Here is a 230686-nt window from a genome sequence, read left to right on the forward strand (position 1 = left end):
GCCGGCGAGGCGGACGGCGCGGCGGGCGTCGCTGTCGTCGAGCGAGCCGGGGAAGGTGACGACGCCGACCCGGGTGGTCACGCCGTCTCCCGGATGTCGGCCACGGCGCCGCCGGGGGCGTCGGACGCCTGGTCGGCGGTCTGGTCGACGGCGACGACGCGGAAGTCCTCGATCACGGTGTTGGCCAGAAAGGTGCTGGCCATCTCGTGGATGCGGGCCAGGGCGGCGTCGTCGACCGGACCGTCGAGGTCGATCTCGAAGCGCTTGCCCTGGCGGACGTCCCTCACGCCCTCGAAACCGAGCCGGGGAAGGGCTCGATGTACCGCCTGACCTTGGGGGTCGAGGATCTCCGGCTTGAGCATGACCTCGACGACGACGCGAGCCACTGGTACTCCCGCTGGTGCGTTACACGGGTGGACGTTGCAGGCACAGCGTACCGGGCCACGAAATCTACTCGCGTAGATCACCCGTGTGCTCGGTCACGTTCCGATCTCGTGGCGAAAAACCCTTCCAAGAATCACGACCGGAAACGTAAAGTCGCGCGTAGGGCTTCTCCAAGCGGGGGTAAAACTGCTTTAGAGAGCCATCGGCAGTACAAATAAGGGAACGAACCTCCCCTTCCCCGGGAGCTTCGGCATCGCCGCACGTCAGCGCGGTGCTCGCGGCGCCGCCCACGTGCTGCGATCCTCTTGAAAGGACCGATATCCGTGGCACAACGCGTAGTGGTCACACTCTCCGATGACATCGATGGTGGAGAAGCGTCAGAAACGATCGCCTTCGGACTCGATGGCAAGAGCTACGAGATCGATCTCAGCTCGGACAACGCGGAGAAGCTCCGGACAGCACTCGCGCCCTTCGTGCAAGCAGGACGTAAGCGGGCGAAGTCCGGCAAGACGTTCCACCACACCGAGATCGCGCCCGACCCCCGCGCGGTCCGCGCGTGGGCGGAGTCGAACGGGCTCGGCGTCCCGGCCCGCGGCCGCATTCCGAAGAAGGTCTACGACGCGTTCAACGAGGCCCACCCCACCGCTCGTTGAGTCGCGCCTCGCCGACGACCGCACCGACTTGCCAGTTGCCCCTGGAGATCGGATAGAGTCTGGAGCGCGCCGCGGGTACCGACTTCGGAGCCCGGACGTCACGCGGGTGTAGTTCAGTAGCAGAACACCCTCTTTCCAAGAGGGAGGCGCAGTGTGCGATTCCTGTCACCCGCTCCAGGCACTGTCCATCACGTCCTGAGGTACAGTGTCCGTCGTGCGGACGTGGCTCAGTTGGTAGAGCATCACCTTGCCAAGGTGAGGGTCGCGAGTTCGAATCTCGTCGTCCGCTCGCTGTGAAGGACCCGGTCCCTGGGCCGGGTCCTTCGTCGTGTTCCGGTGTCGTGTTCCGGCGCGTTCCCTCCTCGTGTTCCGACCGCGTGTTCCGGCCACGTCCTCCTCGTGTTCCGGCTCCGCGCGTGACGCGTTCTCGCGCGCCGATGAGTTCTCGTCGCCTCGGGGGTCTGCCCTCTCGGTGGGCCCGGTGAGGGCCGTTCGTCGAGGAGGACGCATGAGGATCTCGCAGAAGATCACACCCTGTCTCTGGTTCGAGAACCAGGCCGAGGAGGCCGTCGCGCTGTACACCTCGCTCTTCGAGGACGCGCGGGTGCTGGAGACCCAGCACTACGGGGAGGCCGGTCCCGGCGAGCCCGGGTCGGTGATGCTCGTCGCCTTCCAGCTGGCGGGGCAGCGCTTCACGGCGCTCAACGGCGGCCCGCACGACCCCTTCAACGACGCGGTCTCCTTCGAGGTGCGCTGTGAGACGCAGGAGGAGGTCGACCGGCTGTGGGAGCGGCTGACGGCCGACGGCGGCCGGGCGGTCCAGTGCGGCTGGCTGAAGGACCGGTACGGGGTGTCCTGGCAGATCGTGCCGACGCGGCTGGAGGAGCTGCTCAGCGGCGCCGACGCGGCGACGACGGAGCGCGTGACGCGGGCCCTGTACGGGATGGTGAAGATCGACGTACGGGGGCTGGAGGAGGCGGCGAGGGGCGCGTGAGGCGGCCCGGCCGCGGCGGGGGCGGCGCGCCACGGACGGGGGGCGTGGCGCGCCGGCCGTTGTCCCGGCCGTGGGGGCGCTCAGACGCGCGAGGCGTAATCCCAGGGCATGCCGGTCAGCATGCGGTAGACCTCGGCGTAGCGGTCGCGGGTGGCGGCCACGATCTCCTCGGGCAGCGGCGGGGGCGGGGTGTCGCCCGTGCGGTCCCAGCCGGAGGCGGGGGAGGCGAGCCAGTCTCGGATCAGCTGCTTGTCGTAGGGGTTCTGCCGTCGGCCCGGCTGCCACTCGTCCCTGCGCCAGAAGCGGGAGGAGTCGGGGGTCAGCACCTCGTCGGCCAGGATCAGCGGCTGCTCGGGGCCGCCGTCGCCGACGCGGCCGAACTCGAACTTGGTGTCGGCGAGGATGATGCCGCGGTCGCGGGCGACGTCGCGGGCGCGGGAGTAGGTGGCGAGGGTGACCTGTCGCAGCTGGGCGGCGGTCTCGGCGCCGACCTTGCGGGCGACCTCCTCGTAGGAGACGTTCTCGTCGTGCTCGCCGACGGCCGCCTTCGTCGCGGGTGTGAAGATGGCGGCGGGCAGCTCGGAGCCGTCGACGAGCCCGGGAGGGAGGGCGAGTCCGCACACGGTGCGGTGCTGCTCGTACTCCTCCAGGCCCGAGCCGGTGAGGTACCCGCGGGCGACGGCCTCGACGGGGATCATGGTGAGGGCGCGCACCACCGTGGTGCGGCCCGCCCAGTCGGCGGGGGCGCCGGGCGGGAGCTCGGTGGAGACGACGTGGTTGTCGACGAGGTCGGCGAGTTGGTCGAACCACCAGAGGGAGAGCCTCGTCAGGATCCGGCCCTTGTCGGGGATCTGGGTGGACAGCACCCAGTCGTAGGCGGAGACGCGGTCGCTGGCGACCAGCACGAGGTCTCCCGTCCCCGTGCGGTAGATGTCGCGGACCTTTCCGGTGTGCAGGTGCACAAGTCCCGGCACCTGAACCGGCTCGGGCGTCTCGACGAATCCTGGCACCGTGCCTCCTGACGACGCGTGGGCTGATGAGGTGGTGAAGCGGGTGAATCGTGGCGGCGCACTCCATTGTCCCGCAGCGGAAGCGGGCGGAAGCGGGCGGGTCGGACACGGCGGGTGCCGTGTGGGGGCGGCCCGGAGGGCCGGAGTGCGCGCCGTCTCCTCAGTCGTGTTTGCAGATGCGGTCGAGCAGGTTCGCGGTGGCACGTTGGATCCTGGGGTCGGTGTGGCCGGGTCGGGAGAGCGCGGGTGACCAGGCGAAGGTGCCGGAGGCGAAGACCCAGGCGCCGCTCTCGGCCTGGTAGAGCGAGGTCTCCTGGTGGCGGCGGACTCCGGTGGGGTCGCGGTAGGGGGAGTGCGAGAGGAGGATGCGGCTGGCGTAGGGCGGCAGCGGCGCGCGCGGGAAGTACCGGTCGGCCTCGCCGGCGACGAGGCCGGGAAGCTCGTCGCCCTCCCGGGCGCCGGTGGCCAGCCACAGCCAGTGGTCGGCGTTGCGCACCACGAGCGGCTCGGGCTCGGCCACGCGGCCGGCGTACTGGACGCCGAGGAGGAGCTGCTCCGGCTCGCCCTGCTCGCGCCAGAGCAGGGGGCGTCCCGGTCCCTGGCTCTTGCGGCAGCACAGCAGCCGGTCGGGGTCGCCCGAGGGCAGCGGGGCGAGGCTGACCTGCCAGTACATGGTGTTGGCGGAGAGGAAGACCAGGGAGGTGCCGGCGTCGCGGGCGGCCTCGACCGCCCGGCGCATCGGCACCGACCAGTACTCGTCGTGGCCGGGGAAGACCAGGCCGCGGTAACGGGAGGGGGTCACGCGGCCGGCGTGGAGGTCGCGGCCGGTGGCGTACGCCAGGTCGTAGCCGTAGCGCTCGGCCCAGCGGATGAAGTCGTAGGCGTGGCCGGCGTACAGCGGGAGGCCGGCGCCGGCGTACGGCCGGTCGAAGCTGAGGGTCCGGGCGGCCTCGGGCTCGTGGAGCAGGCGGCCGTGCTCGTCCCAGGCGTGGTAGAGGCTGGCGCCGGAGCGGCCGTCCTCGGGGAAGAGGTTGTACGCCTGCCAGGTGACGTCGGGCAGCAGCAGGAGCAGGTCGGCGGGGCGGTCGTCGCGGACGGTGAACGGCACGTGGGAGCGGAAGCGGCCGTCCGCGGTGGTCAGGACCGCGACGTGGGCGCCCGGACGCCAGTCGTCCGGTATCTGGAGGCGCCAGGAGAGCCACCAGTGGTGGCAGGAGACGGTGCGGTCGGCGACCAGGGGCGCGGGCTGGCTCAGTCCCATCAGGCGGGGGCTGCGGAGCAGGTGCCGGGCGCCGTCGCCCGCGAAGTGGCCGATGCGGTAGACGTCGATGGTGAACTCCTGCGGCGGCGTCACGGTGACGCGGAAGTCGAGGGGTTCGCCGGGGGCGACGGAGCTCTGGGGGGTGAAGCCCTTGATCTGGCAGGCCACGTCGTCGGCCATGCGGGGCCCGGGAGAGTGGCGCGGCCGGGTGCCGCGGTCGGTCCGGGACGAGGACGCGCGCGGGGGTGCGGACGGTGGCCGCCAGGGGCCGAGTTGGCCGTCGTGGCAGAAGTAGTGCTCGCTGCCGCGCAGCCAGGGCAGGGGGCCCTGTCCTCGGGGGTCGAGGGCCGCGTCGGTCACGGGGCCCGCCTCCCAGCGTCGGGCGCGCGGCGGCTGGGACGAGGGGCCGGTCCGCTCGGTGCTCACCGGTACAGGACATCACATCTCGCACGCGTCCGGTCACCGTTCGTCGTTGATTGGCCGGAGCTTGTTGGTGTGCGCTCGCGGCGTGTGACGCGACGGTTCCGTCCCGGGCGGGAGGACCGGGGGTCAGAGGAGGCGGATCGGCTTGTCCGGGCGGATGCCCGCGGCGGTGAACCAGGCGCGCAGCGGCCCCGGGTCCCCGTCGTCCACAAGGCTGTGGACGGGGGCGCGCAGGTCGTGGCGGGTGCGGCCGTCGGCCACCAGCACGGGCCCGTCGAGCCAGTCGAGACCGGGCGCCGCGGCCGTGGTGTCCGTGGCGGCGCAGCAGATCGCCGCGGCGAGATGCTCGGCGAGCAGCTCCTGTTCCGAGCGGGGCGGCTGGAGCGGGAACAGCGGAGGGCCACCCGGTGGGGACGCGCCGTGCGCGGCGCCTCCCGGTGGCGCGGCGACGGCCTGCTGGACGCCGAGGCGGGCCGCGAGCGCCGCGCGCGCCGCGTCCCCCGGCGCCTGGGCCAGCCGGTCCACGGCGCACGCGAGGGTGGGCGTCTCGGCCACGTCCAACGCGGCGAAGAGCCGCGCGGCGCGGTCCCGCCACAGGCGTTCGACGACCTCGTCCGGATACGCCTGCCAGTCCACCGGCTCCCACTCCCCCGCCTCCCCCTCCGGTATGCCGTGGAAGAGACGGGCGGCGAGCAGGGAGATCTCCTCGTCGACCAGGACGGGATCGCGCAGCAGCTCGGAGGCGGGCCGCTCGGCGAGCCGGACGGCGAAGCCCTCGGCGAGCCGGTCCCGGCGCGAGAGCTCGGTCAGGGCGGCGACGACCCCGGCGTCGAGGTGCCGCGGCCAGCGGCCGGTCCGCCAGGCGGGCAGCGCCACCCGGGTCAGCAGGCGGTCCCAGCCCGCGTACGCCAGGCCGACCTGCTCCTGGGCGACGATCCGCAGGCCGTAGTCCACGGTCTGGGCGCGGGCGGAGGCGGCGCCCGCCACGGCGCGCTCCATCTCGCCCGCGCTGCTCCCGGCGGCGCGCAGCAACCGGCGCGCGACGAGGGCGGCGAGGCGGCGCGCCGGATGGCGGGCGGCGGACGCGCCCGCCGCGAGCGTGATCGTGGCGTCCCAGGCGCGGACCAGGCGGCGGGCGGCGGCGATGTCGGGGTGGGCCGATGGCCCGGTGCCGGCGACGACGGGCGCCAGCAGGGCGCGCAGCTCGCCGACGCGCATCCACCACAGGAACGGCGAGCCTATGACGAGCGTCGGCCCCGGCTCCCCGCCGCCCTGCCGACCGGCCCCCGGGGCGGGCTCCTCCAGCCACATGTCGCAGTCGGGGGTGAGGGCGACGGCCCCCGGGGGCGGCACGTCGAGCCGCTCGGCGAGCTCCCGCACCAGCTCGTGCAACGCGGGGGCGGCGCGCTCGCTGAGCCGCACCGTGGGGGTGACGGCCGGGCGCGAGGAGGCGGTGACGGCGGCGACGGCGACCGCCAGGGCGAGGACGAGCGCCGCGAGCGCCGCCACGGACCAGCGCGCGACGGGCGGGGCACCGCCCACCGCGAGCACCACCGCCACGGCGGCGGGGAGCAGGGCGAGCGCGAGCGCCCCGTCGCGCACGCGGAGGACGGCGAGCGCGTGAAACCGCGCGGGGTGGATGCCATCGCGCCGCACCATGCCGCTGCCCTCCGCCCTCCACGCCGACTCGCTCGTCGAGCTTCCGAACCACTGCTCACCACTGTGGCACCCGCCACTGACAGCGCAACGCGCGCTGAGCCGACCGCACCAGAGCGGCGCCGGCGGCGGCCGCGGCGACGTGGACGCGGCTTGCGCCGCACCCTAGTTGGGGCGCGCGGGGGCCGTCAGCAGCTCGGGCCATCGATCACCCGATGGAGGGGCCTTGGGCAGAGCTTGTCGCGCGACGCGGCAAAAGACGCTAGCGCCCCTCGCCGGTCCGCGACCGGTCCGTAATCGGTCCACGATCGGTCCGCGGTCGGTCCGGTCGCGTCGCGACCGATACGCGAGCGGTTCGGGGCGCGAGCAGTTCGAACGTCGAACGGTTCGAGCGTCGAACAGTCAGGCCGTCTCGACGGTGTCGGCCGCGGCGGACTGGGCCTCGGCCGCCGTGGCGGCGATGTCCGTGCGGTGGTGCGAGCCGTCGAGCCGGACGCGCCCCACCGCGCGGTAGGCCCGTTCCCGCGCCGCCGCGAGCGTTGGCCCCGTGGCCGTCACCGACAGCACCCGCCCGCCGGCGCTCACGACCCGTCCGTCCGCCTCCCGGCGCGTCCCCGCGTGGAGCACGTACGCGTCCGGCGCGTCCGTCGCCGCGACGTCCGCGAGCCCCTCGATCACGTCCCCGGTGCGCGGCCGTTCCGGATACCCCTGGGCGGCCACGACGACCGTGACCGCGGCGTCCTCGCTCCACCGCAGCGGCGGGGCGTCGGCGAGGGCGCCGACGGCGGCGGCGTGCAGCAGCCCCGCCAGCGGGGTGCGGAGCCGGGCCAGCACGGCCTGGGTCTCCGGGTCGCCGAAGCGGGCGTTGAACTCCACCACCCGCATGCCCCGCGAGGTGAGGGCGAGGCCGGCGTAGAGCAGGCCGGCGAACGGCGTGCCCTGGCGGCGCAGCTCGTCGATGGTGGGCTGCACGACCGTCGCCACCACCTCGTCGGTGAGCTTCGGGTCGGCCCAGGGCAGCGGGGAGTAGGCGCCCATGCCGCCGGTGTTGGGGCCGAGGTCGCCGTCGTGCGCGCGCTTGAAGTCCTGTGCCGGCTGGAGCGGGACGACGGTCTCGCCGTCGGTGACGGCGAAGAGCGAGACCTCGGGCCCGTCGAGGTACTCCTCGATGACCACGCGCTCGCACGCCGCCGCGTGCTCGCGGGCGTGCGCCAGGTCCTCGGTGACGACGACGCCCTTGCCGGCCGCCAGCCCGTCGTCCTTCACCACGTACGGCGGCCCGAAGGCGTCCAGCGCCTCGGCGGCCTCCTCCGGCGTGGTGCAGACGTACGCGCGGGCCGTGGGGACGCCGGCGGCCGCCATGACCTCCTTGGCGAACGCCTTGCTGCCCTCCAGGCGGGCGGCGTCGGCCGAGGGGCCGAAGCACGGGATGCCCGCCGCGCGCACCGCGTCCGCGACCCCGGCCACGAGGGGCGCCTCGGGGCCGACCACGACGAGGCCGGCGTCCAGCCGCCGCGCGAGCGCGGCCACGGCCTCGCCGTCGACGGCGTCGACCTCGTGCGTCTCGGCGAGCTCGGCGATGCCGGCGTTGCCGGGGGCGCAGTGCAGGGCGGTGACCTGGGGGTCACGGGAGAGGGCGTGGCACAGGGCGTGTTCGCGGGCGCCGCCGCCGATGACAAGGACTCGCACACCGGCAGCTTAGGCCCTCACCCGTCCGCCCCGGCCTGGTCCCGTGGGCGGCCGTGCCGACGCCCGTCGTCGCGCGCCCGTCGTCGCGCGTCAGTCGTCGCGCGTCAGTCGTTCTCGATCTCGTAGGGCTCCTCGTCGGGCTCGTCGGTCCAGACCAGACGCAGGACGCCGCCGTCGTCCACCCACAGCCAGGCGGTGTTGTCGGCCGGCGAGCAGTCGCTGTCGCTGTCCTCGGGCAGCAGGATGTCGGGCGAGAGGAGGATCCGGTCGCCGTCCACGGCCGCCAGCTGGTTCTCGGCGACGCAGTGGAGGTCGCCGCGGGTCCACGCCCACCGCATCACCGTGTCGCCGATCCCGCCCTGCTCGATGGTGACGTCGTCGACGTTGTTCCGTTCCTCGTCGGTCTCGAACTCGTCGTGCCAGGAACCCACCAGGGACGCGGGGACGAGGCTGGCGGTGTCGACCTCGACGGGCTGAAGGCTGGCCTGCTGGTCGGCGTTGCCCCAGGCCAGCGCGCCGTCGTTCTGGAGCTCCAGGGTCTTGACGGTGCCGTCGGCGCGGCAGTTCTCCCGGACGGCGGCCTCCGGCACGCTGTGGCCGAGGTGCTCGGTGTACCGGAGGCGGTCGTCGGAGGCGGACTCCAGGCGCACGTCGTAGACGCAGGTCTCGTCGGTGTAGGTGACCGTCGCGACGCCGATCGTCTCGCCGACGACGCCCTGGTGGATCTCCAGCCAGAGGTTCTTCCATCCCATGCGGCCCGGGGTGCCCCACTGGCCCTGCCAGGTGCCGAGGAACGCGTCGGCGACCGGGGCGGGATCGGCCTCGGTGTCGGCGTCGGTATCGGTATCGGCTGCGTGGTCGTCGTCAGCCGAGCCGTTCCCCTGGCCCTGGCCCTGGCCGGAGGGGGTGCCCTCGTCGTCGCCGCTGAGTGCCACGACGGCGACGACGCCCAGCACCGCGAGGCCGACGACGGCCGCGAGCGCGGCCAGCAGGCCGCGGCGGCGGCCACGGCCGGGGCGCGGCATGGGGGCGGTGGGGTCGTACGGCGAGGCGGCGAAGCCCGAGGCGCTCGGCGGGCCGAATCCGCCGGGGAGCGGCGAGCGGGGGCCGCTGCCCGGCCCGCCGGCGCTCGCGGCGCCCGGCGACGCCACCGCCGCCCCGGCGACCGGGGCGGGGGCGTACGGGGACGGCGGCGGGGAGGCGGGCTCCGGCGGGGTGCCGGGGGCGTCGGGCCGGGCGGGCTGGTGGGCCGCGCTCGGTGTCCCGGCCTGTGCCGAGCCACCCGCCGACCGGTTCGGCGACCGGTCCGCCGATCCACCCGCCTGGCCCGACGGGCCCGCCGCGTCGGGCCGCGCCTTCTCCGGCAGGCGCGGCACGGCGCGGGTCCTCGGCGTCTCGGACTCCAGCAGCAGCACCGCGTCCCGTCCCACCCGGTCCACGACCTCCGCCGGCAGCCACGGGCCCGGGTCCTCCCCGCCGCCGGGCGCCGGATGGGCGAGGAGTTCGGACAGCGGGGTGCGCTGCTCCGGCTGCCGGGTCAGGCACCCGTTCAGCAGCGGGTGCAGCCCCTCCGGCACGAGCGCGAGGTCGGGCCGGTCCTCCACCGTCCGGTACATCAGAATGTGCTGGTCGGTGTCGAGCGCGCCGAACGGCGTGCGCCCCGAGGCGGCGAAGACGAGGAGCGCGCCGAGACCGAACACGTCGCTGGCGGGCGACAGCCGTTGGCCGCGCACCTGCTCGGGCGACATGAAGCCGGGCGATCCCACGACCGAGCCCGTCCGCGTGATGGTCTCCCCCGGCGCCCGCTCCAGGGCGCGGGCGATGCCGAAGTCGATGACGCGCGGTCCGTCGAGGGTCAGCAGGACGTTCGACGGCTTGAGGTCGCGGTGGACCAGCCCCACGCCGTGGATGGCCTCCAACGCCCGCGCCATGCCGCCGGCCAGCAGCCGGACGGTGCGCTCGGGCAGCGGACCGTGGTCGCTGACCACCTGGTAGAGGGAGGGGCCGGCGATGAAGCCGGTGGCCACCCACGGCGTCTCCGCGTCGATGTCGGCGTCCAGCACGGGCGCGGTCCACTGGCCGCCGACGCGTCGGGCGGCGGTGATCTCCTGGGCGAACCGCCGTCGGAAGTCCGGCTCCTGGGCCAGCTCGGACCTGATCGTCTTCACGGCGACCATGCGGCCCCGGTCGGAGCGGGCGACGTAGACCATGCCCATGCCGCCCCCGCCGAGCCTGCCCACCAGGCGGTAGCGGCCTATCCGCTGCGGGTCGTGGGGCGTCAGCGATTCCATGGCGGCACGGTCCTCCCAGACGGTTTCTTCCGAACCCGACGACGGGCCCGGAGACGGCGGGTGCGCCCGTGAGGACGTCCACGGGGGCGCGGCCAGTTTCGCGGCACGCCGGCGGGAGGGGTCCCCGCGCGCCCGCGCGCCCGCGTTCCTCGGCGCCTCCGCGCTAGCTGAAGACGATCATCGCGCCCTGCGCGAGGCTGCGCGTGGCCGCGGCGTGGAGGCCGAGCCAGACGTGGCGTTCGCGGGCGAACGGTCCCGCGTCGGGGGACGGCGCGGGCACGGCGGGCTCCTCCAGACGCGTGGGACGTTCCGGCGGCGCGGGCGCGGGCGGTGGGTTGTTCGGGTCGATGCCGATGACGGGGGCCACCGTGTGGAGTTCGCGCAGCAGGCCGTGGCTGGAGCCCAGCGGGCCGCCGCTGGCCAGCAGCACGTCGTTGACCAGCGGATACGCGAAGTCCAGCGGCACGTAGCAGCCGGCGTGGTCGAAGTGCCAGACGAGGTGGGCCTGTTGGGCGGCGGTCTCGAACATCTCCAGCAGCTGCTGGTAGTCGCCGTCGAGTTCGTCGGCCGGGGTGACGGGCAGTCCGCTGAGATGGAGCAGGTACGCGCGGCGCAACAGGTGCAGGGCCGCGTAGTCGAAGCCGGCGACGGGGGCGACGGAGCCGGAGACGCCGGGGACGTAGGCGTGGATGGGCACGGGGGGCAGCCCGGCGTCCGCGAGCGCGCGGTCGTAGAGGGCGATCTCCTCGGCGAACGGGTTCTCCGGGCTGTGGCACAGCACGTCGACGAGCGGGACGAGCCACAGGTCACAGGCCAACGAAAGGCTCACTCTCGACTCGGGAGGCGGCGGGTCGCGTCGGACACGGCGCGAAGCACGGCTCGGGGACGACGGCTCGGTGGGGGCTCGGGGCCACGCGTGGGAGTCAGGGTAATGCCTGTGGCGCGCGCCGTGTCGGGGCGGACGGGCCGAGCCCGCCGCGCGGCCGCCCGGGAGCGACGTGACCGGTGGCGTGGCCGCCCGTCAGGAGTCGGTGAGCTCGGCGGCCAGCGCGAGGGAGTGGGCCCGGTGTTCACGCAACAGCCGTTCCGTCGCCTCGAAGTCGCGCCGCTCCACGACGTCGGCCAGCTCGGGATGGTCCGCCCACAGCCGCCCCGCCAGCCCGCCCCCGTACCGGCTCGATCCGGGCACGACGCCGCGCAGCAGCGGTACGGCGAAGGCCCAGCAGCGGACCCGGAGCCGGTCGAGGAACTCGCTGACGTGCGGGTTGCCGAGGAGGGCGGCGAGCTCCCGCCAGAAGCGCAGGTCGTAGGCGATGAGGACGTCCAGGTCGCCCGCGAGCGCCGCCTCCCGCGCGGCGTGGGCACGGCGGCGTATCGAGGTGAACGCCTCGGGCACCGCACCCGGCAGGGTGAGGGCGGGCTGGTGGTGGAGTATCCCCTTGGTGACGAGGGTCTGGGCGTCGACCATGTGCCGGAAGTCCGCGAGCGTGTACTGCCGTATCCGGAAGCCGCGGTGCTGCTCGACCTCCAGCAGCCCCTGGGCGGAGAGGTCGACCAGGGCCTCGCGGACGGGAGTCGCCGAGACGCCGTACTGCTCGGCGATCTCCCGGACGGTGAACTCGCCGCCGGGCGCGAGGCGTCCGGCCAGGATCTCCTCCCGCAGCGCCTCGGCGAGCTGTTCCCGCAGCGTGCTCCGTTGAATCACGTCAGTCAGCGTACAGACCCCCGCCACACTTGACAGCAGGCTGTCGTTTTGACAGCATGCTGCCATGACACACAACGCAGCCACCGACGTCCCGACCGCCTCCTCCCGCACCGTCCACCTGGCCGTCTACGACACGATGGCCGACTGGGAGACGGGCCACGCCACCACCGCGCTGCGCGGCCAGGGCTACCGCGTGGTCACCGTCGGCCCCCGCCGCGAGCCCGTGACCACGATGGGCGGGCTCCGCGTGCTGCCCGACCGCGCCCTCTACGAGCTCGGTCCGGCCGGCAGCGCGCTGCTGATCCTGCCGGGCGCCGAGCTGTGGGAGACGGGGGAGACGCTGGCGCCGTTCGCCCAGGTGGCCCGCGCCTTCCTGGCGGGCGGGGTGCCCGTCGCCGCGATCTGCGGCGCCGTCGGCGGGCTGGCGCGGGAGGGTCTGCTCGACGACCGCGCCCACACAGCCGGGGCGCCCGAGGCGCTGGCCGCGACGGGCTACGCGGGGGCCGCCCACTACCGCGAGGCGGACGCCGTCACGGACGGGGACCTGATCACGGCGGGGCCCACCGAGCCCGAGGCGTTCGCCCGCGAGATCCTCGACCGGCTCGACGTCTTCGAGCCGAAGGTCCTCGACGCCTGGTTCCGTCTCTTCGCGCACTCCGACGCCTCGGCGTACGCGGTCCTCGCCGCGCACGAGCAGGCGGCGGGCGAGCAGGCGCGGGGCGAGCGGCACGAGGGCGAACGGGGCGCGGCGTGAGCCGAGCGGAGCGCACGGGGACGGACGGCGCGCGGGACGTCCCGCGGGACACGGCGGCCGGGCGACGCGAGGCGGGCGACCGCGAGCAGGAGCTGCTGTCCGGCACCGCCCTGACCACCTTCGGGCTCAACGGGAAGTTCCTGGCCGTGGCCGAGCGGCTGGCCGCGCCCGCCGGGCTGACGGCCGCCTGGTGGCAGGTGCTGGGCGCGGTCCTCCGCGAGCCGCTGCCCGTCGCCGGGATAGCGCGGGTCATGGGCATCACCCGGCAGAGCGTGCAGCGCGTCGCCGACCTGCTCGTCGAACGCGGCCTCGCCACGTACCAGCCCAACCCCGCCCACCGCCGCGCCAAGCTGCTGGCGCCCACGGCCGCCGGGCGGGAGGCGGTGACCCGGATCGACCCGGGTCACCGGGAGCTCGCCGCCCGCCTGAGCCGGGCCCTCGGGGGCGAGGCGGAGTTCGCCGCCGTCCTCGACGCCCTCACCCGCCTGAGCCGCGCCCTCGACGAGCTGTCCGTGACCGAACCGCCTGCCGATCTGTGACAGTCTTACAACGTGAAGGCCACTCACGGTCTGGACACACGGCCTCTATCCTGCCTGCGAGGTACGACCTCCCCGGGGGAACGCGGGACGGGGGTGCGGCGCTCCCACGAGGGGGACACCCACCACGGACAGCACACGATCCGGAGGCGCGTGCTCCGCCGGAGGAACCGCACCCTATTCTCGTGACGTCTGGAAGAGACGCACTCTGTTCGAAACGGGGGGGAGTCCGCCCAAATGGAACCGCTGACGCCGCAGGACCCACACCGGATAGGCCCGTACCGCCTGCTGGCCCGGCTCGGCGAGGGCGGCATGGGCACGGTCTACCTCGCCCGTTCCGACCGCGGCAGGACGGTGGCGGTCAAGACCATCATCGGCCAGCTGGCGCAGGAGCCCGACTTCCGGCAGCGCTTCGCCCAGGAGATCACCGCCGCCCAGCGCGTCGGCGGCCAGTGGACCGCGCCCGTGCTGGACGCCGACACGCAGGCCGCCACGCCCTGGGTCGCCACGGGCTACATCGCCGGCCCCTCCCTCCACCAGGTCGTCGCCCGCGACCACGGACCGCTGCCCGAGCGGACCGTGACGCTGCTGGCGGGCGGTCTCGCGCAGGCGTTGAAGGCCATCCACGGCGCCGGGCTGCTCCACCGCGACCTGAAGCCGTCGAACGTGCTTGTCACCATCGACGGCCCCCGCGTCATCGACTTCGGCATCGCCCGCGCGCTGGAGACCGCGCCGGGTGAGGGCCTGACCCGCACCGGCGCCACCGTCGGCTCCCCCGGCTTCATGTCCCCCGAGCAGGTGCGTGGCCAGCGGCTCTCCCCCGCCAGCGACGTCTTCTGTCTGGGCACGATGCTGGCCTTCGCGACGACCGGCCGCACCCCCTTCGGCAACCTGGACTCCGGGCAGCACGTCCTGCTCTTCCGCATCGCCGAGGAGGAGCCGGACCTGACGGACGTCCCGGAGCGCCTCCGCCATCTCATATCCGCCTGCCTGGCCAAGGACCCGGCACAGCGGCCGACCGTGGACGACCTGCTCGGGTACCCGGCGCCGGGCGCGGGCGGCGTCGCGGCGGCCGACGGCGAGCCGTGGCTGCCGGGGTCGCTCGTCGCCCAGCTCGGGCGTGAGGCGGTCTCGCTGCTGGACTCGGAGAGCCCCGAGACCCAGAACATCCCCCGCGTCGACCTGCCGACCTCCCCGCCGCCGCCCTCGCAGCCCTCCCCGTCGACGCAGCCCTACGAGCCGACGCAGCTGGCGCAGCCCCTCCAGCCACAGCAGCCCCAACAGCCGCAGGCGCCGCAGCAGCCCACGCCCCACGCCCAGCAGGGTCCGGGCACCGGCGCCATGGCCTCGCCCTACGGCCCCGCCACGCCGTATCCCCCGTCCCAGCCCCAGCCCCAGTCCCCGTCCGCGTCCCCGCCCTCCGGCGGCTACGGATACCCGCAGCAGGCCTCCCCGTACGGGCCCTCGCCCTACGGCACGCCGCCCCCGTCCGGCCAGCAGCGCCAGCGGCGCACCCTGTTCATCGCCCTGGCCGCCGTCGCCGCGGTCGCGCTCGTCGCGGTGGTCGGGGCCGTCGCCCTCTCCGGCGGCGACGAGAACGAACGGCCCGGCGCGAACGGCGGCAGCAGCGAAGGCGGAGACAACGGCGGCGGGGACAACGGCGGCAGCGGCGGGAACACCACGCCCCCGGAGACCCCCATCGCCGACGGTTACCTCGGCGCCTGGTACGGCGAGTACGGCTCGCAGGGCGAGGACGGCTGGAAGGCCCTGTTCTTCGACATCCAGCAGGGCGCGACGGGCGAGGCCATCGGCACCTCGACCGTCACGTACTTCGACACGACGTGCTTCTACGAGATGCGCCTGGAGTCCTTCGAGGACAACCTCCTCAGCTACACCGAGGTCGCCACCAGCAGCGTGCCGGAGTCCGAGGCGCAGGCCACCTGCCGCGACAACCCCAACGTCCAGACGCTGGAGCTCAGCAGCGGCGGCGAGATGCTGTGGAGCGGCGGCGGCGAGCAGGAGGCCACGCTCGGCTCCTCGGGCCAGGGCGGGGACCAGCTCGTCCCGTCGTCCCTCGTCGGCTCCTGGTACGACGCGTACACGACCGACGAGGTCGAGAACGGCCTCGACGAGGTCACCCTCCAGCAGGGCGCGGTCGGCGACACCGTCATGTGGTGGTCGTTCACCCGGGACGAGACCACCTGCGTCACCGAGAACCGGATCGCCGGCGTGGACGGCGAGCGGGTCCTGCTCTCCCCCGAGATCCTGATCGAGGACCAGAGCAGCGAGGAGTGCAGCCCGGCCGCCAGCTCCTGGGCCTGGGTCGAGTCCGACGGCACCCTCCAGATCCTGTGGACCACCGGTCCCCACGAGCAGCCGTACCCGGTCTACAACGACTGAGCCACGGCTCGGCCACGCCCGGCTCCCGCCGGGAACCGATCACGGTTCGGCCTCTGTCCTCCCAGGTGCGCGGGGTCGCCCCTATCCTCATGAGGCTTAGCAGAGCGAAGGAGAGCAGGACATGAAACCGCTCGGGCCTACGGACCCTCAACGCGTGGGCCAGTACAGGCTGTTGGCGAAGCTTGGCGCGGGCGGCATGGGCAGCGTGTACCTCGCTCGCTCCGACCGGGGCCGCACCGTCGCGGTGAAGCTGGTGCAGCCGGAGCTCGCCCGGCAGCCGGAGTTCCGGCAGCGGTTCAAGCAGGAGGTCGAGGCGGCCCGCCGCGTCGGCGGCGAGTTCACCGCCCCGGTGCTCGGCGGCGACACGGAGGCCGAGACGCCGTGGGTGGCCACGGGCTACGTCGCGGGCCCCTCCCTCCACGAGGTGGTCACCAGCGCCTACGGCAACCTGCCCGAGCGGACCCTGCGCATCCTCGCGGGCGGCCTGGTCCGGGCGTTGAAGGCGATTCACGGCGCCGGCCTGGTCCACCGCGACCTGAAGCCGTCGAACGTGCTGGTCACCATCGACGGCCCCCGCGTCATCGACTTCGGCATCGCCCGCGCGCTGGAGGCCAGCGGCGAGGGGCTGACCCGCACCGGCGCCGCCGTGGGTTCCCCCGGCTTCATGTCCCCCGAGCAGTGCCGCGGCGAGACGGTGACCCCCGCCAGCGACATCTTCTGCCTCGGCTCGGTGCTGACCTTCGCCGCCACGGGACGCACCCCGTTCGGGGACGCCAACAGCGCCATGACGGCGCTGATGCTGCGCATCGTGCAGGACGAGAAGGACCTCGACGGCGTGCCGGAGGGCATACGCCGGCTGGTCGAGGCCTGCCTGGCGCCCGAGCCCACCCAGCGCCCCAGCCTCGACCAGCTCCAGGAGTGGACCGAGGCGCCCGGCGCGGAGGGCGAGGACGGCGAGGCGGACGACCGGGAGCCGTGGCTGCCCGGCGCCCTGGTGGCGACGCTGGGCCGGCACGCCATGGAGCTGCTGGACTCGGAGGACCCGCTGACGGCCCCGCCGTTCCCGGTCACGGCGCCGCCGCCGGCCATGCCGACCGTGCCACCGCCCCCGACGATGAGCCCGCCGCCCGCCGCGCCGCCGACCACGCCCCCGCCGTCCGTGGCCCCGCCGACGACGCCGCCGCCGAGCGCGCCGCCCTCCCCCGTTCCCTCACCGCCGCCTCCCGCGGCCCAGCCGTCACCGCCGCCGTCGCCCCAACCGTCACCCCAGCCGTCGCCGCCGCCCACCCCGGTCAGCCCGCCCTACGGGCAGACCCAGACCTCCGCGCCCGCGGTCGGCGCGCAGGGCGGCTACGGCTACCCGGCGGCCGGGTACGGCTACCCGCAGCAGACCTCCCCCACCCCGGGCTACGGCGCCACGCCGCCGGGGGGCGCCTCCTCCCCCTACCACCCGAGCGTGGCACCGCAGGGACCCCGGGGGCCGCAGGGCGGGGACAGGAACCGCACGATGTGGATCGTGGTGGCCGCCGCGGTGGCCGCGATCGCCCTGATCGTCGGCGTCACGATCGTCGCCCTGTCCGCGGGCGGCGACGAGCAGGCCGGTGGCGGGGGCGGGGACCCGACCCCCACGGCCACCCAGGACCCGACGGACGAGCCGACCGACGACCCCACCACCGAGGAGCCGACGGACGACCCGACCACCCAGGAGCCGACCGACACCGTGCCCGAGGACCTCGTCGGCGCCTGGGAGGGACAGATCACCGACGCGAGCGGCGAGGAGGTCGGCACCTTCCGCCGCATGGAGATCGCGACCGGGGCCGCGGGCCAGACCGTCGCCACCACGTGGAACCTCCACGCCGAGCTGCTGTGCCTGGGCACCGGCGAGCTGGTGTCCATCGACGGCGAGACCATCACCGTCACGAGCGAGATCACCGGCGCCGTCCCCTCGACCGCCGAGTGCGGCGCCTACGGCGAGCAGACGCTGGAGCTCCAGAGCGACGACAGCGTCCTGTGGACCAACCCCGAGGAGGGCCTCACGGCGGTGATGGAGCGGGCGACCGACGCGGAGGAGGACGCCATGCCCAGCAGCCACATGGGCCAGTTCACCGCCGAGAGCCCCTACGGCAACCTCGACATCTCCATCGAGACGATCGCCGCCGTCGGCGACCTGGCCGCCACCTACACCAACGAGGAGTGTGAGTGGGAGGCGCAGATCGTCTCGGGCACGACCGGCGGCGAGGTCGCGCTCTTCGGCCCCGGTGAGGTCACCGACGGCTCCTGCGAGCCGCTGCCCGCCTACGAGGTCACGTCCCGCTTCATCACCGCCGAGTTCTCCTACGAGCTGAGGTTCCAGCGGCTGGACGCGACCGACGAGGAGTTCACCGCCGACTGGGAGGCGTACTTCTGACCGCGGCGTCGACGGAGGTGTGAGCGGACCGCGGTGTTGCCAGGGTCATCGGTGTTACCGGAGTCGTCGGTGTCACCGGAGCCGTCGGTGTCACCGGAGTCGTCGGTGTCACCGCAGTGGTCAGAGGAACGACCGGATCTCGATCGTCTCGTCCCGACCGGGACCGACCCCGATCGCCGAGACCGGCGCGCCGGACATCTCCTCCACGGCCCGGACGTACTCCCGTGCCGCGGGCGGCAGCTCGCCGAGGGACCGGGCCTTGGAGATGTCCTCGCTCCACCCCGGCAGGTACTCGTAGACCGGCTGGGCGTGGTGGAAGTCGCTCTGGCTGTACGGCAGCTCGGTGACGCGCCGGCCGTCGATCTCGTACGCCACGCAGACCGGGATGCGCTCGAAGCCGGTGAGGACGTCGAGCTTGGTGAGGAAGAAGTCCGTCAGCCCGTTGATCCGCGTCGCGTAGCGGGCGATCACGGCGTCGAACCAACCGCAGCGGCGGGTGCGCCCCGTGGTGACGCCGAACTCGCCGCCGACGGTGCGCAGCCGCTCGCCGTCCGCGTCGTGCAGCTCGGTGGGGAACGGGCCGGCGCCCACGCGCGTGGTGTACGCCTTCAGGATGCCGATGACCCGGCCGATGCGGGTGGGGCCCACGCCGGAGCCGGTGCAGGCGCCGCCGGCCGTCGGGTTGGAGGACGTCACGAACGGATAGGTGCCGTGGTCGACGTCGAGCAGCGTGCCCTGGCCGCCCTCGAAGACGACGACCTTGCCGGCGTCGATCGCCCGGTTGAGCACGAGGGCGGTGTCGGTGACGTACGGGGCGAGGCGTTCGGCGTGGCCGAGCAGCTCCTCGACGACCGCCTCGGGGCCGATCGCCCTGCGGTTGTACAGCTTGGCGAGGACCTGGTTCTTGTAGTCGAGGGCGGCCTCGACCTTCTGCCGCAGGATCGACTCGTCGAACAGGTCCTGCACGCGGATGCCCACCCGGTTGACCTTGTCGGCGTAGGCCGGGCCGATGCCGCGTCCGGTGGTGCCGATCCTGCGCTTGCCGAGGAAGCGCTCGGTCACCTTGTCGAGGGTCTGGTGGAACGACGTGATGAGGTGGGCGTTGCCGCTGATCAGCAGGCGGGAGGTGTCGATGCCGCGCGCGGTGAGGCCGTCGAGCTCGGCGAAGAGGATCTTCAGGTCCACCACGACGCCGTTGCCGATCACCGGGGTGCAGGTGGGGGAGAGGATGCCCGAGGGCAGGAGGTGCAGCGCGTACTTCTCGGTGCCCACGACCACGGTGTGGCCGGCGTTGTTGCCCCCCTGGTACCGGACCACGTAGTCCACGGAACCGCCGAGCAGGTCGGTGGCCTTGCCTTTGCCCTCGTCACCCCACTGAGCACCGAGCAGCACAAGTGCGGGCACAGGCGTACACCCCTTTCGAGCGGGGAAGCTACGAGAGTGCTGCCCCGGACCGACGAAACCCCTGGCGCAATCGCGACAGGGGCTCTTGCACAGCGAGCTTACGGGACAGACTGCCGGGAGGCGAACAGGTGCTCATCGTGATCGATCCGATGGCCCGGCGCGCCGACGGCGAGTCGGTGCGGATCGCCAGGGACGTGCTGTGCGCGGGCGCGGCCGACGCCACGGTGTGCGTGCTGGACCGGCCGCAGTCGATCGCGCGGGCGCTGGCCCGACGGCTCGGGCGCGACGGCCAGCGGGTGGTGATCGTCGGGGACGACCGGGCGCTGCTGAACGCGGTGCGCGTGCTGCACCTCCACGGTCAACTCGGCAGCAGCCCGCTGGCGGTGGTGCCGGTCGGCGCCGCGCCCTCGGTCGCGGTGGCGCGCGCGCTGGGCGTGCCCACGGACGCGGTGACCGCCTCCCGGACCGCGCTCAGCGGCACCGACCGCCGGTTCGACCTGCTGACGGACGACACCGGCGGGGTGGTGTTGGGCGCCCTCGGCATCCCCGCGCCCGGCGGGGTGCTGCCGGCGCTGCCGTTCATGCGGCGGCACGCGCAGCGGCGCCGGCTGCGGGTGGAGGCGGACGGGCGGGTGCTGGCGGACCTCGACCGCCCGGTGGCGGGGGTGTCGGTGCGGGCGTCGGGCGGCCTCGCGGAGGTGGTGGTGCGGCAGTGCCCGGCCAGCGACGACGTCACGGCCCGCGCCACCTCGGTCACCGTCTCGGGGCCCGCGTTCAGCTACCGCGCCAACGCAGTCACCCAGGGGCCGACGCGCACCCGCACGTGGACCGTCTGTCCCGACGCGCTGCGCCTCACGATGCCGGCGCCCCTGAGCGACCCGCCGACGACGGCGCCGGCCGGTCCGGTGCCGGGTCCACGGCCTCGCCAGCCCTCCCCCTGACCTCGCCGGCCTCCCGCGCCTCGCCGCCCGCCGTCGCCTCGCCGTCACGGACGCCGTCGCCGAGGCCGCCGTCGTCGTCGCCGAGGACGCGGCCGGACTCGCCCGACGCACCGGCCGCCGCCCCGCCGAACGGGCGGGGCTGCCGCTGGCGCCAGCGCTCCAGCATCGCGGCGAGCTCCTCGTCGAGGAAGCTCATGAACTCCGCCATCTCCGAGAGCCGCTCCCGCGCCGCCGACTCGGTGGAGACCACCCCGAGGCCGGCGCGCAGCGTCTCCTGCCAGCGCTTGATCGTCACGTCCCGCCCGGTCATGGCCTCGTACCAGATGTGGGCGTTGAGGCGGTACCGCTCGCGCCGGGAGCCCGGCTGCCGCTCCCTGCCGAGCAGGTGCATCTGCGAGAGGTAGCGCACCGCGCCGGAGATCGCGGCCGGCGAGACGTGCAGCCGGCTCGCGAGGTCCGCCGAGGTCAGCGCGGGCTCGTCGGCCACCATCAGGCAGGCGAAGACCCGGGAGGCCATGCGCTGCATCCCGGCCTCCACGAGATCGGAGGCGAGCCGCTCCACGAACGCGGCGGCGGCGGGGGAGAGCTCGCCCGACGGCTCCTCGGCGGGCTCGGGCGGCCCGACAGGCCCGGCTGGCCCGGGTGGCTGGGGGGCGGAACGTCGATCAGTCACGCCACCATCCTCTCAACGCCGTTCGAACGCAATATCTTAACGGGTTCGTAACTTCAGAAATTCCTGAAAATACAGTAGCTTCCTCTTCATGATCCAGGCTACACATGACGCTGCCGACGCGGCCATCGCCGTGTCCGGGCTGGTCAAGACCTTCGGTTCCACACGTGCCCTCGACGGGCTCGACCTCGAGGTGGCCACCGGGGAGGTCCACGGCTTCCTGGGGCCGAACGGCGCCGGGAAGTCGACGACGATCCGCGTCCTCCTCGGCCTGCTGCGCGCCGACTCCGGCACCGTCCGCATGCTCGGCGGTGACCCCTGGAGCGACGCGGTGGCGCTGCACCGGCGCATCGCCTACGTGCCGGGCGACGTCGAGCTGTGGCCGAACCTCACCGGCGGCGAGGCCATCGACCTGCTCGCCCGGCTCCGCGGCGGTCTGGACACCGCCCGCCGCGCGGAGCTCGTCGAGCGCTTCGACCTCGACCCGAGCAAGAAGGGCCGCACCTACTCCAAGGGGAACCGCCAGAAGGTCGCGATCGTCGCCGCCCTCGCCTCCCACGCCGACCTGCTACTCCTCGACGAACCCACCGCGGGACTGGACCCGCTGATGGAGGTGGTCTTCCAGGACGTCATCAAACAGGCCACCCAGGAGGGCAGGACCGTGCTGCTCTCCAGCCACATCCTCGCCCAGGTGGAGAAGCTGTGCGACCGCATCAGCATCATCCGCCTCGGCCGCATCGTGCAGTCCGGCACCCTCCAGGACATGCGCCACCTCACCCGCACCACCATGGAGGTGGAGACCGCCAAGCCGGCGACGGGGCTCGCGGAGCTGCCCGGCGTCCACGACGTGCGCACCGAGCACGGCAGGACCCACCTCAGCGTGGACGGCACCCACCTGGAGGCCGTCGTCAGCCACCTCAGCGGCTTCGGCGTCCGCTCCCTCGTCAGCCACCCGCCGACGCTGGAGGAGCTCATGCTGCGCCACTACGGCGACGAGCTCGCCGCCAACGGGCACGCCAACGGGCAGCCCGCCGCGGCCGACGACGCGTCCGGGGCCGCGCGATGACCGCCACCGCCGTCGGGAAGGCGCCCACCGCCAGCCCGACCCCGCCCTCCGCCCGCGACACCGCCCTCGCGGGCACGTGGACGCTGCTGCGGTTCGCGCTGCGCCGCGACCGCGTCCGGCTGCCGGTCTGGGTCCTCGCGCTGTGGCTGACCGTCGTCTCCTCGCTGTCGAGCTTCGAGACGAGCTACGGCGAGCCCAGCGACCAGGCGGAGCTCGCCCAGACCGTCAACACCCCGGCCATGCTGGCCATGACGGGCCCCGAGCACTACCTCACCGACTACAACCTCGGCGCCATCACCGCGCACCAGCTGCTGGCCTACACGGCCATCGCCGTCGGCATGATGAGCGTGTTCACCGTCGTCCGGCACACCCGCACCGAGGAGGAGACCGGCCGGGCCGAGCTGCTGCGCTCCAACGTGGTGGGCCGTCACGCCCAGCTGACGGCCGCGGTGACACTGGCCACCCTCGCCAACCTCGTGCTCGCGCTGGTCCTCGTCGCCACCATGGCCACCAGCGGCCTGGACGGCATGACCACCGGCGGGGCCTGGCTCTTCGGCGCCATCCACCTGGCCGCCGGCGTGCTGTTCGCGGCCGTCGCCGCCGTCGCCGCGCAGATCACCCCGTTCTCCCGCGGCTCCACCGGCATGGCGCTGGCCTTCGTCGGCCTCGCCTTCGTGCTGCGCGCCGCCGGTGACACCGGCGCCGACGCGCTGTCCTGGCTCTCCCCCATCGGCTGGGTGCAGCGCACCTACGTCTACGTGGACGACCGCTGGTGGCCGCTGCTGATCGTCCTCGCCTTCTCCGCCGTCGCGCTCGCCACGGCGTACCGGCTCAGCGCCCGACGCGACGTCGGCGGCGGGCTGCGCCCGCCGCGGCCCGGCCGCCCGACCGCCTCGCCGCGCCTGGCGACCCCCGTCGGCCTCGCACTCCGCCTCCAGGCCGGGGTGCTGATCGGCTTCGCCGTCGGCATGCTGCTCTTCGGCATGATGTACGGCTCCATCCTCGGCGAGGCCGAGGAGATGCTGGAGGACATCGACCAGCTCCAGGAGTCCGTGGCCGAGCTCGGCGGCGACCTGACCGAGGGCTTCGCCTCCGTGATCATGAGCTTCCTGGCCATCATCACCGCCGCGTTCTCGGTGATGACGGTGGGCCGGGCCCGGTCGGAGGAGACCGGCGGCCGGGCCGAGCCCGTGCTGGCCACCGCCCTCTCGCGCGACCGCTGGGTCGGCGGCCACGTCGCGGTGTCGCTGGCCGGCGGCACGCTGGTGCTGGTGCTCGGCGGACTCGGCTTCGGGCTCGCGGGCGCCGCCTCGGTCGGTGACGGCGAGCTGCTGTGGAAGCTGACGGGCTCCGCGCTGGCGTACGCGCCCGCCCTGTGGGTCACCACCGGGATCTCGCTGGTGCTCTTCGGCTGGCTGCCGCGCCTGAGCGCCCTGGCCTGGGCGGTGCCGATCTACTCCTTCCTGGTCGTCTACCTGGGTGAACTGATCGACATGCCCGACGGGCTGACGAACTTCTCGCCCGTGGGGCACGTGCCGCAGGTCCCGGCCGCCTCGTTGGAGTGGACGCCGCTGCTGGTCATGACCGTGCTCGCCGGGGTCCTGGTCTGGCTGGGGCTGCTCGGCTTCCGCCGCCGTGACCTGGAGTCGAAGTAGGCCCGCGTGGGCCTCGTGGGCCTCGTGGGCCCGCGTAGCTCCGCGGGGCCCGCGTAGCCCAGGGGCCCGCCGTGGCGCGGGCCCCCGCAGAACCGAGACCGGTCGCCGCCGTTTCCCCCGGGCGGCGGCCGGTCTCACCCGTGGGGACCCACTCCGGGTGCGCGCTCGGACACGGGCTGTTGGCATGGGTGACAGCCCGTCACGCGCCCGCGCGTGAGCGCATCGACCCGGAAGGTCAACGAACCCCATGACCCGCACCACGCAGCACTCCACGCGTCCGCACCACACCTCCCGCCGTCTCCCCCGCACCGCCGGCCGTGGCCTGGCCCTCGTCGGCGCGACCCTCCTCGGGCTCGCGCTGACGGGACCGGCCGCCGCCACCGCCCACGGCGACGCCGACCGTGAGGTCGCCGTCAGCGCGGGCAACGTCGAGAGCGACCGCGACCGCGTGGCCCAGGACGGCACGTCGTCCCTCCTGTCCATCAGCCCGTCCTCGGGCGGCGCCGGCTCCACCGTCACCATCACCGCCGCCTGCCAGCCCAGCAGCCCGGCCCGTTCCGACGCCCTCCAGGAGAGCGTCTCGCTGCGGGAGTCCAACGGCGTCTGGACCGGCACCGGCACCATCAGGACCAGCGGCCTCGCCGTCGGCAGCACCTACCAGTTCACGGTGGTCTGCGCCGACGGGAGCACGATCTCCGCGCCCTTCACCTTCACCGCCGCCACGCCCACCGGCGGTGCCTCGGCCGGCTTCGGCGGGCAGAGCACGGGCGCGGCGGGCACCAGCGGCTCCACCCAGGCCACGGCGCTGGCCGTCGGCGGCGGCGTGGCGGCCGTGGGCGCGGCCGCGTACGTGTTCCTCTCCCGTCGCCGTCGCTCCGGCAACCACTCCTACTGAAGGCCCCGGCGTGACCAGAACCCCACGACGCGTCGCGGCCCGCCTCGCCCGTCTGGCCAGGCTGCTCGGCAGCCTTCCCGGCCGGGCGTGCCGGGCCGTGTGGGCTGGGCTGGTCCGCCTGGTCCTCGCCCCGGTGCGGGGGGCCAGGCGGCTGGCCGCCTGGTTCGTCGCCGGCCTGGCCGCGGTGGTGCGCCCGGTCCGTGCCCTGGCCCTCGCCCTGGCCGGCGCCTCGGCCAGGACCGGCCGGGCCACGGGCCGGGCCACCGGCCGGGGCGCCGCCCGCTGCCGCCGGGGCGCGGGCCGCTGCTGGCGGTTCGCCGCCCGCTGCGGCCGGACCGTCGCCGCCCCGCTGCGCCTGCTGAGCACGCGCGGCGCGCGCAACCGCCACCAGCGGCTCGCCGTCCGCAGCCGTCGTCTGGAGGTGGCGGCCGTCGTCGTCACCGCCACCGTCGGGGTGCTCGCCGGAATCCACGGGCCCGTCGGCGGCGGAGGCGTCCGCGAGGCACGGGCCTCCAGCATGATCGCCGACGGGGTGTCGCGGCCCGGTGCCGTGGACGCCCCGGGGGCGCCGCCGAACGTCGGCTCCACCGCGAACCTCGACCCGTTGCTCGCCGGACAGCCGGCGACGCTCGTGGCCGCGCCGCTGGAGCGCTCCGTGCCGGTGCGCGTCCGCATCCCGCAACTCAACACCGACGTCGAGGTGATCGCCGCCGACCTCTCGCCCGACGGCGGCCCTCCCACGCCCTCGGAGGAGGACGCGATGCGGGCCGCGTGGTACGCCGGGGGCGTCTCGCCCGGCGAGCGGGGCGCCGCCATCATCGTCGGACACCTCGACACCTTCGACGGCCCGGCCGCGTTCGCCGGCCTCGGCCAGCTGCGGCCGGGCGAGACCATCGAGATCGTGCGGGCCGACGGGGAGACCGCCGTCTTCGCCGTCGACTCCGTCGAGCAGTACCCGAAGACCGCGTTCCCCGACGAGCGGGTCTACGGCTCGGTCAACTCCGCGCAGCTGCGGCTGATCACCTGCGGCGGGCGGTGGACCTCCGACGGGGGCTACGACTCCAACATCGTCGCCTACGCCCACCTCACGCCACGGAGCGCGACCCCCGTCACCACACCCTGACCGACGGTGCCGCGCCGGCCGGTGGAAGGGGCCGGCCGGCGAGGCGGGTCGGTCGGGGAGGCGGCTGGCTCGGTCGGCGAGGCGAGCCGGCCGGCGCAGGGAAGCCGCCTGTGAAGGGGAGCTAGCCGGCGAGCGTCTCCGCCGCCGTCGGCGAGCTGTCGCGCAGGAAGGTCGAGCAGCGCTCGGCCTCCTCCCGCTCCCCGATGGCCTCGGCCGCGCGCGCCAGCGCGTGCAGCGCGCGCAGGAAGCCGCGGTTCGGCTCGTGCTCCCACGGGACCGGGCCGTGGCCACGCCAGCCGTTGCGCCGCAGCGCGTCGAGGCCGCGGTGGTACCCGGTGCGGGCGTACGCGTAGGACTCGACGCCGCGGCCCCCGGCGAACGCCTCGTCCGCCAGCTGCGCCCAGGCCAGCGACGAGGCCGGGTGCCGCGCCGCCACCTCGCTGGCCGGCGTGCCCGCCGCCAGCAGCTCGCGCGGCGCGGGGTCGTCGGGCAGGCGCGTGGGGGGCGGGCCCTCCAGCAGGTTCTCTCCGGTCACCATCGCGGTCACTCCCTCCGCCTCAACGCAGCCGGTTGCCGGTGGAGCGCAGGTCGGCGCATGCCTCGGCGACGCGGGCCGCCATGCCCGCCTCGGCCAGCTTGCCCCAGCTGCGGGGGTCGTAGGTCTTCTTGTCCCCGACCTCGCCGTCGACCTTCAGCACGCCGTCGTAGTTGCGGAACATGTGGTCCGCGACCGGGCGGGTGAAGGCGTACTGGGTGTCGGTGTCGAGGTTCATCTTCACCACGCCGTTGGCGAGGGCGGTGGCGATCTCCTCCTTCGTGGAGCCCGAGCCGCCGTGGAAGACGAAGTCGAACGGGTCCTGCTTGCCGAACTTCTCCGCCACGCCGTCCTGGAGCTCCCGCAGCAGCTCGGGGCGGAGCACGACGTTGCCCGGCTTGTACACGCCGTGGACGTTGCCGAAGGAGGCGGCCAGCAGGTACCGGCCGCGCTCGCCCAGGCCCAGGGCCTCGGCGGTGCGCAGCGCGTCGTCGACGGTGGTGTACAGCTCGTCGTTGATCTCGTGGCTGACGCCGTCCTCCTCGCCGCCGGTCGGCGTGATCTCGACCTCCAGGATGATCCGGGCGGCCGCCGCCTTCGCCAGCAGCTCCTCGGCGATCGAGAGGTTGTCCTTCAGCGTCTCGGCCGAGCCGTCCCACATGTGGGACTGGAAGAGCGGGTTCTCGCCCCGGGCGACCCGGTTCGCGGAGATCTCCAGCAGCGGGCGGACGTACCCGTCGAGCTTGCCCTTGGGGCAGTGGTCGGTGTGGAGCGCGATGTTCACCGGGTACTTCGCGGCCACGACGTGCGCGAACTCCGCCAGCGCGACCGCGCCGGTGACCATGTCCTTGCTGTACTGACCGCCCAGGAACTCCGCGCCGCCCGTGGAGATCTGGACGATGCCGTCGCTCTCCGCCTCGGCGAAGCCGCGGAGCGCGGCGTGCAGGGTCTGCGTCGAGGTGACGTTGATGGCGGGATAGGCGAACTGTCCCGCCTTGGCCCGGTCGAGCATCTCGTTGTAGACCTCTGGGGTCGCGATGGGCATCTGTCCACTCCTTCAGACTCGAAGCGCCTCGCGCCCATCCTCCCAGACCCCGGCCAGCGGCCCCTCGCGCGTCCAGCCACCGGGCGGCCCACGCGGACGCCCGGCGACGAACGGCCCCGGGCGGGCCACCGGACGGGCCCTGCCGGCTGTCCCGCCATCACCGTCGGGCTCGCGCCCTCCCGCGGCTCCCCTCCCTCAAGGCCCCGCCGGGGTCCGGACGGTGCGCCAGAGGCTTCGGGCGCCGGGCGGCGCGGGCCGTGACGGTTCGGTCGCAAGGCCCCACGGCCCGTCCGGTGGATCCTCGTGGCCCAGCCCGCGGCGTCGGACGCGGCCCGTCGCCAGGCGGAGGACGTCCCCGGACCCGCTGAGCGGTGAGGGCGCCTCCCGCACCGCGCGGCGGGGCGTGGGGAAGTCCCTGGGCGGCGGCCCGGCGACGCGGTCGGCCGGGAAACCGGCCAGCGCGGGCCGCGGCGGCCCCGGACGACGGGCCCCAGGCCGTGTCGTTCGGATCTTGGTGGATCAGGCCGACACGGCCTAGCCGAGGCCGAGGTCGGCGGCGTCGAAGGCGTGGAGGTAGGGCAGGCCGGCGCGCTCGACGGCGGGCGCGGCGCCGCGCTCCACGATCACGGCGACGCCCGCCACCACGGCCCCGGCCTCGCGCACGGCCTCGACGGCCGTCAGCGCCGAGGACCCCGTCGTCGAGGTGTCCTCCACCACCAGCACGCGCCTGCCGGCGACGTCCGTCCCCTCGATCCGCCGCTGGAGGCCGTGGGTCTTCTGCTCCTTGCGCACCACGAACGCGTCGAGCCGCCGGCCCCGGGCCGCCGCCGCGTGGAGCATGGCGGCGGCCACCGGGTCGGCGCCCAGCGTCAGGCCGCCGACCGCGTCGAAGTCCCACTCCTCGGTGAGGTCGAGCATGACCTGACCCACCAGCGGCGCGGCCTGGCCGTCGAGGGTGACGCGGCGCACGTCCACGTAGTAGTCGGACTCCTGGCCGGAGGAGAGGACCACCCGGCCGTGGACGACGGCCTTCTCCCGCAGCTGCGCCCGCAGCCGCTCCCTCAGCCGCTCGCGCGGCTCCTCGCGTCCACTCACGTTCATGGCATCCGACATGGCATCCGACCCTACGCGAGCCCCACGGTCCTCACGCCGGCGACCGCCACGACCAGGTGGTGGCGATCTCCAGCGGCTCGATCGGGGTGACGAGCCGGGGGTGGGTGTTGAGGCCGTTGGGCGGCCCGGACTGCGGCTCGACGCAGACCGCCTCGGGCAGCTCGTCGTAGACGACGACCCACTCGTCGCGGCTGGCGACGGTCAGCTCCAGCTGGCCCGGCCAGGTGAGCCGGACCGAGACGCCGTCGGGCATGCCGAAGCAGTCGTCCCACGGGCCGGGTCCGGGCTCGACGCGGCGCCCGGTCGGCAGGTGGTCCTCGCCGCGCTCCTCCTGCCAGGCGGCGTCGAAGTCGATCTCGACCTCCGGTCCGCCCGGGGTCAGCGACCGCAGGAACCAGGGGTGCCAACCCGCCTGGGCGGGGAAGGAGTCGCCGGCCGTCTCCACGCCCAGCGTGAGCGTGACGCCGCCGCCGTCCTCGGCGAGCTCCACGGTCTGCGTCACCCGCCCCCGGTAGGGCCACGGCTCGTCGAGCTCGCAGTCGAGCCGGGCGGAGGTGGCGTCGGCGTGCAGGGTGCGCCACGGGAGGTGGCGGACGGTGCCGTGGATGGCGTGGGGGGCCGCGTTGATCGGCAGCTGGTGGCGGCGGGCTCCGTTGAGGAAGACGCCCTCCCGGGTCCGTCCGCACCAGGGCACCATCAGGAAGCTGCCGAACCGCTCACCCTGCCGCAGCAGCTCGACGCCGCCGACCGTGAGCGAGGCGATCCGCCCGCCCTGGTCGGGCCGCAGCAGCAGCTCGGTGTCTCCGGCCCTGAGGCGCACGCCGAGATCGGTGGAGGGTTCGGAAGATGATGTGGTCACCATATGACGATAACGATCCGGTGTCGGCGACGCGAAGGGCGCCCCCGGGCGCGTCGTCGGCCGCCACGGGAGAACACCAGGCGGGGCCGGGCTGCCACCGGGCCGGGCGGGGACGCCGCGAGCCGTGCTCCGGCGACACGCGAGTCAGGCGCGAGTCATGCGAGTCATACGCCAGCCGCGCGCGAGGCGGCCCGGGGATCAGCGCCCGCGCTGCCGCAGCAGGCGGCGACCGATGACCACGGCCGTGGTGATCGCGACCGCCGCCACGGGCGCGGCCCAGCGCAGCGTCGCCGCCGCCGAGGAGCCGTGGCCGGGCGTCGGCGCGGGGGCGTACCGGCCGCGGGGCGGGGCGTGGTCGACCTCCTCGGCGCTGCGGCCGATCATGGTGCGGCGGGCAACGTCGGCCTCCGGCTCGGGCGGGACGTCCGCGCGGGCGAGGTCGTCGCTCAGGTCCTCGTCGAACGTCTGGGGCAGCGCGTCGCCGTCCTCGACCTCGCTCGGCTCCCCGAGCTCCCCCGCCTCCTCCAGCTCGTCCAGCTCGCCGAGCTCCCCCAGCTCGCCGAAGTCCGCGAGCTCGCTGAGCTCCACCGCCTCGACCTCCTCGGGTGCCGTGTCGGGCGCGGTGTCGGGGGCCGTGTCGGGCGCCGGGATGGCGGGGATGGCCGGCTCGTTGTCCTCGGGGCCGCCGATCCCGCCGACGGCCGGCTCGACGGGCGGCGCCGCGGGAGGCGTCGCGGGAGGCGCGGCCGGGGGCACGAGGCCGCTCAGCTCCTCGGCGAACGCCTCGGCGAAACGGTCCAGCAGGCGGCGGCCGACGGCCTCCCGCTGCTCGGGCGTGGCGCCCGTGATCCGACCCGTGCCCGCTACCTCGCCGTCGAACGCGAGGGTGCTGCCGGTGCCGTCCGCCACGGGCCGGGCGGTCACGGTCAGGGAGAGGCGGACCGTGCCACCGCCCCGGGCCTCCGCGCCCGTGCCCTCGACGACGAGGCGCTCGCCGTCGGCCGCGAGGGCGAGGTCGCCTCGGTAGGTGATGGTGGAGCCCGCGATCCGCACCCGCAGGCGGGCGTCCTTCAGCGGCTCCTCGGGGCCGGGCTGGAAACCCGGCAGGCAGCGGGCGACGCGGGCCGGCTCGGCGAGGGCGCTCCGCACCACGGACGCGGAAAACGGGACATAGACCTCGTGCACCATGCGGCGGAGCCTACCCAGCCCCCGCGACGGGATCACTCATCTCCTCACCGTCTCCTCACCACGGGCCCTCCGTCACCGGTCTCCCACCCGCTCCTCCTCCCCCGCTCCCGCCCGGCCGCCCGCCCCGTCCGTCACCGGCCCGCCCACCCGGCTGTCCGCTCACCGGCCACCCACGTGTCCGCCCGCCCCGCCGCCGGTCTCGCCCTCCGGCTCCTCGTGGCCGGCCGCCGCGCACGTGTCGCCGCCCCGGCCCTGCCCTTCCCGGCACTCCTCCAGCGCCCGCCCCGCCGCCCGCTCCACGGACCCCACGAAGGCGACGCAGACGAGCAGCGCCGCCAGCACCACGGCGTTGACCGCGTAGAGCCGGCGGCGGGCGCGGCGGCTGAGGTCGCGGCGGAAGAGCCACAGCACCACCGCGCCGCCGGCCAGCACGTTGACCGCGCCGGTGACGATGGGGGCGGTGAGCTGGCCCAGCCACGGCAGCAGCAGGAAGGGGAAGGCGAGCCCGCCGAGCAGCGCCCCCACGTAGTCGGCGGCGGTGAGGTCGGCCAGGGCGCGGCCCGGGTCCTGCCGGCGGATGCGCTGGATGAGGGTCATCAGCAGGGGCATCTCGGCGCCGATGAGCACGCCGATCACGAGGGAGAGGCCCACCAGCAGCGGCCTGGACTCGCCGAAGGCGACGAAGCACAGGTGGAGGGTGATCGCCGAACTGCCGCCGACGAGCGCCAGCAGCGCCTCGATCAGCCCGAAGTTGAACGAGGCCCGCCGGCGCAGCCGTTTGGCGCCGAGCGACCCGATGCCCATCGCGAAGACCATCAGGGAGAGCACCACGGAGGTGTGCGTGACGGTGTCGCCGACGAGGTGGTCGGCGAGGGCGATCAGCTCCAGCTCGTACACCAGTCCGCAGGCGGCGCAGACGAAGACGGCGAGGAGGACCAGGAGCCGTCCGGTGCCCGGCGGAACGGGCAACTCGGCGTCCGCGCCCCTGTCCTCCGCCGCGGCGCCGCTCGCGGACATGGGCTCTGACGTCTCGATCATGAACCGACGTTACGTCACACTTCAGAGTTAATTTGTCACCCACAGGGGTGGATTACTGGTTATCTCTCGCTATGGGAGCGTCGATCGGTGCACGGTCATCGACGCGTGTGTCTGCGGTGCCCTGAGGGCCTCGTGCGGCGTCCACGCGGAGGCCGTCGCGGCACTGCCGGCGGCCGAGGCCGGCGTCACCGCGGCGCGACGCTCGTCGCGCCGTTGACACAGCCGGGTCCTCGTCGCGACGAGCCGACGCTCCTGGGGGTAGGTGTGCCAGGTACGCCAGTGCACCTGGGGACCCTGGCGCTGGGCGAGCAGGGCGGTGAAGGCGTTCGGGTCGCCGGGGAAGACGCCGGCGAGGCCCTGGGGGTGGTCGGCGACGAGCGCGAGCAGCTCCTGGGCCCGGCCCATGAAGGAGCCGGCGCCGAGGGTCTCCACCCGCGCCGCGAACTCGTAGTCGAAGTTCCCGAGCCGCTTGGAGACGCCGAGGGGGAGCGGGGTGGTGCTGCCGGGTATGCAGGCGACCGTCTCGGAGCAGTCCCCGGCGGGGGACTCCAGCAGGACCTGGTGGGAGGCGCCGAGCACCCGCAGCTGGACGCGGGCCTGGACCAGGTCGAGGTCGAGTGTGGCGAGGGAGGGGAGGGGGCCGCGGCCGAGGGCCCAGGCGAGGTCACTGGCCCTGGTGTCGGTGAAGGAGGTGTGGATGGTGGTGAGCATGGGTCGGCTCCCGCGCGCAAGCGGTTGAGTGGGTCCGGACCGACATCACCGAATCACGGAACTCCAGGCCACCACAGCGTTTTTACCCAACTTCGCCGTGTTTCCATCCGCCCGGGGTCACGGGGGCTCAGGTGTTCCCCGACCTCACGGTCGTATAACGAACACACGTGCCAGGTCTACGCGCGTCCCGAGCAATGAAAGGTCCCTTTTGAGAGGAAATGACACGACAAGATGGTAACGGCTCAGCCTGTTTCACATCTCGGCTGCACAACGGTCACCGAGGTGCACTTGTTCACGCTCGATTCTGTGAGGAAGCTCTCCGCAACTTCACACCCGAAGTCACACACCGCGGAAGGCCCGAGATGACCCGATTCGGCACAACGTCGAAAGTCATGGCGGCCATGCTCGGAGGGGCGTTGGTCCTCTCTGCGTGTGGCGGTTCAGACGATGATGAGGAAGGGGGGAACGACACGACCAACGCGAGCGACACCATAACGCTCGCCGAGGCCCAGCCGTTCCAGAGCTACAACAACACCACCGCGGCCGCCAACTCGTCCATGAACAGCACGGTCATGAACTGGGTGCACAGCGGCTTCTGGAACTTCGGCAACGGGGACGGCTCGATCGTTCCGAACGAGGAGTTCGGCACCTACGAGAAGACCTCCGACGACCCGCTGACCGTCGAGTACACCCTGCACGCGGACGCCGCGTGGTCCGACGGCGAGGCCATCGACTGCGACGACATCCTGCTGTGGTGGACCCAGCAGTCCGGCGCCATGGAGGGCCTGTTCTCCGCCGTCGGCACCCAGGGCGTCGAGGACACCGCGATGCCCGAGTGCGAGGCCGGTGGCAAGGAGTTCAGCCTCGTCTACGACCAGCCGTTCGCCGACTGGGAGAGCACGAGCCCCGGTCACGGCAACACCGCGATCATGCCGGCGCACGTCGTCGCCGAGCAGGGCGGCCTCACCCCCGAGGAGTTCCTGACCGCGCTCCAGGAGCAGGACGCCGACGCGCTGGCCGACGCCGCCGCCTTCTTCAACGAGGGCTGGGTCATCACCGGCCAGCTGCCCGACCCGGCGCTGATCCCGTCCTCCGGCCCGTACATGCTGACGGACTTCCGTGAGGGCGAGTCGGTCACGCTGACCCGCAACGAGAACTACTGGGGCACGCCGGCCGCCACCGAGACCATCGTCATCCGGACGATCCCGGAGGAGGAGCAGGTCCAGGCCCTCCAGAACGGCGAGGTCGACGTCATCCACCCGCAGCCCACGGTGGACATGGCCCAGCAGATCGAGCAGGCCACCGGCGCGACGATCTCCTCCGAGGTCGGCAACCAGTACACCTACGAGCACCTCGACTTCAACTTCAACGACGGCCCGTTCGCGGACAACCCGCGCCTGCGTGAGGCGTTCGCCCTCTGCGTGCCGCGTCAGCAGATCGTGGACAACCTGATCAAGCCGGTCGTCCCCGACGCCGAGGTCAAGAACATCCGCAACGTGGCCCCGTGGGACGCGGGCTACGAGGACGTGAACGCCGCCGTCGCCGACGTGGTCGCCGAGTACGGCACGCAGGACCTGGAGCGCTCGCGCCAGATCCTGGAGGAGGAGGACGCGGTCGGCACCACGATCCGCCTGGAGACCCTGAACCTCCAGCGCCGCGTCGACACCGGCAACCTGATCAAGGCCGCGTGTGACGAGGCCGGCTTCAACGTCGAGTTCGAGGCCGCCGACGACTTCTTCGACACCGAGGGTGGCCTGGCGCAGAACACCTTCGACGTCGCGATGTTCGCCTGGATCGGCTCCTCGCAGGTCTCCGGCTGGAACTCCACCTACCGCTCGGTCGAGGAGTGCTCCGCCGAGGGCAAGGGCAACAACAACGGCTGCTACAACAACCCGGAGATGGACGAGCTGCTCGACCAGGTCGTGCGGACCTCCGACCCGGCCGAGGTGAACGACCTCATCGGCCAGATCGAGCTGCTGGCCTGGGAGGACCTGGTCACCATCCCGCTGTTCCAGCACCCGGGCATCACCGCCTGGAACTCGGCGGTGCAGAACGTCGTCCCCGACCCGTCCCAGACCGGCGTGGTGTGGAACATGCCGGAGTGGAGCAAGGGGTAAGCGAGAACCCGGGCGCCCCAGGCTCACCACCACCCCGGTGAGCCGGGCACCCGGCCCGTGCTGACAATGGAGCGACACGCGCGGGGCCGGGGGGCACCTCCCCCGGCCCCGCGTCCGCCCGTACCGCTCAACCCGCGTAATCCCCGCGCGGAACATCAAAAACGGCATACCCCGCCAAACACGCCAACCCCGGCCACCCACCCGTCCCGCACCCCCGCCGGCTCACCGCCCCCGATCTCCTCAGGAGTCAGCCCATGCTCGTCTTCATCGCGCGGCGGCTCTTCGTCTCTGTCTGGGTCTTCCTGGCCTCCACGGTCGTCATCTTCTTCCTCGCCACCAACATCAGGGACCCGCTGGCCGCGGCACGCCAGCTCCCGGACAACGCCCGCGAGTCGGCGATAGCCGAGATCACCGAGCGCCTCCACCTGGAGGACCCGCTGATCATCCGCTACTTCCGCTGGCTCGGTGACGTGGTCCTGCGGGGAGACCTCGGCGAGAACCTCCGGGGGCAGGACGTCAACACGTTGCTGGAGGAGTCGCTCACCGCGACGCTCCAACTGGTGGTCGGCGCCACGGTGCTGGCCATCGTCGTCGGCGTCACCATCGGCGTCATCTCCGCGCTGCGCCAGTACAGCGCGCTCGACCAGACGGTCACGTTCCTCGCGTTCATCTGCTTCTCGCTGCCGTTGTTCTGGACCGCCACGCTCCTCAAGGACTTCATGGCGATCGACTTCAACGACTGGCTGGTCGAGCCCGAGATCTCGTGGACGTTCACGATCGTCCTCTCCGTCATAGCCGGCCTGTTCGGCGGCTCGCTCGTCGTCGGCGACCGACGCACCCGCCTGACCGTCTTCGCCGGCACCGCGGTCCTCACCGGGGCGCTGCTGCGGTACCTCTCGGCCACCGAGTGGTTCGCCGACCCCGGCCTCGGCCCCGCCATCGTGGCCCTCACCGCGATAGCCGGCGCGGCGGCCTTCACCGCCCTCGTCAGCGGGCTGGAGTGGAAGCCGCCGCTCCAGGCGGCCCTGATCGCCGCCGGCCTCGGCATCGTCGCCTACTTCGCCCTCGAAGAGGTGCTCGACGACCCGACGCTCGCCACCATCGGACTGCTCGCGCTGTTGACCGTCGGCATCTGCTTCGGCGTCGGCTGGCTGCTGGGCGGCGAGCTGTACCGGCGCAACGCGATCCCCGCCGCGATCTTCACCGGCCTGTTCACCGGCGCGGTGATCTTCACCGACCAGATGCTCACGAGCTTCGAGAGCTACAGCGAGTCGGTCGCCGGCCGCCCGATCTCCACCATCGGCGCCGAGACCCCCAACTACTCCGGCACGTTCTGGCAGAGCGGCCTCGACTCCTTCGGCCACCTGGCGCTGCCGACCCTGGCCCTGGTGCTGCTCTCGCTCGCCCAGTACACGCGCTACACGCGGGCCAGCATGCTGGAGGTCATGAACCAGGACTACGTGCGCACCGCCCGCGCCAAGGGCCTGGGCGAGCGCGCCGTCGTCACGCGCCACGTGCTGCGCAACGGCCTGATCCCCATCACCACCCTCGGCGCCTACGACATCGGCACCATCCTCGGCGGCGCGGTGGTCACCGAGACGGCCTTCGGCTGGCGCGCCATGGGCACCCTGCTGCTGACCGGCATCCAGGAGGGCGACCCCATGCCGATCATGGCGTTCTTCCTGGTGAGCGGCGGCGCCATCGTGATCTTCAACATGATCGCCGACATCGTCTACGCCTTCCTCGACCCCCGCATCCGGCTGTCTTAGGAGGAGCCCACCATGAGTGAAACCAAGACGGCCACCACACCCGCCCCGGACAACGCCGCGGCGGCCGAGGGGCTGAACGTCGTCGCCCGCACGCAGCGGCAGCTCGTGCTCCGCCGCTTCCTCCGTCACCGTGGCGCGATCTTCGGGATGGTCCTGTTCGGCCTGGTGGTGCTGCTCGCCGTCACCTCCATCGGCGCCGGGCCCATACCCGGCTGGTGGGACAAGTCGCCCACCGAGACCGGCACGGTCGACGGGATGGGCAAGCCCACCCTCTCCGTGGTCCCCGGGTTCCTCGGCGGCGGCGGCTTCCACCTCGGCGAGCACCCCTTCGGCCAGGACAACACCGGCCGCGACTACTTCGCGCTCACCATGCGCGGCGCCCAGGTCTCGCTGACCATCGCCGTGATCGTCGGTCTCGTCGCCACCATGGTCGGCACCGTCATCGGCGCCACCGCCGGGTACTTCCGTGGCTGGACCGAGTCGGTGCTGATGCGGATCACCGACGTCGTCATCGCCATCCCGACGCTGCTGCTCGCCGGCCTGATCGGCGTCATCGTCGCCGACAAGGGCGTGGTGCTCTTCGCCCTCTTCCTGGGGCTCGGGCTGTGGACCTCCACGGCCCGGCTGGTGCGCGGCCAGGTGCTCTCGCTGCGCGAGAAGGAGTTCGTCGAGGCGGCCCGGTCCGTGGGCACCCCGGCCCACCGGATCATCTTCAAGCACATCCTGCCGAACACCGTCGGCATCATCATCGTCGCGGCGACGCTGGCCATCGCCGCCGCGGTGCTGACGGAGAGCGCGCTGTCCTTCGTCGGCCTCGGCGTCCAGCCGCCCGACACCTCCCTCGGCCGGCTCATCACGGACTACCGCACCGCCCTCTCCGTGCGTCCCTGGCTGTTCTACTGGCCCGGCGCGTTCATCATCGCCATCGCCCTGTCGGTGAACTTCATCGGCGACGGCCTGCGCGACGCCTTCGATCCCCGACAGACCCGGGTGCGTGACTGATGTCGATCACTCCTGACCTCATGAAGGACCCCGAGGGCGCCGGCGGCGCCTCCGACGGGCCAGGCGCCAGCGTCACCGAGGGCGCCGAGGAGGTGCACGCCGCCAGGACGTTGGCGGACTCCCGGCCACCCGCCGACGAGGAGATCCTGAGCGTCACCGACCTGAAGGTCTCCTTCCCGACCGACGACGGCCTCGTCAAGGCGGTGCGCGGCGTGGACTACACCCTCCACGCCCGCGAGGTGCTCGGCATCGTCGGCGAGTCCGGCTCCGGCAAGTCGGTCTCCTCCATGGCCCTCATGGGCCTGCTGCCGAAGAACGCCCGCATCACCGGCAGCATCCGCTACCGCGGCCGTGAGCTGCTGACGATGCGGCCCAGGGAGCAGCGGGACCTGCGGGGGCGGAAGATCGCGATGATCTTCCAGGACCCGATGACCTCGCTCAACCCGGTCCGCTCCATCGGCGACCAACTCGCCGAGGCGGTCCTCGCCCACCACCTGGTGCCGCGCCGACAGGCCATGGCGCGGGCGCGGGAGATGCTCGACCTTGTCGGCATCCCGCAGGCGGAGAAGCGGCTGCGGGCCTACCCGCACGAGTTCTCCGGCGGCATGCGCCAGCGCGTGATGATCGCGATGGCCATCATCAACGACCCGGACGTGATCATCGCCGACGAGCCGACCACGGCCCTCGACGTCACCGTCCAGGCGCAGATCCTGGAGAAGCTGCTGGAGGTCAAGGACGCGGTCAACGCCGCGATCCTGATGATCACCCACGACCTCGGCGTGATCGCCGGCATGGCCCACCGCACGCTCGTGATGTACGCGGGCAAGCCGGTGGAGGTCGCCGACACCGACCGGGTCTTCTACCAGCCGCGGATGCCGTACACGGCGGGGCTGCTCGGCTCGATCCCCTCGCTGGAGGGCGAGCGGGACGAGCGGCTGCGCCCGATCTTCGGCACGCCGCCCTCGCTGATCCAGCTCCCGCCCGGCTGCCCGTTCTCCCCGCGCTGCCCACTGGCCACCTCGGTGTGCCGCGAGACGGAGCCCGAGCTGACGGAGGCCGAGGACGGCCACCAGGCGGCCTGCCACCACAGCGACCGGCTGGCCGGGGTCGAGGACCCCACGATCTTCTTCCGCCAGACGGTGGGCGAGGCCACGGGCACCGGCACCGACGCAGCCACCGAGGAGGGGCGATGACGGCCGACGTGAAGGACGCGAACGTGGAGGGGGCGGCGCAGGACGCCCCCGGCCAGCCCGGCGAGCGGCTGCTGGAGGTCACCGACCTGGTGGTGAACTTCCCCGTCCGCGGCGGCGGCCTCATCCGCCGCGTCGTCGGGCAGGTGCAGGCCGTCAGCGGCGTGTCGTTCTCCGTCAGCGCCGGGGAGACCCTCGGCGTCGTCGGCGAGTCCGGCTGCGGCAAGTCCACGACGGGGCGGGCCGTGCTCCAGCTGATCCCGCCCACGGCGGGGTCCGTGCGCTTCGACGGGCAGGAGATCACGGGCCTGAAGTCCTCCCGGCTGCGCGCCGTGCAGCGCAAGGCGGGCATGGTCTTCCAGGACCCCTACGCCTCCCTCAACCCGCGGCTGCCGGTCAACGACATCATCGCCGAGCCGCTGAAGGTGCACGGCCGGTGGCGCGACGGCGGCAAGGCGCGGGTGGCGGAGCTGCTGGAGCTGGTGGGCCTGAGCCCCGAGCACGGCAACCGCTATCCGCACGAGTTCTCCGGCGGTCAGCGCCAGCGCGTCGGCATCGCGCGCGCGTTGGCGCTGGAGCCCAAGCTGCTCGTGCTCGACGAGCCGGTGTCCGCGCTCGACGTCTCGGTGCAGGCGGGCGTCATCAACCTGCTGGAGGACCTGCGGGACCAGCTCGGCGTGGCGTACGTCTTCATCGCCCACGACCTGTCGGTGGTGCGCCACATCTCCGACCGGATCGCCGTGATGTACCTCGGCAAGGTGGTGGAGACCGGCACCCGGCAGGACGTGTACGAGCACCCGGCGCACCCGTACACGCAGGCGCTGCTGTCCGCGGCCCCCGTGGCGGACCCGCGGCGGGAGCGGGAGCGGCGGCGCACGGTCCTCACCGGGGACGTGCCGAGCCCGCTGGACCCGCCGAGCGGCTGCCGTTTCAGGACCCGCTGCTGGAAGGCGCAGGAGATCTGTGCCACCGAGGAGCCCGCGCTGGTGGACCGGGGTTCGGGTCATCCGGTCGCCTGCCACTTCGCTGAAGAGGGCGCCACGGTGGACTGACTGGGTGTGATGCTCCGGCCCAAGGCAGCGCAGGCCGCCGCCCCGGGTCCCGCCAGTTCGGCGGGCTCGGGGCGGCGGCCTGTTGTGGGTGGGGTGACCGGGCGACGGCCGGCGGGCGGCCGGCGGCTGGCGGCTGACGGCTGGCGGCCTCAGGCCGCGAACTCGGCGACGGCGTCGGCTGCGAGGCGGCGCAGGCCCCGCTCGGTGTCCGGCTCCACGCCGAGGCGGTTGCAGGCCATGCGGGCGCAGCCGTCGAGGGTCGCCGCGACCTCGTGGGAGGGCAGGCCGGTGGCCCTGAGCGCCTCGTCGAGCTCCGCCAGCGAGGCGCTCCAGCGCACCACGGCCTCGTCCATCGTGGAGTCCCCGGCCGGCTCGTTCGCCAGCGGCCCGCCCGGCCGGGCCTCGCGCGCCACCGGAGCCGGCCGCGCGGCGGCGCGGACGAAGGGCTGCTCGGCCAGGCGCTCCGGGTCCGCCTCGGCCGTGAACCAGGACGCCAGGATCAGGGAGAGCGCGGCGTCCTCCCGCCGCCCCGGCGGCAGTCCCGCCGAGACCAGGCGCAGGGCCATCCGGCTACAGAACGCGACGTGCTCGTCGACGGCGGCGGGCTGGTGGCCGTCACGCCAGGCCGTGAAGGTGACGGCCTGACGCGGGGCGCCGCCGTGGCGGGCCGTGGCGTAGGGCGCGCGGTGCCGGCCGGGGCGCGGGGCGGCGGCGAAGCGGTGGGCGCGGTGGCGGACCACGCGGCGGATCTCCTCGACCACCGGCGCGGCGGGGCCGGCCTCGGCCCCGGTGCCGGCCCCGGCGTCATCCCCGAGCTCGGCCCCGGCCCCGGCGTCGGGCCCTGGTTCGCGCGCGGTGTCGCGCGCCGCGTCCCGCGTGGGCTCCGGCGAGGCGTCGTGCGCCGCGTCCGCGGCGGCGTCCCCGGTCTCCTGGGCTCGCGAGACGCTGGTGGGCAGTAAGACGAGCCGCAGGTGCGGGCCGCCGACCCAGCCGCGTTGGAAGAACCACCGCCGCACCAGCCCGCCCGCCGCCAGCTCGCCCGTCAGCGGCCTGACGAGACCCGTCAGCAGCTCGTCCAGCGAGCCTCCCGCTCTCGCCGCGCCCCCGAACGCTCCCGCACCCGCCGTGTCGAACAGGTGGACGCCGATCCACCCACGTTGCCGCTGCCGCATCGTGCCATCCCTCGTCGGTCCTGTGACCCCGTGTCAGGAAGCATGCGATCCCGACCTGGATCACAACCTTGACGAGATCTGACGTCCCGCCGTGACATCGGGCGGACACGACGGACGAAACGGGCACGAGGGCGGTGCGGGCGGCGGGCGGCGTGCGGCCGGGCCGGAGGCTACTCCTCGGTCTCGGCCTCGGTCTCCGCCTCCTTGGCGAGCCCGAGCTGCTCCACGTGCCACTTCTCGAACTCGACCGCCGAGCGCACCCAGCTGACCAGGCTGGAGACGAAGTGGTCGACGGCCACCCCCTGGCCGATCAGCATCTGCACCTCACCGATGAGGCGCACCACGCCCTCGTCGTTGGTGTGGGTGTAGACCTTGGGCCACAGGGTGCGGCGGTTCCACTCGTCGATGGCCTCCAGCAGGCGCGGCTTGTCGTCGAGGGTGTGCGGACGGTCGTAGAAGGTCCGCACCGACATGACCCGCTGCTGCTTCTCGCCGCGGAACATGACGTACGTGCGGAACTCCTTCCACGGGACGACGACGTCGCCCTGCTTGTCCTCGGTGTGCTTCAGCTTCATCCGGTCCAGCAGCTGCTTGACCAGGTCCTTGTCCGGCGTGACCGGGGCGGCCGGCGGTCTGGCCTGCCCCTGCTGAGCCGGCTGGCCCCTGCCCTGGCCCTGGGCCTGGCCCTGGCCGGACGCGGCCTGCTGCTCGGCCGGCTGCTCCGGGGACTCGGGCTTCTTCGGCACGCCGAAGTTCGGAATCGCGGACGGATCCATGGACACGACGCTTCGTCCCTTCGTACAGGTGCACGGGCGGCTCAGGAGCCCCATCCTCTCCCATCACCGCCCCCGTCTGGCAACCATGCCTCGCGGCTCAGCGCACCGGCTCGATCGTCAGACCGCCGTCGAGGGAGGCGTCGATCCTGACCGTGTCGCCGTCGCGCACCTCGCCCGCGAGGATCCTGCGGGCCAGCGGATCGCCCAGCTGGGTCTGCACCAGCCGCCGCAGCGGGCGGGCGCCGTAGGCCGGGTCGTTCCCCTCGTCGGCGAGCCAGTCGATCGCCAGCTCACTGACCTCCAGGGTGAGCCGCCGGTCCGCCAGCCGCCGCTGGAGCGCGTCCACCTGGAGCCGCGCGATCCTGCCGAGCTCCGCCGAGCTGAGCGCCTCGAAGATCACCACGTCGTCCAGGCGGTTCAGGAACTCGGGGCGGAACGCGGCGCGCACCGCCGCCATCACCTCCTCGCGCCGCTCGCCCGGCTTGGCCAGCGGGTCGATCAGGTGCTGGCTGCCGAGGTTGGAGGTGAGGATGAGGATGGTGTTGCGGAAGTCGACGGTGCGGCCCTGCCCGTCGGTCAGCCGGCCGTCGTCCAGCACCTGGAGCAGGATGTCGAAGACCTCGTGGTGCGCCTTCTCCACCTCGTCCAGCAGCACCACGGTGTACGGGCGGCGGCGGACGGCCTCGGTGAGCTGACCGCCCTCCTCGTACCCCACGTACCCGGGGGGCGCGCCCACGAGGCGGGCCACCGAGTGCTTCTCGGCGTACTCGCTCATGTCGATGCGGACCATCGCCCGCTCGTCGTCGAAGAGGAAGTCGGCCAGGGCCTTGGCCAGCTCCGTCTTGCCGACGCCCGTCGGGCCGAGGAAGAGGAACGAGCCGGTGGGGCGGTCGGGGTCGGCGACCCCGGCGCGGGCCCGGCGCACGGCGTCGGCCACCGCCCGCACGGCCTCCGTCTGCCCGATGAGCCGCTGGCCGATCGCCTCCTCCATGCGCAGCAGCTTCTCCGTCTCCCCCTCCAGCAGCCGGCCGGCGGGGATGCCCGTCCAGGCGGAGACGACGTCGGCGATGTCGTCGGGGCCGACCTCCTCCTTGACCATGGAGGCGGTCTGGACCGCGGCCTCCTCCTCGGCGGCGGAGGCGTCGGCCAGCTCCCGCTCCAGCGCCGGGATCTCGCCGTAGAGCAGCTTGGAGGCGGTCTCGAAGTCCCCGTCGCGCTGGGCGCGCTCGGCCAGGCCGCGGGTCTCGTCGAGCCGCTCCTTCAGCTCGCCGACGCGGTTGAGGCCCTGCTTCTCCTTCTCCCAGCGGGCGGTGAGGCCCCGCAGCTCCTCCTCACGGTCCGCCAGCTCGCGGCGGAGGCGGGCGAGCCGCTCCTGGGAGCCGGGGTCCTCCTCGCCCGCCAGCGCCAGCTCCTCCATCCGCAGCCGGTCCACGGCGCGCTGGAGCTCGTCGATCTCCACGGGCGAGGAGTCGATCTCCATGCGGAGGCGGGAGGCGGCCTCGTCCACGAGGTCGATGGCCTTGTCCGGCAGGAAGCGGGAGGTGATGTACCGGTCGGAGAGGGCGGCGGCGGCCACCAGCGCGCCGTCGGCGATCTGGACCTTGTGGTGGGCCTCGTACCGGCCCTTGAGGCCACGGAGGATCGCGATGGTGTCCTCGACGCTGGGCTCGGCCACCAGCACCTGCTGGAAGCGCCGCTCCAGCGCGGCGTCCTTCTCGATCCGCTCGCGGTACTCGTCGAGGGTGGTGGCGCCGACCATACGCAGCTCGCCACGGGCCAGCATGGGCTTGAGCATGTTCCCCGCGTCCATCGAGGAGTCGCTGCCGGCGCCGGCCCCGACGACGGTGTGCAGCTCGTCGATGAAGGTGATGATCTGGCCGTCGCTCGCCTTGATCTCGCCGAGCACGGCCTTCAGCCGCTCCTCGAACTCCCCCCGGTACTTCGCGCCGGCGACCATGGCGCCGAGGTCGAGGGCGACCAGGCGCTTGTTCCGCAGCGACTCGGGCACGTCGCCCTTGACGATGCGCTGCGCCAGGCCCTCGACGACGGCCGTCTTGCCGACGCCGGGCTCGCCGATGAGCACCGGGTTGTTCTTCGTGCGACGGGAGAGGACCTGGACGACGCGGCGGATCTCGTGGTCCCGGCCGATGACCGGGTCGAGCCGGCCCTCGCGGGCGGCGGCGGTGAAGTCCGTGCCGAACTTCTCCAGCGCCTTGTACGTGCCCTCCGGGTCGGGGGAGGTCACGCGCTGTCCGCCCCTGCTGGTCTGGAAGGCGGCCAGCAGCTTCGCGTCCGTGGCGCCGTGCTCGGTCAGCAGCCGGCCGGCCTCGCCGCCCTTGGCGGCCAGGCCGATCACCAGGTGCTCCGTCGAGACGAAGGCGTCGCCGAGCTCGCGGGCGCGCTGAGAGGCGTCGGCGAGGACGGCCAGCAGCTCGCGGTTGGGCTGCGGCCTGGCGACGGAGGCGCCCTGCACGCTGGGCAGCGAGCCGAGCAGCCGCTCGGCTCCGGCGCGCACGGCGGCCTGGTCGGCCTCGACGGCGGCGAGGAGGTCCTGGATGTTCTCGTTCTCCCGCCCCTCCAGCAGGGCGAGCAGCAGGTGCGCCGGGGTGATGTCCGGGTGGCCGTCGCGCAGTGCGCGGTCGTTGGCCGCACCGATCGCCTCACGGCTCCTGTTCGTCAGCTCGGCGTTCACGTCGCGGTACTCCTCCGTGTCCGTAGGTCGCGAGTCGTCACGATCGTCGCGAGTAAAGTCTGCCACAATCGCCGTGCGATAAGTTGAGTCTAATCAACTCAAGGGGTATCTCGGGCGGCCCCGCTCGGCCAGCGACCCGGCCCGCGTGCGGGTGCACCCGCGATCCGGTCGCGGCCGCCGTCGGGACGGGCGCGCGACCTCTCGCCCGACCGGCGGTGATCGTGGCCCTTTCCAGGACCACCCCCGGCCGGAGGCGCAGGACGGATCTCCGGCCGGGCGCGGGCCCTGTCCGGGATCACCCGAGCTTCTCCTCCGTCACCGCGGCGGGCAGGGAGATCCGCCAGGCGACGCACCCGGCCGCGGCGAGCCCGGCGACGGCCAGGAAGCTGCTGGCGAGGAACGGGTCCGTGCCGTCCAGGGCGGGGGCGAACCCGACGCCGACGTAGAGCGCGACGCCGGTGGAACCACCCAGTTGGTCGGCGGCTCGCTGGACGCCGGAGGCGATGCCGGCGTCGTCGTCGGTCACCCCGGTCACCGCGACGTACTGCAGCCCGACGATCCCGAAGCCCATCCCGGCCGCGACGAGCGTCATGGCCGGAACCATCGCCAGACCGGTGGCCCCGAGGTGGGAGACCAGAGCGATGGCGGCCATCGCCAGCGCGGTGAAGCCGACTCCGGCCAGGACACAGGCACGGGCCCCCCACCGTCCGAGCAGCCGGGGCACCAGCACCGAGGCCGCGATCAGGGACACCGCCAGGGGCAGCATCGTCAGACCGGCCTGGAGCGGGCCGGCGCCCAGTCGGTCCTGTAGGTAGTAGGTGAACAGCAGGAACGAGGTGGACAGTGCCGCGCTCAGCAGGGCGGTGGCGAGGTTGGCCAGGACGCGCGGCCGGTTCCTGAGGAACCGCGGCGGCACGAGCGGGTTGCGTGAACGGCGCTCGACCCTGACAAACAGGACTCCGGCCGCCACCGCGCCGACCAGCGCCGCCGCCGGCGGCCAGGGCGGCGTGCCGTCCGCCTCTCCCGCCTCGACGACGCCGAGGGTGAACAGCAGCGGAGCCGCGACCAGCAGGAGCGAACCGGGAAGGTCGAGTGGTGTCGGCTCGGCGGGCCGTTCGCTCGGCACGAGGAGGACCACCGCGGCCAGCACGAGCAGGATGAACGGCACGGACACCAGGAAGATCCACCGCCAGCCGAGCAGTTCGGTGATGATCCCGGAGACCACGAACCCGAGGACGAGGCCACAGCTCGCGACGGCCGCCCACACGCCCAGCGCCCGCGACCTGCGTGGCCCCTCGGGGAACGTGAGCACGACCACCGCCATCGCCGCCGGGAGCGCGATCGCCTCCCCGGCCCCCTGGAGCAGCCGGGCCGTCACCAGCACGGCGAAGGACGGCGCGAGCCCGGCCAGCAGGGACGCGGCGCCGAAGAGGGCCGTGCCGAGCAGGAGGATGCGGCGCCTGCCCAGCACGTCGCCCAGCCGGCCGCCGAACATCAGCAGCCCGCCGCCGGTGATCGTGTACCCGACCACGACCCAGGTCAGGGTGTGACCGTCGACGCCGAAGTCGTCGCCGATCGCGGGAAGCGCGACGTTGACCACGGTCACGTCGACGGCGACGAGGAACTGCAGCATGGCCATGCAGCACAGCACCAGCCACGCGCGCGCCGGAGACGATCCGTCCCGACGCGAGGAGAGAATGCCTGAGAACACCGAGTGCTCCGTTGCCCGGAAGAGGTTCCGAGCGGCACGGACGTGCCGCTCCGGTCATCACGGAGCGACGGAACGTTCAACCTTCAACGTTCAACAGAAGTGAGACGAACGCCCCGCCGCTAGCGGAGCGTCCTCGTCACCGCGGCACACGCCGCGCACGAAGCGCCAGACATGTCGCCGATGCTAAAGGCTGTCCCGCCCGGCCGGGCCAGCGGGGGCGTCCCCGTTCGACCTCCCGCCGGGGCCCTCAGCCGCCGCCGGCCGTCGCCAGGAGGTCCCGGGCCGCCTCGGGGAAGGGGCGGCCGATGATGTGGCCCTCGCCGCTGCCGACCGAGGTCACCGCGAGCAGCGTGCCGGACCCGCGCGCCTCGTCGAAGTCCGCGAGCCACGGGCCGCCGCTGGAGCCGGCCGTCATGTCGCAGTCCTCCAGCAGCAGGCCCCCGACGTTCGGCTCCTGCGCCTCCTCCTCGTCCAGCACCCGCGTCTGACCCGCGCAGGAGTGCAGCGACTCGCCGTCGAACGGGTCGGCCGCCGGGTATCCGAGGGCCGTCACGTCCTCGCCCTCCGGCACGGGCTCGAAGGCGGGGCGGTTCGCGCCGTGCTCCTGCTCCAGGGTGCGGCCGTCCTTCGTCTCCACCGTGAGGAAGGCGTAGTCGTGCGGCAGGATCTCCGTCGTCCCGCGCGTCACGTCCCACGCGCGCGGCGTGTGGTGGCCGGTGACCAGCCAGCCGTCGCGCTGGTACGTCCGCGCGTCGTGGTCGTAGGCCGGCACGAACCACGCCTCGGCCGGCGGCTCCGGCTCCTCGGGGGAGCGCACGCAGTGCGCCGCCGTCGCGACGACGCTGCCGTTGGGCGCGTCCACGACGGCGGCCGAGCACATGCCGAGCCGGCCGTCGCCCTCCTCCCACAGGATCCGCCCCACGGTCGCGACGGCGCCGCCCCACTCCCGCACCTCCGCGGCGGCCGGCGGAGCGGTGCCCGCGGCCACCACCAGGGCCGTCACCGCGATCGGCACCACCACGCGCGGACGCACACCCGGAAGCCTCATGGACCAACGGTCGGCGCGCGGCGACGCGGCTGTCCAGCCGCCTCACCCGTTCGGGTGGACGGCGGAGGGACGTAACGATCAGGCAAATCTCGCGCGACGGCACCTGGTTCGCGCCGACGAGGGGGTCAACGATGGGGCACCGCGTCGACTCCGGGAGGCCCGTTGCGATCCACGTCCACCCCCGCCACGCCCGCCGCCACCGCGTCCCCCACGCCCCCGTCCCCGCCCCACTCCCGCAGGACCGTCCTGCGCGCCGCGACGGCCGGCGCCGCCGCCACCGCCGCCGCGCCGTTCCTGCTGACGGACGGCCAGGCCGCCGCCGCCGAGGGCGCCGCCGTCCGGGGCGCCGAGGGGTCCGAACGGTCCGCGTCGGGCCTCCAGGCCGCGTTCGCCGAGGCCGCGGCGCGCTACGGCGTGCCCGTGGGCGTCCTGCTCGGCGTCTCCTACCTCGTCTCCCGCTGGGACGGCCACCGCGGCGCCCCCAGCGTCTCCGGCGGCTACGGCCCCATGCACCTGACGGACCTGCACACGGCCCTCACCCGGTCCGTGGCCCACCACGCCCACGCGGAGCCGGGCGACGAGGACCCGCGCGGCGACACCGCCCGTCCCCTCCCCCGCCGCCGCCACCCGGTGCCCGAGCCCTCGGCCCTCCCCCCGGCGCTGCGCACCCTCGACCGGGCCGCCGAGCTGACCGGGCTCACCCCGGAGGCGCTGCGAACCGACGCCGGCGCCAACGTCCTGGGCGGCGCCGCCCTGCTGGCCGCCGCCCAGCGGCAGCTCGGCCAGCCGCCCAGCGAGGACCCGGCCGACTGGTACGGCGCGGTCGCCGCGTATCCCGGCGCCTCCACCCGCGCCGCCGCCGAGGCGTTCGCCGACGACGTCTACGCCGTGATCAACGCCGGCGAGGCCCGCACCACCGACAGCGGCGAGCGGGTCGAGCTGCGGCCGGCCGCCGCCCCCGTCGCCCCCCGCACCGCCGCCGCCGACGCGCTCGGCCTGCCCCGCGCCGACCGCGACCCCCGGGTCGAGGCGCCCCCGTCGGTCTCCTGCGAGTGGCTGCCCGCGCCGTACGAGGACCTCGGCGAGGGCGACTACGGCAACCACGACAAGGCCAACCGGCCGCAGGCGCCGTCCATCGACTACATCGTCGTCCACGACACCGAGGCCACCTGGGAGACCACCCTCGACCTCGTCCGGGACCCCACCTACGTGTCCTGGCACTACAGCCTGCGCTCCTCCGACGGCCACATCGCCCAGCACCTGTCGACGAAGGACGTCGGCTGGCACGCCGGCAACTGGTACGTCAACGCCACCTCCGTCGGCCTCGAACACGAGGGCTTCCTCGTCGAGCCCGACGCCTGGTACACGGAGGCGATGTACCGCACCTCGGCCCGGCTGGTGCGCTACCTCGCCCGCCGCTTCGACATCCCCCTCGACCGGCACCACATCCTCGGCCACGACCAGGTCCAGGGCCCCGTCAACTCCAACATCCCGGGCATGCACACCGACCCGGGCCCGTTCTGGGACTGGGCCCACTACTTCGAGCTGCTGGGCGCCCCCGTCCGGCGGGAGGGCGGCGCGGCGGCCCCGCGACGCGGCGGCATCGTCACGATCGCCCCCGACTACGCCACCCACACGCCCGTCTTCACCGACTGCGTCACGCCGGGCGACACCTGCGCCCCGCACGGCTCCTCCGCCGTCCGCCTCCACACCGCGCCCGCCCACGACGCCCCGCTGGTGCGGGACGTCGGCACCCACCCCGACCGGGACGGCGAGTCCACCACCGGCGTGAACGACGTCGGCGCCCGCGCCACCACCGGCACGCAGTTCGCCGTGGCGGACCGCGCGGGGGACTGGACGGCGATCTGGTACCTGGGCCAGAAGGCGTGGTTCCACAACCCGCGCAGCGCGCCGACCGCCGTGCCCGCGCGCGGCCACGTCGTCACCGGCCTGCCGGGCGCCGCCACCATCCCGGTCTACGGCCGCGCCTACCCCGAGGCCGCCGCCTACCCGGCCGACATCCCGGCGCAGGCCGTGACGCCGCTGGTCTACGAGATCCCCGCCGACCAGGAGTACGTGGTGGGCCTGCGCACGGCGAGCTCGTACCTGCGGGCCGTCACGTTCGACCCGGAGGGGGCGCTCAGCCGCGTCGTGCGGGGCGAGGAGTACCTCCAGATCCAGCTCGGCCACCGCATCGGCTTCGTGCGGGCCGCCGACGTCCGGGTGCGTCGCGTCGCCTGAGGCGCCGCCGGGCCCCGTGTCGGGCCGGCGCGCCAGGCCCTAGGGTGGGGCGGGATGTTGATTCCTCGTCACCTGCTGTTCGTCTCGGGCGCCGCGGCCACGCTCCTCGCGGCGCTCGTGACCTGGGTCCTCGCCGGCGGCGGCGAACCGCTCGGCGTGGACACCGCGCTGCACGACTGGGCGGTGGAGCGGCGCACCCCCACGCTCGACGACGTCGTCACGTTCGTCACCGACACCGGGGACGACGTCCCGCCCGCGGTGCTCGCCGGGCTCGCGGGCGTGCTCGTCGTGCGCGGCGGCGGCAGGCGCTGGTGGATGGCGTTCGTCATCGGCGCCCTGGCGCTGACCGCGGGGCAGCTGGTCCGGTACGGGCTGGTGACGGCCGTGGGCCGCGCCAGGCCGCCGGAGCACGAGATGGTGTCGCTCTCGCACGGCCCCGGCATGCCGTCGGGCCACACCAGCACCTCGGCGATGGTCGCGATCGGCCTGGCCGCCGCGCTGCTGCCGTACTGCCACCGGGCCGCGACGCGCGCGCTGGCGGTGGCGCTGCCGGCGGCGTGGGCGGTCGCGGTGGGCGCCAGCCGCGTCTACCTGGGGGTGCACTGGCCCACCGACGTGCTGGGCGGCTGGCTCTTCGCCACGGCGATCACGGCCGTGGGGCTGCCGCTGGTGGCGCCGCTGCTGCGGCAGTTCGCGCCGCCGCCGCCACCGCGCGTGGGCACGCCCGAGCCGTCGCCGGCCGCCGCCGCGTCGCCCCCGCCCCGCCCGGACGGCGGGGCGGGCGGCTGACGCGGAGGCGGCGCGCGCCCGGCGGGCTCAGCCCGTTCGACCGGCTCGGCCGGCTCAGCCCGTTCGACCGGCTCGGCCGGTTCAGCGGAGCTTGGGCAGCTCCACGGCCAGGTCGTCGAGCCCGAGCGAGCCGAGCGAGAGCGCCGCCATGTGCCAGGACTTCAGGTCGAACGTCTCGCCACGCGACAGCGCCGCGGCCCGCGCGGTCTCGCGGCCCGCGAGCCAGGCGCGTTCTCCCAGCTTGTAGCTGATGGCCTGGCCCGGCATGCTCAGGTAGCGCGTCAGCTCCGACGTCGAGTACGCCTCGTCGTGGCCCGTGTGGGTCATGAAGAACTCCAGCGCGAGCTCCGGCGTCCACACCTCCCCCGGGTGGAAGCTCTCCCCCTCGGGGATGCGCAGCCCCACGTGCATGCCGATGTCGATGATGACCCGCACCGCCCGCAGCATCTGCGCCGAGAGGCAGCCCATGCGCCGCGCCGGGTCGGTGAGGTATCCGAGCTCGTCCATGAGCCGCTCGGCGTACAGCGCCCAGCCCTCGGAGGAGGCGGAGACGCCGCCGACGCTGACCTGGTACTGCGAGAGCTGGTCCTGGACGTGCACCCAGTGCGCGAGCTGGAGGTGGTGGCCCGGCGCGCCCTCGTGGTACCAGGTCGAGACGAGGTGCCAGACGGGGAAGCGCGTCATGCCCATCGTCGGCAGCCAGGTGCGGCCGGGGCGCGAGAAGTCGAGCGACGGCCGGGTGTAGTACGGCGCGGCGGCGCTGCCGGGCGGCGCGATCCTCGTCTCGACGCGGCGCACCTCGGGCGCGATGTCGAAGTGCCGTCCCGCGAGGCTGTCGATCGCCTCGTCCGTCAGGTCCTGCAACCAGCCGCGGATCGCGTCCTCGCCCTCGACGGCCTCGCCGTGCTCCTCCAGGTGGTGGAGGGTGGCCAGCACGCTCTCGCCCGGCAGGATCTCCGCCGCGACCGCGCGCATCTCGGCCTCCAGCCGGTGGTACTCGTCCCAGCCGAAGGCGTACGCGTCGGCGAGGTCGAGGTCGGAGCCGGTCCACCGCCGGGCGCCGATCAGGTACCGCTCGCGGCCCGAGCCGTCGGGGGCGCCCGTGACCAGGGGCGAGGCGAGGTAGGTGTCCTGGAAGTACGAGCGCAGCCGCGCCATGGCGTCGGTGGCCACGCCCGCGGCGGCCGTCAGCTCGGCGCTCTGCGACGCGGGGCCCGCGGTGACGAAGTCGCGGTACCAGTCGGCGGCGAGCCAGGCGTCGATCTGTCCGACGACGGTCCGCGCCTGACGGGCGGCGGCGGGCAGTCCACGGTCAAGGCCCTCCGAGAGGGAGGCGATGTACCCCTCGACGGAGCCGGGCACGTTCCGCATCCTGCGGCCGATGACGGCCCAGTCCTCGGGGGTGGCGGTGGGCAGCAGCTGGAAGGTCGAGATCAGCTGCGTCACGGGGGAGAAGATGTTGCTGACCTCGCGGAGGTGCTCGCCGGCGTCGAACAGCGCGAGATCGGCGTCGAGTCGCTCGCGCAGCAGGCGCGCCGCGCGGCGCTCGGTGTCGGGCAGCGCGTCGAGGCCGCCGGCCGCCGCCTCGGCGGCGTCGAGTTCGACGAGGGTGGCCCGCTGCGCCTCGGCGACGGCGGCGTGTCCGTCGGGCGACATGTCGGGGAGGGCGTCCTGGCCGGGCCGGTTGCCCAGGTAGGTGGCCATGATGGGATCGAGGTCGGAGAGTGTCTCGACGTAGGCGTCGGCGATCTGCCGTGGGGTCGCGGCGGCACTCCCGTTCGCAGTGTGTTGCATCGTGACATCCTCATACGAACAACGGATCGAAGGAAGCCCGCGAAGTCCCTGAAGGAGTAAGGAAGCCAGACTTGTCCGCGTTTGACGAGCTCATCGGGCGGGATCACGCCGCGGGCGTGTTGCGCGCCCAGATCGACCGCGCCGTGGCCAGCCACGGCGGCCTCGTGCTCGTCACCGGCGAGGCCGGCATCGGCAAGACCACGCTGGTCACCAGCGCGGCGCGGGAGGCCAGGAGGCGCGGCGCCTGGGTGTTCGGCGGCGCCTGCTGGGAGTCGGGCAGCGCCCCCGGGTACTGGCCGTGGGTGCAGGTGGTGCGGGCGCTGCGGCGCGCGGCGAGCCCCGGGGAGTGGGCGGCGGCCCGCGAGGCGGCGGGCGGCGGGACCGGGAGGGCGCTGTCGGTCCTGCTCGGCGAGCCCGCGGGCGGAGGGCCCACGGGCGGCGGGCCCGGAGCGCCCGGCGGGGACGCCGGGAAGGGCGCGACCGCCGAGGACGCCGGGCACGGCCCCGCCGCCGACGACAGCTTCCAGGTCTACGACGCCGTCACGACGCTGCTGGTCTCCGCCTCCCACCACCGGCCGGTCGTCGTGGTCCTGGAGGACCTGCACTGGGCCGACGCCGACTCCCTCCACCTGCTGCGGTTCGCCGCCCAGCACGCCTGGTTCGAGCGGCTGCTGCTGGTGGGCACCTACCGGGAGGCGGAGGGCGCGGAGTCCGACGTGGAGGCGCGGCTGGCGGCCAAGGCCACCACCGTGAGCCTGACCGGCCTCGACGTGGCCGGCGTCGCCGCGCTGATGGCCCGCGCGGGCGGCAGGGACCCGGGCCCCGAACTGGCGGCGGAGGTGCACCGGCGCAGCGGCGGGAACCCGTTCTTCGTCGAGCAGACGGCCCGCCTGTGGCACAGCCGCGGCCACCGCCCCGAGGCGCTGGCCGCGATCCCGCCCGGCGTCAGGGACACGGTGCGCCGCCGCCTGTCGCTGCTGCCACGGCCGGTGGCGACGCTGCTGACCGGGGCGGCGGTCCTCGGCCGCGAGTTCCACCGCCGGCTGCTGGCGGCCACCGAGGGCGTCCCGTCGGCGGAGGCCGACAGGACGCTGGACCAGGCGGTGGCGGCGCGCCTGGTGACGCCGCTCGGCGCGGGACGGTTCGCGTTCGCACACGACCTGGTGCGGGAGACGCTCTACGAGGACCACCGCGAGCGCGACCCGGCCGGCGCGCGGCGCCGGCACGCCGCCGTGGTGCGGGCGCTGGACGGCCAGCCCGGCCTCGCGGACCGGGTGGACGCGCTGCCGGCGGAGCTCGCCCGGCACGGCCTGCTCGCGGGCGACGCGCTGCCGCCCGAGCGCGTGCTGGCGCTGCTGCGGGACGCCGCCGCCGACGCGCTGGGGCGGATGGCGTTCGCCGAGTCGGTGGGCCACCTGCGCCGGGCCTACGAGGTGGCGGGGGCCGTCAGCCCTCGTGAGCGCGTCAGGGCCGGGCTGCTGCTCGTGCAGGAGCTGCACCACGCGGGCGCGGACGAGGCGGTGCGGGCCGAGGCGTTGCCGCTCTTCCGCGAGGTGGCGGACGAGGCGCGGCGGCTGGAGGACCCCGAACTGCTGGCGCGCGTCGCGCTCTCGCTCTTCCGGACCACGTTCTGGGTCGGGACGGAGGCGGCCGACCGGGAGCTGACCGCGCGGCTGCTGCGCGAGGCGGGTGCCGCGCTCGGCGAGGAGCCGACGCCGGCCGCCCCGTCGGACGGCACCCCGTCGGACGGCGCCCCGTCGGACGGTGCCACCGAGGACGACGCGCTCAACGAGCTGGCGCACCGGCTGACGATCCGCAGCGCCGTGCTGGCCCGCCGCGGCGCCGACGACGAGGCGCTCGCGTTCAGCCTGGCGGCCCGTCACGACGCGGTGTGGGGCACGGGCACGGCGGCGGAGCGGGAGGCGCTGACCGCCGAGATGATCGCGGTGGCGCGGCGCACCGACAACCGCGAGCTGGAGCACTTCGCGATGTCCCTGCGGTGGGTGGCGCTGCTGGAGCTCGGCGACGCCCGGTACCTGGAGCAGTTCCGCGAGTTCGTGACCGTCGTCGAGCTGCTGGGCGTGCCGCGCTTCCAGTTCTCGGCCGCGGTGGACCAGTGCATCATCGCCACCCTCCAGGGCCGCTTCGAGGAGGCGGAGCTCCACCAGCGGCGGGTGGAGGGGCTGGCGGGGCGGGAGGAGGGCCGGCGCGGGCACCACGCCCAGGAGGAGCAGTACGCGTACTTCGGCATCCACCTGCGGTGGGCGATGCTGCTGCTCCAGGGCAGGTTCGGGGAGCTGGACGAGCTGCTCGCCGACCCGGCGACGACGCGGCGGTACCACCGGGCGGAGCTGATCGCCGGCATCACCGCCGCCTGCCGTGGCGACACGGCGACGGTGCTGCGGCTCCACGAGCAGATCCGGGCCCGGGGCGGCGCGCGGGACGATCCGTTCCCCCGGAGCATGCGCCCGCTGTGGCTGCGCTTCCAGGCGCTGGCTGCGGCGGCCTCGCGCGACCCGGCGCTGTGCGAGCGGGCGCGGTCCGCGCTCGCGCCGTACGCCGCCGAGGGGCTGTGGGCGGTGTCGATGTGGGGCTTCGACGTCAGCGGGCCGATGGTGCTGTGGGTGGCGGTGGTCGACGCCGCGCAGGAGCGGTGGGACGCGGCGGTCGAGGGCTTCACCGCCGCCGCGCGGACCGCCGAGGCGCTGGGCGCCAGACCCTGGTCCGTCGAGGCGCGTGCCCGCCTGGCGCGGGCGCTGCTCGCCCGGGACGGTCCGGGGGACGCCGACGCGGCGGCGTCGCTCCGGGGTGAGGTGGCGCGCGAGGCCGCCGCACTCGGCATGCGCCACCTCGTGGCCGGGGCGGGGGCGCGGGCGGTCGCGGCCACGGTGCCCGCCGAAGGGACCGTGGGACGGCCGGGACCGCTGCCAGGCCCGGAGGGTGGCCCGGTTCAGGGGCGTGACCGGGACCCGCGGCCTGACCGGGAGCGGCAGGCCGAACCCCGGCCCGCCGCGAACGAGTTCCGCTTCGACGGCGCGGTCTGGACGTTGCGCTACGCGGGCCGCACCGTCCACGTGCCCGACGCCAAGGGCCTGCGCGACCTCCACCAGCTGCTCGGCGCCCCCGGCGCCGACATCGCCGCCGCCGACCTCGCCGCGGTCGACGGGACATCCCGGCGCATGGGCGGCGACCCCGTGCTCGACGAGGAGGCCAAGGCCCGCTACCGCCGTCACCTCGCCCGGCTCGACGAGGAGATCGACCAGGCCACGGGCGTGGGCGAGGACGAGCGCGCGGCCCGCCTCGACACCGAACGGGCCGCCCTCCTGGCCGAGCTGCGGGCGGCGGCCGGCCTGGCCGGCAGGACCCGGCGGCTGGGCGACGAGGCGGAGCGGGCGCGGAAGACCGTGACGGCCCGCATCCGCGACACCCTCCGCCGCCTCGACGACCGCCACCCCGAGCTCGCCGCCCACCTGAGGGCCACCGTCACCACCGGCACCCACTGCGCGTACCGGCCCACCCCGCAGGAGCCGCCGCGCTGGCGCCTGTGACGCCGCGCGACGGCCCCGCGGTGCGGGCCGGTTGGGACACCGGCGGGTGCCGGGGTGCCCGGGGGTGCTGGGGGCCCGGGGGGCGTCACTTGCGGTTGTACAGCCGCATCGTCAGCGTCCCGAAGACCGCGATCAGCAGCGCGCCGGCCACCGCGACCCACGCGACCTCGTCCATCGCGACGTCCCCGTCCATCAGGCTGCGCACGGCCGCCACCAGGTGGGTCACCGGGTTCACCTCGACGAAGCCCTGCACCCAGCCCGGCGTGGTCTCCGGATCGACCAGGATGTTGCTGAGGAAACTCAGCGGGAAGATCACCATCATGCTGATGCTCATCACGGCCCGCTCCGTGCGCACCAGCATCCCGACCAGGGTCCACATCCACGAGAAGGCGAACGAGAACGCCACCAGCAGCCCGATGCCGCCGAGCACGCCGAGGACCCCACCGTCGGGCCGGTAGCCCAGCACCATGCCCACGACGAGGATCACCGCGGAGGCGATGGCGTAACGGAACGCGTCGCCCAGCAGATACCCGACCATCGGGGCGGGCCGCCACACCGGCAGGGTGCGGAAGCGGTCGAAGATGCCCTTCTGGATGTCGGCGTTGATCGCCAGGCCGGTGTACACCGTCGTCATGATCACGCTCATCACCATGATCCCCGGCAGCAGGTACTGGAGGTACTCGCTCGGCGAGCCCGCCAACGCCCCACCGAAGAGGTAGGTGAACATCAGCGTCATCAGGATCGGGAAGGCCGAGATGTCGAAGAGCTGCTCGGGCACGTGCTTGATCTTCAGCATCGCCCGCCACCCGAACGTCAGCGAGGCGGACCACGCGCTGGGGCGCTGCGGCCGTTCGTCCGAGGTCAGGACCGCCTGGATCGCGGCGGCGGTGGGCACGAACGCCTCCTCCGCCGCCTTCTCGGCTCCGCTCGGCCCGCCGTTGTCCCGGGGTTCCTCCTCGGTGGCCTTCGCCGTGGTCTCGGTGCCGGCACTCATGCCACAACCTCCCTCTTCTTCGCGTCGTTGCTGGTGGAGTCGCCGCTCGACGCGCTCGTCGAGCCGTCGCTCGCGGTCCTGTCCGTCAGCGCCAGGAAGACCTCGTCGAGGCTGGGCTGACCCAGGGAGAAGTCGTCGACGATGATTCCGTGCCGCGCGAGCTCGCCGAGCGCCCGCGCGGCCTGCTCCGCGGCGCCCGTGTCGCCGCCGTCACCGGTGACGCCGTTCCCGCCCGCGTTCCCGCCCGCGGTCCCGGCCACGGCCCCGCCGCCGTTCCCGCCGCCGGCGGCCATGAGGCGGGCCGTGAGGGCGACGGGGTCGGAGTCGAGCACCACCTCGGCGTCGAGCTCCTGGGCGATCAGGCGCTGCGCCTCCGCCCGCTGCTCCGGGTCGCGCAGCCGCACGTGGACGGAGCCCGCCCCGATCGACGACTTCAGCTGTCCCGGGGTGCCCTCGGCGATGACCCTGCCGGAGTCGATGACGGCGATGCGGCCGGCCAGCCGGTCGGCCTCGTCGAGGTACTGCGTGGTGAGCAGCACGGTCGTGCCGCGGCCCACCACCGCGCGGACGATGTCCCACACCTGGTTGCGGGCACGGGGGTCGAGCCCGGTGGTCGGCTCGTCGAGGAAGAGGAGATCGGGCGTGTTGATGATGCTGGCGGCGATGTCGAGCCGACGGCGCATGCCACCCGAGTAGTGCTTCGCCTGGCGGCCGGCGGCCGCGGTCAGCCCGAACGCCTCCAACAGCTCCTCGGCGCGGCGGCGGGCGGTCGGCTTGCCGTAGCCGCAGAGACGGCCGAGCAGCACGAGGTTCTCCGTGCCGGTGAGGTCCTCGTCCACCGAGGCGTACTGCCCCGTCAGGCTGACCCTGCCGCGCACGGCGGGCGCGTCGCGCACGACGTCGAGCCCGAAGACGCGCGCCTGGCCGCCGTCGGGGCGCAGCAGGGTGGCGAGCATCTTGACCGTGGTGGTCTTGCCCGCGCCGTTGGGCCCGAGCACGCCGTACACCGTGCCGGCGGGCACGGCGAGGTCGACGCCGTCGACCGCCCGGTTCTCGCCGAAGATCTTGACGAGTCCTGACGTTTCGATCGCCAGCCCGCCGTTGTTCCCGCTCATCTCCTTACCTCTCTCCTCGATCTCGCTGGTGTGCCGTTCGTGTCGTGGTGCCGTTGTGCCTTTGTGTCGTTGTCCCGTTGTGCCGTCCGCTTCGTTCGCGTGCGTCCCTGTCCGCATCGGATCCTGCTAGAGCCTTACTCGAACTCCCGTCCCCCAGTGGGGAACCGGACTCCGGGAGGACTCGTCGCTCGCGGCTAGACGACGTAGGGTCGTCGCTCCCGCGCCTCCCGCAGCGCCAGCCCCCACCACGCCAGTTCACCGAGCAGCGCGTCCGCGTCCCGTTCCATCTCCTCCGTGCCGACCTCCTCGCCCGCGAGCAGGTCGAGGCTCACCCCGTCCCGTAACGTCACGACGTGGAGCTCGGCGAAGACGCACCGCAGACCCTCGACCGCGTACAGGCCGTTGGACCGGCTGCCGTAGGAGACGAATCCCACGGGCTTGGCGTGCCACTCCTCGTAGGCGTAGTCGATGGCCTGTTTGAGGGAGGCCGGGAAACTACGGTTGTACTCCGGGGTGACGACGACGAACGCCTCCGCGTGGGCGACGGCCTCGGTGAACCGCACCATCGCGGGCGTCGGGTGCGAGGGCAGCCGGCCGGGGAAGTCGTAGTCGGCGAGGTCCACGACCTCCACCTCGACCTCGCGCCGCCGCCGCGCACGCGCGACGAACCACTCCGCGATGCGCTCACCCGCCCGCCCCTCGCGCGTGCTCCCGATGATCACGGCGATGCGCAGGGCCTCGGCGTCGGCCAACGCCGCACCTCCTCTCGCACCTCTCACCCTTCAGGCGCGAGAACGGCGCGGGCCCCCGCTAGATCGGATCTAGCGGGGGCCCGGGTGGCGTCGGGGCCACGGCGTCACAGCACGTCGGCGAGCTCGGCGAGCAGCCGGTTCCGCGAGTGCGCGCCCACGACCGTCCGCAGCGGCTCGCCCTCGCGGAAGACCACCATCGTCGGCGTGCCGAGCACCCCGTAGGCGGCCGTCGTCCGCGGGTTGTGGTCGACGTCGACGCTCACGATCCGCAGGCTGCCCGCCCGTTCCGCCGCGATCGCGGCGAGGACCGGGGCCACCATCCGGCACGGCGGGCACCAGGTGGCGGTGAACGTCACCAGCACCGGCAGCGGCGAGGCCAGCACCTCCCCGGCGAACGTCTCGTCGGTCACCTCGGCGACGACGCCCGTCGTCGCCCCGTCCACGCCGCTGGTCCCACGGGTCACCGCTGCCCCCGCCTGTGCCCTTGCCTCGCTCTCGGCCCCGCTATCGGTCCCGCTATCCGTCTCGGTCCCGGTCCAGCCCTCCGTCACCGTCCCTCACTCCTTCCTCGTCCGGCGCCCTCGACGCCCGCCGTCCCGCCGGCCGCCCCGCCCGCCGCGGCGGACTCGGCACGGGCCAGGCGCTCCCGGATGCTCTCCCTGACCTCCCACAGCTGCTCGATGCAGGCGTCCAGCTCGGCGAGCTTGCTGCGGTACGCCTCGATCGACGCCGGACAGCAGTCGCCCGTCGGATTCCCGGCGCGCAGGCACTCGACGAACGGACGGGTCTCCTCCAGCTCGAAGCCGAAGTCCTTCAGGAGGCGGATCTGCCGCAGCAGCCGCAGGTCGTCCTCGCCGTACGTCCGATGGCCGCTGCCGTCACGCCGTGCGGTGATCAGCCCTCGGGCCTCGTAGTAGCGCAGCGCCCGCGCCGTCGTCCCGGCCCGCGCCGCCAGTTCTCCGATCCGCATGAGCCGACGCTACGCGTTGACGCCCACGTCAGGGCCAGAGGTTAGAGTCGTCGACGTGGAGGGACGGGAGGCCGGGCAGGTCACACACGCGGTGAAGAGCGCCTTCAAGGCCGTGTACGCCAGCACGAGCCGGATGCTGGAAGAGCACGGCCTCCACTTCGGCCAGCACTACCTGCTGCTGGAGCTCTGGCGGGAGGACGGGCAGACCGTCGGCGGGCTCACGGAGCGGCTGGGCGTCGAGGGACCGACGGTGGTCCGCACCGTGCGGCGCATGCAGAGCGCCGGCTTCGTGCGCCGCGAGCCCGACCCGGCGGACCGGCGTCGCGTCCTCGTCTTCCTCACGGAGCGGGGCAGGGAGCTGGAGGCGGTCGTCCCGGCGGGGCTGGAGTCCGTCGCGCGCCAGGCCGTCGCCGGCCTGACCACGGCCGAGGTCGACGCGCTCCTGCACACCCTGACACGCGTCAGCTCCAACCTCACCTCCCCTCCGAACTGCTCGGCCGCCCCACGCGACTAGCGCGCCGCCTCCCCCACGCCTCCTCCGCCCGTTCACGGCGTTTCTTTAGCCGGCTATGTAATATTAGCTAGCCGGCTAGGCAAGTCCTGGAGGGCTTCCCCTGCCGCGCCCACGCGCCGGGCCACGCCACGGCTCGGCGGCGTTCCGACATCCCCGACGGAGGATCACCCATGGACCTGGGACTTCACGGCCGCACCGCGCTCGTCACGGGCGCCTCCAGCGGCATCGGCGAGGCCATCGCCGTCGCCCTCGGCGCCGAGGGCGCCCGCGTCGCGCTGACGTACCGATCCGGCGCCGACCGTGCCGACGCCGTCGCGCGACGGGTGAGGGAGGCGGGCGGCGAGGCGCTGCCGTTGCCGCTCGACCTCACCGACCACGCCACGATCGACGCCGCCGTCGCCGCGGTACGCGACCGGTGGGGTGGCATCGACACGCTCGTCGCCAACGCCGTCGAGTGGCCGCGAAGCGGCCCTCCGCGGCGCGGCCTGCGGTTCGAGGACGCGGACCCCGCCGACTGGCAGTCCGAGCTGCGCGCCAACCTCGACGGCACGATGGCCACCGTGCGCGCCGCCCTCCCCGCGATGCGCGGGCGTGCCGACGGCCGCGTCGTCCTCCTCTCCTCCGGCATCGCCGAGGAGGGCGTCCCGGGGGCGTGGTCCTACGGCGCGGCCAAGGCCGGCCTGCACGGCTTCGCCCGCTGCCTGGCCTGGGACCTGGGGCAGGAGGGCATCCTGGTCAACACCGTCGCCGTCGGCTTCACGCTCACCCGGGCCAACCGCGACCGCATGCCCGCCGACGTCCTCGCCCGCACCGCCGCCTCCACCCTCACCCACCGCCTCTCGGATCCCGAGGACGTCGCGGCCCTCGTCACCTTCCTCGGCTCGCCCGCCAACCGTTCCGTCACCGGAGAGGCCATCCGCGAGGGCTCCTCCACCACCCGCTCAGCCCACGGCGTCCTGCTCTGACACCCGGGCGGGCGCGGGGCTGACCGTCGCGCCGCGCCGCCCCCCGCGTTCCGCGCGCCGCCGCTCAGGGCGCTCCCACCAGCGCCGTCAGGCGGGCGCACCGCCGGCAGGCACGCGCCGAGGAGGCGACCAGGGCGTGGGCCGCGGCGCTCAGCGCGAGAGCGAGGGCGAGCAGCGGCCAGGTGGCCGCCAGCGGGGACAGCAGCGCCAGGGCGAGTGTGGCGACGACCATGGCGACGCTCGCGACCGTCCCGAACCAGGCCACCGCCCACGACAGCCGCCGCGGCGGCCTGCGCAGCCGCCGGCCGAGGGCACCCGTGGTCGCCAGGGCCACGACGCCGAGCAACGCGGCGGTGGCGGCGACACCGGCCAGGTTGAGCGCGAGCAGCTGGACGGCGCGCGGCAGCGGCCCCTCCGCGACGCGCGCCGCCCCAGCGGCCCAGATCAGGTACCAGCAGGCGAACAGGAACGGCGTGGTGAGGGCGAGGGTCCACGCCGTGTGGCGGGTCTGGGCGACGGTCAGCTCGCGTTGGCAGCTCGGCGCGAGCTCGTCGGGAGTGCCGAACTCCTCGACGGCCTGCTCGGCGGCGCGGTCGTAGGGCCATCCGTCGCGGGTGTAGGCGGCGACCGTGTCGGCGAGCCCGTCGCGTATCTCCTCGACCATCCGGGCCTTGGCGCGGGCCGGACCGTGCAGCGCGGCGGCCAGCGCCGCCGCGTGCGCCGCGACGGCGTCGTCCCGCCCTGCGTCGTCCCGCCCTGCGTCGTCCCGCCCTGCGTCCGCCTGCCCTGCGTTCGCCCGCCCTGCGTTCGCGCGTCCGGCGTGCGCGCGCCCGGCGTCCGCCCGCCCCGTGGCCGTCACGCCGTCACCGGCCCGGCCGTCGGCCCGTTCCCCGGCCGCGACGCCGGCCCGGCCAGAGGGCCGGCCATCGGGCCCGTCACCGGGTTCAGCACCGAGCCGATCGCGGCGGTGAACTCCCGCCACGCCGCCCGCTCGCTCGCCAGGCCGCCACGCCCCGCCTCGGTGAGCTCGTAGCACCGCCGTCTGCGCTCGCCGACCGACTGCCAGCTGCTGCGCAGCAGGCCGAGCCGCTCCAGCCGGTTGAGCGCCGGATAGATCGTGCCCGTGCGCAGCTCCAACGCGCCCCCGCTGCGCTGCTGCACCGCGGCGATGATCGCGTACCCGTGCAACGGGCCCGACTCCAGCACCGCCAGCAGCAGGGCGTCGAGATGTCCCCGTACCGCGTCCGCCTTCATAGGTTGACAGCCTACTCACTCGATGCGTAGACGTGCTATGTATTGGCAGCCAACATATCCACAGACATGGGAGCCCTCCATGACCAAGCTGCTGCTGTCCCTGCACGTCCTCGCGGCGATTCTCACGGTCGGCCCCATCGCCGTGGCCGCCTCGCTCTTCCCCCGCCACGCGCGCACGGACGCCCCGAGCACGCCCCTGCTGCACCGGATATGCCGCGGCTACGCGGTCGTCGGCATCGCCGTTCCGGTCTTCGGCATCGCGACCGGCGCCCAACTCGGCGTCCTCACCGACGCCTGGCTCGTCGCCTCACTGGTCCTGACGGCGATCGCGGCGGCCCTGCTGACGCTCGCGATCCTCCCCGCACAGCAGCGCCTCCTCGCGCTCGCCCCGGCCGCTGACGGCGACGGCGTGGCCGACGGCGCCACCGCCACACCCGCCGAGGCCGACGCCGACGCCGACACGCGCCGGGACGACCGCACGGCCGTCCGCCTGACCGCCCTGACCGGCGTCTTCAACCTCCTGTGGGCGGTCGTCGTCGTCCTGATGATCGTCCGCCCGGGATCGACGACGGGAGCGTGACCACCATGCGCGCGCTCCGCGCCGCCGCGGCGGCCGAGGCCGCCTCCCTCGTGGTCCTGCTGGCCAACCTCCTCAGCGTCCACGCGGAGCCGGTCGCCTCCCTCGTCGGCCCCCTCCACGGCACGGCGTACCTCGCCGCCATCGCCCTGACCCTCATGACCCCGACGGCCTCCCGCGCCGCCCGCTGGCTGTCCGTGATCCCGGGCGTCGGCGGCCTGCTGGCGCTGCGACGACTCCGCGCGGACGGCACGGACGGAACGGAGGGTACGGACGACACGGGAGCGGCCAACGGCGGGCCGCCGGGAGCGCGGTGACGCGTTCAGCTCGGGGATCGTTCGCGATCGTTCGCGATCGCCCAGGATCGTCCGTGAACCAGCATCCTCGCGCGGACTTCCTCGCCCGCCGGCCGCGTCCCCGCCGCCGGGGCGGGGCTACTGCGTGCGGTAGCGGTGGCGGATCGTGGCCTTCTGGGTCTTGCCGTGGGTCTTGGCCATGGTCACGCGCCTCTCGCGCAGCTCCTGGCGGGCGCGCTTCTGGGTCTCGGAGTTCCTGCTGGACTCCTGCTCGCTGAAGGAACCGGAGCGGGGATGGTGGTGCTTGGACATGCGACCTGTCTCCTCTGTCTCCTCTGCCTGCCTGTCTCTGCCTGCTTGTCTGCCCGTCTGTCGGGGCTCCGTCTCGCGTCTGCCCGTGCGGCGGGCAGACGAATCTTGACGTTCCACTTTAGGACGAATTACTCTGAAATGGCCTGCGGGGCGAGCGAGGGAGCTCGACCGGCGAACGAGATCGAGGGAACTGATCGAGGCAACGAGATCGAGTGATCGAGCTCGTGGGCCGGGCTGAGAGGCCGGAAGGCCACAGGGTCGGACGGCGACCCCCAGCACCTGGCCGGGTAATCACCGGCACAGGGAGCCCACCTCGCAGGTCGCGGCTGTCCTGACGCTGTCAGGACAGCCGAAGGGCGCCCGCCCGATCTTGTCGTGTGCGGTTCAGCCGAACGCCCGGCGGCGGCGTAGCATCGCCGCATGAGCGAGGCAGCGAGCCTTCCCGGGCGGCCCAGGATCGGATCGTTGGACGGCCGGGCCACACCGCGCGCCGAGTGCGTTCTCGCGCCGAACCCCTCCCCCATGACGCTCGACGGCACGAACACGTGGATCCTCGCCGAGCCGGACTCCGAGCTGGCCGTGGTCGTGGACCCGGGGCCCGAGGACGAGGAGCACCTGCGGCGCGTCGTCCGGACCGTGGAACAGGCGGGACGCCGCGTCGCGCTGACGCTCCTCACCCACCACCACCCCGACCACTCCGGTGGCGCGGCGCGCTTCGCCGAGCTGACCGACACGCCCGTGCGGGCGCTCGACGCCCGGGAACGCCTCGGCGAGGAGGGCCTCGGCGCAGGTCAGGCGATCGTCGTCGGCGGCCTGGAGCTGCGGGCGGTGCCGACGCCGGGGCACACCGAGGACTCCCTGTCGTTCCTGCTGCCGGCCGACGGCGCCGTCCTCACGGGCGACACGGTGCTGGGGCGGGGCACCACGATGGTGGCCCACCCCGACGGCCGGCTCGGCGACTACCTCGACTCCCTGCGCCGACTGCGCTCCCTGACCGTGGACGACGGCGTGCGCACGGTGCTGCCGGGGCACGGCCCCGTGCTGGCCGACGCGCAGGGCGCCATCGACTACTACCTGGTCCACCGCGCCAAGCGCCTCGCCGAGGTGGAGACCGCCGTGGAGGCCGGCCACCTCACGCCGGCCGAGATCGTCGCGCACGTCTACGCGGACGTGGACCGCTCGCTGTGGCCGGCGGCCGAGCTGTCGGTCCGCGCACAGCTGGAGTACCTGCGGGAGCACGGCCTAGCCTGAGCCATGCGAACACGGCCACGGGTAAGGCCCGTACGACGCGCCACGGCCCGACGGACCACGCGGCTCGCGGCGTTACTGACCACCGCGACGGCCACAGCGGTGGCCCTCGCGTCGCTCACGGCCTGCGGCGCCGACGAGGAGCCCCGGTCCGGCCAACGGAACACGCCGGACGGCGAACAGGCGTCGGCCTCGGCGTGCCGCGCGGAGGGGCAGGCCGGGGAACAGGCCGAGGACCGGGCCGGTGAGTGGGCCGCCCCGCCCGCTCCCGACTTCAACGGCGACGGCCTGGCCGACCTCGCCATCCCCGCCCACCTCAGCACCGTCGACGACACCCCACTCGCCGGCGCCATCTCCGTCGTCCACGGCTCGGAGTCCGGACCCGACACCGCCAACGCCCAGGTCATCAGCCGCGCCAGCGAGGGCGAACTCGGCGAACTGCTGCGCCAGGGCACCCGTCTCGGGGAGGACACCCTGGCCCGCGACCTCGACGGCGACGGCTTCACCGACCTGCTGGCCAGCATGGAGAACCCCTCCGAGGACTGGGAGGCACCGCCCCTGCTGGCCCTGATGTGGGGCTCGGAGGAGGGCCTGTCGAGCGGCACGCTGCTGGAGGGCTACGAGGCGAGCGGCGGCGACCTCGACGGCGACGGCCACACCGACCTGGTGCTGAGCGCCCGCGAGGGGCTGCACGTCTGGTACGGGCCGATCAGCCGGGACGGCCAGCCGCGTCGCACGGACGACCTCGGCGGCCACTTCGGCGACGGCGGCCCCCCGGACGAGTCGATCGTGGGCGACCTGACCGGCGACGGCCGGGACGACCTCGTCACGAGCGACGCGTACGAGGACCTCCAGGAGCAGGCCCGTCTCTACCTCGGCGGCGAGGAGGGCGTGGCGTCGGACCACACCCTGCTGGAGCTGTACAGCGACAACGGGCTCGTCGCCGACTTCGACGGGGACGGCGACGGCGACCTCGCCGTCCGCGACGTCACCGACGTGTCGGAGGACAAGGTCTTCAAGGCCGGCGAGGTGGAGGTGCCGTGCGGCTCGCCCTCGGGACCGGTCGTCCCGGGCACCGCCCTGACGCCGGAGACGGTGGGCCTGACCGGGGATGACGGGGTGTGGGACGACGCGGACGGCGTCGACGAGGACCAGGGCGACCAGTTCGGCTCCGCTCTCGCGGCCGGCGACGTCAACGGCGACGGCCTCGCCGACCTCGCCGTCGGCATCCCCGGCACCAACGCCAACGCGGACACCACCGACACCGGCGCCGTCGCCCTCATCCTCGGCAGCCACGACGGACCCACCGGCGACAACGCACTCCTCCTCGACCAGGACACCGAAGGCGTCCCCGACGACGGCGAACTCACCGACCGCTTCGGCTCCGCCGTCTGGCTCGGCGACATGAACGGCGACGGCCACCCCGAACTCGCCGTCGGCGCCTACGGAGAGACCGGCAACGGCACTCCCGACAACCCCTCCGGCCGCGTCTGGATCCTCCACGGAACGCCCACCGGACCATCCACGGACACCGTGACCACCTTCGGGCCCGCCGACCTCGGAGCACCCGAACACGGCTCGGACGGCAACCAGGCCACCCGGTACGGAACACACTTCGGCCACAGCTTCGCCCAACCCTGAGCCAGCCCGCGCGCCGAACCGCCGCGCCCGCCTAACCTGAGCCAATTCGAACAACGCACGGGGAGGGTCCATGCGACGACGCACCAGGACGTCACCGACCGGACGGTTCACGGTCTTACTGACCACTGCGACGGCGCTGGCGGCGTCGGCGGCGCTCACGGCCTGCGGCACCGAGGAGGAGCCCCGGTCCGGCCAACGGAACACGCCGGACGGCGAACAGGCGTCGGCCTCGGCGTGCCGCGCGGAGGGGCAGGGCGGGCAACAGGCCGAGGACCGGGCCGGTGAGTGGGCCGCCCCGCCCGCTCCCGACTTCAACGGCGACGGCCTGGCCGACCTCGCCATCCCCGCCCACCTCAGCACCGTCGACGACACCCCACTCGCCGGCGCCATCTCCGTCGTCCACGGCTCGGAGTCCGGACCCGACACCGCCAACGCCCAGGTCATCAGCCGCGCCAGCGAGGGCGAACTCGGCGAACTGCTGCGCCAGACAGGCTTCCTGGGTCGGCAAACCCTCGCCCGCGACCTCGACGGCGACGGCTTCACCGACCTGTTGGCGACCGTGTCGATCACGTCGGACGAGTCGGACGAGTCGGACGAGACATGGGTCCCGCCCCACGTGGCGGTGCTGTGGGGGTCGCCCGACGGCCTGTCCAGCGGCGTCCTGGTGGAGGGCGGCCAGGTGTGGGGCGGCGACGTCGACGGAGACGGCCACACCGACCTGCTGGTGAGCACCCAGGACGGACTCGCCGTGCGGTACGGACCGTTCACCCGGGACGGGGAGCCGAGCCGTGAGGACAGCCTCGGCGACAGCTTCGGCGACAGCAACGTTCCGGGCGAGGTGATGGTCGGCGACCTGACGGGCGACGGGCGGGACGACGTCGTCACCAGCCAGGGGTTCGAGGAGATGCAGTACAAGGCCCAGTTCTACGCCGGCGGCGAGGACGGCGTGGCGCTCGAACCCACCACGGTCGAGGTCTTCAGCGACAACGGGATCGTCGCCGACCTCGACGGGGACGGCGACGGCGACCTCGCCGTCCGCGACGTCGGCGAGGTCTCCGAGGACCAGCCGTTCAAGGCGGGCGAGGTCGAGGTGCTCTGCGGCTCGCCCACCGGGCCGATCGGCCCCGGCACCGCCCTGACCTCGGAGACGGTGGGCCTGCCCGGCGACGGCGGGGAGTGGCCCGAGGAGGACCTGAACGGTGACGGTCGGTTCGACGACTTGGACGAGCTGAACCAGGGCGACCAGTTCGGCTCCGCTCTCGCGGCCGGCGACGTCAACGGCGACGGCCTCGCCGACCTCGCCGTCGGCATCCCCGGCACCAACGCCAACGCGGACACCACCGACACCGGCGCCGTCGCCCTCATCCTCGGCGGCGAGGACGGGCCAAGCGGCGACGGCGCGCGCGTCGTCGACCAGGACACCGAAGGCGTCCCCGACGACGGCGAACTCACCGACCGCTTCGGCTCCGCCGTCTGGCTCGGCGACATGAACGGCGACGGCCACCCCGAACTCGCCGTCGGCGCCTACGGAGAGACCGGCAACGGCACTCCCGACAACCCCTCCGGCCGCGTCTGGATCCTCCACGGAACGCCCGACGGTCCGTCCACCGAGACGATCACCTCGTTCGGGCCCGCCGACCTCGGGGCGCCCGACCACGGCTCGGACGGCAACCAGACCAGCCAGTACGGGACCCACTTCGGCCGCAGCTTCGCCCAACCCTGAGCCCAGCCCTGGACGGGCCTCCCCGGGGAGGGAGCGGAGCAGGAGCAGCGGGAGAAGAAGCCGGGGAAGGGCCGGCCGGAGACCGGAGAAGGGCCAGGAGTCCCAGCGTCCTAGCGGGAGCGGCGGGCGAGGCGCTCGATGTCGAGGAGGATGACGGCGCGCGCCTCCAGCCGCAGCCAGCCGCGGGCGGCGAAGTCGGCGAGGGCCTTGTTGACCGTCTCGCGGGAGGCGCCGACCAGCTGGGCCAGCTCCTCCTGCGTGAGGTCGTGGACCACGTGGATGCCCTCGTCCGACTGGACGCCGAAGCGGCGCGAGAGGTCGAGCAACGCCTTGGCGACGCGGCCGGGGACGTCGGAGAAGACGAGCTCGGACATGCGGTCGTTCGTGGTGCGCAGGCGGCGCGCGACGGCGCGCAGGAGCGCGGCGGCGACCTCGGGCCGCGCCTTGAGCCACGGCTGGAGGTCGGGATGGCCGAGGCCGAGCAGCCGGACCTCGGTCACGGCGATGGCCGTGGCGGTCCGCGGTCCGGGGTCGAACAGCGACAGCTCGCCGATCAGCTCGCCGGCGCCGAGGACGGCCAGCATGTTCTCCCGGCCGTCGGGCGAGGTGCGCTGGAGCTTGACCTTGCCCTCCGTGACGACGTAGAGCCGGTCGCCCGGCTCGCCCTCGTGGAACAGCGTGTCGCCGCGGGCCAGCGTCACCTCGGACATGGAAGCGCGCAGCTCGGCGGCCTGCTCGTCGTCCAGGGCCGCGAACAGCGGGGCCCGCCGCAGTACGTCGTCCACCAGTTCTCTCTCCCTCGTCGACCGGTGTGCGTCCGGTACGTCACCACCCACGCGCTCCATGATGCCGGACAGGACGGCAACCGGTTCAGGCAGTGCTATCAGTCACAAGTTTGGCGTACCAGGACAGCGGGATTCGCGATAGGGGCCGGACCAGGCGTGTTCCGCGCCGACCGCCGCCCGGCGTCAGTCCTTGCGTTTAGGCTGGCCGGGTGGCCCAGGGACCCGATGGGGCGCTTGGGATCGAGCGTAGGTGTGTGAGGAAGGAGGGGCCGGGCGGGTGAACGCAGAACAGCATTCCGCTGAGAGCGAACAGCGGCGGGGGAGGGCGCCGCGGAAGCCCGAGACGGCGGGGACGAGGAAGGCGGCGGAGCCGAGGAAGACCCCCCGCACCCCGCGGCCGGCCCGCACACCGCGGACCGAGAGCCGGCTGGCGACGGTGCGCCGGGCCCGGAAGATCGACCGCGTCCTGGGCGAGGTGTACTACTACGCGCACCCGGAGCTGGACTTCGAGTCCCCGTTCCAGCTCCTGGTGGCCACCGTGCTCTCCGCCCAGACCACCGACCTGCGGGTCAACCAGACCACCCCGAGGCTCTTCGCCGCGTATCCCACGCCCCGCGAGATGGCGCTGGCCGACCCCACGGAGCTGGAGGAGCTGATCCGCCCCACCGGCTTCTTCCGGAACAAGACGAAGTCCCTCATCGGCCTGTCCGCCGCCCTCTGCGAGCGGTACGGCGGCGAGGTCCCCGGCCGTCTGGAGGACCTCGTCACGCTGCCGGGCGTGGGCCGCAAGACGGCGCACGTCGTGCTCGGGAACGCGTTCGGCCGGCCGGGGATCACCGTGGACACGCACTTCCAGCGCCTCGCGCGGCGCTGGAAGTGGACGGAGGCGACGGATCCGGACCGGATCGAGGCGGAGGTCGGCGAGATCTTCCCCCGGAAGGACTGGACGATGCTCTCGCACCACGTCATCTTCCACGGGCGACGCGTCTGCCACGCCCGTCGGCCGGCGTGTGGCGCGTGCCCCGTGGCCGCGCTCTGTCCCGCGTACGGTGAGGGCGAGACGGACCCGGAGAAGGCGAAGAAGCTCCTGAAGTACGAGCTGGCGGGCCAGCCGGGACAGCGGCTGAAGCCACCGCCGGACTTCCCCGGCCGCCCGGCCGCCCCGCTCCTCCCCGGCCCCGACCAGCCGCCCGCCGACCAGCCGCCGGCCGAGCGGCCTGACTAGCGCGGACGCGGCACGGACGGCACGGACGGCACGGACGGCAGACACGGCACGGACGGCAGACACGGTACGGACGGCACAACGGCGGACACGGCACGAACGGCACAGGCACGCGGACGGGCCGGAGGCCGCGGGGGACACGGCAGACGAGGCGCGCGGGACGAGGCGGAGGGCAGATGACGTCGGCTCCAGAGATCACCTCCGAGGGGCTACCGGACTGGCTGATGCCCGTCGCCCAGGTGGCGCGCACGGTCCGGCCGCGGCAGCTCAGCAGCTTCCTGCCGCCTCCCGACGGGGGGCGCCCCTCGGCCGTGCTCGTGCTGTTCGGCGAGGGCGTGGACGGCCCGGAGGTGCTGCTGCTCCAGCGGGCGAGCTCGCTGCGGGCGCACGCCGGGCAGTGTTCGTTCCCCGGCGGCGCCATCGACCCCGAGGACGGCGACCCGCTGGGCGAGGGCGCGCTGCGCGCCGCGCTGCGCGAGGCCAGGGAGGAGACCGGGCTCGACCCGTCCGGCGTCAGGATCTTCGCCACCCTGCCCCGGCTGTACATCCCGGTCAGCGGCTTCTCGGTGACGCCGGTGCTGGCCTGGTGGCGTGAGCCGACGCCGGTCGGGCCCGTCGACCCGCGCGAGACGGCGCGGGTCTTCACCGTGTCCGTCGCCGAGCTGGCGGACCCGCGCCACCGGGGCACGGCCGTGCACCCGAGCCGGTACCGCGGGCCGTGTTTCCTGGTCGCGGGAACCCTGGTGTGGGGCTTCACCGCCGGCGTGATCGACAGGATCCTGCACTACGCCGGCTGGGAGCAGCCGTGGAACGCCGACCGGGAGATCCCTCTCGACCACCACGCGTGACCCGGGCGCCCCCGCTCCGCGCACGCCCACGCCCGCCCCTTCCCACGGCCGGGGCCACCGCTGGCGAACACGGAGAGAAACCGTGAGACTCTGGTCGAGTGACGGGCATCGCTGCGGGGATCACGGCGGGCATCGCCAGCATGAACGCGCTCGACGCGCTGCTGCTGTGCGCGGCGGTCTGCTTCGCGGTCGTGGGGTACCGGCAGGGCTTCGTCGTCGGCGCGCTCTCCGTCAGCGGCTTCGTCGGTGGCGGCCTGCTCGCGCTCTCCGCCCTCCCCGTCCTGTGGCGGGAGGTGGCGGGCGCCGCCGGGCCGGGCACCGTCGGGACGGTCGTGGCCGTCCTCGTCGTCGTGGTGTGCGCCTCCGCCGGGCAGGCCCTCACGACGCACCTGGGCCACCGGCTGCGCGAGCGGATCACGTGGACCCCGGCGCGCGCGGTGGACGCCACGGGCGGCGCGCTGGTCAACGTGCTGGCGATGCTGCTGGTGGCCTGGCTGCTCGGATCGGCGCTGGCCACGACCACCCTGCCGCGGATCGGCCGCGAGGTGCGCGGCTCCCAGGTGCTGCTCGGGGTCTCCGAGGTGGTGCCCGAGGAGGCGAACGCCTGGGTCGACGACTTCGGCTCGATCATGACGCGGCACGGCTTCCCCCAGGTGTTCTCGCCGTTCGGCGAGGAGCCGATCCGGAAGGTGCCGCCGCCCGACCCGGCGCTGGTCGCGGCCGGCAGCGCGGCCGTGGCCGCCGCGCGGGAGTCCGTCGTCCACGTCTCGGGCACCGCCCCGGACTGCGGGAAGGTGCTGGAGGGCTCGGGCTTCGTCATCGCCGCCGAACGGGTGATGACCAACGCGCACGTGGTCGGGGGCGTCGACGAGCCCACGGTGCGGCTGGGCGGCACGCGGCGGGCCCTGCCGGCCCGCGTGGTGCTCTACGACGCCCGGCGCGACGTCGCCGTGCTCGACGTGCCGGGCCTCACGGCTCCCGCGCTGCGGTTCAGCGAGGGCGACGCGGGCACGGGGGACGACGCCGTGGTGGCCGGCTTCCCCGCCAGCGGCCCGTTCGACGTCCGGCCGGCGCGGGTGCGCGACCGCTTCGAGGCCGACGGCCCGGACATCTACCGCAGGGACACCGTCAGCCGCGACGTGTACTCCCTGCGTGCGGCCATCCGGCCGGGTAACTCCGGCGGACCGCTGCTGACGCCGGACGGCGAGGTGTACGGGGTGGTCTTCGCGAAGTCGCTCGACGACGACGCCACGGGGTACGCGTTGACGGCCGACGAGGTGCGGGACGTGGCCGCGCGGGGGCGCGCGGCCGAACGGCCGGTGGACAGCCTGCGGTGCGCGATGTGAGAAGCGGCGCGCGACGGTGTGCGCCACGGCCGCCGCGCGGCCCTCCCGCGACGTCGTGCCGCCGCGTTGTGCCGCCGCGTCCGCCGCGCGGTCCGGCGCCGGGCCCCTCCCGGCCCCTCTCCGTCGTGTGTCGCGGGTCAGCCGCGTGGGTGCCTGAGGCGGACGCCCACCCACCGCGCTCTGCGCCTGAGGATGTGCGGGAAACCGATGTGAGGATCGGGCACGGTGCCCTGGCCTGCGAAGACGCGCCGCACGGCGCGCTCCGTCCGGGGGGCGGCTCCGTTGCCGCCGGGGTCACGTGCCACGTCACGGTAGTCGTGCGTCCAGCCCATACCCTCGTCCCTGCCCGGCCTCCAAGGTCAGTAACCACCCGTTGGTGAACTCGCTGGGCTCATGCTCTTGACATATGCCTGACAGCTGTCGTCCTCGCGTGCCCGGCTCGCCCGTCCGGCTCCCGGGGGTCCGGCTGAGCGGTCGGCCTCAGCGGTCCGGCTCCGGGTCGCGCAGCCACTCGACGAGCTCGCCGCTGAAGGCGATCGGGTCCTCCTCGTGCGGGAAGTGCCCCAGGCCGTCGAAGAGACGCCAGCGGTAGGGCGCCTCCACGTACTCGCCGGAGCCGGCCGCGCTGCGGGTGCGTATGACGGGGTCGAGCGAGCCGTGCAGGTGCAGCGTGGGCACCAGCACCGGGCGCTTCATCCGCCGGTAGAACTGTAGGCCGTCCGGGCGTGCGATGGACCGGACCAGCCAGCGGTAGGGCTCGATCGAGCAGTGCGCGGTCGAGGGGATGGTCATCGCCCTGCGGTAGGTCTCCACGTCCGCCGGATCCGGCTGGCGCGGCCCCGACCACTCCCGCATCAGCCGTCCCACCTCCGCCGCGTCGTCGGCGACGAGCTGCCGCTCCGGCAGCCAGGGCCGTTGGAAGCCCCAGACGTAGGAGCTGGCGGCGGTCTGGCGCGGGTGGCGCAACAGGGAGGAGCGCCAGTTGCGGGGGTGGGGCATCGAGGCCACGGCCAGGCGGCGGACCAGCTTGGGCCGCATGACGGCGGCGGTCCAGGCCAGGTAGCCGCCGAGGTCGTGGCCGACGAGGGCGGCGTCGGGCTCGCCGAGGGAACGGATCACGCCCGTGACGTCGAGGGCGAGGTTGGCCGGGTCGTAGCCGCGCGGCGTGCGGTCGGAGCCGCCGACGCCGCGCAGGTCCATGGCGACGGCGCGGTACCCCGCGTCGGCCAGGGCGGTCAGCTGGTGCCGCCACGCCCACCAGAACTGCGGGAAACCGTGGAGCAGCAGCACCAGCGGGCCCTCGCCGACCTCGGCGATGTGGAAACGGGCGCCGTTGGCGGCCACGTCGCGGTGGGTCCAGGGGCCCGGACGCAGCACGACCTCGGAGCGGGTGCCCGCGTTCTCGGCGCTCCGGCCGCCCGGGCCGCCGGCGCGGCGCGGACCGCCGCCGCCGTTTCCACCACGCCCACGCGCGGCGCCCCCGCCGCTGGCGCCCCCGCCGTCCCTGGCACCGTTGGCACCCCGGACGTCGCTGCCGTCCCTGTCGTCCCTGTCGTCCCCGGCGTCGCCGCCGCCCCTGGCGTCGGTCACGTCACACCGAGCCGGCCGGGACGCGGGGATGGGGCCGGACATGGGAGATCACGGCGGCTGACTCCTTCGCGGACTGCATACTGCGCGTGGGTGGACTGATGCGAGTGAACCAGACCTTCGCGGCCAGCAGCAGCACGACCGCCAGCAGCACGAACAGTCCACCGACGATGACGCAGGCGACGGCCATCGGGATGCCCCACCAGTTCCGCAGCCAGAACGCCAGCGCGAAGCTGAACAACGGCACGGCGAACAGGCCGAGCACGGCCGCGATGACGCCGGCGGCGCTACCGAAGGCCGCCCGCTTCACGTCCTGCCGGATCTCCGCCTTGGCCAGCGCGATCTCGTCGTGCACCAGGCCGGACAGGTCGGCGGTTGCGGCGGCGACCAGCTCCCCCAGGCTGCGACCCTCGTCAGCTGCGCTCATCGCGTTTCTCCCTCTTCCCTCTCCCGTTACGGCAGTCCCTTGGGCACGTGACAGTAGTGGCGGTCTGGCGGCGCGTCAGTACTCGACACCGCGCCGTCGCCCTGGGGAGTGACGAGGCAGATGCTATAGGGGCGTCCGGTGCACCCACCGAACGCCCCTGAGGCGGCTTTTGGGACTACTCCTCCGTTCGCCCCGCTCAGTCCTCGCTGGCGGCGGTCGGGAGCTTCGCCTGGATGAGGTCCATCACCGAGGAGTCGGTGAGCGTGGTGACGTCACCCAGCTCGCGGTTCTCCGCCACGTCGCGCAGCAGGCGGCGCATGATCTTGCCGGAGCGGGTCTTCGGGAGCTCCTCGACGGCGAGGATGCGCTTGGGCTTGGCGATCGGCCCGAGCTCCTTCGCGACGTGCGCGCGCAGCTCCTCGACCAGGCCCTCGTCCTCCTGTGAGCCACCGCGCAGGATCACGAAGGCGCAGATGGCCTGCGTGGTCTGCGGGTCGGTCGCGCCGACGACGGCGGCCTCGGCGATCTTGGGGTGGGAGACGAGGGCGGACTCGACCTCGGTGGTCGAGATGTTGTGCCCGGAGACGAGCATGACGTCGTCCACCCGGCCCAGCAGCCAGATGTCGCCGTCGGCGTCCTTCTTCGCGCCGTCGCCCGCGAAGTACCGGCCGGGGAAACGGGACCAGTACGTGTCGAGGTACCGGTCGTCGTCGCCCCAGATGGTGCGGAGCATCGACGGCCAGGGCTCGGTGAGGGTGAGGTACCCGCCGGAGCCGTCGGGCACCTCGTTGCCGTCGTCGTCGACGACGGTGGCGGCGATGCCGGGCAGCGGCACCTGTGCGGAGCCGGGCTTGGCGTCGGTGACGCCCGGCAGCGGGCTGATCATCATGGCGCCGGTCTCGGTCTGCCACCAGGTGTCGACGACCGGGGTGCGGTCGCCGCCGATGTGCCTGCGGTACCAGATCCACGCCTCGGGGTTGATCGGCTCGCCCACCGAGCCGAGGATCCGCAGGCTGGAGAGGTCGAACTTGGCGGGGATGTCGTCGCCCCACTTCATGCAGGTGCGGATCGCGGTGGGGGCGGTGTAGAGGATCGTGACCCCGTACTTCTGGACGACCTCCCACCAGCGCCCGTTGTGCGGGGTGTTCGGCGTGCCCTCGTAGAGCACCTGGGTGGCGCCGTTGGAGAGGGGCCCGTAGACGATGTACGAGTGGCCGGTGACCCAGCCGACGTCGGCCGTGCACCAGTAGACGTCGGTCTCGGGCTTGAGGTCGAACACGGCGTGGTGGGTGAAGGACACCTGCGTGAGGTAGCCGCCGGAGGTGTGGAGGATCCCCTTGGGCTTCCCCGTGGTGCCCGAGGTGTAGAGGATGAAGAGCGGGTGCTCGGCCTCGAACGCCTCGGGGGCGTGCGTCTCGGGCTGACGCTCCATCAGCTCGTGCCACCACACGTCGCGCTCCTCCGTCCAGGGGATCTCCTGGCCGGTCCGGCGCACCACCAGCACCGTGCGCACGTTCGCCGTGCCGGGACGGGTGAGCGCCTCGTCCACGGCCGGCTTGAGGGCGGAGGGGGCGCCGCGACGGTACCCGCCGTCGGCGGTGATGACGACGCGGGCGTCGGCGTCCTCGATGCGGGTGGCGAGGGCGTCGGCGGAGAAGGCGCCGAAGACCACGGAGTGCGGGGCGCCGACGCGGGCGCACGCCAGCATGGCCACGACGGTCTCGGGGATCATCGGCATGTAGATCGCGACGCGGTCACCGGCTTGGACGCCGAGCTCGGTCAGGGCGTTCGCCGCCTGGGACACCTCCCGCTGGAGCTCGGCGTAGGTGATGGCGCGGGAGTCGCCCGGCTCGCCCTCGAAGTGGATCGCGACCCGGTCGCCGCGGCCCTCCTCGACGTGCCGGTCCACGCAGTTGTACGCGACGTTGAGCCGGCCGTCGGCGAACCACCTCGCGAAGGGCGGGTTCGACCAGTCGAGTGTTTCCGTGGGCTCGGTCTCCCACGTCAGCCGTCGTGCCTGCTCGGCCCAGAAGCCCAGCCGGTCCGCCGCGGCGGCCTCGTACGCCGCGGCCGTGACGTTGGCGGAGGCGGCGATATCGGCGGGGGGAGCGAACCTCCGCTCCTCCGTCATGAGGTTGGCAAGGCTTTCGTTGCTCACGACATCTCCCCTGCGGTGCGGTGCTGTCTGATGTGTCCCCTGCACAGCCCATCAGCCGGGCAGTCCTTTGACAAGGGAAAGCGCCTCCATGGTCGCGTGCGCGGAGAGGTCTTGCGCCGAACGGCGCCGCCGCCGCGCCGGACGGCTGGTCACCGCGCCGAACGGCCGGTGTCCGGGGCTTCGCCACGGAGAACGGGCCCGAGCCCCGGGCCTCCGGGCCGTCTGGCGCCCACGCCCTCGACGGGGAACCGCGGGCCCCGGACGGCCCGGCTCGCGACGGGTGCCGGCTCCCCAGCCGACGCCGGATCCCGGACGGACGGCACGCCTCCGAGCCGGTGCCCCGACCCGAGAGGCGGGCCGGGGCACGGCTCGTGGCGGTCACCGGCGGTCACCCCGGAGGGGAGCCGGCGAGCATGCCCGAGGAGGAGACGGGCATCTCCTCGGGCCGGACGGCCCTGAACTCCGGGACCTCCGCCGTCCCCTCCGACGCGGCCCCGCCGGGCGTGGGGCCACGCCCCAGCAGGTACGCCTGGACCTCGCCGACGTGGAAGTACATGCCGCGCAGCTCCAGGCTGCCCGCCGCCAGGCGCTGGGCCACGCAGGCGTGCCGGGCGAGGTGGTCCAGCTGCTGGACCACGTTGACCAGGCTGAGGGCCTCCAGGGGATCGGTCACGGGACGGCCGTCGAGCAGGGGCGCCTGGCCCCGCAGCTCGGCGAGCCGGTCCAGGCTGGGCCGCGCGTGCCGCAGCCACCGCTCCAGCGGGCCGCGCGGACCGCCGCCCGTCCGGGCCTCGTGCAGCGCCTCCATCCCGCCGCAGCCGGAGTGTCCGCAGACGGTGATGGCGTGGACCCCGAGCACGGTCACCGCGTACTCGATGGCCGCGGCGACGGAGCCGTCGGACGGCTCGTCGAGCGGCACGAGGTTCCCCGTGTTGCGGACGGTGTAGAGGTCGCCGGGGCCGCTGGAGGTGATCATGCTCGGGATCAGGCGGGAGTCCGAGCAGGTCAGGAAGAGGTGGCTGGGCCGCTGGCCCTCCCGTGCCAGCCGGACGAGCTCGCGGCGGACCAGGGGCGCGGTGGTGCGCTGGAAGTTCCGCACGCCGCCGAGGAGCTGGTCGCGGCCTCCCGCGTCGCCGCCTGCCGCCTCGCCGCCGCCCGCCGGGGCGGCGCCCCGCCCGGCCTCGCCGCCCGCGTCACGCGGCCGGTGGCCGCTGCCTCCCGCCGCCTGCTCGCCGCAGCCGGAGCCCTCGGCGGTGCACTGGTGGTTCCGCCAGGGCTGCCACGGCCGGCAGCGGTGGGTGCCCCGCGCCGGGTCGGTGAGCTGGTCGACCAGCTCACCGGCACGCCCGGCGATCTCCACCCGGCCGCCGTGGGCGAGGTGCGCGGCGCGCCAGTCGTGCAGCGTCTCGTAGGCGGCGTGGTCCATGAAGGTGCCCGCCAGCTCGACGACGGCCGTCTCCCCCACGGGCACCTCGGCGAGCGCCCGGCTGAGCCGCGGCACGGCGAGGAAGGTGAGCTCGCCGTGGACGCGCAGCTGGTGGGTGCCGTCCGCCAGCCGCTCGTGGTCGACGCGGGTGTGGCTCAGGTGGTGGAGCGAGACCGCCACCGCCGTGGCGATGCCGATGCCGACGCCCTCCAGCACGCCGAGCAGCGCCGTGCCCAGGCCCGTGGCCACGTAGACCAGGATCTCGCGGTGACGGGTGACGGTGCGGATGTGCGTGATGCTCACCATCTGCACGCCGACCACCATCACGAGCGCCGCGAGGGCGGCCAGCGGGATCAGTTCGAGCAGGCCGACGAGCAGGCCCGTGGCCAGCAGGACCCAGCAGCCGTGAAGGGTGGCCGACCAGCGGCTGACGGCCCCGGCCGCGACGTTGGCCGAGCTGCGGACCGCGACGCCCGTGACGGGCAGGCCGCCGAGCAGACCGGAGACGACGTTGGCCGCGCCCTGGCCGCGCAGCTCACGGTCGAGGTCGGCCCTGGGCAGGGGCGGCCCGGCGCCGCGCCGCTGCCGGGCGGCGGCCAGCTTGTCCACGGCCACGGCGGAGAGCAGGGACTCGACGCTGGCGACGAGGGTGACGGTGAGGACCGCCGCGAGCACCCCGAGGGTGGGCCCTTCGGGCAGGGTGGCCAGGGCGTGGCTGCTCCACGACGGCAGGTCGACGCGGGGCTGGCTCTGACCGGCGAGCGTGTCCAGCGCGGCGGCGAGGAGCGTGGCCAGGACCACGGCGGCGAGCGCGGCGGGCGCGACCCGCCGCACGAGCGTCCCTCCGGGCCCGGGAAGCCTCGGCCACAGCAGCAGGACGCCGATGGTGAGCCCGGCGACGGCGAGGGCCGCCGGATGCGGGTCGGCGAGCTGGCCTGGCAGCTGCGCGAGGTTGTCGAGGGGGGAGCTCTCCGGGCTGCCGCCGAGGACGGTGTGGAGCTGGGCGAGGGCGATCGTCGCCCCGATGCCGGCGAGCATGCCGTGGACGATGGCGGGGCTCACGACCAGCGCGAAGCGGGCCACCCGCAGAGCGGACAGCCCGAGCTGGGTCAGCCCCGCCAGCGCCGTGATGGCGCAGGTGGCCCGCCAGCCGTACTGCTGGATGATCTCCGCGGTGATCACCGTGAGGCCGGCCGCGGGACCGCTGACCTGGAGCGGGGAACCGCCCAGCGAGCCCGCCACCAGCCCCCCGACGGCGGCGGCGACGAGGCCGGCCTGGAGGGGGGCGCCGGTGGCGAGGGCGATGCCGAGGGAGAGCGGCAGAGCGATGAGGAAGACCGAGATGGAGGCTGACAGGTCGGCACGGGGCGGCGGCTGGGGCGGCATCTGGTGGCTCCGTCCTGGACGAGGCGGGGACGACCGGCGATCACCGATTGTGTTGGTATTGCTACTTCCAAGCACTGGTAAACGAAGAGTAATGGCACGTAAAGCCCGTCTCTACCCCAGAGTCGCCTTAACGGCCCGAAGACCCCCGATGGAGTGAATAAGTAATCTAAAACGCTTGTCTTCCTTTCATTTCATATGTCTCACCGCGAGGGTGAGGCACATGATCAGGAAGACGAGGAGAACCAGGGAAGCGAGGCGATGGGCAGCACTCACCGTGCTGTTCCTGCTGGTGTCGGGCGTCTGCACCTCCTGCGCGGACGAACCACGGAAGGCGCGCGAACCCGCCGACGGACAGGCAGCGGTCGGCGGCGCCGCGCAGGGCAGGGTGCCGGCGGGGAAGAAGGAGAACCTGCCGCGCCTCATCGGCGACGGCTCCACCGCGTACACGGGAGCGCAGCCGGGCCAGCCCGCCGAGCCCGGCGCCGAGCCCCTGGCGCCGGGCGAGAAGCCGCCACAGTTCGTGGTCTTCTCCTGGGACGGAGCCGGCGAGGACGACCTCGGCCTGTTCTCCCACTTCCGCGAGGTCGCCCGCGAACACGACGCCGACATGACGTACTTCCTGTCCGGCCTCTACCTCCTCCCCGAGGACGAGCGCGAGCGCTACGAGCCCCCGGGCCACGCCCCCGGCGCCTCCGACATCGGCTACCTCAGCGACGAGCACATCGTCGACACCCTGGAGCAGCTGCGCCTGGCCTGGCTGGACGGCAGCGAGATCGCCACCCACTTCAACGGCCACTTCTGCGGTTCCGACGGCGTGGCGTCCTGGTCAACCGAGGACTGGCTCTCCGAGATCGAGCAGGCCAGGTGGATGGTGGAGCACTGGCGGACCACCACGGGCCGCACCGACCTGGAGCCGCTGCCGTTCGACTACGGCGAGGAGCTCATCGGCGGACGGGCGCCCTGCCTGGAGGGCCAGGACAACCTCCTGCGCGCCGCCGAGGAGCTCGGCTTCCGCTACGACTCCAGCGGCAACGGTCAGCAGGTCTGGCCCGGCAAGCGCCACGGCGTCTGGGACATCCCGCTCCAGGCCGTCCCCATGCCGGGCACCTCGTTCGAGACGCTCGCCATGGACTACAACTTCATGGTCAACCAGTCCGGCACCTCCGACGGCGACCCCGAGAAGTACTCCGCCTGGGAGAAGCAGATGCGCGACGGCCTGCTGGCCGCGTTCGACCGGGCCTACGAGGGCAACCGCGCGCCCCTCATCATCGGCAACCACTTCAACGACTGGAACGGCGGCATCTACATGGACGCCGTCGAGGACGTCATCAAGGAGCTGTGCCCACGGGACGACGTGCACTGCGTCTCGTTCCGGCAGCTCGTGGACTGGCTGGACGCCCAGGACCCGCAGGTGCTGGAGCGGCTGCGGACCCTGGACGTGGGGGAGCGGCCACGCGAGGGCTGGAAGGCGTTCCTCGCCGGGGCCGCCTGACGCGCGCGTCGAGCAGCCCGTCGCCCGGCCCGGCCCGGACCGGACTGGGACTTGGCCCCGACCCGCCCGGGTTGGACCGGGCCGGGCCGGCCGGGTCGAGCCGGCCGGGTCGGCCGCAGGAAACGGCCGGTGCCGGTCAACGGCCGGCACCGGCCCGCCTACGCGGTGGTCTCGAACCGCCGCTCACCCAGCTGGAATCCCGGGTCCACCTGCGCCGCCAGGTCGGCGCCGGTCCGATCGTTGCCCCAACTGGCGGCGTTCTTGAGGTGGAAGTGGACCATCTGCTGCGTGTAACGCCGCCAGTCGCGGCGCTCGTACGCCCCGTCGGCCGCCTCGTGGAGCGTGCGCAACGCCCGCCGCCCGTCCTCCTCCAGCGCCGCGAACGGCCGCGGCGCGCCGCGCTCCAGCGCCCGCACCCAGTCGGAGTGGCCGAACGTCACGAGCAGGTCCTCGCCCACCTGGTCGCGGAGGAACGCCTCGTCCTCCGGCCCCTGCACCTTGTTGCCCACCACGCGGAGCGCGACGCCGAAGTCCCGCGCGTACTCCCGGTACTGGCGGTAGACCGAGACACCCTTGCGCGTCGGCTCCGCGACCAGGAACGTCATGTCGAAGCGGGTGAACATCCCCGAGGCGAACGAGTCGCTGCCGGCCGTCATGTCGACGACCAGGAACTCCCCGCGTCCGTCCACGAGATGGTTCAGGCACAGCTCCACGGCGCCGGTCTTGGAGTGGTAGCACGCCACGCCGAGGTCGTCTTGCGTGAACGGTCCCGTCACGAGCAGCCGCAGCTCGCCCTCGTCGTCACCGCCCTCGCCCCCGGCCACGCCCGGGCCTCCCGCACCGCCGTCGGCGCCCCTCCCCAGGCGTACGACCCTGGCGCAGGCGTCGAAGACCGGGTTGTCCTCGGTCAGGCGCAGCAACCGGGATCCGGTGCCCGGCGGCGTCGTCTTGATCATGGTCTCGGAGGAGAGGATGCGGGGGTTGTCGCCCCGGAGGTAGTCCTTGATGAGCGGCAGCCGGGATCCCATCGCCGGCAGCGCCGCGGCCTCGTCCTCGCTCAGTCCCAGCGCCACTCCCAGGTGCTGGTTGATGTCCGCGTCCACGGCGGTGACGGGCACGCGCTGGGCGGCCAGGTGGCGGACGAAGAGCGAGGACAGCGTGGTCTTGCCACTGCCCCCCTTGCCTACGAAAGCGATTTTCATGTTCCGAAGCGTAGTGGGCCGCGTGGCCCGGGAGTTCACCGCGACGCGCGGAACCACCCGAAGGTGGGGCCACGGCCCGGCGGGAACGGTGACGACGTGGGCAGAACCGCCGCCGGAGCCGGGCGACGGGCGCGGCCCCGAGCCGACATAGGCTGCCTCGCATGAACGCCCCAGCCGACGCCTCCGAGTCCGCCGACGCGTCCGCCGACGCGTCGTCCCGCGCCGCCGGCTCCGCCCCGCCCGACCCGTTGGAGCGCCTGGCCGGGCTGCCCGGCGTGGCGGAGGCGGTGGACGCGGCGCGCGCGGCCGTCGACCGCCTCTACCGCCACCGGATGATGCGTCGCCGCTCCCCCGAGATCGCGGCCGAGGCCGCGCTGCGCGGCGCCCGCGCCTCGGCGGCGCTGGCCGGCGCCGACTGGCCCTTGGAGGAGGTGCGGCGCCGTAGCGACTTCGGGGCCGACGACGAGGCCCGCACGGTCGGCGCGGCGCTGCGTGTGACGGGCGAGGCGGGCCGGCTGTCCGGCGTGTGGCGCGGATCGCCGCTGCGGGTGCTGGCGCGGCTGCATCTGCTCGCCGCGGGCGGCGAGGGGGTGCCGGCGGAGACGGTGGGCCGGCCGCGGCAGACCGGCGAGACCCCACGGGAGGAGGGCCCGGGAGGCGGAACGTCCGGGGCGCGGGCGGCGTCGAGCGCGCTGGGGGCGCCTCCGGAAGCGCCCGAGGTGACGGCGCGGCTCGACGCCCTGGCCGCGCTCGTGGTCGGCGACACGCGCGCCCCCGCTCTGGTCACCGCCGCCGTCGTTCACGGCGAACTCCTGACGCTGCGGCCGTTCGTGTCACACAACGCGCTGGTGGCGCGGGCGGCGGCGCGCATCGCGCTGGTCGCCGGAGGGCTCGACCCCAAGTCCGTGGCACCCCCCGAGGTCGGGCACGCGGAGTCGGGGCCCGAGGCGTACGGCGCGGCGCTCGGCGGCTACGCCTCGGGCACCGCGGCGGGCGTCGCGGAGTGGATCGTGCACTGCGCGCAGGCCGTGACGTTGGGCGTGCGGGAGTCGACGGCGGTCTGCGAGGCGATGCAACGGGGCGCGTAGCGCGCCGCGGGTCCCAGGCGGCGCGCCCGCGCGCCCGCCCGCACGCCCACAGCCGGAGGATGGGGGGCGCGGGACGTCAACGGACCGAAGGTCACGCGAACTCACGTCGCCTCACACGACCCTGGCCCGCCCGTACCCACGAAAGGGGCGGCGCCGCAGGAGCGCGACGCCGCCGCCATGCGCGTCCACCGGGTGATCATGCGTGCACGAACGTTGCCGATCAGGCGGGGACTTCTGCCCATCTCCCTGGTGCGGCTGGCCCGGTTGGCGGGTCGGCTACGCGTGGGTGCCCGGTATTCACACATCCGGTCCGTGGGGCCTTCCAGAGTCGGGATCCTCGATCCCGTAGGTCTCGCGGGCCGTTGAGTCCTTTCTACTCCGAACGGCGGAGGACGCAAAGTGCAGGAGCCCTCAGACCGGGAAATTTTACTTTTGCGGTCAAACCGCCAGCTTCTCCGTGGGCACCCGCGCGGGCCCCACGGAAGCGGCGGCGATCGGCGTGACCAGGGGCGCTGAGGCGATCGCCGAGGCGGAGACGGAGCCGCCCGCGCGGGCGCGTCGCGGGCGCGCGACCGAGCGGCGCCGGCGGGCGGCGAGCCAGACCAACCCGGCCGCGCAGGCCGCGGCGGCGACCGCCACGCCGGCCGCCAGCGCGGGGCGAGGCGGCAGCGTGGGCACCCGCTGTCGCAGCCGCACCGGACGTTCGAACGTCAGCACCGGCCACCCGCGGGCGGCGGCCTCACGGCGCAGCGCGCGGTCCGGGTTGACGACGTGGGGGTGACCGACGGCCTCCAGCATCGGGAGGTCGGTGACGGAGTCGCTGTAGGCGTAGCAGCGGGCGAGGTCGTACCCCTCGGAGGCGGCGAGCCCCGCGATGGCCTCCGCCTTGGTGGGCCCGTAGGCGTAGTACGCGACCTCGCCGGTGTACCGGCCGTCCTCCACCACCATCCGCGTGGCGACCACGCGGTCGGCGCCCAGCAGTTCCCCGATGGGCTCGACGACCTCGAAGCCGGAGGAGCTGACGATCACGACGTCACTGCCGGCGGCGTGGTGTCCCTCGATGAGCGAGGCGGCCTCGTCGTAGATGATCGGGTCGATCACCTCGTGCAGCGTCTCGGCGACGATCTCCCTGACCTGGTCGACGTTCCAGCCCTTGCAGAGCGCCGACAGGTACGCGCGCATCCGTTCCATCTGGGCGTGGTCGACGCCGCCCACCATGAAGGCGAACTGGGCGTAGGCGCTGCGCAGCACCGCCCGGCGGTTGATCAGGCCGCCCTGGTAGAAGGAGCGGCTGAACGTGAGGGTGCTCGACTTCGCGATCACCGTCTTGTCGAGGTCGAAGAACGCGGCCGTGCGCGGTCCCGACGGAGACGGCGGTGTCGGCGGCGTCGGTGTCGGTGGCATCGGCGGGATTTTCACAAGCCGAGCATACGGGCCGCCCATTCGGCGTACCCTGGGGCGCGTGGGTTTGCCTGAGAGGCCTCTCGGGTACACCATGGAAGTCACGGATCGTTCGCGACCGTGCTAACCCGGTCCGACTCCTCCCCCCCGAGTCGTGGCCGTGGAAGACGACCCCCGCTCTCCCCCCCGGCGGGGGTCGTCGCATGTCCGGGGGTGGTTCGCCGGGGATTGTCCGGGCCGCTGGCCTCAGGAGTTCGTCCTCCGCGGCCGGGGCGTCGCTCGTCCCGCCACACGCGGCGCCGCGGACCTCTCGCCTCACGTCTCTCGCCTCTCGTTCCGCCTTTTCTCCCGTTCTGCTCCCGAGCCCCGTTTTCGGCTCTTTAACCTGGCTCGCCGGCGCGCCGGCTCGCCGACTCGCTATTTTCCGACCTGCGCTGTCGCGGCGTTCCACGGCCGTCGCTCACCCACCCGGGTGAGGAGCTTTTCCACAGGTCGCGCCTCCTCCACAGTTTTCCGCCGAGCGCCCCACGGGCCGTTCCCGGCGGGCAGCGTGGACCCGTCACTCCGATGCGCTCGGTAACCGTCCGAACGCGTCGGGATATCCGTGCGACGCGAAGGGGACACGCCATGACCATGATCCGATCCAGCCGGGCCGCGACCGCCACACCGCTGGGGTTGCCGTCGGGCGCACCGCCCGAGCCGGGGAGCCGGGCGCACTCGATCCTCGTCCTCACCGAGGACCAGGACCTCCTCGACGACCTGCTGCGGCTGTGTGCGGCGGCCGGGACGACGGCGGAGGTCGCGCACGGCGTGCCCACGGCGGCGCAGTGGGAGCGCGCCCCGCTCGTCCTCGTCGGCGACGACCGGGCCGTGGCCCGTCCCGGCGCGGACCAGTGGCCCGGCAGGCGGCCGGCCGTGCTGCTGGTCGGACGGGACCTGGACGACCACACGATCTGGGAGCGCGGTGTCGCCCTCGGGGCCGAGCAGGTCGTTCACCTGCCCGGCGACGAGCCGTGGCTGGCGGACCGCATCGGTGACGCGGTGGAGGGGAGCGAGCCGCCGGCGTTGACCGTGGGCGTGCTCGGCGGCCGGGGCGGGGCCGGGGCCTCCTCCCTCGCCTGCGCGTTGGCGGTGACGGCGGCGCGGCAGGGCCACCGGGCCATGCTCGTCGACGGCGACCCGCTCGGCGGTGGCCTCGACGTGCTGCTCGGTGGCGAGGCGGTGTCCGGGCCTCGCTGGCCGGAGCTGGCCTGCTCGCGGGGACGGCTGTCCGGGGTCGCGCTGGCGGAGTCCCTCCCCAGGCTGCACGGGGTGAGCCTGCTCAGCTGGGACCGGTCGGGGATGGTGCGGCTGCCGGGCGAGGCGATGCGGTCGGTGGTGACGGCCGCGCAACGCGGCGGCGGCCTGGTCGTCGTGGACCTGCCGCGCGTCGCCGACGAGGCCGCGGCCGAGGCGTTGACCCGGCTGGACCTCGGGCTGCTCGTGGTCCCCGGCGAGCTGCGGGCGCTGGCCGCCGCACGCCAGGTCGTCAGCACGACGGGGGCGCTGGTCGGGGATCTGCGGGTGGTGACGCGGGCGGCCGAGGGCGCCGGGGCGGCCGCCGTCGCCCCGGCCGAGGTGGCCAGGCTGCTGGGCCTGCCGCTGGCGGGTGAGCTGCCCACGGAGCCGGGGCTGTCGGCGGCCGTGGACTGCGGCGATCCGCCGGGCGTCGACGCGCGGGGCGAGCTCGGCCGGTTCTGCGCGGCGTTGCTGGAGCGGGTGCGGTCCGCCGAGGGAGCCGCGGCGTGAGCCGCGCGATTCCGGGGGTTCCGGGGGTTCCGGGAGCCCCGGTGCATGGTGTCCCGCGACCGCCCGCACCGCTGGGCCGGCCCGTCCCGCCCGGCCAGCCCGACGTCCACGACATGCCCGAGGTCCACGGCATGCTCGACGCGGTCAGGACCTGGCTCGCCGAGCGGGACGCCGAGCCCACGCCGGGCCGGGTCGCCGAGGCGCTGCGCGCCCAGGGAAGGCCGCTCGGGGACGACACCACGCGGCAGGTGGCGGACGCCCTGCGCTGGGAGCTGTCCGGCGCGGGACCGTTGCAGCCGCTGCTCGCCGAGCCGGAGGTCACCGACGTGCTGGTGAACCGGCCTGACGAGGTGTGGGTGGACCGTGGCCGCGGCATGGAGCGGGCCGGTGTCCGTTTCCCCGACGCGGCGGCGGTTCGCCGCCTCGCGCAGCGGCTGGCGGCGGCCGCGGGCCGGCGTCTGGACGACGCCAGACCCTGGGTCGACGCGCGGCTGCCCGACGGCACCCGGCTGCACGCGGTGCTGCCACCGGTCGCGGTCGGATCGCCGTGCCTGTCGCTGCGGGTGGTGCGGCCCCGGGCGTTCACGCTGTCCGAGCTGGCGGCGGTGGGCACGGTGCCGCCCGGCGGCGAGGAGCTGCTGCGGTCGGTGGTCACCTCCCGGCTGTCGTTCCTCGTCACCGGCGGCACCGGCTCGGGCAAGAGCACCCTGCTCGCCTCGCTCCTCGGCCTGGTGCCGCCCGAGCAGCGGATCGTGCTCGTCGAGGAGTCCGCGGAGCTGCGGCCCGACCATCCGCACGTGGTGCGGCTGGAGACGAGGCCCGCCAACCAGGAGGGCGCCGGTCGGGTCGAGCTGCGCGAGCTGGTGCGCCAGGCGCTGCGGATGCGGCCGGACCGGCTCGTCGTCGGCGAGGTCAGAGGCGCTGAGGTGACGGACCTCCTGGCCGCCCTGAACACGGGCCACGACGGCGGCGCGTGCACGCTCCACGCCAACGCCGCGGCCGACGTGCCGGCGCGGCTGGAGGCCCTCGGCTGTGCGGCGGGCCTGCCGCGTCCGGCCGTCCACAGCCAGCTGGCCGCGGCGCTCTCGCTGGTGCTGCACCTCGTGCGGGACCGGGAGGCGGGACGGCGGCGCGTCGCCGAGGTCCACGTGCTGGAGCGGGACGCGACGGGCCTGGTCCGTCCGGTGCCGGCCGCCCGCTGGTCGTCCCGCGGGTTCACGCGGGAGCCGGGCTGGCCGCTGCTGGCGCGGCTGTGCGCACGGGGAGGTGCGCGGCTGTGAGTGGCGCGGTGAGCGGAGCGGTGAGCGGGCATCTGCTGCCGGCGGCGCAGCTCGCGGCGGCGCTGTGCGTGGGCGCCGGGGCGTGGCTGCTGATCGACGGCGGTGACGGGCGCCGGCGGGCACGGCTGTTGTCGGCCGCGGGAGGCGCGGCGGTCCCGGCCGGGACGCGGTGGCCACGCCTGGCACGGCGGTGGCGGCCACGGCGCGACGTGCGACGGTGGCGGTGGCCGGACGCGCTGACGGTCAGGGTCTGGGTGTGCTGCCTGGCGGGAGGCGCGGTGGTCGCGTGGTGGGGCGGTTCGCCGCTGCCGCTGCTGGCTGCCGTCGCGCTGGCGCCGCTCGCGCTGCGCCGATGGCGGAGCCGGGCGGAGCGCCTGGCCGCCGACCGCCGGCGGGAGGCCGTCATCGAGCTGTGCGGGACGCTGGCCGTGGAGGTCCGGGCCGGCCGCACCCCGGGCGACGCCCTCGCGGACGCCTGCCAGGAAGGGCTCGGCGAGCAGGGCACCGGCGTGCGGGCCGCCGCACGGTACGGGGGTGACGTCGCCGACGCGTTACGCCGGGCCTCCGCCCAGCCCGGTGCGGAGGGTCTGCGGGGCGTGGCGGCGTGCTGGCGGGTCGCGGTCGACGGCGGGGCCTCGTTCGCGGCGGGCCTGGAGCGGGTGGCGCGGGCGTTGCGCTCGGAGCAGGACCAGCGGGAGGAGCTGCGCGCTCAGCTCGCCGGCCCCCGCGCGACGGTCCTGGTGCTGGCGGTGCTGCCCGTGTTCGGGCTGCTCCTCGGCTCGGCCATGGGCGTCAGACCCCTGTGGGAGCTGCTGCACAGCCCCGTCGGGCTCGCGTGCCTGGTCGCGGGCGCGGGGCTTGAGTGGGCGGGCGTCGCGTGGGCGGCGGCGATCGCCCGGGCCGCCGAGCGGGGCACGCCGTGACGGGCGGCGCCGGGGCGGCGGCCGCGGTGCTTCCCCCGCTGGTGGCGCTCTGCCTGACGGCCGGAATCGGTCGGCCGCGCGGCTCTCGGGCGGCCCGGTCGAGGGCGGCGGGCCTCTGTGGGGCGCCACGGCCGGCGGGCCGCCGGTTCGCGCCGACGTTCCCACAGCCCGGTCGGTGGTTCGGTGGGTGGCCCGGTCGGCGGCCTCCCGAGGCGGACGGCCGGCTGCCGCTGGCGACGGAGCTGCTCGCCGCATGCCTCGCGGCGGGCGCCGCGCCGCGCGAGGCGGCGGACGCCGTGGGGTCCGCGCTCGGCGGGCCTGTCGGCGACGGGCTGCGGCGGGCCGCGGCCGAGCTGCGGCTGGGAGGCGATCCGGCCACGGTGTGGCAGGGATTCGGCCAGCTTCCCGGCGCCGCGGCGCTGGCACGTCGCCTGGAGCTGGCCCACACGGGCGGCGCGCCCGTGGCGGAGCTGGTCGCGGCGGAGGCCGTCGCGGTCCGGGCCAGGAGGCTGCGCTCCGCCCAGGCGCGCGCCCGCAGGGCGGCGGTGTACGTCACGGGGCCGCTCGGCCTGTGCTTCCTGCCCTCGTTCCTGCTGCTCGGAGTCGCGCCCGTGGTGCTCGGGCTCGCCAGGGAGCTGCTCTGACGACACGAGAGGCGGGGCGCGCGGGCACCCCACACGACCCGGATGACCAGACGACAACCCGAACGGAGGGAGCGAACCAGGGCCACGAACAGCCGGGTGTGAGCACGCGGACACGAACGGACGGACACGACGAGACGGGCCCGCGCGACCGGATGGGCGCGGGTGGATGCGAGCGACGGAGGAGAACGATGACGTGGATCGGACCAACACGACTGGCCCGGCCGGGGCTGCCGGGGTGGCCGGGGTGGCCGGGGTGGCTGACGCGCCGGGCGCCGTGGGCGCGGCGCGGGGGCGTGTCGGGCCCCGGCGCCCCGCCGGGACGGTGGGACGCGGGGATGAGCACCGCCGAGTACGCGATCGGCACGCTCGCCGCCGCCGGTCTGGCGGGGGTGCTGTACGGGATCGTCACCTCGGGTGCGGTCGGCGACGCCCTGAGGAACCTGGTGGAGCGGGCCCTCGATGCGCCGGGGTAGAGGCCGCCGCGCACGCGGCCCGCAGGCCGGGTACGTGACGGCGGAGACGGCGGTGGTCGTTCCCTCGCTGGTGCTGCTGCTGGGGATGCTGCTGTGGGCCCTCGGCGCCGTCGCGGTCGACCTGCGGTGCGGGGACGCCGCCCGTGCCGGGGCGCGGGCGGCGGCACGGGGCGAGGCGGCGTCGGTCGCGGCGGACGTGGCCCGTGCGGCGGGCCCGGCGGGAGCGCGGGTGGCGATCGAGCGGGACGGGTCGCTGGTCCGCGTCCGGGTCGAGGCCCGCACGCTGGGCCCGGGACCGCTGGCGATGCGTGTCACGCGGGAGGCGGTCGCCCGTGCCGAGGACGCGTGAGGCGGGGCACGGCCTGGCCCCTGCCCGGTGGGTCTTCACGGGCCCGCGACGCGGGCTACGACCGTTCGCCACGTTGTCGGGACCGCCCACGTACTCCCCCGCGGTGCCGCGCCGAGCGGGAGGTGCCCCCACCGCCTCGCGGTACGAGGACGACCCTCCGCCGTGCGACGGGCCGCGTCTGTCGCCCCGGCCCGACCCACGTAGAGCCACCGGACAGGGCCTGGCGGACCGCGGCTCGGCCACGGTCTGGGCGGTGAGCTGCGCGACGCTGCTGTGCCTCGCCTTCGCCGGCGTGATGGCCTTGGGAGAGGCGGCCGAGGTCAGGCAGCGCGCGGCCCGGGCGGCGGACCTCGCGGCGCTGGCCGCCGCCGACGAGGCGCTGTCCGGCGAGCGCCCGGCGTGCGCGGCGGCGAGGCGGGTGGCCTCGGCGCAGGGGGCACGGCTCGTCCGCTGCCGGCTCACGGGCGAGGTCGCCGACCTGACCGTCGAGGCGCGCACGGGCCCCTACGCGGTGCGGACACGGGCCCGCGCGGGGCCCGCGTCCGCGGTGCCCGGCCCGGCGGGCGCGGCGCACGCCCCGGGCGTGCCGGCCTCAGCCGTCGAGCAGCCGCGCCAGGAGGCGGATGGCGCCGGCCTTGTCCAGGGGGTCGTTGCCGTTTCCACACTTGGGGGACTGGATGCAGGAGGGGCAGCCGGCCTCGCACTCGCAGGCCGCGATGGCGTCGCGGGTGGCCGCCAGCCACGGCCGGGCGGTGTGGAAGGCCCGCTCGGCGAAGCCGGCACCGCCGGGGTGGCCGTCGTGGACGAAGACGGTGGGCAGCAGCGTGTCGGGGTGCAGGGCGGTGGAGACGCCGCCGATGTCCCAGCGGTCGCACGTGGCGAAGAGGGGCAGCATCCCGATGGCGGCGTGCTCGGCCGCGTGGAGGGCGCCGGCCAGGATCTTCTCGTCGACCTCCGCGTCCGCCACCTGGTCCTCGGTCATCGTCCACCACACGGCACGGGTGCGCAGGGTCCGCGGCGGCAGGTCGAGCCGGGTCTCGCCCAGCACCTCGCCGGTGATGAGCCGGCGCCGCAGATAGGACACCACCTGGTGGGTGACCTCCACGGAGCCGAAGCACAGCCGGGCCTCCCCCCAGGGGACGGTCACGTCGGTCTCCAGCACCGACAGCTCGGTGACGTCGCGGGCGGAGGTGCTCCACGGCGGGCTGGACGCCTCCACCAGGGCCACCGAGGCCTCCAGGTCCAGCTCCCTGACCACGTAGGTGCGGCCCTGGTGGAGGTGGACCGCGCCCTCGTGGACGGTGGCGTGGGCCGCGGCGGCGTCCACGGTGCCCAGCAGCCGCCCGGTGTCCGCCTCCACCACCCGCACGGGCTCGCCGCCCTGCCCGCGGATGTCGACGAGGTCGGCGGGCCGCTCCCGGCGCGTCCAGTACCAGGAGGCGCCCCGCCGCCGCAGCAGCCCGCGGTCGGCGAGCTTGGGCAGCAGCTCGGCCGCCGTGGCGTCGAACATGCCCGGCCCGGCGTCGGCCTCGGTCAGCGGAAGCTCGGCGGCGGCGGCGCACAGGTGGGGGGCGAGGACGTAGGGGTTGGCGGGGTCGAGGACGGTGGACTCCACGGGCCGCTGGAAGAGCGCCTCGGGGTGGTGCACGAGATAGGTGTCCAGCGGGTCGTCGCGGGCCACGAGCACGGCGAGCGCGCCCTGCCGCTGCCGGCCGGCGCGGCCCGCCTGCTGCCACAGCGAGGCCCTGGTCCCGGGATAGCCGGCCAGCAGCACGGCGTCGAGGCCGGCTATGTCGACGCCGAGTTCCAGCGCGGTGGTGGCGGCCAGGCCCAGCAGCTCGCCGGAGTGCAGGGCGCGCTCCAGGGCGCGGCGCTCCTCCGGCAGGTATCCGCCCCGGTAGGCGGCGACCCGGCCGGCCAGGGCCCGGTCGGTGCCGGTCAGGCGCTCCTGGGCGATGAGCGCGACCAGCTCGGCGGCGGCCCGGGACCGCACGAACGCGACCGTGCGGACCCGGTCGGCGGCCAGGTCCGTGAGCAGCTCGGCCGTCTCGGCGGTCGCGGTGCGGCGCACCGGGGCGCCACGCTCGCCGCGCTCCTCGGTGAGCGGCGGCTCCCACAGGGCGAAGACGAGCTCGCCCCGCGGCGAGGCGTCCTCCGTGACCTCGGCGACCGTCAGTCCGGTCAGCCGCGCCGCCGCCACGCCCGGCTCGGCCGTGGTGGCGGAGGCGAGCAGGAACGTCGGCTCCGCCCCGTAGTGGGCGGCGACACGCCGCAGGCGGCGCAGCACCTGGGAGACGTGGGATCCGAAGACGCCGCGGTAGACGTGGCACTCGTCGATCACGACGTACCGCAGTGCCCGCAGGAACGGCGACCACCGGCGGTGGGCCGGCAGCAGCCCGCGGTGGAGCATGTCGGGATTGGTGAGCAGCAGGTTGGCGTGCTGCCGCGCCCAGGCACGCTCCTCCGGGCCCGTGTCGCCGTCGTAGCTCGCGGGGCGGACCGCCGTGCCGAGCTGGGCGGCGAGCCGGCGCAGGGTGCGCAGCTGGTCGGCTGCCAGGGCCTTGGTCGGCGCGAGGTAGAGGGCGGTCGCGCCCCGCCGGCCGGGTGCCTCCTGCCCGTCGAGCAGCGCGCTGATGACGGGCGCCTGGTAGGCCAGGGACTTTCCCGAGGCGGTGCCGGTGGCGAGGACGACGGACTCGCCGCGCAGCGCGAGCTCCACGGCCCTGGCCTGGTGGGCCCAGGGGCGTTCGATGCCGGCGGCGGCGACGGCCTCGACGACCTCGCCACGCAGCGCCTCGGGCCAGGGCGCGTGCCGGCCGGCTCGCGCGGGCAGCAGCTCGGTGTGGGTGAGACGGGAGGCGCGCTCCGCCCTGCCGCTCAGGCGTGCCAGGGCAGCCCTGGGTGACGGGAGGCGGCCGTCTGGGTGCTCGGACATCACCACGAGTCTGACACTCCCGGCGTTCGCCGCCGTCAGCCTGCCGTCTGTCACCGGTCCGACGGACAATGGCTGTAAGACGTCGTCCTGGGCAGGCGGTAAGTGGTTGAATGCCTTGGCGGTTGCCGATCCGTCTCCTGCCATCGCGGGGATACCCAGGGGGCGACCGCCCGTTAGCAAGGTGTGGAGGATCCGTGGACCTGTCCCTGTCTACCCGGACCGTAGGTGACCGCACGGTCGTCGAGGTGGGTGGCGAGATTGACGTATACACCGCGCCCAAGCTGCGCGAACAGCTCGTCGAGCTGGTCAACGACGGCAACCACCACCTGGTGGTGGACATGGAGCGCGTGGACTTCCTGGACTCGACGGGGCTCGGCGTGCTGGTCGGGGGCCTCAAGCGGGTGCGGGCCCAGGAGGGCTCGCTCCGCCTGGTCTGCAACCAGGAGCGCATCCTGAAGATCTTCCGGATCACGGGTCTGACGAAGGTCTTCCCCATCCACGAGTCCGTGGACGACGCCGTCTCGGCGACCGACTGAGTCCCGCCCGCGCCGGCGGGGGCCGGGGCGGGAGGCGCGGCGTGCCCACACGGCCGCCACGTCCCACAACGTCATCGATCACGAACGCGGCCCGCCTCGGAGAGCCGGGGCGGGGCCGCGGCACGACCAAGCACCATCGAGGGGTAGGGAATGGCCACCGTCGAACTGCGCTTCAGCGCGTCTCCCGAGCATGTGCGCACCGCCCGGCTGGTGGCCGCCGCGGTGGCGCGGCGCGCCGGAGTCGGGGAGTCGGTGCTCGACGAGCTGCGGCTCGCGGTGGGCGAGGCGTGCAGCCGTGCCGTGGGGCTGCACGCGGCCCACGGCCTGTCCACGCCGGTGCGTGTCATGCTCACGGAGGGTGAGAAGTCGTTCTCGATCGAGGTGGGCGACGACGCGCCGAGTGCGGTGCCCGCGCCCCGGGGAGCGGCGGACTCCGAGTCCTCCGAGGAGACCGACCAGCTCGGCCTGGCCGTGATCAGCGGTCTCGTCGACGATGTCGAGGTCATTTCCGACGCACACGGTGGGAAGATCCGAATGAGCTGGCCCACCGCCACGTCGCCCCTCGGCTGAACAGGTGATTTCCTTTTATTGATCTTCCGCCGCAATGATCGTCGGAGAGATCGTTTATCGGCCGACTGCCGTAATTTCACGTCCGGCCCTCTGTTTTGATCCACGTCACCTCTCTACACTCCGGGCACGCCTGTTCAGTGCCCGAGCGTCGAGGAGGACGAATGGCGGGCCAACTTTACGATCATCCGTATTTTGTGAAGGCTACCCAGGTGGCGGCGTCCACCGAGGACGTGGAACTCACCGGCGGTAATCGTGGGCTGATCCTGGTCATCGCGCTGGTCGCCGCCGGGGCCCTGGCGCTCGCCGTGGTGCTGGTCAGACAGGTTCTCGCGGCCGGCGAGGGCACCGAGAACATGAAGCGGATCGCCGCCGCCGTGCAGGAGGGCGCGAATGCCTATCTGGCCCGGCAGCTGCGCACACTCGCGATCTTCGCGGTCATCGTGGTGTTCCTGTTGTTGCTGTTGCCGGCGGACGACTGGAATGAGCGCCTCGGCCGATCACTGTTCTTCCTGGTGGGCGCCGCTTTCTCGGCGGCCACCGGTTACCTCGGCATGTGGCTGGCGGTACGCAGTAACGTCCGCGTGGCCGCGGCGGCGAGGCAGGCGAACGACTCCGAGGGCACCGACCAGATCATTCCGGTGCGGCACCAGGCGATGCGGCTGGCGTTTCGGACCGGCGGTGTCGTCGGCATGTGCACCGTCGGGCTCGGCCTCCTCGGCGCGTCCTGCGTGGTGATGGTCTACGCGGCCGACGCGCCGCGCGTGCTGGAGGGCTTCGGCCTCGGCGCCGCCCTGATCGCGATGTTCATGCGTGTCGGCGGCGGCATCTTCACGAAGGCGGCCGACGTCGGCGCCGACCTGGTCGGGAAGGTCGAGCAGGGCATCCCCGAGGACGACCCGCGCAACGCCGCGACCATCGCGGACAACGTGGGCGACAACGTCGGAGACTGCGCCGGGATGGCGGCCGACCTCTTCGAGTCCTACGCGGTCACCCTCGTGGCCGGTCTCATCCTCGGCAGCGTCGCGTTCGGCGACGCGGGCCTGGCCTTCCCGCTGCTGGTGCCCGCGATCGGCGTGCTGACGGCGATGGCGGGCATCTTCCTCGTCTCCCCCCGCCGCACCGACCGCACCAGCATGACCGCGATCAACCGCGGCTTCTTCATCTCCGCGGGCATCTCCCTCGTGCTCGTGGCGGTGGCCTGCTACGCGTACCTCCCCGGCAGCTTCTCCGAGCTGGAGGGCGTCACCGACGCGGACATCGCCACCCACGACGCCGACCCGCGGCTGTTCGCGCTGGCCGCCGTCGCCATCGGCATCGTCCTGGCCGCGGTGATCCAGCAGCTCACGGGCTACTTCACCGAGACCACCCGCCGCCCCGTGCGGGACATCGGCAAGAGCTCCAGGACCGGCCCGGCCACCGTCGTCCTCTCCGGCTTCTCCGTGGGTCTGGAGTCGGCGGTCTACACGGCGCTGCTGGTGGGCCTGTCCGTCTACGCCGCCTACATGCTGGCCGGCGGAACGATCATGCTGGCGCTCTTCGCCGTGGCCCTGGCCGGCACCGGCCTGCTGACCACCGTCGGCGTCATCGTCGCCATGGACACCTTCGGGCCCGTGGCCGACAACGCGCAGGGCATCGCCGAGATGTCCGGCGACGTCGAGGGCGACGGCGCCCAGGTCCTCACCGACCTCGACGCGGTCGGCAACACCACGAAGGCCGTCACCAAGGGCATCGCGATCGCGACGGCCGTGCTGGCCGCCGCGGCGCTCTTCGGCTCCTACCAGGACGCCATCGCCGACGCCGTCGCGGACGTCGGAACCCAGCTGTCGGCGCACGCGAGCCTCAGCCTGGACATCTCCCAGCCGAACAACCTCGTCGGCCTCATCGCCGGCGCGAGCGTCGTCTTCCTCTTCTCCGGCCTCGCGATCAACGCGGTCTCCCGCTCGGCCGGCGCCGTGGTCTACGAGGTGCGGCGGCAGTTCCGCGAGCACCCCGGGATCATGGACTACTCGGAGAAGCCCGAGTACGGCCGCGTCGTGGACATCTGCACCCGCGACGCGCAGCGCGAGCTCGCGACGCCGGGACTGCTCGCCGTGATGGCGCCGATCGTGGTCGGCTTCAGCCTCGGCATAGGAGCACTCGGCTCGTTCCTGGCGGGCGCGATCGGCGCGGGCGTGCTGATGGCGGTCTTCCTCGCCAACTCGGGCGGCGCCTGGGACAACGCGAAGAAGCTCGTCGAGGACGGCCACCACGGCGGCAAGGGCAGCGAGGCCCACGCCGCCACGGTCATCGGCGACACGGTGGGCGACCCGTTCAAGGACACGGCGGGCCCGGCCATCAACCCGCTGCTGAAGGTCATGAACCTGGTGGCGCTCCTGATCGCCCCCGCCGTGATCACGCTGACGTACGGCGAGGACGCCAGCGCGCCGCTGCGGGCGCTGATCTCGGTCGTCGCCCTCCTGGTCATCGTCGGCGCCGTCTACGCCTCCAAGCGCCGCGGCATCACGATGGAGGACGCCGGGGCCACCCCGACGAGCGAGGAGACCGACGAGGTGGTCGCGCCGTAGCGGCCCGTAGCGGTATCCGTAGCGGCTCATGGCGGTCCTGCCGGTCAGAAGCGGCCCGTGGCGGCCAGGGCCACCCGCCGCCCCCGGAGGCGGGTGGCCCTGGCCGCCGGGCGGGCCGGGGACACGCCCCGACGGCGGTCCTCGCCCCGCCCGCCGTTCCCAGCGTTCACGCCCGCACGAACGGCGGGCGTGAACGAACTCTTTGGCCACTAATCCACACCTTCGTGTTCATTAGCGGCCAAAGGCGCGAGGTGGAGCAACATCCCCGATACGGTCTGCGGGGCAGGTCAGCACCAGTACCGTTGGAGAGCCCATGAGCCCCGCGACCGAGACCACCGCGCCCTCACCGCCGCTCCGCGACAGCACCGAGATCCAGGGCGACATCCTGGCGGGCTTCAGGAAGGACCACGTCCGTCTGCTGTTCCTCCGCTTCGATGACAGCTGGCACGCCCGCCTGTGGCTGGGGGAGCTGCGGAAGCGGATCGCCACCACCCGCGACGTCTCCACGTTCAACCTCCGCTTCCGTCACGCTCGCCTGGTCCGCGGCGGCCAGGACCCCGAGGATCTCCGCGCCGCCTGGCGCGCCGTCAGCTTCACCCACGCCGGCCTCGTGCGGCTCGTCGGCGGCAGCCCGCTCAACGACGTCCCCCGGGGCAGCACCCAGGAGGCGTTCGTCCAGGGCAGCGCGGCCCGCGCCCACCTGGTGGGCGACACCGGCACGAGCGCTCCCGAGCGGTGGCTCTTCGGCGCCCAGCAGCACGATCCGGTCCACGCCGTCCTCACCCTCGCCGCCGACGACGAGGCCGACCTGACCAGGGACGTGGAGCAGGAGCGGCAGGAGGCCGCGTGCCACGGCCTGACCGTGGTCTTCGAGCAGGAGGGCGCCACCCTGCCCGACGATCACGTCGGCCACGAGCACTTCGGCTTCAAGGACGCCATCAGCCAGCCCGGCGTCGTCGACTTCGACCTTCCCGACCCCGACAACCCCGAGATGGTGCTCGGCAAGCCGGGCACGCGGCTGATCCCGTCCGGCGAGTTCGTCGTGGGACGGGATGTGGACCACCGGCTCCCCTCGTGGCTGCCGCAGTGGATGAACGACGGCTCCTTCCACGTGGTCCGCCGCCTCGCCCAGGACGTCCCCGGCTGGTGGCAGCAGGTCGCCGACCGGCTCGCGGAGCTGAAGCGCGAGGGGGCGGTGCCCGAGGAGGTCACCGACGACTGGCTGGCCGCCCGCCTCGTGGGCCGATGGCGGTCCGGCGCGCCCGTCCCGACGTTCCCCGACGCCGACCCGGGCCCGCTCGGCCCCGACAAGGTGAACGACTTCGGCTTCGGCGACGACGTGGCCGGCCGCCTCACGCCACTCTGCTCCCACCTGCGGAAGACCAACCCCCGCGACGGCCTCCAGGTCGAACCGAGCGACGACGCCACCGTCCCGGAGCAGGGCGGGCTCGACGGCCGCCGCCTGATGCGCCGCGGCGTCCCGTTCGGCCCTCTCCACGACGCGACCACCCAGGACGAGCCGCGCGGCCTGGTCTTCGTGAGCTACCAGTCGGACCTGGTGGCGCAGTTCGAGTTCGTCCAGCAGGCCTGGGTGAACGACGAGAACCTCCCCGAGCGCGAGCCGCCGGTCGGCCGGGACGCCGTCATCGGCCAGGACACCGTCGTCGCCTACCCGGCCGATCCGCTGGGCCCGACGGCCTGCGTGGCGCTGGAGATGAAGCAGTACGTCCACACCCAGGGCGCGGTGTACGCCTTCGCCCCCTCGATGTCGGCGTTGCGCCAGTTGGCGGAGGGGACGGTTCCCGTCGGCGGCGAGCCGTTGGCGGACCGGGTGATGCCCGCGCCGACGATCATCCGGCGCGGTGAGGTGATCAGCGCGGGACGGGCGAGGCTGCGCTTCGAGGCCGACAACGACCTCGTGGTGCGGGACGAGAACGAGCGGGAACGCTGGCGCGCGGGCGTGAACCGCCGGGGCGCGATCCGGGCCGAGCTGCGCGAGGACGGGAACCTGGTGATGCCCACCATGGCGGGCGAGATCATCTGGTCCAGCGGGACCGCCGGCCACCCCGGCGCCACGCTCGTCGTGGGCGTGGACGGCGACGTCTCGATCAGGGCCGCCGACGGCAGCGTGCTCTGGCACACGGACACCGCGCGCTGACGGCGGTCACGCGACGGCCCGCCCGGGCGAGGACCGTCGGTCGGTCGTCACCCGGGCGGGCCGCGGAAGCGCCGCGTGGACGTGGGGCGGCCCGCGGGCCGGCCCCGTCAGCCCCGCCGGTCGGGCCGCCAGACGACGATGGCGGAGGAGGCGCGCACGTCCTGGTACGGCACGAGGTCGCGCCGGTAGGAGGCGTGCACCTGCGCCTCGCGCTGCCGCATCGCCACGGCCGCGCCCTCCAGCGCCTGCTGCAACTCCACGACCTTGGCCTGGAGCGCCGCCACCTGCGTCTGGAGCTCAATGATCCGCTTGATGCCCGCGAGGTTGATCCCGTCGTCCTGGGAGAGCCGCTGCACCTCCCGCAGCAGCTGGATGTCGCGGGCGGAGTACCGCCGGCCGCGCCCCGCGGTCCGGTCCGGACAGACCAGCCCCAGCCGGTCGTACTGGCGCAACGTCTGCGGGTGCAGCCCGGAGAGCTGTGCCGCCACCGAGATGACGTACACCGGTGTCTCGTCGGTCAGTTCGTAGGGGTTACTCGGTCCGTTCCGGCCGTCCATCTGACTACTCTCCCTTCGCGGCCTCGAACAGCGCCGTCCGAGGGTCCTCGTCTCCCGCGGCGGCGCGATACGACTCCAGGGCGGCCCGCGCGGCGTCGTCCAGCTCGCGCGGCACGGCGACCTCGATGGTGACCAGCAGGTCGCCGCGGGTGCCGTCCTTGCGCACCGCGCCCTTGCCCCGGGCACGCATGGTGCGCCCGCTCGGGGTCCCCGGCGGCAGCTTCAGCGTGACCGGGGTCCCGCCGAGGGTCGGCACCTTGATCTCACCACCGAGCGCCGCCTCGGGGAAGGTGACCGGCACCGTGATGGTGAGATTGTCGCCCCGCCGGCCGAAGACCGGATGGGTGTCGACGTGCACCACCACGTACAGGTCACCGTTGGGTCCGCCGCGCTCGCCGGGGGCGCCCTTGCCGCGCAGCCTGATCCGCTGCCCGTCGGCGACACCCGCCGGGATGCGGACCTGCATGGTGCGCTGCGAGGTGGCTCGCCCGCTGCCGCGGCAGACCTGGCAGGGGTCCTGGGCGATCAGCCCGCGCCCCTTGCAGTCCATGCACGGGTCGGTGAGTGAGAAGCCGCCCCCGCCGCCCCGGCTGACCTGTCCGGTGCCGACGCAGGTGGGGCAGACCCGGGGGGTGCCGTTCTTGTCGCCGGTGCCCGAGCACGCCTTGCACGCGGCGGACGAGGACATCCGCAGCGGCACCGTGGCCCCGGAGACCGCCTCGGTGAAGCTGAGCGTCACCTCGGAGTCGATGTCCTGGCCACGGCGCGGCGCCGTCCGGGTGGTGGCGCCGCCGCGGTTGAACAGGCCGCCGAAGACGTCCCCGAGCCCGCCGCCGAAGCCGCCGGCGCCGCCCTGGGGACCGCCGCCCTGGGGACCGCCGAAGAGGTCCCCGAGGTCGAAGTTGAACTGGCCGCCGCCGCCCGGACCCGGGCGGAAGCCGCCGCTGCCGAAGAGCGCCCGCGCCTCGTCGTACTCCTTGCGGCGCTTGGCGTCACCAAGGACGTCGTACGCCTCGGAGACATCCTTGAAACGCTCCTCGGCGCGCGTGTCGCCCTTGTTGGCGTCCGGGTGGAACTCGCGGGCGAGCTTCCGGTACGCCTTCTTGATCTCCGCCTCGGTGGCGTCCTTGGGGACGCCGAGGACCTTGTAGTAGTCCTTCTCGATGAAGTCCTTCGTACTCATCCGCGGCGCCCCTCCTCTCTGACACTCACGGACCCGACACCCGCGGACCCGACACCCGCGGAGCCGACACCCACGGAGCCGACACCCACGGAGGCCACGGCGACGGCCACGACCTCAGCCCTCGTCCGGGCCGCTGCCACCGTTCTCCTTCGGCTCACTCTCGCCCTCGGCCGTCCTCGCCTCCCGCGCGTGCTGCTCCTCACCGGGCTCCTTCTCACCCTCGGCGGCCTCGGAACCCTCGGCCTCCTCGGCGCGCTGGGCGCCCGGCTGCGGCTCGGCGACCCCGACCCGGGCCGGACGGATCGTCCGGTCCCCGATTCGGTACCCGGGCTGGAGGATCTGCACGCACGTCGTCTCGGTGACATCCGGCGAGTAGCTGTGCATCAGGGCCTCGTGGATCGTCGGGTCGAAGGGCTCGCCCTCCTTGCCGAACTGCATCAGGCCCATCTTCGCCGCCACCGTCTCCAGCGACTCGGCGACCTGCTTGAAGCCACCGACGAGCTCCCCGTGGTCCCGGGCGCGGCCGATGTCGTCGAGCACCGGCAGCAGCTCGGTCAGGAGGTTGGCCACGGCCACCTCCCGCACGGCGACCCGGTCCCGCTCGACCCGGCGGCGGTAGTTCTGGAACTCCGCCTGGAGGCGTTGCAGGTCCTGGGTGCGCTCGTTCAGCGCGGTGCGGGTCTGGTCCAGCTGGGCGGTGAGGGCCACCTGCTGGACGTCGCCGGAGGCGCCGGACGGGCCGTTCTCGCCCGCCCCGGCACCACCACCGCCACCGCTCCCGGAGCCGGCGCCCGAGGTGCCACCCCCGGCCGCCGCGCCGTCGGCCGCCGGGGTCTCCCCGGCGGTCTCGGCCGGCGCGTCGGGGCTGGCGGCCTCGGCGTCGGGGCCCTCGGGCTTCTTGTCAAAGCCCTGCGGGTCCTGGGTCACGCGGCACCACCCTTCGGCTTCTCCTCGTCCACGATCTCGGCGTCCACGACGTCCTCGTCAGCCGACGAGGAGCCCGCGCCGCCCGGGGCACCGCCCTGGCCGCCGGCCGCCTGCGCGCCCTGGGCGTCGGCGTACATGGCCTGCCCGAGCTTCTGGCTGGTGGCGGCGACCTTCTCCGACGCCTCGCGGATGGCGGCGGTGTCCTCGCCCTTCAGCGTCTCCTTCAGCTCGGCCACGGCGGCCTCGACCTCGGTCTTCACCTCGCCGGGGACCTTCTCGGAGTTCTCCTTGAGGAAGTTCTCCGTGGTGTAGACGAGCTGCTCCGCCTGGTTGCGCGTCTCGGCGGCCTCGCGACGCCGACGGTCGTCCTCGGCGTACTGCTCGGCGTCCCGCATCATCCGCTCGATGTCGTCCTTCGGCAGGGCGGAGCCGCCGGTCACGGTCATCCGCTGCTCCTTGCCCGTGCCCAGGTCCTTGGCGGAGACGTGCATGATGCCGTTGGCGTCGATGTCGAAGGTGACCTCGATCTGCGGCACGCCGCGCGGGGCGGGGGGCAGACCGGTCAGCTCGAACATGCCGAGCTTCTTGTTGTACGCCGCGATCTCGCGCTCGCCCTGGTAGACCTGGATCTGCACCGACGGCTGGTTGTCCTCGGCCGTGGTGAAGATCTCGGAGCGCTTGGTCGGGATCGTGGTGTTCCGCTCGATGAGCTTGGTCATGATGCCGCCCTTGGTCTCGATACCGAGGGACAGCGGGGTGACGTCCAGCAGCAGGACGTCCTTGACCTCACCCTTCAGCACGCCGGCCTGGAGGCTGGCGCCGATGGCGACGACCTCGTCCGGGTTGACGCCCTTGTTGGCCTCCTTGCCGCCGGTGAGGCTCTTCACCAGGTCGGCGACGGCGGGCATGCGGGTGGAGCCACCGACGAGCACCACGTGGTCGATCTCGGACAGCTGGATGCCGGCGTCCTTGATCACGTTGTGGAACGGGGTCTTGCAGCGCTCCAGCAGGTCGGACGTGAGCTGCTGGAACTGCGCCCGGGTCAGCTTCTCGTCCATGTGGAGCGGGCCCTCGGCCGAGGCCGTGATGTAGGGCAGGTTGATCGTGGTCTCCGTGGAGGAGGACAGCTCGATCTTCGCCTTCTCGGCGGACTCGCGCAGGCGCTGGAGCGCCATCTTGTCCTTGGACAGGTCCACGCCGTGGGCGTTGTGGAACTGCTTGACCAGGTGGTCGACGATGCGCTGGTCCCAGTCGTCGCCGCCGAGGTGGTTGTCACCGTTGGTCGCCTTGACCTCGACCACGCCGTCGCCGATCTCCAGCAGCGAGACGTCGAAGGTGCCACCGCCGAGGTCGAAGACCAGGATCGTCTGGTCCTCCTTCTCCAGCCCGTACGCCAGGGCGGCGGCGGTCGGCTCGTTGACGATGCGCAGGACGTTCAGGCCCGCGATCTCGCCGGCCTCCTTGGTGGCCTGGCGCTCGTGGTCGTTGAAGTACGCCGGAACGGTGATCACCGCGTCGGTGACCTTCTCACCCAGGTACGACTCGGCGTCCCGCTTCAGCTTCTGCAGGATGAACGCGCTGATCTGCTGGGGGTTGAAGTCCTTGTCGTCGATCTTGATCTTCCAGTCGGTGCCCATGTGGCGCTTGACCGACCGGATGGTCCGCTCGACGTTGGTGACGGCCTGGCGCTTGGCGACCTCGCCGACCAGCACCTCGCCGTTCTTCGCGAAGGCCACAACGGACGGCGTGGTCCTGGCGCCCTCGGCGTTGGTGATGACGGTGGGCTCACCGCCTTCGAGAACACTGACGACGGAGTTCGTCGTGCCCAGGTCGATGCCGACCGCACGTGCCATGTCGATTTCCTCCTTGCCCGGGGCGAACCCGTGCCTGCTTGAGTGAGACAGGCTCAAGAGTGCATGAGCAAGGATGCTGAGTCAAATGACCTGAGCCGAGGGGACTCAACACTTGTCCGCCTCCACCGCTCAGCCCGCTCCAACGGCCAGCTCACGGCCGGCGCGCCGCCAGCGCGCCCCCCGGTCCCGGCCCGGCCCCGGCCGTTCGCCGGCGCCCTCGACGCCGGCCGCGGCCGCCACGGCGCACGACCCGGCACACCCCGCAGCCACGGCCCGCTCAGGCGCCCGGCGCGGCCTCGGGGAGGATCGCGAGGAGCGTCACGTCGTCGGCGAGCTTCGGAGCGAAGGCCGACAGCTCCCGCCCCACGGACGCCACCAGCGCCGCCGGCTCGGGCGGCCGCGGCGGCCCCGACCACGCGGCGGCCGGCGCGCCGGCGGCGGAGCCGGAGCCGGAGCGCGGACCCGCCCGCCGGCCCGGCCACCGGTCGGACGGCCACCGTCCGTACCCGGCGCCGGGGCGCGAGGCGGCCGTCGCCTCGCCCTCCCACGGTCGGGCGGCCAGCCGCTCCAGAAGCGGGAAGAACGCGCCGTTGCTGTCGCGCGCCTCGGTCACGCCGTCGGTGTACGCCAACAGAACGTCGCCCGGACGCAACGGCGCCGCCATCGCCGATAGTGCCACGCCGGGCGACACCACTCCGAGCGGCGGCGCGGGCGGCGGCGCGAGCTCCCGCGTCCGCCCGTCGCTGAGCAGCAGCGGCGGCGGGTGCCCCAGGCTCGCCACCCGCACCGCGCGGCCGTCCCGCGCGACCTCCAGCAGCACCGCCGTGGCGAACAACTCCGTGTCGACCTCCTCACCCCGCGAGCGATTCCGTCGCGCGTCCACCGCCAGCCGCCGCATCAGCCGCCCCGCCACGCCGCCGAGGTCGGGCTCGTCGAGCACCGCCTCCCGGAACGCGCCGAGCAGCGAGGCCACCGTCCCCACCGCCTCGACCCCGTGCCCGCGGACGTCGCCGACGAGCACCCGCACCCCGTGCGGCCCGTCCCGCACGTCGTACAGGTCGCCGCCGACCAGCGCCGGCCGCAACGCCGGCCGGTACAGCGCGGCGCAGCGCACCGCCCCCGGCCCCGAGCCGACGCGGGGCGGCAGCGGCGGCAGCACGGCCCGCTGCGCGGCCTCGGCGACGCTGCGGAAGACCACCAGGTTCCGCGTGTACCGCGACCGGAACCACGCCACCACCACGCCGAACGACGACATCACCGCCACCGCCGCCAGGTCCCCGCCGCTGACGTGGGGCTCCGTGGTCGGCTGCGAGAGCGCCACCAGCACGGCGGCACCGAACAGCGCCGTCACGAGCGGGCCGTAGAGGAGCCCCGCCATCGGCGGCAGGGCGGCGAGCAGGGTGGCCACCTGGAGCCACCGTGGGGCCACCGGCGTCAGCGCGCCGACGACGACGAAGAGGGCCACGGGCACGACCCGCAGCCAGCGCGGCAGCAGGGGTCCACCCACCGCGCCGATCCAGGCAGCCCTGGCCGCTCTGGTCGCCTCGTCCACCCCGGACGCGTCGTCCCCGGTCACATCGCTCCCGGTCGCGTCGCCGCCTGCCCCGGTGCCGCCGGCCGCGTCACCGCTGGCCGGGTCGCCGCCGGCCGCGTCGCCGCCGGCCGCGTCGTCTCGTCGGCCGCGCGAGCGCGGGACACGCGAGCGCCGGCCGCCCGAGCGCCGGCCCTGCGGTCACCAGCCATGCGGTCACCGGCCTCGTCGGCGCCCCTGTCGACGCCCCTGTCGGCGCCCGCCGCGCCGATCACGGGGCGGCGCGGGCGCGCAGCCGGGCCGTCAGCGACCGGATCTCCGGCAACGCCGAGGTCAGCCCCTCCCCGGGACAGTGGGTGTAGTAGATGTCGCGGTGGCCGGTGATGACGTCGATCTCGGTCTGGGAGCCCTCGGGAACGCGGCTGGCGTCGTTGGTGGAGACCAGCCGCACGCTCTCGCGCGGGTCGGTGCCCGGCCGCAGCTTCCACGCCGCGATCTTCGCGATGGCCTCCAGCACGGGCCCCGGCACGGTGCCGGCGTACGGGAAGTCGCCGAGCGCCGCGATGCCGACGCTGTCGTGGTTGAAGCCGGTGGTGTGGGCTCCCAGCACGAAGCGGTCGATGCCGCCCGCGCGCCCCTCGTAGATGGTGCCGCACTTGTCGACCACGAAGTTGTACCCGAGGTCGTCCCAGCCCAGGCGCAGCACGTGGTCGGCCTGCATCGCCCGCAGCATGGAGGGGACCTCGGCGCAGTCGTAGTCGTCGGGGTGGCCGGTGTGGTGGACGAAGACCGCCCTGGCCGCCCCCGTGTACGTCACCGGCTCGCCGAGCAACGCGTCGTCCGCCCCCCACTCCACGCGGCTGACGACCGTCGGGCGCGCCGCGGCGGCCCGCGCGCCGGCCGCCTGCTCGCCGGCCCGTCCGCCGGCGGCTCCGACGTCGCCGGAGCCCGCCCCGGGGGTGGGCGCGTCGCGGCCGAGACCCGACAGTCCCCCCTCCCAGGTCACCAACAGCGCCAACGGCAGCACCGCCGCCACCACCCCCCACACGAACCACCTGCGTAGACCGGACACGGCGCTCCCGTCAGGAGATGATCTTGATCGCGCTCGACCAGTTGAGGCCCAGCGGCTCCTGGATGGTGATGTTCAGCAGCCCGAGCCCCTCCAGCTCGCGCGCCCGCCGCAGCGGCCCGACGTCCAACGGCCGCAGGTCGCCCGAGGAGGCGAGCTCGGCGACGGTCAGCTTCGCCTCGGCGTCGTCCCCCGCGATCAGCACGTCCAGCGGCTGGCCGGCGACCCGGCCGGTCAGCAGGGTGCCCGCGAGGGTCGTGTTGAACGCCTTCACCACGGGCGCGCCCGGGGCCGCCTCGGCGGCGATCAGCTCGGCGGCCGAGGTGCCCGGGGGCACGGTGAGGGAGTCGAGGGTGGAGAAGTCGACGGGGTTGGAGATGTCGACCAGGACGGACCCGGTCAGCGCGGTGCCGTAGTCGGCGACGACCTCCACCCCGGCGGGGTGGGGCAGCGCCAGCACGACCACGTCGGCGTCCTCGACGCCGATCGCGTCGGACGCCTCCACCTCTCCCGGCTCGCCGGGGGAGGCGCGCCGCAGTTCGTCGGCGAGGTCGACGGCCTTCTTGTGGCTCCGGTCGATCAGCCGGACGGTGTGCCCGCCCGCCAGGGAACGGGTCGCGATGCCGCGGGCCATCCTGCCCGCGCCGATGATGGAGACCAGCATGTCTCCATGCGAGCACGCCCCTGACCAGGGCGCATCTCAACGGCGACCGGGCGGTGGGCGGCCGGGTGACGGCCGGTTGGGCACCGGCCGTCGCGCGCTCAGCCGCGGAGCAGCTCGACGAGGACCGCGACGTGGCTGTGCTCGGGCTCGCGGGCGGCGGTGAGCAGGGTCAACGCCCCGGCGCGGGCCCGTTCGCGCAGCTCGTCGAGGGCCCGCGCCCCCGGCCCGTCCCGCGCCGCCAGCTCCGCCTCGTACCGGCCGCGGAACTCCTCCCAGACCCGCCGTTCCCCCGCCTCCGAGCCCTCGTGGCCCGTCCCGACGCGAGCCTCGTCACGCGCCTCGTGGAACCAGCGGCGCAGCTCGGTCGAGGGCGCCACCTCCTTGGGCCAGTCGTCGACCCGGGCCTCCTCGCGCCGCAGCCCGCGCGGCCAGAGCCGGTCGACGAGCACCCGCGCGCCGTCGTCGGGCGACGGCTCCTCGTACACCCGCCGGACGCGGACCTCACCGGACCGCCGCGAGCCGCCGCGCCCGCCGCCGGACCGCCCACCGCCGGACCGTCCACCGCCGGACCGCCCACCGCCGGACCGCCCGGCCGTCACGTGGCGCTCCCGGCGGGCAGCCGGCGGTCCTCGCGGAGCGCGGCGAAGAGTCTGTCGGCGGCCGGCTGGTCGAACGCCAGCCGGTCGGGCAGCTCGGGGTGGGGCCGCGTCGGCACCGTGTGGAAGCTGAGGCCGTCCCTGGGCACCGCGCGGATGTCCCTGACCAGCTGGTAGAGGCTGCCGAGCGAGTCCAGCCCGGGGTCGGCGGTGATGGCGGAGGTCAGCGCGTCGAGCACCGGGTAGAGCCGGGTGGGGCTGGTGGCGAGGTCCTGCTCGCGCGCCGTCTCGTAGAGCAGCCGCAGGAAGTCCTGCTGCCGCGCCATCCGGTTGAGGTCGCTGCCGTCCCCGACGTACACGCGGGCCCGCACGTACGCCAGGGCCTCCTCGCCGTCCAGCAGGTGGCGGCCGGCCGACAGCTCGTGGCCGACGTTCGGGTCGTACTCGTCCTCCTCCAGGACGACCTCGACGCCGCCGAGGGCGTCGACCGCGCGGGCGAAGTCCTCGAAGCCGACGACGAGGTGGTGGTCGACGCGGACGCCGGAGAAGTTCTCGAACGCCCGGATCGTGCAGGCCGCGCCGCCGTACTGGTACGCCCAGTTGAACTGCGCGCGGGTCGGCGTCGCCTCGCTCGGCTCGCCGTCCCAGCCCTCACAGGCCGGGATGTCGACGATCAGGTCACGCGGCACGCCCACCACCTCCGCGCGCCTGCCGTCGGCGGAGAGGTGGAGCAGCAGCACCGTGTCGGAACGGGCGCTGTCGGGGGTGGAGCCCCGGTCGGAGCCGATGACCATGATGGTTCTGCCACCGGCGCCGCCCGTCACGGGCCGCGCGCCGGCGTGCCGTTCGAGTGACTCGGCGGTGGCGTGGTCGGTGCGGATGTTGTTGTCGAGCTTCTGGTACACGAGGAGCGCGACGCCCGCGACGACCGCGAGCAGCACGCCGAAGGCCAGCAGCGTCCACCACAGCACCCGCTGCCCGCGCGTCATCCCGCGCATGCCGCCTACCCCTTCCGCCGTCGTTCCCGCCGTCCGTCGCGCCGCGTCGGCCCGCTCACGCAGCGTAGGACATCAGATACGCATTCCGGATGATTGCCGCACTCTCCCGCCAGGCGGCCCACTGATCGGAGGAGGTCGGCGAGACTGGACCCAAGAAGTTACTAGCAAGTACGATCAGTCTCCGGACCACCCCGCTGGGCTATCGTGCTCATCGCCGTACCGGAGGTTCAGGGAGCAACCATGCAACTCGTCGCGATCGTCGTCTCGCTCGTCCTGACCGTGGTCGCCGTCGCGCTCTTCGGCCGGGCCGTGGCCGAGATCTTCCGCCGCCTGCGCCTGGGCCAGCCCGTTCCCTCCGGCACCCGCACCGACTCCCCCGCCCAGCGCACCCGCACCCTCGCCCGCGAGTTCCTCGGCCACACCCGCATGAACCGCTGGCCGCTGGTGGGAGTCGCGCACTGGTTCGTCGCCATCGGCTTCCTGACCCTCGGCCTCACCATCGTCCAGGCCTTCGGCCAGCTCTTCGCCGCCGACTGGACCCTCCCCCTGCTCGGCGGCTTCGTCCCCTACGAGCTCTTCGTCGAGCTGATCGCCGCCCTGACCACCCTCGGCATCCTCACCCTCATCGGGATCCGGCTGGCCAGCCTCCCCTCCCGCGCCGGCCGCAAGTCCCGTTTCGCCGGCTCCACCGCCTGGCAGGCGTACTTCGTCGAGTACGTCATCCTCGTCATCGGCGTCTGCATCCTCGTGCTGCGCGGTCTGGAGGGCGCCCTCCACCACGTCGACGACTACGGCCTCGGCCACCTCGTGACGTACCCGCTCGTCGCCGCGTTCGACGGCCTGTCCACCGACACCCTCCAGAACCTGGTCTACCTCGTCGCCCTCATCAAGCTCGGCACGACGATGACCTGGGCCATCACCGTCGCCCTCAACGTCGACATGGGCGTCGCCTGGCACCGCTTCCTCGCCTTCCCCAACATCTGGTTCAAGCGCAACGCCGACGGCGCCCCGGCCCTCGGCGCGCTCCAGCCGATGACCTCGGGCGGCAAGCCGATCGACTTCGAGGACCCGGACGAGGACGACCAGTTCGGCGTCTCCCGGATCGAGCACTTCTCGTGGAAGGGCCTGCTGGACTTCTCCACCTGCACCGAGTGCGGGCGCTGCCAGTCGCAGTGCCCGGCCTGGAACACGGGCAAGCCGCTCTCCCCCAAGCTCCTCATCACCTCGCTGCGCGACCACGCCCACGCCACCGCCCCCTACCTCCTGGCGGCGGCGGGCGCGGACGGCGCCGCGGCCGGGTCGGCCGCCACCGCCGTCACCGAGCGCCCCCTCGTCGGCACCGCCGAGGAGAACGGCGTCATCGACCCCGACGTGCTCTGGTCCTGCACCACCTGCGGCGCCTGCGTCGAGCAGTGCCCCGTCGACATCGAGCACGTCGACCACATCGTCGACATGCGCCGTTACCAGGTGATGATCGAGTCGTCCTTCCCCAGCGAGGCCGGCACGATGCTGAAGAACCTCGAACGCAAGGGCAACCCCTGGGGCCTGGCCAAGAAGAAGCGGCTGGAGTGGACCAAGGAGGTCGACTTCGAGGTGCCCGTCGTCGGCCAGGACGTCGAGAACCTCTCCGAGGTCGAGTACCTCTACTGGGTGGGCTGCGCCGGCGCCCTGGAGGACCGTGCCCGCAAGACCACCCTCGCCTTCGCCGAACTGCTGCACACGGCGGGCGTCCGCTTCGCGATCCTCGGCGGCGACGAGACCTGCACGGGCGACTCCGCCCGGCGCCTGGGCAACGAGTTCCTCTTCCAGCAGCTCGGCGAGGAGAACGTCGCCACCCTCAACGAGGCCGGCGCCACCCGCATCGTGGCCACCTGCCCCCACTGCTTCAACACCCTCGCCAACGAGTACCCGCAGCTCGGCGGCAGGTACGAGGTGGTCCACCACACCCAGCTGCTCCAGCAGCTCGTCGACGACGGCAAGCTCGTCCCCGTCACCCCCGTCGAGGGCCTCATCACCTACCACGACCCGTGCTACCTCGGCCGCCACAACCGCGTCTACACCCCGCCGCGCGAGATCATCGCCCGCGTCCCCGGGCTGCGCAACGAGGAGATGCACCGCCACAAGGAGCGCGGCTTCTGCTGCGGCGCCGGCGGCGCCCGCATGTGGATGGAGGAGCGCATCGGCAAGCGCGTCAACGACGAGCGCGTCGACGAGGCCCTCTCCCTCAACCCCGACATCCTCTCCACCGCCTGCCCCTTCTGCCAGATCATGCTCAGTGACTCCGTCAACGCGAAGGCAGCGGCGGGCGGCGGCGAGGCCGGCGGCGGCGAGGGGACGCGTCAGGTCCGTGTCGTGGATGTGGCCCAACTCCTTCTCGACTCGGTCAGGACGAAGGACGAGCCGGAGCAGGAGACGGTACGTTCGTAGGCGTGGCCGGTTACAGAAACGAAGATCCGTACGCACAGCAGCCGTACGGTCCGCACCAGGGACAGCACCCGCAGCAGCCGTACCCGCAGCCGCAGCCGCACCCCGGAGGGCCGCACGGCGGTCAGCCGTACGGCACGTACGGCCCGCACGGCGACGACCCGTACGGCGCGGACCCGTACGGGGACGGCGACGCCGGCCAGCCGTCGCCCCCGCCGCCGCCCCGGCTGACCTGGCGCGAGCTGCTCACCGGCATCGTCATGCGGCCGAGCACCACGTTCTGGCAGATGCGCGACTACAGCATGTGGGGCCCCGCGCTCGTCGTCACCTTCCTCTACGGCCTCGTCGCCGTCTTCGGCCTCGACAGCGCCCGCGAGTCCGTCCTGGACACCACCACCTCCGCCCTCGTGCCCGCCCTGCTGGTCACGGGCGTGGCGATGGTGCTCGGCGCGCTCCTCCTCGGCACCGTCACGCACAACCTCGCCCGCCAGTTCGGCGGCAACGGCCTGTGGGCCCCCACCACCGGCCTCGCCATGCTGATCATGACCCTGACGGACGTGCCGCGCCTGGCCGTGGCGCTCTTCCTCGGCGGAGCCGACCCCGTCGTGCAGGTGCTGGGCTGGGCCACCTGGCTCTTCGCCGGCCTGCTGCTCACGATGATGGTCAGCCGCTCCCACGAGATCGCCTGGCCACGGGCCCTGGCCGCCTCCAGCCTCCAGCTGCTGGCCATCCTCGCCCTGGTCAAGCTCGGCACCCTCTGAGCCCCGCTGCGGGCCAGGGCCCTGACCCGCAGCCCTGGGAAGTCGACGCCCACCACGTCGTCCACCCGCCCCACCGCCTCCTGCCGAAGCGCGTCACGTGCTCCCCCCTGATCCGACGAGGCGCCTCGGGGATCCGTCGCGGGCCGGGAGAGCCGGGGAGGGTAGCCTCGGCGGCGTGCTTCTCTCAGACAAGGACATCCGGACAGAGATCGACGCCGGACGCGTGCGGATCGACCCGTTCGACCCGTCGATGGTGCAGCCCTCCAGCATCGACGTCCGCCTCGACCGCTACTTCCGGGTGTTCGAGAACCACCGCTACCCGCACATCGACCCCTCCGTCGAGCAGCCCGACCTGACCCGCATGATCGAACCGCCGGGCGACGAGCCGTTCATCCTCCACCCGGGCGAGTTCGTGCTGGCCTCCAGCTACGAGGTGGTCACCCTCCCCGAGGACATCGCCTCCCGCCTGGAGGGCAAGAGCTCCCTGGGCCGCCTCGGCCTCCTCACCCACTCCACGGCGGGCTTCATCGACCCGGGCTTCTCGGGCCACGTCACGCTGGAGCTCTCCAACGTCGCCACGCTGCCGATCAAGCTCTGGCCGGGCATGAAGATCGGGCAGCTGTGCATGTTCCGCCTCACGTCCCCGGCGGAACGCCCGTACGGCACCAGCGGCGTCGGCTCCCGCTACCAGGACCAACGCGGCCCGACCCCGTCCCGCTCCTACCTGAACTTCCACCGCACCCGCGTCTGATGCGGTAAGGTGACCCCGACGAGTCCGGCCCGCCCACCAGCGGCCGGCCGCCAGGCGGGCGTAGTTTAATGGCAGAACATGAGCTTCCCAAGCTCAGAGCGCGGGTTCGATTCCCGTCGCCCGCTCCATAAGTAAAGGCCCAGGCCAGGGACAGGATCCCCAGCCTGGGCCGTTGTGTTGTCCAGACCGACTCCACACCCGCGTGCCCGGTCCGTGCCCGATCCGTCGCCGTGCATCTCGTTCGCCGCCTCTCGACCGGCTACCCCCAGGTGCCCAGCTCTCCGGCTCGCTGCTGGCTGGCTGTCAGCCTGTTTCGAAGATGCTGTGCTCGTCGAAGTCCGAGGCGTGCCGTGCGACAACGCGGTAGTCGGCGTCGTCGTGCAGGACCACCAGGCCATGGTGTGCCGCAGTCGCGGCGATCATCAGGTCCACTGTCGAGGCACTGCGATGCTCACCGGCTTGGGCCATGCGGTGCTGCACCGCGCCGATCCAACGCCCCGCGTTCTTCGGCACCGACACGTCAGGGTAGAGATCCGTGAACATCTCCGCGATCTCGTCGTACTCGCGCAAGCTCCGCGCGCTGTACAAGAACTCAGTGCGGCCCGGGTAGCACGAGGCAACGGTGCCAGCGTCGATCGCGTCATACCAGGCCGACTGCAGCTTCGGCTCCCGGAGCAACCGGATCAGACCCGAGGTGTCGAGCAGGTACATCATCGACGACGCTTCTCCTCCTCGTGCAACGCCTCGGCATCATCGACAGCCCCCCACGCGCGCGCGCGCTCGAAGTGCCGAGTGATGCGGGCCGCGCGTTCCTGTTGCTCGGCGTAGAAGTGAAGGGCGAGATTGACCGCTTCCTTCTTCGTTCTCACCTTGGAGAGCGCCATGGCCCGCTGCAGAGCGTCGTCATCGATGTCGATCTGTGTCACAGACATGACGCACCTCCTGGATGTTGGTTATGTACATAGCAGTGTACGTCACCCACATACGCCCAGCGGAAGAGGGAACCACTCCGGGCATCACCGACAGTGCGCGACCGTGCCAGATCTGTGCCAGAACGGTCGGAGAAACGCGATCACCGCGGGTACGCGCAGGAGCGGGGCGTCGCCACGTCGGTGCGAGCGACGTCGCCGTGTTCGATCGCCGAAACCCGCGGGGCGGAGACACCCATGGCCTCGGCGACCGCCCGACAGGGAGCCCTCTCACACGGGCCTCCCCCTCCACACAACCCACAGCCCCTGTGGCGGCATCAGTAACTGTAGGAGGCTCCGTCGCCTGACGTGCCCGTGATCAGTGGAGTGTGGATGTCGAACGTGACCGTAGCGCGGGTCGAGGATCGAGACCTGCGGGCCGGACGCCTGCGGTGGGCGATCGGAGCCTCGGCTCTGGCGCTCGTCTGGACTGCGGTGTCGGCGGTACCGGCTTCGGGCGCGGCAGCGCCGAAGGTCGATCCGTACAGCTGGACCGAGACGTCGATCGGTCAGCCCGGCCTCATGATCGAGGACGTCGACGCCGCCGACGGTGCCGCCTGGGCCGTCGGGTCCGAGTACGGCGAGCGGCTGGTGGCGCTGCGACGTGACGGCGACGCCTGGATCGACGCGACGCCGGACGTCCCGGGAGTCAACCTCGTGGAGGTGGCTGTCGCCGCCGCCGACGACGTCTGGGCGGTCGGCTGGGACGGTTCGGCCGACGCGGGCACGACCAGTCCACTGGTGGTGCACTGGGACGGCACGACGTGGGCGGAGATCCCGCGTCCGGCTGAGATCGGCGCGTTCGACGACGTCGTCGTGGACGCCGAGGGCACCGTCTGGGTGACCGGCTGGGCTCGGATCGGCTCCGCCGAAACCGCTGTCGTGTACCAGTACGCCGACGGCGAGTGGACCGAGTACGCCGACGGTCTCCAGAACGCGATCAACGGCAACAGCCTGACGGTGCTGGCTCCCGACGACGCGTGGCTGGCGCTCAACCCCGGCCTGGCACATTTCGACGGCACGTCCTGGACCATGGTCGAGGAGTTCCCCGCTGACGGGTCACAGATCCTGAGCGGCGTCGCCGCTGTCGACGCCACCGACGTCTGGGCGGCGGGTCTTCGCTACACCGGGGGCGCGATCCAGCCGATCGCCTGGCACTACGACGGCTCGGAGTGGAGCGAGGTGCAGACGCCGAACGTCTCGGCACAGGTCTACGACGTGACGATCGTCGACGGGCAGCCCGTCGTCGTCGGCGAGGAGCTCGATCGTGACTGGGCCTCGACCCCCCTGGTGCTCACGACCAGGCCCGGCGCCGAGGATCCACGCCTGGTCCAGGTCGCGAGTCCGACCACGAACGCCGTCGTGTTGACCAGTGCGGACGCCGACGCCGGACGGCTCTGGGTGGCCGGCGGAGACATCGACGTGTTCACCGGCTTCGCCGCCTACGCGGAGCTTCCATGAACTGAGGGGGAACCGCCGACCGATCGGTGGGGTCGCTGATCGGTCCGGCGGTTCGCCCGTCATGGCCTGCACCGTGAGTCCGGGCCGCACGCCGTGGTCGGTGTGCATGACCGCCTCCACCCAACCCACCCCCGCGACGAGTTGGGTTCCCGGCGCCCGCTTCCGGGAGGCGTCCCGTTTCCGGCCCACGTCCGGCACGGCTCCATGCGCGCGGCGGCACACCTCGCCGGCCTGTCAGCTTTGTGTGTGGGTCCTGTGACGGCTCACGTGGGCGTCCCCGCACGGGTCGGCGGCGAACGGCCGGGAGACCGGACAGCGGGCGGCCGAAGGCGGGTAATCCCCTACTGACCAGTCCGAACTACTCCCCAGTCCGTCTCGACGTCCCGGCGCCGGGAAAGGTAGCGTCGAACGACATGTGGACATGCCAGAACAGCCGGTCGGCGGAGGCGAGCGGTGAGTGAGCCTGACCCGAGGTTACGGTTCGCGCTCCTGGGGCCGGTCCGAGCCTGGCGGGGGGAGCCCGACGGGGAGCACGGGGAGCTGGCCCTGGGGTCCCCTCAGCAGCGGGCCGTTCTGGCGACGCTGCTGTTGCGGCGCAAGCGTCATGTGACCGTCGGCGAGCTGGTCGACGCCGTCTGGGGCGAGGAGCCGCCGTCGGGAGCACGGACCGTGCTGCGCACCTACGTGTCCCGGCTGCGCAAGGTGTTGGAGCCCGGGCGGGCCGCGGGCGAGGATCCCCGGGTGATCGTCTCGGTCGCCGACGGCTACGCGGTCCACGTCGCCGACGACGCCCTGGACGTGGTCGTGTTCGAGCGGCGGGTGGCGGAGGCGATGCGGCTGCGCGACACGGACGACCTCGTCAGGGTCGGCGGCCTGCTGCACGCCGCGCTCGCGCTCTGCGAGGGGACGCCGCTGGCCGGCATTCCCGGCCCGCTGGCCGAGAACGAACGGACCCGGCTGGTCGAGCAGCGGTTGAACGCGCTGGAGCTGCGCCTGGACGTCGACATCCGACTGGGGCACCACGTCGAGGTGGTCGGCGAGCTGGCCTCGTTGACCAGCGAACATCCGCTGCGCGAGGAGCTGTGCCGGCTGTTGATGCTGGCGCTGTACCGGTCCGGGCGGCAGGCCGAGGCGTTGGACGTCTACCGGCGGACGCGCCGCACCCTGGTGGCCGAGCTCGGCATCGAGCCCGGCCCGCCGCTGCGGGAGCTGCACGCCCGGATACTGGCCGCCGACCCGTCGCTGCACCCGCCCGCGTCGGGCCGGGAGCGGCCCGCCACGGACCCGACGCCCCTGACGGCCGGTTCGGCGCCCGCCGCGCCCGCCGCACCCGCCTGGGCGTCACCGGCGCCGGCGGCGCCCACCGGGCGGCCAGAGCCGGCCACACCCCCGGCGGCCGCCCAAGCCCCGGCCCCGGCCCCGGCTCCTGCCCTGACCCGCCCCGCCCAACTCCCCGCCGACCTGGCGGTCTTCACCGGCCGGCGCGCCGAGCTCGCCGAGGCCCACGCGTTGCTGCCCGACGACACGGACGCGCCCGCCACCGTGCTGATCACCGCGATCGGCGGCATGGCCGGCATCGGCAAGACCGCCCTGGCGGTGCACTGGGCCCGCCAGATCGCCCACCGCTTCCCCGACGGCCAGCTCTTCGTGAACCTGCGCGGCTTCGACCCCACCGGCTCGGCCGTGCCGGTCGAGGACGCCGTCCACTCCTTCCTCGGCGCCCTCGGCGTCTCCCCGCAGGAGATGCCGGCCACCCTCGACGCCAAGGTGGCGCTCTACCGGAGCCTGCTCGCCGACCGGCGGGTTCTGATCCTCCTCGACAACGCCCGCGACACCGAGCAGGTGCGCCCCCTGCTGCCCGGCTCCCCCGGCTGCATGGCCATCGTCACCAGCCGCAACCAGCTCACCAGCCTGATCGCCAACGAGGGCGCGCGCTCGTTGACGCTGAACCCGATGACCCTCACCGAGGCGCGTGACTTCCTGGTCCGCCGGCTCGGCGCCGAGCGGCTGGTGACGGAGCCGGCGGCGGCGGACGAGATCATCGCGCGGTGCGCCCGGTTACCGCTGGCGTTGGCCATCATCACCGCACGCCTCACCACGCACCCGCACTTCCCGCTCTCCGCGATCGTCGCGGAGCTCGCCGAGAGCCACGGCAGCCTCGACGTGTTCGCCGGAGGAGACATGACCTCCGACGTGCGGGCGGTGTTCTCGCTCTCCCACCAGGCCCTGTCCGCCCCGGCGGCGCGGCTGTTGCGGCTGCTCGGCCTGCATCCGGGGCCCGACTTCTCCGCTCCCGTCGCGGCCAGCCTCGCGGGGCTGCCGGTCCGGCAGGCCAGGACCCTGCTGGCCGAGCTGACGAGCGCCAACCTGCTCAGCGAGTACTTCCCCGGCCGTTACACCTTCCACGACCTGCTGCGGACGTACGCCACCGAGCTGGCCGAGTCCGAGGAGTCGCCGGAGGACCGGGAGGCGGCCGTCGAGCGGCTGCTCGTCTGGTATCTGCACACGGCGGACGAGGCCGGCGCGCGCATCACCCCGTCGCGTCAGCGCCTCCCCCTGGGCCCGCCTCCCGACGCGTTGCGCCCCCTGACGTTCGCCACCCACCACGAGGCGCTCGCCTGGTGCGAGGCCGAGCGGATCAGCCTGGTGGCCGCCGTCCATCTCGCCGCGGCACGGGCGCACACCGGGACCGCCTGGCGGCTGAGCTCCGCCCTGTGGGGCTTCCTCTACCTGCGCAGCCACCTCCACGACTGGCTCGACGTCGCCCGGACGTCGCTGACGGCCACGCGGGTCGCCGGCGACCCGCTCGGGGAGGCCGAGTCGCTGCTGCTCGTGGCCACGGCCCTGTCGGAGCTCGGCCGGTTCGACGAGGCCATCGACCACTACGAGCAGGCGCTGCCGCTCTACGAGGCGCTCGGGAACAAGCAGGGCCTGTCGAAGACGCTGGGGAACCTCGGCGACGCCCACCTGCGGGCCGGCCGGTACGAGATGTCCAGGCGGTACACCGTCCGGTCGCTGGAGGCCGACCGCGCGTCGGGCAACGTCTGGGGCGAGAGCATCGCCCTGAACAACCTGGGCGAGGCCTACATCGGGCTCGGCCGCCTCGACGACGCCGTCGAGGCGCTGCGGGAGGGGCTGGTCGTCCAGCGCTCCACGGGGAACCGCTGGCTGGAGGGTGTCACGCTGGCACACCTCGGTCTGGCCCACCACCGGCTCCACCGGCACACCGAGGCCCTTGCCTGCTACCACCAGGCGCTGGAGATCCACCGCGAGCTCGGGAACCGCCTGGGCGAGGCCCACACGCTCGACACCCTCGCCGAGGTCCAGCTGGACGTCGGCGACCGGGAGGCGGCCCGCGCCAGCTGGCGGGCGGCGCTCGAACTGCTCCAGCGCTCGGACCATCACGAGGCCGAGGTGATCCGGGGTCGTCTCGGCGAGTTGGAGGACCCCGAGCACGCCCGGTCCCGTTGACCGGCGGGCGGCTGGTCGCCGCCCGTGCGGACGCCGCGGTGAGCGGACGTCACGGGCGGCACGCGCGCCATGGGTGACACGTGCGGCGCGTGCGTCACGCCGCGTCCCCGGCCGTCGCGCCTCGACGAACGGCGGCGTCGTCGAAGGCGCCGTCGTAGCCGTCGTCGAAGCCGCCCGTCGTAGCCGTCGCCGCCGTCGTAGCCGTCGGAGCATCGATACGACGTCCGCCCCCTCTCCGAACTGAACTGGTTGGACGGTGCGCCCGTGCGCTCTCCAGGCGTGACGTATCCGTCGGACAGCCCTCACGGATCGTCGCCGGAAGTGGTTCACCCGCCACGGGAGAGACAACGGAGAGGATGGGCGTGCTGCCATGAGCGACAACCACGGAGGGGCCTCGGGCGACGCGCCCCCCGCCGCCGCGGAGCCCCACCAGGCTGCCGGCGAGGGTGGCGCGCCGAAGGTGCCGACGGAGTTCCACACCACCGTGGCCCACGCCAACCAGGCCATCGCCGACCAGGACTGGGAACGCGCCGCGGTGCTCACCCTCCGCCTGACCCGGCACGCCGCCCGCGCCTACGGCGACGAGCACCCCTACACCCTGGAGTCCCGCAGCCTCCAGGCGTACGTCGCCTACCTGGGTGGCGACCACCTGAGCTCCAGCCAGACGTTCCTGGACATCGCCCGGATCCGCCACGAGCAGGGCGACCCCCGCGCCCACGAGGATCTGACGCGCGCGGTCGACGCCTGGTGGACGCGGGGCTACCCGCCGTCGGTCGTCGCCCGCCACGGGCGGGCGTTGCTCGACCTCTGGTGCGACCTGGTGACGGCGGACGGCTCGGCGGCGGCCGACCTGACCCTGCCACACCGGATCAGGCAGCGGCTGCGGGCCTTCACCGACGAGTGCCCCTGAGCTGCCGGCCCTCCGTATACGCAGCTCAGGCCCCGGATTCGGCCCTCACGGCGCGGCCGCGTCAAACCAGGGTCAATCGCTCGTCAACACCGTGTGGAACGCCGCTCGCGAGACTCCCGACCAAGCGCGGGGCCGGCGCTCGCCGGTCCGGACGCGAGCCCTGTGCGACCGAGGAAGAGGGGGTTCCGGCATGGGCCGGGCGGTCATGGGATCAGAGGACACGAGCAGCGCCCGCGAGCAAACGCTCCGCACGCTGTACGAGGAGCACGCGCCCGCTCTCCACCGCTATGTGCTGCGGCTGCTGTCCGGCGACCGACACAGGGCCGAGGACGTGGTGCAGGAGACGCTGCTGCGCAGCTGGCTCAGCCGCAACCTGGACACCAGGCAGTCGCTCCGGCCGTGGCTGTTCACGGTGGCACGGAACCTCGTCATCGACGACCACCGGCAGCGCATGGCGCGTCCCCAGGAGACGGGCGACAGCTGGCTGGACGACGTGGCGACCGACGCCGACGACGTCAACCGGATCCTGTCCCTGCACATGCTCGGGCCGGCGGTGCGAGCGCTCTCGCCCGCGCACCGGGAGGTGTTGTACGAGACGTACTACGTCGGCCGGTCGACCCGGGAGGCGGCCCTCGCGATCGGCGTCCCCCAGGGCACCGTGAAGTCGCGCCTGTACCACGCGTTGCGGGCGCTGCGGCTGGCCCTCGGCCCCGGCCGCGTCGTGGACGACGGTCCGGGCGAACGCGCCGGAAGCGGCCGGCGAGGTGCGGCGCTCCCGTAGCTCGGCCACGCCTCCCCGGGGTGGGAGGTTCGGTCGGCCGGTCGATCGGTCGACCGGTCGGCCGCGTCGTCAGGGAGCGGTGAGGGGCTCGGCGCGGTACGCGCGGTGGAGGAGTTCCAGGAAGGCCGGGGCGTCGGGGAGGTCGACCGGGCCGATGCGGTGGACCGGGACGCCGGGTGTCCAGGAGTTCATGACCGCCGCACCGGCCAGGGCGGGCAGGTCGGCGGCCCGGATCTCGCGAACCCGTTGGGGCACCCCGAGACGGTCCAGTTGGCGGCGGACGACGCCCATCGTGGTCCCGGTCAGCATCGCTGCCTCGGGCCACACCACCGTGGCACCGTCCCAGAACACCAGGTTCCAGATCGACGCCTCGCTGAAGCGCCCCAGGCGGTCGACGAACGCGGCGTCGTCGAACCCCTCGGCGACGGCCTGGCGCAGATAGTAGGTCTTGGCGACCTCTCCGACGTGCTTCACGGCCGGAAGCGTCCGTTCGTGCTCGACCGCCGCCAGCGCCAACGGGCCCGCGGGCCCGCCCGCGGCCGGACCGGTACGCACCAGCACGTCGGGCTCGGCGCCGTCCACGGCGGCGGTGAACTCACCCGCCGGCGAGTACACGGTGGCGACCAGGGACATGTCCGCCGGGCCGGCCTCGATCGCCGTCCGCAGGAGGAAGCGGACCCGCTCGTCGGGCAACGCCCGGCCGAAGAGCTCCAGGGAGGCGCCGCGCAGGCGGTCGAGGTGGAGGTCGAGCCCGCGGACGCGGCCGTCGCGTGTCTGCATGGCCGTGAAGTGCGCGTAGCCGGCGAACGCCACCGGCGTCAGCTCCCCGGTCTCCGCGGGGACGCCGTTGCGCTGGACGACGAAGGAGGGCGTACGGTCGGAGGTCTGGTCGCCGGACACGATGCCGGTGTCGGTGTCGGTGCTCATGGCGGCGACCCTAGGGCTTCACACCGATGGGAAGGTCAAGCCCGGAAGAGGAGGAGCGCGTGCTGATCGGTGAACTGTCCAGGCGTACCGGGGTCAAGCCCCGGATGCTGCGGTACTACGAGGAGCAGGGGCTGCTCGAAGCCGGCCGGGGCGCGAACGGCTACCGGGAGTACGACGAGGGCGCGCTGCTCACCGTGCGGCAGGTCCGTGCGCTGCTGGACGCCGGCCTGTCCACCGAGGTGATTCGGGCGGTGATGCCCTGTGTCCGGGGAGAGGCACCGGAGTTCGACCTGTGCGTCGACGTGCGGGCCATTCTGGGCGATGAGCTGATGGCCACGCAGCGGCGGATCGGCGAGCTGGAGCGCCGCCGCAGCACACTCGCCGGCTATCTCGCGGCGCCCTGAGAGGCGACGGGGCCGCAGGCCGCCCGCGCGGCCGCTCCGGGGCGCCGCGTTGGGTGCCACCTCGGGTGTCGACGACGGCTGGCGGGGTCAGCGTCCCGCCAACTCCTCGACGATCGGGGCGAAGGTCTCCATGTCGTCGAGGAGGAACGAGCTGATGCCGAGGCGTTCGCGCAGCTCGACGAACTTCCGCGTCAGCTCCTTGATGGAGCCGATGAACACGTGCGGGGACTCCATCACCTCCTCGACGGTCAGCTCGACGCCGGTGCGCGCGCGGAGTTGGTCGACGCGTCGGCCGGCCTCGCCCCTGGCGTCGGCCGTGAGGACCATCGGGCCGCCGGTCGGGTAGCTGTTCAGCTCCAGGTCGGCGAAGCGGTCGCCGGCCGCCTCGCGGACCCAGCCGATCTTCTCCTCGGTGGCCGCGACGGTGATGCTGGGCGCGTCGAGTGTCGGCAGGCCGTTCTCGTCCTTCCCGAGCCGGGGCGCCAGGCCGATGATCTGCGCCTCCCTGGCGGCCAGCGTCAGCAGCCGCTTCCCTCCGCCACCGACGAAGATCGGCGGGTGCGGGCGCTGGACCGGCTTCGGCCGTGCGTCGTAGTCGGTGATCGTGTAGTGCTCGCCGGCGAAGGAGAACGGCTCGTCGCCGAGGCAGCCCTTGACGATCCGGATCGCCTCGGTGAGCTTGGCGACCCGGGTGCCGACGGGCTCGAAGGGGATGCCGATCGCGTCGTGCTCGGGCTTGTTCCAGCCGGCTCCGAGGCCGATCTCCAGGCGTCCGCCGGAGAGCTGGTCGACCGTCGCGAGCTCGTGGGCCAGGATCGCGGGGTGCCGGAGGTTGTTGTTGAACACGAAGGTGCCGACACGAAGCCTCTCGGTCGCGGCGGCCGCGGCGGCGAGGTAGGGGACCGGCGCGTGCTGGACGACCAGGTGGTCCGGGGACATCAGGGCGCTGTAGCCGATCGACTCCGCGCGACGCGCGAAGGCGGCCAGGCCGGGACCGTCGAGCATGTCGTCGGCCGACGTGAGGAAGCGGAAGGGACGCATCGCGTCATCGTGCCCAAGATGTGCGGGGAAGGCCAGGGAAATCGTCTCCGGGCAGAGGCAGCAGCAGAGGCAAAGGCATCGGCAGAGGCATCGGCAGAGGCATCGGTTGCCGGGCGGTGGCGGGGTGTCCGGACCGGGCGGACCGGTCGTGGCGTGGCGGCCGGGCCGTGGCGGAGGTTCGTGCGTCGCGTTTGGGGTGGCTACGCTCGTCTCGCCGTCGGTCGGGACGGGCGCGGAGTGGAGTGGTAGCGGGAGTGCGGGGGAGAAGCTTGTGCGCAGTGCCGTCGTGACGTCGGAGGGCGACCGGATTCGTTGGGTCGAGCTGCCGGGGCGGGAGCCCTCGCGTGTCTACGTGCACGGGCTGGGGGCCACGTCGCCGGCGTACTTCACGGAGGTCGCGGTCCATCCGCTGCTGGCCGGCCGGCGTTCCCTGCTGGTCGACCTGCTCGGGCACGGCATCAGCGACCGGCCGACGGGCTTCGACTACACCCTGGAGTCGCACGCCGACGCGCTCGCCGAGGCGCTGAGCTCGGCCGGTGTCGTCGGCGCCGAACTGGTCGCGCACAGCATGGGCGGCTCGGTCGCCATCGTCCTGGCGGTCCGACACCCCCGGCTGGTCTCCCGCCTGGTCCTCGTCGACGCCAACCTCGACCCGATCCAGCCCCGACGCGGTGCCCCGGGCAGCGGTGGCATCGCCGCGTACTCCGAGCGGGAGTTCCTGGCGGGCGGCTGGGAGGAGACCCGCGACCGGGCCGGCGCCCACTGGTGGTCCACGATGCGCCTGGCCGGCCGGGAGGCCCTGCACCGCAGCGCGGTGCACCTCACCCGCGGCACCGTGCCGTCGCTGCGCGAACTGCTGCTGGGGCTCGGGATCCCCCGCGCCTACCTGCTGCCCGAGGCCGACGGCCCGCTCCCGGGCGGTGACGCGCTCGGCGCGGCCGGCGTGGCCGTGGTCCCGGTCCCGGACTGCGGGCACAACATCATGCTGGACAACCCGGAGGGCTTCGCCCGCGCCACCGCGGCGGCGTTGGCGGACTGACCGGCGACGCCGCCCCGACGCCGCCCCGACGCCGTGTCGGCGGCCGGACAGGGCCTAGTCGAACGAGATCTCCGCGAAGTCCTCCTGGGACAGCGGGGAGGGCGCCGGTGGGTTCACGTCGGGGGAGAAGACGACGACCGGGGGTGAGCTGGAGAGGGGGACGCCGGGGAGGATGTCCATGACCAGCTCGTTGACGTCCTCCAGCAGGGCGGTCCGCGCGGCCACGTCCGGCTCGGTCCCGGCGCGGCCCACCAGGTCGAAGAGCTCCTGGTGTCGGAAGCCCCACTCCTCGGAGTAGCCGGCGAACCAGCCGCCCACGTAGTTGAAGCCGTCGTTGAAGTCGCCACTCCAGCCCATGAGGCGCAGGTCGCAGCCGCCGTCCCAGACGGTCTCCAGGTAGGTGGGGTTCCACGGCATGGGGTTCTGCTCGACGGTGATGCCGACCGCTTCGAGGTCGGCGCGCAGCCGCTCGTGGAGGTCGGCGGGGTCGGGCATGTACGGGCGGCTCACCTCGGTCGGGTAGCAGAACTCGACCGTCAGGTCCTCCTGGCCCGCCTCGGCCAGCAGCTCGCGGGCCCGGTCGGGGTCGTGGGCGTACGTCGTGACGTCCTCGGAGTGTCCCAGGACGGTGTGGGGCACGAACTGGGTGGCGGCGACGCTGCCCCGTGGCAGGTGGGTGTCGACGAGCGCCTCCCGGTCGATGGCGTGGGCGATGGCCTGCCGGACGCGGAGGTCCTCGAGCGCCGGGTTCTCCTCCTGGGTGAAGCCGAGGTAGAAGATGTTGAACACGTCGCGCGTGGGTGCCTGGAAGCCGGCGTCGAGCAGGGTCTGGAGGTCGGCGGGCGCCACCTGGTCGTAGCCGTCGATGGTGCCGTCCTGGAGCGCCTGTCGGCGGCCGGTCCCGTCGGGGATCGTGCGGAAGACCAGCTCGCGGACGCCGGCCGGCCCGCCCCAGTACGCGTCGAAGCGCCGCAGGGTGACCTCGTCGTTCCCGTGGTCCCAGCCGGCGACGTGGAACGGGCCGGTGCCGGCGAGGACGCCCGGCTCCTGGCTGTACCCGGGGTACACGAAGAACCCGTCCTCGTCGGTGCCCCGCTGGGAGGCCATCAGGTCGAGGGAGGCCGGGGAGTGGATGCCGAAGGAGGAGAGGGCGAAGCCGGCGGGCAGGTTGGCCGTGGGGCGGGCGACCTCGATGACGGCGGTGAGCTCGTCGGGAGCGGTGCAGCCGACGTAGGAGGGGTCGGGGGTGTCCTGGCTCTCGTTCTCGGCGAAGCCACCGAAGACCATCTGCCAGTAGTACGTCACGGAGGGGTCCTGGTGGGCGCCGGTCTGGCGGTACCAGTGGTCGAAGTTCCGGCAGACCGCCTCGCCGGAAAGCTGGACGCCGTCGTGGAACGACACGTCGTCGCGCAGGTGGAACGTCCAGGCGGTGCCGGCCGCGTTCGACTCCCAGCTCTCGGCGAGCCCGCCGACCAGTTCCGTGCCGCCCGGCTCGTGGCGCAGCAGCGTCTCGAAGACCTGCCGCGTCACGCGGAAGGTCTCGGCGTCGCTGGCCAGTGAGGGGTCGAGCGAGACGGGGGCGGCGGCGGTGCCGAAGACGAACGTCTCGTCGCCGCCCGAACCGCCACCGTCGGCGGGGGTGTCGCCGCCGCCTCCGCTGTTCTCGCCGTCGCCGCCTTCCGACGTCCCGCCGCCGCCCTGCGAGGTGCCGTCGCCGCCCGACCCGTCGCCGTTGGAGGACAGGACGATGACCAGGCCGACGACGGCGGCGAGCAGCGCCGCGCCGACCGACAGCAGGAGCGGGCGACGGCGCCGGCCGGGCGTCCGGAACGCGGGCGTGGCGGCGAGGCCGACCACGGGGGGTCCTGGGGGCTCCGGGGGACGCGGTGGGGTGGTGGTCTGTGGGGGTGGGGCGGAGCCTGCCGGCGGGGAGACGGGCGGGGACGCGGGCGGAGGTAGAGGCGGCGAGTCCGGTGGGGCGTCCGGTGGCGGCGCGGTGGAGGGCGCGGCACTGCCGGATGCGGGAGGCGGGGCCGGGGCCTCGCTGGGCGTGGGCAGGGGCGTCTGCCGGCGCAGCAGCACGGTCCGCGCCAGGGATGCGGGAAGCCACGCGGAGTCGACCATCGCCCGGGCAGAGACCGGTGCCTCGCCCGCCGCCCCGGCCACCGCCTCGCCCGCCGCCCCGGCCAGCCGCTCCAGCAGCGCCGGCACGGACGGCCGTTCCGCCGCGTTCTTGGCCAGGCACGGCTCGACCAGGGCCCGCAGCTCGGGCGTCAGCCCGTCCAGGCGGGGCGGCTCGTAGACCGCGCGGAAGTTCACCACGTGCGCCGAGCCCGTGCCGAACGGGCCCTGCCCGCTCGCGGCGTGGACCAGCACGGCGCCCAGGGCGAAGACGTCGGCCGCCGGCCCGACCGGGTCGCCCTGCACCTGCTCGGGCGCCATGAACCCCGGCGTGCCGACCACCATCCCCGTCTGCGTCAGGGCGCTGGCCGCCTCCGCCGCCACGGAGATCCCGAAGTCGATCACGCGCGGGCCGTCCGCCGCGATCAGCACGTTGGACGGCTTGAGGTCCCGGTGCACGACTCCCGCCGCGTGGATCGCCTCCAGGGCCTCCCCCAGGGCGGCTCCCAGCGCCGAGACCGAGGAGGGCGGCCACGGCCCGTGCTGGGCGACGGCCTCCGCCAACGACAGGCCCGGCACGTAGGCGGTGGCCAGCCATGCCGGGGTTCCGTCGGTGTCGGCCTCCACGACGCCGGCCGTGAAGAAGCTGTTGACGCGTCGGGCGGCGGCCACCTCGCGGGCGAAACGTTCCCTGAAGCCGGGGTCGTCGGCGAGCTCCGGCCGGACCACCTTCACGGCGACGGCCCGGCCGCCGGGCGACCGCGCGAGATAGACCCGGCCCATGCCGCCGGCGCCCAGGCGGGCCAGGATGCGGTAGCGCCCGATGCTCGGTGGGTCGGAGGAGTCCAACTCCTGGAAGCCTGTCATTGTCCCCCCTCGCTCGCCCCGCGCGTCCCGCCGTCACCGGTCGGACGCCGAACCCGCCGGGCAATTCTGTCAGTTGCGGGCCCGACCACGGCAGTCGTCACGCCTCGGCGTGCCGGGGAACAGGCGTGCCGGGCCGCGCCGACACCGCCGGGTCCGGCCGCTCCGGCCATCCCGGGCGTCCCGCCGTGGTATCCCACGGCGTCCTGTTGTCCCAGGTCAGCGGCGTGGGCGTCCCTCGGTGTCCCGGAGACGTGTCAGACCCTGGTCGACGTTGTGAGGTCTTGTCACCCTGTGGCCACAACGCGCTTCTCCGCACGAACGCCACGGAGACCCGCGCGGCCCGCCGGGCCCCGTTCCGTGGCGCGTGGCGTTCGGCACCGCGCTCCATCTACCCGAAAGTGAGGCTCCCATGGCCGAAGAGGTCAAGCTCTCACCCGAAGAGGTCGACCGCGTCAAGGGCATCATCGCCCAGGCGCAGCAGGACATGAACGAGGTCGCCACCGGGATCGGCGGGCACGCCGGCACCGTGCAGACCGCGTACAACGGCAGCGGCACGGCCACCGCCGTGCAGAACTACGAGAACCTCGGGCGGGCCGGCGAGGCCCTGTCGCGCGCCCTGGCGGCGCTCTCGCAGGACCTCGGCGTGACGGCGGCCACCGGTCGCGAGACCGACCAGGCCGCCCACTCGGTCATGAACCGGGTGGTCACGCCCGGCGCCGCGCCCGACCCGTCGATCGCGCGGGCCATCTGACACGGGCGCGGGCGCACCGCACGGCGAACGGCGCACCGCGCACGACGCGGCGCGCACCACGCAGCACGCACACCACAGCACGCTCCACGCACGGCAGAACCCGCGGGGAAGGACACCGCGCGGCACAGGGAGGACGACAGTCATGACCTACGGAGGCGTCATCCACTTCCGGAACGGCGAGCTGGACACCATCCAGTCGACGACCGCCGGTCAGCAGCAGCGATACATCGAGATCTGGGAGAGCGTCCGCAGCCAGCTCATGGGCCTCGTGGAGCGCGGCGACGTGGACGCCCAGATCGGCGCCGTGGTCACCGAACGCGACCAGATCTTCCGGCGCGAGGCCGCCGGCTACGACGAGGGCGTGACGGCGCAGAACGGCGCGGTCCGCGACGTGCAGCAGATCGGCAACGAGGGCGGCGCCCAGATGGTCCGGGCCGCGGCGGGCGGCGCGGTCTGACGTTGGCGGCGCGCGAGGCGGAGCCCGGAACCGAGGTCCGAGCCGGAGCCCGGAGCGGGCCCGGAAACCGGGGAGCTGGAGCCACCAGGGAGACAGCCACATGACCACCATGAACTTCGACGGCCTGCGGAGGGCCGAGAACGGCGCGGGCGAACGCGACGAGTTCGCGCGCATGAGGGCGCTCGTCGGGCGGCTCGCGTCCGACCCGGCGATGTTCGGCCAGGTGCCGAACGCCGGCCAGGCGGCCCGCGCCCTCCAGGACGCGGCCACCGCGATGTTCGACGTCGTGCACCGGGCCGGCGAGACCGTCCGGTCGATCCGGGACAGCGCCCACGAGGCGGCCGAGGTCGGGAGGTTCACCGACGCCGAGGCGCGGAGCACGCTCACCCGCGCCCAGCGCGACGCCCTGGCGGCGTTCGTCGGCGGCCTCGACCACGGCAGCCCGCAGCAGCCGGTCCGCGTTGACGGGGGAAGGTGACGTGCCATGACCGACTCTGACGCCTCGTTCAGACGAACGGTCGACAGCATCTTCAGCAGCCAGCACTACACGATGCGGGTGGCCGCCGGCGCGTGGCTGGCCCTGGCCAACGCGGCCGGAGCGGAGAGCGGCGCGCTGTCGAACACCGCCTCGGAGGCGGAGAGCGAGCCGGGCGTCGGCCTGCTGGAGCTCTCCGACCGGTTGCGGGCGACGAGTTCCTGGGCCGAGGGCGCGGGCGCGGTGGCCCGGCAGATCTCGGACCAGCTCACCCGTTCGGCGGAGCGCTCGGCGCGGGCCACCGAGCGGGCGGAGGAGCTGGACGTCAAGTTCCGCGAGATCGAGTCGTGGCGCTTCGAGCGTGCCGAGAGCCTCCCCGACGGCCGGGCGCACATGGAGACCAACCGTTTCGCGGAGGGGGAGAAGCAGCGGCTCCTCGGGGAGGCGCAGCAGGAACTCGACGACTTGGCGGCGGAGTTCGCCCAGGTCATCGGCGGGACGCCGCCGTCGGCGCCGGAGGGTGGCGCCGGCTCGGGTGCGGCTCCGACGGGCGTGGGCGCGGCGGCGGGCGGCGCCGCCGGTGCCATGGCGGCGGGCGGTGCCGGCGGCGCCGTGGCGTCCGGCGGCGGCGCGTGGGGGGCGGCCGGCGCGGTGACGCCCGCGGACCACGAGGCCCCCAACGGCAGTGTGATCGGCGCGGGCTCGTATCCGTCGTCGAGCGTGCTGGGGCCCGAACACGGCGACTTCGCCGGCTGGGTGCAGAGCCCCACGACGGGGTTCCTCGTCGACCCGGCGACGGGCAGGGAGTTCGACCCGGTGGCCGGCCGGTGGATCGACCCGGTGACGGGTCAGCCGTTCGGCGAGGTGACGGAGTACGCGACGCGGCTGTCGGGCCTGGGCAACGGGCCGGGCGCGATCGCCTCGGGCGGCGGGCTGGTCGCGGCCTCGGTCGGCGCCGCCGGCGCGGCCGGCGCGGCCGCCGCCGGGGCCGGGGCCGCCGGTGCGGCCTCGCTCGCGGGCCTGTACGGGGGTGTGGTGCCGCCGAGCATCGGCAACACCGGGCCGGCCAGGCAGCAGGTCATGCGGCAGGCCGTGCACAACCTGGGCCAACGGGCACAGGTTGCCTCGCGGTTCGCGCTGCGCGAGGCGGCGCAGGGCGGCCGGCCGTACGTTCCCCCGCCGGCGGCGGGCGGCGCGCGCGGCACGGTGACCCGGCCGGGGGCGGCCGGGACGCGGGCGCCGCGGACCGCGTTCCCCGGCGTGCACGGTGTCCACGGTCCCGGCCGTGTCCCGCACGGGCCGGTCGTGCCGGGCGGCCGGGCGCTCGTCCCGCCGAGCGCCGCCGCGCCGCCCGTCGGTGCCACGGGCAACGGCACCGGCCGCGCCGGCACCGCCGCGCGCGCGGGGGCCCGTGCCGTCACGGAGCCGGCCCGCACCTGGCAGGCCCGCCCGACGGACACCGCCACCCGCCACCAGCTGACGGCCCGCCCCGGCGCCACGCCCCCGGGACCGGCGGCTGGGGCCGCCGCCCGGAGCCAGGCCCGGGACCGGGACGAGGACCAACACCACCACCGCCCGACCGACCTGACCGAGAACCCCGAGGTCTGGTCGCCCCGCCGGAACGCCACGCGCGGCGTGCTGGGCGAGTAACGAGCAGCGTGCAGCGAGCAGCGAGCAGCCACGAGACGCGGAGAGGAGAGGACCACCATGACCACGGACGGCCTGTACTACCTGCCGGAGGGCTTCCGCGACGGAGCGCGTCAGAACGCCAACACCGCCGACGCCGCGGAGGGTGCCCGCCGCTACCTGAGCCAGACCGAGGTGAACGCGGCGGGTTACGGCGGGGCCGACGCGTTCCCCAGGGCGCTGGAGGCCACCCGCGACAAGCAGGCCCGGGGCATCGCCCAGGCGGAGGAGGGCCGGAACAACATGGCCGCCGCCGACCAGGTCGTCGCCATCACCGGCGAGGAGATGGACGCCGCCGCCGGACAGGCGCTCGGCGCCGCGTCCGTCGCCGCCGACCGGGGCGTCGCCGACGGCGTGTAGGAGGGCCCGCGTGGTGGGCGACGGGCCGTTCACGGAGGGGAGGAGAGAGGCATGAGCGTGTTCCGCAGCTTCACGTGGGAGGACGTGGAGGCTCGGGGAAAGAAGCCGTGGACCGGTCAGCGGACGTTCGCCGAGGAGATCGACACCGAGTCCATGGCCGGCACCGCCGCCGCGTACGCACGCGCCTCGGCCGAGGCGCGCAACGTCGACGACCTGGCCAGGCGAGCCACCGAGGCATCGGAGGACGCCGGAAGCCTGAACGGTTCCTCACTGGTCAGGAACGGCCGTTACCAGGAGACCCACCGGGCGCTGCAACGCGGTGGCGACGACATCGACGCCGTGGTCACCCACATCATCCGCGGCATGAACCGCGCGCTCGACGCCGAGCAGAACAACCAGAAGCACATCGGATGGATGAACCGCCAACTGGCCGCCCACCAGGCAGAGGCCCAGGCCAAGTGGAACGGCTGGAACGCGGCGCTCAACCACGCGAACCTGCACGTGGGCCGAGCGGAGGACCCCAACGTCACCATCTCCTACGACGGGCGGCAGGTGACGGTCTCCCGGCAGGGCCTCCCGCAGTGGCTGGCCGACGAGATCAGGGAGAGCTACCTCAGGCGCGCGGTCTCGGACGCCGGCTGGGCCGACAAGCAGATCCGGGACGAGATCAACTACTACCGCCACCACATGACGGCGGCGGCCGGCGAACTCGCGGAACTGGGCTACAACCTCGGCGAGGGTCCGTTCAGGCTGTTCATGACCCCCCAGATGGCGCGGTACGCCGCCACCAGACTCAAGGAAGAGCTACGGGCAGGGACTCCCGATCCCCAGAGGGTGGCGTTCTACACCAAGGGACTGCGATCCATCGCGGAGAGCATCTACGGCGAGGGCGTCGAGGGCGATCCTCAGCGGGACCTGACGCCTGCGGAACGGGCCTATCTCCAGGAGTTCTACAGCAACCTGGACGCCGCGTCGGTCGGAAGGCTCGGGGTTCTGGGAAGCCCTGACCGGGACCAGTTCACCGGGGCGAAGCAGAACATCGCCAACGGCATCAACATGCTGTACAACCCCGAGATCAACGGACTGACGCCCCAACTCGGGGCTCACTCGAACGTCCCGGGCTGGCTACAGGATCTCGCTTACCTGAAGGACGAGGACCTGCTCCGCGCCCGGGAGGATCCCAGCCGTTTCCTCGACGCGATGCGCAACTACAACGGATTCGGCGAGCTCATGTCGAACGCGACCATCGCCTCGGGCGACGCCTTCTCCGAGTCCCTGGCACGGAACGCCGTGCAGTTCGAGAAGCAGTTCCCCGCACAGATGGCCCACATCTCGCCGTCCGGACAGTTCGAGAACCTGGGGGGCAGCGGGCTGCTCCAGGCCGCTTCGCTGAACACGGGAGTCGCCGCCGACCTGTTGAACGAGAAGGGCTTCCGTGAGGATCTTCTCTCCCTCGGATGGGACGACAGTCGTGGCGCTGCCGCCATGGTTCACTCGGGCACGATCATCCCCGAGGGGACCGACCCGACAAGCGCCGAGGCCAGGAAGTACGTCACTGCCGGCTACGAGGTGCTCAGGTACGCCGCGAACCACAACGACGTCATCCTCGGCAGGGACCACTCGGCCTTCGGTGGCCCCCAGGGGGCGGACCTCGGTCCGCTCCAGGCATCCATTGGCCGTACGGGCATTCACTACATGGACATGATCTCTCAGAGCGGCCAGACGGGCCTCTGGCCCGATACCGGGTGGACGATCAACGACACGAAATACCACTGGGGGTTCGAGTTCAGCTCCGAGGAGCGAAACGGTCTGTTCCGTCTCATGCACGACGCCGGCGGCTCCGTCAGGGACAACTTCTACCGCGATGTCACTATGTGGCAGGCGGAGACCGCGCGCGACGCCTTCCGCAACGGTCCGGACCCGTCCACCTTCAAGAACATCGGCACCATCGCGGGCACCGTGGCCTACACACAGACCATCGCACCGGACAGCTCCACCCCGTGGACCTCCGTAGCCAAGGTTGTCGAACTCGGCGGCGCAGCCCTCACCCTGGTCCCGCACCCGGCGGCCATCTCCACGGGTCTCGCCATCGACAAGGGAGCGGGAATCTGGAACGACACGGTCGGCGCCAGCGCGGAGGAAAGGGCGAAGGCGGAGGAGGTGCGCAACGAGTGGAGCCTAAGACGGTGGCGGGATCTCCCGGGCGAGACGGCCATCATCGATGCGGCGGTCCTCGCCAACTACGAGAACACCGGCGACCAGAGAAGCCAGCGGCCCCACCTGAACGGCGGAAAGTTCACGCTGGGCTACATCGATGGCCTGAACGAGAACATGAGGAAGGGACAACTGGGCCACTTCCTCGGCTCGTACACCGAGGGGTTTGACGACGCGGCGGGACCGGCCAGCAACGAGGACGACGAGGCCACCAGAGAGGGAGGGCCCCGCGAATGACCTCCCCCACCACCATCCTCCGCCGCCCCCCGCGCGCCGCGCAGCCCGTCGTGCCGGAGAGGGAGCTCGTGCTCCAGGCTCCGCCGCCGCTGCCGCAGCCCGAGGACTCCAACGCCTGGATGACCGCGCTGCCCGCGCTCAGCGGGCTCGGCTCCGTCCTCTACATGATCACGATCGGCCGGGGCCCGATCGGCTACATCGTCGGCACGCTCTTCCTCGTCTCCTGCGTCGCGATGGTCGTCGGCTCCGTCGTCCGGCAGCGCAGCACGGCCAGGAGCCAGGCGCGCAACGAGCGCCGCGAGTACCTCCGTTACCTGGAGCGCACCCGCGCCGAGGTGCGGCGCACCGCCGCCCAACAGCGCGAGGTGCTGGAGTGGAACGCCCCCGACCCGGGCGTCCTGTGGTCGGTGGCCGACAGCCGCCGTCTGTGGGAGCGGCGGGCCGGCGACGCCGACTTCGGGGTGGTGCGGATCGGGTCCGGGCCCCGGTTCCTGGCGACGCCGCTCGTCGCCGCCGAGACCGCGCCCGTCGAGGACCTCGACCCGCTCAGCGCCGTGGCGCTGCGCCGTTTCGTCGACACGCACGCCGTCGTGCCCGAGCTGCCGGTCCTGCTCGCGCTGCGCCGCTTCGCCGCCGTCGCGTTCACGGGCGACGGCGCGCGGGCGCTGGCCCGCGCGGTCGTGGCGCACGCCGTCACCTTCCACTCCCCCCGTGACCTGCGCGTGCTGGTCTGCACCCCCGACGTCGAGTCCCCCGACTGGTCGTGGGCGAAGTGGCTGCCGCACGCGCACCACCCGACCGACGTCGACCACGCCGGGCCCGTGCGGATGATGCACCCGGTGCTCGGCGTGCTGGAGGAGCAGCTCGGGCCCGAGCTGACGCGCCGCGCCCGGTTCCACCGCGACGCCGAGCCCGACCCGGAGCTGCCGCACCTCCTCCTCGTCCTCGACGGCGGCCTCGTCACGGGAGTCGAGGCCATGACCGACCCGGGCGGCCTCCAGGCCGTCACGGTCCTCGACGTGGGTGGCCGGACCGCCGGGCCGCTCGTCGAGGCGCACGGCGTGCGGCTGGAGGCCGACGCCGACCGCGGGCGGCTGACCGTTCTCGCCGAGGACGCCCGCGACGAACTGGGCCGGGCGGACGGCCTGTCGGTCGCCGAGACCGAGGCGCTGGCCGCGCTGGTCACGCGGTTCCGCGTCGACACGTCGGCCACGCCCGCCGACGGCGAGGACCTCACCACGGCCGTCAACACCCTCCCCTCCCTCCTCGGCATCGCCGATCCCGGCGAGCTGGACCTCCCGACGCTCTGGCGGCACCGCCCGCTGCGCGACCGCCTTCGCGTGCCGATCGGGGTGACGACCGAGGGCGGGGCCCTGGAGCTGGACATCAAGGAGTCGGCGCAGAACGGCATGGGCCCGCACGGTCTCCTCGTCGGCGCGACGGGCTCGGGGAAGTCCGAACTGCTGCGGACCCTCGTCCTCGGGATGGCCGCCACCCATCCGTCGGACCACCTCAACCTCGTCCTCGTCGACTTCAAGGGCGGCGCGACGTTCGCGGGCATGGCGGGGCTGCCCCACGTGGCGGCGGTGATCACGAACCTCGAGGACGACCTGACGATGGTCGACCGCATGCAGGAGGCGTTGGCCGGAGAGATCAACCGCCGCCAGGAGGTGCTGCGCGACGCCGGCAACCTCCAGTCGATACGGGACTACGAGCGCGCCCGGCAGCGCGGCGCGAACCTGCCGCCGTTGCCGAGCCTGTTCATCGTCGTCGACGAGTTCTCCGAGCTGCTGGCCCAGAAGCCGGACTTCGTCGAGCTGTTCGTGCAGATCGGGCGGCTGGGCCGCTCCCTCGGCCTGCACCTGCTGCTGGCCTCGCAGCGCCTGGAGGAGGGCCGGCTGCGGGGCCTGGAGGCGCACCTGTCCTACCGCGTCGGGCTGCGCACCTTCTCGGAGGCCGAGAGCCGCACCGCCATCGGCGTCCCCGACGCCCACCACCTCCCCAGCGCCCCGGGCCACGGCTATCTGCGGCTCACCGGCAACGAGAGCCTGAGACGCTTCCGCGCCGCCTACGTCTCCGGCCCGTACAGCACGGGCGAGGAGGGCGGCGGCCCGAGGCTCGGTGGGGCGTTGGAGGTGCGGCCGTTCCCCGCGACGTTCGTGCCGGTGCCGGCGGAGGAGCGGCCGGCGGCCGAGCCCGCGCCGGCCCCGGGATCCGAGCCCCAGCCCGACGAGTTCGGCGAGGACGAGGAACTCGGCACCACCGTGCTGTCCGTGATGGTCGACGGCATGGTCGGCCACGGCCCGCAGGCGCACCAGGTGTGGCTGCCCCCGCTGGACGAGCCCGCGCCGCTCGACGCGCTCCTCGGCGAGCTCACGGTCCGGGAGGGGCGCGGCTTCGGCGCCGCCCCCACCCGCTCCCCGCTCACCGCCGTCATCGGCATCGTCGACAAGCCGTTCCACCAGCGCCGCGACCCGCTGCGGCTCGACCTCACCGGCGCCGGCGGGCACGTCGCCGTCGTCGGCGGCCCGCACAGCGGCAAGTCGACGACGGTCGCCGCCATGATCGCGTCGCTCGCGCTCCGCCACACGCCGCGCGAGGTGCAGTTCTACTGCCTGGACTTCTCCGGCACGCTCTTCGCCCTCGCCGGCCTGCCGCACGTCGGCGGCGTCGCGAGCCGGCTCGACCGCGAGCAGGTGATGCGGACGGTCGCCGAGGTGCTGGAGCTGATGGAGACGCGGGAGCAGCGCTTCCGCGAGCACGGCGTGGAGTCGATGGCCGCCTACCGCGCCGCACGCGCCGAAGACACCGCCGATCACGAGGACCCGTTCGGCGACGTCTTCCTCGTCGTGGACGGCTGGCAGGTGCTGCGGCAGAGCTACCCGGAGATCGAGGAGCTGCTGATGGGCGTGGCCGGGCGGATGCTGACCTACGGCATCCACCTGGTCGTCACCGGCAACCGCTGGATGGACATGCGCATGGGCATGCGCGACCTGTTGGGGACCAAGGTGGAGCTGAAGCTCGGCGACGCCCTCGACTCCGAGGTCGACCGCAAGGCGCAGCGCGCCGTGCCCGCCGACCGTCCGGGACGCGGCGTCACGGCCGAGAAGCTGCACTTCCTGACCGCCGCGCCGCGCGTGGACGGCGTCGCCTCGGCCGACGGGCTCGCCGCCGGCGTGGCCGACCTGGTGCGGCGCGTCGACGAGGCGTGGACCGGGCCCCGCGCGCCGAGGGTGCGGCTGCTGCCGACGACCTGGAGCCCGGCGGCGCTGCCTGCCGGGGCGGCGGGGGAGGCGGCGCGGCTCGCGGGACGTCCTGGCGTCGCGATCGGCCTGGAGGGCAACCGGCTGGAGCCCGTCGTGCTCACGCCCGGCGAGGACGCCGGCCTGATCGTCATCGGCGACAGCGAGACCGGCAAGACCGGCCTGCTGCGCTCCGTCGCCCGCCAGATCGTCGAGCGGCACACGCCCGAGCAGGCGAAGCTGATCGTGCTCGACCACCGGATGACGATGCTGCGCGAGTTCGACGGGCCGCACCTGCTGGGGTACGCGACGACGGAGGAACGGTCCCACTCGGTGGTGGGCGGCCTCGCCGAGGGCCTGAGGAAGCGGGTGCCGGGCACCGACGTGACGCCCGAGCAGCTGCGGGACCGCTCCTGGTGGACCGGCCCCGAGATCTACCTCCTCGTCGACGACTACGACCTCGTCGCCACCTCGCGCGGCAACCCCCTCGCCCCGCTCGTGGACTACCTGCCACACGCCCGCGCCATGGGCCTGCACCTCCTCGTCACCCGCCAGGCCGGCGGCGCCTCACGCGCCACGATGGACCCGGTGCTCGGGCGCATGAGGGAGCTGAACTACCCCGTGGTGCTGCTCAGCATCCCCAAGGACGAGATGCCCATCTGGGGCGTCAGGCCGGCCGACCGGCCCCGGGGGCGCGGCCTGCTGCTCCACCGCAGGCTCGGCAACGTGCCCGTGCAGCTGGCCCGCGAGGACTCCCCGCTACGGAACGCCCCGCCCACCGACTGACCCCGCGCCCCCGCGAACGGCCACGTGGTCCAACGAACCGCACGCGGTACACCCCGCACGACGCACGACGCACCACGGAACGACGAACGACGCACCACGAATGACGGCCCTTCCGCAGACCTGACCCGACTGACCTGACCGGGACGTTCCCATGAGCGGCAGCGAAGAGACCCTGACCATCAACCGGCGGCATCTCCACCCGCGCCCGGACCCGGGCGCCTCCCCTCCGGCCCCGCCCGTCCCCGCGGCGGGCGCCACGGAGTTCGTCCGCATCGGGCTGGCCGGCCCCGCCGGCCGTGCCGACCTCGCCGTGCCGGCGGCCGTCCCCCTCGCGCGGCTGCTGCCGATGCTGCTGCGGCAGGCCGGTGCCGAACCCGGCCCCGACGGCGGGGTGCGCCACGGCGGCTGGGTGCTGCGCCGCTCCGACGGCACCCGCCTCGACGCCGCCGCCTCGCTCACCGACCAGGGGGTCGTCGAGGGCCAGCTGCTCTTCCTCGGCCACGGCCACGACGACGCGACCCCGCCGCTCTACGACGACGTTGTCGAGGTCATCGGCGACCACGCCGTCCGCCGCGCCTGGCCTGCCACCGCCACCCGCCGTGGTGCGGCGGCCCTCGCGGCGCTGGCCCTGTTGACCGGCTGCGCCGCGCTGGCGGCCGCGCCCGGCGCGGTGCCCGGCTGGCTCGGCCTGGCGACGGCCGTGCTGACGCTGGCGGTGGCCGTGCTGATGTCGCGCGGCTTCGGCGACCTGCGGGCCGGCACGTTCGCCGGGGTGCTGGCGGCGGCGCCGGCCGTGGTGGGCGCGCTGCTGCTGCTCGGCGGCGGGGACGGTGGGAACGGCGGGGACGGCGAAAGTGGCGGGGGCGGCGACGTGGCCGGCGGCCTGGCGGGGCTCGGCGCCGCGCACCTGCTGCTGGCCTGCGCGGTGGTGGCGGTCGTCGGAGTGGTCGGTCCCGTGCTGGTCGGGGGCGGGGACGGCACGTTCGTGACGCTCGCCGTGGCAGGACCCCTCGCCGCGACGGGCGGGGTGGTGTGCGTGATCTGGCGGGACGTCACCCCGGCCGAGGCCGCCACGGTCGCCGGGCCGCTCGCCTTGGCGTTGACGACGCTCTGGCCGACGGTCGCGCTGCGCGTCGCCCGGCTGCCCGCGCCGCAGCTGGCGGCCGTCGCCGAGGACCTCGAACGCCTCCCCGGTCAGCTGGCCCACGAGCGGCTGGTGGCGCGGGTCGCCGCCGCCCGCCGCCTGCTGGGCGGCATGACGGTCGGCAGCCACCTCGTGGCGGGTGCGGCGACGGTGGTGCTGTTCACGGCGGGGGAGCTGTGGACGGGGGTGCTGGGCGGCACGTTGACCGTCCTGATGCTGCTGCGGGCCCGGCTGTTCCGTGAGGCGTGGCAGGTCGGGACGGCGGTGGCGGCGGCGCTCGTGGGCGCGGCCGGCGCGGCGGCGGTGACCGTCGCGGAGCACGCGTCGGAGGGCGTGCCGCTGTTGGGCGTCACGCTGCCGGCCGCGTTGACGGTGGCGCTGGTCGCGGGCGGGGTGGCGCTGGCCGCCGGCCGGCTCCGGCCGAACCCACGGCTGGTGCGGGCGCTGGACGTGGTCGAGACGACGCTGCTGCTGGCCGTGGTCCCGCTGGTGCTGGCCGTGTGGGAGGTCTACGGCCAGCTGCTGGACCTGCGGGTCTGAGGCTCGGGGAGGGGTGAGGAGACGTGGTGAGCAGGTTTCACGTGGAACACGGGAGCGGGAAGGGGACGACGACGGCCGTGGCGGTCCGCGTCGCGTGTGCCGGTCTGGCGGGCGCGCTGGGCGTCGCGACGCTGCTGACGACGGCGACGCCGGCCGTCGCGGCGACCGCCATGCCGTGCCGGAACCAGATGGTGGACGGCGAGGAGCTGCCCGAGGGCGCCGAGACCCACCCGTTGGTCGACTCGTTGGCGCTGCGCCATGCCTGGGACATGGCCACGGGCGGGGGCGTCACCGTCGCCGTCGTCGACTCGGGGGTCGACGCCGACCACCCGGAGCTGGCCGACGCCGTCGTCGACGGCAGCGAGTTCGTCGGCGTCCAGGCGCCGCGGGAGTTCGACGAGAGCCGGACGCGGCCGACGACCGACTGCGCGGGCCACGGCACCGCCGTCGCGGGCGTCATCGCCGCCGACCGTCGCGACGACCGGGTCGTGGGCGTGGCGCCGGACGCCACCGTCTATCCCGTCCGCGTCGTCGGCAACATCGGACACGCCAGCAACGAGCTGCTCGCGGCGGCCATCGACGACGCCGTGGATTCCGGGGCGGGCGTCATCAACCTCTCCTTCGGCCGGTCGGTCGACGACGAGCTGATCCGCGAGGCCGTCGAACGCGCCCTCAGCCGGGACGTGGTGGTGGTCGCCGCCGCCGGCAACGACGGCATCCCCGCCGACTCGGACACCCGCGTGTACCCGGCGGCCTACGACGGGGTGCTCGCCGTCGGCGCCGTCGGCGCCGACCACGCGCCGCTGGACGGCTCCAACGCCGGGCCCTGGGTGGATCTGGTCGGGTTCGGCGACGCGGACCTGACCGTCGTGGCCCCCGACGACTCCGGGTACCGCCAGGAGGGCGGCACCAGCATCGCCGCCGCCCAGGTGTCCGGGGCCGCCGCGCTCGTGCGGTCCCGTTTCCCCGAGCTGCCGGCGGCGGAGGTGGCGCGCCGGCTGACCGACTCGGCCACGCCGCTGGGGGGCGGGCGGAACGACCGCACCGGCGCCGGCCTCGTCGACCCGTACAGCGCCCTGACCCACCTCGGTGACCACGGTGGCGGAAACGGTGGGGAGGAAGGGCGGGGCGACGGTTCCGGGGCGGGCGCCGGTCGGATTCCCGTGCGGGCCCTGCCCGCCCCCGAGCCGCCGCTCGGCACGACCGCGACCACGGCCCTCGCCTGGAGTGGCGGCCTGCTGCTCGCCGTCGTCCTGGTGCTGCTGGCGGCGCCGGCGGTCCGCCGGGCCGCCCGCCGCGGCTGGCGGCCCGGCGCCGTTGCCCTTCCCGCGTCCGCGACCGCGCCCGCGCCCGCGTCGCCGGAACCGGACGGCCCGCACAACGCGCACGACGCCCACGACCCGCCGCCGCCCCGCGTCGCCGCGCCACGGCCCACCGGCCGCCTCGCCTGGCTGGCCGGCGCCCCGACCGCCACCCCCGACACTCCCCACCGAAACCGAGACCGGAACCGGAGCCGGACACCGTAGCCATGGCCACGACACGTGAACTCGCCGAGGCGTACGCGTACGCCAACCGCCGCATGACCACCAGCCTCCTGCGAGGCACCGACGAGGCCCGCCTAGACCCCCGCCGACGGCTCAACCGCTCGCTGGGCGCCGGCGTGGCGGTCGGCGTCCTCGTCATGGCCGGCTTCGGCATCGCCGGCTGGCTCGGCGGCGGACGCGGCCCCGAGCTGCCCGCCAACGGCGCGGTCGTGGCCGGCGACTCCTCGTACGTCGTCACGGACGGCGTGGTACACCCCGCGCTGAACCTCGCCTCCGCGCTGCTGGCCGGCGGCGGCGGGCCGACCGAGGTGCGGCGGGAGACGCTCGACGAGGCACCGCGCGGCCTGCCGGTCGGCATCCCCGGCGCGCCCAACGCGCTGCCCGACGGCGACGAACTGCTCGACGGCATGTGGACGCTGTGCGCCGTCCCCTCCGAGACCGACCACGAGCCGGAGGACACCGCGCTCTACGTCGCCGTGCCCGGCGTCGCCCCCGCCGCCCCCGCCGACGCGACGCCCGCGGCTGCGGCCGGCGGCGTGACGGTGCTGGTGGAGGACGAGAGCGGCGCCCGGTGGCTGCTGACGGAGGGCCGCCGGTACGCGCTCTCCGCCGAGGCGCTCGGCATGCTGAACCTGCCGGGCGATCCCGTCCTGCTCCCCCGGGAGATCATCGACACCGTTCCCGAGGCACCGGAGATCACCGTTCCCGACACCGTCCCCGGCGCCGGGGATCGCCCCGTGGACGCGCTGTCCTTCGACGCCCGCGTCGGCGACCTCGCCCACACCGAGGCGGGCAGCACCGGCCCGCGGTACTTCGTGGTCAGGCCGGACGGGCTACAACGCGTCTCCGAGCTGGTGTACACGCTGATGGCCGCCCACGCCGGCGAGGACCACCCGATCAGCCTCGCAGACGCCGCCGACGGGCCACCCTCGGAGGAACGCCTCCCGCCCGGCGAAGAGGCCTGGCCGGAACGGCTCCCCGCCCCCGCCGAGCTGGAGCGCAACCAGCCCGTGTGCGTCAGCACGCCGCCGGGCGGGGAGCAGGGCGACGCCCCGTGGCGGTCCACCGTCCACCTGCCGAGGACCATGCCGGAGCCGGCGGAGACGACGCCGGTCGAGGCGAGCGAGGGCGAGGTGCCCCTCGGCCTGCTGGACCGGATCTACGTGCCGCCGGGTTCCGGCGCCCTGGTCCGCGTCACGGGGTCGTCGGCCGACGGCGGCACCCACACGCTGGTCACGGACAGCGGCATGGCCTACCCGTTCGCCTCGCCGGAGGCCGTGCAACGCCTCGGGTACGCGCCGGCCGAGGCGCCGTCGATGCCCCGCGAGTACGCCGAACTCCTCCCGGCCGGGCCGCTCCTCGACCCCTTGGCTGCGGCCGAGGAGCAGCGCGGCGCCGCGCCGGGGGCCGAGGCGGCAGGCATCGACGAGACGGGCACCGACGAGACGGGGACCGACGAGACGGAGGAGGGTGAGGACCAGTGACCACCACGACGGGCGCCCGCACGCCGCGCGCGCCGCGCATGGCCGGCTTCGGCCGGGCACGGCTGCTGGCCGTGGAGGCGGGGATCGGCGGACTCGCCGCCGGGCTGGTCGCCGGAGGCGGGTGGGGGTACGCCCTCGCGAGCGGTGGGGTGGCGCTGGCCGCCGGCGCGTTGGCCCGCTGGCGCGGCGCCTGGTTGGACCAGCGCGTGCTGGACCGTGCGCGCCGAGGCACCCTGACCGTCGCCGCCCCGCCCCCGCCCCCTCCCCCACCGTCACCGACACCTCCACCGACACCCCCATCACCGCCGCCGTCCGCCTCTCCCCCGCCGCCTTCGCCGGCCCTGCTGGGGCTGGCCCACACGCTGCTGCCCAGCTTGGGCGTCGCCGAGTTCGCCGACCGGAACGAGCCACGGGCGGGGCACCGCCTCGGCGTGCTCTCCGACGGGCGGGGCCACGCCGTGATCGCCGCCTTCCCGGGCGGCGCGCTGCCCGCCCTCCCGGCGGGCACCGTGGCGCGGTGGCTGGCGGAGGACCCGGCCCGGCCTGCGGCGGCGCAGCTCCTCGTCGAGCAGTTCGCGCTGCCGCCGTGGGACTTCCACTACCGCTACCAACCCACGCTCGCCTACCGGCAGCTACCCCACGGCGGCCGGCCGATCGCGGTCCGCTCGTGGCTGGTGGTGCGGTACGAGCCCCTGGACGCGCCCGAGTCGGCGGCCCGACGTGGCGGCGGAGAGAACGGGGCGCACGCCGCGGTGGCGGCGTCGGCCGCGCGGCTGCGCGCCCGGCTGGCCGCTCGGGGCGCGCCCACCGTGCCGCTGGGCGCGGGCGAGTCCCGCGAGTTGCTGCGGCAGCTCGGCGACGCGGAGGGCCAGGGCCGCCAGGTGAAGGACGCGTGGGCCGGCAGGGCGGCGACCCACTCGACGGTGAGCGCCGTGACCGCCACGCAGGGGGACTGGCTGCGGCTGCTGGGCGGGCTGGCCGGATGCACCGCCGAACGGGTCGTCACCGCCGCGACCCTCACGGTCGAGGAGCTGTGCGCCGGCCGTCCCACGCTGCGGGTGCGCGCCGCCGTCCGGCTGGTCAGCACCCTCGGCCAGCACTGCGCCCGCGAGCGCGAGCGGCTCCGGGCCGCCCGGGTCACCGGCCCGCCCCTCCCCGACCAGCGGGCCGGACTGCTGGCGACGCTGCCGCTGGCCTACCCGTCCCGTTCGCTGGTGGAGGCCAGCGGCCTCGTCCAGAGCAGGAGGCTGGCGGCATGAGCGGCCCGAGGAGAACCGAGCCGAGAAGGACCGAGCCGCCAGGCCGGGAGGTCCTGGCCACCGTCCCCGCGACCACCTGGCGCGACGGACTCGACGAACCCGACGAACTCCACGGACTCGACGGGGCGGACCGCACCGGCGCCCCCCTGTTGTTCCCCGCCCGGGCCGGCGTCCACCTGGGCACCGACCAGGGCGGGAAGCCGGTGTCCCTGCCGGCGCCGGGGCCCGCCGGCACGCGCGTCGCGGTGTTGGGGGAATCCCTCTTCTGCCGCCTGGTCGCGCTGCGCCTGCTGGCCGTCGGCGTCCAGGTCACCGCCGACACCCGGCTGCCCGCCGAGTGGCGGAGGGTTCGCCAGGCCGCGGGCGGCCGGCTGTCGTTCACGAGGGACCCGGCCACCTGGCCGGCGCTGCCGCCCGCTCCTCCGGCCGTGGGCGCCGGGCCGCAGGCGCTGGTGAGCGACCAGCACCGGCCGCCGCCCGCGTCCGCCGCGGCCGGGCCCTGGCGCACGGTGCTGCACGTCACGCGCGGCACGCCCCGCCGCGCCGGCTTCTGGGACGCACCGGACGCCCTGCTCGCGCTCGGCCCCACCTACGCGGCGGCCGTCGCGCTGCTGCTGGGCCGGGAGGCGGGACGGCGCACGGCGCGGCTCGCCTCGGGCGAGGTCATCCTCTTCCGCGCCGACGGCGCCGAGGTGCTCCGCCCCGACATCGCCCCGGCCGAGACCGCGCTGCTGACCCCGGGTCAGACTCGCGCCCGCATCTCGTCCCGGCAGGACCCGCCCGCCCGGCCGACGTGAGCCGCGCCCGTTCCGCCCGCGCGACCGGCCACCCGCCACGGTCTCCCGGGGACGGGACGGCGAGCGGGTCGGGAGACGGGACGGGGGACGCGACGGCGTCCCCCGGCGACAGCCGCCGGAGCGCCGCAACTGTCACGCGCCTCCGTCCTCGCCCGTGGTCGGCCGGTCGGCGCGACCACGGGCCAACGCGACCGGATAGCGCTTCCTGTTCACCTCGATCTTCCTCCTGAGCGCGTCCTCCAGGTCGACCCCGATGACATCGGCGAGCTGGAGAAGGTAGGCGAAGACGTCGGCCATCTCCTCCCTCACCGCCGCGGCCCGATCCCGATCCGCCATCACCGAGGCGGACTCCTCCGCGGTCAGCCACTGGAACAGCGACACCAGCTCACCCGTCTCGCCGGCGAGCGCCATCACGAGATTCTTCGGGTTGTGAAACTGCCCCCAGTCCCGCTCCCTGGCGAACGTCGCCAGTTCCTCCTGAAGTTCACGCGTCGTCATGCTCCATCCATAGCAGCACGCTCCGACAACGTGCGGCACCACCGGCCGCCCGTCGGGAACCCCAACGATCACGGGACAGACGCTTGGCGAAGGCACCAACGGCCGGTGGACGGGTGGAGAGCCGTGATCACGGCGGCGACCGCGGCAACAGCCGTCAGCGGGGCGATGACGTGGGCGAACGTCTCGACGTCTGATGGCCCTCCCACCAGCTGATACTGCACGCTGGCGCTCACACAGTGCAGAGCCGCCGCGCCACCGGCTGCCACGACCATCCAGCGTCCGGCCATCGTGCGCCGGAACAGCAGGAGCGCGCCGGTGGCGAGCACGATCGCCTCCATGATGCCCACCGTCATGTTCACCGCGATCAGCCCGGTCGGCGCGCTGGGGTCCTGGAGGTACTTCGTGGTCTTGGAGATCATGAACAGGAGGGCTGGAAGGCACAGCAGGGCCAGCGCTGTCGCGGCGGTCGCGGTGCTGAGGCTGGGCCGCTCCGGCACCGCGGAGCCCGTGCCGGTGGGCAGCCCGCCGTCGCGCGCGCGGGTTCGCGTCGATGCCGTGTCCGGCCGTGGGGAACGGCTCGCGCCGCGGGTGGGCGCCGGGGGCGGGAGCGTGACCGTGGCCGGCGTGGCGGGGCCGCCGCCGGGCTCGGATGTACGGCCGAGGTGGCGCAGTGCCCGGGCGAGGTCGGCGGCGCTCGGGTGCCGCTGGTCGGGATCCTTGTGGAGCAGGGTCAGCACGAGCTTGTCCCAGGCGGGTGGGATGCCCGCCCGCACCGAGCTGGGCGTGAGGGGGTCCTGGGTGAGGTGTGCCGAGAGGTAGCCCACGGTGTCGGGGGCCTGGAAGGGAAGCTGGCCTGTGATCAGCTCGAAGAGGACGCAGCCGAGTGCGTACAGGTCGCTGCGTGGTTCGGGGAAGCCTCGCGCCTGTTCTGGGGCCATGTAGGGGGGTGTGCCGACGATGAAGCCGGTCTGGGTGAGGCGGTCCGCGGTCGCGTAGGGGTCGGCGGCTCTCGCGATGCCGAAATCGAGGACCTTCACGATGCCGGACGGCGTGACGAGGATGTTGGAGGGCTTGATGTCCCGGTGCATGACTCCGGCGTCGTGGGCGTCAGCAAGCGCGTCGCATATCTGTGCACCCCACCGGGCCACGTCCGGCAGAGGGACGGCGTCTCGGCGCAGCATCGCGTCCAGGCCCTCGCCTCGCACCAGCTCCATCACCAGGAACGGGGCCCTGTCGCCGTCGGTGCCGGTCTCTCCGAGGTCGTGGATGGTGACGATGTTGGGGTGCTGTAGCTGGGCGGTGATCCGTGCCTCGCGGAGGAACCTGGCCCGTGCCTCGTCGCCGCGGCTTCCGCCGCCGGCGAGCTGGGAGATCACCTTGACCGCCACGGGCCGGCCCAGTGTCTCGTCCTGCGCCTCCCACACCTGCCCCATGCCGCCCTCGCCGAGCTCCCTCACCAACCGGTAACGGTCCCCGAGGAGTTGGTCTCGCACTGCCGCGCCTCCCTCGTCTCCGACGCTCCCGTCCCCACTGTCGGGGAACGGGCGCGCGATGGGGGTCACGATACGACCGCAGGGGCGGTCCGCCCGTTCCCCGGAACCCGCCGAGAGTTCCTCCTCGTGCGTGGTTGGCGGGCGGGTCGTGGGTCTTCGACGGCACGGCGGAGGAGGGAGTCAGCCGTGCGGGCTCGCGACCGACGACAACGCGGCACGGAGCACCGCCCGGGCCCCTGAGGGGTCTGGGGGAGAAGCCGCAGGACGTCGCGAGCCCGTCGGGGAGTGCGGGACAGCCTTCAGGGGGTGTCCCGCAGGCGGCTCGCGAGGCGGGGGAGGAGGCGTAGGGCGTTCGTGCGGTCGACGGCGCGGCGGGTGGCGCGGTCCAGGGTCGGGTCGGTGGCGTGGTCCCGCGTGATCACGCGCACCTCGTCGGCCGGTCGGGCCGGCCAGTCCGTCCCGAAGAGGATGCGGGAGGGGCCCGCGGCGGCCAGCAGGGACGGCATCGCGTACGGCGAGGCGGGCATGGCGGTGTCGTAGTAGAACCGCTGGACCGCCGCCGCGACGGCGCCCGGTGTGAGGCCCTCGCCCTGCCGGGCGGCGGACTCGGCGCGGCCGGCGACGTACGGCAGGAAGCCGCCGGCGTGGGAGAGGATGATCGACACGTCCGGGTAGCGGTCCAGGGTGCCGGAGGCGATCAGGTTCAACGCCATCCGCGTGGTGTCGAACATGAAGTCGGCGATGAAGTCGGGGACGCCCGGCAGCCCGCTGCCGCCCTCCGGGAGCGACTCGGGGTGGGTGAGGACCACGGCGCGGCGCCGGTTCAGTTCGGCGAACAGCGGGTCGAACGCCGGGTCCCCGAGGTAGCGGCCGTCCGCGCTGGTCATGAGGATGACGCCGTCCGCGCCCAGTTCGTCGAGGGCGTACGCGATCTGGTCGAGCGCGAGGTCGGTGTGGAGCGGCGCGACGTTGGCGAAGAAGCCGAAGCGGGTGGGGTGGTCCGCGACCAGTTCGGCCATGGACTCGTTGCACACGCGGACGCCCCGCTCCGCGGTCGCCCGGTCGTGGAAGGCCATGGACGGCACCGGCGCGGAGACGACGCCCGCGGCGATGCCGTTCGTGTCCATCGTCGCCAGTGCCCCGTCGAGCGTCCAGTCGGCCCAGGTCGGACCGCCCTCGGGCGGGAGCAGCCCCGCCTCGACCGCCCAGTCGCGCATCGCGTCGGTGAGGAGGTGCTGGTGCGTGTCGATGCGGCCGGGCGACCGCCCCGGACGGTCGGCCTCCGCCGCGGCCTCGGCGGCCTCGGAGCCCCCGGCCGGATCGGCCGCGCCGGCCACGCCCGCCACGCCGGCGGCGAGCCCCGCGGCCAGCGAGGCGGCTCCCGCGGTGCGCAGCGCGTCCCGGCGGGAGAAGGCGCGGCGGGACGGGTCGGGGGACGGCGACGTCGGTGTCATGAGGAACCTCCAGGTGTAAGAAACAACTGACAGGTCCCACCCTGACCCGGCGTCGGCCGCCCCACCATCCGGTCAACTCCCCCCGCGACGGTGGGGTTTACCCCCGGGGCGGAGGCGGCGCCGCGCCACGGCGGGCGGCGGTGGGCGGCGGGCTGCGGCGGGCGGTCCTCACGTGATGCCGTTGGGGGAGCCGACGCCGGTCACCGACCATCGGTCGCCCACCTTCTCCACGACGTAGGTGGTGAGCCAGCCGTTGTTGAAGCCGTGGAGGGCGGAGACGCTCACCCTCACCTCCCGGTCGCCGTCGGGCAGCAGCCCGAGGGTGATGCCGGCGAGTTCCTCGTCGGCCGGGCCGCCCGGCGAGGGAAGCCGCTCCACCCACACGAGGTCCGTCACGTCCGCCAACTCGGCGACGAGGGCGTCCCGAACGGCGGGCGGCAGCGGCGCGCCGACCTCGGGATCGTCGTACTCCCAGCCCGCCGACTCCTCGGGCCGGAACCCGACGAGCACGCTCTCCGGCACCCCCCCGTCGTCCTCGTAGCTCTCGCGCAGGAAGCGCTCCAGCACCGCCGCGTAGATCGCGACCGCGCGGTCGTTCGCGACGCCCTCCTCCCGCTCGGACGCGTGGGCGTCCACGGACTCCCCCGGGGAGCGGGGAGAGCCGGAGTCGAGGACGACGCCCACCCCGACGACGGCGACGACGGCCGCCGCGGCCGACGCCGCCACGCTGCCCATGACGAGCCAGCCGGCACGGCGACGGCGGGCGGGCGCCCCGGCGAGCACCCGGTCGACGACGCGGTCGGCGGGCGGCGCGGCCCCGGCGCGGTCGGTGAGGGTGTCGCGGACGAGGTCGTCGATGCGGTGGTTCACGGTGCCTCCTCGGTGCTGGCGCGTCGCCCGACGCGACCGGCGCGCCCGACGCGTCCGGCTCGTCCGGCGTGTGCGGCGCGGGCGGGGTGGGTGTCACGGGGTTCGGTGGCGGCGTACTCGGCGAGGTCCGGGTGCTCGCGGAGCCCGCCGAACGCGCGGGTCACCAGGCTGCGCACCGTGCCCTGCGCGCAGCCGAGCAGCCGGGCGATCTCGGCGTCCGGCAGGTCCTCGTAGTACCGCAGGACGAGCACGGCGCGCTGCCGCGCGGGCAGGCGGTGCAGCAGCCGCCACACCAGGTCCCGCTCGGCCACCGACTCCTCGCGGTCCGCCGTGGCGCCCGCCGCCAGGGCGTCGGGGGCCGTGGCGACCTCCGTCGACCTGCGGCGTCGGCGCCACGACAGGTGCTCGTTGACGACGATGCGACGGACGTAGCCCTCCGGATTGCCGGCGCTCACCACCCGGTCCCACCGTCGGTGGGCGCGGATGAGCGCCTCCTGCACGATGTCCTCCGCGGTGTGCGGCTCGCCGGTGAGCAGGTAGGCCAACCGGAGCAGCGCCGGCGTGCGGGCGCCGACGAACTGCGCGAAGTCGGTATCAGCCATGGGTTCCTCCTGTCTGTCTCTATGACGCGGCGAGGGGCGCGCTCTGCTGCACGGGGAGCCGTGCGGCGCGAAGGAAAAGGCTCTTGAGCGGTCGCTCAAACTCCTGCTACGGTCCTTCACGAGGTGTTGAGCGTCCGCTCAAGAGGGGGAGGGTGGAGGTGGATCGATGAGGTCGCCAGCGACAGGGCCGGGGCTCTACGTCGAGACGCGGATCGGCGTCGACCTGGCGGAACTGTGGCACCGCACCCAGGACCCGGCCACGCACCAGCGGTGGGACCTGCGCTTCACCACCATCACGTACCTGTCTCCCGGCAGCCCACCCCACGCCGGGGCCGACCCCTCGCCGGAAGCCCTCACCGCCGCCCCGCGCCGCTTCCGGTACGCCACCCGGGTCCTGCCGTTCCTCGTCGTCTCGGGCACGGGCGTCAGCGCGGGCGAACGGTGGCGCCCCGACGGCACCCGCACCTCGGCGCTCCGCTTCTCCTCCGGGCACCCCCTCTCCCTGATCGCCGAGGGCCGGGGCTACTGGCGCTACGTCCCCGACGGCTCCGGCACGGTCCGCTTCCTGACGGGCTACGACTACCGGCCGCGGTGGGGCGCCGCCGGCCGGGTCGTCGACCGCCTCGTCTTCCGGCCGTTGATGGGGTGGGCGACGGCCTGGTCCTTCGACCGCCTGCGGCTGTGGTGCGAGCGCGGCGTCACGCCGGAGCGTGCGCTGCGGCGCGCCCTGGCCGAGCTCGCCTGCCGCGCCGGCGCGGTCGCGACGGCCGCCCCGTTCCTCCCCGTGCCCGCCATCGCGCTGCTCGCGGCCGGGGCGCTCCTCCTCCCCCCGCTGCCGGGCACGCCCGCCGCGCGCCGGTGCCGGCGCCGGCCCGTTCGGCGGTCCGACGCCACTCCCCCCGCGGTCCTCGGCCGCCTCGACGCGAAGGAGTCCCACGCGTGACCTCCCTCTTCCAACGCGCCCTCGGCGCGGACTTCGCCCGCCTGCACCCCCAGCTCCAGCGCCGCTTCTCGGTGGGCCTCGACAGCGCGGAGGCGTGCGTGGGGCGGGGGGTGATGGACCGCGTCTGGCACGGCCGCCCGTTCGTCAGACCCTTCCTGACGCTCGGCGCCACCCGGCACATCCTGATGCCGGAGACCGGCCGCGACATACCGTTCACCATCGCCAACGTGCCCTACCGCGACGCCCACGGGCGCGAGGCGGTCACCTTCGCCCGCGCCTTCCGCTTCCCCCGCAGGACCCGACGCTTCGACGCGTACATGGTCGACAGCCCACGGCGCGGCGCCCTCGTCGACTACCTGGGCACCCACCAGCACCTCGCGACCGAACTGCGTCCCGAGGTGGACGGCGACGCGCTGGTGATCCGCTCGGGACCGCTGCGCTTCCACGAGGGCGTCGTCGACGCGCGGGTGCCCCGGCTGCTGGACGCCGCCGCGACCGTGCGCGAGGCGTACGACGCGGCGGCGGGGCGCTTCCGGATCGAGGTGTCCGTGGTCAGCCCGTACGCGGGGCCGCTCTTCGGCTACCGCGGCTGGTTCGTCGCCTCCTACCGCCCCGCGGACGGCGGGGCGCTGCCGGCGGCGCTGCGGCCGGTGCGGGAGGAGGCGCGCGTATGAGCGAGGAGACGCGGGAGAAGCTGCTGGACGGGGCGCTCACGACGCTGGCCACGCACGGCATCGCCAAGGCGTCGGCCCGCACGATCGCCGCCACGGCCGGCGTCAACCAGGCACTTGTCTTCTACCACTTCGGCAGCGTCGACGAACTCCTCGCCGCGGCCTGCCGGCACGGCGCCCGGCAGCGGCTGGAGCGGTACCGGGAGCGGTTCGCCCGCGTCGGGAGCCTCGCGGAGCTCCTGGCGCTCGGGCGCACGATGCACCGCGAGGAACGGGCCGGCGGCCACGTCGCGTTCCTCGGCCAGCTCCTGGCGGGCGCCCAGACGCAGGAGCGCCTGGCACCGGCGGTCAGCGCGGGCCTCGACCTGTGGATCGAGGAGGTGGAACGCGTGCTGGAGCGGGTGCTGGCCGGGACGCCGGTGGCGCCGTTCCTCGACGTTCCCGGCCTGGCGCGGAGCCTGGCGGCCTCCTTCGTCGGCCTCGAACTCTACGAGGGCGTGGACCCGGACGGCGCCGGGCGCGCCTTCGACGCGCTGGAGCAGCTGGCCGAACTCGCCGCCGTCCTGACGGAGCTGGGCCCCGTGGCCCAGCGGGCGGTCCGCGCCCGCCTGCGCCGCACCGCCGCCCGGCGCGGGGGCCGCGCGACGACGTGACCTCGCGCCGCGCGCTCCCGACGGCGGCAGCCCTCACGCTGCTCGCCGTCGGGGTCGGCGCGGGGGAGGGGGTCAGTTCCGCCAGGGGTCGTAGTGCGGGTTGTCCACGCAGGCGGACATGATCTCGGTGTCGGTCTGGCGGTCGATGGGGCAGGCGCCGACGATGAAGCTGCGGTCGATGCCGCCGGGGAAGGCGACCTCCACCTGGTGGGCGTACTTGTGGTCGTCGCCGATGGTCTCGTTGACGTCGATGCCGCCGGGGGCGTCGATGTAGTAGTTGTAGGTGCTGCTGCCGAAGTCCTTGTACAGGTCGTGGTCGTAGGTGGTGGACACGAACGGCGACGGCTGGTTCTGGAGCACGTACGCCTCCAGGTCGTACTGGCCGTTCACGGTGTCCCAGGGGTGGAAGCCCTCGGCGAAGACCACCGCGGGGGAGCGGCCGTCCGCGCGGTAGAGCTGGTGGCAGTTGGCGCGGTACGCGGGGTCGGGGGTGATGCGGTCGACGTCCACGGTGCGGTCGGCGGCGGCGTGGAGCGGGTCGCTGACCGTCGGGCACGCCACGGCGGTCGCCGTCCTGGCGACGGTCAGGTGGGCCGGCACGGACAGCGCGAGCAGCGCGAGCACGACGGCCAGCCGCTGGAGCACACTTCTGGTGATCATGTGCTGAGACTGGCCACTCCCCGCCCCGCCCAACGCCCCCACCAGCCCAAACCGCCCGAACGGGCCAGCCCCCGACGCCCTGTTCGACGGCGTGCCTCTCCGACGTCCTCAGGCGTCGTCAGGCGTCGTCAGGCGTCGTCAGGCGTCCTCAGGGGTCCACGTCGGCGCGTGGGCCGGACCCGTGCGCGGCACGCTGCGGGCGGCGTCGCGCCAGGCCGCCGCGATCTCCGAGGGGTAACGGCGGGCGCTGCGCGTCACGGTGACGCGGGGCACCAGCTCCACGACGTCGTTGACGTTGACGTGGACGAACCGCTCGTCGCTCAGCGGCGTCCAGTCGCCGCCGCCGTGCCGCAGCAGCCGGGTTCCGTTGGCGCTGAGGTTGCGCAGCTGGAGCGCGGCGTCGTCGGCGGCGCGGGCCACGAGGTGGCGGCGGCTGACGCGGCGCGACAGCTCGTCCGGGAGCAGCCCGTGGAGCGCGATCCCGCCGTCGCCCGGGGCGCGGCCCAGCTCGGCGGTGGCGCCGGCGTCGAGGGTGAACCGGTGCACGCACTCGCCGTCCACCAGCAGCTTCAGCTGCGCGACGCCGGTGCGCGGGCCGTCGTCCACCAGGGGCACGCGGTGCAGTTCGCACAGCGGCGTGCCGCGGCGCATCAGGGGCAGCCGGATGGCGACGCCCCGGCGGCTGTCGTAGAGGCGGCAGCCGCGTTCGGGGCAGTGCCAGTGTCGCTTGACGACCTCCGTCAGCGGCCTGCGGTGGCGCCCCTGGAGCAGGCCGTGTGCCTTGAGGTCGGACTCCTCCAGCTTCCGGGAGATCTGCGCGGGCGTGCGCACGCCCATGTCCCGCTCGCGCAGCACCACCTCCCGCGCGGGGTCCCGGCCCGGCCCCGCCGCACGCTCCACGCCGAGGAACCGGGTGGTGTCGCCCTGGATCCAGCGGTGCGTGGTGCGGAAGTCCCGGAAGTCGTCGTTGGAGATCACGGGCAGCTCGGTGACGTCGGCGAGCTCCAGGAGGGGTTCGTCCGCGTCGGCCGCCTCCTCCACCAGCCCCTCGTCGATCCAGCGCGCCAGCAGGGCGGGCTCCGCCCTGTGCGGGTACTCCCCCACGCCGTGGCGCAGGCTGCGGTCGGCGATCGCGACCACGCGCACGGCCTCGTCCGCCGTGCGGCGGGCGAGGGCCTCGATCACCATCCGCAGCCGGTCGAGGGAGCGGGGGTGGCTTCCGTCGCCGATGCGGGGGTTGCGGACGACGTTGGAGAGGTCCACCAGGGCGTCCGCGTCGGCGGGGTCGGCCGTCAGGTGTCGCGCCAGCGCCTCGAACACGGCTACCGCTCCTGCCACACGGTCAGCAGCGTGGACACCTCGTAGGTGTCGTCCGTGGGGGTGAGGTCGGTGACCTCCAGCATCGCGACGTTGCCCTCGGTGGTGAGGGTGCACAGCAGGGTGCCGACGGGGATGGTGTCCTCGAACTCCTCGTAGGGCAGTTCGGGGGCCAGGGCGTTGGTTCCGGCGGCGAGCCGGCACTCCTCGGGGGTGCGGCCGTCGCTGATGCCGGTGGTGGTCTCGAACTCCCAGCGGTCCCAGAGACCGTCGCCGACCGTCAGCTCGACGTCGTCGAGGTCGAGGTCAGAGGAGGCGGCCGGGGCGTCGTAGTCGGCGTAGGTGTTGTCGTAGTCGCCCGCGCGCAGCGCGAACGGCACCGCGTCGACGAGGAGGTCGTAGGGCTCCGTCTCCGGGGACGGGGAGGAGTTCGGGCCGGTGCCGTCGTCGGCCCCGTCCGGGGCCTCCTCCCCGGTGGGGTCGTCGGTGGTTTCCGAGCCGCCCGAGGTGTCCGAGCCGGAGGGGTCGTCGTTCGAGTCGTCCGGCAGGAGCGCGCTCACCAGAGACTGTCCGAGCAGCAGCACGGCCACGGCCACCACGGCGGCGAGGCCCACCCGCCGTGCCCGGCTCGTCGGCCTGCCGGCGGACGGGGTCGGCGCGGGGCGGGCGGAGGTGATCGAGTGGACGGGCGGCGGCGAGGACCGCGGCGGCGACGGCGGCGACGGCTGTGACGGCGGAGGGCCGGCGGGGGCCGCGACGGTCGTGGCGCGGTGTTGGCTTCGCGGCTGCGACGGCGCGGCCGTCGGCGTGTACGTCGGCGGCGCGGTCGGTGCCGGCGTCACCGCCTCCGGAGGAACGGTCGGGGTGTCCGCCTCCGCGCGCGGGCTCTCCGGCGGTGGCGGGTTCTCCAGCTCCGCGACGCGCCGGGCGATCTGCTCCGTCAGCGGCTCGGGGAGCCAGCCGTCGAAGTCGCGCAGCGGTCGCACCTGCGACCGCTCGTACAGCTCGACGACCTCCGCCGGCGTGATCCGCTCCTCGGGCGACGCGGTGAGGCAGCGTTCCAGCAGCGGGCGCAGCGCCGCCGGGTACCCGGACAGCTCGGGGGGCCGTTGGGCGGTCAGGGCGATCTGCGTGGCGACGGTCAGGGCGCCGCCGTCCCCGTACGGGTGGCGTCCCGTCGCCGCCACCGCGGCCGTGAGCCCCAGCGCGAACAGGTCGGCCGCCGGCCCCACCGGCTCGTTCAGACCCTGCTCGGGCGACATGAACTGCGGGGTGCCGACGATGCCGCGCGCCCGGGTCAGGCGGGTGGCGTCAGCCGCGCGCGCGATGCCGAAGTCGATGACGTAGGGGCCCTGCGCGGTGAGCATCAGGTTGGCGGGCTTCAGGTCACGGTGTACGACGCCCGCCGCGTGGATGGCGGCCAGCGCCTGCGCCACGCTGCCCACCAGCTGGAAGACGGCGGGCAGCGGCAGCGGCCCGTACGTGTCGAGCGCGTCCTCCAACGTGACGCCGGGCACGAACTCCGAGGCGAGCCACGGCAGTTCGTCGGTCAGGACGTGGTCCACGACGGCCACCAGGTGGTACCCGCGCACCCGGCGGGCGGCTGCCACCTCCTGCGCGAAGCGCCGCCGGAACGCCTCGTCCCGCGCGTACTCGCGCCGGATCAGCTTCAGCGCGACGGGCTGCCCGCCCCGGGTCCGCGACAGGTACACCGTGCCCATCCCGCCCTCGCCGAGGCGGGCGAGCAGCCGGTAGTCGGCGATCTCCCTGGGGTCGTCCGGGCCCAACGGGCTGAGCGCCGAAGAGGAGTTGGTGGAACTCATGACTGTCTGCCCGCCTCCCCCGATGGCCACAATCCGAGTGGAGCCTACAACCTTGCTTTCCGTCACGTCATTCAGCGGCCGGGCCCGCGACGCCCGGTCGGGCGTCCACCCGCCGGCCCTCACCCGCCCGGGAGCAGGACCTGTCGGAGTGTCTGTCCCCCGGCCATGGCCTCCAGCGTCTCGTTGACGGCGGACAGGGGCGCCGTGTCGCCGAGCAGTCGCTCGACGGGAAGCCGACCGGCGCGCCACAGGGCGAGGTAGCGGGCGACGTCGAGGTGGGGGGCGGAGTCGCCGAGATAGCTGCCGAGCAGGCGTCGGCCCTGGCCGACGAGTTCGGTGACGGGAAGGGCGAAGCGCTCCGACGGGTCGGGGAGACCGACGGAGACCGTCCGCCCGCCGGGGCGGGTGAGCGTCCACGCCGTGGTGAGGGCGGCGGTCCGCCCCGCGGTCTCGATGGCGGCGTCGGCGCCGTCCGGGAGGACGTCGCGCAGCCCGGTCGTCGCGTCCCCGGGCGCTAGCGCGACGGTGGCGCCGAGCCGGAGCGCGAGCTCGCGTTTCGCGGGCACGGGGTCGACGGCGACGATCGGGTGGGCGTTGGCCAGGACCGCGCCCAGGAGCGCCGCCAGTCCGACGCCGCCGAGGCCGACGATCAGCGCGGACTCGCCCGGACGGACCTCGGCGGTGCGGAGGACGGCCCCCACGCCGGTGAGCACGGCGCAGCCGAAGAGGGCGGCGATCGGGGCGGGGACGTCGGGGGGTACGACGACCGCGGAGCCGCGGTCGACGACGGCGTGCCGTGCGAAGCCGGAGACGCCGAGGTGGTGGTGGAGGGACGCGCCGGCGCGGCTCAGGCGTCTCGTCCCGGACAGCAGCGTGCCCTCGGCGTTGGCCCGCGCGGCACGGGGGCAGTGGGCCGGGCGACCGCCGGCGCACCGGTCGCACCGTCCGCAGCTCGGCACGAACACGAGGACGACGCGGTCGCCGCGGGCGGCGTCCGCGACGCCGTCCCCCACGGCCTCCACGATGCCGGTCGCCTCGTGGCCGAGCGCCATGGGCGTCGGCCGGCGGCGGGTGCCGTCCACCACGGACAGGTCCGAGTGGCACACGCCGACCGCATCGACGGCGACCCGCAGCTCGCCGGGCCCGGGGTCGGCCAGTTCGACCTCCTCCAGGGCGAGAGGGCGGCTGCGTGAGTAGGGTCTGGGCAGCGCGGACTCGTACAGCACGGCTGCTTGCGTTCTCATCGGACTCATCGGACGGCTGCCCCCGATCAGGCGTGGTTGGTGGTCAGAATATCGGACGAGCGAACGACATCTCGCATGAGATACGGTCGGAATGAGGACTGTCAAGGGGTCGAGGGCTGCCAGGGCGTGCGAGGGCGTCGAGGGTGTGCAGGGAAGGAGTGGGGGCGGGATGGCCGCAGGCGGGAACGAGGTCGCCTCACGCGTACCGGCGGTCAGTCGGGCCGTCGCCGTACTCGACGACGTCGCGGAGAACGGGCCCGCGTCCCTGGGCGGCCTCGCGCGCCGTCTCGGGCTGCCGAAGAGCAGCCTGCTGGGCATCTGTCAGGCACTGGTGGCACGACGGCTGCTGGCCCAGGACTCCGGCGGCCGGTACGTGCTGGGCCTCGGCCTCGCCGAGCTGGCCGCGGCGGAGATCACCCATCCCCCGCGGCTGGGCACCCTGGGCGTGACGGTGCCCGACAGCGAGAACCCGTTCTACGCCGTCGAGGTCGACGGCCTGCGACAGGCCGCCGAGGAGCTGGGCGCGCGGGTGACCGCCGTGGACGCCGGTGGTGACGCGGGGCGGCAGGTCGAGCAGCTGCGGGAGTTCGTCCGGGCGGGCGCGGACGCCGTCGTGCTGGACGCCGTCCACTCCACCGAGGTGGCCGGCGCGGTCGCCGAGGCCGAGGCGGCCGGCGTCCCGGTGATCGCCGTCAACGTCGGCGTGGAGGGCGCCAGCGTCACCGTGACGACCGACAACGTCCAGGCGGGCCTGTCGGTCGGGCGACACCTGGCGACCCTGCTGGACGGCGGAGGGGAGGTGGGCATCGTGGACGGCCTCCAGGTGACGGCGGTGTCCGACCGGATCGTCGGGTTCTCCGCCGCGTTGCGCGACTACCCCGGCATCCGCGTCGCCGCGCGTCAGCGGGGAGACCACTCGCCCCGTTCGGGAGAGCGGGTGGCCCGGCGCATGCTCGCCGCCCACCCGGGCCTGAGCGGGATCTTCGCGCTCAACGACCCGATGGCGGAGGGCGTGTTGACCGCCATGACCGACCTCGGCGTGTCCGTTCCCCTGGTCAGCGTCGACGGGTCCGCCACGGCCGTCGCGGCGATCGCGGCGGGCGGTCCCTGGCGGGCCACCGCGGCGCAGGAGCCGGCGCGGCTCGGTAGGCTCGCGGTCCGGTACGCGGCCAGGCTGCGGTCCGGCGGCGCCCGGCCGCGTGGGGGGGTGCGGCGGATGCCCACCAGGCTGATCACGCGATCGGTGGTCGCCGACTACGAGCCCTGGGGATGACGGTGGTCGAGAGTGAGAACCGGGTCGGCTCGCCGGCCGTGCACCGCGCGGCCCGGGTGCTGACCGAGCTCGCCACGCACGACGAGCCCCTCAGCGTCTCCGAGCTCAGCCGCCTGCTGGAGCTGCCCAAGAGCTCGCTCGCCGACATCGTGGGCGTGCTGGTGGGCGAGGAGATGGTCGTGCGCGACCTGGACGCCGGGGTGCGGCTGGGCGACCGGATCCGCCGGATCGCCCGCGGGCTCGTCGGCGGCACCACCCTGCTGGAGGTCTTTCCGCGGGCCTGCGCCGAGGCCCGTTCGCTGGAGGGCCGGACGCTCGTCCTGGCGGTCCTGCTCGACCTCGACGCGGCCTACCTGGCGGTGCGGCCCGGCTCCCGGCCCCTGCCGCTGACCCTCCGGGCGGGCGTCCGGCTCCCGGCGTGGTCCACCGGCACGGGACGGGCGCTGCTCAGCGCGCTCCCCCACGAGGTGGTCGAACGGATGCACCTGGGCGCGGTGCCGGACTCGCCGAGCGGGCACCCGTTCCGGCTCGGTGCGCTGCTCGACGCCACCGCTCTCGCCCGCCAGCGCGGCTACGCCTCCAACGCCGAGCTGGGCGAGATGGACCTGGCGGGGACCGGGGCGGTCGTTCCGGGGCCGCGCGGGTGCGTGGCGGCCGTCGGTTCGGTCATGGACGTCGCCCAGCTCGGGGAGGTGGACCCCGAGGAGGACGCCGCGGCGGTCCGCGCCCTCGCCGGCCGGCTGGCCGAGCTGATCGGCGACTGACAGAACCCCACGACCGACCGTCACGAGCGCGGCCCGGCAGGCACGGGCCGCGCTTTTCGTGTTTCTCCCTCTTGACAGGACGATGACAGCGCCGTTCACTGTTCAGCATCTCGATAGAGAGAACGAGATATTGAACGCCACATGGTGACTGACACCGACGAACGAACGGCGCGGATCGCGCGACCGGAGTGGAGGAGTTCTCTCATGACCGTCGTGAACGCACCCCCTGGCAGCGCCCGCGCGCCGGCCGGGGCCGAGCCTCCCGCCGCCCGTCTCCAGGTGCGGGGCGTCCGCAAGTCCTACCCCGGCGTGCAGGCCCTGCGGGGCGTCGACCTCAGCCTGGCGCCCGGGGAGGTCCGCGCGCTCCTGGGAGGCAACGGGGCGGGCAAGTCCACCCTGGTGAAGATCCTCTCGGGCGCGGTGCGACCGGACGCCGGCCGCGTCCGCCTCGACGGCGAGGACGTGACCCTGCCGAACCCCGCGGTGGCCCGGGACAAGGGCATCGCCACCGTTCACCAGGAGCTGAGCATCGTCCCCGGGCTCAGCGTCGCGGAGAACATGCTCCTCGGCCGCTGGCGTTCCGTCGGCGCACGCGGGCCGCTGATCAGGCCGAAGGCCATGCGCCGGCACGCCGCGCGGTACCTGGGGGAACTCGGCGTCGCCCTCGACCCCTCGGTCCGGGCCGGCACGCTCAGCCTCGCCGAGCAGCAGGCGGTCGAGATCGCGCGGGCGCTGTCCCACGGCACCCGGGTGCTCATCCTCGACGAGCCGACGAGCTCCCTCGCGGCGGCCGAGGTCGACGCCCTCCTGACACGGGTGCGCCGGATGGCCGCCGCCGGGCTGTCCGTCGTCTACGTCTCCCACCGGATGGACGAGATCCCCCGCGTCGCCGACTCCGTCACCGTGCTGCGGGACGGACGCGAGGTCACCACCCTGCCGATGGCGCGGACCAGCACCGCCCAGGTCGTCGGCCTGATGACCGGCGGCCGGGTCAACGGCCTGGCCGGCGGCCGGGTCAGCCGCCCCGACGGCGCACCCGCCGACACACCCGCGGACGGCCCCGACGGCCCCGACGGCGCCGTGCCCGGCCGCGCACGCGGAGAGCGGACGACGCGCGACGACCGCGTGGTGCTCTCCGTCGCCGGCCTGTCCTGCGCGGGACGCCTCACCGACGTCTCCTTCGACCTGCGCGAAGGCGAGATCCTCGGCATCGCCGGCCTGCTCGGCTCGGGCCGGACCGAACTGCTGCGCTGCCTGTTCGGCCTGACCCCCAGGGCCGCCGGCTCCGTCACCCTCGACGGCCGCCCCTTCGCGCCGCGCGGACCAGGGCAGGCCATCCGCGCCGGACTCGGCTACGCCCCGGAGGACCGCAAGAAGGAAGGTCTCGCGCTGGGCATGAGCGTGTCCACCAACCTGGTGGCGGCGTCGCTGACCGGCCTCCGCTCCCACGGCCTGCTGTCCCGGCGGCTGGAGCGCCGCCACGCCTCCGCCAGCTGCGACCGGCTGTCGATCAGGACCCCCTCCCTGCACACCCCGGTGGGCACCCTGTCGGGCGGCAACCAGCAGAAGGTCGTCTTCGGCAGGCTCCTCAACGCCGGTACCCGCGTGCTGCTCCTCGACGAGCCCACCCGCGGCGTGGACGCGGCGGCCAAGGAGCAGATGTACCGGTTCCTCGGCGACCTCGCCGCGGAGGGCGTGAGCGTCCTGGCCGTCTCCTCCGAGCTGGAGGAACTCTTCGCGTTCTGCGACCGCCTGCTGGTCATGCGCGACGGGCGCGTCGTCGCCGAGTCGCCGGCCGCCGACACCGACCCGTCCTCCGTGATGGCCCTGGCGATGGGAGGCGACCCCCGATGACCACCGCCTCCACCCCCTCCGCCACCTCCACGGCCTCCACGGCCTCCACGGAGCGGGAGACCCCCGGCCGGGAGCCGGCACCCGCCCGCCCGGACAGCGCGTTCGCACTGCTCCAGCGGCTGGCGAACCGCTCCGGCGGCGAACATCTCGGCCTCCTGCTGGTGCTCGTCGCCCTCCTCGTCGTCCTCGCGTTCACCGCGCCCAACTTCCTCACCCAGTCCAACCTGCTGGACGTCGCCAGGCAGCTGTCGTTCACCGGCATCATCGCCCTGGGCATGACGCTCGTGATCGCCGCCGGAGAGATCGACATCAGCGTGGGCTCCTCGATCGCCTTCTCCTCCGCGCTGTTCGGCGTGCTCGCCGTGGAGCAGGACTGGCCCCTGTGGCTCGCCGCGCTGGCGGTCTGCCTGATCGGCACGGTGATCGGGGCCACCGCCGGACTGGTCCGCGCCTGCTTCGACGTGCCCTCGTTCATCGTCACCCTCGCGCTCTTCTCCGCCCTCAGCGGACTCGCGCTGCTGGTGACCAACGCCATGCCCATCCCCGTCAGGGACGAGGGTTTCACGCACTGGGGCAACGGCTCGGTCCTCGGCGTCCCGGTCCCCGCGCTGATCTTCCTCGGCGTCTTCGCGCTGCTGTGGGTCGTCGCCAACCGCACGCCCTTCGGCCGCAGCGTCTACGTCGTCGGCGGCAACGCCGAGGCGGCGCTCCTGTCCGGCATCCCGGTCGTCCGCGTCCGCACCGTCCTCTTCGCGCTGACCGGCCTCCTGGCCGCCGTCTCCGGGCTGCTCCAGACCTCCCAGCTCGGCGCGGGCATGCCGACCATCGGTGGCGGCGTCGAGTTCGCCGTGATCACCGCGGTCATCGTCGGCGGCGCCAGTCTCCACGGAGGCCGCGGCAGCCTGGTCGGCACCCTCCTCGGCGTCGTCTTCATCGGCGTCCTCAACAACGGCATGGTGCTGCTGGGCGTGAACAGCTACGCCCAGTACGTCGCCAACGGAGCGCTCGTGCTGCTGGCCGTCCTGATCAGCGCGCTCCGTCCCTCCTGGAGCGGCCGTCGGGCGCGGCCGGCCGGGGAGCGGCTGGCATGAGCGGCCCCACCTCCGTCGGGCGGCGGCGCGCCGTGGCCGCGCTGCTGTGCCTGCTGACGCCGCTGTCGGGCTGCTCGGCCGTCGCCGGCGCCGACCACGACGGGATGACCGCGTGCGTCACGACGCTCTTTCCCGCCGGGACCTTCACGGAGTTCACCGAGGCGCTCGCCGCCGAGGGCGAACGGCACGACATCGACTTCGACGTCCAGGACGTCGGCAACGACGCCGGCCGGGAGTTCGAGGTCCTCTCCGCGTGCGGCACCCGCCAGGTCGACCTCGCCGTCGTCAGCGCCGTGTCCCCCACCGGTTCGCTGGCGACCCTGCGCCGGCTGACGTCCCGCGGCACCCCGGTCATCTGCTACAACACCTGCCTGGCCCCGCCCGACGACGAGGCCGAGACCGTCGCGTTCGTCACCAACGACCAACGGGCCCTGGGGCGGACGACGGGCAGCGCCGCGGCCGCCTACATCGAGGAGCACCTCGGGGGCAGCGCCCGGATCGCGTACCTCACCTGCGAGACCTACGAGGTGTGCCAGGAGCGCCGGGAGGGCCTGGAGGACGGGCTGGCGGACGTGGAGGTCGAGGTCGTCGACTCCCAGGAGGGCTTCTCCGTCGAGCGGGCCACGCCGGTGGCGACCTCCCTCCTCGCCGCCCATCCCGACGTCGACGTGATCATCGCCGAGAACGAGGACGCCGTCGTCGGCGCCGCCAACGCCGTCCGGGCACGCGGCATGACCGGCCGGACCGTCGTCTTCGGCATCGGCATGAACCCCGCCGTGGGCGAGCTGCTGCTCGCCGACGACGGCACGGTGCGGATGACCACCGGCCAGGACCCCGCGTCCTGGGCCGCGGAGGTCGTGGAGATCGCCCTCGTGCTGCGGGACGGCGGGCGACCGGCCGACCACCTCCACCACGTCCCGGGCCCCCTCTTCAGCCACGACGACCCGGCCCCCGTCCAGCAGTACCTGAACCGCCACTCCCGATGACACCAGCGCGAGCGCGAACGCGGAGAACCGTCATGCGAAAGTTCATCAACAAACCCCAGGACGTGGCCAGGGAGACCGTCGAAGGCTTCCTGGCCGTCAACGGGCACCTGTTCGAGGCCGTGCCCGGCACGCTGGCCGTCCGCCGACGCCACCTGAGGGAGAAGACCGCCATCGTCTCCGGCGGGGGAAGTGGCCACGAGCCCGTCTGGCTGGAGTACGTCGGCGACGGCTTCGCGGACGCCGTCTGCCAGGGAGACGTCTTCGCCGCGCCCGACCCGCACAGCATCGCGCTGGCCGCGAGGGCGGTCGACCGCGGGCGCGGCATCCTCTTCCTGTACGGCAACTACGCGGGCGACCGCCTGAACTTCGACCTCGCGGCCGAACTGCTGGCCGACGAGGGCCACCGGGTGCGCACCGTCCGCGTCGCCGACGACGTCGCCGCCGCGCCTCCTGACCGGCCCGGTGACCGGCGCGGCATCGCGGGCGGGTTCTTCGTCGCGAAGGCCGCCGGCGCCGCCGCCGAGGCCGGGCTGTCCCTCGACGAGGTCGCCGACGTCGCCGAGCGCGTCGCGGAGGGCACCCGCAGCATGGGCGTGGCCAGCGGCGCGGGGACCGTGCCGGGCACCGGCGAGCCGACGTTCCTCCTGCCGGAGGGGGAGTGCGAGATCGGCATGGGCATGCACGGTGAGGCCGGCGTCCGCCGGGCCGCCCTGACGACCGCCGACGACACGGTGGACGAGATGCTGGAGCTCGTGCTGGCCGACCGGCCCGTGCCCCCAGGTCACCCGGTGTGCGTCCTCGTCAACGGCCTGGGGGCCACCACCCGGGCCGAGCTGCTGATCGTCGCGCGCCGGACCCGCCACGGGCTCACCGAACGCGGCCTGACGATCCACGCCACCCACCTGGGCAACTACGCCACCAGCCAGGAGATGCACGGCTTCTCCCTGACCGTGTGCGCCATGTCCCCCGAGCTGCTCCCCTACCACGACGCCCCCGCGCGGGCCCCGTTCCTCACCGGGGTGAACGCCGCATGACCGCCACGAGCCCCGCGAGGCACCTGACCGCCGCCGAGCTGCGCGGCATGCTCCTGGCCGTCGCCGACCGCGTCATCGCCAGCGAACCGGAGCTCAGCAAGGCCGACCGGGACGTGGGCGACGGTGACCACGGCCTGGGCATGACACGCGGCTTCACCGCGGTCCGCCGCCTCCTCCGCTCCGACGGCGCAGCACCCCAGGCGGGCGGCGGGGACGTCTACGCGGTGCTGACGGCGACGGGCAACGCCCTGCTGTCCAGCATGGGAGGCGCCTCCGGGGTCCTCTTCGGACTGCTGTTCCGCGCGGGGGCCGCCGGCCGACCCCCCGCCGAACGGATCGGCGTCCCCGAACTCGCCGACTGCCTCAGCGCCTCACTCACCGAGATCACCCGGCGCGGCGGCGCGGCACCAGGCGACAAGACCCTCGTCGACGCGCTCGACCCCGCCGTCGCCTCGCTGGCCGGCAGCACCGCCGCCGGCCACGACCTGCCCACCGCGCTCCGCCGCGCGGCGGACGCGGCGGCCGGCGGAGCGGAGCGCACCAGGAACCACGTGGCCCGCTTCGGCAAGGCCGTCAGCCTCGGGGAACGCGCCATCGGATTCCCCGACCCGGGGGCGCTGTCCCTCACCCACATCCTCACCGCCATGGCGGACTGGGCCGAGGCGGCCTGTCACGAGCCCCTCGCCAGCCCGTCGTCAGCCCCTTCAGGAGGTACGACATGAGCACCATCAACGCCATGAACAACCAGGAACTGCGCGAACACAACCGTAACCGGAAGATCTACCAGATCGCCTTCGTCTCGCGCGATCTGGAGAAGACCATGCGGGAGTGGGTGGACAAGCTGGGCATCGGCCCCTGGACCGTGCTGACGTTCACCGAGAAGACCATGGCGTATCTGAAGGTCGCCGACGAGAAGGTCACCGAGCCCTTCACGTTCCTCATCGGCATCGCGTGGGTCGGCGACATGCAGCTGGAGATCGTGCAGCCCGTGAACGGCCCGACGATCTACGAGGAGTTCCTCGACCGCAGGGGCGAGGGCCTGCACCACATCAAGGAGCAGATCCCCGACGACCGGATCGACGCCGAACTCGACGCCTACCGGGGCAAGGGCATCGGCGTGCTCCAGACCGGACAGTTCGACACCGACGTCCACTACTACCTCGGGACCGAGGGCGCCCTCGACTTCATCTACGAGCTGGGCAACTGCCCGCTGCTCGACCTGCCCGCCGACATGTACACCGTCTACCCGCCCGAGACGGCCGACCAGGCATAGGAAGGACACCGAGCCCGTGCCCAGCAACCCCCGCCTTGACCGCATGTTCAACGCCAGCGGCCACTGCCTGAACGTCGCCGTCGACCACGGCATGGTCAACGAGGTCTCGTTCCTCGGCGGCATCGAGAACATGCGCGCGACCGTGCGCCTCGTCGCCGAGGCCGAACCCGACGTCATCCAGCTCACGCCGGGCATGGCCCGGCACCTCGACGGCCTGCGCGGCCGTGGCCGCCCGGCGCTGGCGTTGCGCGGCGACACCTCGAACGTCTACGGCACGAGCCTGCCCCGCCACCTGTTCTCGCAGCTCGTCGACGGGGTCGTGGAGACCGCGCTGGCGGCGGACGCGGTCTGCGTCGTCGTCAACCTGCTGCTCCTGCCCGACCAGCCGGAGCTCCACCACCAGTGCGTACGCAACGTCGCCTCCCTCAGGCGCGACTGCGAGCGCGTCGGAATGCCGCTGATGGTCGAACCCCTCGTCATGGCGCCGAACTCCCGGGGCGGGTACCTGGTGGACGGCGACCTCGCCAGGATCACCAGCCTGGTGCGCCAGGCCGCCGAGCTGGGCGCCGACGTCATCAAGGCCGACCCCTGCGCCGACCCCGCCGACTTCCACCAGGTCGTCGAGGTGGCGACGGGCGTCCCCGTCCTCGTACGCGGCGGCGGCCGGGCGCCCGACGAGGAGGTGCTGGCCCGCACCGCGGAACTCATGCGCCAGGGCGCGGCCGGCATCGTCTACGGCAGGAACATCGTCCACCACCCCCGGCCGCGCGCGATGATCCGCGCCCTCATGTCGCTCGTGCACGACCCCGGGGCGACCCCGGAGGCGGCGCTGGCGGACCTGCACGCGGCGGCCTCCCGCTGACGCCGCCCCACCGTTCACCTGCTCGCCCCCTGCTCAACCTCTGTTCGACCCGAAGGAAACAACCGTTCATGCGCATCTTCCTCACCGGTGCCACCGGCTTCATCGGCGGCTCGCTGGCCACCCGGCTGGTCGCCTCCGGTCACCACGTCCGGGGCCTGACCCGCTCGGCCGCCGCGGTCGACACGCTCCGGACCCAGGGCGTCGAGCCGGTCCTCGGCTCGCTCGACGACACCGCGCTGCTGGCCGAGGAGGCCCGCGCGGCCGACGCCGTCGTCAACGCCGCCGACAGCGACCACGCCGCCGCCGTCGCCGCGTTCACCCAGGCCCTGGCCGACTCCGGCAAGCCACTCCTGCACACCAGCGGCTCCAGCATCGTCGGCGAGGCCTCCAACGGCGAGGCCAGCGACGAGGTCTACCGCGAGGCGGACATCGCCGAGGACGGCCCGTGGCGGCCCGCGCCCGACAAGGCCCCCCGCGTCGCCATCGACCGCGCGGTCATGGCCGCCGCGACCCGCGGCGTGCGGTCGGTCGTCCTGTGCAACAGCCTGATCTACGGCACCGGCACCGGCGTGCACCCCGACAGCGTGCAGATCCCCCGCCTGGTCGCCACCGCCCGCAATACCGGGACCGTCCGGCACGTCGGGCCGGGCGAGAACGTCTGGTCCACCGTCCACCTGACCGACGTGTGCGACCTCTACCTGCGCGCCCTGGAGGGCGCCCCGCCCGGCGCGTTCTACTTCGTCGAGAACGGCGAGGCCAGCTTCCGCGCCCTCACCGAGGCCATCGCCACCGCCCTGCGGCTCCCCCCACCCCAGCCCTGGGACATCGAGACGGCGATCGCCGAGTGGGGCTACGAACCAGCCGTCTACGCCCTCGGATCCAACAGCCGCGTCCGCGGCCAGGCCGCCAGAACCGACCTCGACTGGCGACCCACCCACACCTCCGCCACCGACTGGATCCTCCACCACACCGCGTGACGCGGGAGACCGGCGGCGGCCCTCACCGGTCACCGGGTGAGGGCCGCCCCACGGCCGGTCCGGCGGCGGCCTCACCCCGCCACCGCGCTACCGCTCCTCGTCCCGCGCCGCCGACGGCATCACGCCGAGCATCGGATCGTCGTCCGAGAACGCGTCGGGGAACGCGATGGCCAGATGCTCCCCCGTGTGCACCCCGAGCGGTGCGCTCGTGCCGCTGAGCAGGGCGTCGGCCTGCTCCTTCAGAGGGGTCCCCTCCAACGGCCCCTCCTCGTTGACGAGGTACAGGGACGGCGGCGCCCCGTCCCTCTCCGCGATGATCTCGACGCCCGAGTCGGTGGCCGTCAACAGCGTCGTCGACGTCGAGCCGTCGTGCGTGTAGCTCCACAGCTGCTGCCCCGTGGTCAGGTCGATCGCGACGACGCCGTCGCTCGGCCCGCCGCCGGTGACGACCTCCTCTCCGTGGGGCACGTAGAGGGTCCCCCCGTCGACCAGCAGGTTCCCGGGGGTGTGGGAGGGGTTGAACTCGTCGTTCAGCGCGTCGGCGGAGACGCCGGTCATGTCCACCAGCATCGGCAGGCCCACGCCCGGGGTGTAGGCGTAGAGCGCGGACGAGGCGCTCTCGTTCCACTGGCAGCCGACCACCAGGTGGTCCTGGCCCGCGGTCATCAGCCCGGTGACCAGGTCGTTGCTCATGGGCGCGCAGCCGGTCAGGCCCGCCGGGATCCGCTGGGGCTCGGCCGAGGTGGGGTCGTCGAACGCCAGCAGCTGGGGCGCCGCGTCGTCCTCGCAGTTCGCGACGGCGTAGACCACGTCGGCCAGGGCCTGCGCGAAGCCGCTGAGCCGGCATCCGTCGGGCATCGCCTCGCCGCCGAGGTCGGTCGTCCACCGCACCTCGCCCGTTTCCGCGTCGACGGCGACGAGGTCGGTGGTGCCGTGGTCGGCGGTGGTCGCCGGGCCCGCGTAGGCCGCGCTGACGACGCCGTCGCCGATGGAGAGCGCGTAGCCGCCGGTCAGGTTGGGAAAGCCCGTGGCTCCCTCTCCCGTCAGGCTGACCGGGCTGTCCCACACGGCCTCGCCCGAGTCCAGCGCGATCGTCTGGAGCTGGTGGCACTGCTCGATGCCACCCACCTCCGAGTTGAACACGCCGTAGGTGAACGCGCCGACGTCCTCGGACGTGCGGTGGCTCATGCTGCACACGAGCCCGTCGTCCGGCGGCTGCCAGGACCACAGGACCTCGCCCGTCGCGGGGTCGTGTGCGGTCATTCCCTCGGACGTGCCGAGCACGACGCTGCTGTCGGTCCGCCACACCCCGACGAAACGGGCGTAGGAGTCGTCCCCGCCGACCGCCCTGGCCGCGTCGGTCGCGGTCAGGCCCCAGGTGAAGCCGAGCTTCCCGTTGGGGGCGACGCCGCCGCCCTGGCCGTCCGTCGTGGAGTCTCCCGACGGCGAGGCGGACGGGTCGGAGTCCGAGCCCTGCGAGACGAGGACGACCGCGACCACGACCAGTGCGAGGCAGAGGACGCCGGCCAGGACGGCGAGCCCGGTCCTGCGGCCTCCCCCGACGGCACGCGGCTTCGCTCCCGGAGGCGGACCCCCCGGACCGGCGGGAAACGGGGGCGGCGCGGCCGGCGGCGGGCCCACGGCGGGCGCCGTGACGGTGGCGGCCCGCGCCGTCGCGCTCACCGGCGGATGCCCCGGCGGCGGGGCCGGCGGCGGCGGCGCGGCCGGCACCGGCTGTTCGAGCAGCCGCGGCAGCCCCGCGGCGGACGGCCGGGCCGTCGGGTTCCTGTCCGTGCACGCGGCGATCAGCGCGCGCAACGCCGGGTCCGGCACCGCCGCGTGGTCCGGCCTCTCGTGCACGATGCGCTGGGTCGCCACGGCCCGCTGGTACGCGGAGCCCGTGCCGCCGAGGTCGCCCAGCTCGTAGGGCGGGCGGCCCACCGCCGCGAAGTGGAGCACCGCGCCGAGCGTGCAGACGTCCGACGCCTCGGTCTCCGGGAGGCCGAGGAGCCGTTCGGGGCTGAGGTAGTCGGGGTCGCCGAGGAGCGGGTCGCCGAGGCTCGCGGACTCCGGCCGCGGCACGTGCGCGAGGCCGAAGTCCACCAGGCGCGGCCCGTCCTCGGTCATCAGCACGGCGGACGGCGTCAGCGCGCCGTGCGTGAGGCCCGCGTCGTGGAGCGTCGCCAGCGCTGTCGCCAGGGCCGTGGCCGTCTCGCGCGCGGCCTCGGCCGGCAGCGGGCCGCGTTCCGCCACCAGCCGTGCCAGGGAGGGCGCTTCGACGTACGCGGTCGCCAGCCAGAGCGGCGCCCCCGCGTCGCCGCCGTCGCCGTCGGCGGCGTCCGCGCCGCCCGTGTTCGCGTCCACGAACGGGACGAGGAGCGGGCCGGGCTCGACGCGGCGGGCGGCCTCGACCGTCTCCCCGAGCCGGGCGCGGAACGCGGCGTCACGCGCCAGCCGTTCCTCCACCACCCTCAGCGCCACGGCCCGGCCCTCGGCGGACCGCGCGAGGTAGGTCACCCCGAGACGGCCGGTGCCGAGGCGACCCAGGAGCCGGTAGGGGCCGACCTCCGCCGGATCGTCGGGCCTGAGCGGGCCTGCCCCCGTCGCGTCTCCCTCGCTCACCGCGTCGCCTCTCTGCCGTCGTCCGGGACTGCCCGATCCTGCGTCATCGCAGGGAACTGGCGAGGAACATACGTTCCCGGTTCGGTAACGGCAAAGTTCCCACAGGGGAGTTGACCGACCGGGACCAGGCGGCTGCCCGGGCCCGCCCCGCCCCGTCCCGTCAACGCGCCGCGCCGCGTCACCGGAACGTACGTGCCCCTCCCCCCGGGGCGCTCGTTGTACTCCGTGAGCGGTCCACGCCACCGGCCGCCCGGTCAACGCCGCCTGGCGACCGCTGTTCGCCGCCCGCTCCCACCGCGTCGTCTGGCCGATCCAGTTCGCCCTGGCCGGCATGAACGCGCACATCAACCACGACCTGGCGCTGTCCGTCATCGACACCTGCGCCGAACGCGACACCACCCCCGACACCCCGCCCGTCCACGAGGACTACCAGAAGGTCAACGACCTCCTCGCCAGCGCCGAGGCCGAGGTCCGCGCCGAGTTCGAGCCGCGGCTGCTGCGCGTCCCCACCGAGGGCGCCGAGCCGCTCAAGCACATCGTCAGCAGCTTCGGCATCGAGACCGCGCGCACCACCGCCTGGGGCACGGTCCAGACGCTGTGGCCCCAGCGCGCGAACCCCCTCACCTACCCCGCCGCCACCGCCACCCTCGCCCAGAACACGGGCGTGGCCGGCACGCTCCTGCTGACCCCGGTCGTCCCGCCCCCGGAGTGACCACCCCGGAGTGACCAGGGGCGGGGCGCGACACCGCAGTCGCCGACGGTGCTGTCATGGTCTGGTCTAGATTGACCAGCACATCGACTCGGCTCACTCCCAGGGGGATCGGGTGCACCAGGGCATGGCCGTCGGCGACCGCTACCGCGTGGAACGGGTCCTCGGCCGGGGCGGGCTGGGCGAGGTCTGGGAGGCGGAGGACCGGACCCTCGGCCGGCGGGTCGCCGTCAAGTTCGTCACCGGCGTCACGGAGTACCCGGAGGCGGCCGAGCGGTTCGCCCGCGAGGCCCGGACGCTCGCCTCGCTGCGCCACGGCGGCATCGTCACCGTCCATGACGCCGGCACGGTCGACCACGACGGCCGGCCCCTGCCCTATCTCGTGATGGAGCTGCTGGACGGCGTCACCTGGGAGTTCGCCCACGTGGACTCGGTCGAGGAGACCGGGGCGTGCCTGGCGGACGTGCTCGCGCACGTCCACGCGGCGCGGATCGTCCACCGGGACGTCAAGCCCGCCAACGTCATGATCTGCGCCGACGGGCGCACCGTGCTGATGGACTTCGGCATTGCCCGCGACGACGCGTCCCTCACCCGGAACGCCACCACCACGGGGAGGTTCCTCGGCACGCCCGCCTACATGGCCCCCGAACAGCTCCAGGGCCGCGCCGCCACGCCCGCCTCCGACGTCTACGCGCTGGGCGTCGTCCTCGTGGAGAAGCTGACGGGCCACCGTCTGCCCGCCGCGCAGCTCCTGCCCGAGGTGCGGTCCTCCCTCCGGGAGCCTCTGCTGTCCCTGCTCACCCGGATGACCTCGGCCCATCCCGAGCAGCGGCCCACCGCCGCCGAGTGCGCCGCCCTGCTGCGGGCGCCCGCCCGGCCCACGGCGACGCGACGCGCCACCCCCACGGCGACCCGACGCGCCACCCCCACGGCGACCCGACGCGTCACGCCCACGGCGCGCGGGCGGGAGTGGCGACGGCTGGCCCCGCCGGCGGTGCTCCTGCTGCTGTACGCGATCACCCTGTTCCTGCCCGGATACCGGGCCGACGGGCTGACCGAGTCCGTCATCCGGTCGTTCGGCCGGCCGATCGCCAACGTTCTCCAGCGGGACGACGTGACGCCGGACCGGGTCTGGGGAGCCCTCACCTCCCTCGGAACCGCCGTCGGGGTGGCCACGGTCCTCGTGGCCCTCGCGACGCTCGTCCCGGGCTCCCGGCCCGGGGCGCGGCTGACGGGCTACGGCGGAGCGGTCCTCGCCGTGCTGTGCCTCGGGTGGCAGGCCACCGCCAACCCGCCCTACTACATCACCCAGGACTGGACGCCCACCCACGGCACGTGGCTCTTCCACCTGGTGACGGCGCTGGCCACCGCCACGTACGTCCACCGCGACGTCCGCACCCGCCGGCAGGGCGCCAGGCCGTAAAACCGGGTGCGGGCCGGCGTCGTGGTGGTGTGTCATCGAAGGATGGCAGTCATGGTGGACACGCCGGGCGTCGACGGTTTGCGCGAGGCCGTGGGCGCGCTGGGGGAGTGGCAGCACGACGGGCCGTCGGTGCACCTGCACCCGGGGGACGTGGGCTGGTTCGAGCGGTTCGGCGCGGCGGCGACGGCCGCGGCCGTCCGGAGGTGGAGCCGGGACGGGCGGATCCTCGCCGTCGGGCTGCTGGACGGTCCGGGCCTGGTGCGGCTGACGATCGCCCCCGACGCCCGAGGGGACGAGGAGCTGGCGCGGCGGCTGGTCGAGGATCTGACGGAGCCGGAGCGCGGCGTCCTGCCGGCGGGGAAGGCGTGCGTCGAGGCGCCCATGGACGCGCTCGTCCAGGACCTGCTGGGCGAGGCGGGCTGGGAGATCGACGAGCCGTGGACGCCGCTGCGCCGCGACCTCACGGAGCCGGTGGCGGCGCCGGCGGCGGAGCCCGGCCTGCGGATCGAGGTGGTCGGTCCCGAGCACGTGCCCGCGCGGGTCGCCGTGCAGCGGGCGGTGTTCGACGGGTCGACGTTCACGGAGGGCCACTGGCGGGCGATGGCGGCGGGCCCGCTGTACGCCGACGCCCGGTGCCTGCTCGCGTACGACGAGCGGGACGCGGCGGTGGCGATGGTGACGGTGTGGTCGGCCGGTCCGGGCAGGCCCGGCCTGATCGAGCCGCTGGGCGTGCACCGGGACCATCGCGGCCACGGTTACGGCCGCGCGATCACCGTCGCCGCAGCGGCGGCGCTGCGGGAGCTGGGCTCGTCGAGCGCGGTCGTCTGCACCCCGAGCTCCAACGTGGGCGGCGTCGCCACCTACGAGTCGGCCGGCTTCCAGCGCCTCGCGGAGGTCCGGGACCGGCGCCGGAACGCCTGACGCCTGTCGCCTGACGCCGCGAGGAGTCCTGTCGGCCGTCCGCCGTCACCGTACGCGTGCGCCCCAGGCTCTACCCGCCCCGTCCCCGTCCCCGTCGGCCTCCTCGTCCAGGAGGGCGAGGTGGTCCGCGGCGGCGCCGCGCCACTCGATGAGGAAGAGGGTCGCGTCGTCGCTGGTGCTTCCGCCCCGTGCCTGCTTCAGGGTGTGGGAGAGCCAGCGCACCACCTCCCGCGCCCTTCCTCCCGTTTCCCCGACGCGGTTGACGCAGCGGACGAGTTGTTCCTCGCCGAACTGCACGCCGTGGGCTTCGTGCTCCTCGATCACGCCGTCGGTGAAACACAGCAGCCGGTCGCCGGTTCTGAGTGTCTGCTCGCTGATCCGTGGCTGTTCACCGCCGAAGCCGACCGGCAGGGTGGTGGGGCTCTCCAGGTGGCGGATGACGCGGTTGTCGCGGATCAGCAGCGGTGCGGGATGCCCCGCGTTGACCCACTGGAGCTGGCCCGTCGTGATGTCCAGGCGCATCATCTGCGCCGTGACGAAGTGGTCGGGCCCGAACTGCTCGGCGATGGCCCGGTCCATGAGCGCGTAGATCTCGGCCAGGTCGATGCTGGCGCGTCTGGCGTGCCGGTAGGCGCCGACGGCGACCGTCGCCATCGTGGCGGCGTCCAGGCCGTGGCCCATCGCGTCGAGCATCGCCACGTGCAGGATGTCGTCGTTGAGGGCGTAGTCGAAGCTGTCACCGGCGATGTTGTAGGCGGGTTCGAGGATTCCGGCCACCGAGACCTGCGGCACGGTCATCGCCAACGGCGGCAGCAGGGACCACTGGATCTCGGCGGCGACGCTCATCGGTTCGCGGCGTCGGGCGAGGAAGAACTGGTCGGTGTAGCTGTGCTTGGTGACCAGCATGTCGGCGACCAGGCCGGCGAGCCTGCGCAGGAGCCGCCGGTCGTCGTCGTCGACGGTGTCCAGGGTGAGGACCATCACTCCCACCTGGTCGCTGCCGTCCAGCAACGGCAGGTACATCCGGACGCCGCCGGCCTCCGGCACCTCGACCGTGGCCCCCCGCAGGAAGGCGGTGCCGGCGTGGGAGTCGCCGATGTGCTCGGGCTCGCCGACGACCAGTCCTCTGCCGGACAGCGGCACCAGGAGCAACTGCGCGTAGTCCTGGAGAAGGATCGACACGTCACGGCCGCCGACCCTGGCCACCTCCTCCGCGATCAGCGGAGCGATCAGCTGCGGCGGCATCTCGTGGGCCCGGTCCAGCAGCACCCCCAGCAGCCGTTCCCCGAACCCCTCCGACCGGTCGACCGTGTGCTCGTCCTTGTCGGGCCGCCGTTCGCCCGGTGTCATAGCCGCGACCTCTCGTTCCGTGCCTCGTGTGACCTGACGACGGGGAGGCACCAGCCCGCGAGGCCGGTCCGCTTCTCACGCTGTTCGAACGCCTGCCCGACACGACCGTGGTCATCGCGCACAGAGTGGCGCAGCCGACGGGCCTGGCCGGACCATTACGCCAACAGCGGCATGTCACACCCGGCGAGGCCACCCGGTGAGACCACCCGGTGGGAACGTGGCGACGGCGGCGGGGGGTACGGCCCCGGCCCGCGCCGGTGCCGTACCCCCCGCCGTGTCAAGCAGCCGTCAGCGCTGCTCCACCACCTCGAAGGTGATCGTGTCGGTGAAGGTCCGGCCGTAGGCGTCGGTGGCCCGCACCCGCGCCCGGTGCTCGCCCTCGGTGAGGGTCGCCGGGAGCTCGAAGCGCCACAGGTGCATGCTGCGGTCCGCGACGCTGCCGCCGTGGACCAGCTGCTGGGTGGCGGCGTACGGGTCCGACCACTCGGCGCCGATCCTCGGCGCCTCGCCGCGCATCTCCTGCGTGCGGGTGGCGGGCTGGGAGGGGCGGCCGTCGAGGGAGACCTCGACCGTGGAGCCGGTGGAGCCGATGAAGAAGTTGGTGGTCAGCCAGGTGTCGCCGGCCAGGTCGTCCCGGTCGATCACCAGCGGGTCGCCCGGCTCGGGCGCCGCGCCCTGCGGGTCCGCGTTCCAGGCGCGGCGCGCCTCGTACCACTCCCGGTACGTCGGGCTGTTCAGGGCGAGCTGCGTCTGCACGCGGTCGCTCTCACCCGTGACCGTGTACCGCTCGCGGAAGTCGTTGCCGCGCACGTCGAGCGTCAGGACGCCCGGCCGGCCGCCGTCGCGCCCGAGGGCGGTGGGGTAGCCGTTCTCGGTCATCTCGCCGGAGTACCAGTCGCCGGAGATGGCGCCCGCGGTGATGTGCGGGAAGGGCAGCCCCTCGACGCCCCACAGCTCACGCCAGCCCTCCATCGCGTCGCCGGTCCGCATGTTCTCGATCGAGTGGCTGTGGCCGGAGACGGCGACGGCCTCGCGGCCCTCGAGCAGCTCGTGGACGCGCTGGACCTGGTCGACCTGGTGGGTCCTGCTGCCCTGGTCGGCCCAGTTGAGCAGGCTGATGTGGCTGGCGAGCACGACGAGGCTGTCGTCGTCGGTCCTGGCGAGGTCGCGCTCCAGCCAGGCCATCTGCTCCTCGTCGATCCAGCCGTTGTAGCGGCGGGTGCTGGTGGCGCACTCGGGGTGGGTGCCGTCGGCGTTGTCGACGTCCCCGGTGCACGGGTAGCGAACGGTGTTCAGCGCCACCACGTGCACGTTGCCGACGTCGTAGGAGTAGTACGCCGGGGCGAGCTGGGCGCGGAAGGTGTCGAAGGAGTGCTCGGCGTTCGGGGCGTCGAAGTCGAGGTCGTGGTTGCCCGGCAGCATGCGGGCGGGACCGTTGAGGACGCTCGTCAGGCCGCGCACGTCGTCGTAGAGGGAGAGGTCGTCGCCGACGATGTCGCCGACGAAGAGGCTGCCGCAGCCCTCGTAGCCGTCGCGCCGCGAGAGGTCGCTGATCGCGCCGAGGCGGGCGTACTCGACCTCGGTCGTGTCGTAGGGCTGGAGGTCACCGGCGATCACGCACTCCTGCGCGCGGGCGTCGGTCTCGCCGCTGCGCACGACGGGGAAGTTCACGGCGTCCGGCAGCGGCCCGGTGGGGGCGATGCCGCCGTAGCGCAGCTCGGGGGAGCCCTCGGGGAGGTGGTTGTAGTGGAACTGCGGGATGTTCGCGTCGTCGACCGGGACCTGGTAGCCGGCCGGCTGGGTCACGAACGCCGTCATGTTGTCGTAGACGGGGAGCTCGTAGCGGCCCTGGCGGTCGGTGGTCACGACGTCCCGGCCGTTGGAGACGGTGACGCCGGCCAGGCCGCGCTCGCGGCGGTCCTGCACGCTGTCGCGGTCGCGGTCGACGAAGACCGTGCCGGTGAGGGTGGTGGGGTCGGCCGGGCCGTCGTCGCTCCTGATGACCTGGACCTGCCCGCGGTAGGCCGTCTCGTTCCAGGAACGGTCCCGCTCCGAGCGGTCGGCGGCGGCGTTCGCGGCGTTCGCAGGCGCGTTCGCAGGGGTGTTCGCGGTGGCGGGGATGGCGGACGCGGCCGAGCCCGCGAGGGCGAGAACGGTCGCGGCGGTCAACCCGAGGCGGACTCTGCCGCGCTGACGCGCCGGGTGATTCAACACCATGGGCCTCTCTCCGTGGATCGTGGTGGAACGGCGTCGGTGCCGTGGGTGCGCGGAGAGATCCTTCGGGACGTTTCTGAACAACGGCCGCTCTGCGGAAGAACGGCGCATGACCCCACGTTGTTGGCGGTCTCAACGACTCGCCGGTAGGGAGCGGGCGGCGGCGCGTCCTCGCCGGCCGTGAGAGCGCGGTGCCGCTCTGTGCGTCTGCAACGGATTCGCCGTCGGGCGTCCGAGCGGCGCTCGGAGGGCTCGGGGCGCGCGGCGTTCCGGGCCCGCGGCGGGAGACGGGCTACGGCCCGCTCATCTCACCGGGGCCGGGACGGAGTCCGGACAACGGAGTGGTAGCACTCGATCTCCCACCGCGCGTTCCTCAGAGACCTGCCACGGGGCAGCGTGCGGGTGCCCGTGGCCAGCGTCACGTTCCGGTCGGCGGACAGGCAGAAGACGGCGAACAGCCGCTGGCTCGCCATCTCGACGGACTCCTCGTAGTAGTAGTCCGCCACGACGCGCCGGTCGTCGCCCAGGAAGGGACGTTGGAGGAAGTCCTGCACCTCGGCGGGGAAGTTCCCGAGGACGCCGCGCGCGTGGTCGCTCAGGTCCAGCGGATTCGCGGACGCGTCGGAGGTCTCGGACGCGCCGGACGGCGCGGGTTCGGTCGGGGTGCCACCGAGCAGGCGGGAGGCGACCCGCGACCGGACCGTGGACGTCGTCGTCCCGGTGGTGAACGTCCGCCGCCGCATCGCTCCGGCGTCCAGCCGGAGACGCTCCACCAGGTACACGGGCCGGCCGTCGCGCGTCGTGGGGCTGGCCTTGCACAGGCCGTCAGGCCCGAAGACGAAGGCCGTGGGGCGCTCGTCGTCGTCCTCCTCCAGCCGGGCCCACCAGTCGATCACGCCGCCGGCCATCTCCCGGAGCCTGCCGCGCGTGGCGGGGCCCAGCCTGTCCCAACACCCCTGCCGGTTGGGCCGGGAACTGTCGGTGGGGAAGCCGCCGGGCTGGTGGATCGGGGCGGCGGGAGAGGACGACGGCCCGGCGCTGACGGGCGCCCGGCCGTTGCCCCGGACGTCGGGCGTGCGGTCCCCGCCCGCCGGCAGCGCGACGAAGCCGCCGCTCTCGGACCCCGCACCCGGAAGCTGCTCGCCGCCCACGCTCTCCCCCGCTCGTCGACTCCCGCCATTGTTCCCTCCCCACCCGGGCGGCGTCGACGGGTCCGCGGGCAGCGTGTGGGCGCGCCGACGGCTCCGCCGCCCGCCCGTGAGGGGTCGAGGACGGCCCCGCTCAGCTCACGAGCCGCGCCAGGGCGACGGCGTCCGGGCTGCCGGCCTCGGCGGTGTGCACGTGGAGGACGAGGCCGGTCACGCCCGGGGTCGCCGGCACGTGGAGGGTCTCGTAGTCGAGGGTGAGGAGGCCCGCGGTCGGGTGGCGCAGGCGTTTGCGGCCCGCCGTGCACATCACGACCTCGCCGGTGGCCCAGATGCGGCGGAAGTCGGAGCTGCGCTCGGACAGTTCGGTGATGAGGGCGGCCAGTTCGGCGTCGGCGGGGTAGCGCCCGGTGGAGACCCGGAGCTGTCCGACGGCCTCACGCGCCCGGTCCTCCCACTCGGGGTGGAGGAGCCGGGAGGCGGGGTCGAGGAACAGGTAGCGGGCGTTGTTCGGGTCGCGGCGGCCCGGATCGTCCAGGCCGCCGACGAGTTCACCGCCGAGACGGTTCCACGCGACGACGTCGAGACGGTGGTCGGTCGCGAAGGCCGGCAGGTGCGCCATCGCGTCGAGGATCCGGCGCAGGGCGGGGCTGACCCTGGCCTGCGGCACGAGGCTGCGGCGGGTCGAGGTGTGGGTCGCCAGGGTGGTGAGGTGCGCGCGCTCGGCCGCGTCGAGGCGGAGGGCGCTGGCGAGCGCGTCGAGCACCTCGGGGGACGGCTGGGTGGCGCGGCCCTGTTCGAGGCGGACGTAGTAGTCCACGCTGATGCCGGCGAGTTGGGCCAGCTCCTCGCGGCGCAGGCCCCGCACCCGGCGGCGCCCGCCGCCGGCGAGCCCGACGTGCTCCGGGGCGACGCGCGAGCGGCGCACGCTGAGGTAGCGCCCGAGGGCGCGCTGGTCGTCACCGATCCCGTCGACGGCTGCCGCGGCCTGGGCCCCGCCCGAGCCGGTGCCGCCGTCCGCCGTGCCGTCGGTGCCGTCGGTGCCGTCGGTGTTCGGCGCGGTCTTCAGGTCGTGGTCCACGTGTCCATGGTCCCCGATCCGCCCTGGTACTCGCGGTACCAGGACTGGGACTCCGTCGGCTGAAGGGGGTGCTGGCTGCCGCCTCGCCCCCGGGAGAACGTGTCCGCATGACCGAAGCCAAGAAGATCCTCGTCGTCCACGCCCACCCGGAGCCCCGTTCCCTCACCACCGCCCTGGCCGGGTTCGCCGTCGAGCACCTGCGCGCGACGGGGCACGAGGTGCGCGTCTCCGACCTGTACGCGATGAAGTGGAAGACGGTCGTGGACGCCGACGACTTCCCGGACCACGATCCCGAGGAGCGGCTGTCCGTCATGGACGCCTCGGAACAGGCGACGCACGCGGGCCGGCTGACGCCCGACGTGGCGGCGGAGCAGGAGAAGCTGCTCTGGTCGGACGCGGTGATCCTCCAGTTCCCGCTGTGGTGGTTCTCGGTGCCGGCGATCCTGAAGGGCTGGTTCGACCGGGTGCTCAGCCGCGGCTTCGCCTACGGCCCCTCCGTCGCGCCGCCCTACGGCGAGGAGAGCCCCCTGGCCGGCCGGCGCGCCCTGATCTCGGTGACGGCCGGCGCCCGCGAGCCGGCGTTCTCCGACCGCGGCGCCCACGGACGCCTGGCCGACGTGCTTCACCCGATCCAGCACGGCGTGTTCTGGTTCACCGGCATGCGGCCGCTTCAGCCGTTCGCCGTCTGCAACACCTACGAGATCCCGCCGGAGCGGTACGAGGCCCTGACCCGCGCGTTCGCGGAACGCCTCGACGGCCTCTTCACGGAGGAGCCCGTCCCGTTCCGCCACCTGGACCGCGACTACGACCACTCCCTGCGGCTGCTGCCGGGACGCGAGACACCGGGGACGAGCGGGCTGGACCTCCACGTGGCCGCCCGCTGAACCGCCGCGGCCCCGCCTCCCGCCCGGCCGCGCACGCGACGACGCGCCCCACGCGCCGAGGACACTCGGCTCCGTGGGGCGCGCCTTCGTTCGTTCTCGTCGTCGCGTCAGAGCTCGCCATCCCTGAGCGAGGCGACGAACGCCTGCCAGCGAGCCGCCGGGAAGACGAGCGCAGGGCCGCCCGGAGTCTTGCTGTCCCGGACGGGCATCACGCCCGGCACGCCGTCGCGCACCTCGACGCAGGCCGACTGGTGATTGCTGTAGCTGGACTTCCGCCAGCCAGGCTCAACTATCTTCCTGTTCATGGTTCCTTACCGCCTGTGAGAGCAGGGCTCTCGTCTCCTGCTCGTCGAGTGCTGCGTTCCAGATGTCTGAGAACGCCCTGTCGTAGCGCTCCACCTCACTTGGCTTGTCGAGGTAGAGGTCGCCGGTGTAGCCATCGGCATAGACGGTGGGGGGCTCCGTGTCTGCGCCATCTCCCTTGCGCGGGAACCGCAGAACGCCGAACTGGCCAGTCAACATCCCGTGATGAAACCCCACGCTGACCGGGACGACGCGCAGGTGCACGTTGGGGAGATCAGACAACTCCACCATACGGCTGAGCTGCTCCGCCATGACTTTATGGCCGCCGACCGGTCGTGAGATGACCGGTTCGCTGAGAGCTACACGCAACGTCGCGGGCGCGGCGGACCGTGTCAGAAGAACCTGACGGGCGACCCGTAGCTCCACTCTGCGTTCGATCTCCTCCTCGCTCGTTTCGGACCCGTACCCACCACGCATGACCAGGCGCGCGTAGTCCTCGGTCTGGAACAGCCCAGGCACGAGGTCACTCTCGTACCAGTCGATCTGTGACGCCGCCTCCTCCAGACCCACGAAGACGTCGAACTGCTCAGGGATGACGTCCCCGTAGGCGTGCCACCAGCCGCGCGCCTTGGTCTCCTTCGCCAGACCGACAAGGGCGTCCGTCAGGTCCGCCCGCGCGCCGTAGATCTCGCACATGAGCCGTACATCGTGGCTCCGCACGGACGTGTGGCCGCTCTCGATCCGCCACATCTTGGCCTCGCTCCACTCCAGCACCTCCGCCGCCCTCTTGAGCGTGAAGCGCGCCCGCGACCGGAGTTCGCGCAGATGGCGACCCAACTGCCTCCGGGGAACGGTGGACCCGGATGTCGCTGCTCCCATGGCACCCCTCCTCTTCCATCATGAAGGCCCTCTGACAGCCGAAATGAAATCATCACATGCACGCCGCCGAAATGGTCGTCAACTTTCTGATTTTCTAGGGTGAAAGACCGTTGATGAAGGCTTGCACACACCCTGATCTGGGTGCACTCTGAGAGAGGAAGTAGCCCGACGTGCAACCGTGGACACTCTCGGTTGACTGACACGGTGCTGTCGGGCACAACGAACGGCCGCGCAGAAGACCCCGGCGACGGAGGCGACCGTCCCGGGGCGCGGCCTCAACCGGTAGGAGGTTGATGACAATGAGCCACAGTAGCGCGGTCCTCGTCCGTGCGCTGTCGGACCTGCTGCCCCACGACGCGGAGCCGCCCCGGATCCACGGTGTGGACGTCATCCGGTGAGCGGGGAGGCCACGGCCTCGACGTCTGCCCCCAACCCGCAGGGGGCGACGCCGGACAGCCAGGACAGCGACACCTTACGGAAGCTGCGGAAGCTGGCACGGGAAGCCAACGAGACCAACAGGAAGAACCGCGAGAGCAGGGGCGGCAAGGCACGGGGAGGAGCGCGGTGAGCGCCTACGTGATCCTGCGGGGCGCCGCGCTCAAGCTCTGCGCGGAGCGTGCCGCGGAAGCGCCCGCCGCGCTGTACCGGGCGGCGTGTCTGACCTGCTCGGCCCAGTCCGACCTCGCGCGGGACGAACCCCGGCCCGTGCAGGTCTGGGCGCTCGGCCACACACAGGAACACGGCCTGCACCACAACCAGTTCCGCCTCACCACCCACCGGTACTGGCGCGTCGACCCCGTTCACGCGCCCGTGGGCGCCACGCCGTGGCCGCCGCCGGCCGGCCGCCGCGCCCCGGCACGCGACGCGCCCGTTCCCGAGGTGCCGGTGGCGCGTCACCGCTCGGGAACACACGCCAAGCCCCGCCGACAACGCGGGCAACGCACGCGGTGCGACGACCGCCAGGGCGTCCGCCTCCGCCTGCGCTCCCTGGCGGCGGGTGCCGCCCGCGCGGCCGGACCGCTCCTGCTGTCCGTCCTCCTCCTCGGACCGGCCCTGTTCGGCCCGCTCACGGGAGGCGGACGCGGACACCACGCCCTCAGCGGCGACGCACACGGGAGGGGAAGCCCGTAGCCCCGAGAATCCCGGCCCTCTCGCGCCGAACCTCCGGCCGAGAGGGCCGGGCAAGTCCCCCGACCGGACCAGCCCCGAGCGGCCAGGGATGCGCCCCCCTGGCCGCTCCCGCCCCGGTCCGCCCCTTCACTGGGGTGCCGCAACGCGGTGAGGGACACCCCCGCCCCCGGAGCTGATTCACACCCACCCCCCGGGGGCGGGCGCCCCCGACAGCGTTCACGCGCGGCGCAGCTCCGCGCGCTGAGCGGCGAAGACGAACAGACGAACAGACGAACAGACGAACAGACGACGTGGCGGCTAGGGTCGACATGCTCGGCGGCCCACGCTGTGACTTCCTGCGCGTCGGGCCGTGGCTCGCCAGAGCCGGGGCCCTTTGGGCGGAAGGATCACCAGTGGTTGGCAGGTTGCAGTGCGTGGTTCTGGACTGTCCGGACGCCCTTGTTCTCGCCAGGTTCTATCAATCGCTCCTCGGCGGCGCGGTCAACCAGCCCGATGCCAGGTGGGCAGTGAGCAACGACTTCTCGACACTTCACACGGACTCCGGCCAGGTACTCGGGTTCCAGCGAGTGGAGGACTACCACGCGCCGCGTTGGCCGGACAGCGCGTACCCACAGCAGTTTCACCTGGACATCGAGGTCCCGGACCTTGATCAGGCCCAGGAACAGGTCCTCGACTCCGGCGCCACGCTGCTCCACGTCGACCCCCACGGGTGGAGGGTCTTCGCGGACCCAGCGGGTCACCCCTTCTGTCTCCTCAAGGGATGACGGGGAAAGGCTGGACCTCGGCCGTCGCTCCACGATGTCATCCCGTCGCCGGCAGGGACACGGGTTCGGCCAATCCGGAGAGCGAGGAGACCGGAACGCTCCTGGTCCGCGCGCGCCGGCCGTTGGCGTCCCGCCCGTGAGCGGATGGGACGGCGCGGCGTCACCGGTCGCGTGGTGGGCCCGTGCTCGCGCGGATGACGAGTTCGGTGGCGAGTTCGACGCGGGGCTGGGCCAGGGGGCGGCCCTCGGCCAGCGTGATCGCCATGGTGGCGGCGGTGGCCGCCATCTCCGTCAGCGGCTGGCGAACGGTGGTCAGCGGCGGGAACGCCCAGTGCGCGGCGGGCAGGTCGTCGAAGCCGACGACGCTCAGGTCGTCGGGGATGCGCAGCCCGGCCTCGGCGGCGGCGCGGTACACGCCGAGGGCCTGCATGTCGTTGCACGCGAACACGGCGGTCGGCGGGTCGGGCAGCCGGAGCAGGTCGACGGCGTGCCGGTGGCCGCCCTCGGTCTGGAAGTCGCCGACGCGGACCAGGGCCGGGTCGACGGGCACGCCCGCCGTGTCCATGGCGGCGCGGTAGCCGTCGACGCGCGCCCGGCTGGCCATGGCGAACTCGGGCCCGGAGATGACGGCGATGCGGCGGTGGCCGAGCTGGATGAGGTGGTGGGCGGCGCTGAGGCCGCCGGTCCAGTTGCTGGCGCCGACGGACGGGGAGGCGTGGTCCGGCTCGCCGCCCGAGTCGACGAGGACGAACGGGATGCCCCGGCTGCGGAGTTGGCCGCTCTGGGTGTCGGTGAGGCCGGAGAAGACCTCGATGACGCCGGTCGGGCGGCGGAAGAGCACGTCCTCCACCCACCCGTAGGTGGGGGTGCGGCGGCCCTGGAGCTCGGAGAGGACGACGGCGAGGCGGTGCTTTCTCGCCACGATCTGGACGCCGTTGATGATCTTGAGGGCGTAGGAGTCGCGCAGTTGACGGAAGACGAGCTCCAGGACGGGCGCCGCGCGGGCGGGGCGCTTCTGGCGGCGGTGGCCGTGGTCGCGGATGAGCTCCTCGACGCGGGCGCGGGTGGCGGGGGCGACGTCGGGCCGCCCGTTGATCACCTTCGAGACCGTCGCGACGGAGACCCCGGCGCGCTCCGCGAGCTGCGCGGTGGTCAACGGCCCGGAGGGCGACGGCTCGGGCGACGACGGCTCGGTGGTCGACGGCTCGGTGGTCGACGGCTCGGGCGACGACGCCGGTGACGAGGACATGCGGGGAGTCTAGGCACGGCACGTCGAACGTTTCGAGGCCCGCGCGGGCTCGGAAATCCCGTGGTTTCGGGGCCTTGACGGCATAGCAAGCCCTTTCTATAGTCCCCGCGCCGTACAACCTCGGTGCCACTTCGAAAGTTTCGACGGCGGGCGGGGGCTGGGCCTGTCAGCTGTCACACACCCCCCACAACACTGGAGAAGACCGATGACCACGACGATCGCGAGACACCGCTGGTGGTTCGTCGCCGCGTTGGCCGCACTCGCCCTGTGCGCCTCGCTGCTCGGCCCCCGTGCCCTCACCGGCAACGCCACCGCCAACCCCAGCACCACCCCCGCCCCCACCCAGGCGTGGCCCGACGCCGCCGACGGCTTCGCCTCCACCGACGGCGGGACGACGGGCGGCGCCGGCGGTGAGGAGGTCACCGTCACCACCCTCGACGAGCTGGTCGAGTACGCGGGCGCGGACGAGCCCTACGTCGTGAAGGTCGCCGGCACCATCACCGTGAACCCGCACGGTGAGGAGATCGACGTCGCGTCGAACAAGACGATCGTGGGCGTCGGCACCTCCGGTCAGATCGTGGGCGGCGGGTTCTTCCTCGGCGAGGGCACGAACAACGTCATCATCCGCAACCTCACCATCCGCGACACCCGGATGCCCGACGACGACCCGGGTGACGACGCCTACGACTACGACGCCATCCAGATGGACACCGCCAGCAACGTGTGGATCGACCACAACCGGCTGGAGCGCATGAACGACGGCCTCATCGACAGCCGCAAGGACACCACCAACCTCACCGTGTCCTGGAACATCATCGCCGAGAACAACAAGACCTTCGGCATCGGCTGGACCGACAACGTCACCGCCGAGATGACCATCCACCACAACTGGATCCGCGACACCAACTCCCGCAACCCCAGCACCGACAACGTCGCCCGCGCCCACCTCTACAACAACTGGCTCCAGGACACCGGCAGCGGCAACCACTCGCGCGGCTCCACCAGGATGGTCCTGGAGAACAGCTACTTCGAGGGCGTCAACGACCCCTACTACCGCGACGACACCGCCGCCCTCACCCAGCGCGGCAGCATCGTCGTCGACAGCGAGGGCGACCAGGAGACCGGCGGCGGCGACACCTTCGACCCCTCCGACTTCTACGACTACACCCTCGACCCCGCCGAGGACGTGCCCGCCATCCTCCAGGACGGCGCCGGCCCGCAGCCCGACATCGGCGTCTGAACAGGCCGGCCGGACGCGTCGGCGAGTCGCCCGTCGGCGCGCCCGGCCCTCACCCCCGAAGGACCGCACACACACCATGCGCCACCACAGACCCACACCCTCCGCGCACCCCGCGCGTCTCCGTACGACGACGCGCACGACGCTCCTCGCCGCCCTGGCCGGATGCGCGGCCCTGACCGTCACGCTCGTGCCGGGAACCGCCCAGGCCGGCGACGCCACGACCGCCACCGCCGCCGGCACCGGCCGCCCCGCGCCCGACCCGGCCCGCGCCGTCCTCCCGGCGGGCGACGGCTGGGGCTCGGCGGGCGAGGGCGTCACGGGCGGCTCGGCCGCCGACGCCGAGCACGTGTACACCGTCGCGAACCGCGCCGAGTTGGCCGCCGCGCTCACGGCCGGCGACGCCGACACCCCGAGGATCATCCGTATCGAGGGCACCATCGACGCCAACACCGACGACCAGGGCAACCCGTTGACCTGCGACGACTATGCGACCGACGGGTACACCCTCGACGGCTACCTGACGGCCTACGACCCGGCCACCTGGGGAAAGGTGATGCCGTCGGGCCCGATGGAGGACGCCCGGCTGGCCTCAGCCGCCAACCAGGCGGAGCGCGTGGTGCTGCCCGTCGGCTCCCACACCACCATCATCGGCGCCGGGGACGACGCGAGGCTGCTGGGCGGCACCCTCGACGTGCGGGGCGCGCACAACGTCATCATCCGCAACGTCACGTTCGAGGACGCCTACGACTGCTTCCCGCAGTGGGACGGCCGCAACGAGGGCGAGTGGAACTCCGAGTACGACAACGTGGTCCTCGACGGCGCCACCAACGTCTGGCTGGACCACAACACCTTCACCGACGGCCGACGCCCCGACAGCGAGCAGCCCCGGTACTTCGGCGCGCTGTACCAGCAGCACGACGGCCTGCTCGACATCGTGCGCGGCGCGGACCTCGTCACGGTCAGCTGGAACGTCTTCACCGACCACTCCAAGAGCATCCTCATCGGCAACAGCGACGGCGCGAGCGGCACCGACCGCGGCAGGCTGCGGACGACGTTCCACCACAACCTCTTCGAGAACGTCGGGGAGCGCGCCCCGCGCGTCCGCTTCGGACAGGTCGACGTCTACAACAACCACTTCCGCCAGGACGCCGACTCGCCCTACTACTACGTCTACAGCTGGGGAATCGGCGCCGAGTCCGCGCTGGTCGCCGAGCACAACGCGTTCACCCTGCCGGGCGGGACCGACCCGGCGTCGGTCATCCACCGCTGGACCGCCGGCACCTCGGTGACGGAGAGCGGCAACCTCGTCAACCGCCGCCCCGTCGACCTGCTCGACGCCTACAACGCGGCCAACCCCGAGGCCCAGGTCGGCGACGACGCCGGCTGGACCCCGACCCTGCGCACCCGCGTCGACCACCCCCGGGCACTGCCCTCCCTCCTCGACACCCACGCGGGAGCGGGCGAGCTGCGCCACACCCGCTAACATCGCAAACGGCGGGCGTGCTTTTCGTTCCCTGGGACAAAAAGCACGCCCGTCGCCGTGTCATCCTGCCGCGGACAGTTTTCGCCCTCAACGCGGGCCACCGCACGCCAGCGTTCCCCGAAGCACGTCGAAGACACACCGAAGTGCGCCGGCACGCGTCACACGCGGACACTCGGGCGCGGCGTTCCGGCCCCGTTCCTTCTCCCTCACAGAACGTCTTGATGAGGCATCTGACCAGGTCAGACGGATTAGTCCACGCACGCGGCGTTATGGTCCACAGAACTCTGCCGAGGATTTCCACGAGTCACCAGGGAACGTCCCACCCCCCACCGTTCCTCACAGACCCGGGAATCGATGCGCATTCGGAAAGGAGAACCGCCGTGCGCGCGTCGTTGGTGGCGATCGCTCCCAGACAGAACCGAGAACGGATGCGAGAGTTCCAGGGAGGTCGCACATGCAACATCCTCGACACGCGAGCGGGCGGCGAAGGCACGTCGCGCTCGCCTCCGGAGCGGCGGCGGCGCTGCTCGCCGGGGGCCTCGTGGCGATCGCGCCGACGACGGCCGGCGCCGACCCCGTGGCGCCACGCCAGCAGACGGGCGCCGTCGGCACGCCGACCGGCTTCGCCGCGGTGGCGGGCTGGGGGCAGTCCGGCACGACGGGCGGCGCCGGTGGCGCGACGGTGACGGTGAGCACGGCGGACGCGTTCCTCGACGCGATCGCCACGGCCGGGCCGCTGATCATCCAGGTCGACGGCGCGATCGAGCTGCCAGGACCGATGCACGACGTCACCTCGGACAAGACGATCGTCGGCCTCGGCGCGGACGCCGCACTGACCGGCGGGGGCCTGAACATCGGGCTGCCCATCGACGACAGCGTCACCGCGCCGCCCGACGACGCGGTCCACAACGTCATCGTCCAGAACCTCACGTTCGACGACTGGGCCGACGACGCGATCAACGTCCAGATGTTCTCCCACCACGTCTGGATCGACCACAACACCTTCGTCGGCGGCTACGACGGCGCCGCCGACGTCAAGCGCGGCTCGTCGTTCGTCACCATGTCGTGGAACCACTCCACCCACGGCAAGAACATGCTGGTGGGCCACAACCCGGACAACGGAGCGCAGGACGTCGGCCGGCTGAACGTCACCTACCACCACAACTGGTTCGACGGCACCGTCGAACGCAACCCCTGGGTGCGCTTCGCCGACCCCGCGCACGTCTACAACAACTACTACCTGGACATCAGCGACTACGGCGTCAGGTCCAGCTCCGACGCGGCCGTCCTGGTGGAGGGCAACTACTTCGAGAACGTCCCGGAGCCGTTCCAGCTCGACGTGGTCGGCACCCAGCCGGGCAACCTGGAGAGCCGGGACAACTGCTTCGTGAACTCCGGCGACCCGGTGACCCGCGGCACCGTCAACGGCATCCCCTACGACTACACCGTCCAGCCGTGCGAGGAGGTCCCGGCCACCGTGACCGCCGGCGCCGGCGCCGGCAACATCTCGCCCGGGGAGGACGGGGAGGACAGGCAGGACGGGGAGGGAGGCGACGCGGGAGACGACGCGGCCCCGGTCGCGCAGGACGCGCCCGTCGGCTACGCCTCGATGAACGGCGGCACCACCGGAGGGTTCGGGGCCGCCACCGTGAACGAGGTCGTGCTCAGCGAGTACTGGCCCACGACCGGTCACGACAACCCCGGCGACGCGATGTACGAGTTGCTCCAGAACCACGAGGAGACTCCCGAGCAGGGTCTGGTGATCTACGTCGACGAGACCGTCAGCGGCGACGCGATGGCCGCGGAGGACATGCGACTCGAGGGCGTCAGGAACGTCTCGATCCTCGGTGTCGGGGACCAGGGCGAGTTCGACGGCGTCGGCCTCAACCTCATCGAGGCGGACAACATCGTCGTCCGGAACCTGACGATCCACCACGTCGTCGAGGGCACCGGTGACGGCATCAGCATCCAGCGCAACAGCACCAACGTCTGGGTCGACCACAACGAGATCTACAACGAGTACCCGGACGTCGACAAGGACCACTACGACGCCCTGATCGACGTCAGAAAGGGCTCGGAGTACATCACGATCTCCTGGAACCACCTCCACCACTCGTGGAAGACGGGGCTGACCGCGAGCAGCGACAGCGAGGGGGAGGCGGGTGACCTGATCACCTACGCCAACAACTGGTTCCACGACGTGAACTCCCGCGTCCCGCTCGTCCGGCACTCGCACGTGCACATGCTGAACAACTACCTCCAGGACGTGGCGGACACCGCCATCAACGCCCGCATGGGCGCGCAGGTGCTCGTCGAGAGCAACTACTTCGAGAACGTCGGCAACGGCGAGCCCGACGAGGTGACCGGCCAGATCCACGGACCGGTCGGCTGGTTCTACGGCAGCGAGGAGACCGGGTACTGGAACCTGGTCGACAACGCGTACGCCGGCACGACCCCGTACGAACACCTCCAGTCGACGAGCGACTTCACCGTGCCCTACGCCTACGAGGCGACGAGCCCCGAAGTGGCGAAGGAGCAGGTCACGCAGGCGGCGGGGGTGGGCGTCATCGACGTGACGCCGTAGCCCGGTACCGCCCCGCCCCGCGACGGCGCCCCGCGACCTCGCCTCGGGGGCGGGGCGACTCCGGGGCGCGGGGAGCGCCCGCGGCGTCGCGCGGTCAGTGCCGGAGGTCGGCCGGGAGGAGGCGGAACGCCTTGTGGCGGGTGAGGGGGCGGACGGTGCGGGCGTCGCGGCGGTCCAGGGTGAGCACCGCGTCGGTGTCGCGGTCGGCGGCGATCGCCTCGTTGGCGTTCGCGTGGTCGGGGTGGGCGGGGTCCAGGGCCGCGAGCAGTCCGGAGGTGTCGGCGGTGACGGTGATCACGTGGCCGGCCCGGCGCCCGTCTCCCCGATGATCTCGCCCGTGGTCTCCCGCTTGACCGCGCCCGCGACGGCGTCGCGCACCTCTGCCCGCGTGAGGGTGCGACCAGGTCCCTCGTGGATTCGGGAGAACACCCCGCCGTAGGCGACGGCCGGGTTGCCGAGGCTGTCGTGGCCCAGTCGGCCCGCGACGCCGAAGACGTCGCGTAGGCGCTCGGGTGTCAGCACCGCCTCCGGTGGGCCGTCGGCGACGAGGGTGCCGTCGTGGAGCAGCAGGAGCCGGTCGCAGTAGCGGGCGGCCAGCGAGAGGTCGTGGAGCGCGACGACCACCGTCTGGTCGGTGGCGGCCAGCAGTTCCATCAGCTCCAGCTGGTGGCGGACGTCGAGGTGGTTGGTCGGCTCGTCCAGGAACAGGCCCCAGCTCCGCTGCGCCAGCGCGCGGGCGAGGTGGGCGCGTTGCCGTTCGCCGCCCGAGAGGGTGCGCCACGCGCGGTCGCGCGAGGCCACGAGCCCGAGGCGTTCCATCGCGGCCTCGACGATCGCGTCGTCGGCCGCGTTCGGGCCGCGCCACCGGCTGCGGAACGGGGTGCGGCCGAGCGCCACGACCTCCGCGAGCCGCAGCTCGCTCTCCGCGTGCGGCACCTGTTCGACGAACGCCAGGCGCCGCGCGAGACGGCGCGGGCTCCAGTCACGGACGTCCTCCCCGTCGAGCCGGACCGTTCCCTCGGAGGGGGCGCGCAGGCCGGCCGCGCAGCGCAGCAGCGAGGACTTGCCCGAGCCGTTGGGGCCGACGAGGCCCACCGTCTCGCCCGGCTCGACGGCGAACGACACCCCGCGCAGGATGGTCCGTCCGCCGGCCGCCCAACCCACGCCGTCGAGGTCGACGCGGAGCGCGTGCGTCTGCGCGTGCGTCAGGGGCTGCGTCTTCGGCTTCGGCATCGGCATCGGCATCGGCTTCGGCTTCGTCGTCACAGCTCACCTCGTCTGCGGAGGATCAGGAGGAAGAGGGGGACGCCGAGCAGCGCCGTGAAGACGCCGACCGGGACCTCGCGGGGCGCGAACGCGACGCGGGCCAGGGCGTCCGTCCACACCAGGAAGACGGCACCCGCGAGGGCGGCGTAGGGCAGCAGCGCCCGGTGGAGCGGCCCGACGAGGAACCGGACGCCGTGCGGGACGATCAGCCCGACGAAGCCGATCGCGCCGACGTACGCGACGGCGACGGCCGTCAGCAGCGCCGTCGTCACCAGCAGCACGACGCGGGTGGTGCGGACGTCGACGCCGAGCGAGGCGGCCGTGTCCGCGCCGAACGCGAAGCCGTCCAGCTCGGTCGAGCACAGCCAGCACACCAGGAGGCCGGCCAGGCCGACCACCGCGCACACCACGACCGCGTCCCAGCGGGCCGTGGCCATCGAGCCCAGCAGCCAGTGCGTGACGGCGCGGGTGGTGTCGGCGTCGCCCGAGGCCATGAGCACCAGCGAGGTCACGGCCGTGAACAGCTGCCCGACGACCACGCCGGTCAGCACGATCCGGCTGGAGTCGAGACCGGTGCGGCGCAGCAGCAGCACGAGCAGCGCGAACGAGGCGAGCGCGCCGGCGAACGCGCCGCCCGTGACGCCGAGGGAGCCGGCGCCGACGCCGAGCACGATGACGGTCACGGCACCCGTCGAGGCGCCGGAGGAGACGCCGAGGAGGTACGGGTCGGCCAGGGCGTTGCGCGTGACGGACTGGAGCACGGCGCCGCAGACCGCCAGAGTGGCGCCGACCAGGGCGGCGAGCAGCACGCGCGGCAGGCGCAGGTCCCAGACGAGGGAGTCCAGGAGCGGCGGCAGGGGCTCGGCCGGGAGGCCGAGGCGGCCGGCGAGGACGCGGCCGAGTTCGGCGTAGGAGACGTCGCTGGAGCCCAGGCGCACGGCGACGGCCATCGAGACCAGGAGGACGGCCACGCCCACAGGGAGGATGACGAGGGGGCGCAGGCCGGGGGTGCGGGCGGCGGGGGTAGCGGTTGGGGGTTCGTGTGAGGGCTTGGACGGGTCGGGAAGGTCGGGGAGGTCGGACGCGGGGTGCAGCAGGTCGACCTCGGGCGGACGGGGCGGACCGGGTGGGCCGGGTGGGCCCGGGGCGACTGCCCTGCCGGCCCCGCCGCCGCTAGCGGACATGGCCGAGGTCCCGCATGCCGTCCAGCAGCAGCCCGAGCGCATTGACGCTGCGGACCGAGGGGTCCATCTCGACGCCCGGGATCTGGAGGATGTGGTTCTCCTCGACGGCCGCCAGGTGGGAGAGCACGGGGTCCTCCCGCAGCATCTCGATCTTCTCCTCGGCGCTGTCCCCGGGCGCGCCGCGTTCCGACAGGTCACCGACGACGATCACATCGGGGTCGCGTTCGGCTATCTCCTCCCAGGAGACCTCCGGCCAGTCCTCGGCGATGTCGTCGAAGGCGTTCCGCACGCCGATGAGTTCGCTCATCTCGCTGGGCAGGCCGGTGCCGCCGGCGACGTAGGGCAGGCCGTGGTAGACGGAGTAGAGCCAGACGACCGTGGGCTGCTCCTCCTGGCGGGAGTCGCCCGGGTCGCCCGTATCGTCCGCGTCGGCCGTATCGTCCGCGTCGGCCGCCTGGGCCGCCTCGTCGACGGCCCGGCGCTGTTCGGCGACGAGCGCCTCGGCGCGGTCGGTGACGCCGAAGATCCGGCCGAGGTTCTCGTAGTCGGTGAAGAGCCGGTCGAAGGCGGTCGCCTCGGGATCGTGGTGGCGTGGGCAGTCGACGGCGCTGACGTAGGAGGGCAGGCCGAGCTCGGCGAGCTCCTCGCGGCTGCCGACGCGGTCGCGGGTGAAGCTGTCGGCGAAGGACGCCGCGACGAGGTCCGGCGCCGCCTCGCGCAGCTGCTCGGCGGTGGGCACCTCCGGGCTCAGCACGTCGATCGCGTCGTAGGCGTCGCGGTACTCGGGGGCGACCTCCGTCCTCAGGCCGGCGGTCCCCACCATGCGGTCCTCCAGGCCGAGTTCGAGCAGCGTCTCCGTCGAGGACTGGTCGAGCGTGACGGTCCGCTCCGGCGGCGACGGGAACGTCAGGGTGCGGCCGCAGCTGGTCACCGTCACGGCCCCGTCGCCGGACCCGGAGCCGCCGTCGCCCGACGCGCCCTCGTCGGAGGCGCCGCCGCCCGAGCAGCCGGTGGCCGCCAGGGCGAGGGTGAGCGGAAGGACGAGCGCGGTCGTGACCACGGTGCCGAAGGGGGCGCGACGGCGCGCGGGGCGGTGCATGCGGGGACCTCCTGGGTGGGGCGGCTGCCGGTGTGCTCCCTCGGGCAGCCAGGGAGTACCTTAACTTTACTGAAAAGCGTTTTCATTTCTGTCAACAGGGCGTCGGAAGGGTCGGAGGGCCACCGGACGTCCACGACCGCTCGGGAGCAGCCATGTCCGAACCCTCCACGCCCGCGAGCCGCTCCACGCGGACGCTGGAGCGGCAGGCGTCCCCGGCACCGTCCCGCGCGCCGCTGCGGGAGCCGGCGTTCCTCCGGCTCTGGGGCGGGGCCACCGCCTCGGGACTGGCGACCTGGTCGATGCCGTTCGTCCTGGGGCTCGCGGTGCTGCACGACGCGATCACGCCCGCCGCGCTGGGACTGACCCTCGCCACGCGCACCGCCGGGTTCCTGCTCGCGGTGCCGGTCGGGGGCGTGCTGGCCGACCGGCACTCGCGGCGGGCCGTCGTGTTCTGGGCGGGTCTGGCGGCGGCCGTCGCCTCCCCTGCGCTCGCCTGGGCCATCGGCACGGGCAGTGGCGGGGGCGGAGGCGGGGGCGGAGGCGGTGGCTGGGGGTGGTCGACGGGGGTCATGGCGGTCGCCGGGGCGGTGGTCGGGGCCGGGCAGGGTGCCTGCCGGCCGGCGTTCCAGGCGCTGACCGCCGAGGTGGTCGCCCCGGCGTCGCGGCAGCGGGCCAACGCCGCGATGACGTTGGCGGTGCGGGTCACCACGCTCGGCGGTCCCGGCCTGGCCGCGCTCCTGGCCACCGTGCTGCCCGTGTCGACGTTGCTGCTCGGGACGGGCGTGCTGTGGCTGACCGCCGCCCTGCTCCCGCCGCCCGGCGCGTCGACCCCCGGCGCGTCGACTCCCGGCGCGACGACCCCCGACGCGATGACCCCCGGCGCGACGACCCCCTGCGGGGACGTCGGACCGGCGCGCTCCGGCGGGGGCGTCATACGCGGATTCGCGCGCGAGTTCGCCGAGGGCGTCCGGGAGGCGCGCCGGCACCCCTGGTTCCTCGGCGGCCTCGGCGCGTTGACCGCCGTGATCGCCACCGGCTACTCGGCGACGGCCGTGGCGTTGCCCCTGGTCAGCCGCGAGCGCTACGACACCGAAGCGGTGCTGGCCGCCGCCGCCACCGCGTACGCCGTGGGCGCCCTGCTCGGCGCGTTGGTCATCGCGCGCTGGCGACCCCGCTCCCAGGGCTGGGCGGCGCTCGCGGCCCTGGCCTGCTACGGCTTCGCGCCGTTGAGCCTGTGGCTGCCGGTGCCGGCCGTGGCCGTCGTGGCGGCGTACGTCGTGGCGGGCGTCGGCATCGAGCTGTTCAACGTCCCGTGGTTCACCGCCACGCAGCGCGAGGTTGAGCCGCGCCGGCTGGCGCGTGTCTCCTCGCTGGACTTCATGCTGTCCTACGGGCTGGCGCCCGTCGGGCTCGCGCTGATCGCCCCGGCGATCGACGCGTTCGGGGCCGCGCCGGTGCTCGCCACCTGCGCGTTCGCCTGTTTCCTCACGCCGCTCGCCGTGATGGTCGTGCCCACCGCCCGCCACTTCTCCCGACACCAGCCTCGCTAGTTGCACATAGTTTGCAGAAGCAAGAGTATGTCGGTATGAACGTTTCCTCAGCCCACGGGTCAGTCCTCGGGTCGACGGTCGGCATCCTGCCCGAGCGCGTCGGCGCCGGCAGGACGCGCGACGCCCGCCGGCTGCTGGCGCGCGACGGCGCGGTGGTGCTCACCGGGTGGGAGTGCTCGGCGGACGGGCTGTTCGCGGCGGCGGCGGGCGTGCTCGGCAGCGGGCTGCGGCAGCTGTTCCCGCCACGGCTGCGGCGGGCGGCCGACGCCGGGCCCGTGCACCTGCACGCCGACAGCTTCGACGTGCTCCTCGACGTCGGCGGCGTGCCCGTGCGCCAGCGCGACCCGGACGAGGACCACGTGCTCGTCCAGTGCGTGGACGCCCCCGTCTCGGGCGGCGCCTCGTTCCTCGCGGACGCGTACCGCTTCGTCGACGACTGCCGGGAGGCCGACCCCGAGCTGTGGGCGTTCCTGACCGGCTACGACGTCGACCTCTACGGCGCGTGGGCCGGCCAGGTGCGCGGGCTGCCCGACACGCCGCGCGTGGCGCGGCACGTCGAGTACACCCGGGGCGGGCGGCGCGTCGTCCGGCGCACGGACGGCGCAGTTCCCCTGCACCGCGACCCGGAGGCCGGGCACGTGCGGGCGATGCTGGACCGCTTCGAGAAGGCGGTGCACGCCCTGGAGGACGGCCTGCCGCGCTTCACGCTCGCCGAGGGCGAGATCCTGCTGCTGGACAACTACCGCTGCTGGCACGGCCGTGACGCGCACGACGGCGACCGTGCCGTGCGCATCCTCACCCTCAGGACCGCCGACGCCCGCTGACGCGGCCGGCTCGACGAGCGAGGCGGCTCAAGGCGCGGGTATGCGTTCCAGCACGCCGCCGGCGAAGACGTCGTAGAGCGGGAGCGACTCCAGGTGGACGTACCCGATGTGGCAGTCGCAGACGGCCAACGGGCACGGTCTCGGGGCGAGGGCCGCGCGGAAGCTGTCGTCGTAGAGGTTGCCCAGCGGGGTGCGGACGAAGTGGCAGCGGCGGACCGTGCCGTCGCCGTCGACCGATATGACGGACTCGCCGGTGCGGCACGGCAGGCCGCCGGAGCGGTGGGGGTGGCGGCTGTACGGGAAGAGCGGGTCGATGGCCGTCCACTCCTCGGCCTCGGCGTCCGCGTACTCGTGGCCCTCGGCGGCGTTCACCCAGAGGTAGACGTGGGAGGGGAGCTCGGCGCGGAGGCGGCGGGCCGGTGCCAGGTGCTCGGGGAGGCCGACGACGCCGACGCTGAAGCGGACGCCGAGCTCGGCCAGCTCCCGGGTCCTTGAGAGGAAGCGGTCGTGCGGCGTCTGCCCCGGGTGGTACGTGCACCACAGCGCGACCGTGTCGCGGTCGGCGTCGGCCAGCCAGGCGGTGCGGCAGCTGAGGTTGGTCTGGATGGCGACGCGCTCGACGTGCGGCTGGTGGGAGAGCTCGACGAGGGCCCGCCGGTACCAGGAGCGCACCAGGCCCTCGCCCCAGGGGGTGAAGAGGACGGAGAGGCGGTCGGTGGTGGCGGCGCCGGCCCAGGCCGTGAAACGCGCGAGGGCCGCACGGTCCGCGCGGAGCTGGGCGGGCGTGTCGCGCCGCTTGGCGAACGGGCAGTAGGGGCAGTCGTAGTCGCAGGAGGCGAGCGGGCCCCGGTACAGGATCGTCAGGTCCATGGCGTCACGCGGCTGTGGCCTCATTCGGCGACCTCACTTGGCGACCTCACGCGGCGACCTCACTTGGCCTCGTAGGCGGCCATGGCGGCACGGACGGCGGGGGAGAACAGGGCGGGGCCCAGCGCGTCGGAGTGCGCGAGGCCCTCCGGTGTGAGGCGCAGCAGCCGCGCGGGCCCGTCGGTGTCCAGCCAGCCGTGGGCGGCGAAGGCGGCCAGCTCGGCCGGGAAGTCGTCGTGCGGGTCGGCGCCGAAACGCTCCCGGTACTCCGCGATCGGCATGCCCCGGGCCTGGAGGAGCGACTGGAGCAGGTGCCGGCGGCGCGCCTCGTCCCCGTCGACGTACCGGCCGTGGTGCGCGCGGGCGAAGCCGTCCGTGGTGGCCTCCTGGACGTAGGCGTCGATGATGGAGCGGATCTCGGTCATGCCGACCGCGTAGTCGAAGGAGTAGTGCAGGGTCGAGGTGTAGGAGCGGGCGCCGCAGCCGAGGCCGATCATGCCGTCGGTCTGGCAGGCGTGGTCGTCCGGGCCCTGGGGCGGCGCGTCGGCGCGGCGGAACATGCGCATCGACACCTGCTCGTAGCCGCTGGCCAGGAGGTGGTCGCGGCCCTGGCGGTAGAGGGTGAGGCGCTGGGTGTCCCACTCCTGGTCGGTGTGGGCGGTGCGCGCGGCGGCGCGGGCGAGGCCGGTGAGGGGGCGGACGTAGAGGGGGTAGAGGTAGATCTCCTCGGGCCGCCAGGCGAGGGCCGCGTCGAGGGAGGTGCGCCAGGTGGCCGGGGTCTGGCCGTCGATGCCGTAGATGAGGTCGATGTTGAGGACGGGGATGCGGGTGTCGCGGATCCGGGCGAGGGCGGCCTCGACGTCGGCGCGGCGCTGCGGCCGGACGGCCGCCCTGGCCTCGGCGTCGACGAAGCTCTGCACGCCGAGGCTGAGCCGCGTGGTGCCGCGTTCGGCGAGGACGGCGAGCCGTTCGGCGGTGGCGGTGGCGGGTGAGGCCTCGACGGAGAGCGGGATGGTGCGCAGCCGTGCGCCCATGCGCCGCTCGGCGATGTCGAACAGCCGGGTGAGCTCGTCGGCGGTGAGGAAGGTGGGGGTGCCGCCGCCGAAGGCGGCGTTCGCGAACCGGACCGGGCCGGTGTCCGCGCCCGTGCCGGGGACGCCTCCACCGGCCCCGGCGTCGTCGAGGGCCTCGCGGACGGCGGCCGCCTGACGGTCGAGGGCGTCGAGGTACCGACCGGTGAGTCCTTCGGGCGCGCCGACGCGGGTGAACAGGTTGCAGAAGCCGCAGCGGACCTCGCAGAACGGTATGTGGAGGTAGAGGGAGAGCGCGTCGGTGCGCTCGCCGCGCCACAGGGACCGCAGGGTGGGCCGCTCGGCGAGGGGGCGGTACGCGGTCTTGTGCGGGTACGCGTAGACGTACGCCTGGTAGGGGCGGACGGGTGTCGCGTCGCCGCCGAGGAGGGCGGCGGTCGTGGTGGTGGTGGTGCCGGCGTGGGTCATGGGGACGGCTCCAGGAAGAAGTGGGCGTACGGCACGGTCCACACGACCTCGTGGCCCAGGCGGTGGCCGACGTGGCCGTCCTCGCCGTAGGCGGTGCCGTGGTCGGAGCAGACGATGGCGAAGCAGCGGCGGCGTGCGCTCATGGCGGCGAAGAGGCGGTCGACGTGCCGGTCGACGTACTCCAGGGCGGCGGCGTGCGTGGCGCGGCTGTCGCCCGTCTCGCGGGTGGCGCCGGGCAGGTGGAACCAGTTGGGCTGGTGGAGGGCGGAGACGTTGAGGAAGAGGAAGAGCCGCCGCTGGGGAGGGAGCGCCGCGACGATCCGCTCGGCGCGGGTGACCTGCTCCTCGAAGGAGGTGGGCGAGGTCACGCCGAAGCCGGGCTCCCAGTGGCTCTCGTGGAACAGGCCGGGCAGCACGCCGCCGAGGGCGCCCCGCTTGTTGAAGAAGCCGACGCCGCCGACGCACGCCGTGTGGTACCCGGCGGCGGCCAGGCCGGAGACGAGGTCTGGCGTGTCGAAGACGAAGGTGCGTGGCGCGGTCGTCTCGCTACCGGCGAAGCGCGCGGCGAAGAGCCGGGGGTGTGGCCCTGGGGCGGCGGGGGTCGGCAGGTATCCGGCGAACATGGCCTGGTGGGAGGCGTAGGTGAAGCTGCCGGGCGCGTGGCGCTTCTGCCAGGCGCGGCCGGGGAGGTGACGGGCCAGGCGCGGGATGCGTCCGGCGGCGGCGAGCTCGGCGGCGACGTCGTAGCGCAGCGTGTCGAGCGTGACGAGCAGCAGGTCGTCGCGGCCGACGACCTCGTTCATGTCGGGGTCGGCGAGGGCGTCGGCAGGGCTGTGGGCGAGGCTTTCGGCGAGGCCGTCGGCGACGCTGGCCGTGGCGGGAATCGTCTCAGGCGGGCGCACGACGGGTCCTCGCGTCGGGGTTCACGTGCTGGTCCGCAGGCCCGTGCACGTGCCTGTGCGCGTGCCCGTCCTCGGGGCGGTGCCGCCGGGCCCACGCGGGGGCGGCGGCGACCTGGGCGGCGTAGGTGTCCAGGCCCTCGGCCGGCGTCCCGGGCAGGCCGGTGAGACCGGGGAGCAGGTCGCCGAAGGCGTTGACCTCGGCGACGGCGAACCGTCGCCAGCCGACGGCCGGCAGCAGGTCGACGCCGACGCACAGCGTGCGGGGGAAGCAGGCCGCCGCCCGCTCGCACACCGCCAGGGCCTCGGCCCAGGCGTCGGGCCCGGCCGCCTCGACGGCGGCGGCCAGGTCGCCACGCCGGCCCCCGAGGTGGAGGTTGGTCATGGGCGAGCGGCTGGTGCGGACGACGGCGTGCGTGGCACGGCCGGCCACGACCACGACGCGCAGGTCGGCCGCACGTCCGCCGCCCAGCGACGCCTTGGGCCACCACCGCTCGACGTGCAGCCCGTCGGGGGCCAGCGCGTCGACCAGGGCGGCGATCTCGGCCTCGCCGGTGAGGCGGCGCAGCCGCAGGGAGTTGTGCAGGTGGCCTTCCCGGGTGACCTCGACGGAGGTGGTGGCCCGCAGCCGGCCCAGCCCGCCGGACTCCAGGGCGACGACGCCCGACGCGGACGAGCCGTGGGCCGGCTTGAGGAAGACACGCGGCATGCCGTGGGCGGCCATCACGGCCCTGACGTCCTCCCAGCCGCGCACGGCGACGGCCCCGCCGGACGTCGGGGAGGCGGGGACGGGGACCCCGGCGGCGGCCAGGACGCCGTGACAGCGACGCTTGTCGAAGAGGACGGACAGCTCCCGCGCGTCGTCCAGCCGCACACCGCCGCGCAGGGAGGCGACGGCGGCGGTGAACCCGGCGTACCAGCGGGCGCCGCCCTCGACCCGCGTCGGGTCGTCCGCGCCCCGCAACGCGCGGTCGACGGCGGTGTGCTCGCCGGGCGAGTCGAGCCGCACGAGCTCGTCGTCGGCGAAGCCGGCGCCGCCGTCGCGCAGCACGGACTCCCAGGGCACGACGCGGGGCGCGGGCAGCCCCGCCTCGCGCACCGCCCGCGTGAACAGGATGACGCGGCGGTTGTCCGGATTGCCGACCACCGCGAACCGCGCCGTGGCGTCCCCTCGTTCGTGTGTCATGGCCGCCGCGGTCCCTACTCGCCGACAGCCACGAAGCGCCAGTCCTCGTCGTCCTCGGCACCGTCGGAGTCGAGGTCGACCGTGACGCCGGCGGGCTCCAGCGCGGCGCGCAGCCGCTCCTGAACCGGCTCGGTGATGTAGTGGTAGTGCAGGTCGAGCTCCTTCAGGTGGGTCAGGGGCTGGCCGTCGAGCAGGGCGGTGGCGCCCTCGTCGGTGAGGACGCCCATGGACAGGTCCAGCACCTCCAGCCGGGCGACGACGGGGGCGGACGCGACGGCGGCGGCGACCGCGTCCTGGATCTCGCTGTTGCGCAGGGCCAGGTGACGCAGGCTCGGCAGCCGTGCGCCGTCGAGGATGGGCGCCAGGTGCTCGATCTCGACGGTGCTGCCGTACTCCGAGGTGCCGAGCCACAGGTCGAGGTGGGTGAGCGCTGGCAGCTCGCTCTCGGCGATGCCGCGGGCGGCCTCGCCCGGCATGCCGCCGGTCTCCACGGTCAGGGAGCGCAGGGCGGCGTGGGTGAAGGGCTCCACCACCAGGCCCGTCCCGCCCCGGACGCCGAACTCCTCCAGCTCGGGGAAGCCCCGCAGCAGCGGGGTGACGTCGCCCTGGTTGATCCAGGAGATCTCGCACTCCTCGGACGTCATGTCGCCGACGAACAGCGCGCGGAGCGCGGTGAGCCGCGGGCGGGCGTCCAGGAGTGTGGCGATGATCTTCTCGGGGCCCGTCTGGTAGGCCTCGCCCCACTCGCCGACGAGGATCGCGCGGACGCGCGTGATGTCGACGGCCTCCGCGAACGCGGCGAAGGTCTCGAACCACTGCTCCTCGGCGTCGTACGTCGCGGCGCTGATCCGCCACGCGACGGCGTCGGCCTCGGGCAGCTCCGCGTCCGCCCTCTCCTTCGGATCGGGGAACTCGAAGACGGGCAGTCCGTGGAACTCCCGAAGATGCCTGGCTGTGCTCATGTCCCCGCTGCTCCTCGCCTGTTGTGGTCGGTGTGCTGCAAGTTGTAGCAGCCGCCTCCGACAACGCCGGTGCCGGGCGGGGACGGAGGGGCGCCCCCGTCCTCGTCTCCCACCTCTCCTCCCCCTCGCCGCCCGGCCGTTGTCAGTGGGGGCGCCTACCGTCGGATCCGACGCGATCGCACCGGGCGACGTGTCGGGAAGGGGAGAGGTATGTACCGGCAGGGGGACGTGCTCATCATGCCGATCGAGGAGTCGGCGGTGTCGCCGCACGTCGCGGACGCGCCGTCGCTGGAGCGGGACGCCCGCGGCCGGATGGTGCTGGCGCTGGGTGAGGTGACGGGGCACGCACACGCCGTCCTGGGGCCGGGCCGGCTCGTGCGGGAGCCGGGCGCCTTCGGCCCGATGCTGCTGCACCTGCCGGACGGCGGCCGGGTGGTGCACGAGGAGCACGCGGCGATACCGCTGCCGAAGGGCTGGTACCGGGTCATCAGGCAGCGGGAGTACGTGCCGGGTGCCGTGCGGATCGTGGCGGACTGAGGGCCCGAGGTGGGGATCGCGGGAGCGGGGATCGCGGGAGCGGGGTTCGCGGAGATGGACAAGGTCGAGGAGCGGAGCGTCATGAGCACCACCACGGACAACGGCACGGACAGCGGTACGGAGAGCGGCACGGCCGGTGGCTGGGCCGGCGGCGCCGACGGCGCCGCCCCGGGCCTGGCGGAGCGCGTCGAGGCGTGGCGGGCGGTGGCGGCCAGGACGGGCGCCGCGGACCGCGAGGCCGCGGAGGCGGGCGTGCGCCTGGCGTACCAGCGGGCGGGGCTGCCCGAGCCCGAGCGGATCGTGTGGGCGGGCTCGCCCCGGGAGGCGATCCGGCTGCTGCGGGGCGCGCCGCAGGGCCTGTTCGGCCCCGAGGCGCGGGGCGAGAGCGTACGGGACGCGGTGCGCAGCGCCCCGTGGGCGGCCGCACGGGCGCGGCTGCACGAGCGGCTCGGTCCGCGGGCGTGGTCGCACCGGTGGAGTGAGACGGGCGGGCTGCTGTGGGAGGGGACGCGGCAGCTGGCGGACCGGGTCCGCGCCGGGCTGATCGAGTCGCTCGCGAGCAGCAGGAAGGAGGAGGCCGCCGTGCGGCTGCTGCTGCTCGACGCGGTGCTCGGCCAGCACGACGCGGCCTGGCTGTGCGCGTTCGACGGGGAGGAGAGCGCGCCGCTGGAGGGCGTCGCCGCCGTGGCCAGGGCCGCCGGCTGGTGGTGGCCGTACGAACGGCTGGCGATCGTCTGCGAGCGGCCCGTCGAGCTGCACCGGGACGAGGCCGGCCGGCTCGATCGCGGCGACGGCCCCGCGCTGGCGTTCCCCGACGGCTTCGCCCTGCACGCCTGGCGTGGCATGCCCGTCCCCGGTGAGTTCCTCACCGAGCTGGGCTCGCTCACCCCGGAGCGGATCCGGGGGGAGGAGAACGCCGAGCTGCGCCGCGTGATGCTGGAGTTCTACGGGTACGAGCGGTATCTGGCCGAGTCGGGCGCCCAGCCCGTGCACCGGGACGAGACGGGGGTGCTGTGGCGAATACCCCTGTCCTTCGACGAGGACGTGGTGATGGTGCAGGTGGTGAACTCCACGCCGGAGCCGGACGGCACGAGCCGCACGTACTGGCTCAGGGTGCCGCCGAGCACCCGCACCGCGAAGCAGGGAGTGGCGTGGACCTTCGGTCTGGAGGAGGAGGCGTACGTGCCCGTACGGCAGACGTGACGGGTGGGCGAGCCGATGAGGGCAGGCGGAGAGGAACGGGAGAGAAAGCGTCGCCCGCGGGATTGACGGCCTTGTTGACGCCGAGTCTCATAAAGGAATGGCTATCACGGGTGACGTCGACGTCACGATGCTGCGGGACGCGCTGGGCGCCCTCAAGGACCGCGAGCAGGTGGCCGAGCGGCTGCTCGCGGCGTCCGAGAGACACTCCTACGATCCCGACACCGAGCTGGACTGGGAGCAGCCCTTCGTGGACGGCCTGTGGTTCTGGCCGCCCGAGTTGGTCTCGCTCTACGACACGCCGCTGTGGTACGAGATGTCCGAGGAGCAGCGGATCGCGCTCTCGCGCCACGAGGCCGCGGCCCTGGCCTCCCTCGGCATCTGGTTCGAGCTGATCCTGATGCAGCTGCTGGTGCGGTACCTCTACGACAAGTCGGCCACCAGCTCCCACGTGCGGTACGCGCTGACGGAGATCGCCGACGAGTGCCGGCACTCGATGATGTTCGCCCGGGCGATCCGACGCATGGGGACACCGAACTACCCGCCGGCCAGGGGCCACCACAACCTCGCCCGGGTGTTCAAGACCATCTCCACCACGCCCGGCTCCTTCGTGGCGACCCTGCTCGGCGAGGAGGTCCTCGACTGGATGCAGCGGCTGACCTTCCCCGACGAGCGGGTGCAGCCGCTCGTCCGGGGCGTCACCAGGATCCACGTCGTGGAGGAGGCGCGGCACGTCCGGTACGCCAGGGAGGAGCTGCGCCGGCAGATGGTGCACGCCCCACGCTGGGAGAGGGAGGTGACGCGCCTGGTCAGCGGCGAGTTCGCCCGCGTCTTCTCCGTCGCCTTCGTGAACCCCCGGGTGTACACGGAGGTCGGGCTCGACCGGCGCGAGGCGATCGCACAGGCGCGTCAGAGCGCGCACCGGCGCGAAGTGATGCAGGAGGGCGCCCGGCGTCTGACGGAGTTCCTCGACGACATCGGCGTGATGCGCGGCCTGGGGCGACGGATGTGGCGAAGCTCGGGCCTGATGGCCTGAGCGAAACGTCTCCCCGGGCGGCTACGCTGCGCCCATGAGCGGCCAGACCTCACCGCGGGTGCCGGCCTACCGCCGGCTGAGCGTGGACGAACGTCGTGCCCAGCTGATCTCCGCCGCGCTCCAGCTCTTCGCGCGCAACGTGCCCGAGGACGTGTCGCTGGACGACGTCGCCCGCCACGCCGAGGTCTCCCGACCGCTGGTCTACCGCTACTTTCCCGGCGGCAAGCAGCAGCTCTATGAGGCGGCCCTCCACCAGGCGGCGCAGCAGGTCGGCGCGTGCTTCGACCTGCCGGCCACGGGCCCGTTGACCGAGCGGCTCGCCCTCGGCCTCGACCGCTACCTCGCGTTCGTGCGTGACCACGACGAGGGCTTCACCGCACTGCTGCGCGGCGGAAGCGTCGTGGAGACGGCACGCACGACGGCGATCGTCGACGGCGTGCGGCGCACCGCGGCCCAACGGGTGCTGAGCCACCTGCCCGTCGACACGCCAGGGCCCTGGCTGCGGATCGCCGTCCGCACGTGGATCAGCTCGGTCGAGGCGATGTCGCTGATCTCGCTCGACGAGGGCGAGCCGACGCTGGCCGAGCTGCGCGACTACCTCATCGACCTCTTCTTCGGGCAGCTGCTGGTCACCGCCGCCCACGACGAGCAGACCGCCGAGGCGATCCGCGCCGCCGCGCCGCTTGAGCCGGCGGACGGCCGCATCGCGCTCCTCCTGGAGCGGGTCATGCACACGCTGGCCGGGACACCCACCGTCTCCTGACCCCATCCCACGCCCCCCGCCCCCGCCCCACACACAGCGTGCGGGGACGCGGCACGGCCCAGACCCGGTCCGGGCCCGGGCCCGGACCGCCGGACGACAGGCGACGGGCCCGGCCACACCCCACGTGCGCGGCCGGGCCCCGTGCCCTGCGGGCCGGAGATCAGCCGGCCGTGCCGGTCACCGAGGTGCCGGAACGGGTCACGGTGTAGCTCACGGTCTCGCCACTCCAGTAGTGGAAGGTGAGGTTGACCGTGGCGCCGTCGCGGACCTCACCGAAGAACGTCGAGGTCAACGTCGTCTCGCCGGCCGTGTAGTCCGGGGCGAAGGCCACGTCGAACTCCTTGTAGGACGTCCAGTCGTGCGGCCCCGCGTTGCCACCGTCGGCGTAGACCGCCTCCATCGTGGCCAGGAGGTCCCCGTTGAACGCGGTCGGGATCGCGAAGGACTCCGTCGTGCCCGTGGCGTCGGACAGCACCGGCCTGTCGTGGGTGATGACGTGGAAGTCCCACGGCACGCCCTGGGAGAAGTCGGCCGTCAGGACCGCGTTCGTCCCGTACTCCCCGCCCTCGGTCAGGCGGGCCAGGGTCGCGGCGGAGAAGGTGAGCTGGTCACCGCTCACCGTGAAGTCCTCGCCCCGCACCAGCTCGGTGCCGTCGTGGCTGATCGTGGTCAGGCTGTTGCCGGCCAGGTCGAGCGCGACCGTGGTGTCCGTGGTGGGCTCCCCGGCGCGGACGAAGATCTGGTCGGTGGCGGCGGTGGCGGAGTCGACGGACCAGCTCGACCGGATCTGGCGGATGAGGCTCTGGTCGCGCCAGCTCAGCGCGGTGCGGTCGAAGTGCTGCCCGTTGTCCCACCACATGGTGGTGATCTGCCGCTCGCGGGCGTAGCCGCCGAGGAACTCGAAGAACTTCAGCTTCTCGCCCTGCTGGATGGTGCCCGTGTGGCGGTCGAACCCGAGCAGGCCGTACTCGCCGAGGATCACCGGGACGCCCTGCGAGACGAAGGTGTTGTACACGCGGTCGAACGCGTTGGTCAGGTCGGCCTGCGTCTCGGCGTCGAAACGGGTGTAGCCGGCGACGTTCACGCTGAACGGCCAGAAGCCGTAGTAGTGGAACGTCGCGATGAGGTTCGGGTCGTTCAGCTCGGCGAAGGTCGCGACGAGCTCGTCGAGCCTGGCCTGGTCGGCGGAGGTGTGGAGCGTCGGCAGCACGAGCAGGCGGTCGGCGTTCTGCCCGCCGGAGTCACGGACCAGGCCGTGGAACGCGGTGTTCAGCTCGTGCAGCAGCTCGGCGTTCTGCGCGTCGCCCGAGCTGCCCGCGAACTGCGGCTCGTTGATGCTCTCGAAGAGCAGCCGGTCGGCCGGCGCGTCGCGGAACGCCTCGGCGATCTGCTCCCACGTCGCGGTGAAACGGTCCAGCACGGTGTCGTGCTGCGTCGGCATCTGGTTGACCCACTGCCACGAGTCGTGGTGCACGTTGAGCATGACGTAGAAGCCCTCGTCGAGCGCCCAGTCGACGACCTCCTGGACCCGTGAGAGGTAGGCGGGCTCGATCGTGTAGTCGGGCGCCGCGCCCTGGTGCTGGCCCCAGGTGACGGGGATGCGGATGCTGTTGAAGCCCTCGTCGCGGATGCCGCCGAGCAGCTCGCGGGTGATGCGCGGGTTGCCCCAGGAGGTCTCGTCGGCGCCGGTGGCGTCGAGGCTGTTGCCCAGGTTCCAGCCCGGCTGCATGGCCGCGACGGTCTGCTCGGCGACGGTCATCCGCGGGTGGGGCTTCGGCTTGTGGGGCTTGCCCGCCTCGGCGGCGTGGCCGGTGCCCGGCAGGATCGTCAGGCCGAGAACGGCCAGCAGCGCGGCAAGCGCGGTCAGGGCGCTCAGCAGCCCTGGCGAACGGCTCTTGGACCGACTCTTCGTACGGCTCGTCATCGTCGTCCCTTCCGGTGACGGTGCGGTGGGGGGCGGGGGCGGGGGCGGGGGAGCGTGCGGTGGACGCGCTCCCACGGGCGACAGGCACGGATCGTAGGTATCGAATGCCGTTCGCATAAGGGGGCGGGGCGCACCCGGGACACGGCGGTGCCCACGGGTCCGGGCGCTTCCCGCCGCCGGCGCCCGGCTCGGCGTGGAGGATTGACGGGCACCTCCCGCGCCTCTACGGTCAACGCGGTCGCGTTACAGCAAGCGCTTACCATTCTTCCCTCCCCCGCCACGCCCCACCGACCCCCGACCGCCGACCACCGACCACCGAGAGACAGGAGAGTCGGACGTGACCAGTCACCCCGACAGACGGCCCCCCGCCCGCCGCGGCCTCGTCGCCGCCCTCGCCAGCCTTCCCCTCACGCTGGCCGCGGCCCCCGCCGCGTTCGCCTCCCCTTCCCCCTCCCCCTCCCCTTCTCCCGGCCCGGGTGCGGGTGGCGGACACGCGCGCCCCGCCCGCACCCTCTACATCGCCGGTGACTCCACCGCCGCGCAGAAGTACGCCGACGCCGCGCCCGAGACGGGCTGGGGCATGGCACTGCCCTTCTTCCTCCACGGGCGGCTCGCCGTCGCCAACCACGCCGTCAACGGCCGCAGCTCCCGGAGCTTCGTCGACGAGGGACGCCTGGCCGCCATCCTGGAGACGATCCGCCCCGGCGACCTGCTCCTCACGCAGTTCGGCCACAACGACTCCAAGGCCGACGACCCCTCCCGCTACACCGAACCGTGGACGACGTACCAGGAGCACCTCCTCCTCTACGTCGACGCGGCGCGGACGCGCGGCGCGGTCCCGGTGCTCGCCACGCCCGTCGAGCGACGCCGTTTCGACGCCGACGGCAACGCCCAGGTCTCGCACGGCGAGTACCCGGACGCGATGCGGGCCCTCGCCGAGCGGGAGGACGTCGCGCTCCTCGACCTCCACGCGCTGTCGCTGGCCCTCTGGCAGGAACTCGGCCCGGAGGAGACCAAGCGGTACTTCAACTGGACCGACACCGAACAGGACAACACCCACTTCAACCCGCCGGGCGCGATCGCCGTCGCCCGCCTCGTCGCCCAGCAGCTGGTGGCGCGGGGGGTGCTGCGCCCCTCCGACGTGAGGCGGCTGACGGACGAGGTCCCCGAGGAGTGGATCACCTGGCCGGCGGCCTGACAACGGTGGTGGACAACGGAAGTTGACGCCTCCGCCGGTAGGTGGTTCTGTGTGCGCCCCAGGCCCGCCAGGGCGCAGGAACGAATCGGGGGAAGCAGCGTCGTGAGTAGTCAGTTACCAGGTCCGCAGGGTCCGTACGGCGGGCCGCAGCAGCCGTACGGACCGGGCCAGCCGCCACCGCCGCACCAGCCACACCACCAGCCGCCGCCGGCACAGCCCTACGGACAGCCGCAGCCGCCCCCACCCGCGGGCCAGCCCGGCCACCCGGGCCACGCCCCCGCCTACCCCGGCCACCCGGGCCACGCGCCCGGGTGGCCGGCTCAGCCCGGTTACCCCGTTCAACCCGGCTATCCCGGGCACCCCGGCCCGCCCCCGAGCGCACCGGGCCAGCCGAGAAAGAAGCGAACGGGCCTGTACATCGCCCTCGCCATCGTCCTCGTGCTGGCGATCGCCGCCCCCGTCACCTACTTCTTCGTCCTGGGCGAGGACGGCATCCACGACGACGGCCTCGACTACACCCTCGAGCCCTCCGAGGGCGTCCAGCAGCTCACGATCGACCCGGAGGCCACGGAGGCGGCCCGCGAGGAGGGCGGCATCTCGGAGGAGGAGGCCGGCGACCTGAACGTCACGGTCGAGGGCCGCGCCGTCGCCGTCTACTCCAGCGTCCCGAACCCGCCGCCCAACGTGGGCTACGCCTACTACTCCGGCCTCTACGGCGACGTGGCGGACCCGGAGGCGACGCTCGCGCACTTCTTCGCCTCGGGCGGCGGCGAGTTCGTCGACGAGGACGAGACCAGGCTGCTCGGCGAGCCCGAGTCGTTCACCCCCACCGCGCCGGGCAACGCCGTGATGCAGTGCCAGATGCTGGAGCTGATCGAGCCGGAATCCGGCTACGCGAGCCAGGCCCCGCTGTGCGCGTGGGCGGACTACGACACCTTCGCCTACGTCATGGTCACCTCCAACACCGAGGGACTCGGCATCCCGAATCCCTCCCCGATCACGCTGGAACGCGCCGCCGAGTTCACCTCCGCCGCCCGCGGCCTGAGCCTGACGGAGACCGGCCCGGAGTGAGGGGCAGCGCCGGACGGGAAGCACGCTGGGCGGGTAAGGAGGCGGGGCAGTGCGCGAAGCGAAGTCAGTCGCCGTTCGCAAACTCACTCGATCAGGTGAAGAAGCTCAGGCCGAACGATTCGCCCCCGTTTTGTCGTCTTAGCGTCTGATCATGGTCACTTCCCGCCATGAGGCGGCACATCAGGTATTCCGGGATCACCCCGGTCTGTTAGAGCCCGCGTTCCAGATTCTCGGCCTTCCGTTTCCCGCGAGCCCCGTCGTCGAGGTCGCCCCGTCGGACGTCAACGACATGCGGCCGGTGGAACGGCGCGTGGACACCGTCCTGCGGGTCAGGTCGCCGGACGCGGGCGACCTCCTGCTCGCGATCGAGTCCCAGCTGCGTCGCGACGACAGCAAGGTCGAGAGCTGGGCGTACTACGTGTCGTACATGACGGCACGGTTCGGCACTCCGACGCTGCTGATCGTCGTGTGCCAGGACGGCGCGACGGCCGACTGGGCCGCCCGCCCGTTGAAGCTCCGGGCGGCAGGCTGGACGGTCCTCACGGTGAACCCGCTGGTCCTCGGGCCGCACAACGTTCCGAGGATCACCGACGCGGGCGAGGCCGCGGAGAAGCTTTCCCTCGCGACCCTGTCCGCGATCATTCATGGCCGGAGCACGGACTCCAGGCCCATACTGGAGGCGTTGGCGCACGCCTTGGCGAAGGTCCCGGAGGACATCGCGGAATCCTGTGTCGAAACCATCGAAGCGGCTCTGCTGAAGAGCCGGGCACTCGAACTCTGGAGGAGTCTGGTGAGCAGCTACGTACCCGTCGTGGGCGGTCTCGTCTGGAACTACCGGGAGACGATCAAGGCCGAGGCCCGCGAGGAAGGGCTGGAGGAAGGCCGAGCGGAGGGGCGCGAGGAAGGGCTGGAGGAAGGCCGAGCGGAAGGGCTCGCCCAGGGTAAGGCCCAGGGCAAAGCCCAGGATCTCCTCGAGGTGATGACGGTCCGGGGATTCCAGGTCTCCGACGACGACCGGCAGCGCATCCTCGCCTGTACCGACCTCCCCACCCTTGACCGCTGGTTCTCCCGGTCTCTCCGTGCGGCGAGCACCGCCGAGGTGTTCGACGACGATCCCTCGTGTTCGTGTGACTCCTGACAGAACAGACTGACAGAGCAGGCTGACAGAACGACCTCCGCGGAGAGGTGGTGGCCGGGCTGTCGGGAAGCGGGTGCGGCGGGCGCGCCAGATCGCCTTCCCCCGCGCAACCTTCCCGGCGCCCGGTGGTCTGACATCCGCTGGCCACACTTTCCTCACCTCCGCCACCCCTCTCCCAGGAGTACGCCGAAACGTGCAGACCAACCTGACGGGACGACACGCCCTCCGAGCCGCGATCGTCCTCGCCGCCGCCGCGGCCACAGCGACCGGGCTCCTGCCCGCCCTTCCGACGCCACCCGCACACGCGGCGCCCGCGCCCCACGCCGACGACTTCAACGGCGACGGCATCCGCGACTACGCCAGCTGGGTGAACTGGAGCGAGCAGGCCGGCTATGGGGGAGCGGTACGGATCACCTTCGGCACCCCCTCCGGCCCGGGCACCAGGACGCAACTCGTCCACCAGGGCAGCCGCGGCGTGCCAGGCAGGAACGAGGCGGACGACCAGTTCGGCCGGGTACGCGCCTCCGCCGACTTCAACGGCGACGGCTACGCCGACCTTGCCGTGGCCTCGCCGATGGAGAAGGTCGACGGCCGAGAGAACCAGGGCTGGGTGACCGTCCTGTGGGGAGGCCCCTCCGGCCTCTCGGGCGGCACCACCATCCCCAACAGGAACCCGAGGGCCTACGGCGGATTCGGCTCCGACCTGGCGACGGGCGATTTCAACGGCGACGGCAGGGCCGACCTCGCCGCGGTCAACAGCTTCGAGACCTACGTCTACCGCGGACGCATCGACCGCTCCGGGGTGGCGGGCAGCGTCACCATGCTCGACCGCGAGGACCAGGGCTTCTACTCCGAGAGCCTGATCGCCGGCCGGATCACGAAGGACAGGGCCACGGACCTGGTGATCCTCGGCACGACCGGGGTCGACGTCCGCTTCGTGACCGACGCCTGGTTCGTGCGCGGCGGCAGGCCGCTGCACGAGGGTCGGACGCTGCGGATCGACAGCAGACAGGAGGCGGAGGACGCGGCACCCGACGGTGTGATCGCCGACTTCGACCAGGACGGCTACGGCGACGTCGCCATCGGAGCCAGGGGCGAGGCCGACGGCCGTGGCGAGGTCACCGTCTGGTACGGCGGATCCGACGGCCCCGGCTCCTCCACCCGCCTCACGCAGGCGACAGCCGGCATCGCCGGCATCCGCGAGCCGGAAGACCTCTTCGGTTGCAGCCTCTCCGCCGGTGACGCCAACGGGGACGGCTATCCCGACCTGGCCGTCGGCTCCTACGGCGAGAAGATCAACGGCGAGGCGGGTGCGGGCATCGTGTACGTCCTCCGGGGTGGCTCCAACGGGCTGACCGGCCGCGGCTCACAGGCGTTTCATCGCGACACCCCCGGGGTGCCGGGAGACATCGGGCCGTTCGGCGACCACTTCGGCGAAGTCGTGCGGCTGCGTGCCGACCGGGACGCCTACGACGACCTGTACGTCTACGGCTACGACGACGCCTCGGTACGCCTGCGCGGCAGCCCCGGCGGGATCACCACCGACGGTGCCACCACGCCCGCCGACCCCGGCCTCGTGGACGGCATGCTCCAGTAGTCGGTCGTGGCCTCACGAACCGGGCCCGCGACCGGCACGCGACGGCCCGGGTTCGCCCGGGTCCGTCCGAGTCCACTCGGGTTCGGCCGTCAGCGTCGCGCGAACGGTCCGTCGCCGTCGAAGACGAGTCGCGCGAAGCGTTCCCCGATGCGCCGGTGGGTGGCGGCGTCGGGATGGAGCTCGTCCGGGAGCGGGAGCTCGGCGAGGTCCGCCTCGCCGTAGAGCTCGCGGCCGTCGAGGAGGTGCAGGTGCGCGTCCTCGGCGGCCCGCGTCGCCACGACGCGGGCGAGCTCCTCCCGCACGACGTTCAGCGTCAGCTTCCCGGCCGCCCGCTCCGCCGGGTCACCGGCCGCCCGGAACCGCAGCCTCCCGGCGCCGACCTCGCTGAAGTCCGGGAGGCTGGGGCCCGGAGTGTCCTCGTGGATGGGGCACAGGATCGGGGAGACGACCAGCAGCGGCGTGGTCGGGTGTCCCTCGCGGAGGGTGTCGAGGAAGCCGTGCACGGCCGGTCCGAAGGCGCGCAGCCGCATCAGGTCGGCGCCGACGACGTTGATCCCGATCTTGACGCTGATCAGGTCCGCCGGGGTGTCGCGCATCGCGCGGGCGGTGAACGGGTCGAGCAGCGCGCCGCCGCCGAAGCCCAGGTTGACCAGTTCGACTCCCCCCAGGGCGGCGGCCAGTGCCGGCCAGGTGGTGGACGGGCTCTCGGCGTTCGACCCCTGGCTGATCGAACTGCCGTGGTGCAGCCACACCCTCCCCGGTGCGGGCGCGGCCTCGACGGGCGCGTCGGTGCGGAGCGCGAGAAGGCGCGTGCTCTCGTTGTGCGGCAGCCAGACCTCGACGGTCTTCGCGCGCGCCGGCAGCCCGGGGAACCTGATGGTGCCGGCCGGACCCGGGCGGGTCTCGGCGGTGCCGGCGGCCATGTCGATGGTCAGGACGTCGCCGTCGGAGGCGCTCGCCCGGCCGGCCAGCTCGCCGTCCACGCGCAGGTCGTAGAGCCCGTCGGGCCGTGGCGGCGCGCCCACGTAGTCCATCTTCGTGGCGAGCGTGTCCAGTTCGACGACGGTCGCCCGGGTCCGGAACACCAGCCGCACGCCGGAGGGCTGCGCCTCGGCCATCGCCAACTGGCCGTCGGCCCCCTGGGCCCGTGCCCACGCGGGCAGGCGGTGCGGGAGCAGCCCCCGCTCGGTCGTCTCCAGTTCGAGCGCGCCGCGCAGCAGCTCCGCCGTGATCGGCGTCGTGACCGGAGTGGCGCGGTGCTGCCTGAGGTCGCGATCGTCGCGAGCGTCGTCGTGGGGGCGGGCCATGGGACCAGCCTGTCAGACCTCGCCCGCCTCGCGCGGCGGAGGTGTCGGCGCCGGCGTCGGCGCCCCGCTGAGGTCGTGGTCGTAACGGACGAAGCCGTTGAAGCGGGCCACCCTGTCGTAGAGGGCGCGGGCCGGGGCGTTGTCCTCCGCCGTCAGCCAGTACAGGCGGAAGGCGTCACGGCTCCGCGCCTCCCGCGCCACTCCCTCGATCAGCGCGCGTCCCACGCCCTGGCCCCGCACGGTGTCGGCGACGAACAGGTCCTGGAGGTAGCAGACCTCCGGCATCCACAGGGCGGTGTGGAAGAGGTAGTGCGCGATGCCGACCAGCCGCCCGTCGAGCCGCGCGCCCAGTCCGTGGACCTCGCCGCCGTTCACCAGCCGCCGCCAGGTCTCCTCGTACAGCTCGTCCGCCACCGGTGTCCGGTAGAACGCCTTGTAGCCGCGCGCCAGAACCTCCCAGCCGTCGCGGTCCTCGGGGCGCAGAGGCGATATGTCGATCATGGCGCCATCATCGCGCCCGCGTCCGCACCCGCACCCGCCCCACGGGCTCAGGGAGACGTGCTCACGGTGACGGGCGCGCGGCGGCAGACGGCGGGAGGCCCCGTAGGAAGTCGTCGAGCAGGGCGTTGAACGCGGCCGGGTCCTCCATCGGGGGATAGTGCGCGGTGTCCTCGACGAGCGCGACGCCGCCCCTGCGGACGGTCCGGGCGAGGCGTTCGGCGTTGCTGAGGTGGTCGGGGGAGTCGAGGGCGCCGTTGATCGCCAGGACCGGGACGTCGAGGGCCGCCGCCCGGCGCCAGGTGTCGGTGACCGGCAGGACGTGGTCGGGCGTGCCGGCCTCGTGCTTGGCGATGGTCCGGCCCGCCATCGCCCGCAGACGCAGCACCACCTCCTCGGGCACGTCCTCCAGGTCGCGGTGCGGGCCCGCCGCCAGCCTCAGGAACGCGTCGAGACAGCCCTCGACGTCGCCCTCGCGTAGGGCGCGCGCCTGGGTGTCGAGGATGTCGAGGGTCCACGGGTCCTCGAACGGGGACTCGCTCGTTCCCGCGCCGCTGACGACCAGCGCGCTGACGAGTTCGGGGTGTTCGAGGGCCGTGTCGACGGCGACGCAGCCGCCCATCGACAGGCCGACGAGGACGGCGGGCGCGGCGTCGAGGGCGCGCAGCAGCACGGCGAGGTCGTCGGCGGGCCGGTAGGGCAGGGTCGCGTTGGCGGACAGGCCGTGGCCCCGGGCGTCCGGCGCGATCACGCGGTGGCGCGGGGCGAAGGCGCTGATCTGGTCACGCCACATGCCGTGGTCGAGGAAGCCGCCGTGGAGCAGCACCAGCGGCGGGCCGGCGTCCGGCCCTCCGCCGGCGCCGCTCTCGCAGTACGCGAGCGCGCCGTCGACGGTCTCGACGTAGCGCGCCGCCGCGTGGGAGTGCCGTCCGGCTCGGGCTGCCATGCACGAACGATCCCACGCCGGCCGCACACCACCCGCCGCCGCGACGCCGGGCAGGGGGGTGAAGCGGACGGGACGCGGGCGGCTCGCTGGTCAGCTTCCGGCGTCAGCGGTCGTCCTCGTCGGTGTGGACGTTGGTGCGTTTCGGCGTCACCCGTCCGACGGCACGCAGGCTGTGCCAGATCGGGCGCCCGGCGACGTCAGACGAGCGCGCCCAGGATCAGCGGGGCGTCGCGGCGGCGGGTGGCGATGAGGACGCGCTCGCCGCCGTCGTGGCACTCGATGACGACGCCCCGGTACTGGTAGGCCCGCGTCCAGGCGTCGGGGTCCTCGGGCAGGAGCGGGCGGACGTCGAGCACGGTGAGGGTGGACGACAGGGACCTGCGGTCGAGGTCGCCCGTGGGGTCGGGTGTCGTCGCGGGGCAGCCGTCGCCCACGACCAGGTACGCGTGGCCTTCCACGCTGTACGGCACGTCTCCGCGCACGAACGCCCGCAGGCACCGCTTCCTCGTGGGACGCACCGGCACGATGCCCGAGGTGTCGGCGGCGGCCCGCCGCCAGCGTCGCCGCAGCCACCACGCGACCAGGAACCCGAGGCCCACGGCCGGGAGTGCCGCGAGCGCCGTGGTGACGAGCACGCCCGCGAGGCCGCCCGGGGCCGCCATGCACGCGACGAAGCCGACGCAGGCCAGGACGGCGGCGGCCGTGAGGACCACGGCGGGCGGCCAGGGGACCGGGTCCACCCTGGAGCGACGGTGGCGCCGGAAGCGGTACCACCAGGTGGTCCACAGCAGGGCGAACCCCGGCGGCATGAGGAGGAGGCCGTCGGCCATCGGCAGCCGCCAGTCGTTGGCGGGTGAGGCGTGTGTCTCCTGCGTGACGCCGACGCCGTCGAGGCTCACGGTGCGGATCTCGCCGCGCCAGTACGTCAGCGTCACGGTGTCGCCGGGGCGCGCCGCGTCGAACACGGGCCGCGGGTGCCGGTCGTCCATGCGGACCCGCCGCACGTCGTCCGCGCCCTGCTCCGTGCCCTGCTCCGTGCCCTGCTCCGTGCCGGGGCCCGCGCCCCGCTCAGTGCCGCGCCCCGCGGGCCGCTCCCCTCCCCGTTCCCTGACGTGGAGATAGATCTGCTGCCCCTGGCCGCGCGCTTCGCTCTCCGTCCTCACGACCGTGGCCGGCACCATCGTCGTACACGCGTCGGACGGCGTCCCGCCCGCCGGGCACACGGGCGCGTCGGTGTACTCGCGGCCGTGGTCCACCTTGGCCGCCACGAGGGCGAACAGCGCGACGGAGAGCAGCACCATGAGCAGGCCGACACCGGCCGCCGTGACCATCCGCCAGGAGGGTGGCGTCGCGCGTGTCCGCTCCGCCGTCGTCTCCACCGCCATGCCATCGTCCCCCTAGATGGTCGCCACCCGTCGGCCACGATGCGTCGCACACATTCTCCCCACGCGCCTCTCGACTTGGCCACACCGCGCCTCACCCGCCCGGCCGTGTCGGCGTGCCGGCGGCGGCTCGGCGGGGCAGGGTGGAGGACGTGACGGTGCTCGTCGGAACGTCGGGGTGGCAGTACAGGGACTGGCGGGGGGTGCTCTACCAGGGCGACGAGCCACAGCGGCGGTGGCTCACGGAGTACGCGCGCCACTTCGCGACGGTGGAGAACAACAACGCCTTCTACCGCCTGCCGGAGACCGACACCTTCGCCGCCTGGCGCGAACAGCTCCCCGACGACTTCGTCATGGCCGTGAAGGCCAGCCGCTACCTCACGCACATGAAGCGGCTGCACGACCCGGAGGAGCCCGTGCACCGGCTGATGGACCGGGCCGACGGGCTGCGGGACCGGCTGGGGCCGGTCCTGCTGCAACTCCCCGCCAACCACCGCGCCGACCCCGACGCGCTCGACGCCTGCCTGCGCTGCTTCCCCTCCTCCGTCCGCGTGGCGGTCGAGCTGCGGCACGCCTCCTGGTGGGAGGAGGCGGAGCACGAGACGCGCGGGGTGCTGGAACGGCGCGACGCCGCGCTGTGCTGGGCTGACCGCGGCTCACGCCCGGTCACGCCGCTGTGGCGCACGGCCGACTGGGGCTACGTCCGCTTCCACGGCGGCCGGGCACGGCCCGAGCCCCGCTACGGCCGCCAGGCGCTGCGCACCTGGGCCGAACGCGTCGCCGACACCTGGCCGGAGGAGAAGGCCGAGGTGTTCGCGTACTTCAACAACGACACGGGCGGCGCGGCCGTCGAGGACGCGGTCACCTTCGCCCGCGCGGCGGACGCCTTGGGTCGCACGGTCAGCCGCACGCCGCGACGGTGATCGGGGCCCGGCGAAGCCGCGTTCGGAACGGTCAGGGGGCGGGGAAGCGGTCGGTGACGACGCGCCGGGGCTGTCGGACCCCGGCCGGGGCGCCCGGGTCGCCCCTGTCCCTCGCCTCCCTCCCACGCCGCCGCAGCCCCCACGCGAACAGGCCACCCAGGCCCACGGCCGGCGGCGTCGCGACGGCCGCGACCAGGAGCACGGCCGTGAGGTCGGGGGCGATCACGCACGCCACGGCGCCGACACCCGCCACCACGGCGACCGCGACGACGACCACGGTGAGCACGGCGACCGGCCAGGAGACGACGCGGCGCGCGGCGGCGTGCCGCTGCCGCTGCCGCTGCCACCAGACGGACCACAGCAGGCAGAGACCGAGGGGCGCGAGGAGAAGACCGAGGGCCAGGGGCATCCGCCAGTCGTTCGCCGGGGAGGCGTGGGTCTCCTGGCGGAGGTCGCCGAAGCTCACCGCGCGGATCTCGCCGCGCCAGTACGTCAACGTCACCGCGTCGCCCGGCCGGGCGGTCTCGTACACCCGGTCCCCGCCCTGCCCGTCCATGGGGAGGCGCCGGACGGCCTCGGCGCCGTCCTCGGCGACGTCCTCGGCGACGAGGAGCACCTGGATCTGGCTCCGCCCGCTGGGCTCGGTGTCGGTGCCGACGACGGTCCCCGCGACCGCCGTCGTGCACGCGTCGGAGCGCGGCGCGCCGGGCGGGCAGGCGGGCGCGGCCTCGTACGCGCGGCTCTCCCGCACCTGACCGACGCCGAGCAGGAGCATCGCGGCGGCGACCAGCACCAGGACCGACCCGACGCCGACGGGCATCACCGTCCTCCACCCGCGAGGCCGCCCAGGGCCACGCCCCCTCCGTGACCGCCGCCCCCCTGCCCTCTCCGACACTCCCGACACCCCCGAAACCCCTCCCCCGTACGGAGCCTTCACCTTCTCACCTCCCGTGCGCGCACCAGAGGGGCGGACGGAGTATGGGGCGTGACGGCGTGACGGCGTGACGGCGGTCGCCGCAGCCGTCGTGGCGGCGGGGTGGGGGTGGCGGCACCGCCATGACCGTTGGCGTTCGCCCAGATACCGAAAACAGGACAGTTAGGGTAGCCTTCCCTAAGTTTGCCTGGGATTCGGGACACGCGGGCGGAGGCGTGGGTGACGTGAGGGGTGTCCTGTGGGGTGCCATGGTGCGGCAGCGGCGGGACCTGGCCGTCGGTGCCGTGCTCGCCGCCGGGCACCAGGGCGGTGAGGTGCTGGTCCCGGTGCTCATCGGCGTCGTCATCGACCGCGCCGTCGCCGGCGGCGACGCGGGCGGCATGGTGCGGTGGCTCGCCGTCCTCGCCCTCGTCTACGTGGCGCTCTCCCTCAGCTTCCGCTACGGCGCCCGCGCCGGCGAGCGCGCGGCGGAACAGGCCGCCCACGAGCTGCGCCTGACGGTCGTCGCCCGCGTCCTCCACCCCGGCGGCGGCGCCGAACGCGGCCGGCTCCCCGGCGCGTTGACCAACGTCGCCACCGAGGACGCGCGGCGCGTCGGCGCCGTGGCCATGGCGCTGACCCTCTGCCTGGGGTCGCTGGCTGGCCTGCTGGCCGGGGCCGTGGTGCTGCTGCGGATCTCGCTGCCGCTCGGCCTGCTGGTGCTGCTCGGCACCCCCGTGCTGCTGTGGCTGGGGCACCTGCTGAGCAGGCCGCTGGAGCGCCGCAGCGCCACCGAGCAGGAGCTCGCCGCCCACGCCTCGGGCGTCGCGGCCGACCTGGTGGCCGGGCTGCGAGTGTTGAAGGGCGTCGGCGCCGTGCCGGCGGCCGTGTCGCGCTACCGCCGCACCAGCCGCGCCGCGCTCTCCGCCACGCTGCGCGCGGCGCGCGCCGAGGCGTGGCAGAACGGCGTGACGACGGGTCTCACCGGGCTGTTCATCGCCGTCGTGGCGCTCGTCGGCGGTCGGCTCGCGCTCGACGGCGACGTCAGCCTCGGCGAGTTGGTGTCCGCGGTCGGGCTCGCGCTCTTCCTGCTGGGCCCGTTGGAGACCCTCGCCTGGGGCAACGCCGAGCTGGCGCAGGGCCGCGCGTCGGCCGCCCGCATCGCGGAGGTGCTGGCGGCGCCGCCCGCCGTGGGGGACGGGCCGGAGGCGACAGGCAACGGACCGGCGGCGACGGAGGAGGCTGCGGGCGCCCCCCGGCTGCGGCTGCGCGGCGTGGACGGCGACGGGCTGCGCGGCCTCGACCTGACCGTCGAGCCCGGCGAGCTCCTCGGCGTCGCCGTCACGGACCCGGCGCACGCCGCCGCGCTGCTGCGCCACCTCGCCCGCGAGGCCGAGCCGGACGCCGGCGCCATCGAGCTCGACGGCACCCCCGCCCGCGCGCTGACGCCCACCGCGTACCGCGCGTCGGTGCTGGTCGCCGCCCACGACGCGGACCTCTTCGCCGGCACCGTCACGGAGAACATCGCCGCCGCGGCCAGCACGCCCGAGGCCGTCGAGCGGGCGATGACCGCGGCCGGCGTCGCCGAGATGGTCAGGGCGCTGCCCGCCGGGGCCGACACCCCCGTCGGCGAACGCGGCCGTTCCCTCTCCGGCGGGCAGCGCCAACGCGTCGCCCTCGCCCGTGCCCTGGCCGCCGACCCACCCGTCCTCGTGCTGCACGACCCGACCACGGCCGTGGACGCCGTCACCGAGGCCCGTATCGCGGCCCGGCTGCGGGACGCCCGCCGCGGTCGCACCACCGTCCTGGTCACCACCTCGCCCGCGCTGCTCGCGGTCGCGGAGCGCGTCGTGCTCGTCGCCGACGGCCGCGCCCTCGACGCCGCCCCGCACGCCGAGCTCGTCGAACGTCACGCCAGCTACCGGGAGGCGGTCCTGTCATGAGCCACGTGTCCGCCACCACCGGCCACGACCTGCTGCCCGTCGCCTCGGGGGCGCGCGTGCGGCGGGCGGTCCGCGAACTGCTCGCCGGCCGGCGGTGGCTGGCGCTCGCGGCGTTCGGCACGCTGGCGGCGGCCACGGCCGTCGGGCTGCTGATCCAGCCGCTGCTGGGCCGCGTCGTCGACGTCGTCGCCGACGGCGCGGGCGGGGGCGACGGCGGCACGGCGGACGCCGGGGACCTGACCACGCCCGTGGCGCTGCTGGCCTGCGTCGCCGTCGCCCAGGCGCTGACCACCGCCGTCGGCCTCACCCTCGTCTCCCGACTCGGCGAGACGCTCCTGGCGGGCCTGCGCGAACGCTTCGTCGAACGCGCCCTGCGGCTGCCGCTGCGCCGCCTCGAACGCGCCGGCGCCGGCGACCTCACCTCCCGCGTCACCGGCGACGTCGTCGTGGTCGCGCAGGCCGTGCGGGGGGCCCTGCCCGAGCTGGCGCGCTCCCTGCTGGCGATCGTCCTGACGTTCGCCGCGCTCGCGGTGCTCGACTGGCGGTTCCTGCTCGCCGCGCTGCTGGCCGTGCCGTTCCAGGTCCACACCGCCCGCTGGTACCTGCGCCGCGCCGTGCCGCTCTACGCCGAGCAGCGCGTCACCACCGGCACCCAGCAGCAGCAGCTCCTCGACACGCTCAACGGCTCCGCCACGGTCCGCGCGTTCCGCCTCGAACGCGACCACCGCGAGCGTGTCGCCGCGCGCTCACGCTCCTACGTCGACGTCACCATGCGCGGCGTGCGGCTGGTGGTGCGCTTCTACTGCCGGCTGCACCTGGCCGAGTACGTGGGGCTCGCGGCCGTGCTGTTCGCCGGCTTCCTGCTGGTGCGCGAGGGCACCGTGAGCATCGGCACGGCGACGGCCGCGGCGCTGTACTTCCACAGCCTGTTCACGCCGGTCAACGCGGCGCTGGCGCTGCTGGACGACGCGCAGAAGGCCCGCGCGGGCCTGGCCCGGCTCGTCGGCGTCGCCGACATGCCGCCGCCTGAGGCCACGGCCTCCTCCGCCCGCGCGACGGGGCCCGTCAACGGGTCCGGGACCGGGTCCGGGACCGGCTCCGAGGCGGGCGAGGACAGCGGTGAGCACGGCGGTGCGGACAGCGGTGCGGACAGCCAGGAGGCCGGCGCTGCGGACGGCGCCCAGGTCAGCGTGGGCGGAACCGGTGCCGTGACCGTCACCGGTCTCAGCTACGCCTACGAGCCCGACGCCCCACCCGTCCTCCACGGCGTCGACCTCGCCCTCCTCCCCAAGGAACGGGTCGCCCTCGTCGGCGCCAGCGGCGCCGGCAAGACCACCCTCGCCAAGCTGATCTCCGGCATCCACACGCCCGACGCCGGCACCGTCGAGGTCGACGGCGCCGTCGCGCTGGTCACCCAGGAGGTGCACGTCTTCGCCGGCCCCCTCGTCGAGGACCTGCGGCTGGCCAGGCCCGACGCCGGCGAGGAGCGGCTGCGCGACGCCCTGGCCCGCGTCGACGCGCTGGCGTGGGCGGAGGCGCTGCCCGAAGGGCTGGACACCGTCGTCGGCGAGGGCGGCCACCGCCTGACCCCCACCCAGGCGCAGCAGCTCGCCCTCGCCCGCCTCGTGCTGGCCGACCCGCCGGTCGCCGTGCTCGACGAGGCGACGGCCGAGGCCGGCAGCACCGGCGCCCGGGTGCTGGAACGCGCCGCCGACCGGGCGCTGGAGGGCCGCACCGCGCTGATCGTCGCCCACCGCCTCACCCAGGCCCGCACCGCCGACCGGATCCTCGTCATGGACGGCGGCCGGGTCGTGGAGAGCGGCACCCACGACGAACTGACCGCCGCGGGCGGGGCGTACGCCGCCCTGTGGCGCACCTGGTCCCGCACCCGCGCACCGAGCGGCCCCATCGCGACCCGAGCACCGAGCCCCACCGCAAGCCCCGCAGGAACAGACAAGGAACCCAGCTGATGCTCCGTCACCGTCCCGCCCCCCGCTCGCGCGCCCGCGCCCGCGCCCGCTCCCGCGTGACCACCGCGGCCACCGTCGCGGTCTCGGCCGCGCTCCTCCTGGGAACCGTCGCCGGCTGCGGCAGACCCGACGACGGCGACTCCGACGGCGGGCAGGGCGCCGCCGGCGGCGGCAACGGCGGCGGCTCGACGTCCGTGGAGCCCGACGCGTTCCCCGTGACCATCGAGCACCGCTACGGCAGCACCACCATCGACGAGGAGCCCCAGCGGATCGTCACCGTCGGCCTCACCGACCAGGACGCGGTGCTGGCCCTCGGCAAGGTCCCCGTCGGCGTGACGGACTGGCTCGGCATGCACGACGGGGCCATCGGCCCGTGGGCGGAGGAGGCGCTCGGCGACGCCGAGCGGCCGACGCTGCTGACGGACACCGGCACCGGTCCGCAGCTGGAGGAGATCACCCTCCTCAACCCGGACCTGATCATCGCCCTCTACGACGACCTCACGCGGGAGGAGTACGACAACCTCAGCGAGATCGCCGACGTCGTCGCCGCGCCCGAGGAGTTCGACGCCTGGGCCATCCCGTGGCAGGACCAGACCCGCATCGTCGGCCAGGCCCTCGGCCGCAGCGAGGAGGCCGAGCAGCTGGTGACGGAGGTCGAGGAGGACTTCGCCGCGGTCCGTGCCGAGCACCCGGAGTTCGAGGAGTCCACGGCCGTCGTCGCCACCCCCTACGAGGGCTTCTTCGTCTACGGCAGCCGCGACCCCCGCTCCCGCCTCCTGACCGACCTCGGCTTCTCCCTGCCCGAGGAGCTGGACGCGGCGATCGGTGACGACTTCGGCGCGAGCATCAGCCGGGAGCGGACCGACCTGCTCGACCAGTCCGCCGCGCTGTGGATCGTCGCCGACCCGGAGGCCGACGCGGAGGCGCTGCACGACGACGGCATCTACGGCGACCTCGCCGTGGTCTCCGAGGGCCGCGAGGTCTTCGTCGACGAGACCTCGGGCTACGGTGCCGCGTTCTCGTTCGGCACGGTGCTGGCGCTGCCGTACGTGGTGGACCGTCTCGTGCCGCAGCTCGACACCGCCATCGACGGCGACCCGTCGACGGTCGTGGCGCCGCCCGCGGAGTAGCCGCGACAGCCCGCGCTCAGCGCGAGCGCAGGTCCGCCAGGAGCTGTTCGAACGGCACCACCTCGTCCACCGGCGCCCCGTGCGCCTCCACACCGTCCGCCGCCGGCTTCGAGCCGTTGGCGGCGGGGGAGGCGTGCGGGGCGCGCGTCGTGGCGGGCGTCGGCGTCGTGGCGGGCATCGGCGTCGTGGCGCGCGTCGGCGTCGTGGCGCGCGGGGAGCGACGCAGCTGCGCCGCGAACTCGGCGCCGGCCCGTTCGATCCTGGCGGGCAGCCCGCCGCCGTAGGTGTCGGCGCCCGTGCCCCAGTCGTCGGTGGCGGCGTAGACCCCGGTGGGCGCCACCTGCGCCCTGAGGTGGGAGAAGAGCGGGCGCATCGCGTGGTCGATGACCAGCGAGTGGCGCGGCGTGCCGCCGGTCGCGCCGAGCAGCACGGGCATGCCGGTCAACGCGTCGGGGTCGACGAGGTCGAAGAAGGACTTGAACAGCCCGCTGTAGGAGGCGGCGAAGACGGGCGTCACGACGACGAGGCCGTCGGCCCCGGTCACCTCGTCCAGCGCCTCGCGCAGCGCGGGCCCGGGGAAGCCGCTCACCAGGTGCTTGGCGATGTCCACGGCGAGGTCGCGCAGCTCGACGACCCGGACTCGCGCCGGCGCCGACGCCGGCGCCCGCTCGTCGGCGGGCGCCGGCGTCTCGTCCGCCGTGGCCAGCGCGCGGGTGGTGGCCTGGGTGAGGCGGTCGGCGAGCAGCCGCGTCGAGGACGGCTTGCCCAGCCCGGCGCTCACGGCCACGAGCGTCGGCCCGACGTTCTGCTCCGGCAGCTTCCCCACGGTCGTCACGGTGATCAAACCCCCACGGGTTTCGTAGTGGTGTCGCTCGGGTCGGTCGTCTCGCTGGTCACGGTCGTGCCGTCCGTCGTGCCGCTGGCCTCCGTCGTGCCGTCCGTCGCGCCGCGCGCGGCGGTGACGGCCGGGTGGAGCGGCGCGTCGGCCACGCCCGGGGCCCGCCTGGCCTCGAACTCCCTGCGCAGCACCGGCACGACCTCCTCACCCAGGATGTCCAACTGCTCCAGCACGGTCTTCAGCGGCAGTCCCGCGTGGTCCATCAGGAAGAGCTGTCGCTGATAGTCGCCGAAGGTCTCCCGGAAGGCCAGGGTCTTCTCGATGATCTGCTGTGGGCTCCCCACGGCGAGCGGCGTCTGGTCCATGAACTCCTCCAGCGAGGGACCGTGCCCGTACACCGGCGCGTTGTCGAAGTACGGCCGGAACTCGCGGATCGCGTCCTGGGAGTTGCGCCGCATGAACAGCTGCCCGCCGAGGCCGACGACGGCCTGTTCCGGGGTGCCGTGCCCGTAGTGGGCGAAGCGGGTGCGGTAGAGCTCGATGAGCCGCTGGAAGTGGCTGTTGGGCCAGAAGATGTTGTTGGCGAAGAAGCCGTCGCCGTAGTACGCGGCCTGCTCGGCGATCTCCGGGGAACGGATGGAGCCGTGCCACACGAACGGCGGGACGCCGTCGAGCGGGCGGGGCGTCGAGGTGAAGCCCTGGAGCGGCGTGCGGAACCTGCCCTCCCAGTCCACGACGTCGTCGCGCCACAGGCGGTGGAGCAGCGCGTAGTTCTCGATGGCGAGCGGGATGCCCTGGCGGATGTCCTGGCCGAACCAGGGGTAGACCGGTCCGGTGTTGCCGCGCCCCATCATCAGGTCCACCCGGCCGTCGGCCAGGTGCTGGAGCATGGCGTAGTCCTCGGCGATCTTCACCGGGTCGTTGGTGGTGATGAGGGTGGTGGCCGTGGAGAGGACCAGGCGCTTCGTCCTGGCGGCGACGTAGCCGAGCATGGTGGTCGGCGAGGAGGGGACGAACGGCGGGTTGTGGTGCTCGCCGGTGGCGAAGACGTCGAGGCCCACCTCCTCCGCCTTCAGGGCGATGGTCATCAGCGCCCTGATGCGCTCGTTCTCCGTCGGTGTGCGTCCTGTGGTGGGATCCGTCGTCACGTCGCCGACGGAGAAGATCCCGAACTGCATCGGTCCCATCGGGCACCTCTCACTCGTCGCGGTTGATGGTTGAACATTGAACTACTCGCGCGAACGCCCACCCCGCCGCCCTTATTCCCTCGCGATTCCCTCGCGCTCACTCCCTCGCGTCCCATCGGACCCCGGGTTCCCCGCCCGGCCGCCGGCACGCCGGCCCGCCTGCCCGCCTAGCCGCCCGTCCGCCTAGCCGCGTGGCCGCAGTCGCGCGTTCGGCAGCTCGGGCGCCGGCAGGGTCCCGGTCCGCCCCCACGCCTCGGGGAACGGGCCGAAGCGCCGTTCTCCCCCCGCCTCCTCCGCCTCCCCCTGCCCAGCACGTTGCGACTGCCACCACTCCCGGTAGGTGGCGATCTCCTCGTGGTCACGGCCGACGAAGTTCCACCACATCACGATCCGCTCCTCCAGCGGCGCACCGCCCAGCAGCAGCACCCGCGCCGCCTCCGCCCCCTCCTCGGCACGCAGCGTGATCCGGTCCGCACCCAGCGGCTGGTACACCAGCTCCCCGGGGCCGGCCACCACCCCGGCGACCGTCACGCGACCGGTGTCCACCAGCACCCCGTGCTCGAAGCCCCGCTCCACGGGGAACTCCACCGCCCGCCCCGCGGGGACCGTGACCTCCGCCCCGAGCAGCGGGCTGAACGTTCGCACCGGCGACGACTCCCCCGCGAGGCTCCCAAGGAAGAGCAGCACCCGCACCCCGTCCCCGTCGACACGCGACGGCGGCACGTAGTGCTCGAACGCCGGGGCCCTGAAACGGTGCGCGTCCGGCAGCGCCAGCCACAGCTGGGCGCCGTGCAGCACCGAGGTGTCGGGCGTGGAGAACTCCGAGTGCGCGATCCCCCGGCCCGCCGTCATGACGTTCAGCTCGCCGGGCCGCACCAGCGCGTGGGCGCCGGTCGTGTCGCGGTGCTCCACCTCGCCCCTGAACAGCCACGACACGGTCTGGAGACCGGTGTGCGGATGGCCGGGCACCCGCATCCCGCCGGTCGCGGACACGTCGTCCGGGCCGTAGTGGTCGGCGAAGCACCAGGCGCCGATCAACGAGCGCGCCCGCTGCGGCAACGTCCGCCGCACCGGCATCGCCCGCGGTCCACCGAGCGGGACGGCGCGCGGCGTGATCAGCTCCCCGGTCGGCGCCGGTCCCGGCGGGACGCGGTGGCCGGGCTCGTTGACGCAGGCCACCTCGGGCGGCGCGGTCTCCAGGTTGCTCACGCGAGGTGCCCCTTCCCGTTCCCCGGTCCCACGACCGACGACTACCCGTGCCGTGCCGTGCCAGCGTAACGCCGGACGGTGGCCGGCGCCCACCGCCGGTAGCACGTTCCAGCAGGTCAGACGGCCACCCGAGGCGGCCAGCCCCGCGACGGACCGGCGTGGCCCACCGGACTGTCAGTGGCCGGTGGCAGACTCCGTCAGCATGGACGACACCAGGGAAGCGGTACGGCTGCGAGACGTCGTGGAGTCCGACCTGGAGGTGTTCCTCGCGCAGGAGCACGACCCCGAGGCGGTGCGACGGTCGAGGTTCCGCCCCCGGGAGCGGGACGCCTTCATGGCCCACTGGCGGACGCGGATCCTCCCCGACCCCACGGTTCTCGTGCAGGCCGTCACGGTCGACGGGGAGACGGCGGGCAGCGTCGTGACGTGGTGGGCGGAGGAGGACCGCCGCTTCCTCGGGTACTGGCTCGGCCGCGCGTACTGGGGCCGCGGCATCGCCACCCGGGCCCTCACCCTCTTCCTGACCCGCGAGACCACCCGCCCCCTGTACGCCGACCCGTACACCGGGAACACCGCCTCGGTCCGCCTGCTGGAGAAGGTCGGCTTCCGCCGCGACGGCACCGTCTGGCACGACGAGGACGAACACGTCCTGCTGGTGCTCGACGACGACCGACCCGCGGCCCAGGTTCAGGACCGTCGCTGACGGGAGCGGCGCGGCACGAGGGCGGCGCTCACGCCCCCTCGGGACGGCGCCCTTCCAGCGCGGCCCGAACGGTCTCCCGCAGCCGGGCCGCACGCGCGTCATCGAACGGCTCCAGCGCGCGCAGCGCCTCCCGCCAGTGCTCCCGCGCCGCCTCCTCGCCCTCCCGTTCCTCCGAGGCCAGCAGCGCACGGGCGAGCCCGTCGAGCGCCAACGCCAGCTGCCACCGGTCGCCGAGCTCCCGTTGAGCCCTGGCCGCCGTCCGGTGGAAGTCGGCCGCCTCCTCGAAGCGCCCCATCGCCCGATACGTCTCGCCCACCCCCTGCCAGGCCCGCGCCTCCCGGGATCGGTCCCCCAGCCGGCGGTGGATCACCGCCGATCGCTGGTACGACACCAGGGCCTCGTCCGTCAGGCCGTTGGCGCGCTGCGCCGCCCCGAGATCCAGCAGCCAGTAGCCCTCGGCGACCGTGCTGCTCGCGATCGCGAGGGCGTTCTCGATCGTCCGCTGCGCCTCCCCGGCGTCGCCGCGCTCCCGCTGGACGGCGCTGAGGATCCGCAGCGGGTTTCCCCGCGGCTCGCCACCCGTCGCCGCGTGGCGCTCCACGGCCTCACGGACCCGCGACTCGGCCCGGTCGAGGTCGCCCTGCTCGTAGTGGACGGTGGCGAGGTTCTCCAGGGGAGTGATCACGCGCTCCGATCCCAGTTCCTCGAGCAGCGTCAGTGCCTGACCGAACATCTCCGTCGCCGCGTCGAAGCCGCGCTGCCGTGTGAGGACCAGCCCGAGGCCGTTGAGAGTCAGCGCCTCCCTCAACCGATCGCCCAACTCCCGACGGATCACCAGGCACGCCTCGAAGTGCTCCGCCGCCTCGTCGAGCCGGTGAGAACGGAGGTGGGCCAGGCCGAGGCTGTCCAGCAGCTCCGCCTCCCCGCCCCGGTCGCCCTCGCGACGGGCAGCGCGCAGCCCGATCTCTCCCATCGCCAGCCAGTCGTCGAAGGGGTTGAAGCGCATCAGCATCGCGCGCAGCACCGCTGGGAGCTGCCACGCCAGCCGGTCCCACCCGGCCTCCTCCGCCGCCCGCACGGCGGCCAGCAGGGCGGGCCGCTCCTCCTGGTACCACCGGGCGGCCTCGTCGCGGTTCTCGAACGACAACGGCGTGACGCCCTCGACAGGATCGTCCAGGGGGATCCGGGGAACCTGAGCGTTGATCCGCTCCTGCGCGGCGCGAGCGGTGTGCAGGTACCACTCCAGAACACGACGCAGAGCCGCCGCACGTTCCTCCCGCGTCATCTCCTGCTGCGCCTGATCGCCGGCGTACGCCCGCAGCAGGTCGTGGAACTCGTGCCGTTCCGGTCCTGTCTGGTCCAGCAGGTGCGCCCCCTCCAGCACGTCGAGCAGGTGGCGGGCGCGCTGGAGGGAGACACCCGCGAGGGCGGCCGCCGCACCCGTGTGGAACGCCGGCCCCGGGTGCAGCCCCAGGGCACGGAACAGCTCCGCCGCCTCCTGCGGCAGGGCCCGGTAGGACCACGCGAAGACAGTGGCCATCGCATCGGCTTCCTCGTCGTCGTCGGCGCTGAGGGCCGACCACAGCGCCGACTCGTCCCGCAGGGCGGCGATCAGGTCCTCCAGCCGCATGTGAGGGTGGCTCGCGGCCCGTTCGGCCGCGATCCGCAGCGCCAGCGGGAGCCGCGCGCACAGCCGGGCCAGCTCCTCCAACCTCTCCTGGTCGTCGTGTGCCCGGTATCCGGCGGTGACCACCCGCAGCAGCGCGACGGCCTCGGGCTCCGCCAACGTGCCCAGCGTGATGCGTCGCGCGCCGTCCCGCACGACCAGCCCCGACAGGCGGCTCCTGCTGGTGACGACCACCAGGCTGCCGACCGAGCCGGGCAGCAGCGGCCGCACCTGCGACGCGCTGTTCGCGTTGTCGAGCACCACCAGCATGCGCCGGTCGGCCAGGTAGGACCGGTAGAGCGCCGCACGCGCGTCGCGGTCCGCGGGGATGGCCTGGCTCGGGACGTGCAACGCGGACAGGAACTGGTACAACGCCTCGTCCGCGGTGACGGGCCTCCCCGGGTCGTAGCCGCGCAGGTTCACGTACAGCTGCCCGTCGGGAAACCGCTCCCTCACCTGGTGCGCCCAGCGAACGGCCAGCGACGTCTTCCCGACCCCGGCCGTCCCCGCTATCACACAGACCGACACCACCAGCGATCTGCCGTCCTCGGTGGTCAGGACGGCGTCGAGCTCGGCCAACTCCTCCTCACGGTTGACGAACCCCCTCACGTTCGCCGGCAGCTGCTGCGGTTTCGGCCGGGAATCAGGGGCCGAACCTCCCTGGTGGAAGTGAATGTTCCCTCTGATGTCCCGGGCCTGCACCACGTCCCCAGCGGTGCCCGACAGATCCGACCGCGAATCTCCGTGGCCCGTTGGCTCGTCACGCTCGCTGATCGCTCTACTCCTCGGGGATATCCTTCTTGGCCGACCGCAGAATCGCTCCCGGAATGATCACCAAGCGCTCGTCGGCAGCCAACCGCACATCGGCCGGCAGCCGGTGGGCATACGAATCCGTCCGGTCCCTTCCAATCACGGCGATGTCACCGTTGCTCAACTCCCAGAGGTCCGGACAGTCGTCGTCGTCATTGGTGAGCCCTAACTCGCTCGGCGATTTTCCTAAGCGACGCGCGAACTCGGCCGTGAGATCCGCGTCCCACGAGCTCCTCATCTTCTTCATCCCACTCTCTTCCTCGACTCCGCTCCACTAACCAGCCGGGGGTGGCGGCGGCAGATGAGCGACCTCCCGGTCGAAGAACGTCAGGAGGTCCTCCCCTGCCTCATACAACTCCCGCCACAGCTGGCGATAGCGCTCGACCAGCCCGGGGTCGGTGTATCGGATCGCACCGTCGGCGACGCCCTGTTCGTCGTAGCGGATCTCGTAGAGCGTGTCGCCACCGAGATTGATCAACTCCGGCAGAGGCCCACCGTGCTCCAGATCCCGAAGCTTCTCCGGACCCACGACCCGGATCTGGTCCCCACTCTCGACCCGCACGCGGAAGGCGTTCAGCTCCCACTGCACGTAGGGAGCGATCGGCAGCTCGACGACGCGGACGCGCCGGGAGTCGATGCGCCGGCGACGCTTGTCCTCCGTGAGGGCGGCCAGTTCGGCCCGGCGCCGTTCGTAGAGCCGCAGGGCTTCGCTCCAGTCGCCACGCACGAACGCTTCCCAACTGGGCACACCGGACTCACGAAAATGCTGCCTACGCTCCAGCTTCCACATGCCCTGTCCGTCGAGGGCCTGGAATCGCTGTCGGAAATCCCTTTTGTAGTCCGATTGCCCAAGCCGCTCGCCCGTGGAAGCGGCCAGCCCGAGCCTGTCGATACTAATCATCTGAAATGCCCCCTGGGCAGAGCATGGAAGATCGTCGAGGGGCATAACGATGTGGGAGGAGACTTCGCGTCGCAGCACGAAGTCCCGAGTCAACCATGGCCGCACAGTGCGGCCCCTGAGGGAACTCTGCCGATAAGCCGGCGTCCCGTAACCGCCGCACGTGCCCCTCCCCACACAGGAGTGTCACCGAACGTGACCTGCCGGATCCAGTCTACGGTTGACGTTGACGGGGCATCAATGTCCGCGCACCACATGCGAGATGTATTCGAGACAGCGGCGCGGGCACGCGCATCCGTCCCGTGCACGGGCTCACTCAGCGGGCCCCGTCCGCCGGGAGGCGCCGGTCCGGCCGCACCGCCCCTGGTTCCTCCCCCACCGCGGGAGGGCCCCGGTCGCATCCCCGGCCGTCCCGGGCGCAGGCCGTCCCGGCCGGGACGTTCTACCCTCGACGTCATGTGCCGGTACGCCACGGGCCCGAACAGCCACTACGTCTGCCTGCCCTGCCGGTCGGCGTTCAAGCGGTCGCCGCGGCCCGAGCGGGAGCATCCGTGCCCGCGCTGTGGGCGGCCGATGACCGACGCCGGGTTCGACCTGGCGATGCCGCGTCGGCGCGACGACGCGGGCTGGCGGACGCTGGCCGCCGTCCTGCGGTCCGGGCTCACGTTCCACTCCTGCGGCTGCGAGGGCCCCGGCTTCCGCCCCCGCTCCTGGGCCGAGGTGCGCGAACGGCAGCTGGCGGCGGAACAGCTCGGGGTGCCTGAGCGGGAGGCGTTGGCCAGGTGGGACCCGTGGCGGGAGGAACGCGAGCCGGGGGCGGCGGCGCGTCCCGGGCGGCCGACGGGGAGGCGCGGGTCGTAGCGGAGGGTGGCCCGACGCGGCGGGGGCGCGGAGGAAAGCGGGATGAAAGCGCCTTTCGCGAGGCTTCGGCATGGATCGGTGTGCCGTCGGAGCACGCACAGGAGCGAGTAGGCGAGAACGACCATGTCCAGCGACTACCAGCAGCCACAACACCCCCCGCCGCCCTACCAGCACCCGGGCCCGTACCCGGGCCACGGCCCACAGCCGTACCCGTATCCGGGCCCGCCGCAGCACGGTGCCCAGCAGCCCGGCATGGCGCCCCCTGCGGCCTACCCGGCGCCCGGCCACCCCGCGCCGCCACGGCCGGGGCACGGACACCCGGGCGGTCCCGGGCGCGGCAGGGGCAGGGGAGCCGCGATCGCGATCGTCGCCGTGGTCGCCGTGGCCGCGATCGGCGTGGCGGGTTTCCTGGTGTTCGGTGGCGGCGGGGGCGACGACGACCCGTTGGGCGGGGTGACGCTGGCGCGGAACGACTCGCTCGACCTGTCACGCGTCACCTTCCCCGACGCCCGCGCGCTCGGCTACGACGAGGGCCCGGAAGCGGCGTGCGCGGGCGTCGCCGAGGTCATGCTGGCGCGCGGCTACGAGTTCGAGAGCGCCGAGAACGACGACGGCGGCATCGACTGCTGGTACTCCACGCCCGCCGCGGCCTCGTTCGAGGAGGGCACGACCTACCTGCGCGCCAACGTCTTCATGGCGTCGGGCACGCAGGCCCAGGACGTCTACGCCAGCATGACCTCCGCAATCGCCTCCCACCAGGACGTGACCGAGGAGGAGAGGGCCGAGCGGGAGGAGATGGGCGTCGAGGAGATGAGGTGGTCGCCGCTGTACGAGTTCCCGGTCGGCGAGGAGGGGTGGATCGTCCACAACGAGAACGCCACCCGGGGCGACGGCACCTCCGCGTTCCGGAAGGGCGACACCACCTTCTACGTGACGGCCTTCGGCTGGACCGAGAAGGGTGACCAGGACGAGGCCCTCCCCGAGCAGGTCACGCTGCGGGAGATCACGGACATCGTGACGGCGCTCGGCGGCGGCGAGGCGGGCGATCCGCAGATCGGCGAGTCGGCGGCGCAGGAGTATCCGGGCGGGCTGCCGGACCTCGGCGAGCCGCTGCCGCCCGCCGAGGGCACGGGCGAGGAGCGCTGCGCCGGTCTGACGGCGCTGACGACCGAGGAGATGGTCCTCGCGCCGCAGGCGGAGGTCACCGACGTCACCGCCGGCATCACGTCGCTGGAGTGCGCCTACGAGCCGGACGAGAGCATCTACGCGATGGACAACGTGGCGATGCGTCACGTGCGGGTGTCCGTCGAGGACTACGCCATGTCGGAGGCGGACTACGCCTCGGGCGCGCTCGGGCGGCACCTGCGGTACCTCATGGAGGAGAGCTACACCGAGGAGGAGGGCGCGAGCCCGCTGTACGCGCTGCCGGCCGGCATCTCGGGTTACGTGGTCACCCGCGAGGACGAGTACGGCAGCAGCTTCCTCGACGCCGGCTACGTCGTGGGCACCAGCTACGTCAACGTCACCATCAGCGGCTCCTTCTCGGGAGAGGGCTTCGACACCCGGGCGCTGACGGAGGAGGAGCTGATCGAGGACCTGACGACGGTCCTCACCTCCATGAACGGCTAGACCGCCGCCCCATCGCCGGCCCCGGAGCCGGAACCGGAGCCGGCTCCGCCGTCGCCGTCGTCGCCCGCGTGGCGGCGACGGCGGGCGGCGGACCTGGCGCGGTCGAGCGCGGCGCGGCCACGGTCGGAGGACGCGACCTGCCGTCCGATCCGCCCCGCCTGCTGGCCCAGTTGCCGGCCCACCTGCTGCCCGGCCTGCCCCACGCGCTGCCCCGCCTGCTGGCTGGCCTGCCACGCGGCCCGGCCGCCGTCGGCCGTGACGCGGGCGGCGGCGCGCAGCAGGCCACCGCCGGTGACGGCGGTGCCGGCGAGGCGGTCGGCCAGCGACCGGCCGCGTCCGCCCGCCGCCGGCAGCGCGTTGGCCCAGAAGAGGGCGACGGCGACGGCCCAGCACAGCACGGAGAGCAGGAACTGCCCGTCGACCAGCAGGCAGCAGGCGACGGAGAAGGTGGCCACGTCCGCGACGGTCGTCACGGCGGCGCGCAGGGCCGCACGACGGCGCGGGACGCGCCCGCCCTGCGTCGCCCCGTCGGGTTCGGGGACGACCCGCAGGTCCGCCAGGGCCTTCCCGAGGGTGCGCCCGCCGAAGGCGACGCAGAGGAAGTGGTAGAGGAAGGCGAACGCGATCAGCGCGGCGAACGCCTGCTGCACGGCGAGCACGATCGAGCCCCACACCGAGACGCCGAGGCTCTCGGCGGCCTCCAGCACGTCGCCCCGCGAGGTGAGGAGCTGCCAGACGCCGCGCTCGCTGAGGGCGGGGACGTCGGTCACCAGGCCGGCGATGCGGTGGTAGGTGAGGAAGCCGAGGCCGACGGCGGCCGCCACGACGACCGAGAAGTCGACCAGCCAGGCGAGGAGGCGGCGACTCGCCGCCGGCCTGTCGGGACGTCCTCCCGTCGGCCCTTCCGGATCGCCGTTCGGCAAGTCTCCCGGCCCGCCGCCCGGCCCGCCGCCCGGCCGCCGTTCCGCCGGTTCCCAGCCCGCCGTGCCGCCCGTCGTCGCCGTCACCGTACCGCCCCCTTCGAACGCGTGTGGGGACAGAGCGTAGCGCCCGACACGCCCCGGAGGAGTAGCGTCCGATGCCATGCGTGCGATCACTGTTGCGAAGCCCGGCGGACCAGAAGTGCTGGAGTGGACCGAGGTGCCGGAGCCGGAGCCCGCGCCCGGCGAGGTGCTCATCGAGGTCGTGGCGGCCGGCGTGAACCGGGCGGACC

192 protein-coding genes, 3 tRNA genes and 4 pseudogenes (2 of these 199 cut by a window edge) are annotated in these 230686 nt (G+C 73.8%); 106 read left to right on the top strand and 93 right to left on the bottom strand.

From position 1 onward, the window contains the following. Window positions 1-81: the beginning of a phosphoribosylformylglycinamidine synthase subunit PurQ gene (purQ, locus tag ACTWP5_RS00255; RefSeq protein ID WP_443218565.1), read on the bottom strand. It extends 594 nt beyond the left edge of the window; the window shows 81 of its 675 coding nt (coding positions 1-81); the start codon lies at window positions 79-81; the stop codon falls past the left edge of the window. Then, on the bottom strand, window positions 78-386 hold the full coding sequence (gene purS, locus ACTWP5_RS00260) for a phosphoribosylformylglycinamidine synthase subunit PurS (RefSeq protein WP_443218566.1): 309 nt from the start codon (window positions 384-386) through the stop codon (window positions 78-80). The genes purQ and purS overlap by 4 nt, the downstream gene beginning before the upstream one ends. A 321-nt stretch (window positions 387-707) precedes the next feature. Between purS and ACTWP5_RS00265 the strand changes: the two genes are divergently transcribed. The 4 genes from ACTWP5_RS00265 to ACTWP5_RS00280 all read left to right on the top strand — a co-directional run bounded on the left by ACTWP5_RS00265 (window position 708) and on the right by ACTWP5_RS00280 (window position 2031). Further along, window positions 708-1037 (top strand): histone-like nucleoid-structuring protein Lsr2, encoded by a 330-nt coding sequence (locus ACTWP5_RS00265; RefSeq protein ID WP_443218567.1) that lies wholly within the window; start codon window positions 708-710, stop codon window positions 1035-1037. A gap of 102 nt (window positions 1038-1139) precedes the next feature. Further along, window positions 1140-1214 (top strand) — tRNA-Gly (locus ACTWP5_RS00270). 39 nt (window positions 1215-1253) lie between these two features. After that, window positions 1254-1326, top strand: a tRNA-Gly gene (locus ACTWP5_RS00275). A gap of 219 nt (window positions 1327-1545) precedes the next feature. Then, on the top strand, window positions 1546-2031 hold the full coding sequence (locus tag ACTWP5_RS00280) for a VOC family protein (RefSeq protein WP_443218568.1): 486 nt from the start codon (window positions 1546-1548) through the stop codon (window positions 2029-2031). Between the two features lie 80 nt (window positions 2032-2111). Here the strand turns inward: ACTWP5_RS00280 and ACTWP5_RS00285 are convergent, their stop codons facing one another. From ACTWP5_RS00285 to ACTWP5_RS00315, 7 genes are all read right to left on the bottom strand, one after another. Then, window positions 2112-3041: a phosphoribosylaminoimidazolesuccinocarboxamide synthase gene (locus ACTWP5_RS00285; RefSeq protein WP_443218569.1), complete on the bottom strand. Its 930-nt coding sequence runs from the start codon at window positions 3039-3041 to the stop codon at window positions 2112-2114. 160 nt (window positions 3042-3201) lie between these two features. Continuing rightward, window positions 3202-4728 carry a N,N-dimethylformamidase beta subunit family domain-containing protein gene (locus ACTWP5_RS00290; protein WP_443218570.1) on the bottom strand — a complete coding sequence of 509 codons (1527 nt, stop codon included), beginning with the start codon at window positions 4726-4728 and terminating at the stop codon, window positions 3202-3204. A gap of 123 nt (window positions 4729-4851) precedes the next feature. Then, window positions 4852-6384 (bottom strand): hypothetical protein, encoded by a 1533-nt coding sequence (locus tag ACTWP5_RS00295; protein ID WP_443218571.1) that lies wholly within the window; start codon window positions 6382-6384, stop codon window positions 4852-4854. Between the two features lie 399 nt (window positions 6385-6783). Continuing rightward, on the bottom strand, window positions 6784-8070 hold the full coding sequence (gene purD, locus ACTWP5_RS00300) for a phosphoribosylamine--glycine ligase (protein WP_443218572.1): 1287 nt from the start codon (window positions 8068-8070) through the stop codon (window positions 6784-6786). Between the two features lie 104 nt (window positions 8071-8174). Further along, window positions 8175-10361 carry a serine/threonine protein kinase gene (locus tag ACTWP5_RS00305; RefSeq protein WP_443218573.1) on the bottom strand — a complete coding sequence of 729 codons (2187 nt, stop codon included), beginning with the start codon at window positions 10359-10361 and terminating at the stop codon, window positions 8175-8177. A 163-nt stretch (window positions 10362-10524) separates the two neighbouring features. Continuing rightward, entirely contained in the window at window positions 10525-11178 is a 654-nt protein-coding gene (locus tag ACTWP5_RS00310) for a hypothetical protein (protein WP_443218574.1), read from the bottom strand. Between the two features lie 204 nt (window positions 11179-11382). Further along, on the bottom strand, window positions 11383-12066 hold the full coding sequence (locus ACTWP5_RS00315; RefSeq protein ID WP_443218575.1) for a GntR family transcriptional regulator: 684 nt from the start codon (window positions 12064-12066) through the stop codon (window positions 11383-11385). A 64-nt stretch (window positions 12067-12130) separates the two neighbouring features. On the opposite strand from ACTWP5_RS00315, the gene ACTWP5_RS00320 reads away from it, so the two are divergent. From ACTWP5_RS00320 to ACTWP5_RS00335, 4 genes are all read left to right on the top strand, one after another. Continuing rightward, window positions 12131-12820, top strand: coding sequence for a DJ-1/PfpI family protein (locus tag ACTWP5_RS00320; protein WP_443218576.1), 690 nt, complete (start codon window positions 12131-12133; stop codon window positions 12818-12820). Window positions 12821-12912: 92 nt separating this feature from the next. After that, window positions 12913-13359: a MarR family winged helix-turn-helix transcriptional regulator gene (locus ACTWP5_RS00325; protein ID WP_443218912.1), complete on the top strand. Its 447-nt coding sequence runs from the start codon at window positions 12913-12915 to the stop codon at window positions 13357-13359. Window positions 13360-13593: 234 nt separating this feature from the next. Beyond that, window positions 13594-15756 (top strand): serine/threonine-protein kinase, encoded by a 2163-nt coding sequence (locus tag ACTWP5_RS00330; protein WP_443218577.1) that lies wholly within the window; start codon window positions 13594-13596, stop codon window positions 15754-15756. A 121-nt stretch (window positions 15757-15877) separates the two neighbouring features. Next, window positions 15878-18163: a serine/threonine-protein kinase gene (locus tag ACTWP5_RS00335; protein WP_443218578.1), complete on the top strand. Its 2286-nt coding sequence runs from the start codon at window positions 15878-15880 to the stop codon at window positions 18161-18163. Between the two features lie 120 nt (window positions 18164-18283). Here the strand turns inward: ACTWP5_RS00335 and ACTWP5_RS00340 are convergent, their stop codons facing one another. Beyond that, entirely contained in the window at window positions 18284-19567 is a 1284-nt protein-coding gene (locus ACTWP5_RS00340; protein WP_443218579.1) for an adenylosuccinate synthase, read from the bottom strand. A 149-nt stretch (window positions 19568-19716) separates the two neighbouring features. Here ACTWP5_RS00340 and ACTWP5_RS00345 point away from each other — a divergent pair, with 149 nt between their 5' ends. Then, window positions 19717-20508 carry a diacylglycerol kinase gene (locus ACTWP5_RS00345; RefSeq protein ID WP_443218913.1) on the top strand — a complete coding sequence of 264 codons (792 nt, stop codon included), beginning with the start codon at window positions 19717-19719 and terminating at the stop codon, window positions 20506-20508. Here the strand turns inward: ACTWP5_RS00345 and ACTWP5_RS00350 are convergent. Beyond that, entirely contained in the window at window positions 20420-21181 is a 762-nt protein-coding gene (locus ACTWP5_RS00350) for a GbsR/MarR family transcriptional regulator (RefSeq protein ID WP_443218580.1), read from the bottom strand. The genes ACTWP5_RS00345 and ACTWP5_RS00350 overlap by 89 nt on opposite strands. Before the next feature lie 88 nt (window positions 21182-21269). On the opposite strand from ACTWP5_RS00350, the gene ACTWP5_RS00355 reads away from it, so the two are divergent. From ACTWP5_RS00355 to ACTWP5_RS00370, 4 genes are all read left to right on the top strand, one after another. Further along, complete coding sequence (locus ACTWP5_RS00355; RefSeq protein WP_443218581.1) at window positions 21270-22244, top strand: ATP-binding cassette domain-containing protein; 975 nt, start codon at window positions 21270-21272, stop codon at window positions 22242-22244. Beyond that, a complete protein-coding gene (locus ACTWP5_RS00360) occupies window positions 22241-23899 on the top strand; it encodes an ABC transporter permease (RefSeq protein WP_443218582.1) in 1659 nt (552 codons plus the stop codon). The genes ACTWP5_RS00355 and ACTWP5_RS00360 overlap by 4 nt, the downstream gene beginning before the upstream one ends. A gap of 247 nt (window positions 23900-24146) precedes the next feature. Beyond that, window positions 24147-24794 (top strand): hypothetical protein, encoded by a 648-nt coding sequence (locus ACTWP5_RS00365; protein WP_443218583.1) that lies wholly within the window; start codon window positions 24147-24149, stop codon window positions 24792-24794. A gap of 10 nt (window positions 24795-24804) precedes the next feature. After that, a complete protein-coding gene (locus tag ACTWP5_RS00370) occupies window positions 24805-25917 on the top strand; it encodes a class F sortase (RefSeq protein ID WP_443218584.1) in 1113 nt (370 codons plus the stop codon). Between the two features lie 121 nt (window positions 25918-26038). Here ACTWP5_RS00370 and ACTWP5_RS00375 read toward each other — a convergent pair whose 3' ends face one another. From ACTWP5_RS00375 to ACTWP5_RS00405, 7 genes and pseudogenes are all read right to left on the bottom strand, one after another. Further along, complete coding sequence (locus ACTWP5_RS00375; protein ID WP_443218585.1) at window positions 26039-26455, bottom strand: DUF3151 domain-containing protein; 417 nt, start codon at window positions 26453-26455, stop codon at window positions 26039-26041. A gap of 19 nt (window positions 26456-26474) precedes the next feature. Further along, window positions 26475-27497: a class II fructose-bisphosphate aldolase gene (gene fbaA, locus ACTWP5_RS00380; RefSeq protein ID WP_443218586.1), complete on the bottom strand. Its 1023-nt coding sequence runs from the start codon at window positions 27495-27497 to the stop codon at window positions 26475-26477. Window positions 27498-28031: 534 nt separating this feature from the next. Next, a complete protein-coding gene (pyrE, locus tag ACTWP5_RS00385) occupies window positions 28032-28610 on the bottom strand; it encodes an orotate phosphoribosyltransferase (protein ID WP_443218587.1) in 579 nt (192 codons plus the stop codon). Between the two features lie 31 nt (window positions 28611-28641). Then, window positions 28642-29472, bottom strand: coding sequence for an aldose epimerase family protein (locus ACTWP5_RS00390; protein WP_443218588.1), 831 nt, complete (start codon window positions 29470-29472; stop codon window positions 28642-28644). 195 nt (window positions 29473-29667) lie between these two features. Continuing rightward, a complete protein-coding gene (locus ACTWP5_RS00395; RefSeq protein WP_443218589.1) occupies window positions 29668-30657 on the bottom strand; it encodes a hypothetical protein in 990 nt (329 codons plus the stop codon). 180 nt (window positions 30658-30837) lie between these two features. Then, window positions 30838-31695 (bottom strand): annotated as a pseudogene (locus ACTWP5_RS00400) (spermidine synthase); the annotation flags it as partial. 69 nt (window positions 31696-31764) lie between these two features. Next, on the bottom strand, window positions 31765-32406 hold the full coding sequence (locus tag ACTWP5_RS00405) for a DUF2617 family protein (RefSeq protein WP_443218590.1): 642 nt from the start codon (window positions 32404-32406) through the stop codon (window positions 31765-31767). Window positions 32407-32798: 392 nt separating this feature from the next. On the opposite strand from ACTWP5_RS00405, the gene ACTWP5_RS00410 reads away from it, so the two are divergent. From ACTWP5_RS00410 to ACTWP5_RS00430, 5 genes are all read left to right on the top strand, one after another. Further along, window positions 32799-34523 carry an ABC transporter family substrate-binding protein gene (locus ACTWP5_RS00410; protein ID WP_443218591.1) on the top strand — a complete coding sequence of 575 codons (1725 nt, stop codon included), beginning with the start codon at window positions 32799-32801 and terminating at the stop codon, window positions 34521-34523. A 254-nt stretch (window positions 34524-34777) separates the two neighbouring features. Next, entirely contained in the window at window positions 34778-36292 is a 1515-nt protein-coding gene (locus ACTWP5_RS00415; RefSeq protein ID WP_443218592.1) for an ABC transporter permease, read from the top strand. A gap of 12 nt (window positions 36293-36304) precedes the next feature. Beyond that, a complete protein-coding gene (locus ACTWP5_RS00420; RefSeq protein WP_443218593.1) occupies window positions 36305-37294 on the top strand; it encodes an ABC transporter permease in 990 nt (329 codons plus the stop codon). Beyond that, on the top strand, window positions 37294-38487 hold the full coding sequence (locus ACTWP5_RS00425; protein ID WP_443218594.1) for an ABC transporter ATP-binding protein: 1194 nt from the start codon (window positions 37294-37296) through the stop codon (window positions 38485-38487). Before ACTWP5_RS00420 ends, ACTWP5_RS00425 begins: the two co-directional genes overlap by 1 nt. Then, window positions 38484-39536: an ABC transporter ATP-binding protein gene (locus ACTWP5_RS00430; RefSeq protein WP_443218595.1), complete on the top strand. Its 1053-nt coding sequence runs from the start codon at window positions 38484-38486 to the stop codon at window positions 39534-39536. The genes ACTWP5_RS00425 and ACTWP5_RS00430 overlap by 4 nt, the downstream gene beginning before the upstream one ends. A 149-nt stretch (window positions 39537-39685) precedes the next feature. Here ACTWP5_RS00430 and ACTWP5_RS00435 read toward each other — a convergent pair whose 3' ends face one another. The 5 genes from ACTWP5_RS00435 to ACTWP5_RS00455 all read right to left on the bottom strand — a co-directional run bounded on the left by ACTWP5_RS00435 (window position 39686) and on the right by ACTWP5_RS00455 (window position 46935). After that, complete coding sequence (locus ACTWP5_RS00435; RefSeq protein ID WP_443218596.1) at window positions 39686-40708, bottom strand: lantibiotic dehydratase C-terminal domain-containing protein; 1023 nt, start codon at window positions 40706-40708, stop codon at window positions 39686-39688. Between the two features lie 170 nt (window positions 40709-40878). Then, entirely contained in the window at window positions 40879-41490 is a 612-nt protein-coding gene (locus tag ACTWP5_RS00440) for a YbjN domain-containing protein (protein ID WP_443218597.1), read from the bottom strand. A 91-nt stretch (window positions 41491-41581) separates the two neighbouring features. Beyond that, window positions 41582-44176, bottom strand: coding sequence for an ATP-dependent chaperone ClpB (gene clpB / locus ACTWP5_RS00445; RefSeq protein ID WP_443218598.1), 2595 nt, complete (start codon window positions 44174-44176; stop codon window positions 41582-41584). Window positions 44177-44471: 295 nt separating this feature from the next. Further along, window positions 44472-45815 carry an MFS transporter gene (locus tag ACTWP5_RS00450; RefSeq protein ID WP_443218599.1) on the bottom strand — a complete coding sequence of 448 codons (1344 nt, stop codon included), beginning with the start codon at window positions 45813-45815 and terminating at the stop codon, window positions 44472-44474. A 319-nt stretch (window positions 45816-46134) separates the two neighbouring features. Beyond that, window positions 46135-46935: a trypsin-like serine peptidase gene (locus ACTWP5_RS00455; RefSeq protein WP_443218600.1), complete on the bottom strand. Its 801-nt coding sequence runs from the start codon at window positions 46933-46935 to the stop codon at window positions 46135-46137. 162 nt (window positions 46936-47097) lie between these two features. Here ACTWP5_RS00455 and ACTWP5_RS00460 point away from each other — a divergent pair, with 162 nt between their 5' ends. Next, window positions 47098-49176 carry an N-acetylmuramoyl-L-alanine amidase gene (locus tag ACTWP5_RS00460; protein ID WP_443218601.1) on the top strand — a complete coding sequence of 693 codons (2079 nt, stop codon included), beginning with the start codon at window positions 47098-47100 and terminating at the stop codon, window positions 49174-49176. A 54-nt stretch (window positions 49177-49230) separates the two neighbouring features. Next, window positions 49231-49965: a phosphatase PAP2 family protein gene (locus ACTWP5_RS00465; protein ID WP_443218602.1), complete on the top strand. Its 735-nt coding sequence runs from the start codon at window positions 49231-49233 to the stop codon at window positions 49963-49965. An 81-nt stretch (window positions 49966-50046) separates the two neighbouring features. On the opposite strand, the gene ACTWP5_RS00470 is transcribed toward ACTWP5_RS00465, so the two are convergent. Then, window positions 50047-51759, bottom strand: coding sequence for a DUF885 domain-containing protein (locus tag ACTWP5_RS00470; RefSeq protein ID WP_443218603.1), 1713 nt, complete (start codon window positions 51757-51759; stop codon window positions 50047-50049). Window positions 51760-51830: 71 nt separating this feature from the next. Between ACTWP5_RS00470 and ACTWP5_RS00475 the strand changes: the two genes are divergently transcribed. Continuing rightward, a complete protein-coding gene (locus tag ACTWP5_RS00475) occupies window positions 51831-55307 on the top strand; it encodes an ATP-binding protein (RefSeq protein WP_443218604.1) in 3477 nt (1158 codons plus the stop codon). Window positions 55308-55392: 85 nt separating this feature from the next. On the opposite strand, the gene ACTWP5_RS00480 is transcribed toward ACTWP5_RS00475, so the two are convergent. The 5 genes from ACTWP5_RS00480 to ACTWP5_RS00500 form a co-directional block, all read right to left on the bottom strand. Further along, on the bottom strand, window positions 55393-56301 hold the full coding sequence (locus ACTWP5_RS00480) for an ABC transporter permease (protein ID WP_443218605.1): 909 nt from the start codon (window positions 56299-56301) through the stop codon (window positions 55393-55395). Then, entirely contained in the window at window positions 56298-57416 is a 1119-nt protein-coding gene (locus ACTWP5_RS00485; protein WP_443218606.1) for an ATP-binding cassette domain-containing protein, read from the bottom strand. Before ACTWP5_RS00485 ends, ACTWP5_RS00480 begins: the two co-directional genes overlap by 4 nt. 194 nt (window positions 57417-57610) lie before the next feature. Next, entirely contained in the window at window positions 57611-58168 is a 558-nt protein-coding gene (locus tag ACTWP5_RS00490; RefSeq protein ID WP_443218607.1) for an NADPH-dependent FMN reductase, read from the bottom strand. Window positions 58169-58272: 104 nt separating this feature from the next. Further along, the gene (locus ACTWP5_RS00495; protein ID WP_443218608.1) at window positions 58273-58632 is read right to left on the bottom strand and encodes a thioredoxin family protein; all 360 of its coding nucleotides are present in this window, start codon (window positions 58630-58632) and stop codon (window positions 58273-58275) included. Window positions 58633-58715: 83 nt separating this feature from the next. Next, window positions 58716-59138 (bottom strand): MerR family transcriptional regulator, encoded by a 423-nt coding sequence (locus ACTWP5_RS00500; protein WP_443218609.1) that lies wholly within the window; start codon window positions 59136-59138, stop codon window positions 58716-58718. A gap of 55 nt (window positions 59139-59193) precedes the next feature. Here ACTWP5_RS00500 and ACTWP5_RS00505 point away from each other — a divergent pair, with 55 nt between their 5' ends. Both ACTWP5_RS00505 and ACTWP5_RS00510 read left to right on the top strand, forming a co-directional pair. After that, window positions 59194-59652, top strand: coding sequence for a MarR family winged helix-turn-helix transcriptional regulator (locus tag ACTWP5_RS00505; RefSeq protein WP_443218610.1), 459 nt, complete (start codon window positions 59194-59196; stop codon window positions 59650-59652). A 170-nt stretch (window positions 59653-59822) separates the two neighbouring features. Further along, complete coding sequence (locus ACTWP5_RS00510; RefSeq protein WP_443218611.1) at window positions 59823-60617, top strand: SDR family NAD(P)-dependent oxidoreductase; 795 nt, start codon at window positions 59823-59825, stop codon at window positions 60615-60617. Between the two features lie 64 nt (window positions 60618-60681). Here ACTWP5_RS00510 and ACTWP5_RS00515 read toward each other — a convergent pair whose 3' ends face one another. Both ACTWP5_RS00515 and ACTWP5_RS00520 read right to left on the bottom strand, forming a co-directional pair. Beyond that, on the bottom strand, window positions 60682-61476 hold the full coding sequence (locus ACTWP5_RS00515) for a permease prefix domain 1-containing protein (RefSeq protein WP_443218612.1): 795 nt from the start codon (window positions 61474-61476) through the stop codon (window positions 60682-60684). Beyond that, a complete protein-coding gene (locus ACTWP5_RS00520; RefSeq protein WP_443218613.1) occupies window positions 61473-61871 on the bottom strand; it encodes a PadR family transcriptional regulator in 399 nt (132 codons plus the stop codon). The genes ACTWP5_RS00515 and ACTWP5_RS00520 overlap by 4 nt, the downstream gene beginning before the upstream one ends. 79 nt (window positions 61872-61950) lie before the next feature. Between ACTWP5_RS00520 and ACTWP5_RS00525 the strand changes: the two genes are divergently transcribed. Both ACTWP5_RS00525 and ACTWP5_RS00530 read left to right on the top strand, forming a co-directional pair. Beyond that, window positions 61951-62451 carry a hypothetical protein gene (locus ACTWP5_RS00525; RefSeq protein WP_443218614.1) on the top strand — a complete coding sequence of 167 codons (501 nt, stop codon included), beginning with the start codon at window positions 61951-61953 and terminating at the stop codon, window positions 62449-62451. A 5-nt stretch (window positions 62452-62456) separates the two neighbouring features. Continuing rightward, window positions 62457-62765 carry a hypothetical protein gene (locus ACTWP5_RS00530; RefSeq protein WP_443218914.1) on the top strand — a complete coding sequence of 103 codons (309 nt, stop codon included), beginning with the start codon at window positions 62457-62459 and terminating at the stop codon, window positions 62763-62765. A 117-nt stretch (window positions 62766-62882) separates the two neighbouring features. On the opposite strand, the gene ACTWP5_RS00535 is transcribed toward ACTWP5_RS00530, so the two are convergent. Then, window positions 62883-63056 carry a hypothetical protein gene (locus ACTWP5_RS00535; RefSeq protein ID WP_443218615.1) on the bottom strand — a complete coding sequence of 58 codons (174 nt, stop codon included), beginning with the start codon at window positions 63054-63056 and terminating at the stop codon, window positions 62883-62885. A 420-nt stretch (window positions 63057-63476) separates the two neighbouring features. On the opposite strand from ACTWP5_RS00535, the gene ACTWP5_RS00540 reads away from it, so the two are divergent. The 3 genes from ACTWP5_RS00540 (at window position 63477) to ACTWP5_RS00550 (ending at window position 67668) form a co-directional block, all read left to right on the top strand. Next, window positions 63477-64307, top strand: a complete 831-nt coding sequence (locus ACTWP5_RS00540) for an MBL fold metallo-hydrolase (RefSeq protein ID WP_443218616.1) — start codon at window positions 63477-63479, stop codon at window positions 64305-64307. Window positions 64308-64406: 99 nt separating this feature from the next. Continuing rightward, window positions 64407-65945 (top strand): FG-GAP and VCBS repeat-containing protein, encoded by a 1539-nt coding sequence (locus tag ACTWP5_RS00545; RefSeq protein WP_443218617.1) that lies wholly within the window; start codon window positions 64407-64409, stop codon window positions 65943-65945. A gap of 70 nt (window positions 65946-66015) precedes the next feature. Beyond that, entirely contained in the window at window positions 66016-67668 is a 1653-nt protein-coding gene (locus tag ACTWP5_RS00550) for an FG-GAP-like repeat-containing protein (protein WP_443218618.1), read from the top strand. A gap of 110 nt (window positions 67669-67778) precedes the next feature. On the opposite strand, the gene ACTWP5_RS00555 is transcribed toward ACTWP5_RS00550, so the two are convergent. Then, on the bottom strand, window positions 67779-68453 hold the full coding sequence (locus ACTWP5_RS00555; protein ID WP_443218619.1) for a Crp/Fnr family transcriptional regulator: 675 nt from the start codon (window positions 68451-68453) through the stop codon (window positions 67779-67781). 277 nt (window positions 68454-68730) lie between these two features. On the opposite strand from ACTWP5_RS00555, the gene nth reads away from it, so the two are divergent. From nth to ACTWP5_RS00570, 3 genes are all read left to right on the top strand, one after another. After that, window positions 68731-69678 (top strand): endonuclease III, encoded by a 948-nt coding sequence (gene nth / locus ACTWP5_RS00560; RefSeq protein ID WP_443218620.1) that lies wholly within the window; start codon window positions 68731-68733, stop codon window positions 69676-69678. A gap of 173 nt (window positions 69679-69851) precedes the next feature. Beyond that, on the top strand, window positions 69852-70523 hold the full coding sequence (locus ACTWP5_RS00565; protein WP_443218621.1) for an NUDIX hydrolase: 672 nt from the start codon (window positions 69852-69854) through the stop codon (window positions 70521-70523). A gap of 140 nt (window positions 70524-70663) precedes the next feature. After that, a complete protein-coding gene (locus ACTWP5_RS00570) occupies window positions 70664-71869 on the top strand; it encodes a MarP family serine protease (protein ID WP_443218915.1) in 1206 nt (401 codons plus the stop codon). Between the two features lie 480 nt (window positions 71870-72349). On the opposite strand, the gene ACTWP5_RS00575 is transcribed toward ACTWP5_RS00570, so the two are convergent. From ACTWP5_RS00575 to ACTWP5_RS00590, 4 genes are all read right to left on the bottom strand, one after another. Beyond that, the gene (locus ACTWP5_RS00575; protein WP_443218916.1) at window positions 72350-73246 is read right to left on the bottom strand and encodes an alpha/beta fold hydrolase; all 897 of its coding nucleotides are present in this window, start codon (window positions 73244-73246) and stop codon (window positions 72350-72352) included. Between the two features lie 214 nt (window positions 73247-73460). After that, complete coding sequence (locus ACTWP5_RS00580) at window positions 73461-73883, bottom strand: phage holin family protein (protein WP_443218622.1); 423 nt, start codon at window positions 73881-73883, stop codon at window positions 73461-73463. Window positions 73884-74079: 196 nt separating this feature from the next. Beyond that, the gene (gene acs / locus ACTWP5_RS00585) at window positions 74080-76041 is read right to left on the bottom strand and encodes an acetate--CoA ligase (protein WP_443218623.1); all 1962 of its coding nucleotides are present in this window, start codon (window positions 76039-76041) and stop codon (window positions 74080-74082) included. 388 nt (window positions 76042-76429) lie between these two features. Beyond that, a complete protein-coding gene (locus ACTWP5_RS00590; RefSeq protein WP_443218624.1) occupies window positions 76430-78853 on the bottom strand; it encodes a bifunctional SulP family inorganic anion transporter/carbonic anhydrase in 2424 nt (807 codons plus the stop codon). A 220-nt stretch (window positions 78854-79073) separates the two neighbouring features. Between ACTWP5_RS00590 and ACTWP5_RS00595 the strand changes: the two genes are divergently transcribed. Continuing rightward, entirely contained in the window at window positions 79074-80345 is a 1272-nt protein-coding gene (locus ACTWP5_RS00595) for a hypothetical protein (protein ID WP_443218625.1), read from the top strand. Window positions 80346-80503: 158 nt separating this feature from the next. On the opposite strand, the gene ACTWP5_RS00600 is transcribed toward ACTWP5_RS00595, so the two are convergent. Then, window positions 80504-81547 (bottom strand): nucleotide-binding protein, encoded by a 1044-nt coding sequence (locus ACTWP5_RS00600; protein ID WP_443218626.1) that lies wholly within the window; start codon window positions 81545-81547, stop codon window positions 80504-80506. A 161-nt stretch (window positions 81548-81708) separates the two neighbouring features. On the opposite strand from ACTWP5_RS00600, the gene ACTWP5_RS00605 reads away from it, so the two are divergent. Beyond that, window positions 81709-82635: an oxidoreductase gene (locus ACTWP5_RS00605; protein WP_443218627.1), complete on the top strand. Its 927-nt coding sequence runs from the start codon at window positions 81709-81711 to the stop codon at window positions 82633-82635. A gap of 438 nt (window positions 82636-83073) precedes the next feature. On the opposite strand, the gene ACTWP5_RS00610 is transcribed toward ACTWP5_RS00605, so the two are convergent. Then, on the bottom strand, window positions 83074-84039 hold the full coding sequence (locus tag ACTWP5_RS00610; protein ID WP_443218628.1) for an HAD family hydrolase: 966 nt from the start codon (window positions 84037-84039) through the stop codon (window positions 83074-83076). Between the two features lie 630 nt (window positions 84040-84669). On the opposite strand from ACTWP5_RS00610, the gene ssd reads away from it, so the two are divergent. The 7 genes and pseudogenes from ssd to ACTWP5_RS00645 all read left to right on the top strand — a co-directional run. Continuing rightward, window positions 84670-85824 carry a septum site-determining protein Ssd gene (ssd, locus tag ACTWP5_RS00615; RefSeq protein ID WP_443218917.1) on the top strand — a complete coding sequence of 385 codons (1155 nt, stop codon included), beginning with the start codon at window positions 84670-84672 and terminating at the stop codon, window positions 85822-85824. Window positions 85825-85937: 113 nt separating this feature from the next. Further along, window positions 85938-87104 (top strand): TadA family conjugal transfer-associated ATPase, encoded by a 1167-nt coding sequence (locus tag ACTWP5_RS00620; protein ID WP_443218918.1) that lies wholly within the window; start codon window positions 85938-85940, stop codon window positions 87102-87104. Further along, entirely contained in the window at window positions 87101-88027 is a 927-nt protein-coding gene (locus tag ACTWP5_RS00625) for a type II secretion system F family protein (protein ID WP_443218629.1), read from the top strand. The genes ACTWP5_RS00620 and ACTWP5_RS00625 overlap by 4 nt, the downstream gene beginning before the upstream one ends. Next, entirely contained in the window at window positions 88024-88671 is a 648-nt protein-coding gene (locus ACTWP5_RS00630; RefSeq protein ID WP_443218630.1) for a type II secretion system F family protein, read from the top strand. The genes ACTWP5_RS00625 and ACTWP5_RS00630 overlap by 4 nt, the downstream gene beginning before the upstream one ends. Window positions 88672-89006: 335 nt before the next feature. Next, window positions 89007-89144 carry a DUF4244 domain-containing protein gene (locus ACTWP5_RS00635; RefSeq protein ID WP_443218631.1) on the top strand — a complete coding sequence of 46 codons (138 nt, stop codon included), beginning with the start codon at window positions 89007-89009 and terminating at the stop codon, window positions 89142-89144. After that, window positions 89131-89493, top strand: a complete 363-nt coding sequence (locus ACTWP5_RS00640) for a TadE family type IV pilus minor pilin (RefSeq protein ID WP_443218632.1) — start codon at window positions 89131-89133, stop codon at window positions 89491-89493. The genes ACTWP5_RS00635 and ACTWP5_RS00640 overlap by 14 nt, the downstream gene beginning before the upstream one ends. 103 nt (window positions 89494-89596) lie before the next feature. Beyond that, window positions 89597-89971 (top strand): annotated as a pseudogene (locus tag ACTWP5_RS00645) (Rv3654c family TadE-like protein); the annotation flags it as partial. Between the two features lie 114 nt (window positions 89972-90085). Here the strand turns inward: ACTWP5_RS00645 and ACTWP5_RS00650 are convergent. Beyond that, entirely contained in the window at window positions 90086-92428 is a 2343-nt protein-coding gene (locus ACTWP5_RS00650) for a DEAD/DEAH box helicase (protein WP_443218633.1), read from the bottom strand. 194 nt (window positions 92429-92622) lie between these two features. Between ACTWP5_RS00650 and ACTWP5_RS00655 the strand changes: the two genes are divergently transcribed. The 4 genes from ACTWP5_RS00655 to ACTWP5_RS00670 all read left to right on the top strand — a co-directional run bounded on the left by ACTWP5_RS00655 (window position 92623) and on the right by ACTWP5_RS00670 (window position 98256). Then, window positions 92623-92964, top strand: a complete 342-nt coding sequence (locus tag ACTWP5_RS00655; protein WP_443218634.1) for an STAS domain-containing protein — start codon at window positions 92623-92625, stop codon at window positions 92962-92964. A gap of 150 nt (window positions 92965-93114) precedes the next feature. Beyond that, a complete protein-coding gene (locus ACTWP5_RS00660) occupies window positions 93115-93534 on the top strand; it encodes an ATP-binding protein (RefSeq protein WP_443218635.1) in 420 nt (139 codons plus the stop codon). 161 nt (window positions 93535-93695) lie between these two features. Next, the gene (locus ACTWP5_RS00665; protein WP_443218636.1) at window positions 93696-96098 is read left to right on the top strand and encodes a sodium-translocating pyrophosphatase; all 2403 of its coding nucleotides are present in this window, start codon (window positions 93696-93698) and stop codon (window positions 96096-96098) included. A 313-nt stretch (window positions 96099-96411) separates the two neighbouring features. Continuing rightward, window positions 96412-98256, top strand: coding sequence for a Dyp-type peroxidase (locus tag ACTWP5_RS00670; RefSeq protein ID WP_443218637.1), 1845 nt, complete (start codon window positions 96412-96414; stop codon window positions 98254-98256). A gap of 107 nt (window positions 98257-98363) precedes the next feature. On the opposite strand, the gene ACTWP5_RS00675 is transcribed toward ACTWP5_RS00670, so the two are convergent. The 9 genes and pseudogenes from ACTWP5_RS00675 to ACTWP5_RS00715 all read right to left on the bottom strand — a co-directional run bounded on the left by ACTWP5_RS00675 (window position 98364) and on the right by ACTWP5_RS00715 (window position 107634). Next, on the bottom strand, window positions 98364-98813 hold the full coding sequence (locus tag ACTWP5_RS00675) for a heat shock protein transcriptional repressor HspR (protein ID WP_443218638.1): 450 nt from the start codon (window positions 98811-98813) through the stop codon (window positions 98364-98366). A 4-nt stretch (window positions 98814-98817) separates the two neighbouring features. Beyond that, window positions 98818-99996: a molecular chaperone DnaJ gene (dnaJ, locus tag ACTWP5_RS00680; RefSeq protein ID WP_443218639.1), complete on the bottom strand. Its 1179-nt coding sequence runs from the start codon at window positions 99994-99996 to the stop codon at window positions 98818-98820. A gap of 114 nt (window positions 99997-100110) precedes the next feature. Continuing rightward, window positions 100111-100923, bottom strand: coding sequence for a nucleotide exchange factor GrpE (gene grpE, locus ACTWP5_RS00685; RefSeq protein WP_443218640.1), 813 nt, complete (start codon window positions 100921-100923; stop codon window positions 100111-100113). Continuing rightward, window positions 100920-102776 (bottom strand): molecular chaperone DnaK, encoded by a 1857-nt coding sequence (gene dnaK, locus ACTWP5_RS00690; RefSeq protein WP_443218641.1) that lies wholly within the window; start codon window positions 102774-102776, stop codon window positions 100920-100922. Before dnaK ends, grpE begins: the two co-directional genes overlap by 4 nt. A 277-nt stretch (window positions 102777-103053) precedes the next feature. Then, window positions 103054-104352, bottom strand: a complete 1299-nt coding sequence (locus ACTWP5_RS00695) for a PP2C family protein-serine/threonine phosphatase (protein WP_443218642.1) — start codon at window positions 104350-104352, stop codon at window positions 103054-103056. 226 nt (window positions 104353-104578) lie between these two features. After that, a complete protein-coding gene (locus tag ACTWP5_RS00700; protein ID WP_443218643.1) occupies window positions 104579-105379 on the bottom strand; it encodes a peptidoglycan recognition protein family protein in 801 nt (266 codons plus the stop codon). A gap of 10 nt (window positions 105380-105389) precedes the next feature. Next, window positions 105390-106040: an NADPH-dependent F420 reductase gene (locus ACTWP5_RS00705; protein ID WP_443218644.1), complete on the bottom strand. Its 651-nt coding sequence runs from the start codon at window positions 106038-106040 to the stop codon at window positions 105390-105392. A gap of 98 nt (window positions 106041-106138) precedes the next feature. Continuing rightward, window positions 106139-106540: pseudogene (locus ACTWP5_RS00710) on the bottom strand (DUF488 domain-containing protein); the annotation flags it as partial. A gap of 95 nt (window positions 106541-106635) precedes the next feature. Continuing rightward, entirely contained in the window at window positions 106636-107634 is a 999-nt protein-coding gene (locus tag ACTWP5_RS00715; RefSeq protein ID WP_443218645.1) for an LCP family protein, read from the bottom strand. Window positions 107635-107874: 240 nt separating this feature from the next. On the opposite strand from ACTWP5_RS00715, the gene ACTWP5_RS00720 reads away from it, so the two are divergent. The 4 genes from ACTWP5_RS00720 (at window position 107875) to ACTWP5_RS00735 (ending at window position 111698) form a co-directional block, all read left to right on the top strand. Further along, the gene (locus ACTWP5_RS00720; protein ID WP_443218646.1) at window positions 107875-110061 is read left to right on the top strand and encodes a heterodisulfide reductase-related iron-sulfur binding cluster; all 2187 of its coding nucleotides are present in this window, start codon (window positions 107875-107877) and stop codon (window positions 110059-110061) included. Between the two features lie 2 nt (window positions 110062-110063). Next, window positions 110064-110819 carry a Yip1 family protein gene (locus ACTWP5_RS00725; protein ID WP_443218647.1) on the top strand — a complete coding sequence of 252 codons (756 nt, stop codon included), beginning with the start codon at window positions 110064-110066 and terminating at the stop codon, window positions 110817-110819. A 175-nt stretch (window positions 110820-110994) separates the two neighbouring features. Then, complete coding sequence (gene dcd, locus ACTWP5_RS00730; RefSeq protein WP_443218648.1) at window positions 110995-111570, top strand: dCTP deaminase; 576 nt, start codon at window positions 110995-110997, stop codon at window positions 111568-111570. A 54-nt stretch (window positions 111571-111624) separates the two neighbouring features. Then, window positions 111625-111698, top strand: a tRNA-Gly gene (locus ACTWP5_RS00735). A 175-nt stretch (window positions 111699-111873) separates the two neighbouring features. On the opposite strand, the gene ACTWP5_RS00740 is transcribed toward ACTWP5_RS00735, so the two are convergent. Further along, window positions 111874-112284 (bottom strand): PIN domain-containing protein, encoded by a 411-nt coding sequence (locus tag ACTWP5_RS00740; RefSeq protein ID WP_443218649.1) that lies wholly within the window; start codon window positions 112282-112284, stop codon window positions 111874-111876. Beyond that, window positions 112281-112502 (bottom strand): type II toxin-antitoxin system VapB family antitoxin, encoded by a 222-nt coding sequence (locus ACTWP5_RS00745; RefSeq protein ID WP_443218650.1) that lies wholly within the window; start codon window positions 112500-112502, stop codon window positions 112281-112283. The genes ACTWP5_RS00740 and ACTWP5_RS00745 overlap by 4 nt, the downstream gene beginning before the upstream one ends. A 369-nt stretch (window positions 112503-112871) precedes the next feature. On the opposite strand from ACTWP5_RS00745, the gene ACTWP5_RS00750 reads away from it, so the two are divergent. From ACTWP5_RS00750 to ACTWP5_RS00765, 4 genes are all read left to right on the top strand, one after another. Beyond that, window positions 112872-113999 carry a hypothetical protein gene (locus ACTWP5_RS00750; RefSeq protein ID WP_443218651.1) on the top strand — a complete coding sequence of 376 codons (1128 nt, stop codon included), beginning with the start codon at window positions 112872-112874 and terminating at the stop codon, window positions 113997-113999. A 453-nt stretch (window positions 114000-114452) separates the two neighbouring features. Beyond that, complete coding sequence (locus ACTWP5_RS00755; protein ID WP_443218652.1) at window positions 114453-117470, top strand: AfsR/SARP family transcriptional regulator; 3018 nt, start codon at window positions 114453-114455, stop codon at window positions 117468-117470. A gap of 370 nt (window positions 117471-117840) precedes the next feature. After that, window positions 117841-118380 (top strand): hypothetical protein, encoded by a 540-nt coding sequence (locus ACTWP5_RS00760; protein WP_443218653.1) that lies wholly within the window; start codon window positions 117841-117843, stop codon window positions 118378-118380. Window positions 118381-118585: 205 nt separating this feature from the next. Further along, window positions 118586-119161, top strand: coding sequence for a sigma-70 family RNA polymerase sigma factor (locus ACTWP5_RS00765; RefSeq protein ID WP_443218654.1), 576 nt, complete (start codon window positions 118586-118588; stop codon window positions 119159-119161). A gap of 69 nt (window positions 119162-119230) precedes the next feature. Here ACTWP5_RS00765 and ACTWP5_RS00770 read toward each other — a convergent pair whose 3' ends face one another. Continuing rightward, entirely contained in the window at window positions 119231-120088 is an 858-nt protein-coding gene (locus ACTWP5_RS00770; RefSeq protein ID WP_443218655.1) for an aminotransferase class IV family protein, read from the bottom strand. A 59-nt stretch (window positions 120089-120147) separates the two neighbouring features. Here ACTWP5_RS00770 and ACTWP5_RS00775 point away from each other — a divergent pair, with 59 nt between their 5' ends. Continuing rightward, window positions 120148-120492, top strand: a complete 345-nt coding sequence (locus ACTWP5_RS00775; RefSeq protein ID WP_443218656.1) for a MerR family transcriptional regulator — start codon at window positions 120148-120150, stop codon at window positions 120490-120492. 87 nt (window positions 120493-120579) lie between these two features. On the opposite strand, the gene ACTWP5_RS00780 is transcribed toward ACTWP5_RS00775, so the two are convergent. Further along, complete coding sequence (locus tag ACTWP5_RS00780) at window positions 120580-121533, bottom strand: TIGR03621 family F420-dependent LLM class oxidoreductase (RefSeq protein WP_443218657.1); 954 nt, start codon at window positions 121531-121533, stop codon at window positions 120580-120582. A 271-nt stretch (window positions 121534-121804) separates the two neighbouring features. Between ACTWP5_RS00780 and ACTWP5_RS00785 the strand changes: the two genes are divergently transcribed. Then, a complete protein-coding gene (locus ACTWP5_RS00785) occupies window positions 121805-122572 on the top strand; it encodes an alpha/beta fold hydrolase (protein WP_443218658.1) in 768 nt (255 codons plus the stop codon). Window positions 122573-122626: 54 nt separating this feature from the next. Here the strand turns inward: ACTWP5_RS00785 and ACTWP5_RS00790 are convergent, their stop codons facing one another. Further along, window positions 122627-125560 carry an ABC transporter substrate-binding protein gene (locus tag ACTWP5_RS00790; protein WP_443218659.1) on the bottom strand — a complete coding sequence of 978 codons (2934 nt, stop codon included), beginning with the start codon at window positions 125558-125560 and terminating at the stop codon, window positions 122627-122629. A gap of 409 nt (window positions 125561-125969) precedes the next feature. On the opposite strand from ACTWP5_RS00790, the gene ACTWP5_RS00795 reads away from it, so the two are divergent. From ACTWP5_RS00795 to ACTWP5_RS00850, 12 genes are all read left to right on the top strand, one after another. Beyond that, window positions 125970-126311 (top strand): hypothetical protein, encoded by a 342-nt coding sequence (locus ACTWP5_RS00795; protein ID WP_443218660.1) that lies wholly within the window; start codon window positions 125970-125972, stop codon window positions 126309-126311. A 142-nt stretch (window positions 126312-126453) separates the two neighbouring features. After that, the gene (locus tag ACTWP5_RS00800; protein ID WP_443218661.1) at window positions 126454-126768 is read left to right on the top strand and encodes a hypothetical protein; all 315 of its coding nucleotides are present in this window, start codon (window positions 126454-126456) and stop codon (window positions 126766-126768) included. A 100-nt stretch (window positions 126769-126868) separates the two neighbouring features. Then, window positions 126869-127246, top strand: coding sequence for a hypothetical protein (locus ACTWP5_RS00805; RefSeq protein WP_443218662.1), 378 nt, complete (start codon window positions 126869-126871; stop codon window positions 127244-127246). A gap of 6 nt (window positions 127247-127252) precedes the next feature. Beyond that, a complete protein-coding gene (locus ACTWP5_RS00810; protein ID WP_443218663.1) occupies window positions 127253-128893 on the top strand; it encodes a hypothetical protein in 1641 nt (546 codons plus the stop codon). 57 nt (window positions 128894-128950) lie between these two features. Beyond that, window positions 128951-129289, top strand: a complete 339-nt coding sequence (locus ACTWP5_RS00815) for a hypothetical protein (protein WP_443218664.1) — start codon at window positions 128951-128953, stop codon at window positions 129287-129289. Window positions 129290-129340: 51 nt separating this feature from the next. Beyond that, window positions 129341-131740, top strand: coding sequence for a TPR repeat region-containing protein (locus ACTWP5_RS00820; protein ID WP_443218665.1), 2400 nt, complete (start codon window positions 129341-129343; stop codon window positions 131738-131740). After that, entirely contained in the window at window positions 131737-135768 is a 4032-nt protein-coding gene (eccCa, locus tag ACTWP5_RS00825; protein WP_443218666.1) for a type VII secretion protein EccCa, read from the top strand. Before ACTWP5_RS00820 ends, eccCa begins: the two co-directional genes overlap by 4 nt. A 151-nt stretch (window positions 135769-135919) precedes the next feature. Beyond that, on the top strand, window positions 135920-137452 hold the full coding sequence (gene eccD / locus ACTWP5_RS00830) for a type VII secretion integral membrane protein EccD (RefSeq protein ID WP_443218667.1): 1533 nt from the start codon (window positions 135920-135922) through the stop codon (window positions 137450-137452). 26 nt (window positions 137453-137478) lie between these two features. Then, window positions 137479-138978, top strand: coding sequence for a S8 family serine peptidase (locus ACTWP5_RS00835; protein WP_443218668.1), 1500 nt, complete (start codon window positions 137479-137481; stop codon window positions 138976-138978). 2 nt (window positions 138979-138980) lie between these two features. Beyond that, window positions 138981-140480: a type VII secretion protein EccB gene (eccB, locus tag ACTWP5_RS00840; protein ID WP_443218669.1), complete on the top strand. Its 1500-nt coding sequence runs from the start codon at window positions 138981-138983 to the stop codon at window positions 140478-140480. Beyond that, the gene (locus ACTWP5_RS00845) at window positions 140477-141739 is read left to right on the top strand and encodes a type VII secretion protein EccE (protein WP_443218670.1); all 1263 of its coding nucleotides are present in this window, start codon (window positions 140477-140479) and stop codon (window positions 141737-141739) included. Before eccB ends, ACTWP5_RS00845 begins: the two co-directional genes overlap by 4 nt. After that, on the top strand, window positions 141736-142536 hold the full coding sequence (locus tag ACTWP5_RS00850) for a hypothetical protein (RefSeq protein WP_443218671.1): 801 nt from the start codon (window positions 141736-141738) through the stop codon (window positions 142534-142536). Before ACTWP5_RS00845 ends, ACTWP5_RS00850 begins: the two co-directional genes overlap by 4 nt. Window positions 142537-142668: 132 nt before the next feature. On the opposite strand, the gene ACTWP5_RS00855 is transcribed toward ACTWP5_RS00850, so the two are convergent. The 5 genes from ACTWP5_RS00855 to ACTWP5_RS00875 all read right to left on the bottom strand — a co-directional run bounded on the left by ACTWP5_RS00855 (window position 142669) and on the right by ACTWP5_RS00875 (window position 147453). Continuing rightward, a complete protein-coding gene (locus tag ACTWP5_RS00855) occupies window positions 142669-143034 on the bottom strand; it encodes a nucleotide pyrophosphohydrolase (RefSeq protein WP_443218672.1) in 366 nt (121 codons plus the stop codon). A gap of 68 nt (window positions 143035-143102) precedes the next feature. Further along, a complete protein-coding gene (locus ACTWP5_RS00860; RefSeq protein ID WP_443218673.1) occupies window positions 143103-144527 on the bottom strand; it encodes a protein kinase domain-containing protein in 1425 nt (474 codons plus the stop codon). Between the two features lie 299 nt (window positions 144528-144826). After that, the gene (locus tag ACTWP5_RS00865) at window positions 144827-145981 is read right to left on the bottom strand and encodes an amidohydrolase family protein (protein ID WP_443218674.1); all 1155 of its coding nucleotides are present in this window, start codon (window positions 145979-145981) and stop codon (window positions 144827-144829) included. A 168-nt stretch (window positions 145982-146149) separates the two neighbouring features. Next, window positions 146150-146851 (bottom strand): hypothetical protein, encoded by a 702-nt coding sequence (locus tag ACTWP5_RS00870; RefSeq protein WP_443218675.1) that lies wholly within the window; start codon window positions 146849-146851, stop codon window positions 146150-146152. Further along, window positions 146848-147453: a SigE family RNA polymerase sigma factor gene (locus ACTWP5_RS00875; RefSeq protein ID WP_443218676.1), complete on the bottom strand. Its 606-nt coding sequence runs from the start codon at window positions 147451-147453 to the stop codon at window positions 146848-146850. Before ACTWP5_RS00875 ends, ACTWP5_RS00870 begins: the two co-directional genes overlap by 4 nt. Window positions 147454-147619: 166 nt before the next feature. Between ACTWP5_RS00875 and ACTWP5_RS00880 the strand changes: the two genes are divergently transcribed. The 3 genes from ACTWP5_RS00880 to ACTWP5_RS00890 are packed head-to-tail and all read left to right on the top strand — an operon-like array spanning window position 147620 to window position 149720. Beyond that, window positions 147620-148396, top strand: a complete 777-nt coding sequence (locus tag ACTWP5_RS00880) for a hypothetical protein (RefSeq protein ID WP_443218677.1) — start codon at window positions 147620-147622, stop codon at window positions 148394-148396. Next, window positions 148393-149070, top strand: coding sequence for a DUF4166 domain-containing protein (locus tag ACTWP5_RS00885; protein ID WP_443218678.1), 678 nt, complete (start codon window positions 148393-148395; stop codon window positions 149068-149070). The genes ACTWP5_RS00880 and ACTWP5_RS00885 overlap by 4 nt, the downstream gene beginning before the upstream one ends. Beyond that, complete coding sequence (locus tag ACTWP5_RS00890; RefSeq protein WP_443218679.1) at window positions 149067-149720, top strand: TetR/AcrR family transcriptional regulator; 654 nt, start codon at window positions 149067-149069, stop codon at window positions 149718-149720. Before ACTWP5_RS00885 ends, ACTWP5_RS00890 begins: the two co-directional genes overlap by 4 nt. A 72-nt stretch (window positions 149721-149792) precedes the next feature. Here ACTWP5_RS00890 and ACTWP5_RS00895 read toward each other — a convergent pair whose 3' ends face one another. From ACTWP5_RS00895 to ACTWP5_RS00910, 4 genes are all read right to left on the bottom strand, one after another. Continuing rightward, window positions 149793-150380, bottom strand: coding sequence for an ADP-ribosyltransferase (locus ACTWP5_RS00895; protein WP_443218680.1), 588 nt, complete (start codon window positions 150378-150380; stop codon window positions 149793-149795). 138 nt (window positions 150381-150518) lie between these two features. Continuing rightward, window positions 150519-151718 (bottom strand): FHA domain-containing protein, encoded by a 1200-nt coding sequence (locus tag ACTWP5_RS00900; RefSeq protein ID WP_443218681.1) that lies wholly within the window; start codon window positions 151716-151718, stop codon window positions 150519-150521. Then, a complete protein-coding gene (locus ACTWP5_RS00905) occupies window positions 151703-153520 on the bottom strand; it encodes a protein kinase domain-containing protein (protein WP_443218682.1) in 1818 nt (605 codons plus the stop codon). Before ACTWP5_RS00905 ends, ACTWP5_RS00900 begins: the two co-directional genes overlap by 16 nt. Before the next feature lie 119 nt (window positions 153521-153639). Then, window positions 153640-154764 (bottom strand): alcohol dehydrogenase catalytic domain-containing protein, encoded by a 1125-nt coding sequence (locus tag ACTWP5_RS00910; RefSeq protein ID WP_443218683.1) that lies wholly within the window; start codon window positions 154762-154764, stop codon window positions 153640-153642. A 169-nt stretch (window positions 154765-154933) separates the two neighbouring features. Here ACTWP5_RS00910 and ACTWP5_RS00915 point away from each other — a divergent pair, with 169 nt between their 5' ends. From ACTWP5_RS00915 to ACTWP5_RS00960, 10 genes are all read left to right on the top strand, one after another. After that, entirely contained in the window at window positions 154934-156037 is a 1104-nt protein-coding gene (locus tag ACTWP5_RS00915) for a substrate-binding domain-containing protein (RefSeq protein WP_443218684.1), read from the top strand. Continuing rightward, the gene (locus ACTWP5_RS00920) at window positions 156034-156801 is read left to right on the top strand and encodes an IclR family transcriptional regulator (protein WP_443218685.1); all 768 of its coding nucleotides are present in this window, start codon (window positions 156034-156036) and stop codon (window positions 156799-156801) included. Before ACTWP5_RS00915 ends, ACTWP5_RS00920 begins: the two co-directional genes overlap by 4 nt. 204 nt (window positions 156802-157005) lie before the next feature. Further along, window positions 157006-158655: a sugar ABC transporter ATP-binding protein gene (locus ACTWP5_RS00925; RefSeq protein ID WP_443218686.1), complete on the top strand. Its 1650-nt coding sequence runs from the start codon at window positions 157006-157008 to the stop codon at window positions 158653-158655. After that, a complete protein-coding gene (locus ACTWP5_RS00930) occupies window positions 158652-159746 on the top strand; it encodes an ABC transporter permease (RefSeq protein ID WP_443218687.1) in 1095 nt (364 codons plus the stop codon). Before ACTWP5_RS00925 ends, ACTWP5_RS00930 begins: the two co-directional genes overlap by 4 nt. Then, window positions 159743-160732, top strand: coding sequence for a sugar ABC transporter substrate-binding protein (locus tag ACTWP5_RS00935; protein WP_443218688.1), 990 nt, complete (start codon window positions 159743-159745; stop codon window positions 160730-160732). The genes ACTWP5_RS00930 and ACTWP5_RS00935 overlap by 4 nt, the downstream gene beginning before the upstream one ends. A gap of 32 nt (window positions 160733-160764) precedes the next feature. Next, window positions 160765-161766: a dihydroxyacetone kinase subunit DhaK gene (locus ACTWP5_RS00940; protein WP_443218689.1), complete on the top strand. Its 1002-nt coding sequence runs from the start codon at window positions 160765-160767 to the stop codon at window positions 161764-161766. Continuing rightward, window positions 161763-162488, top strand: a complete 726-nt coding sequence (gene dhaL / locus ACTWP5_RS00945) for a dihydroxyacetone kinase subunit DhaL (protein ID WP_443218690.1) — start codon at window positions 161763-161765, stop codon at window positions 162486-162488. The genes ACTWP5_RS00940 and dhaL overlap by 4 nt, the downstream gene beginning before the upstream one ends. Then, complete coding sequence (locus ACTWP5_RS00950) at window positions 162485-163039, top strand: VOC family protein (protein WP_443218691.1); 555 nt, start codon at window positions 162485-162487, stop codon at window positions 163037-163039. The genes dhaL and ACTWP5_RS00950 overlap by 4 nt, the downstream gene beginning before the upstream one ends. A gap of 16 nt (window positions 163040-163055) precedes the next feature. Then, a complete protein-coding gene (locus ACTWP5_RS00955) occupies window positions 163056-163901 on the top strand; it encodes a class I fructose-bisphosphate aldolase (RefSeq protein WP_443218692.1) in 846 nt (281 codons plus the stop codon). A gap of 68 nt (window positions 163902-163969) precedes the next feature. Then, window positions 163970-164878 (top strand): NAD-dependent epimerase/dehydratase family protein, encoded by a 909-nt coding sequence (locus ACTWP5_RS00960; protein ID WP_443218693.1) that lies wholly within the window; start codon window positions 163970-163972, stop codon window positions 164876-164878. Window positions 164879-164965: 87 nt separating this feature from the next. On the opposite strand, the gene ACTWP5_RS00965 is transcribed toward ACTWP5_RS00960, so the two are convergent. Beyond that, entirely contained in the window at window positions 164966-167500 is a 2535-nt protein-coding gene (locus ACTWP5_RS00965) for a protein kinase domain-containing protein (protein WP_443218694.1), read from the bottom strand. Window positions 167501-167756: 256 nt separating this feature from the next. On the opposite strand from ACTWP5_RS00965, the pseudogene ACTWP5_RS00970 reads away from it, so the two are divergent. The 3 genes and pseudogenes from ACTWP5_RS00970 to ACTWP5_RS00980 all read left to right on the top strand — a co-directional run. Then, a pseudogene (locus ACTWP5_RS00970) lies at window positions 167757-168212 on the top strand (DUF5995 family protein); the annotation flags it as partial. A 112-nt stretch (window positions 168213-168324) separates the two neighbouring features. Beyond that, the gene (locus ACTWP5_RS00975; protein ID WP_443218695.1) at window positions 168325-169632 is read left to right on the top strand and encodes a serine/threonine-protein kinase; all 1308 of its coding nucleotides are present in this window, start codon (window positions 168325-168327) and stop codon (window positions 169630-169632) included. Window positions 169633-169674: 42 nt separating this feature from the next. Further along, the gene (locus ACTWP5_RS00980; protein ID WP_443218696.1) at window positions 169675-170553 is read left to right on the top strand and encodes a GNAT family N-acetyltransferase; all 879 of its coding nucleotides are present in this window, start codon (window positions 169675-169677) and stop codon (window positions 170551-170553) included. Between the two features lie 45 nt (window positions 170554-170598). On the opposite strand, the gene ACTWP5_RS00985 is transcribed toward ACTWP5_RS00980, so the two are convergent. The 4 genes from ACTWP5_RS00985 to ACTWP5_RS01000 all read right to left on the bottom strand — a co-directional run bounded on the left by ACTWP5_RS00985 (window position 170599) and on the right by ACTWP5_RS01000 (window position 176343). Then, a complete protein-coding gene (locus tag ACTWP5_RS00985; protein ID WP_443218697.1) occupies window positions 170599-171903 on the bottom strand; it encodes a PP2C family protein-serine/threonine phosphatase in 1305 nt (434 codons plus the stop codon). Between the two features lie 288 nt (window positions 171904-172191). Then, a complete protein-coding gene (locus ACTWP5_RS00990) occupies window positions 172192-174120 on the bottom strand; it encodes a calcineurin-like phosphoesterase C-terminal domain-containing protein (protein ID WP_443218698.1) in 1929 nt (642 codons plus the stop codon). A 305-nt stretch (window positions 174121-174425) separates the two neighbouring features. Then, window positions 174426-175268: a hypothetical protein gene (locus ACTWP5_RS00995; protein WP_443218699.1), complete on the bottom strand. Its 843-nt coding sequence runs from the start codon at window positions 175266-175268 to the stop codon at window positions 174426-174428. Window positions 175269-175398: 130 nt separating this feature from the next. After that, on the bottom strand, window positions 175399-176343 hold the full coding sequence (locus tag ACTWP5_RS01000) for a helix-turn-helix transcriptional regulator (protein WP_443218700.1): 945 nt from the start codon (window positions 176341-176343) through the stop codon (window positions 175399-175401). A gap of 107 nt (window positions 176344-176450) precedes the next feature. On the opposite strand from ACTWP5_RS01000, the gene ACTWP5_RS01005 reads away from it, so the two are divergent. Next, entirely contained in the window at window positions 176451-177227 is a 777-nt protein-coding gene (locus ACTWP5_RS01005; protein WP_443218701.1) for an NAD(P)H-dependent oxidoreductase, read from the top strand. Between the two features lie 107 nt (window positions 177228-177334). Here ACTWP5_RS01005 and ACTWP5_RS01010 read toward each other — a convergent pair whose 3' ends face one another. Beyond that, complete coding sequence (locus tag ACTWP5_RS01010; protein ID WP_443218702.1) at window positions 177335-177532, bottom strand: DUF397 domain-containing protein; 198 nt, start codon at window positions 177530-177532, stop codon at window positions 177335-177337. Beyond that, complete coding sequence (locus tag ACTWP5_RS01015) at window positions 177513-178409, bottom strand: helix-turn-helix domain-containing protein (protein ID WP_443218703.1); 897 nt, start codon at window positions 178407-178409, stop codon at window positions 177513-177515. Before ACTWP5_RS01015 ends, ACTWP5_RS01010 begins: the two co-directional genes overlap by 20 nt. 564 nt (window positions 178410-178973) lie before the next feature. Here ACTWP5_RS01015 and ACTWP5_RS01020 point away from each other — a divergent pair. Both ACTWP5_RS01020 and ACTWP5_RS01025 read left to right on the top strand, forming a co-directional pair. Continuing rightward, window positions 178974-179540 carry a DUF7848 domain-containing protein gene (locus ACTWP5_RS01020; RefSeq protein WP_443218704.1) on the top strand — a complete coding sequence of 189 codons (567 nt, stop codon included), beginning with the start codon at window positions 178974-178976 and terminating at the stop codon, window positions 179538-179540. 392 nt (window positions 179541-179932) lie between these two features. After that, window positions 179933-180304 (top strand): VOC family protein, encoded by a 372-nt coding sequence (locus ACTWP5_RS01025; protein ID WP_443218705.1) that lies wholly within the window; start codon window positions 179933-179935, stop codon window positions 180302-180304. A 160-nt stretch (window positions 180305-180464) separates the two neighbouring features. Here ACTWP5_RS01025 and ACTWP5_RS01030 read toward each other — a convergent pair whose 3' ends face one another. Beyond that, window positions 180465-181553, bottom strand: coding sequence for a LacI family DNA-binding transcriptional regulator (locus tag ACTWP5_RS01030; RefSeq protein WP_443218706.1), 1089 nt, complete (start codon window positions 181551-181553; stop codon window positions 180465-180467). 205 nt (window positions 181554-181758) lie between these two features. Between ACTWP5_RS01030 and ACTWP5_RS01035 the strand changes: the two genes are divergently transcribed. The 3 genes from ACTWP5_RS01035 to ACTWP5_RS01045 all read left to right on the top strand — a co-directional run bounded on the left by ACTWP5_RS01035 (window position 181759) and on the right by ACTWP5_RS01045 (window position 186860). Further along, on the top strand, window positions 181759-182793 hold the full coding sequence (locus tag ACTWP5_RS01035) for a pectate lyase family protein (RefSeq protein ID WP_443218707.1): 1035 nt from the start codon (window positions 181759-181761) through the stop codon (window positions 182791-182793). A gap of 76 nt (window positions 182794-182869) precedes the next feature. Next, the gene (locus ACTWP5_RS01040) at window positions 182870-184276 is read left to right on the top strand and encodes a pectate lyase family protein (protein ID WP_443218708.1); all 1407 of its coding nucleotides are present in this window, start codon (window positions 182870-182872) and stop codon (window positions 184274-184276) included. A 454-nt stretch (window positions 184277-184730) separates the two neighbouring features. Then, window positions 184731-186860 (top strand): pectate lyase family protein, encoded by a 2130-nt coding sequence (locus tag ACTWP5_RS01045; protein WP_443218709.1) that lies wholly within the window; start codon window positions 184731-184733, stop codon window positions 186858-186860. Between the two features lie 94 nt (window positions 186861-186954). Here the strand turns inward: ACTWP5_RS01045 and ACTWP5_RS01050 are convergent, their stop codons facing one another. The 4 genes from ACTWP5_RS01050 to ACTWP5_RS01065 are packed head-to-tail and all read right to left on the bottom strand — an operon-like array spanning window position 186955 to window position 190409. Beyond that, on the bottom strand, window positions 186955-187158 hold the full coding sequence (locus ACTWP5_RS01050) for a hypothetical protein (RefSeq protein WP_443218710.1): 204 nt from the start codon (window positions 187156-187158) through the stop codon (window positions 186955-186957). Continuing rightward, window positions 187155-188126 carry an ABC transporter ATP-binding protein gene (locus ACTWP5_RS01055; protein WP_443218711.1) on the bottom strand — a complete coding sequence of 324 codons (972 nt, stop codon included), beginning with the start codon at window positions 188124-188126 and terminating at the stop codon, window positions 187155-187157. The genes ACTWP5_RS01050 and ACTWP5_RS01055 overlap by 4 nt, the downstream gene beginning before the upstream one ends. Continuing rightward, window positions 188123-189310, bottom strand: coding sequence for a FecCD family ABC transporter permease (locus ACTWP5_RS01060; protein WP_443218712.1), 1188 nt, complete (start codon window positions 189308-189310; stop codon window positions 188123-188125). Before ACTWP5_RS01060 ends, ACTWP5_RS01055 begins: the two co-directional genes overlap by 4 nt. After that, complete coding sequence (locus ACTWP5_RS01065) at window positions 189300-190409, bottom strand: ABC transporter substrate-binding protein (protein WP_443218713.1); 1110 nt, start codon at window positions 190407-190409, stop codon at window positions 189300-189302. The genes ACTWP5_RS01060 and ACTWP5_RS01065 overlap by 11 nt, the downstream gene beginning before the upstream one ends. A gap of 152 nt (window positions 190410-190561) precedes the next feature. On the opposite strand from ACTWP5_RS01065, the gene ACTWP5_RS01070 reads away from it, so the two are divergent. Further along, complete coding sequence (locus ACTWP5_RS01070; RefSeq protein ID WP_443218714.1) at window positions 190562-191959, top strand: MFS transporter; 1398 nt, start codon at window positions 190562-190564, stop codon at window positions 191957-191959. A 35-nt stretch (window positions 191960-191994) separates the two neighbouring features. Continuing rightward, window positions 191995-192783 (top strand): TauD/TfdA family dioxygenase, encoded by a 789-nt coding sequence (locus tag ACTWP5_RS01075; RefSeq protein WP_443218715.1) that lies wholly within the window; start codon window positions 191995-191997, stop codon window positions 192781-192783. Between the two features lie 27 nt (window positions 192784-192810). Here the strand turns inward: ACTWP5_RS01075 and ACTWP5_RS01080 are convergent, their stop codons facing one another. The 5 genes from ACTWP5_RS01080 to ACTWP5_RS01100 form a co-directional block, all read right to left on the bottom strand. Beyond that, window positions 192811-193653 (bottom strand): STM4011 family radical SAM protein, encoded by an 843-nt coding sequence (locus ACTWP5_RS01080; RefSeq protein WP_443218919.1) that lies wholly within the window; start codon window positions 193651-193653, stop codon window positions 192811-192813. A gap of 59 nt (window positions 193654-193712) precedes the next feature. Further along, window positions 193713-195149, bottom strand: coding sequence for an STM4012 family radical SAM protein (locus ACTWP5_RS01085; protein ID WP_443218716.1), 1437 nt, complete (start codon window positions 195147-195149; stop codon window positions 193713-193715). Then, window positions 195146-195952: an STM4013/SEN3800 family hydrolase gene (locus ACTWP5_RS01090; protein WP_443218920.1), complete on the bottom strand. Its 807-nt coding sequence runs from the start codon at window positions 195950-195952 to the stop codon at window positions 195146-195148. Before ACTWP5_RS01090 ends, ACTWP5_RS01085 begins: the two co-directional genes overlap by 4 nt. Window positions 195953-196037: 85 nt before the next feature. Further along, entirely contained in the window at window positions 196038-197234 is a 1197-nt protein-coding gene (locus ACTWP5_RS01095) for an STM4014 family protein (RefSeq protein ID WP_443218717.1), read from the bottom strand. 14 nt (window positions 197235-197248) lie between these two features. Further along, the gene (locus ACTWP5_RS01100; protein WP_443218718.1) at window positions 197249-198196 is read right to left on the bottom strand and encodes an STM4015 family protein; all 948 of its coding nucleotides are present in this window, start codon (window positions 198194-198196) and stop codon (window positions 197249-197251) included. Between the two features lie 210 nt (window positions 198197-198406). Between ACTWP5_RS01100 and ACTWP5_RS01105 the strand changes: the two genes are divergently transcribed. The 4 genes from ACTWP5_RS01105 to ACTWP5_RS01120 all read left to right on the top strand — a co-directional run bounded on the left by ACTWP5_RS01105 (window position 198407) and on the right by ACTWP5_RS01120 (window position 201732). After that, a complete protein-coding gene (locus ACTWP5_RS01105; protein WP_443218719.1) occupies window positions 198407-198733 on the top strand; it encodes a hypothetical protein in 327 nt (108 codons plus the stop codon). 81 nt (window positions 198734-198814) lie between these two features. Further along, window positions 198815-199936: a DUF6745 domain-containing protein gene (locus tag ACTWP5_RS01110; RefSeq protein ID WP_443218720.1), complete on the top strand. Its 1122-nt coding sequence runs from the start codon at window positions 198815-198817 to the stop codon at window positions 199934-199936. Window positions 199937-200033: 97 nt separating this feature from the next. Then, window positions 200034-200969: an AurF N-oxygenase family protein gene (locus ACTWP5_RS01115; RefSeq protein ID WP_443218721.1), complete on the top strand. Its 936-nt coding sequence runs from the start codon at window positions 200034-200036 to the stop codon at window positions 200967-200969. 34 nt (window positions 200970-201003) lie between these two features. Next, window positions 201004-201732, top strand: coding sequence for a TetR/AcrR family transcriptional regulator (locus ACTWP5_RS01120; protein ID WP_443218722.1), 729 nt, complete (start codon window positions 201004-201006; stop codon window positions 201730-201732). A 160-nt stretch (window positions 201733-201892) separates the two neighbouring features. Here ACTWP5_RS01120 and ACTWP5_RS01125 read toward each other — a convergent pair whose 3' ends face one another. Next, on the bottom strand, window positions 201893-203656 hold the full coding sequence (locus ACTWP5_RS01125; protein ID WP_443218723.1) for a cellulase family glycosylhydrolase: 1764 nt from the start codon (window positions 203654-203656) through the stop codon (window positions 201893-201895). A 337-nt stretch (window positions 203657-203993) separates the two neighbouring features. On the opposite strand from ACTWP5_RS01125, the gene ACTWP5_RS01130 reads away from it, so the two are divergent. The 4 genes from ACTWP5_RS01130 to ACTWP5_RS01145 all read left to right on the top strand — a co-directional run bounded on the left by ACTWP5_RS01130 (window position 203994) and on the right by ACTWP5_RS01145 (window position 208660). After that, window positions 203994-204854: a rhamnogalacturonan acetylesterase gene (locus ACTWP5_RS01130; protein ID WP_443218724.1), complete on the top strand. Its 861-nt coding sequence runs from the start codon at window positions 203994-203996 to the stop codon at window positions 204852-204854. A 102-nt stretch (window positions 204855-204956) separates the two neighbouring features. Further along, window positions 204957-205925: a hypothetical protein gene (locus ACTWP5_RS01135; RefSeq protein ID WP_443218725.1), complete on the top strand. Its 969-nt coding sequence runs from the start codon at window positions 204957-204959 to the stop codon at window positions 205923-205925. A 151-nt stretch (window positions 205926-206076) separates the two neighbouring features. Next, window positions 206077-207063, top strand: a complete 987-nt coding sequence (locus ACTWP5_RS01140) for a hypothetical protein (protein WP_443218726.1) — start codon at window positions 206077-206079, stop codon at window positions 207061-207063. A gap of 193 nt (window positions 207064-207256) precedes the next feature. Next, window positions 207257-208660 carry an FG-GAP and VCBS repeat-containing protein gene (locus ACTWP5_RS01145; protein WP_443218727.1) on the top strand — a complete coding sequence of 468 codons (1404 nt, stop codon included), beginning with the start codon at window positions 207257-207259 and terminating at the stop codon, window positions 208658-208660. 89 nt (window positions 208661-208749) lie between these two features. Here the strand turns inward: ACTWP5_RS01145 and ACTWP5_RS01150 are convergent, their stop codons facing one another. From ACTWP5_RS01150 to ACTWP5_RS01165, 4 genes are all read right to left on the bottom strand, one after another. After that, the gene (locus ACTWP5_RS01150; protein ID WP_443218728.1) at window positions 208750-209967 is read right to left on the bottom strand and encodes a GDSL-type esterase/lipase family protein; all 1218 of its coding nucleotides are present in this window, start codon (window positions 209965-209967) and stop codon (window positions 208750-208752) included. A 12-nt stretch (window positions 209968-209979) separates the two neighbouring features. After that, a complete protein-coding gene (locus tag ACTWP5_RS01155; RefSeq protein WP_443218729.1) occupies window positions 209980-210468 on the bottom strand; it encodes a GNAT family N-acetyltransferase in 489 nt (162 codons plus the stop codon). Between the two features lie 61 nt (window positions 210469-210529). Further along, complete coding sequence (locus tag ACTWP5_RS01160; protein ID WP_443218730.1) at window positions 210530-211411, bottom strand: alpha/beta fold hydrolase; 882 nt, start codon at window positions 211409-211411, stop codon at window positions 210530-210532. Between the two features lie 197 nt (window positions 211412-211608). Next, complete coding sequence (locus ACTWP5_RS01165) at window positions 211609-212796, bottom strand: hypothetical protein (protein WP_443218731.1); 1188 nt, start codon at window positions 212794-212796, stop codon at window positions 211609-211611. Window positions 212797-212945: 149 nt separating this feature from the next. On the opposite strand from ACTWP5_RS01165, the gene ACTWP5_RS01170 reads away from it, so the two are divergent. Beyond that, a complete protein-coding gene (locus ACTWP5_RS01170) occupies window positions 212946-213716 on the top strand; it encodes a DUF72 domain-containing protein (protein ID WP_443218732.1) in 771 nt (256 codons plus the stop codon). A gap of 31 nt (window positions 213717-213747) precedes the next feature. On the opposite strand, the gene ACTWP5_RS01175 is transcribed toward ACTWP5_RS01170, so the two are convergent. After that, on the bottom strand, window positions 213748-214536 hold the full coding sequence (locus tag ACTWP5_RS01175) for a hypothetical protein (protein ID WP_443218733.1): 789 nt from the start codon (window positions 214534-214536) through the stop codon (window positions 213748-213750). A 362-nt stretch (window positions 214537-214898) separates the two neighbouring features. Between ACTWP5_RS01175 and ACTWP5_RS01180 the strand changes: the two genes are divergently transcribed. From ACTWP5_RS01180 to ACTWP5_RS01190, 3 genes are read left to right on the top strand one after another with little or no spacing between them, the layout of a single operon-like run. Beyond that, the gene (locus tag ACTWP5_RS01180) at window positions 214899-216572 is read left to right on the top strand and encodes an ABC transporter ATP-binding protein (RefSeq protein WP_443218921.1); all 1674 of its coding nucleotides are present in this window, start codon (window positions 214899-214901) and stop codon (window positions 216570-216572) included. Beyond that, window positions 216569-218542 carry an ABC transporter ATP-binding protein gene (locus ACTWP5_RS01185; RefSeq protein WP_443218734.1) on the top strand — a complete coding sequence of 658 codons (1974 nt, stop codon included), beginning with the start codon at window positions 216569-216571 and terminating at the stop codon, window positions 218540-218542. The genes ACTWP5_RS01180 and ACTWP5_RS01185 overlap by 4 nt, the downstream gene beginning before the upstream one ends. Further along, window positions 218542-219672 carry an iron-siderophore ABC transporter substrate-binding protein gene (locus ACTWP5_RS01190; protein WP_443218735.1) on the top strand — a complete coding sequence of 377 codons (1131 nt, stop codon included), beginning with the start codon at window positions 218542-218544 and terminating at the stop codon, window positions 219670-219672. Before ACTWP5_RS01185 ends, ACTWP5_RS01190 begins: the two co-directional genes overlap by 1 nt. Window positions 219673-219688: 16 nt before the next feature. Here ACTWP5_RS01190 and ACTWP5_RS01195 read toward each other — a convergent pair whose 3' ends face one another. The 3 genes from ACTWP5_RS01195 to ACTWP5_RS01205 all read right to left on the bottom strand — a co-directional run bounded on the left by ACTWP5_RS01195 (window position 219689) and on the right by ACTWP5_RS01205 (window position 222906). Beyond that, complete coding sequence (locus tag ACTWP5_RS01195) at window positions 219689-220498, bottom strand: FMN reductase (RefSeq protein WP_443218736.1); 810 nt, start codon at window positions 220496-220498, stop codon at window positions 219689-219691. A 14-nt stretch (window positions 220499-220512) separates the two neighbouring features. Further along, complete coding sequence (locus ACTWP5_RS01200) at window positions 220513-221688, bottom strand: LLM class flavin-dependent oxidoreductase (protein ID WP_443218922.1); 1176 nt, start codon at window positions 221686-221688, stop codon at window positions 220513-220515. Between the two features lie 192 nt (window positions 221689-221880). Further along, window positions 221881-222906 carry a pirin family protein gene (locus ACTWP5_RS01205; protein ID WP_443218737.1) on the bottom strand — a complete coding sequence of 342 codons (1026 nt, stop codon included), beginning with the start codon at window positions 222904-222906 and terminating at the stop codon, window positions 221881-221883. A gap of 202 nt (window positions 222907-223108) precedes the next feature. Here ACTWP5_RS01205 and ACTWP5_RS01210 point away from each other — a divergent pair, with 202 nt between their 5' ends. After that, entirely contained in the window at window positions 223109-223609 is a 501-nt protein-coding gene (locus ACTWP5_RS01210; protein WP_443218738.1) for a GNAT family N-acetyltransferase, read from the top strand. A gap of 28 nt (window positions 223610-223637) precedes the next feature. Here ACTWP5_RS01210 and ACTWP5_RS01215 read toward each other — a convergent pair whose 3' ends face one another. The 3 genes from ACTWP5_RS01215 to ACTWP5_RS01225 all read right to left on the bottom strand — a co-directional run bounded on the left by ACTWP5_RS01215 (window position 223638) and on the right by ACTWP5_RS01225 (window position 226986). Further along, entirely contained in the window at window positions 223638-225884 is a 2247-nt protein-coding gene (locus ACTWP5_RS01215) for an ATP-binding protein (protein ID WP_443218739.1), read from the bottom strand. Between the two features lie 169 nt (window positions 225885-226053). Further along, window positions 226054-226323: a hypothetical protein gene (locus tag ACTWP5_RS01220; protein ID WP_443218923.1), complete on the bottom strand. Its 270-nt coding sequence runs from the start codon at window positions 226321-226323 to the stop codon at window positions 226054-226056. A 36-nt stretch (window positions 226324-226359) separates the two neighbouring features. Next, the gene (locus ACTWP5_RS01225) at window positions 226360-226986 is read right to left on the bottom strand and encodes a DUF6879 family protein (protein ID WP_443218740.1); all 627 of its coding nucleotides are present in this window, start codon (window positions 226984-226986) and stop codon (window positions 226360-226362) included. A 453-nt stretch (window positions 226987-227439) separates the two neighbouring features. Between ACTWP5_RS01225 and ACTWP5_RS01230 the strand changes: the two genes are divergently transcribed. Both ACTWP5_RS01230 and ACTWP5_RS01235 read left to right on the top strand, forming a co-directional pair. Then, window positions 227440-227844, top strand: a complete 405-nt coding sequence (locus tag ACTWP5_RS01230) for a hypothetical protein (RefSeq protein ID WP_443218741.1) — start codon at window positions 227440-227442, stop codon at window positions 227842-227844. A gap of 123 nt (window positions 227845-227967) precedes the next feature. Next, the gene (locus ACTWP5_RS01235; RefSeq protein WP_443218742.1) at window positions 227968-229473 is read left to right on the top strand and encodes a hypothetical protein; all 1506 of its coding nucleotides are present in this window, start codon (window positions 227968-227970) and stop codon (window positions 229471-229473) included. Here ACTWP5_RS01235 and ACTWP5_RS01240 read toward each other — a convergent pair. Continuing rightward, entirely contained in the window at window positions 229470-230480 is a 1011-nt protein-coding gene (locus ACTWP5_RS01240; protein ID WP_443218743.1) for an RDD family protein, read from the bottom strand. The two genes, ACTWP5_RS01235 and ACTWP5_RS01240, sit on opposite strands and share 4 nt — an antisense overlap. Before the next feature lie 76 nt (window positions 230481-230556). Here ACTWP5_RS01240 and ACTWP5_RS01245 point away from each other — a divergent pair, with 76 nt between their 5' ends. After that, window positions 230557-230686 carry the 5' end (the start) of an NAD(P)H-quinone oxidoreductase gene (locus tag ACTWP5_RS01245; protein ID WP_443218744.1) on the top strand. 917 nt of this gene lie beyond the right edge of the window, so only the first 130 of its 1047 coding nucleotides appear in the window; the start codon lies at window positions 230557-230559; its stop codon lies off the right edge, out of view.

Origin of the sequence: Streptomyces sp. 4N509B, assembly GCF_052245655.1 — a bacterium.
Taxonomy (GTDB): domain Bacteria; phylum Actinomycetota; class Actinomycetes; order Streptomycetales; family Streptomycetaceae; genus Streptomyces.

Coding starts and splice junctions, on each gene's coding strand:
- ACTWP5_RS00510 (WP_443218611.1), top strand. CDS start 59,823: ATGGACCTGGGACTTCACGGCCGCACCGCGCTCGTCACGGGCGCCTCC.
- ACTWP5_RS00305 (WP_443218573.1), bottom strand. CDS start 10,361: ATGGAATCGCTGACGCCCCACGACCCGCAGCGGATAGGCCGCTACCGC.
- ACTWP5_RS00930 (WP_443218687.1), top strand. CDS start 158,652: ATGACCACCGCCTCCACCCCCTCCGCCACCTCCACGGCCTCCACGGCC.
- eccCa (WP_443218666.1), top strand. CDS start 131,737: ATGACCTCCCCCACCACCATCCTCCGCCGCCCCCCGCGCGCCGCGCAG.
- ACTWP5_RS01180 (WP_443218921.1), top strand. CDS start 214,899: ATGGTGCGGCAGCGGCGGGACCTGGCCGTCGGTGCCGTGCTCGCCGCC.
- ssd (WP_443218917.1), top strand. CDS start 84,670: ATGATCCGATCCAGCCGGGCCGCGACCGCCACACCGCTGGGGTTGCCG.
- ACTWP5_RS00295 (WP_443218571.1), bottom strand. CDS start 6,384: ATGGTGCGGCGCGATGGCATCCACCCCGCGCGGTTTCACGCGCTCGCC.
- ACTWP5_RS00605 (WP_443218627.1), top strand. CDS start 81,709: ATGAACGCCCCAGCCGACGCCTCCGAGTCCGCCGACGCGTCCGCCGAC.
- ACTWP5_RS00745 (WP_443218650.1), bottom strand. CDS start 112,502: ATGTCTGTGACACAGATCGACATCGATGACGACGCTCTGCAGCGGGCC.
- ACTWP5_RS00355 (WP_443218581.1), top strand. CDS start 21,270: ATGATCCAGGCTACACATGACGCTGCCGACGCGGCCATCGCCGTGTCC.
- ACTWP5_RS00405 (WP_443218590.1), bottom strand. CDS start 32,406: ATGCTCACCACCATCCACACCTCCTTCACCGACACCAGGGCCAGTGAC.
- ACTWP5_RS00470 (WP_443218603.1), bottom strand. CDS start 51,759: ATGCAACACACTGCGAACGGGAGTGCCGCCGCGACCCCACGGCAGATC.
- ACTWP5_RS01235 (WP_443218742.1), top strand. CDS start 227,968: ATGTCCAGCGACTACCAGCAGCCACAACACCCCCCGCCGCCCTACCAG.
- ACTWP5_RS00980 (WP_443218696.1), top strand. CDS start 169,675: ATGGCAGTCATGGTGGACACGCCGGGCGTCGACGGTTTGCGCGAGGCC.
- ACTWP5_RS00905 (WP_443218682.1), bottom strand. CDS start 153,520: ATGAGTTCCACCAACTCCTCTTCGGCGCTCAGCCCGTTGGGCCCGGAC.
- ACTWP5_RS00935 (WP_443218688.1), top strand. CDS start 159,743: ATGAGCGGCCCCACCTCCGTCGGGCGGCGGCGCGCCGTGGCCGCGCTG.
- ACTWP5_RS00395 (WP_443218589.1), bottom strand. CDS start 30,657: ATGGTGCACGAGGTCTATGTCCCGTTTTCCGCGTCCGTGGTGCGGAGC.
- ACTWP5_RS01230 (WP_443218741.1), top strand. CDS start 227,440: ATGTGCCGGTACGCCACGGGCCCGAACAGCCACTACGTCTGCCTGCCC.
- ACTWP5_RS00345 (WP_443218913.1), top strand. CDS start 19,717: ATGGCCCGGCGCGCCGACGGCGAGTCGGTGCGGATCGCCAGGGACGTG.
- ACTWP5_RS01040 (WP_443218708.1), top strand. CDS start 182,870: ATGCGCCACCACAGACCCACACCCTCCGCGCACCCCGCGCGTCTCCGT.
- ACTWP5_RS01155 (WP_443218729.1), bottom strand. CDS start 210,468: ATGATCGACATATCGCCTCTGCGCCCCGAGGACCGCGACGGCTGGGAG.
- ACTWP5_RS00820 (WP_443218665.1), top strand. CDS start 129,341: ATGAGCGTGTTCCGCAGCTTCACGTGGGAGGACGTGGAGGCTCGGGGA.
- ACTWP5_RS00890 (WP_443218679.1), top strand. CDS start 149,067: ATGAGCGAGGAGACGCGGGAGAAGCTGCTGGACGGGGCGCTCACGACG.
- ACTWP5_RS00895 (WP_443218680.1), bottom strand. CDS start 150,380: ATGATCACCAGAAGTGTGCTCCAGCGGCTGGCCGTCGTGCTCGCGCTG.
- ACTWP5_RS00760 (WP_443218653.1), top strand. CDS start 117,841: ATGAGCGACAACCACGGAGGGGCCTCGGGCGACGCGCCCCCCGCCGCC.
- ACTWP5_RS00985 (WP_443218697.1), bottom strand. CDS start 171,903: ATGACACCGGGCGAACGGCGGCCCGACAAGGACGAGCACACGGTCGAC.
- ACTWP5_RS01185 (WP_443218734.1), top strand. CDS start 216,569: ATGAGCCACGTGTCCGCCACCACCGGCCACGACCTGCTGCCCGTCGCC.
- ACTWP5_RS01150 (WP_443218728.1), bottom strand. CDS start 209,967: ATGGCCCGCCCCCACGACGACGCTCGCGACGATCGCGACCTCAGGCAG.
- ACTWP5_RS00450 (WP_443218599.1), bottom strand. CDS start 45,815: ATGGCCATGCTGCAGTTCCTCGTCGCCGTCGACGTGACCGTGGTCAAC.
- ACTWP5_RS00650 (WP_443218633.1), bottom strand. CDS start 92,428: ATGTCCGAGCACCCAGACGGCCGCCTCCCGTCACCCAGGGCTGCCCTG.
- ACTWP5_RS01115 (WP_443218721.1), top strand. CDS start 200,034: ATGGCTATCACGGGTGACGTCGACGTCACGATGCTGCGGGACGCGCTG.
- ACTWP5_RS01220 (WP_443218923.1), bottom strand. CDS start 226,323: ATGAGGAGCTCGTGGGACGCGGATCTCACGGCCGAGTTCGCGCGTCGC.
- ACTWP5_RS00670 (WP_443218637.1), top strand. CDS start 96,412: ATGAGCCCCGCGACCGAGACCACCGCGCCCTCACCGCCGCTCCGCGAC.
- ACTWP5_RS00675 (WP_443218638.1), bottom strand. CDS start 98,813: ATGGACGGCCGGAACGGACCGAGTAACCCCTACGAACTGACCGACGAG.
- ACTWP5_RS00570 (WP_443218915.1), top strand. CDS start 70,664: ATGAACGCGCTCGACGCGCTGCTGCTGTGCGCGGCGGTCTGCTTCGCG.
- ACTWP5_RS00335 (WP_443218578.1), top strand. CDS start 15,878: ATGAAACCGCTCGGGCCTACGGACCCTCAACGCGTGGGCCAGTACAGG.
- ACTWP5_RS00485 (WP_443218606.1), bottom strand. CDS start 57,416: ATGAGCGGGAACAACGGCGGGCTGGCGATCGAAACGTCAGGACTCGTC.
- ACTWP5_RS00925 (WP_443218686.1), top strand. CDS start 157,006: ATGACCGTCGTGAACGCACCCCCTGGCAGCGCCCGCGCGCCGGCCGGG.
- ACTWP5_RS00850 (WP_443218671.1), top strand. CDS start 141,736: ATGAGCGGCCCGAGGAGAACCGAGCCGAGAAGGACCGAGCCGCCAGGC.
- ACTWP5_RS01075 (WP_443218715.1), top strand. CDS start 191,995: ATGAACGTTTCCTCAGCCCACGGGTCAGTCCTCGGGTCGACGGTCGGC.
- ACTWP5_RS00635 (WP_443218631.1), top strand. CDS start 89,007: ATGAGCACCGCCGAGTACGCGATCGGCACGCTCGCCGCCGCCGGTCTG.
- ACTWP5_RS01140 (WP_443218726.1), top strand. CDS start 206,077: ATGGTCACTTCCCGCCATGAGGCGGCACATCAGGTATTCCGGGATCAC.
- ACTWP5_RS01125 (WP_443218723.1), bottom strand. CDS start 203,656: ATGACGAGCCGTACGAAGAGTCGGTCCAAGAGCCGTTCGCCAGGGCTG.
- ACTWP5_RS01225 (WP_443218740.1), bottom strand. CDS start 226,986: ATGATTAGTATCGACAGGCTCGGGCTGGCCGCTTCCACGGGCGAGCGG.
- ACTWP5_RS01120 (WP_443218722.1), top strand. CDS start 201,004: ATGAGCGGCCAGACCTCACCGCGGGTGCCGGCCTACCGCCGGCTGAGC.
- ACTWP5_RS01005 (WP_443218701.1), top strand. CDS start 176,451: ATGACCGAAGCCAAGAAGATCCTCGTCGTCCACGCCCACCCGGAGCCC.
- ACTWP5_RS00320 (WP_443218576.1), top strand. CDS start 12,131: ATGACACACAACGCAGCCACCGACGTCCCGACCGCCTCCTCCCGCACC.
- ACTWP5_RS00770 (WP_443218655.1), bottom strand. CDS start 120,088: ATGAGCACCGACACCGACACCGGCATCGTGTCCGGCGACCAGACCTCC.
- ACTWP5_RS00525 (WP_443218614.1), top strand. CDS start 61,951: ATGACCAAGCTGCTGCTGTCCCTGCACGTCCTCGCGGCGATTCTCACG.
- ACTWP5_RS01105 (WP_443218719.1), top strand. CDS start 198,407: ATGTACCGGCAGGGGGACGTGCTCATCATGCCGATCGAGGAGTCGGCG.
- ACTWP5_RS01210 (WP_443218738.1), top strand. CDS start 223,109: ATGGACGACACCAGGGAAGCGGTACGGCTGCGAGACGTCGTGGAGTCC.
- ACTWP5_RS00800 (WP_443218661.1), top strand. CDS start 126,454: ATGACCTACGGAGGCGTCATCCACTTCCGGAACGGCGAGCTGGACACC.
- ACTWP5_RS00875 (WP_443218676.1), bottom strand. CDS start 147,453: ATGGCTGATACCGACTTCGCGCAGTTCGTCGGCGCCCGCACGCCGGCG.
- ACTWP5_RS01080 (WP_443218919.1), bottom strand. CDS start 193,653: ATGGACCTGACGATCCTGTACCGGGGCCCGCTCGCCTCCTGCGACTAC.
- ACTWP5_RS00330 (WP_443218577.1), top strand. CDS start 13,594: ATGGAACCGCTGACGCCGCAGGACCCACACCGGATAGGCCCGTACCGC.
- pyrE (WP_443218587.1), bottom strand. CDS start 28,610: ATGTCGGATGCCATGAACGTGAGTGGACGCGAGGAGCCGCGCGAGCGG.
- ACTWP5_RS00915 (WP_443218684.1), top strand. CDS start 154,934: ATGGCCGCAGGCGGGAACGAGGTCGCCTCACGCGTACCGGCGGTCAGT.
- ACTWP5_RS00720 (WP_443218646.1), top strand. CDS start 107,875: ATGCAACTCGTCGCGATCGTCGTCTCGCTCGTCCTGACCGTGGTCGCC.
- ACTWP5_RS00365 (WP_443218583.1), top strand. CDS start 24,147: ATGACCCGCACCACGCAGCACTCCACGCGTCCGCACCACACCTCCCGC.
- ACTWP5_RS00810 (WP_443218663.1), top strand. CDS start 127,253: ATGACCGACTCTGACGCCTCGTTCAGACGAACGGTCGACAGCATCTTC.
- ACTWP5_RS00960 (WP_443218693.1), top strand. CDS start 163,970: ATGCGCATCTTCCTCACCGGTGCCACCGGCTTCATCGGCGGCTCGCTG.
- ACTWP5_RS00865 (WP_443218674.1), bottom strand. CDS start 145,981: ATGACACCGACGTCGCCGTCCCCCGACCCGTCCCGCCGCGCCTTCTCC.
- ACTWP5_RS00430 (WP_443218595.1), top strand. CDS start 38,484: ATGACGGCCGACGTGAAGGACGCGAACGTGGAGGGGGCGGCGCAGGAC.
- ACTWP5_RS00590 (WP_443218624.1), bottom strand. CDS start 78,853: ATGCCGCCCCAGCCGCCGCCCCGTGCCGACCTGTCAGCCTCCATCTCG.
- ACTWP5_RS00920 (WP_443218685.1), top strand. CDS start 156,034: ATGACGGTGGTCGAGAGTGAGAACCGGGTCGGCTCGCCGGCCGTGCAC.
- ACTWP5_RS01035 (WP_443218707.1), top strand. CDS start 181,759: ATGACCACGACGATCGCGAGACACCGCTGGTGGTTCGTCGCCGCGTTG.
- ACTWP5_RS00535 (WP_443218615.1), bottom strand. CDS start 63,056: ATGTCCAAGCACCACCATCCCCGCTCCGGTTCCTTCAGCGAGCAGGAG.
- ACTWP5_RS00435 (WP_443218596.1), bottom strand. CDS start 40,708: ATGCGGCAGCGGCAACGTGGGTGGATCGGCGTCCACCTGTTCGACACG.
- ACTWP5_RS00705 (WP_443218644.1), bottom strand. CDS start 106,040: ATGCTGGTCTCCATCATCGGCGCGGGCAGGATGGCCCGCGGCATCGCG.
- dhaL (WP_443218690.1), top strand. CDS start 161,763: ATGACCGCCACGAGCCCCGCGAGGCACCTGACCGCCGCCGAGCTGCGC.
- ACTWP5_RS00950 (WP_443218691.1), top strand. CDS start 162,485: ATGAGCACCATCAACGCCATGAACAACCAGGAACTGCGCGAACACAAC.
- ACTWP5_RS00740 (WP_443218649.1), bottom strand. CDS start 112,284: ATGATGTACCTGCTCGACACCTCGGGTCTGATCCGGTTGCTCCGGGAG.
- ACTWP5_RS01110 (WP_443218720.1), top strand. CDS start 198,815: ATGAGCACCACCACGGACAACGGCACGGACAGCGGTACGGAGAGCGGC.
- ACTWP5_RS00780 (WP_443218657.1), bottom strand. CDS start 121,533: ATGCGTCCCTTCCGCTTCCTCACGTCGGCCGACGACATGCTCGACGGT.
- ACTWP5_RS01045 (WP_443218709.1), top strand. CDS start 184,731: ATGCAACATCCTCGACACGCGAGCGGGCGGCGAAGGCACGTCGCGCTC.
- ACTWP5_RS00580 (WP_443218622.1), bottom strand. CDS start 73,883: ATGAGCGCAGCTGACGAGGGTCGCAGCCTGGGGGAGCTGGTCGCCGCC.
- ACTWP5_RS00595 (WP_443218625.1), top strand. CDS start 79,074: ATGATCAGGAAGACGAGGAGAACCAGGGAAGCGAGGCGATGGGCAGCA.
- ACTWP5_RS01070 (WP_443218714.1), top strand. CDS start 190,562: ATGTCCGAACCCTCCACGCCCGCGAGCCGCTCCACGCGGACGCTGGAG.
- ACTWP5_RS01200 (WP_443218922.1), bottom strand. CDS start 221,688: ATGCAGTTCGGGATCTTCTCCGTCGGCGACGTGACGACGGATCCCACC.
- dnaJ (WP_443218639.1), bottom strand. CDS start 99,996: ATGAGTACGAAGGACTTCATCGAGAAGGACTACTACAAGGTCCTCGGC.
- ACTWP5_RS00940 (WP_443218689.1), top strand. CDS start 160,765: ATGCGAAAGTTCATCAACAAACCCCAGGACGTGGCCAGGGAGACCGTC.
- ACTWP5_RS01100 (WP_443218718.1), bottom strand. CDS start 198,196: ATGAGCACAGCCAGGCATCTTCGGGAGTTCCACGGACTGCCCGTCTTC.
- ACTWP5_RS00910 (WP_443218683.1), bottom strand. CDS start 154,764: ATGAGAACGCAAGCAGCCGTGCTGTACGAGTCCGCGCTGCCCAGACCC.
- ACTWP5_RS01015 (WP_443218703.1), bottom strand. CDS start 178,409: ATGGGAGCAGCGACATCCGGGTCCACCGTTCCCCGGAGGCAGTTGGGT.
- ACTWP5_RS00610 (WP_443218628.1), bottom strand. CDS start 84,039: ATGCCACCGACACCGACGCCGCCGACACCGCCGTCTCCGTCGGGACCG.
- ACTWP5_RS00600 (WP_443218626.1), bottom strand. CDS start 81,547: ATGAAAATCGCTTTCGTAGGCAAGGGGGGCAGTGGCAAGACCACGCTG.
- ACTWP5_RS00660 (WP_443218635.1), top strand. CDS start 93,115: ATGGCCACCGTCGAACTGCGCTTCAGCGCGTCTCCCGAGCATGTGCGC.
- ACTWP5_RS00880 (WP_443218677.1), top strand. CDS start 147,620: ATGAGGTCGCCAGCGACAGGGCCGGGGCTCTACGTCGAGACGCGGATC.
- ACTWP5_RS00415 (WP_443218592.1), top strand. CDS start 34,778: ATGCTCGTCTTCATCGCGCGGCGGCTCTTCGTCTCTGTCTGGGTCTTC.
- ACTWP5_RS00855 (WP_443218672.1), bottom strand. CDS start 143,034: ATGACGACGCGTGAACTTCAGGAGGAACTGGCGACGTTCGCCAGGGAG.
- ACTWP5_RS00640 (WP_443218632.1), top strand. CDS start 89,131: ATGCGCCGGGGTAGAGGCCGCCGCGCACGCGGCCCGCAGGCCGGGTAC.
- ACTWP5_RS01010 (WP_443218702.1), bottom strand. CDS start 177,532: ATGAACAGGAAGATAGTTGAGCCTGGCTGGCGGAAGTCCAGCTACAGC.
- ACTWP5_RS00665 (WP_443218636.1), top strand. CDS start 93,696: ATGGCGGGCCAACTTTACGATCATCCGTATTTTGTGAAGGCTACCCAG.
- ACTWP5_RS00530 (WP_443218914.1), top strand. CDS start 62,457: ATGCGCGCGCTCCGCGCCGCCGCGGCGGCCGAGGCCGCCTCCCTCGTG.
- ACTWP5_RS01160 (WP_443218730.1), bottom strand. CDS start 211,411: ATGGCAGCCCGAGCCGGACGGCACTCCCACGCGGCGGCGCGCTACGTC.
- ACTWP5_RS00455 (WP_443218600.1), bottom strand. CDS start 46,935: ATGAGGCTTCCGGGTGTGCGTCCGCGCGTGGTGGTGCCGATCGCGGTG.
- ACTWP5_RS00815 (WP_443218664.1), top strand. CDS start 128,951: ATGACCACGGACGGCCTGTACTACCTGCCGGAGGGCTTCCGCGACGGA.
- ACTWP5_RS00795 (WP_443218660.1), top strand. CDS start 125,970: ATGGCCGAAGAGGTCAAGCTCTCACCCGAAGAGGTCGACCGCGTCAAG.
- ACTWP5_RS01165 (WP_443218731.1), bottom strand. CDS start 212,796: ATGGCGGTGGAGACGACGGCGGAGCGGACACGCGCGACGCCACCCTCC.
- ACTWP5_RS00540 (WP_443218616.1), top strand. CDS start 63,477: ATGAGCGAGGCAGCGAGCCTTCCCGGGCGGCCCAGGATCGGATCGTTG.
- ACTWP5_RS01060 (WP_443218712.1), bottom strand. CDS start 189,310: ATGTCCGCTAGCGGCGGCGGGGCCGGCAGGGCAGTCGCCCCGGGCCCA.
- ACTWP5_RS01190 (WP_443218735.1), top strand. CDS start 218,542: ATGCTCCGTCACCGTCCCGCCCCCCGCTCGCGCGCCCGCGCCCGCGCC.
- ACTWP5_RS00565 (WP_443218621.1), top strand. CDS start 69,852: ATGACGTCGGCTCCAGAGATCACCTCCGAGGGGCTACCGGACTGGCTG.
- ACTWP5_RS00425 (WP_443218594.1), top strand. CDS start 37,294: ATGTCGATCACTCCTGACCTCATGAAGGACCCCGAGGGCGCCGGCGGC.
- ACTWP5_RS01095 (WP_443218717.1), bottom strand. CDS start 197,234: ATGACACACGAACGAGGGGACGCCACGGCGCGGTTCGCGGTGGTCGGC.
- ACTWP5_RS00715 (WP_443218645.1), bottom strand. CDS start 107,634: ATGCGCGGGATGACGCGCGGGCAGCGGGTGCTGTGGTGGACGCTGCTG.
- ACTWP5_RS00420 (WP_443218593.1), top strand. CDS start 36,305: ATGAGTGAAACCAAGACGGCCACCACACCCGCCCCGGACAACGCCGCG.
- ACTWP5_RS00765 (WP_443218654.1), top strand. CDS start 118,586: ATGGGATCAGAGGACACGAGCAGCGCCCGCGAGCAAACGCTCCGCACG.
- ACTWP5_RS00465 (WP_443218602.1), top strand. CDS start 49,231: ATGTTGATTCCTCGTCACCTGCTGTTCGTCTCGGGCGCCGCGGCCACG.
- eccD (WP_443218667.1), top strand. CDS start 135,920: ATGAGCGGCAGCGAAGAGACCCTGACCATCAACCGGCGGCATCTCCAC.
- ACTWP5_RS00805 (WP_443218662.1), top strand. CDS start 126,869: ATGACCACCATGAACTTCGACGGCCTGCGGAGGGCCGAGAACGGCGCG.
- ACTWP5_RS00550 (WP_443218618.1), top strand. CDS start 66,016: ATGCGACGACGCACCAGGACGTCACCGACCGGACGGTTCACGGTCTTA.
- ACTWP5_RS00410 (WP_443218591.1), top strand. CDS start 32,799: ATGGCGGCCATGCTCGGAGGGGCGTTGGTCCTCTCTGCGTGTGGCGGT.
- ACTWP5_RS00990 (WP_443218698.1), bottom strand. CDS start 174,120: ATGGTGTTGAATCACCCGGCGCGTCAGCGCGGCAGAGTCCGCCTCGGG.
- ACTWP5_RS00360 (WP_443218582.1), top strand. CDS start 22,241: ATGACCGCCACCGCCGTCGGGAAGGCGCCCACCGCCAGCCCGACCCCG.
- fbaA (WP_443218586.1), bottom strand. CDS start 27,497: ATGCCCATCGCGACCCCAGAGGTCTACAACGAGATGCTCGACCGGGCC.
- ACTWP5_RS00280 (WP_443218568.1), top strand. CDS start 1,546: ATGAGGATCTCGCAGAAGATCACACCCTGTCTCTGGTTCGAGAACCAG.
- ACTWP5_RS00750 (WP_443218651.1), top strand. CDS start 112,872: ATGTCGAACGTGACCGTAGCGCGGGTCGAGGATCGAGACCTGCGGGCC.
- ACTWP5_RS00620 (WP_443218918.1), top strand. CDS start 85,938: ATGCCCGAGGTCCACGGCATGCTCGACGCGGTCAGGACCTGGCTCGCC.
- ACTWP5_RS01085 (WP_443218716.1), bottom strand. CDS start 195,149: ATGACCCACGCCGGCACCACCACCACCACGACCGCCGCCCTCCTCGGC.
- eccB (WP_443218669.1), top strand. CDS start 138,981: ATGGCCACGACACGTGAACTCGCCGAGGCGTACGCGTACGCCAACCGC.
- ACTWP5_RS01175 (WP_443218733.1), bottom strand. CDS start 214,536: ATGCCCGTCGGCGTCGGGTCGGTCCTGGTGCTGGTCGCCGCCGCGATG.
- ACTWP5_RS00375 (WP_443218585.1), bottom strand. CDS start 26,455: ATGGTGACCGGAGAGAACCTGCTGGAGGGCCCGCCCCCCACGCGCCTG.
- ACTWP5_RS01090 (WP_443218920.1), bottom strand. CDS start 195,952: ATGAACGAGGTCGTCGGCCGCGACGACCTGCTGCTCGTCACGCTCGAC.
- ACTWP5_RS00500 (WP_443218609.1), bottom strand. CDS start 59,138: ATGCGGATCGGAGAACTGGCGGCGCGGGCCGGGACGACGGCGCGGGCG.
- dnaK (WP_443218641.1), bottom strand. CDS start 102,776: ATGGCACGTGCGGTCGGCATCGACCTGGGCACGACGAACTCCGTCGTC.
- ACTWP5_RS00790 (WP_443218659.1), bottom strand. CDS start 125,560: ATGACAGGCTTCCAGGAGTTGGACTCCTCCGACCCACCGAGCATCGGG.
- ACTWP5_RS00390 (WP_443218588.1), bottom strand. CDS start 29,472: ATGGTGACCACATCATCTTCCGAACCCTCCACCGATCTCGGCGTGCGC.
- ACTWP5_RS00520 (WP_443218613.1), bottom strand. CDS start 61,871: ATGAAGGCGGACGCGGTACGGGGACATCTCGACGCCCTGCTGCTGGCG.
- ACTWP5_RS01065 (WP_443218713.1), bottom strand. CDS start 190,409: ATGCACCGCCCCGCGCGCCGTCGCGCCCCCTTCGGCACCGTGGTCACG.
- ACTWP5_RS01030 (WP_443218706.1), bottom strand. CDS start 181,553: ATGTCCTCGTCACCGGCGTCGTCGCCCGAGCCGTCGACCACCGAGCCG.
- ACTWP5_RS00480 (WP_443218605.1), bottom strand. CDS start 56,301: ATGAGTGCCGGCACCGAGACCACGGCGAAGGCCACCGAGGAGGAACCC.